At 54.2% G+C, this 230,686-nt stretch carries 185 protein-coding genes, 1 pseudogene and 1 riboswitch (2 of these 187 only partly in view); of the genes and pseudogenes, 91 read left to right on the forward strand and 95 right to left on the reverse strand.

The features are described from left to right. Positions 1-756, reverse strand: partial view of an amidohydrolase gene (locus tag ACFQW4_RS01935; RefSeq protein ID WP_377723432.1) — the 5' portion only. It extends 402 nt beyond the left edge of the window; 756 of the gene's 1,158 nt are visible here — the first part of the coding sequence; it begins with the start codon at positions 754-756; the stop codon falls past the left edge of the window. Between the two features lie 22 nt (positions 757-778). After that, positions 779-1,774 (reverse strand): MsnO8 family LLM class oxidoreductase, encoded by a 996-nt coding sequence (locus tag ACFQW4_RS01940; RefSeq protein WP_137386971.1) that lies wholly within the window; start codon positions 1,772-1,774, stop codon positions 779-781. Between the two features lie 368 nt (positions 1,775-2,142). Between ACFQW4_RS01940 and ACFQW4_RS01945 the strand changes: the two genes are divergently transcribed. The 12 genes from ACFQW4_RS01945 (at position 2,143) to ACFQW4_RS02000 (ending at position 14,816) form a co-directional block, all read left to right on the forward strand. After that, the gene (locus ACFQW4_RS01945; protein ID WP_101761397.1) at positions 2,143-3,120 is read left to right on the forward strand and encodes a TRAP transporter substrate-binding protein; all 978 of its coding nucleotides are present in this window, start codon (positions 2,143-2,145) and stop codon (positions 3,118-3,120) included. A gap of 48 nt (positions 3,121-3,168) precedes the next feature. Next, on the forward strand, positions 3,169-3,675 hold the full coding sequence (locus ACFQW4_RS01950; RefSeq protein WP_110868462.1) for a TRAP transporter small permease: 507 nt from the start codon (positions 3,169-3,171) through the stop codon (positions 3,673-3,675). 12 nt (positions 3,676-3,687) lie between these two features. Further along, the gene (locus ACFQW4_RS01955; RefSeq protein ID WP_101761395.1) at positions 3,688-4,974 is read left to right on the forward strand and encodes a TRAP transporter large permease; all 1,287 of its coding nucleotides are present in this window, start codon (positions 3,688-3,690) and stop codon (positions 4,972-4,974) included. Positions 4,975-5,448: 474 nt separating this feature from the next. Further along, on the forward strand, positions 5,449-5,628 hold the full coding sequence (locus ACFQW4_RS01960) for a hypothetical protein (RefSeq protein ID WP_168197484.1): 180 nt from the start codon (positions 5,449-5,451) through the stop codon (positions 5,626-5,628). Between the two features lie 13 nt (positions 5,629-5,641). Next, positions 5,642-7,264 (forward strand): TIGR04028 family ABC transporter substrate-binding protein, encoded by a 1,623-nt coding sequence (locus ACFQW4_RS01965; protein ID WP_137386974.1) that lies wholly within the window; start codon positions 5,642-5,644, stop codon positions 7,262-7,264. A 12-nt stretch (positions 7,265-7,276) separates the two neighbouring features. Further along, positions 7,277-8,221, forward strand: a complete 945-nt coding sequence (locus tag ACFQW4_RS01970) for an ABC transporter permease (protein WP_377723990.1) — start codon at positions 7,277-7,279, stop codon at positions 8,219-8,221. Then, positions 8,218-9,075, forward strand: a complete 858-nt coding sequence (locus tag ACFQW4_RS01975; protein WP_217548069.1) for an ABC transporter permease — start codon at positions 8,218-8,220, stop codon at positions 9,073-9,075. Before ACFQW4_RS01970 ends, ACFQW4_RS01975 begins: the two co-directional genes overlap by 4 nt. Continuing rightward, positions 9,072-10,682, forward strand: a complete 1,611-nt coding sequence (locus ACFQW4_RS01980) for a dipeptide ABC transporter ATP-binding protein (protein ID WP_377723437.1) — start codon at positions 9,072-9,074, stop codon at positions 10,680-10,682. The genes ACFQW4_RS01975 and ACFQW4_RS01980 overlap by 4 nt, the downstream gene beginning before the upstream one ends. Then, complete coding sequence (locus tag ACFQW4_RS01985) at positions 10,679-11,680, forward strand: putative FMN-dependent luciferase-like monooxygenase (protein WP_377723439.1); 1,002 nt, start codon at positions 10,679-10,681, stop codon at positions 11,678-11,680. Before ACFQW4_RS01980 ends, ACFQW4_RS01985 begins: the two co-directional genes overlap by 4 nt. Positions 11,681-11,692: 12 nt before the next feature. Then, positions 11,693-12,790 (forward strand): alkylhydroperoxidase domain protein, encoded by a 1,098-nt coding sequence (locus ACFQW4_RS01990; protein WP_377723440.1) that lies wholly within the window; start codon positions 11,693-11,695, stop codon positions 12,788-12,790. Positions 12,791-12,792: 2 nt separating this feature from the next. After that, on the forward strand, positions 12,793-13,944 hold the full coding sequence (locus ACFQW4_RS01995; protein WP_377723442.1) for an amidohydrolase: 1,152 nt from the start codon (positions 12,793-12,795) through the stop codon (positions 13,942-13,944). Between the two features lie 23 nt (positions 13,945-13,967). Beyond that, on the forward strand, positions 13,968-14,816 hold the full coding sequence (locus tag ACFQW4_RS02000) for a VOC family protein (protein WP_377723444.1): 849 nt from the start codon (positions 13,968-13,970) through the stop codon (positions 14,814-14,816). A 240-nt stretch (positions 14,817-15,056) separates the two neighbouring features. Here the strand turns inward: ACFQW4_RS02000 and ACFQW4_RS02005 are convergent, their stop codons facing one another. Both ACFQW4_RS02005 and ACFQW4_RS02010 read right to left on the reverse strand, forming a co-directional pair. Next, positions 15,057-15,542: a hypothetical protein gene (locus ACFQW4_RS02005; protein ID WP_377723446.1), complete on the reverse strand. Its 486-nt coding sequence runs from the start codon at positions 15,540-15,542 to the stop codon at positions 15,057-15,059. Between the two features lie 478 nt (positions 15,543-16,020). Further along, positions 16,021-17,043: an AraC family transcriptional regulator gene (locus ACFQW4_RS02010; RefSeq protein WP_377723448.1), complete on the reverse strand. Its 1,023-nt coding sequence runs from the start codon at positions 17,041-17,043 to the stop codon at positions 16,021-16,023. Positions 17,044-17,109: 66 nt separating this feature from the next. Here ACFQW4_RS02010 and ACFQW4_RS02015 point away from each other — a divergent pair, with 66 nt between their 5' ends. Further along, the gene (locus ACFQW4_RS02015; protein ID WP_377723450.1) at positions 17,110-18,312 is read left to right on the forward strand and encodes an MFS transporter; all 1,203 of its coding nucleotides are present in this window, start codon (positions 17,110-17,112) and stop codon (positions 18,310-18,312) included. A gap of 186 nt (positions 18,313-18,498) precedes the next feature. On the opposite strand, the gene ACFQW4_RS02020 is transcribed toward ACFQW4_RS02015, so the two are convergent. Beyond that, a complete protein-coding gene (locus ACFQW4_RS02020) occupies positions 18,499-19,023 on the reverse strand; it encodes a phenolic acid decarboxylase (RefSeq protein WP_110868449.1) in 525 nt (174 codons plus the stop codon). Positions 19,024-19,534: 511 nt separating this feature from the next. Here ACFQW4_RS02020 and ACFQW4_RS02025 point away from each other — a divergent pair. Beyond that, entirely contained in the window at positions 19,535-19,684 is a 150-nt protein-coding gene (locus ACFQW4_RS02025) for a hypothetical protein (RefSeq protein ID WP_377723452.1), read from the forward strand. Between the two features lie 73 nt (positions 19,685-19,757). Beyond that, a complete protein-coding gene (locus ACFQW4_RS02030; RefSeq protein WP_377723455.1) occupies positions 19,758-20,321 on the forward strand; it encodes a hypothetical protein in 564 nt (187 codons plus the stop codon). A 4-nt stretch (positions 20,322-20,325) separates the two neighbouring features. Here the strand turns inward: ACFQW4_RS02030 and ACFQW4_RS02035 are convergent, their stop codons facing one another. Further along, complete coding sequence (locus tag ACFQW4_RS02035) at positions 20,326-20,928, reverse strand: LysE family translocator (RefSeq protein ID WP_377723457.1); 603 nt, start codon at positions 20,926-20,928, stop codon at positions 20,326-20,328. A gap of 302 nt (positions 20,929-21,230) precedes the next feature. Here ACFQW4_RS02035 and ACFQW4_RS02040 point away from each other — a divergent pair, with 302 nt between their 5' ends. Continuing rightward, the gene (locus ACFQW4_RS02040; protein ID WP_271460330.1) at positions 21,231-21,707 is read left to right on the forward strand and encodes an N-acetyltransferase; all 477 of its coding nucleotides are present in this window, start codon (positions 21,231-21,233) and stop codon (positions 21,705-21,707) included. Positions 21,708-21,862: 155 nt separating this feature from the next. Here the strand turns inward: ACFQW4_RS02040 and ACFQW4_RS02045 are convergent, their stop codons facing one another. The 4 genes from ACFQW4_RS02045 to ACFQW4_RS02060 form a co-directional block, all read right to left on the reverse strand. Next, the gene (locus ACFQW4_RS02045; protein ID WP_110867228.1) at positions 21,863-22,237 is read right to left on the reverse strand and encodes a hypothetical protein; all 375 of its coding nucleotides are present in this window, start codon (positions 22,235-22,237) and stop codon (positions 21,863-21,865) included. 276 nt (positions 22,238-22,513) lie between these two features. After that, positions 22,514-23,350, reverse strand: a complete 837-nt coding sequence (locus tag ACFQW4_RS02050; RefSeq protein ID WP_377723460.1) for a hypothetical protein — start codon at positions 23,348-23,350, stop codon at positions 22,514-22,516. Between the two features lie 4 nt (positions 23,351-23,354). Next, positions 23,355-24,929, reverse strand: coding sequence for a hypothetical protein (locus ACFQW4_RS02055; RefSeq protein WP_377723462.1), 1,575 nt, complete (start codon positions 24,927-24,929; stop codon positions 23,355-23,357). 15 nt (positions 24,930-24,944) lie between these two features. Beyond that, a complete protein-coding gene (locus ACFQW4_RS02060; RefSeq protein ID WP_377723464.1) occupies positions 24,945-26,417 on the reverse strand; it encodes an OmpA family protein in 1,473 nt (490 codons plus the stop codon). Between the two features lie 246 nt (positions 26,418-26,663). On the opposite strand from ACFQW4_RS02060, the gene ACFQW4_RS02065 reads away from it, so the two are divergent. Together ACFQW4_RS02065 and eptA are read left to right on the forward strand one after the other, a co-directional pair. Then, a complete protein-coding gene (locus tag ACFQW4_RS02065) occupies positions 26,664-27,119 on the forward strand; it encodes a hypothetical protein (RefSeq protein ID WP_377723466.1) in 456 nt (151 codons plus the stop codon). A gap of 73 nt (positions 27,120-27,192) precedes the next feature. After that, the gene (eptA, locus tag ACFQW4_RS02070; protein ID WP_377723468.1) at positions 27,193-28,836 is read left to right on the forward strand and encodes a phosphoethanolamine transferase EptA; all 1,644 of its coding nucleotides are present in this window, start codon (positions 27,193-27,195) and stop codon (positions 28,834-28,836) included. 33 nt (positions 28,837-28,869) lie between these two features. On the opposite strand, the gene ACFQW4_RS02075 is transcribed toward eptA, so the two are convergent. Next, on the reverse strand, positions 28,870-29,646 hold the full coding sequence (locus ACFQW4_RS02075; RefSeq protein ID WP_137386993.1) for an ABC transporter ATP-binding protein: 777 nt from the start codon (positions 29,644-29,646) through the stop codon (positions 28,870-28,872). Between the two features lie 194 nt (positions 29,647-29,840). Here ACFQW4_RS02075 and ACFQW4_RS02080 point away from each other — a divergent pair, with 194 nt between their 5' ends. From ACFQW4_RS02080 to ACFQW4_RS02090, 3 genes are all read left to right on the forward strand, one after another. Continuing rightward, entirely contained in the window at positions 29,841-30,914 is a 1,074-nt protein-coding gene (locus ACFQW4_RS02080) for an ABC transporter substrate-binding protein (RefSeq protein ID WP_377723470.1), read from the forward strand. A gap of 10 nt (positions 30,915-30,924) precedes the next feature. After that, the gene (locus ACFQW4_RS02085; protein ID WP_101761376.1) at positions 30,925-31,932 is read left to right on the forward strand and encodes an ABC transporter permease; all 1,008 of its coding nucleotides are present in this window, start codon (positions 30,925-30,927) and stop codon (positions 31,930-31,932) included. A 111-nt stretch (positions 31,933-32,043) separates the two neighbouring features. Then, a complete protein-coding gene (locus tag ACFQW4_RS02090) occupies positions 32,044-33,093 on the forward strand; it encodes a PLP-dependent cysteine synthase family protein (RefSeq protein ID WP_176972093.1) in 1,050 nt (349 codons plus the stop codon). A 66-nt stretch (positions 33,094-33,159) separates the two neighbouring features. On the opposite strand, the gene ACFQW4_RS02095 is transcribed toward ACFQW4_RS02090, so the two are convergent. Then, positions 33,160-34,218, reverse strand: a complete 1,059-nt coding sequence (locus ACFQW4_RS02095; protein ID WP_210080245.1) for an ABC transporter substrate-binding protein — start codon at positions 34,216-34,218, stop codon at positions 33,160-33,162. Positions 34,219-34,418: 200 nt separating this feature from the next. On the opposite strand from ACFQW4_RS02095, the gene ACFQW4_RS02100 reads away from it, so the two are divergent. Continuing rightward, positions 34,419-35,567 (forward strand): acyl-CoA dehydrogenase family protein, encoded by a 1,149-nt coding sequence (locus ACFQW4_RS02100; RefSeq protein ID WP_377723473.1) that lies wholly within the window; start codon positions 34,419-34,421, stop codon positions 35,565-35,567. A gap of 120 nt (positions 35,568-35,687) precedes the next feature. Here the strand turns inward: ACFQW4_RS02100 and fhuE are convergent, their stop codons facing one another. Beyond that, positions 35,688-37,883, reverse strand: coding sequence for a ferric-rhodotorulic acid/ferric-coprogen receptor FhuE (fhuE, locus tag ACFQW4_RS02105; protein ID WP_377723475.1), 2,196 nt, complete (start codon positions 37,881-37,883; stop codon positions 35,688-35,690). A 528-nt stretch (positions 37,884-38,411) separates the two neighbouring features. Here fhuE and ACFQW4_RS02110 point away from each other — a divergent pair. Then, the gene (locus tag ACFQW4_RS02110) at positions 38,412-38,813 is read left to right on the forward strand and encodes an H-NS family nucleoid-associated regulatory protein (RefSeq protein ID WP_377723477.1); all 402 of its coding nucleotides are present in this window, start codon (positions 38,412-38,414) and stop codon (positions 38,811-38,813) included. A 208-nt stretch (positions 38,814-39,021) separates the two neighbouring features. On the opposite strand, the gene ACFQW4_RS02115 is transcribed toward ACFQW4_RS02110, so the two are convergent. The 3 genes from ACFQW4_RS02115 to ACFQW4_RS02125 are packed head-to-tail and all read right to left on the reverse strand — an operon-like array spanning position 39,022 to position 42,645. Next, positions 39,022-40,221: an aminotransferase class I/II-fold pyridoxal phosphate-dependent enzyme gene (locus ACFQW4_RS02115; RefSeq protein WP_271460318.1), complete on the reverse strand. Its 1,200-nt coding sequence runs from the start codon at positions 40,219-40,221 to the stop codon at positions 39,022-39,024. An 18-nt stretch (positions 40,222-40,239) separates the two neighbouring features. Next, on the reverse strand, positions 40,240-41,541 hold the full coding sequence (locus ACFQW4_RS02120) for an LLM class flavin-dependent oxidoreductase (protein ID WP_101761353.1): 1,302 nt from the start codon (positions 41,539-41,541) through the stop codon (positions 40,240-40,242). A 33-nt stretch (positions 41,542-41,574) separates the two neighbouring features. Continuing rightward, complete coding sequence (locus ACFQW4_RS02125; RefSeq protein WP_377723480.1) at positions 41,575-42,645, reverse strand: iron-containing alcohol dehydrogenase family protein; 1,071 nt, start codon at positions 42,643-42,645, stop codon at positions 41,575-41,577. A gap of 334 nt (positions 42,646-42,979) precedes the next feature. On the opposite strand from ACFQW4_RS02125, the gene ACFQW4_RS02130 reads away from it, so the two are divergent. The 3 genes from ACFQW4_RS02130 to ACFQW4_RS02140 are packed head-to-tail and all read left to right on the forward strand — an operon-like array spanning position 42,980 to position 45,977. Further along, entirely contained in the window at positions 42,980-43,525 is a 546-nt protein-coding gene (locus ACFQW4_RS02130) for a GNAT family N-acetyltransferase (RefSeq protein WP_192235087.1), read from the forward strand. Continuing rightward, positions 43,522-44,664 carry an amidohydrolase gene (locus ACFQW4_RS02135; RefSeq protein ID WP_377723483.1) on the forward strand — a complete coding sequence of 381 codons (1,143 nt, stop codon included), beginning with the start codon at positions 43,522-43,524 and terminating at the stop codon, positions 44,662-44,664. Before ACFQW4_RS02130 ends, ACFQW4_RS02135 begins: the two co-directional genes overlap by 4 nt. Next, complete coding sequence (locus ACFQW4_RS02140; RefSeq protein WP_377723485.1) at positions 44,664-45,977, forward strand: MmgE/PrpD family protein; 1,314 nt, start codon at positions 44,664-44,666, stop codon at positions 45,975-45,977. The genes ACFQW4_RS02135 and ACFQW4_RS02140 overlap by 1 nt, the downstream gene beginning before the upstream one ends. Here the strand turns inward: ACFQW4_RS02140 and ACFQW4_RS02145 are convergent. Continuing rightward, complete coding sequence (locus tag ACFQW4_RS02145) at positions 45,974-46,198, reverse strand: hypothetical protein (RefSeq protein WP_007890034.1); 225 nt, start codon at positions 46,196-46,198, stop codon at positions 45,974-45,976. The two genes, ACFQW4_RS02140 and ACFQW4_RS02145, sit on opposite strands and share 4 nt — an antisense overlap. A 114-nt stretch (positions 46,199-46,312) precedes the next feature. Further along, a complete protein-coding gene (locus tag ACFQW4_RS02150; protein ID WP_255421536.1) occupies positions 46,313-46,435 on the reverse strand; it encodes a hypothetical protein in 123 nt (40 codons plus the stop codon). 329 nt (positions 46,436-46,764) lie between these two features. Between ACFQW4_RS02150 and ACFQW4_RS02155 the strand changes: the two genes are divergently transcribed. Beyond that, positions 46,765-50,475 carry an FAD-dependent oxidoreductase gene (locus ACFQW4_RS02155; protein WP_377723488.1) on the forward strand — a complete coding sequence of 1,237 codons (3,711 nt, stop codon included), beginning with the start codon at positions 46,765-46,767 and terminating at the stop codon, positions 50,473-50,475. A 98-nt stretch (positions 50,476-50,573) separates the two neighbouring features. On the opposite strand, the gene ACFQW4_RS02160 is transcribed toward ACFQW4_RS02155, so the two are convergent. The 6 genes from ACFQW4_RS02160 to ACFQW4_RS02185 form a co-directional block, all read right to left on the reverse strand. After that, the gene (locus tag ACFQW4_RS02160; RefSeq protein ID WP_217548016.1) at positions 50,574-50,939 is read right to left on the reverse strand and encodes a type II toxin-antitoxin system PemK/MazF family toxin; all 366 of its coding nucleotides are present in this window, start codon (positions 50,937-50,939) and stop codon (positions 50,574-50,576) included. Next, on the reverse strand, positions 50,939-51,211 hold the full coding sequence (locus tag ACFQW4_RS02165; RefSeq protein WP_110867195.1) for an antitoxin: 273 nt from the start codon (positions 51,209-51,211) through the stop codon (positions 50,939-50,941). Before ACFQW4_RS02165 ends, ACFQW4_RS02160 begins: the two co-directional genes overlap by 1 nt. A gap of 87 nt (positions 51,212-51,298) precedes the next feature. Then, positions 51,299-53,584 carry a molybdopterin-dependent oxidoreductase gene (locus ACFQW4_RS02170; RefSeq protein WP_377723490.1) on the reverse strand — a complete coding sequence of 762 codons (2,286 nt, stop codon included), beginning with the start codon at positions 53,582-53,584 and terminating at the stop codon, positions 51,299-51,301. 34 nt (positions 53,585-53,618) lie between these two features. Then, positions 53,619-54,380 carry an amino acid ABC transporter ATP-binding protein gene (locus tag ACFQW4_RS02175; RefSeq protein ID WP_137387006.1) on the reverse strand — a complete coding sequence of 254 codons (762 nt, stop codon included), beginning with the start codon at positions 54,378-54,380 and terminating at the stop codon, positions 53,619-53,621. Then, positions 54,373-55,296 carry an amino acid ABC transporter permease gene (locus ACFQW4_RS02180; protein WP_101761346.1) on the reverse strand — a complete coding sequence of 308 codons (924 nt, stop codon included), beginning with the start codon at positions 55,294-55,296 and terminating at the stop codon, positions 54,373-54,375. The genes ACFQW4_RS02175 and ACFQW4_RS02180 overlap by 8 nt, the downstream gene beginning before the upstream one ends. Further along, positions 55,293-56,189 (reverse strand): ABC transporter substrate-binding protein, encoded by an 897-nt coding sequence (locus ACFQW4_RS02185; protein ID WP_110867191.1) that lies wholly within the window; start codon positions 56,187-56,189, stop codon positions 55,293-55,295. The genes ACFQW4_RS02180 and ACFQW4_RS02185 overlap by 4 nt, the downstream gene beginning before the upstream one ends. A 659-nt stretch (positions 56,190-56,848) precedes the next feature. Between ACFQW4_RS02185 and ACFQW4_RS02190 the strand changes: the two genes are divergently transcribed. Continuing rightward, entirely contained in the window at positions 56,849-59,020 is a 2,172-nt protein-coding gene (locus ACFQW4_RS02190) for a TonB-dependent siderophore receptor (RefSeq protein WP_377723992.1), read from the forward strand. A 39-nt stretch (positions 59,021-59,059) separates the two neighbouring features. Here ACFQW4_RS02190 and ACFQW4_RS02195 read toward each other — a convergent pair whose 3' ends face one another. Then, on the reverse strand, positions 59,060-59,974 hold the full coding sequence (locus ACFQW4_RS02195) for an alpha/beta fold hydrolase (RefSeq protein WP_377723494.1): 915 nt from the start codon (positions 59,972-59,974) through the stop codon (positions 59,060-59,062). A gap of 169 nt (positions 59,975-60,143) precedes the next feature. On the opposite strand from ACFQW4_RS02195, the gene ACFQW4_RS02200 reads away from it, so the two are divergent. Continuing rightward, positions 60,144-61,061: a DMT family transporter gene (locus tag ACFQW4_RS02200; protein WP_312463853.1), complete on the forward strand. Its 918-nt coding sequence runs from the start codon at positions 60,144-60,146 to the stop codon at positions 61,059-61,061. A 2-nt stretch (positions 61,062-61,063) separates the two neighbouring features. Here ACFQW4_RS02200 and ACFQW4_RS02205 read toward each other — a convergent pair whose 3' ends face one another. Then, a complete protein-coding gene (locus ACFQW4_RS02205; RefSeq protein ID WP_222234052.1) occupies positions 61,064-61,951 on the reverse strand; it encodes a MurR/RpiR family transcriptional regulator in 888 nt (295 codons plus the stop codon). 195 nt (positions 61,952-62,146) lie between these two features. On the opposite strand from ACFQW4_RS02205, the gene ACFQW4_RS02210 reads away from it, so the two are divergent. The 4 genes from ACFQW4_RS02210 (at position 62,147) to ACFQW4_RS02225 (ending at position 66,840) form a co-directional block, all read left to right on the forward strand. Beyond that, positions 62,147-64,276, forward strand: coding sequence for a TonB-dependent siderophore receptor (locus ACFQW4_RS02210; protein ID WP_377723497.1), 2,130 nt, complete (start codon positions 62,147-62,149; stop codon positions 64,274-64,276). 40 nt (positions 64,277-64,316) lie between these two features. Further along, positions 64,317-65,426, forward strand: coding sequence for an ABC transporter substrate-binding protein (locus tag ACFQW4_RS02215; protein WP_377723994.1), 1,110 nt, complete (start codon positions 64,317-64,319; stop codon positions 65,424-65,426). Positions 65,427-65,542: 116 nt separating this feature from the next. Further along, positions 65,543-65,695 carry a general stress protein gene (locus ACFQW4_RS02220; protein WP_101761338.1) on the forward strand — a complete coding sequence of 51 codons (153 nt, stop codon included), beginning with the start codon at positions 65,543-65,545 and terminating at the stop codon, positions 65,693-65,695. 248 nt (positions 65,696-65,943) lie between these two features. After that, the gene (locus tag ACFQW4_RS02225; protein WP_101761337.1) at positions 65,944-66,840 is read left to right on the forward strand and encodes an SDR family oxidoreductase; all 897 of its coding nucleotides are present in this window, start codon (positions 65,944-65,946) and stop codon (positions 66,838-66,840) included. A gap of 35 nt (positions 66,841-66,875) precedes the next feature. On the opposite strand, the gene ACFQW4_RS02230 is transcribed toward ACFQW4_RS02225, so the two are convergent. After that, positions 66,876-67,781: a LysR family transcriptional regulator gene (locus ACFQW4_RS02230; RefSeq protein ID WP_377723500.1), complete on the reverse strand. Its 906-nt coding sequence runs from the start codon at positions 67,779-67,781 to the stop codon at positions 66,876-66,878. A gap of 147 nt (positions 67,782-67,928) precedes the next feature. Between ACFQW4_RS02230 and ACFQW4_RS02235 the strand changes: the two genes are divergently transcribed. After that, positions 67,929-68,675 carry an SDR family oxidoreductase gene (locus ACFQW4_RS02235; protein ID WP_271460310.1) on the forward strand — a complete coding sequence of 249 codons (747 nt, stop codon included), beginning with the start codon at positions 67,929-67,931 and terminating at the stop codon, positions 68,673-68,675. Between the two features lie 39 nt (positions 68,676-68,714). Here ACFQW4_RS02235 and ACFQW4_RS02240 read toward each other — a convergent pair whose 3' ends face one another. After that, the gene (locus ACFQW4_RS02240) at positions 68,715-69,887 is read right to left on the reverse strand and encodes an ROK family protein (RefSeq protein ID WP_377723502.1); all 1,173 of its coding nucleotides are present in this window, start codon (positions 69,885-69,887) and stop codon (positions 68,715-68,717) included. Between the two features lie 151 nt (positions 69,888-70,038). On the opposite strand from ACFQW4_RS02240, the gene ACFQW4_RS02245 reads away from it, so the two are divergent. The 4 genes from ACFQW4_RS02245 to ACFQW4_RS02260 are packed head-to-tail and all read left to right on the forward strand — an operon-like array spanning position 70,039 to position 74,874. Next, the gene (locus tag ACFQW4_RS02245) at positions 70,039-71,358 is read left to right on the forward strand and encodes an MFS transporter (protein WP_377723504.1); all 1,320 of its coding nucleotides are present in this window, start codon (positions 70,039-70,041) and stop codon (positions 71,356-71,358) included. Between the two features lie 10 nt (positions 71,359-71,368). Beyond that, on the forward strand, positions 71,369-73,012 hold the full coding sequence (locus tag ACFQW4_RS02250) for a GMC family oxidoreductase (RefSeq protein WP_377723506.1): 1,644 nt from the start codon (positions 71,369-71,371) through the stop codon (positions 73,010-73,012). After that, on the forward strand, positions 73,005-74,084 hold the full coding sequence (locus tag ACFQW4_RS02255) for a M24 family metallopeptidase (protein ID WP_377723508.1): 1,080 nt from the start codon (positions 73,005-73,007) through the stop codon (positions 74,082-74,084). The genes ACFQW4_RS02250 and ACFQW4_RS02255 overlap by 8 nt, the downstream gene beginning before the upstream one ends. A gap of 10 nt (positions 74,085-74,094) precedes the next feature. Then, positions 74,095-74,874 (forward strand): SDR family oxidoreductase, encoded by a 780-nt coding sequence (locus ACFQW4_RS02260; RefSeq protein WP_377723510.1) that lies wholly within the window; start codon positions 74,095-74,097, stop codon positions 74,872-74,874. Positions 74,875-74,921: 47 nt separating this feature from the next. Here the strand turns inward: ACFQW4_RS02260 and ACFQW4_RS02265 are convergent, their stop codons facing one another. Further along, positions 74,922-75,281, reverse strand: coding sequence for an NUDIX hydrolase (locus ACFQW4_RS02265; protein ID WP_271460304.1), 360 nt, complete (start codon positions 75,279-75,281; stop codon positions 74,922-74,924). A gap of 129 nt (positions 75,282-75,410) precedes the next feature. Here ACFQW4_RS02265 and ACFQW4_RS02270 point away from each other — a divergent pair, with 129 nt between their 5' ends. From ACFQW4_RS02270 to glgX, 6 genes are all read left to right on the forward strand, one after another. Then, positions 75,411-76,160, forward strand: coding sequence for a DeoR/GlpR family DNA-binding transcription regulator (locus ACFQW4_RS02270; RefSeq protein WP_110867175.1), 750 nt, complete (start codon positions 75,411-75,413; stop codon positions 76,158-76,160). Positions 76,161-76,302: 142 nt separating this feature from the next. Then, positions 76,303-77,193, forward strand: coding sequence for an oxidoreductase (locus ACFQW4_RS02275; protein WP_377723512.1), 891 nt, complete (start codon positions 76,303-76,305; stop codon positions 77,191-77,193). A 200-nt stretch (positions 77,194-77,393) separates the two neighbouring features. Next, a complete protein-coding gene (gene proP, locus ACFQW4_RS02280) occupies positions 77,394-78,833 on the forward strand; it encodes a glycine betaine/L-proline transporter ProP (RefSeq protein WP_101761326.1) in 1,440 nt (479 codons plus the stop codon). A gap of 588 nt (positions 78,834-79,421) precedes the next feature. Beyond that, the gene (gene treZ / locus ACFQW4_RS02285) at positions 79,422-81,206 is read left to right on the forward strand and encodes a malto-oligosyltrehalose trehalohydrolase (protein ID WP_377723514.1); all 1,785 of its coding nucleotides are present in this window, start codon (positions 79,422-79,424) and stop codon (positions 81,204-81,206) included. Continuing rightward, entirely contained in the window at positions 81,203-83,689 is a 2,487-nt protein-coding gene (treY, locus tag ACFQW4_RS02290) for a malto-oligosyltrehalose synthase (protein WP_101761323.1), read from the forward strand. The genes treZ and treY overlap by 4 nt, the downstream gene beginning before the upstream one ends. A 35-nt stretch (positions 83,690-83,724) precedes the next feature. Then, positions 83,725-85,797: a glycogen debranching protein GlgX gene (gene glgX, locus ACFQW4_RS02295; protein WP_101761322.1), complete on the forward strand. Its 2,073-nt coding sequence runs from the start codon at positions 83,725-83,727 to the stop codon at positions 85,795-85,797. A 73-nt stretch (positions 85,798-85,870) separates the two neighbouring features. Here glgX and ACFQW4_RS02300 read toward each other — a convergent pair whose 3' ends face one another. Further along, on the reverse strand, positions 85,871-89,167 hold the full coding sequence (locus tag ACFQW4_RS02300) for an autotransporter outer membrane beta-barrel domain-containing protein (protein ID WP_377723516.1): 3,297 nt from the start codon (positions 89,165-89,167) through the stop codon (positions 85,871-85,873). Between the two features lie 289 nt (positions 89,168-89,456). Between ACFQW4_RS02300 and ACFQW4_RS02305 the strand changes: the two genes are divergently transcribed. The 4 genes from ACFQW4_RS02305 to ACFQW4_RS02320 all read left to right on the forward strand — a co-directional run bounded on the left by ACFQW4_RS02305 (position 89,457) and on the right by ACFQW4_RS02320 (position 92,585). Continuing rightward, entirely contained in the window at positions 89,457-91,100 is a 1,644-nt protein-coding gene (locus tag ACFQW4_RS02305) for a methyl-accepting chemotaxis protein (protein ID WP_377723517.1), read from the forward strand. A gap of 215 nt (positions 91,101-91,315) precedes the next feature. Continuing rightward, complete coding sequence (locus ACFQW4_RS02310; RefSeq protein ID WP_101761320.1) at positions 91,316-91,765, forward strand: STM2901 family protein; 450 nt, start codon at positions 91,316-91,318, stop codon at positions 91,763-91,765. Beyond that, positions 91,759-92,085: a DUF1493 family protein gene (locus tag ACFQW4_RS02315; RefSeq protein WP_377723520.1), complete on the forward strand. Its 327-nt coding sequence runs from the start codon at positions 91,759-91,761 to the stop codon at positions 92,083-92,085. Before ACFQW4_RS02310 ends, ACFQW4_RS02315 begins: the two co-directional genes overlap by 7 nt. Before the next feature lie 14 nt (positions 92,086-92,099). Next, entirely contained in the window at positions 92,100-92,585 is a 486-nt protein-coding gene (locus tag ACFQW4_RS02320; protein WP_377723522.1) for an Hcp family type VI secretion system effector, read from the forward strand. A gap of 53 nt (positions 92,586-92,638) precedes the next feature. Here the strand turns inward: ACFQW4_RS02320 and ACFQW4_RS02325 are convergent, their stop codons facing one another. Then, positions 92,639-93,121, reverse strand: coding sequence for a cold-shock protein (locus ACFQW4_RS02325; protein WP_377723524.1), 483 nt, complete (start codon positions 93,119-93,121; stop codon positions 92,639-92,641). Between the two features lie 190 nt (positions 93,122-93,311). Between ACFQW4_RS02325 and ACFQW4_RS02330 the strand changes: the two genes are divergently transcribed. Beyond that, entirely contained in the window at positions 93,312-94,010 is a 699-nt protein-coding gene (locus tag ACFQW4_RS02330; RefSeq protein WP_377723526.1) for an RluA family pseudouridine synthase, read from the forward strand. Between the two features lie 20 nt (positions 94,011-94,030). On the opposite strand, the gene ACFQW4_RS02335 is transcribed toward ACFQW4_RS02330, so the two are convergent. Beyond that, the gene (locus ACFQW4_RS02335) at positions 94,031-94,570 is read right to left on the reverse strand and encodes a DUF2058 domain-containing protein (protein ID WP_101761315.1); all 540 of its coding nucleotides are present in this window, start codon (positions 94,568-94,570) and stop codon (positions 94,031-94,033) included. A 306-nt stretch (positions 94,571-94,876) separates the two neighbouring features. Between ACFQW4_RS02335 and ACFQW4_RS02340 the strand changes: the two genes are divergently transcribed. Then, positions 94,877-95,857: a DUF1852 domain-containing protein gene (locus ACFQW4_RS02340; RefSeq protein WP_377723529.1), complete on the forward strand. Its 981-nt coding sequence runs from the start codon at positions 94,877-94,879 to the stop codon at positions 95,855-95,857. 29 nt (positions 95,858-95,886) lie between these two features. Next, positions 95,887-96,918, forward strand: a complete 1,032-nt coding sequence (locus ACFQW4_RS02345; RefSeq protein WP_101761313.1) for a methionine synthase — start codon at positions 95,887-95,889, stop codon at positions 96,916-96,918. Positions 96,919-96,978: 60 nt separating this feature from the next. Here the strand turns inward: ACFQW4_RS02345 and ACFQW4_RS02350 are convergent, their stop codons facing one another. Next, entirely contained in the window at positions 96,979-98,448 is a 1,470-nt protein-coding gene (locus tag ACFQW4_RS02350; protein ID WP_280173032.1) for a glucosyltransferase domain-containing protein, read from the reverse strand. A 210-nt stretch (positions 98,449-98,658) separates the two neighbouring features. Between ACFQW4_RS02350 and yajD the strand changes: the two genes are divergently transcribed. Beyond that, positions 98,659-99,006 (forward strand): HNH nuclease YajD, encoded by a 348-nt coding sequence (gene yajD, locus ACFQW4_RS02355; RefSeq protein ID WP_101761311.1) that lies wholly within the window; start codon positions 98,659-98,661, stop codon positions 99,004-99,006. A gap of 48 nt (positions 99,007-99,054) precedes the next feature. On the opposite strand, the pseudogene fliD reads toward yajD, so the two are convergent. Continuing rightward, positions 99,055-100,466: pseudogene (gene fliD, locus ACFQW4_RS02360) on the reverse strand (flagellar filament capping protein FliD). A 293-nt stretch (positions 100,467-100,759) separates the two neighbouring features. Between fliD and licT the strand changes: the two are divergent. Then, entirely contained in the window at positions 100,760-101,623 is an 864-nt protein-coding gene (licT, locus tag ACFQW4_RS02365) for a BglG family transcription antiterminator LicT (protein ID WP_377723532.1), read from the forward strand. 39 nt (positions 101,624-101,662) lie between these two features. On the opposite strand, the gene ACFQW4_RS02370 is transcribed toward licT, so the two are convergent. The 4 genes from ACFQW4_RS02370 to ACFQW4_RS02385 all read right to left on the reverse strand — a co-directional run bounded on the left by ACFQW4_RS02370 (position 101,663) and on the right by ACFQW4_RS02385 (position 107,469). Continuing rightward, positions 101,663-103,057: a glycoside hydrolase family 1 protein gene (locus ACFQW4_RS02370; RefSeq protein WP_377723534.1), complete on the reverse strand. Its 1,395-nt coding sequence runs from the start codon at positions 103,055-103,057 to the stop codon at positions 101,663-101,665. Positions 103,058-103,072: 15 nt separating this feature from the next. Continuing rightward, entirely contained in the window at positions 103,073-104,941 is a 1,869-nt protein-coding gene (gene bglF, locus ACFQW4_RS02375; RefSeq protein WP_377723536.1) for a PTS beta-glucoside transporter subunit IIABC, read from the reverse strand. A 310-nt stretch (positions 104,942-105,251) separates the two neighbouring features. After that, positions 105,252-105,956, reverse strand: a complete 705-nt coding sequence (locus tag ACFQW4_RS02380; protein ID WP_377723538.1) for a YoaK family protein — start codon at positions 105,954-105,956, stop codon at positions 105,252-105,254. Between the two features lie 64 nt (positions 105,957-106,020). Further along, a complete protein-coding gene (locus ACFQW4_RS02385; protein ID WP_217547960.1) occupies positions 106,021-107,469 on the reverse strand; it encodes a sugar porter family MFS transporter in 1,449 nt (482 codons plus the stop codon). 242 nt (positions 107,470-107,711) lie between these two features. Between ACFQW4_RS02385 and ACFQW4_RS02390 the strand changes: the two genes are divergently transcribed. The 3 genes from ACFQW4_RS02390 to map all read left to right on the forward strand — a co-directional run bounded on the left by ACFQW4_RS02390 (position 107,712) and on the right by map (position 109,034). Further along, entirely contained in the window at positions 107,712-107,897 is a 186-nt protein-coding gene (locus tag ACFQW4_RS02390; protein ID WP_101761305.1) for a general stress protein, read from the forward strand. Between the two features lie 112 nt (positions 107,898-108,009). Further along, positions 108,010-108,252 (forward strand): ParD-like family protein, encoded by a 243-nt coding sequence (locus ACFQW4_RS02395; RefSeq protein WP_008106304.1) that lies wholly within the window; start codon positions 108,010-108,012, stop codon positions 108,250-108,252. Continuing rightward, positions 108,252-109,034, forward strand: a complete 783-nt coding sequence (gene map / locus ACFQW4_RS02400) for a type I methionyl aminopeptidase (protein ID WP_377723541.1) — start codon at positions 108,252-108,254, stop codon at positions 109,032-109,034. The genes ACFQW4_RS02395 and map overlap by 1 nt, the downstream gene beginning before the upstream one ends. 43 nt (positions 109,035-109,077) lie before the next feature. Here the strand turns inward: map and ACFQW4_RS02405 are convergent, their stop codons facing one another. Continuing rightward, entirely contained in the window at positions 109,078-110,643 is a 1,566-nt protein-coding gene (locus ACFQW4_RS02405; RefSeq protein ID WP_280173029.1) for a methyl-accepting chemotaxis protein, read from the reverse strand. Between the two features lie 428 nt (positions 110,644-111,071). Next, positions 111,072-111,566 (reverse strand): DUF892 family protein, encoded by a 495-nt coding sequence (locus tag ACFQW4_RS02410; protein WP_222183016.1) that lies wholly within the window; start codon positions 111,564-111,566, stop codon positions 111,072-111,074. 425 nt (positions 111,567-111,991) lie between these two features. Here ACFQW4_RS02410 and ACFQW4_RS02415 point away from each other — a divergent pair, with 425 nt between their 5' ends. Further along, on the forward strand, positions 111,992-112,195 hold the full coding sequence (locus ACFQW4_RS02415) for a general stress protein (RefSeq protein ID WP_064740224.1): 204 nt from the start codon (positions 111,992-111,994) through the stop codon (positions 112,193-112,195). A gap of 587 nt (positions 112,196-112,782) precedes the next feature. After that, positions 112,783-113,205 (forward strand): hydroxyisourate hydrolase, encoded by a 423-nt coding sequence (uraH, locus tag ACFQW4_RS02420; protein ID WP_192412768.1) that lies wholly within the window; start codon positions 112,783-112,785, stop codon positions 113,203-113,205. A gap of 37 nt (positions 113,206-113,242) precedes the next feature. On the opposite strand, the gene ACFQW4_RS02425 is transcribed toward uraH, so the two are convergent. Beyond that, the gene (locus tag ACFQW4_RS02425; protein ID WP_377723544.1) at positions 113,243-114,247 is read right to left on the reverse strand and encodes a helix-turn-helix domain-containing protein; all 1,005 of its coding nucleotides are present in this window, start codon (positions 114,245-114,247) and stop codon (positions 113,243-113,245) included. A gap of 116 nt (positions 114,248-114,363) precedes the next feature. On the opposite strand from ACFQW4_RS02425, the gene ACFQW4_RS02430 reads away from it, so the two are divergent. Then, on the forward strand, positions 114,364-115,830 hold the full coding sequence (locus ACFQW4_RS02430) for an MFS transporter (RefSeq protein ID WP_377723545.1): 1,467 nt from the start codon (positions 114,364-114,366) through the stop codon (positions 115,828-115,830). Here ACFQW4_RS02430 and ACFQW4_RS02435 read toward each other — a convergent pair whose 3' ends face one another. The 6 genes from ACFQW4_RS02435 to ACFQW4_RS02460 form a co-directional block, all read right to left on the reverse strand. Next, entirely contained in the window at positions 115,831-116,379 is a 549-nt protein-coding gene (locus ACFQW4_RS02435; RefSeq protein ID WP_377723547.1) for a pyridoxamine 5'-phosphate oxidase family protein, read from the reverse strand. Between the two features lie 28 nt (positions 116,380-116,407). Then, the gene (locus ACFQW4_RS02440; RefSeq protein WP_137387043.1) at positions 116,408-116,983 is read right to left on the reverse strand and encodes a TetR/AcrR family transcriptional regulator; all 576 of its coding nucleotides are present in this window, start codon (positions 116,981-116,983) and stop codon (positions 116,408-116,410) included. After that, complete coding sequence (locus ACFQW4_RS02445; protein ID WP_377723549.1) at positions 116,980-117,573, reverse strand: NAD(P)H-dependent oxidoreductase; 594 nt, start codon at positions 117,571-117,573, stop codon at positions 116,980-116,982. Before ACFQW4_RS02445 ends, ACFQW4_RS02440 begins: the two co-directional genes overlap by 4 nt. Positions 117,574-117,707: 134 nt before the next feature. Then, the gene (locus ACFQW4_RS02450; RefSeq protein ID WP_377723551.1) at positions 117,708-122,273 is read right to left on the reverse strand and encodes an autotransporter outer membrane beta-barrel domain-containing protein; all 4,566 of its coding nucleotides are present in this window, start codon (positions 122,271-122,273) and stop codon (positions 117,708-117,710) included. Positions 122,274-122,575: 302 nt separating this feature from the next. Then, entirely contained in the window at positions 122,576-123,976 is a 1,401-nt protein-coding gene (locus ACFQW4_RS02455) for a YfcC family protein (RefSeq protein ID WP_377723553.1), read from the reverse strand. Next, a complete protein-coding gene (locus ACFQW4_RS02460; RefSeq protein WP_377723555.1) occupies positions 123,963-125,105 on the reverse strand; it encodes a M20 family metallopeptidase in 1,143 nt (380 codons plus the stop codon). Before ACFQW4_RS02460 ends, ACFQW4_RS02455 begins: the two co-directional genes overlap by 14 nt. A gap of 111 nt (positions 125,106-125,216) precedes the next feature. Here ACFQW4_RS02460 and ACFQW4_RS02465 point away from each other — a divergent pair, with 111 nt between their 5' ends. After that, complete coding sequence (locus ACFQW4_RS02465; RefSeq protein ID WP_377723557.1) at positions 125,217-126,137, forward strand: LysR family transcriptional regulator; 921 nt, start codon at positions 125,217-125,219, stop codon at positions 126,135-126,137. A gap of 15 nt (positions 126,138-126,152) precedes the next feature. Here the strand turns inward: ACFQW4_RS02465 and ACFQW4_RS02470 are convergent, their stop codons facing one another. The 5 genes from ACFQW4_RS02470 to ACFQW4_RS02490 form a co-directional block, all read right to left on the reverse strand. Further along, a complete protein-coding gene (locus ACFQW4_RS02470; protein ID WP_377723559.1) occupies positions 126,153-126,503 on the reverse strand; it encodes a surface-adhesin E family protein in 351 nt (116 codons plus the stop codon). A gap of 142 nt (positions 126,504-126,645) precedes the next feature. Continuing rightward, a complete protein-coding gene (locus ACFQW4_RS02475; RefSeq protein ID WP_377723561.1) occupies positions 126,646-127,119 on the reverse strand; it encodes a hypothetical protein in 474 nt (157 codons plus the stop codon). 136 nt (positions 127,120-127,255) lie between these two features. Next, positions 127,256-127,708, reverse strand: a complete 453-nt coding sequence (locus ACFQW4_RS02480; protein ID WP_377723563.1) for a GNAT family N-acetyltransferase — start codon at positions 127,706-127,708, stop codon at positions 127,256-127,258. 143 nt (positions 127,709-127,851) lie between these two features. Beyond that, complete coding sequence (locus ACFQW4_RS02485) at positions 127,852-128,166, reverse strand: type II toxin-antitoxin system RelE/ParE family toxin (protein ID WP_377723565.1); 315 nt, start codon at positions 128,164-128,166, stop codon at positions 127,852-127,854. Between the two features lie 2 nt (positions 128,167-128,168). Continuing rightward, positions 128,169-128,444 (reverse strand): type II toxin-antitoxin system ParD family antitoxin, encoded by a 276-nt coding sequence (locus tag ACFQW4_RS02490; protein WP_008105709.1) that lies wholly within the window; start codon positions 128,442-128,444, stop codon positions 128,169-128,171. 300 nt (positions 128,445-128,744) lie between these two features. Between ACFQW4_RS02490 and ACFQW4_RS02495 the strand changes: the two genes are divergently transcribed. Next, on the forward strand, positions 128,745-128,891 hold the full coding sequence (locus ACFQW4_RS02495) for a SymE family type I addiction module toxin (protein WP_231103523.1): 147 nt from the start codon (positions 128,745-128,747) through the stop codon (positions 128,889-128,891). Positions 128,892-128,981: 90 nt separating this feature from the next. Here ACFQW4_RS02495 and ACFQW4_RS02500 read toward each other — a convergent pair whose 3' ends face one another. Both ACFQW4_RS02500 and ACFQW4_RS02505 read right to left on the reverse strand, forming a co-directional pair. Beyond that, on the reverse strand, positions 128,982-129,224 hold the full coding sequence (locus ACFQW4_RS02500; RefSeq protein WP_377723568.1) for a contact-dependent growth inhibition system immunity protein: 243 nt from the start codon (positions 129,222-129,224) through the stop codon (positions 128,982-128,984). Continuing rightward, complete coding sequence (locus ACFQW4_RS02505) at positions 129,221-129,661, reverse strand: RNase A-like domain-containing protein (RefSeq protein WP_377723996.1); 441 nt, start codon at positions 129,659-129,661, stop codon at positions 129,221-129,223. Before ACFQW4_RS02505 ends, ACFQW4_RS02500 begins: the two co-directional genes overlap by 4 nt. Between ACFQW4_RS02505 and ACFQW4_RS02510 the strand changes: the two genes are divergently transcribed. After that, positions 129,575-130,102: a hypothetical protein gene (locus tag ACFQW4_RS02510; RefSeq protein WP_377723570.1), complete on the forward strand. Its 528-nt coding sequence runs from the start codon at positions 129,575-129,577 to the stop codon at positions 130,100-130,102. The two genes, ACFQW4_RS02505 and ACFQW4_RS02510, sit on opposite strands and share 87 nt — an antisense overlap. A gap of 126 nt (positions 130,103-130,228) precedes the next feature. Here the strand turns inward: ACFQW4_RS02510 and ACFQW4_RS02515 are convergent, their stop codons facing one another. The 4 genes from ACFQW4_RS02515 to ACFQW4_RS02530 all read right to left on the reverse strand — a co-directional run bounded on the left by ACFQW4_RS02515 (position 130,229) and on the right by ACFQW4_RS02530 (position 143,467). After that, positions 130,229-130,603: a hypothetical protein gene (locus ACFQW4_RS02515; protein WP_377723572.1), complete on the reverse strand. Its 375-nt coding sequence runs from the start codon at positions 130,601-130,603 to the stop codon at positions 130,229-130,231. Positions 130,604-130,722: 119 nt separating this feature from the next. Continuing rightward, entirely contained in the window at positions 130,723-131,178 is a 456-nt protein-coding gene (locus ACFQW4_RS02520) for a hypothetical protein (protein ID WP_377723574.1), read from the reverse strand. After that, positions 131,129-141,790, reverse strand: coding sequence for a hemagglutinin repeat-containing protein (locus ACFQW4_RS02525; RefSeq protein WP_377723576.1), 10,662 nt, complete (start codon positions 141,788-141,790; stop codon positions 131,129-131,131). The genes ACFQW4_RS02520 and ACFQW4_RS02525 overlap by 50 nt, the downstream gene beginning before the upstream one ends. A gap of 12 nt (positions 141,791-141,802) precedes the next feature. Then, on the reverse strand, positions 141,803-143,467 hold the full coding sequence (locus tag ACFQW4_RS02530) for a ShlB/FhaC/HecB family hemolysin secretion/activation protein (protein ID WP_377723578.1): 1,665 nt from the start codon (positions 143,465-143,467) through the stop codon (positions 141,803-141,805). A 452-nt stretch (positions 143,468-143,919) separates the two neighbouring features. Between ACFQW4_RS02530 and eptB the strand changes: the two genes are divergently transcribed. After that, on the forward strand, positions 143,920-145,572 hold the full coding sequence (gene eptB, locus ACFQW4_RS02535) for a kdo(2)-lipid A phosphoethanolamine 7''-transferase (RefSeq protein WP_377723580.1): 1,653 nt from the start codon (positions 143,920-143,922) through the stop codon (positions 145,570-145,572). 60 nt (positions 145,573-145,632) lie between these two features. Here the strand turns inward: eptB and ACFQW4_RS02540 are convergent, their stop codons facing one another. After that, positions 145,633-146,205: an XRE family transcriptional regulator gene (locus tag ACFQW4_RS02540; protein WP_192235175.1), complete on the reverse strand. Its 573-nt coding sequence runs from the start codon at positions 146,203-146,205 to the stop codon at positions 145,633-145,635. Positions 146,206-146,268: 63 nt separating this feature from the next. Here ACFQW4_RS02540 and ACFQW4_RS02545 point away from each other — a divergent pair, with 63 nt between their 5' ends. Further along, positions 146,269-146,778, forward strand: a complete 510-nt coding sequence (locus ACFQW4_RS02545; RefSeq protein WP_304465974.1) for a GNAT family N-acetyltransferase — start codon at positions 146,269-146,271, stop codon at positions 146,776-146,778. A gap of 29 nt (positions 146,779-146,807) precedes the next feature. Beyond that, positions 146,808-147,356, forward strand: coding sequence for a GNAT family N-acetyltransferase (locus ACFQW4_RS02550; protein WP_192235177.1), 549 nt, complete (start codon positions 146,808-146,810; stop codon positions 147,354-147,356). Between the two features lie 270 nt (positions 147,357-147,626). Here the strand turns inward: ACFQW4_RS02550 and malT are convergent, their stop codons facing one another. Beyond that, the gene (gene malT / locus ACFQW4_RS02555) at positions 147,627-150,329 is read right to left on the reverse strand and encodes an HTH-type transcriptional regulator MalT (protein WP_101761292.1); all 2,703 of its coding nucleotides are present in this window, start codon (positions 150,327-150,329) and stop codon (positions 147,627-147,629) included. A gap of 274 nt (positions 150,330-150,603) precedes the next feature. Between malT and malP the strand changes: the two genes are divergently transcribed. Continuing rightward, the gene (gene malP / locus ACFQW4_RS02560) at positions 150,604-152,997 is read left to right on the forward strand and encodes a maltodextrin phosphorylase (protein ID WP_377723583.1); all 2,394 of its coding nucleotides are present in this window, start codon (positions 150,604-150,606) and stop codon (positions 152,995-152,997) included. Further along, positions 152,994-155,036 (forward strand): 4-alpha-glucanotransferase, encoded by a 2,043-nt coding sequence (gene malQ / locus ACFQW4_RS02565; RefSeq protein ID WP_377723585.1) that lies wholly within the window; start codon positions 152,994-152,996, stop codon positions 155,034-155,036. The genes malP and malQ overlap by 4 nt, the downstream gene beginning before the upstream one ends. A 540-nt stretch (positions 155,037-155,576) precedes the next feature. Here the strand turns inward: malQ and malM are convergent. The 3 genes from malM to malK form a co-directional block, all read right to left on the reverse strand. Then, complete coding sequence (malM, locus tag ACFQW4_RS02570) at positions 155,577-156,500, reverse strand: maltose operon protein MalM (RefSeq protein ID WP_377723587.1); 924 nt, start codon at positions 156,498-156,500, stop codon at positions 155,577-155,579. A 96-nt stretch (positions 156,501-156,596) separates the two neighbouring features. Then, a complete protein-coding gene (locus tag ACFQW4_RS02575) occupies positions 156,597-157,898 on the reverse strand; it encodes a maltoporin (RefSeq protein WP_377723589.1) in 1,302 nt (433 codons plus the stop codon). Positions 157,899-157,939: 41 nt separating this feature from the next. Then, the gene (gene malK / locus ACFQW4_RS02580; RefSeq protein WP_101761287.1) at positions 157,940-159,049 is read right to left on the reverse strand and encodes a maltose/maltodextrin ABC transporter ATP-binding protein MalK; all 1,110 of its coding nucleotides are present in this window, start codon (positions 159,047-159,049) and stop codon (positions 157,940-157,942) included. A gap of 363 nt (positions 159,050-159,412) precedes the next feature. Between malK and malE the strand changes: the two genes are divergently transcribed. The 3 genes from malE to malG are packed head-to-tail and all read left to right on the forward strand — an operon-like array spanning position 159,413 to position 163,084. Further along, the gene (gene malE / locus ACFQW4_RS02585; RefSeq protein ID WP_110867144.1) at positions 159,413-160,603 is read left to right on the forward strand and encodes a maltose/maltodextrin ABC transporter substrate-binding protein MalE; all 1,191 of its coding nucleotides are present in this window, start codon (positions 159,413-159,415) and stop codon (positions 160,601-160,603) included. A 60-nt stretch (positions 160,604-160,663) separates the two neighbouring features. Next, a complete protein-coding gene (gene malF, locus ACFQW4_RS02590) occupies positions 160,664-162,184 on the forward strand; it encodes a maltose ABC transporter permease MalF (protein ID WP_377723592.1) in 1,521 nt (506 codons plus the stop codon). 9 nt (positions 162,185-162,193) lie between these two features. After that, the gene (gene malG, locus ACFQW4_RS02595) at positions 162,194-163,084 is read left to right on the forward strand and encodes a maltose ABC transporter permease MalG (RefSeq protein WP_008110659.1); all 891 of its coding nucleotides are present in this window, start codon (positions 162,194-162,196) and stop codon (positions 163,082-163,084) included. Positions 163,085-163,746: 662 nt separating this feature from the next. On the opposite strand, the gene ACFQW4_RS02600 is transcribed toward malG, so the two are convergent. From ACFQW4_RS02600 to ACFQW4_RS02660, 13 genes are all read right to left on the reverse strand, one after another. Continuing rightward, positions 163,747-164,412: a hypothetical protein gene (locus tag ACFQW4_RS02600; protein ID WP_377723594.1), complete on the reverse strand. Its 666-nt coding sequence runs from the start codon at positions 164,410-164,412 to the stop codon at positions 163,747-163,749. A gap of 1 nt (position 164,413) precedes the next feature. After that, the gene (locus ACFQW4_RS02605; RefSeq protein ID WP_377723596.1) at positions 164,414-165,211 is read right to left on the reverse strand and encodes a phosphoribosyltransferase; all 798 of its coding nucleotides are present in this window, start codon (positions 165,209-165,211) and stop codon (positions 164,414-164,416) included. Between the two features lies 1 nt (position 165,212). Beyond that, positions 165,213-165,635 carry a hypothetical protein gene (locus ACFQW4_RS02610; protein WP_377723598.1) on the reverse strand — a complete coding sequence of 141 codons (423 nt, stop codon included), beginning with the start codon at positions 165,633-165,635 and terminating at the stop codon, positions 165,213-165,215. Further along, the gene (locus tag ACFQW4_RS02615) at positions 165,628-166,287 is read right to left on the reverse strand and encodes a hypothetical protein (protein ID WP_377723600.1); all 660 of its coding nucleotides are present in this window, start codon (positions 166,285-166,287) and stop codon (positions 165,628-165,630) included. Before ACFQW4_RS02615 ends, ACFQW4_RS02610 begins: the two co-directional genes overlap by 8 nt. A gap of 1,438 nt (positions 166,288-167,725) precedes the next feature. Then, on the reverse strand, positions 167,726-168,244 hold the full coding sequence (locus ACFQW4_RS02620; RefSeq protein ID WP_377723602.1) for an O-acetyl-ADP-ribose deacetylase: 519 nt from the start codon (positions 168,242-168,244) through the stop codon (positions 167,726-167,728). 39 nt (positions 168,245-168,283) lie between these two features. After that, positions 168,284-168,763 (reverse strand): Hcp family type VI secretion system effector, encoded by a 480-nt coding sequence (locus ACFQW4_RS02625; RefSeq protein WP_377723604.1) that lies wholly within the window; start codon positions 168,761-168,763, stop codon positions 168,284-168,286. A 544-nt stretch (positions 168,764-169,307) separates the two neighbouring features. Further along, positions 169,308-170,003 carry a hypothetical protein gene (locus tag ACFQW4_RS02630; protein WP_377723606.1) on the reverse strand — a complete coding sequence of 232 codons (696 nt, stop codon included), beginning with the start codon at positions 170,001-170,003 and terminating at the stop codon, positions 169,308-169,310. Between the two features lie 235 nt (positions 170,004-170,238). Beyond that, entirely contained in the window at positions 170,239-171,045 is an 807-nt protein-coding gene (locus ACFQW4_RS02635; RefSeq protein ID WP_217547923.1) for an ABC transporter permease, read from the reverse strand. After that, complete coding sequence (locus ACFQW4_RS02640; protein WP_377723608.1) at positions 171,038-171,904, reverse strand: ABC transporter permease; 867 nt, start codon at positions 171,902-171,904, stop codon at positions 171,038-171,040. Before ACFQW4_RS02640 ends, ACFQW4_RS02635 begins: the two co-directional genes overlap by 8 nt. Then, the gene (locus tag ACFQW4_RS02645) at positions 171,904-172,986 is read right to left on the reverse strand and encodes an ABC transporter ATP-binding protein (RefSeq protein WP_377723610.1); all 1,083 of its coding nucleotides are present in this window, start codon (positions 172,984-172,986) and stop codon (positions 171,904-171,906) included. The genes ACFQW4_RS02640 and ACFQW4_RS02645 overlap by 1 nt, the downstream gene beginning before the upstream one ends. Then, entirely contained in the window at positions 172,983-174,059 is a 1,077-nt protein-coding gene (locus tag ACFQW4_RS02650; protein ID WP_377723612.1) for a PotD/PotF family extracellular solute-binding protein, read from the reverse strand. Before ACFQW4_RS02650 ends, ACFQW4_RS02645 begins: the two co-directional genes overlap by 4 nt. Then, entirely contained in the window at positions 174,043-176,073 is a 2,031-nt protein-coding gene (locus ACFQW4_RS02655; protein ID WP_377723614.1) for a hydantoinase B/oxoprolinase family protein, read from the reverse strand. The genes ACFQW4_RS02650 and ACFQW4_RS02655 overlap by 17 nt, the downstream gene beginning before the upstream one ends. Next, positions 176,070-178,127: a hydantoinase/oxoprolinase family protein gene (locus ACFQW4_RS02660; protein ID WP_377723616.1), complete on the reverse strand. Its 2,058-nt coding sequence runs from the start codon at positions 178,125-178,127 to the stop codon at positions 176,070-176,072. Before ACFQW4_RS02660 ends, ACFQW4_RS02655 begins: the two co-directional genes overlap by 4 nt. A gap of 210 nt (positions 178,128-178,337) precedes the next feature. On the opposite strand from ACFQW4_RS02660, the gene ACFQW4_RS02665 reads away from it, so the two are divergent. Beyond that, the gene (locus ACFQW4_RS02665) at positions 178,338-179,813 is read left to right on the forward strand and encodes a Sapep family Mn(2+)-dependent dipeptidase (RefSeq protein WP_377723618.1); all 1,476 of its coding nucleotides are present in this window, start codon (positions 178,338-178,340) and stop codon (positions 179,811-179,813) included. A gap of 30 nt (positions 179,814-179,843) precedes the next feature. Here ACFQW4_RS02665 and ACFQW4_RS02670 read toward each other — a convergent pair whose 3' ends face one another. The 3 genes from ACFQW4_RS02670 to ACFQW4_RS02680 form a co-directional block, all read right to left on the reverse strand. Beyond that, entirely contained in the window at positions 179,844-180,611 is a 768-nt protein-coding gene (locus ACFQW4_RS02670; RefSeq protein ID WP_377723621.1) for a 3-oxoacyl-ACP reductase, read from the reverse strand. A gap of 113 nt (positions 180,612-180,724) precedes the next feature. Further along, positions 180,725-182,173 (reverse strand): acyl-CoA reductase, encoded by a 1,449-nt coding sequence (locus ACFQW4_RS02675; protein WP_377723623.1) that lies wholly within the window; start codon positions 182,171-182,173, stop codon positions 180,725-180,727. After that, the gene (locus ACFQW4_RS02680; RefSeq protein ID WP_377723625.1) at positions 182,170-183,252 is read right to left on the reverse strand and encodes a long-chain fatty acid--CoA ligase; all 1,083 of its coding nucleotides are present in this window, start codon (positions 183,250-183,252) and stop codon (positions 182,170-182,172) included. The genes ACFQW4_RS02675 and ACFQW4_RS02680 overlap by 4 nt, the downstream gene beginning before the upstream one ends. A 101-nt stretch (positions 183,253-183,353) precedes the next feature. Continuing rightward, positions 183,354-183,481, reverse strand: a riboswitch (TPP riboswitch). A 123-nt stretch (positions 183,482-183,604) separates the two neighbouring features. On the opposite strand from ACFQW4_RS02680, the gene ACFQW4_RS02685 reads away from it, so the two are divergent. Together ACFQW4_RS02685 and ACFQW4_RS02690 are read left to right on the forward strand one after the other, a co-directional pair. Next, positions 183,605-183,871, forward strand: coding sequence for a DksA/TraR family C4-type zinc finger protein (locus ACFQW4_RS02685; RefSeq protein ID WP_008110643.1), 267 nt, complete (start codon positions 183,605-183,607; stop codon positions 183,869-183,871). Between the two features lie 336 nt (positions 183,872-184,207). Next, positions 184,208-184,897 (forward strand): NYN domain-containing protein, encoded by a 690-nt coding sequence (locus ACFQW4_RS02690; RefSeq protein WP_377723627.1) that lies wholly within the window; start codon positions 184,208-184,210, stop codon positions 184,895-184,897. A 177-nt stretch (positions 184,898-185,074) separates the two neighbouring features. On the opposite strand, the gene ACFQW4_RS02695 is transcribed toward ACFQW4_RS02690, so the two are convergent. The 6 genes from ACFQW4_RS02695 to ACFQW4_RS02720 are packed head-to-tail and all read right to left on the reverse strand — an operon-like array spanning position 185,075 to position 192,625. Next, positions 185,075-186,301 carry a M20 family metallopeptidase gene (locus ACFQW4_RS02695; RefSeq protein WP_222234110.1) on the reverse strand — a complete coding sequence of 409 codons (1,227 nt, stop codon included), beginning with the start codon at positions 186,299-186,301 and terminating at the stop codon, positions 185,075-185,077. A 10-nt stretch (positions 186,302-186,311) separates the two neighbouring features. Then, positions 186,312-187,949: a dipeptide ABC transporter ATP-binding protein gene (locus ACFQW4_RS02700; protein WP_377723629.1), complete on the reverse strand. Its 1,638-nt coding sequence runs from the start codon at positions 187,947-187,949 to the stop codon at positions 186,312-186,314. Then, positions 187,949-188,776, reverse strand: coding sequence for an ABC transporter permease (locus ACFQW4_RS02705; protein ID WP_101761269.1), 828 nt, complete (start codon positions 188,774-188,776; stop codon positions 187,949-187,951). The genes ACFQW4_RS02700 and ACFQW4_RS02705 overlap by 1 nt, the downstream gene beginning before the upstream one ends. Beyond that, positions 188,769-189,716: an ABC transporter permease gene (locus tag ACFQW4_RS02710; RefSeq protein WP_007885920.1), complete on the reverse strand. Its 948-nt coding sequence runs from the start codon at positions 189,714-189,716 to the stop codon at positions 188,769-188,771. Before ACFQW4_RS02710 ends, ACFQW4_RS02705 begins: the two co-directional genes overlap by 8 nt. A gap of 9 nt (positions 189,717-189,725) precedes the next feature. Beyond that, positions 189,726-191,324 (reverse strand): ABC transporter substrate-binding protein, encoded by a 1,599-nt coding sequence (locus tag ACFQW4_RS02715; RefSeq protein ID WP_377723632.1) that lies wholly within the window; start codon positions 191,322-191,324, stop codon positions 189,726-189,728. Between the two features lie 20 nt (positions 191,325-191,344). Beyond that, the gene (locus tag ACFQW4_RS02720; RefSeq protein ID WP_377723634.1) at positions 191,345-192,625 is read right to left on the reverse strand and encodes a M20 family metallopeptidase; all 1,281 of its coding nucleotides are present in this window, start codon (positions 192,623-192,625) and stop codon (positions 191,345-191,347) included. Positions 192,626-192,704: 79 nt separating this feature from the next. Between ACFQW4_RS02720 and ACFQW4_RS02725 the strand changes: the two genes are divergently transcribed. The 3 genes from ACFQW4_RS02725 (at position 192,705) to ACFQW4_RS02735 (ending at position 194,097) form a co-directional block, all read left to right on the forward strand. Next, the gene (locus tag ACFQW4_RS02725) at positions 192,705-193,475 is read left to right on the forward strand and encodes a GntR family transcriptional regulator (protein ID WP_377723636.1); all 771 of its coding nucleotides are present in this window, start codon (positions 192,705-192,707) and stop codon (positions 193,473-193,475) included. A 130-nt stretch (positions 193,476-193,605) separates the two neighbouring features. After that, positions 193,606-193,839 (forward strand): YgdI/YgdR family lipoprotein, encoded by a 234-nt coding sequence (locus tag ACFQW4_RS02730; RefSeq protein WP_007885913.1) that lies wholly within the window; start codon positions 193,606-193,608, stop codon positions 193,837-193,839. A 27-nt stretch (positions 193,840-193,866) separates the two neighbouring features. Next, on the forward strand, positions 193,867-194,097 hold the full coding sequence (locus tag ACFQW4_RS02735; protein ID WP_222184172.1) for a YgdI/YgdR family lipoprotein: 231 nt from the start codon (positions 193,867-193,869) through the stop codon (positions 194,095-194,097). A 72-nt stretch (positions 194,098-194,169) separates the two neighbouring features. On the opposite strand, the gene ACFQW4_RS02740 is transcribed toward ACFQW4_RS02735, so the two are convergent. Further along, positions 194,170-194,955, reverse strand: coding sequence for a MipA/OmpV family protein (locus ACFQW4_RS02740; RefSeq protein ID WP_377723639.1), 786 nt, complete (start codon positions 194,953-194,955; stop codon positions 194,170-194,172). Between the two features lie 124 nt (positions 194,956-195,079). On the opposite strand from ACFQW4_RS02740, the gene ACFQW4_RS02745 reads away from it, so the two are divergent. From ACFQW4_RS02745 to ACFQW4_RS02760, 4 genes are all read left to right on the forward strand, one after another. Then, positions 195,080-195,775 (forward strand): response regulator transcription factor, encoded by a 696-nt coding sequence (locus ACFQW4_RS02745; RefSeq protein WP_377723641.1) that lies wholly within the window; start codon positions 195,080-195,082, stop codon positions 195,773-195,775. Then, positions 195,772-196,956 (forward strand): sensor histidine kinase, encoded by a 1,185-nt coding sequence (locus ACFQW4_RS02750; protein ID WP_377723643.1) that lies wholly within the window; start codon positions 195,772-195,774, stop codon positions 196,954-196,956. Before ACFQW4_RS02745 ends, ACFQW4_RS02750 begins: the two co-directional genes overlap by 4 nt. Positions 196,957-197,045: 89 nt before the next feature. Next, positions 197,046-198,191, forward strand: coding sequence for an efflux RND transporter periplasmic adaptor subunit (locus ACFQW4_RS02755; protein WP_377723644.1), 1,146 nt, complete (start codon positions 197,046-197,048; stop codon positions 198,189-198,191). After that, positions 198,188-201,253: an efflux RND transporter permease subunit gene (locus ACFQW4_RS02760; protein ID WP_377723646.1), complete on the forward strand. Its 3,066-nt coding sequence runs from the start codon at positions 198,188-198,190 to the stop codon at positions 201,251-201,253. Before ACFQW4_RS02755 ends, ACFQW4_RS02760 begins: the two co-directional genes overlap by 4 nt. A 36-nt stretch (positions 201,254-201,289) precedes the next feature. On the opposite strand, the gene ACFQW4_RS02765 is transcribed toward ACFQW4_RS02760, so the two are convergent. Continuing rightward, positions 201,290-203,989 carry a cation-transporting P-type ATPase gene (locus ACFQW4_RS02765; protein ID WP_377723648.1) on the reverse strand — a complete coding sequence of 900 codons (2,700 nt, stop codon included), beginning with the start codon at positions 203,987-203,989 and terminating at the stop codon, positions 201,290-201,292. Between the two features lie 506 nt (positions 203,990-204,495). On the opposite strand from ACFQW4_RS02765, the gene ACFQW4_RS02770 reads away from it, so the two are divergent. Both ACFQW4_RS02770 and ACFQW4_RS02775 read left to right on the forward strand, forming a co-directional pair. Further along, the gene (locus ACFQW4_RS02770; protein WP_377723650.1) at positions 204,496-205,584 is read left to right on the forward strand and encodes an efflux RND transporter periplasmic adaptor subunit; all 1,089 of its coding nucleotides are present in this window, start codon (positions 204,496-204,498) and stop codon (positions 205,582-205,584) included. Further along, a complete protein-coding gene (locus tag ACFQW4_RS02775; RefSeq protein ID WP_377723652.1) occupies positions 205,584-208,628 on the forward strand; it encodes an efflux RND transporter permease subunit in 3,045 nt (1,014 codons plus the stop codon). The genes ACFQW4_RS02770 and ACFQW4_RS02775 overlap by 1 nt, the downstream gene beginning before the upstream one ends. Positions 208,629-209,158: 530 nt before the next feature. Here ACFQW4_RS02775 and ACFQW4_RS02780 read toward each other — a convergent pair. Next, a complete protein-coding gene (locus ACFQW4_RS02780; RefSeq protein ID WP_377723654.1) occupies positions 209,159-210,199 on the reverse strand; it encodes an AI-2E family transporter in 1,041 nt (346 codons plus the stop codon). Positions 210,200-210,324: 125 nt separating this feature from the next. Further along, positions 210,325-213,012, reverse strand: coding sequence for a cation-transporting P-type ATPase (locus ACFQW4_RS02785; RefSeq protein ID WP_377723656.1), 2,688 nt, complete (start codon positions 213,010-213,012; stop codon positions 210,325-210,327). Positions 213,013-213,863: 851 nt separating this feature from the next. Between ACFQW4_RS02785 and ACFQW4_RS02790 the strand changes: the two genes are divergently transcribed. From ACFQW4_RS02790 to ACFQW4_RS02800, 3 genes are read left to right on the forward strand one after another with little or no spacing between them, the layout of a single operon-like run. After that, positions 213,864-214,859 carry an efflux RND transporter periplasmic adaptor subunit gene (locus ACFQW4_RS02790; protein WP_377723999.1) on the forward strand — a complete coding sequence of 332 codons (996 nt, stop codon included), beginning with the start codon at positions 213,864-213,866 and terminating at the stop codon, positions 214,857-214,859. Then, the gene (locus tag ACFQW4_RS02795) at positions 214,859-217,921 is read left to right on the forward strand and encodes an efflux RND transporter permease subunit (protein ID WP_377723658.1); all 3,063 of its coding nucleotides are present in this window, start codon (positions 214,859-214,861) and stop codon (positions 217,919-217,921) included. Before ACFQW4_RS02790 ends, ACFQW4_RS02795 begins: the two co-directional genes overlap by 1 nt. Then, positions 217,918-218,883: an acyltransferase gene (locus ACFQW4_RS02800; RefSeq protein ID WP_377723660.1), complete on the forward strand. Its 966-nt coding sequence runs from the start codon at positions 217,918-217,920 to the stop codon at positions 218,881-218,883. The genes ACFQW4_RS02795 and ACFQW4_RS02800 overlap by 4 nt, the downstream gene beginning before the upstream one ends. Here the strand turns inward: ACFQW4_RS02800 and ACFQW4_RS02805 are convergent. Both ACFQW4_RS02805 and pagP read right to left on the reverse strand, forming a co-directional pair. After that, a complete protein-coding gene (locus tag ACFQW4_RS02805) occupies positions 218,870-220,387 on the reverse strand; it encodes an alpha/beta hydrolase (RefSeq protein WP_377723662.1) in 1,518 nt (505 codons plus the stop codon). The two genes, ACFQW4_RS02800 and ACFQW4_RS02805, sit on opposite strands and share 14 nt — an antisense overlap. Continuing rightward, the gene (gene pagP, locus ACFQW4_RS02810) at positions 220,377-220,934 is read right to left on the reverse strand and encodes a lipid IV(A) palmitoyltransferase PagP (protein ID WP_377724001.1); all 558 of its coding nucleotides are present in this window, start codon (positions 220,932-220,934) and stop codon (positions 220,377-220,379) included. The genes ACFQW4_RS02805 and pagP overlap by 11 nt, the downstream gene beginning before the upstream one ends. Before the next feature lie 450 nt (positions 220,935-221,384). Between pagP and cspA the strand changes: the two genes are divergently transcribed. The 6 genes from cspA (at position 221,385) to ACFQW4_RS02840 (ending at position 225,198) form a co-directional block, all read left to right on the forward strand. Continuing rightward, entirely contained in the window at positions 221,385-221,597 is a 213-nt protein-coding gene (gene cspA, locus ACFQW4_RS02815) for an RNA chaperone/antiterminator CspA (protein WP_007885867.1), read from the forward strand. A gap of 273 nt (positions 221,598-221,870) precedes the next feature. Next, entirely contained in the window at positions 221,871-222,488 is a 618-nt protein-coding gene (locus tag ACFQW4_RS02820) for a dTMP kinase (protein ID WP_222234127.1), read from the forward strand. Positions 222,489-223,124: 636 nt separating this feature from the next. Then, positions 223,125-223,385 (forward strand): hypothetical protein, encoded by a 261-nt coding sequence (locus ACFQW4_RS02825; protein ID WP_192235272.1) that lies wholly within the window; start codon positions 223,125-223,127, stop codon positions 223,383-223,385. A 426-nt stretch (positions 223,386-223,811) separates the two neighbouring features. After that, positions 223,812-224,081 carry a hypothetical protein gene (locus tag ACFQW4_RS02830; RefSeq protein WP_101761242.1) on the forward strand — a complete coding sequence of 90 codons (270 nt, stop codon included), beginning with the start codon at positions 223,812-223,814 and terminating at the stop codon, positions 224,079-224,081. Positions 224,082-224,421: 340 nt separating this feature from the next. Further along, positions 224,422-224,664 carry a regulatory protein YcgZ gene (ycgZ, locus tag ACFQW4_RS02835; protein ID WP_101761241.1) on the forward strand — a complete coding sequence of 81 codons (243 nt, stop codon included), beginning with the start codon at positions 224,422-224,424 and terminating at the stop codon, positions 224,662-224,664. 249 nt (positions 224,665-224,913) lie between these two features. Further along, complete coding sequence (locus ACFQW4_RS02840; protein WP_101761240.1) at positions 224,914-225,198, forward strand: biofilm development regulator YmgB/AriR family protein; 285 nt, start codon at positions 224,914-224,916, stop codon at positions 225,196-225,198. Between the two features lie 114 nt (positions 225,199-225,312). Here the strand turns inward: ACFQW4_RS02840 and ACFQW4_RS02845 are convergent, their stop codons facing one another. From ACFQW4_RS02845 to ACFQW4_RS02860, 4 genes are all read right to left on the reverse strand, one after another. Next, the gene (locus tag ACFQW4_RS02845) at positions 225,313-225,564 is read right to left on the reverse strand and encodes a biofilm development regulator YmgB/AriR family protein (RefSeq protein WP_192235274.1); all 252 of its coding nucleotides are present in this window, start codon (positions 225,562-225,564) and stop codon (positions 225,313-225,315) included. A gap of 64 nt (positions 225,565-225,628) precedes the next feature. Continuing rightward, positions 225,629-225,913: a hypothetical protein gene (locus ACFQW4_RS02850; RefSeq protein WP_192235276.1), complete on the reverse strand. Its 285-nt coding sequence runs from the start codon at positions 225,911-225,913 to the stop codon at positions 225,629-225,631. A gap of 832 nt (positions 225,914-226,745) precedes the next feature. After that, complete coding sequence (locus ACFQW4_RS02855; protein WP_377723671.1) at positions 226,746-229,796, reverse strand: efflux RND transporter permease subunit; 3,051 nt, start codon at positions 229,794-229,796, stop codon at positions 226,746-226,748. Continuing rightward, positions 229,793-230,686 carry the 3' portion of an efflux RND transporter periplasmic adaptor subunit gene (locus ACFQW4_RS02860; RefSeq protein ID WP_350262293.1) on the reverse strand. 207 nt of this gene lie beyond the right edge of the window, so the window shows 894 of its 1,101 coding nt (coding positions 208-1,101); its start codon lies beyond the right edge, outside the window; the stop codon is at positions 229,793-229,795. The genes ACFQW4_RS02855 and ACFQW4_RS02860 overlap by 4 nt, the downstream gene beginning before the upstream one ends.

The following is a 230,686-nucleotide window of genomic DNA, read 5'->3' on the forward strand; positions in this document are numbered from 1 at the left end:
GTGGGTGCGCACCGTGCCGCCAAATTCGGCCTCACCGGGCAGTACGTTCCAGGTTTTGCCAGCGTCGATACGCGTCACGCTGAGCACTAAGCTGTCCAGCGTATTGAAGCTGCGGCTGGTGAGCGATTGCAGCGCCTGAATAATCTGGCTGGCGACCACAATGCTGTCCACGCCCTCTTCCGGATGCGCGGCATGCGCGCCTTTGCCGGAAACGCGCACGATAAATTTATCCGCATTGGCGTAAAACGCGCCGCCGCGTGTGGCGAAGGTGCCGGTCGGCAAACCGGGTTCATTGTGCATGCCGAAAATCGCCTGCACACCGTCCAGCACGCCCGCATTGATCAACTGGCGTGCGCCGGTGGCGTTCTCTTCCGCCGGTTGGAACAGAATACGGATGCGGCCCGGCAAGTGATCTTCAACGGCTTTCAGCTGCAAGGCCGCGCCCAGCATCACGGCGCTGTGAACATCGTGGCCGCAGGCGTGCATTACGCCGCTGTTGCGCGAGCGGTAAGTGAGTCCGGTGGCTTCGTGAATCGGTAACGCATCGATATCGGCGCGCAGCGCAATCAGCGTGTCCCCGTGCCCCACTTCCACGATTACGCCGGTTTCCAGCGGATAATCCAGCAGACGCAAACCGGCGTCCTGTAACCAGCGGCTTAGGCGCGCGGTGGTCTCGACTTCGCGGCCGGATAACTCCGGCCAGCTGTGCAGCTCACGTCGCCAGTCAATCAGCTGATGTTCGCTAAATTGCGTCATACCTGCCTCCGGAAGCAGCGAATCATGCGGTGACTAAACGGTGAGTGGCCAACAGTTCGAGTGATTTCACGCGCGCCTGCTCTTCAGCCACCGGCGTATCAATCACGAACTCTTCAATGCCGAAATTCTGATGCAGCGCATCCAGCTTGGCATGCACCTGCGCGGCGGTGCCTTTCAGCAGCGATGGCGTGCGCGGTTCAATCACGTAATCGGTATAACCGCCCTGACGCACATAACGTTCGGCCTGCTCGACGCTGCCGACGTTAACGCTGGGGCCATCTTTCACGCTGACGTGGTAAACGCGCAGGTTATCCACCAGCAGATCGGCTTCCGCCGGCGAGTCCGCCACCACCACTTGCACCGCCACCAGCGCGCGCTGGCCGTTGCTGTGCTGGCGATAGCTGTTAAGGACTTTTTCCATCAGTTGCGGATCGCCGTTGTGATGCGCCGCAAACACCAGCTGCCAGCCGAGTTCCGCCGCCAGTTTGGCGCTCTCTTCGCTGGCACCCAGCAGGAAGCGATTGGCCGGACGCGGCGGCTGCGGCGTGGCGCGCAGAATCTCTTCATCGCCCACTGGCGGCACTTGCAACCAGCTATCCAGCAGCGTCAACTGCTCGGCGAAGCTGCCTTTCTCCTGCAGATGCACGCCGAGCTGCAACGCACGCGTTGAGAGCGGCAAGCCGCCCGGCGCTTTACCAACACCAACGTCAATGCGGCCCGGCGCTAAGGACGCCAGCAAGTTGAAGTTTTCCGCCACTTTGTACGGGCTGTAATGTTGCAGCATCACGCCGCCGGAGCCGACGCGAATATGTTGTGTCTGGCCGATGATCCAGGCGATCAGCAGTTCCGGCGACGGACTCGCCAGACGATCGGTATTGTGGTGTTCCGCTAACCAGAAACGGTGATAGCCCCAGGCTTCCGCCTGCTGCGCCAGCTGTAACGTGCGGTGTAGCGCGTGGCTGGCTGTCTCTCCGTCGGCAATCGGCGATTTATCCAGCAAACTCAGTCGGTATGACATGCGCCTTATCCTTTTCGTCATGAATATGGCGAGTAGTTTGTGGCGGAGAAGGCGGATTCGTAAAACATGATATTGTCGTATCTATATTTACTTTATGCATATCAGGGAGATAGATTGGACCATGTGGTTTAAACTCCTTTGAAAACACATAATTATCCCCACAGGATATGGATTGTTGTGGTGATGTTTTGAAAATGTGACACTCAATATAAAATTATTAAAACATCGTTTCAAAATGTGACGTAATTCATCCAATCGCCATTCCCTTATTTTTCCAGCCACTATTTTATCTATGCTGACACCACGCGGCATCCTTCGACAAATTAATGCGCCGCACCTTCCTGCCTCCCCTTAGCTGGAGAAAAAGCATGACGTTTAAAAAATTACTTCTGGTCGTTTCGTTATCCTCTGCGGCAGCGTTTTGCCCGGCAGTGTCTTCTGCCAAGGTCATTAAAGTGGCCGAAGTTCAACCGGCGGGTTATCCCACCGTGGTGGCGCTTGAACACATGGGCGAGAAGCTAAAAAAAGCCACTGATGGCCGATTAGAAATGAAGGTTTACGCCGGTGGCGTACTAGGCGATGAAGACCAAACGCTGCAGCAGGTGCAACTGGGCGCCATTGACATGATCCGTGTTTCGCTGGCACCGGTCACCACCATCGCGCCAGAAACCAGCGTATTAACCTTGCCGTATGTTTTTCGCGATGAGGATCATATGCACAAGGTGCTTGATGGTGATATCGGGAAAAATATCGTCGAGAAATTCGATAACGATCCTAACGCCCGCATGATATTCCTCGGCTGGACCGACGCCGGTGTGCGCAACATGATCACTAAAAAGCCAATCGCCAAACCCGACGATCTTAAGGGTATGAAAATCCGCGTGCAAAACAGTGCGATTTCGTTGGCGACCTTAAAAGCCATGGGCGCAAACCCGGTGGCAATGGGCGTGAGCGAAGTGTTCAGCGCCATGCAAACCGGCGTGGTGGATGGCACTGAAAACAACCCGCCAACCTTTGTTGCCCACAACTATATGCCCGTCGCTAAGTACTACACCCTCACCGGCCACTTCATTCAGCCTGAAATGATTCTCTACTCTAAACCGTTGTGGAATCGCCTCTCGGCTGACGACCAGGCGTTGCTGAAGAAATTAGGCAAAGAGGCGCAGGAGGAAGAGCGTCAGCTCTGGGCAACTTACACCCAACAATCCATCGAGAAGATGAAAGCCGGTGGCGTGACCTTCCAGGAAACCGATCGTGAAACCTTCATGAAAGCCACCCAGCCAGTGCGCGATCAGTTTGGCGGGAAATATCAGGATTTGATGAAACAAATTGCTGATGTGAAGTAATCCTCCCCACGCCACGTGCCTGCGTGGCGTTTTAATCAGGTAAATATTATGACTGCATACTCTCGTCTGATGGATGGGCTTTATTTGCTGTGCATGGCGATCGCCGCCGTTGCCTTGTTGATTATGGTCACGGTGATTCCCATCGGGATTTTCACCCGCTATGTGCTGAACGACGCGTTATCCTGGCCAGAACCGGTCGCCATCATTTGCATGATCATCTTTACCTTTATTGGTGCGCCAGTCGGGTTCCGCGCCGGTACGCATATTTGCGTCTCGATGATGACCGACCGGCTCTCGCCGGTGAATCAGCGCTGGCTGCTCAAGTTGTCTGACGCGCTGATGATCATCACCTGTCTGGTGATTTTCCGCGCCAGTTACAACCTGTGTGAAGCGATGTGGGTGCAAACGCTGGCCTCATTACCGGTGGTGACCTATGGCGAAATGTATCTGCCGATCCCAATCGGCGCGATTTTCACCCTGCTGTTTGTCATTGAAAGATTGGTTAATGGCGATCAAAGCCAACGCGCCATCGTGACTCTTGGCGGCACCCACTAAGCGGAGAAGAAAATGGACGCACTGATTTTGATAGGCAGTTTGGTGGTATTACTGCTGGTGGGTTTCCCGGTGGCATTTGCCGTTGGATTGAGCGCGTTTATCGGGGCATGGTGGATCGATTTACCACTGGAAGCGGTGGTGATTCAGATTACCAACGGCATAAATAAGTTTTCACTGTTAACCATTCCGTTCTTCATTTTGGCTGGTGCGATTATGGCGGAAGGCGGCATTGCCCGACGGCTGGTCAACTTTGCCTATATTTTCGTTGGTTTTATTCGCGGCGGTTTGTCGCTGGTGAATATTGTCGCCTCAACCTTCTTTGGCGCGATTTCGGGCTCTTCGGTGGCGGATACCGCCTCGATTGGTTCCGTGATGATTCCGCAGATGGAGGAGAAAGGCTATCCGCGTGATTTCGCAGCGGCGGTAACGGCCAGCGGCTCGGTACAAGCGGTGTTAACCCCGCCCAGCCACAACTCGGTGATTTATTCGCTCGCCACCGGCGGTGTTGTCACCATCTCATCGCTGTTTGTCGCCGGCATCATTCCTGGCCTGTTACTGGGTTTTTGCTTAATGGTAATGTGCCTGGGATTTGCGCGTAAACGCGGCTATCCCAAAGGTGAGCGCATCCCTTACAAGCAGGCGTTGAAAATCTTCTTCGATGCGTTCTGGGGATTGTTCACCATTTTCATCATTCTCGGCGGAATTCTTTCCGGCGTGTTCACCGCCTCGGAATCGGCAGCCATTGCCTGCATCTGGGCGTTCTTTGTCACCATGTTTATTTATCGTGATTTCAAATGGACGCAATTGCATATTCTGGTGTTTCGTACCATCAAAACGGTAACCATTGTGATGGTGTTGATCGCCTTCGCCGCCGGTTTCGGTGCGGTAATGACCTTTATGCAATTACCCACCATTATTACCGAAGCCTTTACCCAATTTTCCAGTAACAAGTATGTGATTTTGATGTGCATTAATCTGCTGCTACTGGTGGTGGGGACGCTAATGGATATGGCACCGCTGATCCTGATTCTGACGCCGGTACTATTACCGGTAGCCACCGCACTCGGCGTCGATCCGGTTCATTTCGGCATGATAATGCTAACCAACTTAGGCATCGGATTAATTACGCCACCGGTCGGCACGGTATTATTTGTCGCCAGCGCCGTGAGTAAGCAAAAGATTGAGCAAGTGGTCACCGCCATGCTGCCTTTCTATGGCGTGTTGTTTATTGTGCTGATGTTGATTACCTATATTCCGGCGTTATCGCTATGGCTACCGCGTTTAATGGGCGTGATGTAACAACCGGTCAAATCATTGTGCTTTAAATCTGCTGCGGGCTCTGACACATCTACTGCGTCACGGGCCGTCCTCGCACCGCTAGCGCGGTACCTTCGGCTTTCACGTCGTGCCGACGGATCATTCGGGGATCGGCCGTCCTGGCCGGCCCCGAACTGCCTCACGCATCCCTGCGTGAGGCTCCTGGCCCAACGTAAAAGCCTCAGCGCTGCGGATAGCCCTTTTGCCGCAGCAGACGCGTCAGCGCCTCTGGCAAATGTGCCCTTTTCAACAACACGCACTGAAGGTTTGGAGCAGGCCGGGGCCGCTTTTGGGCCGGCAATCCGCAGCGCTGAACGAAGCGAGGAAGCCAGGAGAGCCCGCAGGACGCGGGCGAAAGGCGGAGCCGGGACAGGACGTCCCGTCTCCGCCGGTCCGTCAGGCAGACGAGCGAAGTGAAGGTACCGCGTAAGCGGCGCGAGGACCGCCGGACCAAAAGTGGCACCGGTCAGCGCCATCGCCAATGGCTTAGCTAAAAAGCATTACGCCATTTATGGCGCCCCATCGTATGAACAGAACGCCTATTTATTTTTTTTAGCAAAGCTTAGTGCAATTCCTTGGTTCAACTCCCGTGTGCGGCATTCAATGATGAAAACCGCCCGTCGGGCTATTGATTAAAAAGGGAAACACCATGACTAAGCATTTTCACTTGCAGGCGTTGAGTTTGGCCCTGCTATCAGGGATTTTTAGCGCCCACGCGGCAGACACGCCCGTCAAAGGCGGCACGCTGGTTTACCTCGAACAACAGGCACATACCAACCTTTATCCACCCGCCGGTGGCTTTTATCCCAATGGCGGTATTCTGAATCAAATTACCGATAAGCTGACGTGGCAGAATCCTGAAACCTTAAAAGTGGAACCGTGGATTGCCGAAAGCTGGAGCAGTAACGCCGATAAAACCGAATATACCTTTAAAATTCGTCCCGGCGTCACCTTCTCCGATGGCACGCCCTTAGATGCCAATGCGGTAGCCAAAAACTTTGATACTTACGGTCTGGGAAATAAAGCCCAGCGCCTGCCGGTTTCCGAAGTGATCAATAATTACGACCGCAGTGAAGTTATTGATCCTCAGACGGTGAAATTCTATTTCAAAAGGCCTTCTCCCGGTTTTTTACAGGGCACCGCTACCATCGGTTCAGGCCTGGTTTCCCTCAGTACGCTGCAGCGTAGCTTCGACCAACTCGGCGATGCGCGTCATATTATTGGTTCCGGTCCATTTGTGGTCAGCGATGAGAAACTCGGCCGCGAGGTCGATTTAACCGCGCGCAAAGATTATCAATGGGGCCCGAAAAACCTCGCCCAGCAAGGTCCCGCCAATCTCGACGGCATTAAATTCATCGTCACGCCGGAAGACAGCGTGCGTATTGGCGCGCTGCTGGCCGGCCAGGCCGACTTCATTCGTCAGGTGCAAGCCTACGACGAGAAGCAGGCGCAGCAGCAAAACTTCCCGATTTACGCTGCACCCACGCGTGGCGTCAACGACAGCATCAGCTTCCGCCCGGATAACCCGCTGGTCAGCGATGTGAAAGTGCGTCAGGCGCTGCTGCACGCCACCAACGCGCAGCAAGTGGTGCAAACCCTGTTCTCACCGAACTATCCGCAGGCCACCTCGGTGATCGCCACCTCGGCGGCCGGTTACGTCAATCTGGCCGACAAGCTGAAATTCGATCCGGCGTTGTCGAAAAAGCTGCTGGATGAAGCGGGCTGGAAACCGGGCAGCGACGGCATCCGCGAAAAGGATGGCAAGAAACTGGCGCTGACCATTTATGAATCGCTGCCGCAGCCGCAGAACAAAGAGGTGCTACAGCTGGTGGCACAGCAGTGGCGTCAGGTTGGCGTCGCGCTGGCGGTGAAAGCCGGTGATGCAGGCAGCCGCGTGCTGGATAACCTCGATCCGCTGAAAACCCCGCTGGTGGTGTCCGAAGTGGGACGCGCCGATCCTGACGTGGTGAAGAGCCAGTTCTATCCGACTAACCGTGATGCGCTGCTGCAAAAAGGCGGCTCCAGCGACAAGGTGCAGAACTTCCGCGACGACAAGCTGAACACGCTGCTGCTGGGGATCTCCTCGGAAGTCGATCCGGCGAAACGCCTGGCGGTGACTGGCGAGGCGCAGCGCTATCTGCTCGATCAAGCCTATGTGATTCCGATTTTTGAAGAACCGCAGGTGTTTGCCGGTGCGCCGTGGCTGAAAGGCGTAAATTTTGAAGCCGTCGGTCGTCCGTCGTTCTACGGCGCGTGGCTGGAAAAACACTAAGGCAGGTTGATGATGCAACGTTCACTGCTGCGAAGAGTGGGTCAAAGCGTTTTGGTGCTGTGGGCCGCGTTTACCCTGTCGTTCTTTCTGCTGCAGGTGCTGCCCGGCGATGCGGTGCTGATCAAGTTTCAGAACCCGGATCTGGGCCTTAGCCCGGATCAAATCGCCGAAATGCGACTGGCTTACGGCGCGGATAATCCGCTCTGGCAGCAGTACGTGCACACGCTGCTGGCGATGGTGCGCGGCGATTTTGGTTACTCGGTGCAGGCGGGCGTGCCGGTCAGCGAACAGCTGATCAGCAACCTGCCCGCCACGCTGCAACTGGCGCTGCTCGGTTTTGTGCTGGCAACCCTTATCGCGTTCGCGCTGGCGGCGTTATCGCGCTTGCCGGCGCTGCGCTTCCTGCGTTCGGTGCTGCAATCAATTCCGGCGCTGTTTATCTCGCTGCCAACCTTCTGGCTCGGCATCGCGCTGATTCAGCTGTTCTCCTTCCAGCTGCGCTGGATCCCGGTGATCAATCCGTCGCCGCTACAGGGTTTGATTCTGCCGGTGATTACCGTGGCGATCCCGATCTCCGCGCCGCTGGCGCAGATTCTATTACGCAGCATCGATCAGGTTTCTACCCAGCCGTTCGTGGCGGTCGCGCGCGCTAAAGGCGCCAGCGAAAGCCATGTGCTGTGGCATCACGTGATGCGCAATGCGCTGCTGCCGGTGCTGAACGTTGCCGGTTTGCTGCTCGGGGAACTGATCGCCGGTGCGCTGATTACCGAAACCGTGTTTGGCCTAAGCGGCGTCGGTCAGCTGACGCAGCAGGCGGTGAATAATCAGGACGTCGCGGTGTTACAGGCGGTGGTGATGATCTCGGCGCTGGCGTTTGTGCTGATTAACCTGCTGGTCGATGCGCTGATGCCGCTGTTCGATCCGCGTCTGCAATCCATTGCCGGAGGCAACCGATGAGTCTGGTCGATTACTCAACTGCGCGTCAAAGCAACGGCAACGCACGTGCGTCCCGCGTGCTCAACATCCAGCCAGGTTTGTGGCTGGCGTGGGGCGTGATGCTGTTGGCGCTGCTGGCGGCATTTGCGCCTGGTCTGTTTACCCATTTCAGCCCAACGGAAAGCGTGCCTGGCGCACAACGTCTACCGCCGCAGGCCGCTTACTGGCTCGGCACCGATCAGCTGGGCCGCGATCTCTACGCGCGCATTATTTATGGTGCGTCACAGTCGCTGTCGGCGGCGGTCGCAGCGGTGGCGATGGGGCTGATTGGCGGCACCACGCTCGGCGTGCTGGCGGGCGCGATGGGCGGTCGCACTGAGAACTGGCTGATGCGCTTAGTGGATGTGCTGCTGTCGATTCCTTCGCTGCTGCTGTCGCTCAGCATTCTGATTCTGCTGGGTTTTGGCACCGTGCACGCCGCGCTGGCGGTGGGCATCGCCTCGATTGCCAGCTTTGCCCGCCTGGCGCGTGGCGAAGTGGTCCGCGTACGCCGCAGCGAGTTCGTCGAAGCGGCTTACGGCAGCGGCGGCAGTTTCTGGCGCGTGTTGTGGCGTCACATTTTACCCAACTCGCTGACGGCGGTGATCGCCTTCGCCGCCTTGCAGTTTGGCCAGGCGATTCTGGCGTTATCCACGCTCAGCTTCCTCGGCTACGGCACGCCGCCGCCGACGCCCGAATGGGGATTATTGATCGCCGAAGGACGTAACTATCTGGCGACTGCGTGGTGGCTCACCACCTTCCCCGGCATTGTGGTGGTCGCCGTGGTGCTGGCCGCTAACCGCATCAGTCGTCAACTGGCCGGAGGTGACGCATGAGCGCGTTATTAGCCATTGAAAATTTAACCCTCAGCTATCGCCAGCGCGGCGAGTGGCGCGCGGTGGTTCACAACGTCAGCTTTGAGTTGCAGCCGGGTGAAATGGTGGCGCTGGTCGGTGAATCCGGATCCGGCAAAACCACCACCGCGCAGGCCATTATGGGTTTGATGGCAGAAAACGGCCGCCGGGACAGCGGCAAAATTGTGCTGAACGGCACCGATATCGCCGGTTGGTCTTCTAAACGTCTTGATAGCCTGCGCGGCGTCAGCATCAGCTTAGTGCCGCAGGATCCGGGCAACTCGCTCAATCCGGTGAAAACCATTGGCGATCAGGTCGGTGAAATGTTGCAGCTGCACCTGAAAATCAGCAAAACCGAACGTCAGCAGCGCGTACTGGAGCTGCTGCAAAAAGTGGGGCTGAGCCATCCGGAACAGCGTCTGACGCAGTATCCGCATCAGCTTTCCGGCGGCATGAAACAGCGCGTGCTGATTGCTATCGCCCTCGCCCTGCGTCCGCAGATTATCATTGCCGATGAACCCACCAGCGCGCTGGATGTCACGGTGCAAAAACGCATTCTTGATCTGCTGGATGTGCTGCGCCGCGAATCCGGTACGGCGGTGCTGTTTGTCACGCACGATTTGGCATTGGCGGCAGAACGTGCCGATCGCCTGCTGGTATTTCGTCATGGCGAAGTTCAGGAACAAGGCCCGGCGGCGCAGGTGATCAACGCGCCTAAGCATGCTTACACGCGGCAGCTGTTGCAGGACGCCGATCCGGGCGACAGCGCGCTGTCTGTGCCGACACATGCCAACTTCTCGTCGCCAGCGATTCAGCTCTCCGGCATCAATAAACAGTTTTCCCTCGGTCGCCAGCAGCAGCTGCAGGTGGCGAAAGAGGTGTGCGTCACGGTGGCGCGCGGCACCACGCACGCGCTGGTCGGCGAATCCGGCTCGGGGAAAACTACGCTGGCGCGCATTCTTTTAGGCTTTGAGCAGGCCGATAGCGGCCGCGTGGTGATCGATGGCATCGATGCCACCGCGCTGCGCGGCGAAGCGCAACGTCAGCTGCGCCGCAAGATTCAGTTTGTGTATCAGAACCCGTTTGCCTCGCTGGATCCGCGCCAGACGCTGTTCGCCATCATTGAAGAGCCACTGCGTAACTTTGAGAAACTCAGCAGCGACGAGCGCCGGCAACGCGTCGCAGCCGTGGCGCAGCGCGTGGCGTTACCGCTGGAGCTGCTGACGCGCAAACCGCGCGAGTTGTCCGGCGGCCAGCGTCAGCGCGTAGCCATCGCCCGCGCCCTGATTCTGCAACCGGCGATTCTGGTGCTGGATGAAGCGACCTCAGCGCTGGATGTCACGGTGCAGGCGCAGATTCTGCAACTGCTGCAACAACTGCAACGCGAGCTCGGCCTTACTTATCTGTTTATCACCCACGACCTCGCCACCGTGCGCCGCATTGCGCACAGCGTCACCGTGCTGCGCGCCGGTGAAGTGGTGGAGCAAGGTGACACTGTCACGCTATTTAGCGCGCCGCAGCATCCGTATACCCGATCGCTGATTGACGCGATACCCGCTTTCCGTCCGCTGATTAAGGAGTCTGCATGACGCGCAAACGCATTGGTTTTTTCACTCGCCTGCTGGATGACACTTCCGCACAGCAGCGCTATCGCCTGGCAACTGAACAGATTCAGCACGCCGAGCGCACCGGTTTTGACAGCGCGTGGATTGCTCAGCACCACTTTAACGAGAAAGAAGGCGGCTTGCCTTCACCGCTGCTGTTTCTGGCCCACGTTGCGGCGCACACCCGCACTATTCGGCTTGGCACCGGCATCATCACGCTGGCGATGGAGAACGCGCTGCGCGTCGCCGAAGATGCCGCGGTGCTGGATTTGCTGAGCAACGGTCGGCTCGAAGTCGGTTTAGGTTCGGGCGGCACCGCGACCTCGTTTCTGCCGTTCGGTATCACTATCGACCAGCGCGCCAGCGTGTTTGCCGATCATCTGCATCAGCTGCTGAGCGCCTGGCGCGGCGATACGCTGGGCCATCCGGATAATCACCTCTATCCCGCAGCGCCGACGCTGGCGCAGCGCGTGTGGATCGCCACCTTCTCGGTGGAAGGTGCGGCGCGCGCAGGCCTTGCCGGGCACGGTTTGATGCTGTCGCGCACCCAGCCGCGTCCGGCGGGCCAGCCTGATTTGCCACTCCACCAGATACAAAACCCGATGATTGATGCTTATGTGGCGGCTTTACCAGCAGGCATTGCGCCGCGCATTCTGGCATCGCGCACCGCTTTTGTGGCCGATTCCAACGACTACGCGCGCCGTCTTGCCGAGCCGGGCTTACAGCGCCAGGCGCAGCATTTCCGTGAATCGGGACACGTGATTGGCAACACGCTCGACGAACAGGCGCGTCAGCTGGATGCGCACTTCGGCGATGCCGACACGGTGCGGCAATCGCTGCTGGCCGATACGTCGCTGCAACGCGTCACCGATATCAGCTTCCAGGTGCACTCCATCGATCCGCCACACGCCGACATTCTGCGTTCTATCGAATTGATTGCCGAGCATATTGCGCCCGCGCTGCGTGCGCTAAGCCACGCTTAACAGGAGAATTTCATGTCTCAAACGTTTGATTTACTGGCCGCGCTGGCGGATATCGATCCCGCGTCTGAACTGGCGCAAGCCCGCGCCGAGCGTCACGCCGCCACCCAGCACACGCAAGGCAGCTATGACGTGCTGTTTTCGCAGGATGATGAAGATTTGCCGTTAGCAGAACGTTTCGCCCTCGCCGCGCAGGTCGCGGCCTGGCATGGCGCGTCGAGTCTCGAAGCGCATTACCGCCAGCCGGAACAGCCCAACAACGCACGCTTCGCTGCGGGTCTGGCGTTTGCGGAACTGCTGAGCTTGCATCCGGTCGATGCTGCGCCGCAGCACATCGAGACGCTGCAAACTGCCGGATGGTCGCCACGCGGCATCGTCACGCTGGCGCAGCTGATTGCCTTTGTCAGCTTCCAGAGCCGCTTGCTTGCGGGTTTGCGTTTGCTCAACGGCGAAGAAACGGCGTCGCAGCCACATGCGGTGGCCGGTAAATGGCACGATGCGCCGCTCACCGTCAGCGGGAAAACCGCCCTCACCGCCTTTACCCAGCAGGAACTCGGCTGGGAACCGTGGCTGGCGGCAAAACCGCTGCAGGAATTTAGCGCTGAAGAGCAGGCAACGCTGGCGAAATTCGGCCACAGCGACTCTGATTACTTCCGCCTGCTGGGCCGCAATCAGCCGCTGCTCGAGCAGCGCACGCTAACCGATAAAGGCATCTTCTACACCGCAGGCGGACTCTCGCGCGCCGAGCGAGAACTCGCCGCCACGGTGGTGAGCAAGGTCAACGGCTGCATCTACTGCGCCTCGGTGCATGCGCGCAAAGCCAGCCAGCTGTCGAAAGATGAACCGGCGGTGCAGAAGCTGCTGAATGTCGCGCCGGGCGCTGAGCTGTCGCACGGACAATCGGCGCGCTGGGCGGCGCAGATCGATCTGGTTGCTACCTTATCGATTACGCCTGCCGCCACCAGACTGAAACAGCTGCAGGCGCTGCGCGCTCAGGGATTCAGCACGCTGGAGCTGCTGGACCTGATTCAATCCGCCGCCTTCTTTGCCTGGGCGAATCGCCTGATGCTGACGCTCGGCGAACCTTTCTTACCTGAACACACACAAGGATGACCATGACGGATCTTTCCCATCAACAGCTGGTGCGCTGGCGACGCGAGCTGCATCAGCATCCCGAACTGTCGGATCAGGAATTTGCCACCACCGAGCGCCTTACCCGCTGGTTGCAGGAACTCAACGTCAAGCTGCTGCCGCTGGATTTGAAAACCGGTGTCGTGGCAGAAATCGGTCACGGTGAACCGCTGATTGCGCTGCGTGCCGACATCGACGCCCTGCCCATCGACGAGCAAACCGATCAAGCATGGCGCTCCCAACAGCCGGGCGTGATGCACGCCTGCGGCCATGACCTGCACAGCAGCGTCATGCTGGGCGTCGCACAGCAGTTGCAACGCATCGAATCCCAGCTGCCTGGCCGCGTGCGCATTCTGTTCCAGCCTGCCGAAGAGATTTTTACCGGCGCGAAACAGCTGCTGGCGGCGGGCGCGCTGAAAGAGGTGCAGGCGATTTTCGGCCTGCATAACGCGCCGGATCTGCCAACCGGTACGCTGCGGACGCGCGGCGGTGCCTATTATGCCAACGTTGATCGTTTCCAGATCACTATCAACGGCAAAGGTGCGCACGCCGCGCGTCCGCATGAAGGCATTGATAGCATCGTGATTGGCAGCCACATCGTCACCGCGCTGCAAACGCTGCCGAGCCGCGTGTTCAGTTCGCTGGAGTCGCTGGTGGTCAGCGTGACGCGCTTTACCGCAGGCAACAGCTGGAACGTGCTGCCACAAACGGTGGAACTGGAAGGCACGGTGCGCACCCACAATTCGGCGATTCGCGCGCAGATCCCGCAGAAAATGAGAGCGCTGATAAACGGGATCGCCGCCGGATTTGACGCACAGGCGGAGCTGGTGTGGCAGGAAGGTCCGCCTTCGCTGCTCAACACCCCGCAATGGGCCGATTTCGCGCTGGATCTGGCCGCAGAGCAAGGCTATCAAACACAGGTCGGCACGCCGCAGATGGGTGGCGAAGACTTCGCCTTCTACCTGCAGCAGCTGCCGGGCGCGTTCGTCAGCATCGGCAGCGCCAGTGAATTTGGCCTGCATCACGCCGGATTCGATCCGGATGAAGCGATGCTGGAACCGGCGGTGCATTACTTTACCGAGCTGGCCCAGCGCGCGCTGATGACGCTGCGCCAACAACAGGCGCTGGCATCGTGACCATGAGAGCAAGGAGAAAAGCGATGGCGATTTCTGTACCTGTTCCACGTCTCGACCATGTGGTGATCAACGTTGCCAGCCAGTTGGATGACGCCAGCGCGCTGTTTCGTCGCCTGGGATTTCAGCTGACCGAGCGCGGCCATCATTCGCTCGGCTCCAGTAATCATCTGGCGATTTTTGGAGATAACTATCTGGAGCTGTTGGGGTTTGAGCCTGGGCGCGGCAATCTGCGCCAGGATTTGTGGCAGTCGCCGATTGGCCTCAGCGGTTTAGTATGGAAAACCGAGGATGCCGATGCGGTGTGGCGCTATCTGGAGAGCCAGGACATCGACGGCGATCTGCCGGCGAGCTTTTTCCGTCCCGTTACTTTGCCGGACGGCACCAAGCAGGAAGCACGCTTCCGCACCGTGCGGTTGCGCCCGTCGCTGGTGGCGAACGGCCGCAGCTTCTTTTGTCAGCACGACACGCCGGATTCGGTGTGGCAGGACGCGTGGCGCGTCCATCCGAATGGCGTGAGCGATATCGTCGAATTCGTGGTGGTGGCGCAGGATCCCGCCGCCGCTGCGCAGCCCTACAGCCGTTTATTCGGTGCCGATAAACTCACCGCCTGTCAGGAAGGCGCGTTTGTGCTCAGAGCGGGCGTGGCAACGGTGCGTTTTGCCGCCGCGGAATACGTTACGCAGCGCTTCGCCGGATTGCCGATTGATTACGACGGCAGCGCGCGCATGGCCGGATTGAGTTTGCGCACCTCGGATCTGCGCAAAGTGAAAGCCAGCCTGCTGCTCGGTGATGTGCCGTTCCGCGAAGAAGAGTCGGCGATTATTGTTGGTGCCGAGCAGGCGTTTGGTGTGGCGTTGCGGTTCCAGCAATAATCACGTTTTGCATGTATCCGTAGCGGCGCGATTTATCGCGCAATGTGATGGCGATTGCGCACCCAGCCTGATATTGCGCAATAAATTGCGCCGCTACGTTATGAGCGTTGTAAAATATCGTCATGGAGTAATCTGAATTCTAAAGGTGAAAAGTGACAGCTAACTATTAAGAACGTTACAAGCCAGGCGTAATATCCCACTATGGAAAACTGAATATGAGCTTTTGAACGATCACTTATGTTAATTATAAAGCCTTTTTTGTTGGGAACGCTGCCTCCGCTCGTCATACTCCTTCGCTTTTTCCTTATGCCACATATTGCTGCATCCTGGATCGCTAGGGGTAAGACAATAGTGAGTTTTATCATCTTGAGACTCACTTTTCTCCCAAGATAGTTTTGGCGTTACCTCTGTGGACCAGGAATAATCCTTCGCTTTTTCCTCATGCCACATTTTGCCGCATCCTGGATCGCGAGGAGTAAGACAATATTGGGTTTTATCACCTTGAGACTCACTTTTATCCCAGGAAAATTGTGGCGTCACCTCTGTTGACACCGAATAGTCCTTCTTATCAATGTCATACATCAAATCTGGTGAGGCCGTTGCTGAAACACCATAAAGTAGTGATATAAATGGGGCATATGCATATTTTTTTAAGCATGATATATTCGTTATTCCTTTAAACGTAAATTCGTTTAACTTCAATTTAGAAGCCCAGGTTCCTGACACGACTAGAAGCATGAGTAAAGTAACGTAAAATGTAGAACATTCGATTATATCTCCATTACTGGGAAAGACCCACTATACATATTTTTTTAAGCATGACATATTCGTTATTCCTTTAAACGTCAATTCGTTTGACTTCAATTTAGAATCCCAGACTCCTGATTTTAAGATTCGATATCGCATCGTACAAATCGTGCTTTCCTACATGGACGAAAAAGCATATTCGGAAAGAATGTCTAGTGACAAAGTCAGTCAGATCAGAATTAATCATTTTGCTTGATTGCGTAATTTCAAAACCACCAGCATCTGTAAACGTTATGTCAGTTCTTTGCTCATTACAGATATCCGCTTCTTACAACCAGCAACTTTGTACCAGAAGCGGACACCGGAGAAATTTGCGATACGTAGAATGATGAAAAGTCGTTTCCGCTCAGTTTTTACGGTCTTCTACATTCAATCCAGCAAATGACAAAAATAGCATTCACTCACTTACTGTATTAACGCCTCTCGCTGTTCGCTGACGCATAGCGCCCGGTGGATACCCATTAATGCGCTTGAACGCTCTGCTAAAGGCTGCCTGCGAGGCATAGCCGAGGCGAAGCGCTACGGTATCAATTGAGATCTTATCGTGAGTAATCCAGTGACCCGCGATGCGCATTCGCACTTCCCTTGCATAGCGCTGCGGAGGTATGCCGATAATTGATTTGAAGCGTTCAGCAAAAACAGAACGGGATACATGCGACTGGGCAGCAAGCTCGGCAACAGACCACTCCCGGCTTGTATCACGATGAATCGCCAAAATGGCACGGGCAAGTCGTGGATCACGTAACGCAGCGATTAGACCAGCGGCGTTCTCGCTGCCGTTTTCGATCCATCCACGAACAATCATGGCCGCCGCCACTTCTGCGAGGCGTGCCAGAATGCCCGCGAAGCCCGCGCGTCCGGAACAGATTTCAGATTTCATCGCGCCCAGAACGGGAACCAGCCCCGGATAAATCTGTTCATTTGCCTCAACCACGATGGCTTGCGGCATCAGTTTACCCAGGCCCTGCATTCCACCAAGATCGAACTCCATACAGCCATAAAACAGAACTGTGCTGGGTGTCGGATGCGAACTCGGGCAGGTATTAATTCCGCTTACGGCCTCGCCTAAAGGAGCAGAGCCGAACGTGTCGATATGTTGAAATGAACAGCTGACATCCGATAAAAGCTGATGCTCCTCGCCCTGCGGCATGAATACCATGCACCCGGCTTTTAGTTCGTGCAACGTACCATCGTGTGTGCGCAGCACAGCAGTACCCACTGCGATGTAATGAAAATAGGCATGTCCGGGTCTGCTGCTGAAACCGACGCCAAACTCAGAGCCCGTCTGTAAACGGCGATACTGCACGCCACGCAGACGCATTTCCAGCAGCAATTCACTGATGAGTTCGGATGACAGGGCAAAGTGTTTATTCACATGCATAACCGGAGTTTCGGGTAAAAAATCAGGATGTGGCATCATAGATCGTCCAGCGGCTCAACTCTAGACTTGGAGTTATCATTTTTTCTCCAAAAAAAAGAGTGTTTTATGAGAAACGAAGCAACTGAAGCTGCATACGTTAGTTTGAACAGTGCGGAACCCAAAGAATCCGCATGGATGGCCGTTATTTCACTGACGATGGGCGTGTTTGGCTTGCTGACTGCAGAATATCTTCCTGCCAGCCTGTTAACACCCATGGCCGCGGATCTTGGTGTAACCGAAGCGCTTGCTGGTCAGGCTGTGACGGTGACAGCTGTGGTGGCCCTGTTTGCGGGTCTGATGGTTCCCCGCCTGACGCGTAATTATGATCGCCGAGCTGTTTTGCTTGGTTTTACCGTGCTGATGATCGCCTCCAACCTGCTTGTCGCACTCACCTCCAGTCTGGCTGTTCTGCTGGTCATGCGCATTTTGCTGGGCATCGCGTTGGGAGGCTTCTGGAGTATGGCTGCTGCCGTAGCTATGCGGCTGGTCCCTGCAAAAAGCGTCCCGCGTGCTCTCTCTATTATTTTTAGCGGTATTGCTGTCGGTACCGTGGTTTCGATCCCGCTGGGAAGCTATTTAGGTGGGCTTTATGGCTGGCGTAGTGCTTTTATCGCTGCAACCGCAGTTGGCCTGCTGACACTGCTTTTCCAGCTGTTTACGCTTCCTGGGATGGCTCCGCGTAAAATGATGATTACGGCATCTGTCATGGATTTACTCCGCCGCCCAGGCATTGCGTTGGGAATGACGGGTTGTGTGATTGCCCATACGGGTCAATATGCGCTCTTTACCTATATTCGTCCGGCTCTTGAAAATATCGTTCAACTTGATGTGGATCGTTTGTCTTTGATACTGCTTGAATTTGGCGTCGCTAATTTTATCGGTACGCTGCTGGCCGGGTGGCTGATGGAGAAAAGCCTGCGTCTTACCCTGATACTGATGCCAGCACTTGTTGGTTTAGCGGCATTAAGCATGATTTTGCTGCCACTTGAGGAAGCAGGATTGATGTTGTTCGTCGCGTTGTGGGGGATGGCATTTGGTGGCGTACCCGTTGCGTGGTCAAACTGGGTAGCGCGTTCCGTTCCCGATCAAGCTGAAACCGCTGGCGGCATGGTAGTCGCAGCAGTTCAATCCTCAATTGCTGCGGGTGCTGCGTTGGGAGGATTACTTTTTGGTCTCAGCGGCGTAACCGGTGTTTTCATTACCGCGGGTTGCATAATGTGTTTTGCCGCGCTGGTGATTGCACTAAAAGTGAGGGTTGCGCTGAGCTGACCACTTCCCTTATTAAAGACGTTTAAATAAAGGCCAGCTGAACCATTTGGCTGGCCTGAAAAAAGTAGCGAGGTTTCCTGGCTCTTCCGCTCACTTAAAATCTCTACTACTCTGTTCGGCACCTCAGCGTCCAAATGAATTGGCTTTGAGGTGTCAGTGTAATGAAGCAGTAATGTCCGGAATTAATTATTTCCCATCGAAGAAATTGTCCGGAAGTTGACCTGGGGGCATATTAATAACAGCATCATTATCAGGCCCTTCATTTTTCATATAAGTGACCCTGGCAAATTCGGGTATTACAACATAGGGATATGCCGGTCCTTCATCGCGGAAGCGATGCATATCCTCAATGAACTCATTTTGATAACAAATTGTTTTTTCAGGATGTTGATTTTCACCTGCAATCCACTGAGGAAAGAAGATGGTGCCATGAATGATCTTTCTTTCAATGTCAAATAACAGGCTCACACAGGTTCCTGTCGGCTCGTGCCAGTCGACTTTATAAATGCCAGGTGCGAACTGCACGGCATTCATTTTTTGATTTGTCACCCAACGACCACCTACCAACCCCTGATGAATCCTGTAATCACACGTATTGTCATTACGCGCATACCATTCATATTTCCATCCATTATCATAGGTATAGACAAAATGCGTCCCTACAAAGGCGGATAAGTCTTTTGATATATCATTAACTGATTCACTTGACATAACGACCTCATATTTTCCGATAGAGTGGCGAAGTGTGGAATGTTACTTGCTGCACCCGCGTAATCTAAATACTGTAGCGTCACGTGGTGAGCATGTTATGAAACAATGCGCATGCATTTGCATATCAATTATTTACATAACATTAGCATTTAGATGACAGGTACAAGTCATTTGCTTAGGGATAATATAGCCACTTTGCATGAATTTTCCATAATGATTAACCATTTTATAATGCTAAATAGTTTGACTCAGTCGCAAAATGAATAAAAAGGTTAACCGTATGTAATAAATTACCGGTTCGCCTTCAAAATGTAACGATTAAAATTAGACTATTTATCAGTATTTTGCACTACCTTAAACCTGTTTCTTAGGGTTTAAATTTGCGAAAGTAAATTATAAAGCTACCCTGAGATAAGCATCAAACGCTGACGTTTCTTCTAACTGAATAATCACTCTTCAGGCCGAAAAATATGCCTGAGTCCTAAGAATTTTCTCTGCGGGATATATTTCTATGGATTTGATTCATGAAGTTTTTCGATTATCACCGGAGCTGGCGCTTTTTCTTTCTCTCGCTGTAGGCACGTGGATCGGTAAATTTAAACTGGGTGCATATTTGCGCTGGACAAGGAAATTGCGGCCGGCATCGCCGCTGGTGCGTTAACCCAGTCAGCAATTATCGGTACTGCCAGTGCCGCCATCCAAAACTGAATCTTGATCCAGCACAGCTCCAGCAGATGCAGGGGAATGTCGCGGTGGGATATGCGGTGACATACATCTTCGGCTCCCTGGGTGCCATCATTATCTGCGTTAACATTCTTGCCAAAATTATGGGGCGCTCTATTCGTGAAGACGCAATAAAAGCTGAACAGGAACTGATGCATGGTGTAATCATACCGGCATCAAGACAGATGCCTGCTTTACCTGAACTGATAGGTCGGGTGTTTCTGGCAGGAGCGACCGCGAGCAGAAGCGTTGCTCAGATTGAAGCATTAGCTAATCCACTTTTCCCGGTTACCGTTGAACGCATTAAACGCGGCGATAAAGTCATCGCCGTTACGCCTGACATGCCGCTTAATGATAACGACATTCTGTTACTTGTGGGCCGCCGCAAAGGCATCGTTGCCCTCGCCTCCTCGCTGGGAAAAGAGCTGGATGCAGAGGATGGGCCGGAAATGACCATTAAGACATCTGAAGTCTTTTGGATGGTATCAAGCGCGGAAGCCCCTGACCGGGAATTTGCCTTTGCTGGCCTCTGGCCTGCAGGCCGTAGAGACCGTAAGGAACAACGGTATTTCTAAGGAGTTAATCGATAAGGCTGTGCAGAGAAAAAGCAATGAGCATTATCCCGCCGACAATGTTGACGTACTTTTTCAGCATTCGCGGGTTAGTTTTTTTGGCTGAGAATACGAGCGTTTGAGTGATTGCAAAAAGCCAGATACTCATAACCGCTATATGAACTGATGCCAGTATAAGGTAGTTGCAAACGCCACCCTTCGCGCCTGCGAACTGTGAAACGACCGTCAAATAAAAAAGGATGGCTTTAGGGTTCAAAACATTAGCCAGCCAAGCCTCTTTTAAAGTCACGGAATGCTTTGCACCAGTAAACCCGCCTGAATTTACCGTTATCCCACTCCGGATAAGCATCGCGCCTAACCAAAGCAGATAGACAGTTCCGGTTACTTTAAGCACAGCAAACGCTGCTGACGACGAGATGAGCACTGCCGTGATACCAAACCCTATAAAAATTGCATGGGTATATATGCCCAGAGCGGTTCCGGCGAGGGTTCTAAATAAACCTTTGTTACCTCCTGTCAGAGCACTGTTCATAACGAGAGTGAAGCTCGCTCCGGGAGACAGGGCAACAGGGAGTAAGGCTGGCATAAAGCCCAAAATGTTCATATCCATAGATTCTGGATAGTAATTGGCACTCTCTGAAATTGCCAGTGCAAGCGTTTCGCATCTAGGCAATGTTCAGCTAAGCAAAAACGGGGAATCTTTTTGACTAAAAGTCCGCTCTTTGCTCATAGCGGACCTTCAGCTCAGTTAGCTTGTCCGCTTCGTGCCAGTAGCGGACATTGAGTATCACTTTCATGTAATCGATCGGAAGTGTTGTTATTCCATAAACGAATAATTTGACGTTACACTGGTATTGGCGCTATTAGTATGGCCCTTTCTGTCTGTATGACTTCCTCAATAAGGATTAAAAGATGGTCTCGTTTCGCTCAATGACAGAAGAAGAGTACTCTGCTTATCTGGAATATTTTATTCCTGATTATGCAATTGAGATAGCGTCAAATTATAGAATGTCTAAAAGTGATTCTCTAACGATGGCCAGGCAGGAAATATCAAAGTTGCTTGCGGAAGGAGTGAATACGCACGGGCAAATTTTACTGTCCATTTTCGCGAAATTAGATGTATTTGAGAGGCACGTAGGCTATCTCTGGTACAAACCAGACGCGGCAATGCGCACAGTATTTATCTATGATTTTCATATTTTTAATTCACTTCAGGGAGGGGGATTGGGTAAACAGGCTCTTCGCGCTTTTGAAGAGGATCTTCAGGATAAGGGTTTTAAAGAGATTAGACTACGCGTAGCTGGAGATAATGCTCGTGCTTTCCATGTATACGAGAGCAGCGGTTTTGGAGTAACGGGTATCAATATGAGCAAGTCAATCGTGCGTTAGGATATTAAATAACAGAATCAGCAATTGAAAACTACGCCTGCTTTCGTTCGCAGCGGACCTTCAGTTCAGTCCGATGGTCAGCTACGTGCTAAAAGCAGACATTGCTAACATCGGAATGTACTAATATGCGGGGTTCTGGCCAGAACTTCAGCGAATCACTTTCGCAAACTAAACCGTATAAAATCGTGAGGAAATAATGGTTGCATCATTAAATTATCATTAAATATAAAGACGTTAGATGATATGGAGATAACATCGTAGATATTATCGACAATGAGTTGTAGATGCGTTTTGAACACGGGCACATTAGCATCATCCGCTATGACAAATACAGTTTCATTACCTAAGCCGCCCCCATTAAACATCTCATCAGTAATTTCATGATCGCTGAATTCCATTTCATGCCACATAATTTTACCGCTATGCCATGGATATTGATGAAAAATATCCATTACCATGCTCAAATCATCTCCTTCCACAACATCAAAATCTGCCTTGAGCAATTCCTTACATTCTTCAAACAATGTCATGTCCATTCCCTTTGTAGCTGTTTATTTCTAGCATAACCGCTTAGAAGATTGTCGAAAAAATTATGAACTTCCGCTCCTCACTCATAGCGGACCTTGCCATATGCACACATTTTTTCAATGCCAGATGCGGGAGATGTTAAAGCGCTTTACCCAGATCAACGGTGAGCAGATGAACATGGGTAATCCACCCTAAAACCATTATGGTAACGAAGTCACGACTCATATTCACTGCCCTGGCCAGACGTTGAGGCAGTGAATACATCGTTTCTGAATAATTTATTGCAAATCTACATTCAACGCCGGTGCACCAAAACTTACTAACTCTGCATTAGACGCAGTAAAATAGTCGCGCCAGAATATCTCAAGCTGCTGAATGATTTTCCCTGAGCGATAATTATTTTTCGCGTCGGTATCAATCAATCCTGCACCTGCGACAAATACCTTAGCGCCGGCAAAATCCGCTAACAAATTCTGCTGTTTAACCTGCTGCAACGCTTTCTCAGGCGAAAGCAAACGCAGCGCGTTATTGCGGTAGAAGCTATCAAAAGCGCTGTTTTCCAACATATCGGAGATCAGAAACAGAGTGCGTGACGCGTTTTCATCCTGCTCAAGATCGTGACTAATGCGTTTCAGGCTATCGAGGATCTCGCTTTTAGCGATGTTATCGCCCTTCTCAGCGAAACTTTTTGCCATCAACCCACCCATTGCGCTCGCGAAATATTGCTTTTGCTCACTCAGGCATTTGTCGAGGTTCTTCAAACTCTCCATGCCTTGATTGTCGCGGATCTTCTTGTCCGTGAGTAGCGGCTCCAGACGTCCATCAAATAAGCGCTGCATGAAATTGTTCTGCAGCAACGCCGAGAACTGATACAGCACCACATGATCGCCGGGCTGGCTAAAACGCATGATCTGCTGCCAACTGGTATTTTTGATCTGCAGCGGCACTTTAACCGTTTGATCAATAATCACCACCAGCTCACGACCGCTGTTGGCCGGGCGATATTGACTGAGTTTGGCATAGTCATAACAGCTCGGGATATCGTTGCGATCCGCAGCCTGCGCCATGGCACTCACCCCGGCTAACAGCAGCAAACACCATTTGCTGATCTTCACCTGATTATCCTCTGGCCTTATTAAGCACGCGCTGCACTTTACGACGACTGATCAGTGCTTCCATTGACAGATCCAAATCCTCAGCCACCAAACGCAATTCTTCATCATCTAAGGCTGTCAAATCGCCCAACTCCGCAATGCGCGCCTTTTCATCGGCGATAGCAGCAGGTGCCGTTTCCAGTGCCACCGGTGCAGGTGTTGGCGTTGTAGGTTCAAATACCAAAGCCGGTTCTGGCTGATGTACCGGGCGCTCTGGAGCAACGGTAGCGCGTGTGGCGTTAAATTGCTGATGCTGATCGTCGGCCAGTGCTTTATCGCGCTGCTTACCGCGCACGTAATCGTCGAAGGTCCGAACATCAGTTTGTGCAATGCTGGCGCTACTGGCGCGTTGCATCGCCATACGATTCTGCAAGCTTGCCAGTTTATCCTGCGCATCACGCTCTACGCGCTCACGGCGCATGGCGTACCACGCGGCAAACTCTTCAGAGCTACTAAAATTACCAATATATTTCGCCGCCAGGCGCGATTCGATGCCGACCAGAGAACGGTAATAACCAATCAAAATACCGATAATCTGCACGCCAATGAAAATCACCGACAAAATAATGAAGGTCAATTTGGAGGCGAACACGCGGTTGTCACTGACCTCTTGCGCCGCTTGCTTATCAGCCTGCTGATTATCTTCCACCGCTTGCTGTGGCAACTCAAAAGGTGAAGCGTTGCTCGCCGCGCTGGTTTGGCTGAACGGCGTGCCATTGACGGCCTGGGTTTCGGCGGCATTAATGGTTGCCGCGCGAATGAAATAGGCACCTACCGCAAAGGTGAAGATCAACAGCAGCGTCACAACCGTTTGTACATATTGCGGTTTTGCGCCAATACCGTGGTTCACTCGGTTAAGCATTTGCAAATAGCTTGGTGCGTCATCGTCAATGCGGCTGTTTTCCAGCGAGACGCGGTTGTCTTTGACCAACGCCTGCGCATGGCCTTCCAGACGCGCTTCTTTATGCCAGTAGCGGATTTTGCTCAGCAGCGTATTTTTGTGTAACTGCGTGCCCATTAAGTGCGTAGCGGGCACCAAAATCACACCAATCAGCACCGAAACCACAATCGCCGACAGCTCCGCCTGGTTCGCAGAGATGTTGTTGGCAATGAATGGCGAAAGTACCAGCGCAAAGATAAAGGCCTCCAGAATGACGAGGGCGATACTGCATAACCACAACACCACGCTGGTCGGTTTGCGGCCCCGCTCATCGACTTTGTTCAGATAGTTAACGCAGCGCAGATAAAAATCGGCATCGCGGTTGGAGATGCTATGAAACTGATAGAACTTGCCACACAACGCTTCTTCTGCCGGATGCCAGATGCGTCCGCCGGTGCCCGCACGGCGAGATTCATGGCTACGCGACAAACGGGTGATGTGGCCAAACAGCGGTAGGGAACAAAACAGGTTGAGGAAGAAGTAACGAACTTGATCCCACCATTTGATCACGCCAAGTGTTAGCGCCAGTAGCCCGAAAAGCGGCCAGAAGATGTAGCGATAGGTGGCGATCGCCTGCATTAAGGTATCTAAAATTTCCATAAGAGAGTTATCCGTTTATCCACGCTGAGGTGCGTAATTGGCCAGCCACGGCTGACGATGATTGCTATAAAAGAGCTGTCCTTGTTGCGCAGGCTTGCCCGATTTCGGCAGCAAGAGGTCGACGCACGAGATCGGTTGTTGCTGGGCATCGGCGATGTAGACGCGGTAAAGAATGCTGTCTTCACCTTCCCAACTGTTGGCGACACTTGCCATGCCTTGTAGCGCCTTGCGGTTGCCCTGCGCATAATTTGGCGTGATGAGCACTCGTGGGTTTTGCGTTACCACGGCACCCTCTTTGAGAACAAACACTGGCGTCAATGTCACCAGGTTGCCATTCACCAATCCAGCCCACGCGCGCCCGTTCATATTGGGCAGATATTCCCGCGTATCATGCTGATCGATCGCCTTACCGCTGGCTAAATTCTTAGCCAGCCCACTGACGCGGGGAAGATCGGTGAGACAGCTACCGCTGACACTGCTGGCCTGGGCCTGACTAATCAGGCTGAAACCTTGCGACAGCGGCATTAAGTTGCTGGCGAGACCCGTAACCTGTGCGCTGGTGGGCTTGCCACCAAAATCGACAAAGTTAACGGGCTTGCTCTCAGCAATGGCTTGAGTGGGTTGGGTCACCACTCCCGGCGCTTTTACTTCAGCGCTTTTAGTCGCAGCCTTCTTGCTCGCTATACGTGGTGCCGCCCTGGCGGTTGAAGTACGCGCCAACGTATTTTCAGCAGCAGAGCTGTGGCGCAAATACAGTGGGTTATTGCTTTCCAGAGCCAGGCGTTGGCGTAACAGTGCTTCATTCGCCAACGCCACGATTTCAACCCGGCGGTTTTGTGCCCGACCCGAAAGGGAATCGTTATCCGCCAGTGGACGTGAGGAACCCACGCCCTGGAAATAGAGTTGGCTGGCTTTAATGCCACTTTGCTCCAGTACTAGCCCAACGTTGCGGGCACGCGCTTCAGAAAGTTGCTGATTGTGTTCGGCGTTGCCCGTGGCGTCCGTATGTCCCACTACCAGCAAAACATCGTTGGAGGATTGCTGGCCGCCTTTCATCGCTGTGGCAATTTTTTGCACCTGACGCATGCCGCTGCTGGTCAGTTCTGCACTGTCGATGGCGAACATGGTACCGTCCTCAACTTGTGCAACAATCCCAACCGGCTCCTGCTTGCTGTTCTCCTGCGCCTTAAGCGCCTGAGTGCTGATGCGAATTTTTTCTTCCTGGGCGACTTTAGCCAGCGCCTGTTCACGATTCTGCCAAACGTTCCCGACCACGCATCCCGCTACGCCGCCTGCCAGTCCACCCACCAGGGCTTTCCTGGCGTCGTGAGTCACCAGATAAGTGATGCCGCCACCCAGTGCGGCACCGCCGATACAACCGGCAGCGGTACCGTAATCACGAGCAAAGTCATTCATTGAGGCACAACTGGAAGTCAGAGAAGCGGCGATCAGCACGGATGCAGCTTTTTTAGAAAAGGGTAAATTCACATCAAATCCTTGATTGAAAAATCCTCTGTCGTGCGGAGGAAACAATGATTAATGGTTGAGGCTAATTGATAAAAAAAATTCACAGGTTTGTATCGGCAGCAATGCCGATGACTTTAGACCTCAGTGGAGAATTTCTTCTATTCAAGGAGATAGAGGATTAAAACGGATTGACGCAGGAGGAAGTGATGAAATTACGTTAGTAATATTATCTAATCACCGCGCGATTTATCGCGCAATAGGTGTTTGATGAATATGGACACGCGTGGCAAGTTTGACCAAACGCCAATCCTGATGGCCGTTAATCATCGGGTTCGCCTGCGCTTTTGCCGGCTCAACCGCCGGTTTGCCGTTTTGCGTTTTCTGCTTCAGGATGCGCACGCGATTATCGGAAAGATCTTCGATCAACCATGCATGCAGCACGTCCAGACGATCATCGCTGCCCCACCCTGGAAATCTTACGTTAACCACTCCTGCGAACAGGATCACGCGCAGGTGTCTTATCTCGGCGGAAATTTTCACGGCGTCACAGATGCGGCTTTGAATGCGATGGGAAGCTCGCGCCGCCGCTGGAGATTCAGGGCTTCACCAAAACCGTGGCGTGGCATGAAAGAACGCACCGCGATGCCGGGCATCGCTGGTTGCGCGAATTATTGTTCACCACGGTCAGCCGCAATGATGCTGTCTAAAGATAAATCTGCCTGACAGGATTCAGCCTAAGGTTGACTTAACCTTCATTTCTTAATCTGGCGCCATCTTCACTGTTACGGATGGACCAATGACGTTTTCGCTGCGCAAAAGACCGACGCTAAGTCGGCTGACGTTTATTTCGCTATTTTCAATTTATATTGCGGTGTTCCTGAATATTGCCTTTTATCGTCAGGTGATTGCAGCAATGCCGCTTGATACGCTGCGCACGATATTCGTCTTCGTCTCAATGCCGCTGGTGGCATTTAGCGTGATCAATATTATCGCCACCCTCGCCTCTTTTGTTTGGCTTGACCGGCTTATTCTTGCGCTGTTCGTATCAGTGGCGGCGGCTGCGCAATATTTCATCTGGACCTTCGGCATTGTTATTGATCGCTCGATGATCGTGAATATTCTGGATACCACACCGTCCGAGTCCTTTGCTTTATTGTCGCCTAAGTTAATTATCACGCTGGGTGGCAGCGGCCTGCTCGCTGCCCTTTTGGTATTCTGGATTAGGATTAAACATAACGAACCTCTGTGGAAAAACATCGCCAAACGCGCCGCGTCAATTGTGGTGTCGGTCATCTGCATCGCCCTGGTGGCGACATTTTTCTATAAGGATTACGCCTCGCTGTTTCGTAACCAAAAAGAGCTGATCAAATCGCTCAGCCCGTCGAACTCCATTGTGGCGACACTTTCCTGGTATCACCACAGCCGCACCGCCAATTTGCCGCTGGTGAAAATTGGCTTAGATGCCAAACAAAAGCCGCAGATGCTGGCGGGTGCAAAGCGCAATCTGACGATTTTGGTGGTGGGTGAAACCACGCGCGCGGTGAATTTCCAGCTTAATGGTTATGGCCGCGAAACCACGCCGTTGCTGGCGAAAGATAACGTCTCTTATTTCCCCAATACACAATCCTGCGGTACGGCTACCGCGGTCTCGTTGCCATGCATGTTCTCGAATATGCCGCGCGCGCATTATGACGACCAGCTTGCTGAACATCAGGAAGGCATGCTCGATATTATCCAGCGCGCCGGCGTGCAGGTTTTATGGAATGATAATGACGGCGGCTGTAAAGGTGCCTGCGATCGCGTCCCGCATCAGGATATGACCAGTCTGAATCTGCCGAATATGTGTCACGATGGGGAGTGTTATGACGAAGTATTATTTCACGGTATCGAGGACTCTATTAAAAACCTTAAAGGCAACGGCGTGATCGTACTGCATACCATTGGCAGTCACGGCCCAACCTATTACAACCGTTATCCGCCGCAGTTTAAAAAATTCACGCCGACCTGCGATACCAATCAAATTCAGGATTGTTCGCAACAGCAGCTGGTGAATACCTACGACAACACCATTCTGTATATCGATTACATTGTCGATAAGGCGATCAATGTATTGAAGGCTCATCAGGATCAATACACCACCAGCCTGGTGTATTTATCGGATCACGGTGAGTCGTTGGGGGAGAATGGCGCTTATTTGCACGGTATGCCGTATGCGATTGCACCAGATGTGCAGAAACATGTGCCGATGCTGATTTGGCTGTCACCAGATTACCAGCAGCGTTATGGCGTGAGTAAACGCTGTGTCGATAAACAAGCGGCGCATCAGGGTTATTCGCAGGATAATCTGTTCTCCACACTGCTGGGATTGACGGGGATTCAGACCAGCGAGTATCAACCTGCGGATGATATTTTGGCCGGTTGCCGGATCGTGCAGGGGTAAATGCCAGAAGGTCGCCATGAATGGCGACCCACATCACGCAGCTACCCGATCCGCCCCCAACAAATCCAATATCCTGCTGCGCAGCGCCACCAGCTGCGGATCATCGCGACGGCGCGGCCACGGCAGATCCACCTCGATCACATCCACCACTTTCGCCGGTCTTGGGCTGAATACCACCACGCGATTCGCCATCACCAACGCTTCTTCAACATCGTGCGTCACCATCAGCGTGGTGAACTGCTGCTCCTGCCACAGGTCGACAATCTCCTGCTGCATCCGCAACCGCGTCAGGGAATCGAGCTTGCCGAGCGGTTCATCGAGGATCAGCAAACGCGGCACGTTAACCAGCGCGCGAGCCAGCGCTGCACGCTGCGCCATACCGCCCGAAAGCTGATGTGGCCACGCGCGAGCAAACTGCCTGAGGCCGACGCGATCCAGCATCGCGTTAATGCGCTGTTCGCGCACCGGCCGGCTCTCCCCACGAATCTGCAAACCGAGACCGACGTTGTCATAGACGGTGCGCCACGGATAAAGCGTGGGATCCTGAAACACCACCACGCGCGACGGATCGGGCGCGGTTATCGCTTTGCCCTCCTCCGCCAGTAACCCGCTGGCGGGCGGTTCGAGGCCTGCCAGCAAACGCAGCAGCGTCGATTTGCCACAGCCGGACGGCCCCAGCAGCGCGACAAATTCACCGGCCTCTACCTGCAAATTAATATTCTCCAGCACCGGTAAATCTTCGCCTTCTAAGGTGAAGTGATGATTCACCTTCTCAATCGCAATATTAACGCCCGCCGAAGTGGTAGCCATATTTTCGCTCCTGCTTGATTTGCTAAGAAATAAAGCATAAGCCTCGCCTTTCCCACATCGAAATAGCCATTTCGGCAAACCTATCCGCAAATATTCATAATGAAAAACTGCATGATGTCATGCGGGATTGTTATTTGGTCGCGCTAATTGCCTTTGCCATAGTGCCTGTGAACTTTATCTACAAGGAAGACAGGATGGCATTGCAACAATTCTCTCTGAGCCGCCGCGCGTTATTACGCGGGCTGGGTCTCTTTAGTGCCGGCATGGCGGTGAATCCGTTGCTGAGCAGCAACGTGTTTGCCGACGAAAAATCCCTCAAAACCATCAAGCTGGCCTGGGGGCAAACCGCAGTGTGTCAGTCACCGATTTCGGTGGCGCTGAAGCAAGGCTTCTTTAAAAAGTACGGCTTGAATGTTGAGCCGGTGAACTTCAGCGGCCCCACCGATGCGCTGTTACAGGCGATTGCCACCGGCCAGGCCGATGGCGGCATCGGCATGGCGCTGCGCTGGCTGAAGCCGCTGGAGCAGGGTTTTGATGTGGATCTCACCGTCGGCACGCACGGCGGCTGCATGCGTTTACTCGCGCCGCAAAATAGCGGCATCCGCGATGTAAAAGATTTGGTGGGCAAATCGGTGGCGGTCAGCGATCAAGCCAGCCCGATTCGCAACTTCTTCGCCATTCAGCTGGCGAAACAGGGCATCGATCCCGATAAGCAGGTCAACTGGCTGCAATATCCGCCCGACCTGTTTGGCGAAGCGCTGCGCAAAGGCGAAGTGCAGGCGCTGGCTACCGACGATCCACAGGGCTGGCTGCTGAAGAAGCAGCACAACCTGGTGGAAGTCGATAACAACCTGAAAGGCGAATACGCCAACCTCACCTGCTGCGTGCTGGGCCTGCGCGGCTCGCTGGTACGTGACGATCCCGCCACCGCGCGTGCTATCACTCAGGCGATTGTCGATGCGCAGCAGTGGACCGCCGAACATCCGGACGAGACGGCGAAAATCTTCCAGCCGTTTGTGCCCGGCTCCGTCGCGGTGGAGGATATCGCCGCGATGCTGAAAGAGCACACTCATAGTCATCACTCCACCGGCACGCAGCTGCGCAAAGAGGTGGCGGTTTATATCGATGAGCTGAAAAAAATCAACGTGATCCGCCCGGATACCGATGCGCAGCGCTTCGCCGAACACTATGTGCCGGAGCTGTTGCCGGCGGAATCCGCCCATCAGCACGCCAGCAACATGGCGCACATGAGCAACATGTCGAGTTAAGGAGACGAGAATGGCCAGTGAAACCCTGACGATTGCCCGCAACCGTGATGTGCCGCGCCGCCTTCAACCGGCGGTTTGGGGTGCGCTCCTGCTGTGGTGGGCGCTGGTCGCGCTGATGGTGACGGTGCCGGATAAGCCGCAGGGTTTTGCCGCCCCGCGCTTTGTCAATGAAACGCACGAGCTGTTTGCCGCCATCGCGCTGCTTCTCACCGGGCTGGCGATTGCCTCGGGTCTGTTCCCGCGACTGACCTTACTTGCGCCGCTCAAACGCAGCGGTCCGTGGCTGATGGTACTGGCGCTGCTGATTGGCCTGTGGGAAACCGTTACTGGCAAACTGGCGCTGCTGCCCGCGCCGTTTTTCGCCCCGCCGCGTGCGCTGGTCGAAGCCTACGCCACCGATTGGCCGCGCCTGCTGGATAGCGTGCTCAATTCGCTGCGTCTGCTGGCCTTCGGCTTTATCTACGGCAGCGTGGTTGGCTTTATTACCGGCGTAGCGATTGGCTGGTCGCGCGGCTTGGGTTATTGGGTGCATCCGATTCTGCGCTTCCTTGGCCCGGTGCCTTCTACCGCGCTGCTGCCGCTGTCGCTCTACTTCTTCCCGTCAAGCTTCTCGGCGGCGGTATTTCTGATTGCGCTGGCGACCTGGTTCCCGGTGACGGTGCTAACCTGGTCGGGCGTTTCCAGCGTTGATACGCGTTATTACGATGTGGCGCGCACGCTCGGTGCCAATTCGCTATTCCTCGTGTTGCGCGTGGCGGTGCCGGCAGCGCTGCCGCACTTGTTTGTCGGCCTGTTTATGGGTTTGGGCGCGTCGTTCTCGGTGCTGGTTGCGGCGGAGATGATGGGCGTGAAGTCCGGGCTCGGCTGGTATCTGCAGTGGGCGCAAGGCTGGGCGGCTTACGCCAATATGTACGCCGCGCTGATTGTGATGGCGCTGCTGTTCTCTTCGCTGATCTCCCTGCTGTTCCTCGTGCGCGATCGCCTGTTGTCATGGCAGCGCAGCGCGGTGAAATGGTAACGACATACATTGCGTAATGAATTGCGCCGATCCGGTATGTGCACCCATCCGTAGCGGCGCGATTTATCGCGCAATCATTCAGGCTCATCTCATCTATTTATGAGGTCGATTATGGCTGCAAAAATTTCTGCTTCTATCACTGAACTGATTGGCAACACGCCGCTGCTGCGCCTGTCTCGCTACGCACAGCAACACGATATTCAGGCCGATTTGGTCGCCAAACTCGAACTGTTTAATCCTAATCACAGCGTGAAAGATCGCATCGCCCTCAGCATGATTGAAGCCGCCGAACGCAACGGCATTATTCAGCCCGGCGATACGCTGGTTGAAACCACCAGCGGCAACACCGGCATTGGGTTAGCGGCGATTGCGGCGGCGAAAGGCTACAAGTTCCGCGTCTATATCAATGATTTTGTTAGCATCGAACGCAGCCAGATTATTCAGGCGTACGGTGCCGAAGTGGTGCCGTTCAGCACCATTGAAGGGTTCAAAGCGTTTTACGATGCCAGCAACGGCGATTTCGTCGCCGCCACCAAATGGCTGGCCGAGCAGGTCACCGCAGCGGAACCGGAAGTGCACTTCCTGCTGCAGCTGGATAATCCGGCCAATCCGGCGGTGCATGAGCGCACCACCGGGCCGGAGATCTGGCGCGACAGCGGCGGCGAGCTGGATATCTTTATCGCCGCCGTCGGCACCGGCGGCACGCTCTCCGGCACCGGACGCTATCTCAAACAGCAGCATCCGGGATTACAGGTGATCGCCGTCGAGCCGGGCGTGGGTTCACAGCCGAGCGAACTGCGGCCGGATCCATTGGAAATTACCGGCGTGCATGCGTTCAGCAACCAGACGCCTGAGCGTATTCCTGCCAATCTCGATCACCGCGTTTACGATGAAGTGATCGCGGTGGAAACCTGGCAGGCGTATACAGCGGCGCGGCAGCTGGCGCTGAGCGAAGGCGTGCTGGTGGGGGATTCCTCCGGGGCAGTGTTGTGGGCGGCCCAACAGGTTGCAGCGCGACCGGAGAACCGCGGCAAGCGCATTGTGGTGTTGCTGGCCGATGGCGGCAGCAGTTATTTAACCACCCAGCTGTTCGCGCATCAGGTACCAGCCGAATCGCTGAAGCTGGCGAGCGCCGTGCAAACCTCCAGGAAAATCGCCTGAAAATAATGCGCGATAAATCGAGCCGCTACAGAATCCTGCATGTATTCGTAGCGGCGCGATTTCAATTTAAACCAGCACGTTGCTGGTAATCCCCTTAGCAAACAATAGCGGATCGGTTTCCGGTCGTAACACGTTGATCGCCTTTAAATCACGCGCATACACGTCGATCTCATTCACAAACGCGTTCCCCACCGAATAGTGTCCGTGCGTATGGGTTTTCAGCACGCTGGCGATCTCTTGCGGCGTGGTGTTGAGTGCCTGGCCGTTAAACTCGCTGCCAATCGCTTCGGGATGTTTGGCCGCATAAGCATGCGCCTGCAAAATCGCATGGGTGATCGCCGCCGCCACTTCCGGCTGCTCGCGAATCAAACTGCCGCGCGTGCCCACCACACAGCAGCTCAGTCTGGCGTACTCGTCCATTAAGTTGGTGCCAATTTCGCGGTAGCCCGGCTTCTGGGTTAAGCGCCACATCACCGGATCGGAACCGCTGGCGGCCTGAATCTCGCCCTTCTCCAGCACCATCGGCAGCAAATCCTGCGGGAACACGCGCCAGTCGACATCGGTATTGGGATCGACGCCGTGCTTTTTCAGCATCAGCGAGAAGAAGTTTTTATCCGCGCCCGCCATGTCGGTGACGCCAATGGTTTTGCCTTTCAGTTGCTCCAGCGTGGTCGGCCCGCCATCGCGCGCCAGCAGGCGCATACAGCCGCCGTGCGTGCCGGCGGTGAGTTTGACGTCAAAGCCCTGCTCCAGCGCTTTCAGCCAGCGCAGCGCCATGCCGATGGCAGCTTCGGCTTTGCCGGTGGCGATGGATTCCAGCAGCAGTTCGGTGGAGTTGCCGAAGTTAACGAACTCCACTTCCAGGTTATGCGCTTTAAAGAAGTTATGCTGATCGGCCACCACTACCGGCGCAAGGCAGATGGCGTTGAGATTGACCGCCAGACGCACATGCGTTGGCTTCGCCAGCGCCCATTTTCCGGGGCCATCTTGCAGTAAATCGCCGGGCATCTGCATGCCCGCCATATGATCATCGGCAAACACGCGGCCCGGTAACGTTGCCGCCATCGCCGCTGCGGCGGAATATCCCAGAAAATGCCGACGGGAAACTAAATAATTATTTGGCATTAAATGACTCCCAAAAATAAATGCAGGTGAAGGTGTTGACCCTAATTAATGGCTCGCGCAGAAACAGCCATTGCAAATTAACACTTCCACCGGCGGCAGAATTATGCCGATTCCGCATGTATATAGCCGGTTTATTGCTTTTACAGCGGTGGCAGAACAGGAAACAATTAAGCCTGATTTAATAAGGGGATTAATAACGCATGGCAAATAACCCGCCCTTTCTGGCTGAAATATTGCCGGTGATTATTCAGGCCTTAGAAAAAGACGCTGAAGAAGTTGATCGCAGCGGCGAATTTCCCAAAACCGCTTTTAGCGTGTTGCGGCAGCATGGCTTGCTGCACTTTGTATTGCCGACGGCGTCGGGCGGCAGCGGCGGCGATCTGCTGGCAAGCCAGGCGATTATCCAGGCCGTGGCGCGCGGCGAACCTTCTGCGGCGCTGATCCTCATCATGCAGTATCTCAACACGCGTCGCCTCGACGACAGCTCAAACTGGCCAGACGCGGTGCGCCGCAAGGTGGCGGAGAGCGTGATTCGCGACGGTGCGCTGATTAACGCGCTGCGCGTCGAACCCGAATTAGGCACGCCCGCGCGCGGCGGATTGCCCGCCACCCGCGCACGCCGCACCGCTGAAGGCTGGCGCATAAGCGGCGAGAAGATTTACTCCACCGGCAGCTATGGACTGAGCTGGTTTCTGGTGTGGGCCAGCAGCGACGATGCCGATCCGCTGGTCGGCGGCTATCTGGTGCCAGCCAACGCGCCCGGCATCCACATCATTGATGAGTGGGATCACCTCGGCATGCGCGGCACCTGTAGCCATCGCGTGGTGCTGGACGAGGTGCTGATCCCGCTCGATCACGCGGTCAACGTCGCGCCGTGGAGCACGCCGCGAGCGGGCCTCAACGAAGAAGAATCAGTTTGGATGGCGGTGCTGCTCGGTTCGCTGTACGACGCCATTGCGCATAGCGCGCGCGACTGGTTTATCGGCTTTTTGCAGCAGCGCGTGCCGGCCAATCTTGGCGCACCGCTGGCATCATTGCCGCGCTTCCAGGAGCTGGTGGGCCGCATCGATACGCTGCTGTTTACCAGTCAAACTATGCTAAGCAGCGCCGCCCAAGGCCACGTCGCCAGCGGACATGCCGCACAAATCAAACAGGTGGTAATCGAAAACGCCATTCGCAGTGTGCAGCTGATGGTGGAAAGCATCGGCAACCACGCGCTGACGCGCCACCATCCGTTACAACGTCACCTGAGAAATGTGTTGTGCGGTCGCATTCATACGCCGCAGGACGACGCCATTTTCACTTCCGTGGGCAAATCCGCCCTTTCTGCTGAGAGGAGTACATCATGACGCTGGAATTTATTGGTCTGAAGGGTAATCAGAAGAAATGCGGGCTGCCATAAAAGGCCAGCTTAAGGTGATTTGACGGGGTTATTATTGGGTGCGCATGACACGCACCCTTAATTTTGATTAAAAACGATACGTCGCAGAGACAGAGAAATTACGCGGATCGCCGTACACGATGCCGCCGTTGCTGACGTTGGTGTCGTACTCTTTGTCGAACAGGTTGTTGATGTTTGCCTGCAGTGAGACGTTTTTGGTGACGTCGTAGCGTGCGAACAGATCCACCACCGAGTAGCTGCCCTGACGTGCGCGCCAGGTGCCTTCGCCGTCTGGACCGCCAATGTCGCCGTAGGTTTTCGACTGCCATGTCACGCCACCACCCAGGGTCAACTGATCCAGCATCGGCAAGCGATAGCTGGTGAAGAGGTTGAATGAGGTGCGTGGCAGCTGAGAATTGTAATTCTCGCCTTCGCGATCTTCCGCCACATAACTGGTACCGCCGAAGGTCATCTGCCAGTTATCGGTTACCGCGCCGTTTACTTCAAACTCCACGCCACGGCTCACTACGCCACTTTTACCCACATAAATGGCATTGCCCGTTTCCGGGTTGGTTTTTCCGGTCGCTTCGCCAACGTTATCCAGTTCAGTGCGGAATACGGAGATCGAGGTAGTCAGGCGGCTGTTAAACCAGTCTGATTTCAAGCCCGCTTCGTAGTTCTTGCCAATCACCGGCGCCAGGAATCCGCCCGAGGCATCCTGATAATCCTGCGGCTGGAATACCGAGGTGTAGCTGGCATATGCCGACCAGTTGTCATAGAAGTCCCAAATCACGCCACCGTACGGCGTGATGTTGTTCTTCTCCATCTCTTCGCTCAGCGTCTGACGATTCCAGTTGGTGTAGCGCGCGCCGAGAATCACATGCAGCGGATCGGCCAGCGAGATGCGGGTTGCCAGATAAGCAGATTTCTGACGTACCAGCTGTGTATCTGAAGCCGGTTCGCGCGGATCCCAGTTAGATTCCGGGAAATCGCCGTTGTAGTTATTGAAGTTACCCAGCTCTGCTGATGAGATGTTCTCCCACGAGCTGTAGTACTTGTTGTCCTGACGACTGTAGTTAACGCCAATCATCAGCTCATGCTGACGTCCCAACAATTCGTATGGGCCGCTGGCGAAGGCATCCACCGCATCCACTTTACGTTTACCGGTGTTATAGCCGGTGCCGCCGATAACCGGATAGCCGGCGTAAGAGGAAGAGCCCGCGCCGGTGGTTTTATCAAAGAAGCCATCGATATACAGCTGTTTGCTGTCGAGGAACATTTCGTTGTGCGTGCCGTTAAGCGTGATGTTCCAGCCGTTATCGAAATTTTGCTGCAGGTTAACAAAGACCTTTTTGTTTTCTTTGTTGTTGTAAGCCCAGTCTGGCGCGGTGTTGTAACCACGACGCGCTTTGATCTGAGAACCGTCGGTATACCAGCGCGGGGAACCGCTCCACATTGGCGAATCGGTGTTGACCTGGGTAAATTCGTAACCAACCGACAATTTGGTGGAGTCGGTCAGATCAGCGTCAACCACGCCATAAACGAACTTTTTGTCTGCGCCGTAGCGTTCGATAAAGCTGTTTTTGTCTTCATAGCCCGCAACTAGCCGACCACGCACGTTCCCTTCAGGCGACAGCGGTGCAGAGAGATCGGCAACGTAACGCTGCTTGTTCCAGCTGCCGTAGCTGGCGGAAACATCACCGGTGAACTCTTTGCTATCGGCGTGCTTGCGCACCATGTTGATGGAGGCGGAAGGATTACCTGGGCCAGTCAGCAAGCCGGTGGCACCGCGCACTACTTCGACGCGCTCATACAGCGCCATGTCGCTCTGCGCGTCGCCAAGGTTCCAGCGTGAGGCGAAGGCGGTTGGAATACCGTCGACCATATAGTTGTCGATCAGGAAACCGCGCGAATAGTAGTTGGTGCGGTCCATATCGGAAGAGACGCCGTGGATACCGGTGGTGTTCTTCAGCACATCGTTCAGCGATTGCAGCTGTTGGTCTTGCATACGCTGCTTGCTGACGATTGAAACCGATTGCGGAATATCGCGCGCGGTGAGCGCCATTTTGGTACCGGCACGCGTCACCGGTACGCTGTAATCCTGTGCCGCCTGCTGTTGCTGATCGGCGTTGGCGCTGGCATCCACGTTCAGCGTTTGTTCGGTGTTGGTGGTCTCTGCTGCCTGCGCGATACCCGACGCAACCATCACAGCCAGTAAAGAGAGACGTAACGCACGCTGAGGCGCACTGCCGGGTTTCCTGACGCGCAAATCACTGAAAGACATACGATTCCTCAATCAACTTATCGTTATTTTTTTGCGGCACCGCTGCTGACGTCGGAAAGAGGAACGACAGTAAGGAAGCCGTTAAGAAAGCAAATGAGAAATATACGCATTAAGATTTCCAATGCAAGAAATTGTTACCAGTTTACTGACACTTTTACACTTGGTGAAAAGCCTTATTCTTCAACGAGTAATAGTTGACTTACGTTATTTTCAGGAAGGTTCATGGCGGGGCTTTCGGCAACTATGTGAAATTGAACAGATTCTTATGTGTACGGTAACCATTTATGGCGACCTTCACACGCACCGCATACACACGCATATTAAATCACCCACTATTATTCTCCTTACTCTCCCGCATCACGTGAATAAGCCAAATAGCTCGATAAAGCGTCACGGAATATAAAGGAATCTCTGATCACCCGGATATTTTACAGACAATTCTGCCCACGTTTGATTATTTTAATTTGGCAAAAAATCTCGTAGAATGCTTCCCTTTACACCAGTCAAATAAGTAATAAGGATTAATACATGAGCGATGCACTTAAAGCATTGAACAATCTTCGTACGCTGCGTGCCGAGGCGCGTGATATTGACGTCGCAGCATTAGAAGAGATGCTGGAAAAATTCGCCGTGGTCGTCGCAGAGCGCCGTGAAGAAGCGGAAGCAGAAACTGCAGCTCAGCGCGAAAAAGAAGAAAAGCTGGCGCTGTATAAAGAGATGTTGTTGAAAGATGGCATTGATATTAGTGACCTGGCGCAATTAACTACCCAGGAAAGCAAACCCAAGTCGAAACGTGCTCCGCGCCCCGCGAAGTATAAATTCATCGACGAACAGGGGAACGAGAAATTGTGGACCGGCCAGGGCCGTACGCCATCACCGATTAAAGCCGCACTGGAAGCGGGCGGTTCAATGGATGATTTCCTGATTTAATCGGTGACTTGCTGTACAGCGCATGAACAGTAAAAACGCAGCGTAAGTGCTGCGTTTTTTCGTTATTAATTCTGCGCGTTAATCTGTTTGATATACGCTTTTAAAAAGTCGTAAACATAATCCTGGCAAGCGATACCGGATTGCGCATCATACTTGCCGTTAAGTCAGATAATCCCCCGGAAATATCTGACGTCTTTTACTAATAAGCTTATTTCAGAACCGCACAGGCCTGCGCAATTCTGCGGCCCGCTTCACGCACCGTTTCAATGTCGGTGGCAATCGACAAACGGAAATAAGGTGATAATCCGTACGCGCTGCCCGCCACGCCAGAGACACCGCTTTCCAGCAGATAATTCATCACATCCTGCTCGCTTTCGATCTGCTGACCATCGGGACGCGTTTTACCTAATAAACCGGCGCAGCGACAGAAAATAAAGAACGCGCCATCAGGATTAAGCACGTCAATTTCCTGCACCGGCTTTAACAGCGCCATAATCGCATCGCGGCGATCCTGATAAGCCGTGCGTTGCGGCGGCAAAAAGTCGAGTCCACCGTTATACGCCGCCACCGCTGCAGCCTGACTGATCGCGCTGGCACCGGAGCTGTTTTGCGACTGCACCACCACCATCGCGTCGATCAACGCTTTAGGCCCGGCACCGAAACCGATGCGCCAGCCGGTCATGGCGTAGGTTTTCGACACGCCGCCCACCAGCAGAATACGGTCGGCTAAATCCGGCGCAACGTGCAGCAGGCTAATATGTTCACGGCCATCAAACAGAATATGTTCGTAGAGTTCATCCAGCATGATCAGCACATCAGGATGATCGCGCAGCACCGTCGCCAGCGCGGTCAGCTCATCTGCGCTGTACACCATACCAGAAGGATTGCCGGGATTGTTCAGCACCAGCCAGCGGGTTTTGGCGGTGATCGCCTGCGCCAGCTGTTGCGGCTGCAACTTGTATTCCTGCTCCAGCGGACACGCCAGCAGCACCGCTTCGCCGCCGTTGAAACGCACGCTATCCGGGAACGTCGGCCAGTAAGGCACCGGCACAATCACCTCATCGCCCTCATTCAGCGTGGCGGCAAAGGCGTTGAAGATAATCTGCTTGGCACCGTTGGCGATGCAAATCTGCGCCAGCTCATAATCGAGCTGATTTTCATTTTTCAGCTTAGCCAGCACCGCTTTGCGCAGCGGCGTGGTGCCATTGGTCGGCGTGTAGCGCGTCTCACCGGCTTCCATTGCCGCCACCGCCGCCTGGCGAATATGCGCGGGCGTATCAAAATCCGGCTCACCGGTGGTGAGATCGAGAATATCCACGCCCTGCTCTTTCAGCTGGCGCGTCAGTTGACGCGCCGCCGCATTGGCAGAGAGCGACACGGACTGCACACGCTTTGATAAGGTGACCATGTTGAGCTCCTGAAGGGGTTAGACCACCGGCAAGCCGAGGTTTTCACGCAGCGTGGCGAACTCGTAATCGTCACGGAACAGGCCGCGACGGCGCAGTTCAGGGATCACCAGCTCAACAAACAGATCCAGCTGCTCGGACATGATCGCCGGCATAATATTGAAACCATCCGCGCCGCCCTCGTTCATCCACAGCTCGAAATCGTCAGCGATATCTTCGGCGGTACCGACAATCACGCGATGTCCGCGTGAACCAGCAGCCACCGCCGCCAGCTCGCGCAGCGTCAGATTTTCGCGTTTCGCCATATCGGTCATCAGTTTAACGCGGCTCTGGTTGCCCTCGCCCAGAGGCACTTCTGGCACCGGACCATCCAGCGGGAACTGGCTGAGATCCATGCTGAAACGCAGCGACAGCTGACGCAGACCGTTTTCGATGTCCACCAGCGTGTTGAGCTCTTTCCACAGTGCTTTGGCCTCTTCACGCGTGCGGCCCACAATCGGCATCACGCCCGGCATAATCACCACATGATCCGGATTACGACCAGCGGCAATGACCTGATCTTTCTGCGAACGGTAGAAGGTTTGTGCTTCTTCGAGGCTGGCAGCCGCGGTGAAGATCACTTCCGCGGTTTCCGCCGCCAGTTTCTGACCATCGGCGGAGGAACCGGCTTCGATGATCACTGGACGACCCTGCGGCGAACGGGTGATATTCAGCGGACCCTGCACCTGGAAGTGCTCGCCTTCATGGTTAATCGGCTGGATTTTTTCATCAACAAAGTACGCACCGGTCTCTTTGTTCGGCTGCACCGCGCCCTCTTCCCAACCGGCCCACAGCTTGTCAGCCACTTCGAGGAATTCGCGCGCACGCGCATAACGCTCGGCATGGTTTGGCATATCGTTGCGGCTAAAGTTACGCGCTACATCGGTAGAGAACGAGGTCACCACGTTCCATGCCGCGCGACCACGGCTGATGTGATCCAGCGAAGAGAAGCTGCGCGCCATGGTGAACGGATCGCTAAAGGTGGTAGACGCCGTTGCCGCCAGACCGATGCGTTTGGTATTCACCGCCAGCGCCGACAGCATGGTCAGCGGCTCAAGGCGCGCCATGGTCGAGGGCAGACGATACATGCTGGTGGCCAGCGCATCGCCTACGAAGAACAGATCGAATTTACCGGCTTCGGCTTTTTTGGCGATGGTGATCAGCCAGTCGATGTCAGTTGGATCGCCGAGCTTTTCCGTCAGACGCCAGCCGCTGACGTGTTGTCCTACCGGCTGCACGAAAAGGCCTAAACGGATGCGGCGTTGTTGTTTTGAGTTAGCCATTAATTTGTCCTGGTCAATAAAAAGTGGTGCGATTTAAAACGTGTTCTCGGTCGCCAGCAGCGCCTGTTCCAGCGCATCGGCAGAGATGCGGAATGGCAGACGTTCGGCGCTGGCCGCCGGAAATTTAATCTGTTCTGCGATGGTGCGAATCGTCGCCGCGCGGTCACCGGTTAACGGCGCTAAGGTCAGCGGCATGTCGTACGCACGCAGCAGCGTCAGCAGATCGGCATCCGGCACGCCGTCATGCTCAATCAGCGATTGCACCAGCAGGCTGTAACCCACTTTTTCACCGTGCAGCCATTGATGCAGTTCCGGCTGATGCGTCAAACGATTGTGAATGGCGTGAGCAAAACCTGGCGTCGGCAGCACATCGCGCACGCTGTTGGCTAATCCGGCCAACACGATATTGGCATCGATGATTTTCACCAGCTCCGGCGTGACCTGCTGTTGCTGGTTAGCGGCTACCGCCGCCGGGCCCAGCTCGCGATAAAGATCCAGCGCGCGTTTGGCGGTCATCACTTTGAGATCCAGCGCCAGATCGTTGGGATTGTTACGCTGATACGGATAGAACTCATAATATTTTGCCAGCGCATCAACGATGCCGGCCTTCAGGTAACGCACGTCGCTGCGCGCGATAATCTCGCTATCGACCAGTACCAAATCCGGCATTTTGCCCAGCGGCTGGCTGCGCACATGGCCGCCCTGCTCGTTGTAAACAATCGCCACCGGCGACCAGGCAGCGCAAGTCGCGGCAACCGTGGCGAAGTTGATCACCTTGAGATCGGGCAGCTGGCTACCCACCGCTTTTGCCGCATCCAGCACGCGCCCGCCGCCGATCGCAAACAGCAGTTCAGCGCCCTGCCGCTCGACATTGTGCTTCAGGGCTTCAATCGCGGCATCGGTGCATTCACCGGTCAGATACTCTATTTCCCAGCGAATATCATTGGCTTCAAGGCTCTGGGTTAATTCCGGATTAACGGCCTGCCAGGCGCGGGGGGAAGTAAAGACGCGAATATGGGAAGCGTAAGGTTTGATAAATTCACCGGCGCGCGCACGCAAACCGGACTCATGTGCATATGCACGCGGAGATTTGATCGCTAACACGGCGTCACCCTGATTAAGAATAAGGCTATAACGGATTAAATTAAGATAATTCAGAGGGTTAATACAGAATAGTTATAGCGCTATGTATTTTCTGCATACTACGGTAAATAACGATTTAAGCAATGCAAAAGGGGCGATTTCATTTTCACAAATTCGCATTAGCTTAGTTATTTTTCACATATAGCGGGGAATGGCTTTGCTGGTAATCTGAACCCTTATAACAGACGAGCACCTTGCGTAGCGGCGCAATTTATTGCGCGATGAATCGCGCCGCTATGGAAGGTGCCTGTTTTTTGATTCTCCGCCTGATGGCGGTTTTTTCCCGGGGATGTCTATGTCACTTGAATTTCGTCAGGTTAGAGAAGACGAGGTGGAAACCTATCAGGCGCTGATGCATGCCGCGTATGCACCCACGCTGGCGCTCGGCATTAAATTTGATGCCGCCACCGCCGACCTTGCCAAGACACTGCGTCATCTGCAGAGCCACGGTGTTTATGCGCTGTATGCCGATGATGTGATGGTCTCATCCGTTACCGTACGCTATCCGTGGGGACCGCTGCCCGGCCCGTTTGGCCTGCCGCATATCGGCTGGTTTGGCGCGCATCCCGATTATCCCGGCCAGCAATTTGGTCGTCAGGTGCAGGATCGTCTCGAGCAGGAGATCTTGCTGGGCCAGTTACGCGCGCCTGCGGTGTCGCTCGGCACCGCCACCAACCATCCGTGGCTGATCGAGATGTACAAAAAGCGCGGTTTCCAGCTGATGCACACCACCGATCTCGGCAAAGGCCACATCACGCAATATATGAAGAAAGTACTGGATGAAAGCGCCCACGATGCGTGGTTAACACGCCAGGCGGCACAACAAGGAGTAAAAGCATGAGCCAATCTCTCGACACCTTAGGCGAACAGCTGATCGCTTTCCGCCATGAACTGCACCGTTTTCCCGAGCTTTCCAATCAAGAGTTTGAAACCACCGCACGAATTCGTCAGCAATTAGAGCAACACCAGATTCGCGTGCTGGATCTCCCGCTCAAAACCGGTTTAGTGGCGGAAATCGGGGCGGAAAAAGGCCCATTGATGGTGTTACGCTCCGATATTGACGCGCTGCCGATTGAAGAGCAGTCAGTTGTGAGCTTCCGATCTGAACGTCCCGGCGTGATGCACGCCTGCGGCCACGACTTTCACAGTTCGGCGGCGCTGGGGGCAGCGATTCTGCTCAAACAGCAGGAAGATACGCTGCCAGGTCGCGTGCGTATTCTGTTCCAGGCCGCTGAAGAGACCGGCCAAGGCGCGCCCGACGTGATCGCGACCGGCGCGCTGGATGACGCGGTGGCAATCTTCGGCATCCACAACGATCCGTCGCTGCCGCCAGGCGTGATTGGCAGCAAAGCCGGTCCGCTCACCGCAGCGGTCGATCGCTTTGATATCAGCATCACCGGCATGGGTAGCCACGCCGCCAAACCGCATCAGGGTAACGATCCGATTGTGATTGCCGCGCAAATTGTCTCGGCCGCACAAACGTTGATTAGCCGCAATGCCCCATCCGGCGATAACGCGGTGGTCTCGATTACCCAGATTCACAGCGGCAGCACCTGGAACGTGATTCCTGATAGCGCCTGGCTGGAAGGCACGGTGCGCTCCTTCTCGCAGGAAACGCGCGAACGTCTGGAGCAGCGCTTCCGTGAAATCGTGCAAGGTATCGGCGCCGCTTTCGCCGCCGAGGTGAAATTCAACTGGCACGCGGGTCCGCCATCGGTGGTAAATGATGCGCATTGGGCGGATTTTGCCTTGCAGCAGGCCAGCGCCAGCGGCTTTGAGGCGCGCGTGGTGGAAGCCAGCCCAATCGGCGAAGACTTCGCGTTCTATCAGCAACAGCTGCCGGGCGCGTTTATGATGATTGGCACCGGCGAGCCTTACGCGCTGCACCATCCGGCGTTTCGCATCAATGATGATGTGCTGCTGCCGACGTCGCGCTATCTCGCCAATCTGGCGGTCGCAGCGCTGAAGAGCGTGAGCTGATGAGCCTCACTGCCGCGCTGGCTGAGCGCATTGTTCACAGCCAACCGGACGCCGCCGCACGTGATGCGGCGCGCGAAGGGGTTCGTGATTTCCTCGCCGTCAGCTGGCCGGTACTGCAAGGTCAGGTGCCAGACAGCGGATTACCGGCGCTGCGCAGCGTATATGGCGACGGCAGCGCGCGAGCCAACGCCCTGCTGCTCGGATATGCCAGCCACGCGCTGGATTACGATGATTTCCATGCGGATTTTCGCGGGCATCCCAGCGTTGTGATTCTGCCTGCGCTCTTTGCCTGGCAGCAGTTGCAGCCCTCTGAGCTGGATCAGTTTCTTGATGCCTATGCGGTTGGCGTGGAGGTTGCCGGACGTTTAGGTCTCGCCGTCAGCCAGCAGCATTACGCTTTAGGTCATCACAATACCGCGACGCTTGGCACAGTTGCCGCTGCCGCCGCGCTGGCGCGTTTGCTGGCGTTAGATGTGGCTGCCACCGCAACGCTGCTCGGCATCGCCATCACGCAGGCCAGCGGCTTACGCGCGCAGTTTGGTTCGGCGGTAAAGCCGCTGCATGCCGGGTTTGCAGCTGAACGCGCGGTGAGCGCCGCACAGCTGGCGCTGGCAGGCTTTGATGGCAAGCAGGACGGCGTGATTGACGCTTTCATCTCCGCCACCAGCAATGGCCAGGCGCAGCCGGAAAAACTGATTGAGCATTGGGCGCAGCCGTGGCGCATCGTCGCGCCTGGGCTGGAATTCAAACCCTTCCCCACCTGCGCCGGTACGCACAGCGCCGCCGAAGCCACGCGCATTTTGCGCAATCAATGGCTGGCGAGCGGTAAATCACTGGAAAGTTTGCTGGAAAACATTAGCGAAATTAGCGTGGCGTTTCCGCCGGGCGGTGATATTGCGGCATCGGTGCGCGTGCCAACCAACGGCATCGAAGCGCGTTTCAGTCTGGAATATGTGATCGCCGCAATGCTGATGTATGGCGATTTGCGTTTACAGGATTTTGCCGAAGGCGAGTTGAATCAAAAGGTGATGCCGCTGGCAGCAAAGGTGCGTCGTACGCCAGATGAAGGTGCGCCACCGGATGCGATTAACCCGGCGCTGCGTTTTCATCTGGTGACGATTACGCTACGCGATGGCTTGCAGATGCAGCATCACCGCACTCGTCAGCAATCGCTGGCCGATGCGGTGGATGTCGCAGGCAAGCTGCGCGCGGCACTGCAGCAGGAGTCCCCGCTACGTCAGCAACAACTGCTGAACAGCAGCGAGTTGGCTAACAGCGCGCATCTGGCGCAGTTAACCCAACTGCTCGCTTAAAGCGTTTCAACCGGCTCCAGCGCATCCTGAATGGCATCGGCCAGATTTGCAATCTCATTGGCAACCGCCTGCAAATCCCACGATGCCTTTGATCCGCTGGCAGAGGTTGAGGCGCTAACTGACTCTTTTGCCACCGCTAATGCCGCCGCAACCGCAACGGTGCGTTTATGCTGCTCAACCGTGACGCCAATCGGTGGCTGTGTGAAATAGTCGTTGACCATCGTATCTCTCCCTTAAGTGTTAAAAAAATAAATGAATCCTGGAGAGGTATTATGGGGGAATTACAGCAGAGTGCACTCTAAATAGTGAGCCGCCAGCGGCGGCTCGACTGATTTTCAGATTTTAGGTTGCTGATCTTCAGGGAATTCAGTATCGCGGGGTAAATCATCATCTTCGTCAGGTAATGTTTCATCATCACCTGGCAGTGGAATTACATCATCATCTGGACGTTCTGACATACGTACCTCCGTAAACCCGAATTGGGTTAATTAAAGTGTAGTAATGAAATAAATTAAACATCGCCCTTCTTTTCATTATGTGAGTTAAGCGTAAGAAATCGCGCAACAATAATATCTTCATTTCTTTGCACCGCTTCACTTAAATAAGCAAAACTCACGCTGGGCTTATTTTCTTTTCAGCTCAGCCATTTGCGCTAAGCCAAAGCGTGGTTATAATTTGAATTAGGTTGAACAGTCGATTTCCCTGGTTGCCTTAAATGGCGCCCCTATAACACGATTAACTTCTTTTATTTATTGCTATTTCCTGAATGTTATTCCGGGGGAACATCATGTCGCCATTTTCCAGCTTTTGGCAAGCCGGTTATGAGGGAGCGGATCATATCAATCCCTTCGGCGAGCGGCTTTCAATGAATGCTTTGACCGACCATTTATCGCAATACCATAACGATTACGCCGCGCTGCAGCAGTTTGGCATTACCTCCGCCCGCGAAAGTATTGGCTGGCGACTGGCGGAAATGGAACCGCAAACCACGCTCGAAAGTTTAAAAAAACGCATGAATTCGGCGCGCTCCTTTGGCGTGCAAATTAACTGGACCTTTTGCCATTACGGCTGGCCGGATGACTTAACCTTATTTTCCAGCGAATTTGTGCCGCGCTTCGCCGCTTTTTGTCAGCGCATGGCGGGCTTCCTCGCGGAATATTATGAAGACGCCCCCATTTATTCGCCGATGAATGAAATCTCGTTTTTGGCGTGGGGAATTTCTGTCGGCCTGTTTGGTAATAATGCCCATACCGATCCCGATGAGATTAAACGTCAATTGATTCGCGCCACGCTGGCGGGTTGCGCCGCCATTCGCCTTGCAGATCCGCGTGCGCGTTTCCTGCACTGCGACCCGATTATTCACGTGGTGCCGGATGAAGACAGCGATGCGTGTCGGCAGCGCACCCGCGATATCAACGCTTCGCAATATCAGGCGTGGGACATGATCGCCGGTTTGCGCGAGCCGGAACTCGGCGGCAAACCGCACTATCTCGATGTGGTTGGCGCCAATTATTACCACGGCAATCAGTGGCTCACCGGGTCCGGCTGCCGGCTGGAATGGCATCTGGGCGATGCGCGCCGCGTGCCGCTGCATCCGCTGCTGGCGCAGTTAACTGAGCGTTACCAACGGCCCATTTTGCTGGCGGAAACCAGCCACGTCGGCAGCGGACGCGCCGCCTGGATTTCACAAGTAACCGCAGATGTCGCGCAGGCACAGCTGAACGGCTGTGATATCCGCGGCATCTGTCTTTATCCGATTATCGATCGCCCACTTTGGGAAGATCCCGAACACTGGCCACGCAGCGGATTGTGGGATGTCGATCCCAACAAAAAGCGTCTGCTGAACCCGGTTTATGCCGCGTCATTACAGCAATCACAACGATTATTAGCCCGTTTTCAGGGTCTTATCACCGCGGCCAGCAGGCCAGAGGAAAGCGTCATGAAACAATCCGTATTAGTGGTATTCAGTCATTTACGTTGGGGATTTGTCTTTCAACGTCCACAGCATCTGTTATCGCGCCTCGCCCAGTTCCACCGCATTGTGTTTATTGAAGAGCCGATTTATCAGCCCGGTGAAGCCGCGTTACGCCAATATCAGCCCGCCCCAAACGTGACGGTGATCGAACCGCATACCAATGTGGCCGCGCCTGGCTTTCACGATAGCCAAATCGCCGTGCTGCAACCGCTGCTGGCTGAACTGCTTGCTGACGATGAAACGCCGATGGTGTGGTTTTATACGCCGATGGCGCTGCCGCTGCTGGCCTGCTTTACACCGAGCGCGATTATCTATGACTGCATGGATGAGCTCTCCGCCTTTAACCAGGCGCCGCGCCAGCTTCAGCAGCGTGAATCGGCGCTGTTGAGCCGCGCCGATTTGGTGTTCACCGGCGGCACCAGCCTGTATGAAGCGAAGAAACATCGCCATCCGCAGGTTTTCTGCTGCCCAAGCAGCGTCGATGCGGGACATTTTGAACAGGCGCTGGACCGCACTAACAGTCATCCGCTGCAGGAAAACCTGCCAAAACCGCGCCTCGGCTATTACGGCGTAATTGATGAACGCCTCGATTTGACGCTGATTGCCGCGCTGGCCGATGCGCATCCCGACTGGCAGATCGTGATGGTCGGTCCGGTGGTGAAAATTGATGCCGCCAGCCTGCCCCAGCGCAGCAATCTGCACTGGTTCGGCCAGCAACCGTACGCCGCCTTGCCGCACTTTCTCGCCGGCTGGGATCTTTGCCTGATGCCGTTCGCGCTCAATGCTTCGACGCGCTTTATCAGTCCTACCAAAGTTCTGGAGTACATGGCAGCGCAGCTGCCGATTGTCAGCACCGCGATTGCCGATGTGGCGCGACACTATGCCGACGTGGTGAGCATCGCCGACTCGCATCAGAGCTTTGTTCAGGCCTGTGAAGCGGCGCTCAGCATGCCGGTGGAAACCCGCTATCAGCTAGCGAAAAACATGGCGGCACGCGTTGCGGAAACCTCGTGGGATCGCACCGTCGACGAGATGCAGGCGCATATCGTGGCGCTGACCCAACGTCAGATTTCCCATCCCGAAATAGCCGCCGCTCCTCCGCCCGCGCTGGCGCAAAATACCGTTGCGTGCTTGATTTTGGGGGCCGGGCCAACGGGGTTGAGCGCCGGTTATCACTACGGCGCGGGCGCAGTGGTGCTGGAGAAAAATGCCACCGTGGGCGGCTGGTGCCGTTCGGTCGAGGATCAGGGATTCACCTTCGATCACGCCGGCCACATTATGTTCTCCAACGATCCTTACGTGTTGCGCCTGTACGATATCCTGCTGGGCGACAATCAGCACTGGCAAACGCGTGAAGCCTGGGTTTACAGCCATGATGTTTACACCCGCTATCCGTTTCAGTCGGCGCTGCATGGTTTGCCTGCCGAAGTGATTGGCGAGTGTGTGTTAGGCGCGATTGAAGCGCGCTATGCGTCGCCTCCCGCTTTACAGGCGGTGGCCACCGAGGCGCGGCGTGATTGCTGCGCCGATGGCGCCATCCCGGATGGTGAAAGCCTGGTTTGTCAGCCGGAGAGCGAAGATTTCGAAAGCTTTATTTTCCGTACCTGGGGCAAAGGCATCGCCCGCCATTTCGCCCTGCCGTATAACCAGAAACTGTGGAAAACACCGCTGGTGAATATGGAAACCTCATGGCTCGGCGGACGTGTGCCGCTGCCCGATTTGGAGCAGATCATCTCCGGCGCGCTGGCGCCGCTGGATAAGCCGGTCGGCCCCAATGCGCGCTTTGGCTATCCGCTGCGCGGCGGTTTTCAGGCGCTGATGGAGGGATTTCTGCCACATCTGGACTGCACGCTGGAGATGGAAGCGGGCGTCAGCGAAATTCAGCCGTTGCAACGGCGCGTGCTGTTAAGTGATGGCCGACAGTTTCATTATGACCAGATGATCAGCACCTTGCCGCTGCCAGAACTGGTGCGATTGATGGGCAGCTTTGCACCAGAAGCGGTGCAGAAAGCGGCGAGGCAACTGCGTCATATCTCGGTGCGCTGCGTCAATCTGGGCATTGGCCGCGCCAATATCAGCGACAAACACTGGATTTACTATCCCGGCAACACGCTGTTCCACCGCATCTTTTTACAGGGCAACGCCAGCCCGCACTGCAATCCAGAAGGCGGTTTTGGCCTGACCTGCGAAATGACCTATCGCGACGATCAGCCGCTTCCTTGCGAAGGCGATGCGTTGATTGAACGCTGCATTGCGGATTGTATTCGGGTCGGCATCATCAATGCCGATGATGAGATCGTTACCGCCAGCGAAGTGGATATGCCGTACGCTTATGTGGTGTACGACCATCAACGCACCGCCAACGTCACGCTGATTCGTAGCTGGCTGGCGACGCAAGGCATCCATCTTTCCGGGCGCTACAGCGAGTGGGAATATTACAACTCGGACCACGCGTTCCTTGCCGGTAAACGTGCAGCGGAAACGGTGAAAGATTTGACCCATAACCGGAAAACCACGGCGTGAGATGAAAAAGCTAGTCAGTTAGGGTGAACGGGGCGGCATTCATGAATGGCGTCCCTACGATTGTCATCGTGATTTTCGTAGGGTGCGCATTCAGCTTTTTAACGCGGATCAATCAAATCCACTACCATCGACAGGATTTCATCCATGACGTGCGATTCAACTTTCGCGGCGAAACTTGCCTTCCGCGCGGTCAGGTCAAGAGAACGAAGTTGGTAGCACAACGCTACGCCAGTTACGCTGCCGGTATCCGTGCTGCTGCCATCCAGATACACCGCAACAGCACTCGAGCGTGATGCGCCGCCACCGCTGGTTACCGGAATGCAAACCGCTGTCCCTAAAGCAGCGACGAGTTCCCGCCGTGAAATCACCAGATAATAATGCGGCCCTTTAAACTCCCTGCCTTCAACGGGATCACCGTTGACGTGCCAGATTTCACCTAACTGCGGAACTCTGCGCGATATCATCAGATAGCCTCCTTGCCCTGCGGTTTATCCTGCAAATCGTCGCTGACGGCTTCATTAAACTGGCGAATCTCTTCCTGATCAATGCCAGCTAACAGTTGGTCCATCGTTTTCCTGCCGCGTGCGAGCCGGTTAACAGGTTTGATGTTGATTGACTCGTCAGTTGCAGTGACATCTAGCTCAATCCCCACATGCCAACCCGCTTTGGTTGCGATGTCACTGGGAATCGTTAGCACTACGGCTCCGCCTTGCTGACGCAGTTTGGTTAAAGCCATACATCCTCCAAAGTGTAACTTTGTCACACTGAGTCTATCACTCGGTGAGACAAAGTCACACTTTGATTTATTGAGATGCGTCTGCTTTTAGGCAGGCGGAATAAACGCCTGTACAGGCGTCACTTCGCCGCGATATTTACGCACCTGCACGACGGTGATTTGTCCGCTGCAACCTTGTGCCAATGAAGACGTGCCGATATCCAGCGTCAACACATTGGGATTACCGTGACGGCACAGCGGACGCAGCGCGGTAGGATCGACCGGATCATACCAGGCGCCGGTCGGCAACTGCACCACGCCGCGCATGATGGTTTCGGTGAGACGCGCACTGGCGAGTACGTGGCCGCGCGCGTTGTAGAGCTCGATAATATCGCCATCATTAATGTCTGACGCCGCCGCATCCGCCGGATGCAAACTGCACACTTCGCGGCCATGGCGTTTGCCGCTCAGGCTGTAATCACCAAAATCGAGCTGGCTGTGCAAACGCGTCGCCGGCTGATTGGCGATCAACCAAAACGGATGATCGGGATTCGGTTTTTGCTGCGGTTCACGCCACACCGGATGTCCCGGACAGTTTTCGTAGTTAAAGCTGGCGATGGTGGCAGAGAAAATTTCAATTTTCCCGCTCGGCGTCGGCAGCGGCGACGCTTCCGGGTCGGCGCGGAACGCGTTGATCATACGACCGCCGTCTTTCAGCTGCGGCAACTCCAGCACGCCTTGTTGCCAAAACTTCTCGAAGTCGGGGATCTCAACCTGATGCGCCGCCAGCTTTTGCTGCAGCTGGGCGTAATGATGCTGCAACCAGCCGCGCGTATCGCGCCCTTCGGTGAAGGCCTCTTCGCGGCCTAAACGGCGCGCCAGCTCGGTGAAAATCGCGTAATCATCTTTGGCTTCACCGAAAGGTTGCGCCACCGGTTGCATGGCAAACAAGTGGCGATCGGTGGGTGCGCCGCCAATGTCTTCGCGCTCCAGCGTCATGGTGGCGGGCAAAACGATATCGGCATGGCGCGCGCTGGCGGTCCAGGCGATCTCATGCACGATCAGCGTATCCAGCTGACAAAAAGCCTGACGCAAGCGCGCGAGATCCTGATGATGATGGAACGGATTGCCGCCGGCCCAATATGCCAGACGGATGTGCGGATAGGTTAAACGGCGGCCATTGTAATCAAACGGCTTGCCGGGATTGAGCAGCATATCGGAGATACGCGCCACCGGAATCAGACGATCGATACCGTTTTTACCCTGCGGTAGCGCCGGAAAACTCACCAGATTGTGATGCTTACCGTAATGGCCCAGCGCACCCAGCGCATAGGTGTAGCCGCCGCCCGGCAAGCCCGGCTGACCAAGTGCGGCCGCCAGCACCAATCCCAGCCACACCGGCTGTTCGCCGTTTTCGGCGCGCTGCAAGGCATGCGCCACCGTCACCAGCACGCGTTTGCCTTGCAGCTGGCGAGCAAAATCGCTGATGAACGCAGCACTCACGCCGCAAATTTCTGCTGCCCACGCCGCATCGCGCGGCGTGCCATCCTCTTCGCCACGAATGTAGGCCGCCATTTCTGGCCAGCCCACGGTGTAGCGCGCGAGGAAAGCCTCATCGGTCAGCTGTTCAGCGATCAATACCGATAACACGCCGAGGATGAAGGCCGCGTCAGTGCCCGGACGCAGCGCCAGCCATTCGCCCTGCGCTTCTTCAGGGAGATCGCTTTGCAGCGGGCTGACCGAGATAAAGCGAGTGCCGCGCTCAGCCGCCTGCTGCATAAAGCCGCGCTCGGTGTGTTCGCTCAAACCGCCGCTGGCGACCTGCGAGTTTTTCAGCGCCAAACCGCCAAATGCCAACACGATTTCGCTGTGCTGAGCGATCTCTTCCCAACTGACGCCGCGACGGGCAATTTCATTCATGTCGCCAACGATATGCGGCAGCAACACCGACGCGGAGCCGGAACTGTAGCTGTTGACTGAACGCACGTAGCCGCCGAGCGTGGTGTTGAGGAAGCGATGCACCTGACTTTGTGCGTGATGGAAGCGGCCAGCGCTTGACCAGCCGTAAGAGCCGCCGAAGATGCCTTCCGGGCCGTACTTATCGCCGACGCGTTGCAGTTCGCGCGTGACCAGCGCGTAGGCTTCATCCCAGCTCACCGCCACGTACTCATCATTGCCACGACGATCGTCCGCGCCCGGGCCGTTCTCCAGCCAGCCACGGCGCACCATCGGACGGGATACGCGCGCCGGATGGTTTAACGCAGTGTGGAAATTTTGCAGCAGCGGGCTGGGATCGGGATCGCCCTTGAACGGTTCGATGGTGAGCCGATCGCCCTGTTGCTGGGCATGAAAAGCGCCCCAATGGGCGCTGTGCATTACCGGTTTTTGCGTCATCACTGTTCCTGGCATCAAAAAAGAAAAACGGTGCCTAAAGCACCGTTGCAATAAAGTTTCTTACGCGCCCGTTTTCCGGGTCGTCAAGCACTTGCTGGGTTGGCCCCGCCGCCACGATTTTGCCGCTTTCCATAAACACAATGTTGTCAGCAACCTCGCGCGCAAAACCAATCTCATGCGTCACCACCACCATGGTAATGCCGGAGTGCGCCAGCTGTTTGATCACTTGCAGCACTTCGCCAACCAGTTCGGGATCGAGCGCTGAAGTGGGTTCATCAAACAGCATTACGCCGGGATCCATCGCCAGCGCGCGGGCAATCGCCACACGTTGCTGCTGTCCTCCGGAGAGATTCTGCGGCCACTCATCTTCGCGGCCAGACAAACCCACTTGCTTCAGCAGCGACAGCGCTTTGCTGGTCGCCTGCTGACGACTCTGCTTCTTGACGCGCATCGGCGCATCGACGATGTTTTGCAACACGGTACGGTGAGGGAACAGGTTGAATTGCTGGAACACCATGCCGATTTCGGCACGCTGACGCGCAACTTCACCGCTGCTTAACTCGTGCAGCGCCTGGCCTTTCTGCTTGTAGCCGATGATCTCGCCGCCGATGCGAATGGTGCCGCCATCCAGTTTTTCCAGGTGGTTTATGCAGCGCAGCAGCGTGGATTTCCCCGAACCCGACGGCCCAAGGATTACCGTGACTGAACCGGCGGGAATATCCAGATTCACTTCATCCAGAATGGTGACGCCAGAGAAGCGCTTAGTGACTTTACGTAAGGCGATCGCTTCACCCATTGCTGACGCTCCTTTCTGCTTTTGGCGCTGAGAAGCCCGGCAGCGATTTCAACAGGCTGCGTTTTTCCCGGCGGGAAACGCCACGGCCAAAATAGCGTTCCACATAGAACTGACCCACCGACAGCACCGAAGTCATCAGCAGATACCACAAGGTAGCAACCAGCAGCAGCGGAATCACTTCATAGGTGCGCTGGTAAATAATCTGCGCCGAGAACAGCACGTCCTGCAGCGAGATTACTGAGACCACCGCCGTGGTTTTCAGCTGACCAATGATTTCGTTACCAGCGGGCGGCATGATGGCGCGCATCGCCTGCGGCAGCACGGTGTGACGGAAAATCTGCGAAGGACGATAGCCGAGCGCACGCGCGGCTTCCAGCTGGCCGTTGCCGACGCTTTGGATACCCGCACGCACAATTTCGGCGGCATAGGCAGATTGGTGCATCACCAGCGCGATCACTGCCGCACTAAATGGGCTCACCAGCGCGTTCGATTGCGTGCTCCAGACTTCGCCGAGGCCCGGAATCGACAGAGCGATGGTGGGATAAAGCGCCGCGATGTTGTACCACAGGAACAGTTGCACCAACATCGGTACACCACGGAAGAACCAGGTGTAGAACCAGCTCACGCCCACCAGCACCGGATTGGAGGAGAGGCGCATCAGCGCCAGCACCGTACCGAAGGCAAAACCCAGCACCACAGAGATCGCGGTAAGCTGCAGCGTCATTAATACGCCTTGCAGGATCGATTCGCCGGTAAAGTTCTCCGCAATCACGCTCCATTCGAAGCGTGGATTGTTAATCATCGAGTTCGCCATCGCCACCACGCACAACAACACGACCAGCGCACTCAGCCAGCGTCCGTAGTAACGTTTGCCGACGATTTTCAAATCGCCGGTGTGGTCGTGAATGTCACTCATTGAAAGATTTCCTGATTGCGTTTGGCTTGTTTAACAGCACCAAAGCCGATGCCCCAGTTGTCGAGGATCTTGTTGTAGCTGCCATCTTTGATCAGCGAGTTAAGCGCGGCCTGTACGGCGGGCTCCAGCGCGGAATCTTTCGGGAAAGCGACGGAAACGGGTGCGTCATGTACGGTGATCTCACCGCTCATGGTCAGCGGTTTAATCACCTTCACCTGCCACAGCAAACCTTCATACGGGCCGAGGAACATTGGCACGCGACCGCTTACCACCGCCTGCACGCCGGCTGGACGATCCGGGAAGACGGAGACTTTGATTGGCTTTTTACCCGCCGCTTCACAGGCTTTGCTGGCGTCTTCAAGGCGCGTGACCTGGGTGGTACCGGAACCGGCGCCCACTTCTTTACCACAGACATCGGCCAGTTCTTTGAATGGCGCGATGTTGGCATCTTTACGCGAGATAATGCCGAGGCGGCTGGCATCGTAATAACCCACGAAGTCGATGATTTTGGCACGCGCTGGCGTGGCGTTGATATTGGAGAGCGCCACATCGTAACGACCGGTTTTCAGGCCTGGAATGATGTTGTCGAAACCGCCGGTGTCGCGCCACTGAACCTGGATTCCCAGACGCTCGCCCACGGCATTCATGATATCGATTTCACGGCCGGCCAGCGTTTTGTTGTCTTCTTTATAGAAGGTGGTTGGCGGCGTGTTGGGGTTGGTTCCGGCAACAATATAGCCACGTTTCACCACATCCGCAGGCAGCAGGCTTTTCAGAGCAGGATCGGCCTGCACATGGATTGAGCTGTCAGTTGGGACGTTTTCATCGGCGGCGAACGCGGTGTGTGCACTCAGCGCGAGCGCAAGAAGAGTCATGCCTTTGGCGAATTTCACTGGAACCTTTCTCCTGATTTATAAAAAGTTTCCCCACAGGGAAAAGGCGTTGAGGTAGCGATGGTTTTGTCTCCTGACTCACCTCGCGCGAGCGGCGTGCGGTGAGTGGAATTGTCATCCTCATATACCCTAAATAATTCCAGCTGCAACAAGGCGGCAAGTGTGTGAATCCCCGGGAGCTTACTTAAATAAGTGACTGGGGTGAACACGCGTAGCCAACGCAGTTGCGGCTGAAATTATGACGGGTATTTACGTCCCGATTAGCATTCTCTGGAAGATAGATAACAATCACAAATGCGAAAAAAACATATCTATTGCCGAAATATGGCAATAGCCGCAAGCACGGTTGCAAGGCGGGATTTCCGCCCCAGATTTGGCACGTAAGACTCAGCAGAATTCAGAATATGCTAGTGAATCAATAGCCTGCTTATCCAGTAATTATCGACACATTTCTTCTTACTCATAACGGTTTCTTCTAAGCAAATGAGAAATTCCCCTCCTCGCAACTTACACCCCGCAACCGAACAACCTTTGTAAAGGTTTGTATTATCAGGCCTGTTGCCGGCTGGCTGAATAGACAATGAGAACCGTTATCATTATCATGCGCATTTACTTACAATTGTTAACGTTACAGGGAGAAAACTTAAGTGAATGTAACCATGCGTGGCAAAAAGCGTCCAATTGCGCTTTTTTTAGCGGGAATGCTAACGTCGCCTGCCTTTGCAGCTGAAACCACCGAAAAGCTGGCTGACGATGAATCAATGATCGTCACCGCCGAGCAGGAGCTGAAACAGCAACCGGGCGTGTCCACCATCACCGCTGAAGACATCAAAAAAAATCCCCCTGTTAACGATCTCTCCGACATCATTCGCAAAATGCCCGGCGTAAACCTTACCGGTAACGGCGCCAGCGGCAGCCGCGGCAATAACCGGCAAATCGATATCCGTGGCATGGGCCCGGAAAACACCCTGGTGATGATCGATGGCGTGCCGGTTTCCTCTCGTAACTCGGTGCGCTACAGCTGGCGCGGCGAGCGTGATTCACGCGGCGATACCAACTGGGTGCCAGCTGAAATGGTTGAGCGCATTGAAGTGATTCGAGGCCCGGCCGCTGCTCGATACGGTTCTGGCGCGGCGGGCGGCGTGGTGAACATCATTACCAAGCGTCCCACCAACGACTGGCACGGCTCGCTGTCGCTCTATACCAGCCAGCCGGAAAATAGCAAAGAAGGCGATACCCGACGCGCTAACTTCAATCTCAGCGGCCCGCTGGCCGGTGATGCGTTGACCATGCGCCTGTACGGCAACCTCAACCGCACCGATGCCGATGCGTTCGATATCAACACCGCAGAAAACGGTTCATACGCGGCGGGCCGTGAAGGCGTGCGCAACAAAGACATCAATACCGTGCTGTCGTGGAAAATCACGCCGCTGCAAATCATCGACTTCTCCTGGGGCTACAGCCGTCAGGGCAATATTTACGCCGGTGACACGCAGAACAGTAACAGCAACGCCAGCACCGACGGTTTAGTAGAGTCGCTGTACGGTGATGAAACTAACCGCATGTATCGCCAGAGCTACGGCATCGCGCACAACGGTATCTGGGATTGGGGAACCTCGAAGCTCAATTTCAACTACGAGAAAACCAATAACACTCGCCTGCAGGAAGGCACTGCCGGGCGTACTGAAGGAATGATCAACAGCGATACGTACGCCACCAGCCGCCTGGAAAGCTATCGCGCGGGCGGAGAGATCAACTTCCCGCTGCAGCTGCTGGTCGATCAAACCGTGACGCTGGGCGCGGAGTGGAACCGCGACGAGCTGAACGATCCAGCATCAATGCTTGCGGCCAGCGCGAGCGGCGTGAATTTGCCAGGCAGTTCTGGCGATCCATCGCAGCGCAGCAGTAAGAACAGCGCCACCATCAGTTCACTGTTCTTCGAAGACAACATTGCCGCCACCGATAGCACCGAAGTGATTCCTGGCCTGCGCTTTGATTATCACGATCAGTTTGGCGCCAACTGGAGCCCAAGCCTGAACCTCTCACAAGGTCTGGGCGACTATTTCACCCTGAAGGCAGGTATTGCACGGGTGTTTAAAGCGCCAAACCTGTATCAGTCAACACCAGGTTATCTGCTCTCCACGCGCGGCAACGGCTGCCCGATTGGGCTCAGCCAATGTTATCTGCTGGGGAACAACGATCTTGATGCAGAAACCAGCGTCAACAAAGAGATTGGACTGGAGTTCAGCAACCAGGGCTACGTTGCGGGCATCACCTGGTTCCGCAATGACTACAAGAACAAGATTGTGTCGGGCACCGAGCCGGTTTATTCCAGCACTCGCCCGGTTTACAACGTGCTGCGCTGGGAAAACGGCGGCAAAGCGATTGTGGAAGGACTGGAAGGAAATCTGACTATTCCTTTGATCGCCGATACGCTGGAATGGCGCTCCAACGCCACCTACATGTTCCGCTCCGAGAGCAAGAAAACCGGCAATCCGCTGTCGGTGATCCCGGAATTCACCATCAACTCGCAGCTGGAGTGGCAGGCGACGCAGGATCTCAGCGCCAACATCAACTGGACGCAGTATGGCCGCCAGAAACCGCGTCAAAATGTTGAGACCAATATCGATACCTCGAGCATGACGACGCAGGAAATCAGCCCGTATTCGGTGTTTGGTTTGAACGTCAATTACGACATCAGCAAAAACCTGCGCGCCAATGCCGGTATCAATAACCTGTTTGATAAACGCCTTTACCGCGAAAATTCGGGTGCTTCGACCTATAACGAACCGGGCCGCGCCTATTATGCCGGTGTAACGATGTCGTTTTGATTAAGCGATTTTTAGTCGCCAGACATGGCGACCTGACGTTTAATTAAAAAACTCACCCAACGCCTCTGCCAGCGCCTGCGGTTGCTCATCCGGAATGAAGTGACCGCAGTGCGCGATCTTAATTCCCGTCACATCCGCAGCGAATTCACGCAACGGCAATGCCATATCCGGAATCGAACCCTGATCGGCGCTGATCGCCAGTAACGGCAACGCTAATTTGCCGCGCTCTTTCAGCAACGCACGGTTTTGCGCCGCCGAAACCGTCACTTCACGATAAGTCGCCATTCCGGCGCGTATCGCGCCCTTCTGCTGTAACAAACGGGTATATTCCGCCATATCCTCATCGCCAAACACCATCGGACTGGCCGCTTTGCGTTTCAGGAACCATTCGAGATAGATCGCTTCGCGCCCTTCTATCAGCGCCTCTGGCAAATCCGGTAAGAGATGAAACGCGAAGTGCCAGGTTTTCCACGCTTTATCCGGCGTCGCGGGCAGCGATTCTGGCAACGTCACGCCAGGAATACCGGCATCAAGCAGCGCCAATTTCTTCACCTGATCGCTAAACAGCGTGGCATACGGCCAGGCAACCCACGCGCCGACGTCGTGCGCGGCGAGGTAATAGCTTTCATGACCCAATTGCTGCATCAAGCCCTGTACATTCTGCGCCAGCGATGTGGTGTCGTAGCCGCTGAGCGGTTTATCCGAGTCGCCTTGACCGGGTAAATCCGGCGCGATGATGAAATAGCGATCGCCCAGCAGCGCCATCACATGGCGCCAGGCGAACCAGCTTTGCGGAAATCCCGCCAGCAGCAGCAACGTTTCTCCATTTGCATTGCCGCCGCTGACGTAGTGCAAACGCACGCCGTCTACCGTGGCGTAATGATGGGAAAATCCGTCTAACGCGTTAAATGGCTGCGTCCAGCCCTGTGCGTGTTTGATAACTGATGCTGACATTTTCGCTCTCCGCGCATTTAGGAAATGATCAATTCCTAAATACTACCTGATGATTGCGCTGCCTGGGAATATTTCTGCAAAGCGGTAATCAGTCGCCGTTAATAGCGGCCCGACGGAGCGGGTTATTTGCTATTCTGTGCGCGACTCTTTCTTAACAATTGTGAAACTTATGCGAACATCGGATTTGTTGCGGCTGCTGCTTTTAGCGGGGATTTGGGGTGCCAGTTTTCTGTTTATGCGCATTGCGGTACCGGCGCTGGGCGCGGTGAACACCGCATTTTTACGCGTGTTTTGCGGCATGTTGGGTTTACTGATCATCATGGCGATGATGCGCATTCCACGCCGCTTTGAGGGCAAATTAGGTTGGGCGATGCTGCTGGGCGTTATCAACTCAGCGATTCCGTTCCTGATGTATTGTCTGGCGGCGCGCGTGCTACCGGCGGGCTATTCCGCAATTCTTAACGCCACCACACCGTTGATGGGCGTAATCATTGGTGCGGCGTTTTTCGATGAAAAACTGACGATCACCAAAGTTCTCGGCATGATAGCCGGATTCAGCGGCATCATTGTCATCAGCACCACCGGCGAAGCGCATCTGAGCAGCACTTTAATCGGAGGGATTTTGGCTTGCCTGGTCGCCACCGCCTGTTATGGATTTGCCGGTTTCCTGACCAAGCGCTGGATTGGTGCACGCGGCGGACTGGATGCCACCAAAGTGGCTTTTGGCAGCCAACTGGGTGCATCGCTGTTTTTACTGCCGGTCTTTGCCTTTAGTGCTCCGCAAACGTCCGCCAGCAGCTGGCAAATCCCGGAAGTGTGGGCTTCTATTTTGGCGATTGGGTTTATCTGTACCGCGCTAGCCTACATTATTTATTTCCGTCTGCTGGCCGATATTGGCCCGCTGCGCACGCTGACCGTCACCTTTATGATTCCGCCGTTCGGGATTTTATGGGGCTGGTTAGTGTTGGGCGAGCAGATCAATCAGGGCTTTATCGGCGGTTCGCTGCTGATTGTCTGCGCGGTGTGGCTGGTAACCAGCAACGGCTTTGGCAAACGCGCCGTTGTAAACAGCAGCGCCAGCAAATAGCGTTACTTTTTGCCGGATGGCTTCAGCGATCGATTGAGATCCTGAATACGCTTCATGGTTTTTACCGTACGCGATGAGGTCGCGGAAGCCACCGACAATATCAACATCTCCAGACACACCAACACCGTTCCGTGCAGCGGCATGCGACCATTCTCGCCGCCGCGCGGCACGTTAATAATGACATCCGCCTGTTTAGCGAAAGCCGAATCAAGCGCATTTGTAAGCAAAATCACCGGCATGCCGAGACGCTTCGCCTCTTTCAGCGTGGTCATGCCTTCACGGTGCGCCGACTTCTGCGCCATCATAATCAGCACATCGCCGCGTTGCAGCCCAATCAGCTGTTCCGCCAGCGCAATCCCAGAGCGATTGAGCGTTACCGCCGGAATACCAATGCGCGTGAACAGACGCGCGCTGTAATCCGCCAAAATCCCGGAGGCATTAATGCCAAATAGCGCCACCTGACGCGCGTCAATCAAGTGCGTTACCGCTTTGGCGACGGCTTCACGATTGTGCGGTTCGGACAGCGCATCGCAGGCATGTTTATGGCCGCTCAACACAAAATCGATGCCGGAATTGATATCGCACGACAGTTCGCTGACGGTGGCGCTCATCTTCTCTTCAGAGTTCATCGCCGGTCCAAACCAGGCGTTCAACGTGGTTTTTAAATCGCGCAAACCGGCAAAACCTAATGCCTGCACCGCGCGCACCACTGTCGCATCCGAGGTGTTAGTGGCCCTGGCAATTTCCAGCGCCGTGGCATCCAACACCACCTCGCGATGGTCGTGGATGTAACGCGCCACCGCTTGCAGACCGGATGATAATGTCGGTGCGCGTAACCGATAGCGTTCACCCAGCACATCCACACGACTTTTAATGCTATTTCGACTCATCTGCTGATTGCTCTTTAAAGTGTCAGAGTTTTACTGAAGGTTTGTAGTGAATTACCCACTTACTACTTAGATCTAAGATGTAAGCCAATGAATTTAAGAAAATAAAAATGTAACAGATTCGTAATCATTTCCATTTACTACTACATTACAACATGGTTGAATGATTCTCAATTGCATTGCACCAGGTAATAAAGAATGAATAACAACAAGCCGTCGGCTTTTAAATCTCAACGCCATCCCGCCATTCTGGCTGCGATTTACGGCGTCAGCATTTGGGGTTCCACCAGCAGTTTTGCCGCCGAGGAGAGCAACACGCTCACCGTTTCAGCGCAGGAAGATAACGCACAAGGTTACAACGTCACTAATAGCGCGATCGGCGGTAAAACCTCCACGCCGCGCATTAATCAGGCGCAGTCGGTCAGCGTGGTTACGCAGCAGCAGCTGGAGGATTATCAGGCGTCGAGTCTTGCCGACGCGATGCGTTTTGTCAGCGGCGTTACGGAAGGCAACACGCTGGCAGGCACCGAAGATGGCTTCGTGCGTCGCGGCTTTGGCAGCAACTCGGATGGTTCGATCTATCGCGATGGCGTGCGCAGCAGCCAGGGTTTGAACTTTGATGCCACCACTGAGCGCGTTGAAGTGTTGAAAGGCTCCGCATCGCTGCTGTACGGCATCCAGAATCCGGGTGGCGTAATCAATGTGATAAGCAAAAAGCCGCAGTATGAGTGGCACAGCAAAGTCAGCGGCCGAACCTCCAGTGAAGGCGGTGGCGCGGGCACGGTGGATGTCACCGGACCGCTTGGCAACGGCTTCGCCTTCCGCCTGATTGCGGAAAAACAGAATCAGGATTACTGGCGCAATTTCGGCAGCGAAAAGCACACGCTGATCGCGCCCTCGCTGCAGTGGTTTGGTGAGCAAGCCAGCTTCCTGATTAGCTATTCAGATTATCAGTACGACATTCCTTACGATCGTGGCACCGCATTCATCAACGGTAAGCCGCTGGATATGGACTACAAAGATCGTCTGGATGACAAAGCCAACCATGCATGGGGTCACAACAAAACCCTCAACGCCCATTATGACTGGCAGTTTAATGATGACTGGAGCACGCGCGTTACGCTCGGCTGGAACCAGCGTCAATACGATAATAATGAAGTGCGCGTCACGGCGGTCAATGCTAACACTGGCGTGGTGACGCGTCGTGCCGATGCCAATCGCGGTTTTAACCATAAAACCAAATATGTTTCGTGGGACGTGATCGGCTCACCGCAAGTGTTTGGGATGACGCACGATCTGGTGCTGGGCACCGATTACGAGATGATCCAAACCTATCGCGCGCATCAGTATCAGGGCAAAGCCAACACCGGTTTCAACTTCACCGATCCGCAGTACGATATTCTGTCGCCTGTTACCAACAGCAGCACCGAAAACAGCGCCAACGCCAATAACCTCAACCGCACGCACAGCCGTTCAATCTATGCCAAAGACAGCATCAGCCTGACGGAAAACTGGATTGCGGTGCTGGGCGGACGCTATCAGCATTACGAGCAACGCGCCTCGAAAGGTTTTGATCCGGTGGTGCAAACGCTGGACAGCGAAGGCAACAAATTCCTGCCGCAGGCCGGTTTGATCTACAAAGTGACGCCGGACGTTTCGCTCTACACCAGCGTGAGTAAATCCTTCACACCATCGACCGATGTTGATGATGATGGCAACGTCGGTAAACCGGAACAGGGCACCACATGGGAAGTCGGCAGCAAGTGGCAGATTTCACCGAAGCTGTTTGCCAGCGTCGCGCTGTATCGCATCAACGAGCGTGATATGTCGCTAAGCATTAACGGCACCACGCGCGCCATCAATAAAGCGCGCTCCAGCGGCGCGGAATTTGAGTTAAATGGCGAAGTGCTGCCGGGCTGGGATCTCAGCGCCAACTACAACTACGACAAAGCCGAGATCGTGGATGACGGTGTTAACGCGGCTAATAACGGCAATCGCCTGCAGAATGCGCCGCGCCACGCAGGCGCGCTCTATCTGAGCCATAATCTGGCGATCTCCGGCATTCCGGGCGATTTCCGCGTAGGCGGCGGTGCGCGCTATGTGGGAACGCGCGCCGGCGATCCGGAAAACAGCTTTACCCTGCCCGATTATGTGGTGGCGGACAGCTTTGTCGCCTGGAACAATCAGCTGTTTGGCGAGAAAACCCAGCTGAAGCTCAATCTGAATAACCTGTTCAACAAACATTATTACACCTCCAGCGGCGGCAATCTGCGCGTGCGTGAAGGAGAAACCCGCAACCTGATGCTCGAGGCCAGCGTTGAATTCTGATTCGATATTTGTACGACGTGCGCCAGGCTTGTCCGGCCCGATGTTGGTGGTGCTGGCCTGTTTTCTGCTGGTGCTCAGTAGCGTGGCCTGGGCAAAAACCATCACCGATATCGACGGCAATCGCGTTGAGATCCCCGATCGTCCGCAGCGTATCGTGCTGGGTGAAAGCCGCATGCTGTATACGCTGGCGTTACTGGAGCCTGGCGATCCGTTTCAGCACATTGTGGCGTGGCCGCAGGATCTGAAGAAGTACGACAGCCAAACCTGGAACAGTTTTGCCCGTCACTTTCCCCAGATGCTGAAAATCCCGTCGCTGGGTGCTGGCGGGCCGAACGCCATCAATCCCGAGCAGATTCTGGCGCTGAAACCGGACGTGGTGATTTTGCCGAGTCTGGCACGCTACGATGATGCCGACCTGCGCCTGGTCACCATGCTGAAAGCGGCGCACATTCCGGTGGTGAAGATCGATCTGCGCGTGCATCTGCTGAAAAACACCCGCCGCAGCGTGGAGATATTTGGCGAAGTGCTGAATCAGCAGGCGCGGGCAGAAGCGTTTAATCGTTTCTACCAGCAGCATATGCAGGTGATACATGATCGCTTAGCCAGCTATCAGGGCGCGAAACCGTCGGTGCTGCTGCAACTGCATCTTGGACGCCGTAACGAATGTTGCGTGACGGCGATCAACGGCAGCCTCGGCGAATTACTCAACGCGGCGGGCGGCGACAATATCGCCAACAAAACCCAGCACGGCGTGTTTGGTCGCCTGAGTGAAGAGAGCGTGATTGCCGCTCAGCCGCAGTACTATTTTGCTACCGGCTTTGGCGATAACGCCTCGCAGGGCTTACTGAAATTAGGGCCAGACGTGGCACCCGAAACCGTGCTGGCTAGTTTCAAACAGCTCACCGCGCAGCAAAACGGTTTACGCGAATTATCGGCATTGAAAAATGGTCACTCGGCGGTGATCTGGATGAATTTCTACCTCAGTCCGTGGCACTTTGCGGCGACAGAATTTATGGCTAAAACACTCTATCCACAGCTGTTTGCGGACCTGGAACCCGAAAAGACCCTGCAGCAGATTTTTCGTGATTTCTTACCGATTCCCTATAGCGGCACTTATTTTATTAACATCCCGCCAGAGAGCAATAAATAATCACTTCCGCTCCGCTTGTGATTAATCCGAACCTCGCTAATCTTAAATTGCAGCACGGGCATGGCGTTGAAGCCCTTATTTCCGCCATGCAACAACAACTCACGAGAGGATGTTTTATGGCTGAGCATAGAGGCGGTTCCGGTAATTTTGCTGACGATAAAAAGAAAGCATCAGAAGCCGGTAAAAAAGGCGGAGAAAAAAGCGGTGGTAGTTTCAAAGATGACCCCGCTAAAGCATCAGAAGCAGGTAAGAAAGGCGGCAAGAAGTAGCCAACCATGTTTTAAATAGCACATAGCACCTTGGAAATCCGCCAGGGCACGGACGCCCTAAGCATTATCCCCTTCTGCAGTCGCACCTCGATAAATATTGTTAATTACCTCACGTTACTGCTGCACTTTTTAACCCCCTTTCGTTTACCGTTTCGTCTTAATAAATCTGATTGCTCACTTTCTAACGTGACAAACATCACATTTATGCCAGGCTTAGTTTATTCACCTCATGCGACAAGGAGATATATATGACATCGCAAACCACAAATAAAACCCTTATTACTGAAACGTATCCGGTTCCGCCATTTAAAAAGCAGACGCAACCGATGCCGGGTTTGGCGAGCAAAATGGATCCCCGTCCCGATCATGGTGAAACCAGCTATCGTGGTACAGGTAAATTGACCGGTCGTAAAGCGCTCATCACCGGTGGTGATTCCGGTATTGGCCGCGCCGTGGCAATTGCTTATGCCCGCGAAGGTGCGGATGTCGCCATCAACTTCCTGCCGGAAGAGGAAGCTGATGCGGCAGAAGTGGTAAAACTGATTGAAGCCGAAGGCCGCAAAGCGGTGGCGATTCCGGGTGATATTCGTTCGGAAGAGTTCTGTCAGAAGCTGGTGGATCAGGCGGCTGAGCAGCTAGGCGGATTGGATATTCTGGTGAATAACGCCGGACGTCAGCAGTTTAATGAATCCATCCTGACACTCTCTACTGAAGATTTTGACGCCACCTTTAAGACTAACGTCTATGCGATGTTCTGGATCACCAAAGCGGCGCTGAAATATCTGCCAGCTGGATCGTCCATCATCAACACCTCGTCGGTGCAGGCGTACCAGCCAAGCGCGATCCTGCTGGATTATGCGCAGACCAAAGCGTCGATTGTCGCGTTTACCAAAGCGCTTGCGAAGCAGCTGGGTGAAAAGCAGATTCGCGTCAACGCGGTTGCGCCTGGCCCATACTGGACCGCGCTGCAGGTGAGCGGCGGACAACCGCAGGAGAAAGTGGAGAAGTTCGGTGAATCCGCACCGCTGGGTCGTCCGGGACAACCGGCTGAAATCGCCCCGCTGTACGTCACTTTTGCCGATGTGAAAAACAGCTTCACCTCCGGCCAGGTGTGGTGCTCTGATGGCGGCACCGGCACGCTGTAATCATCTTTGGGGTCGCTATTCGTGGCGACCCCGCTCTACCCGTTCAATCGCCCAGGAAATACGTCCCTCAGCCATCCGATAAATACCCGTAATCGCTGCGTAAGATGACGATTCTGCGGATAAACCACATGAAACGGATAATTCCCCGGCCGCCACGCCGCCAGAATCTCAACCAATTTTCCCGCCTGTAAATCTGCTGCCGCTGCATAGCGGAAGGTCTGAATAATCCCTAAACCCGCAACCGCTGCCGCCAAATGCGCGTTACTTTCATTGACGCCAATCCGATGCTCACTCTTAATCTCAAGCTGCTCTTCGCCCTGGGTAAAACGAAACGGAAACGCCCTGCCGCTCTGCGGTGACAAATAGCTCACCATGCGATGACCATTTTTCAGCTCCTGCGGATAAGCCGGTACGCCATAGGTTTTCAGATAGCCCGGCGCGGCGCAGGTAATCATCTCCGCATCCCCTAAATGACGCGCCACCAGCGACGAATCGCTAAGCGGACCGCCGCGAATCACGCAATCGACGTTACCGCTGATCAAATCCACCGCGCGATCCGCAACGCCAAGATCGATACGAATGTCCGGATAGCGGGCAATGAAATCGGGCAGCGCCGGAATCAACACATCGCGCGCGGTTGAGCCGCCAATATCAATACGCAGATAGCCGCCAGGTTTGGCGCTTTCCGCATTAAACGAGTGATCGATATCTTCCAAATCGCGCACGATGCGCAGCGCTTTTTCATAGTAATCGCGCCCTTCTGGCGTCACCGTGACGCGCCGCGTGGTGCGTTGCAGCAAGCGAATGCCGAGATGCGCTTCCAGTTCCTGCACCAGTTTGCTCAGCGTGGCATTCGGCATATCGAGCGAATCCGCCGCACGCGTAAAGTTGCCCGCTTCGACGACGCGCGCAAAGGCCTTTATCGCCAATAACTGATCCATGCTGTTTTCCGCCGCCTTAAATTATCCACACATAGAAATAGTCATTTCGATTTTACACCATTTATCAGCAAACGCCGTGAAGATAGATTGCTTCTCATGCACTGCAACGCAGTCATCAAAACCTCATCACCCATTGGAGAAGCAAACATGAACGCACTCAACGGCAAAATCGCATTGGTAACCGGCGGCACAACTGGCATTGGTCTGGCAGCCGCGCAGGAGTTGGCGACACAAGGCGCACGCGTGTTTATCACCGGTCGTCGTCAGGCGGAGCTTGATGCGGCAGTCGCCAGCATCGGTGCCAGCGCCAGCGGTATTCGCGCTGATGCTGCGGTGCTAAGCGACCTCGACAACGTTTACGCAGAAATCGCCAAACAAGCAGGCCGTCTCGATATCCTGTTCGCCAACGCCGGTGGCGGCGACATGCTGCCGCTTGGCGCCATCACCGAAGAGCATTTTGACCGTATCTTTGGCACCAACGTGCGCGGCGTGCTGTTTACCGTGCAGAAGGCGTTGCCGCTACTGAGTGACAATGCCTCGGTGATCCTCACCTCGTCCACCACATCGGTTCAGGGTACTGCCGGATTCAGCGTATACAGCGCCAGTAAAGCCGCGGTGCGCAACTTTGCCCGCTCATGGGCGCTGGATGTGAAAGATCGCGGTATTCGCGTTAACGTTGTGAGTCCCGGCCCGGTGCGCACGCCAGGTTTGGGTGGTTTGGTGCCGGAAGATCAGCAGCAAGGATTGTTTGATGCGCTGGCGGCGCAGGTGCCGTTAGGTCGTCTTGGCGAACCTGGCGAAATTGGCAAAGTGGTGGCGTTTTTAGCGTCCGATGCGTCCAGCTTTATTAACGCCGCTGAGCTGTTCGTCGATGGCGGTATGGCGCAGGTCTGAAAGCTATTTTGTAGGTCGCCATTTATGGCGACCACGCTCTCAAGCCGCACTGGGTTCCGCCTCAACATACAAATAACCAATCCCCAGCACCTGCCGCGCCCGATCCAGCTGACCAAAATGCACATTGGTGCCTTTGCTTTTCAACGCATCACGCGGATCGAACGGATTGAAATCGATCTGTCGCACAATGGTCTGCAACCAACTGTCACCAAAGGTACAGCTGCGACCATATAACCAAATCTGATTAATATTCAGCGTGTTGAGAAAATTATATAAGCTCATACCAATCGCTTCGGCGGCGCGCTGTGCCCACGCTACAATCCAGGGTTCGCCCGCTTGCCACGCTTGCAATAACTGCGTGCTGCTGGGCTGCGGCGCTTCGGGATCGCGCTGATGAGCCGCCTGTTTTAAGGTGCTGAGTGAGGCCACCGTTTCCAGACACCCCTGACGCCCGCAACTGCAGCGCTGACCATTAGGCTCAATGATGGTGTGGCCGATTTGTCCGCTGCCGTACAAATTGCCGCGAAAAATCTCACCGTTGATCACAAATGATGAGCCGATGCCGTAATCCACATTGATGACGCAGAATTCGCTGAGCGCATTGCGGTTTAACCACTTCTCAGCCAGCGCCAGCATCACGCAGTCGTTATCTACACGCACTTCCACGCCGAGCTTCTCCTCCAGCAGAAATTTTAACTGCAACGGCGTTTTCCACGCGGCCTGCGGCATATGCTGTGACACACCGGTTACCGGATCGACCTGACCATGCACTGCCAGCGCCAGATTAATGCGTCGCTTCGGCCACTGTTTGCAGGTTTTCCGCCACACCGCCTCAATCTCACTGAGCAATGCTTCCGGCGTTTCCGCTTTGATGGCGACTTGCTCAAATTCTCCCTGCGCTACCAGCTGCGCATCGGCCAGTTGCCGTTCAATGCTGCTCGGTTTGACGCATAAACACAGCGTCCAGGCACCGTTGGATGGCAGTTCAAAACTGCCATTGCTGTTACCGCGAGCGCTCATCAGCGCCTCTGAGTGTTGCAGTTTTCCTTCATCCAGCAGTGCCTGCAAAATTTTGCTGGTAGCCGGAATGGTTAAGCCGCTGAGGTGTGCCAATTGAGATTTACTGAGTTGCTTATGCCGCCACATCAGCGACATAAACAGCGCCTTATTATGTTTTCGCACCTGCAAATTGTTCAAACCCACCGGCTTCATTTTGTCTCCATCACACCCATCCGCCCCGTTTACTAAACAGAGTTTACTGTCTTTTGTGATGGTTTCGCCATCCTCTTTACTACCGTTGCCTTAAAGTTCGTGCTCATCCCAATAACAAAAAAATATCCTCACCTCCCAAGAGACATTGAACATGACAACATCACCTGCAAACCATCCGTGGCTGATCCGCCTCGGTATTCCACCCGCGCTGGCCTGGGGCTACGTCGCTGTATTGCTGTTTATGATTGGCGATGGCGTGGAGTCGAACTATCTCGCGCCTTACCTGCATGAAAATGGTTTCTCACTCAATATCGCGGCGGCGGTGATCGCCTTCTACGGCGTCACCGTTACGCTCGGTTCGTGGCTGGCCGGTTCACTCTCCACACTCATTGGCCCGCGCAAAGTGATGCTGGCAGGCGGTGTGATCTGGATTGTGTTTGAAGTGCTGTTCCTCGCCATCGCCTTGCCTTCCCATAGCGTGGCCTTGCTGGCGTTAACCTACGGTTTGCGCGGCGTTGCCTACCCCATGTTTGCCTATGCGTTTCTGGTGTGGATTCAGGCCGCCGCACCCGCCGATATGCGCGGTTCAGCAACCGGTTGGTTCTGGCTGGCGTTTACCGGCGGCTTGCCCACGCTGGGATCGCTGGTGGCGATCTTCTCAATACAGTTGATTGGTGAATATGCCACGTTCTGGCTTTCGCTTGGGCTGGTTGTGTTGGGGTTGCTGGTCATGGCGATCGCGCTGAAAGAACGCAGCGGCTATCAGTCGTTGCTCGATGAGCAACACCGTCAGCAGAGCGTTGCGCGTACGCTGATGGGCGGCATCGATATTTTGTGGCGTGAACCGCGCATCGCCGCCGCTGCCGTAGTGCGCATCATCAACACCACGCCTTACTTCGGCTTCTTTATTTTCCTGCCGGGCTTTTTCACCGAGCAGATTGGATTTACGCAAACCGAATACCTCAGCCTGATCACCATCATGGGTTTAGTCGGCATGAGTTTTAATCCCATTGTCGGCAAGCTTAGCGATCGCATCGGCTGGCGCAAAGTGCTGACGGTATTTGGTGGACTCGGCTCTGGCATCTCAATGTTGCTGATGTATTTTGTGCCGCAATGGAGCCACGGCAGCTTTGTCCTCAGCGTCATCTGCGCGTGTTTATATGGCATCACCTTGTGCGGCTATGTTCCCGCTGCCGCGCTGTTCTCTTCCCTGTGCCAGCCAAAAGATAAAGGTAACGCGATGGCGATTTACTGCTTTGCTGCCGGGCTTTCCACTTTCTTTGGCCCCGCGCTCTATGGCGCCTTCAACGCACTGTTTGGCACCTCGGGCGTGGTGTGGGGTTACGCCGCGTTGTACTTGATCAGCGCCATTGTTTCCTGGTGCTTCCTGCTCAGCCCGCTGGATCCCGGCGAGCAGCATAATCCCGAGGCGCAGCGCCTGCGCCGTTTAGATTCTGTCGCTTCAGAGTAAAGAGATAACCATGAAAGAGTTTGATTACATTGTGGTGGGCGGCGGCAGCGCCGGTTGTATCGTCGCCGCCAGGTTAGTCACGGAAGGCAACGCGCGCGTGCTGCTGCTGGAAGCCGGGCGCGATGAGTATCACCCGGTGCTAAAGATGCCCGCAGGTTACATGAAGTTTCTCGCCAGCGACAAATTCCTCACCATGCACCAGACCGAGCCGCAGCCACAGCTCAACGGACGCGGCGTGATTGTGCCGCAGGCGAAAGTGTTGGGCGGCGGTTCGACGGTCAATGCGATGGTGTATATGCGCGGCCATCGCCAGGATTACGCCGACTGGAACAGCGCACTCGGCAATCAGGGCATCGACTGGTCGTGGGATGCGCTGCTGCCGCACTTTACCGCCATCGAGGATAACGATCATCTCGGTGCGCCCCATCACGGCGTCGGCGGGCCAATGAAAGTGTCGCATCTCGGCCACTTCAGCCCACTGAGCCGCGCCTATGTGAAAACTCTGCAGGGATTGGGGATTCCTTACACGCCGGATTTCAATACCGGCAATCCGTTTGGCGTAGGCTTTATGCAGCACACCATTAACGGTCAGACGCGCCAGCGCTGCAGCGTGGTGGATGCCTTTATTACGCCGCTGCGCCATGACGCGCGCTTGACCATCGTCACCGGCGCGCAGGTAGAAGAGATCCTGTTTGAGGGCGCAAATGCCAGCGGCGTACGCTACACACAGGATGGCCATCCGCAACGTGCCTGCGCGCGTAAAGAGGTGATTCTGGCTGCCGGTGCCTATCAAACGCCGAAGCTGCTGATGCTCTCCGGCATCGGTCCACAAGCCCAGCTAAAACAGCATGGCATCACGCTGCGTCAGCATTTGCCGGGTGTCGGCAAGAATTTGCAGGATCACTATGAAGTGCCGGTGGTGGCCAGCACCAACGGTGCGTTTGGCTATTATGGTCAGGATCGTGGCTGGCCGATGGTCAAAGCCGGCTTGCAATATATGTTGTTCAAAACCGGTCCGGTCACCACCACCGGCGTGGAAACCTGCGCCTTCTTTGACCCAATCGATTTCGGCGCCACGCCAACGATTCAGATGTTTTGCGTGCCTACGGTGTATCTCGACCGCGACGTGATGGGCGCCGATCCCGGCCATGGCGTTACCGTCAATTCGCTGCTGCTGCGCCCCAAAGCGACCGGCGAGGTCACGCTGCGCGATAGCAGCGCCAGCAGCTTGCCGATTATCGATACACAAATCTTTGGTCATCCCGACGATTTGGCGCGCACCATCGCCGGTTTCCGTTTTGCGCGTAAGGTCATCACCGCGACGCCCATCGGCGCGATGGTGCAGCAAGAGATTTTCCCTGGTGCAGAGATTACGTCAGATGAAAAGATTGCCGAACACTGCAAACGCATGGTGAAAACCGGCTATCACCCGGTTGGCACTTGCCGCATGGGCCACGATAACGATCCGCTGGCGGTGTTACACGACGACCTGCGCGTGCGCGGCGTTAACCGCCTGCGCGTGGTCGATGCCTCAATGATGCCCAACATTATCAGCGGCAACACCAATGCCATTGTGATGGCGGTGGCCCATCGTGCTGCTGAATTGCTATTGCAGACGCAGCAGAGCGAGAGCAAGGAGCACGCTTATGAGTGAAAAATTATCCCGCCTGCAGCGTGCACTCGCCTCCTGGCAACTCGATGGTGTGCTGCTTACCCGGCGCGATAACATCGCCTGGCTGACCGAAGGTGCCAGTTTTTACGTGGTGGAACGCGCTGAAGTCGGCGTGGCCAGCTTGCTCATCATGCAGGACAAGGTTCTGCTGCTCGCGCCTGAAAATGAGATGCCGCGTATCCTCGCCGAAGAATCGCTGCCGTTTGCCTGTGAAACGCTGAGTTACCCGTGGTTTCAATCGTTAAATACCCTGTTGCCTGAGGGCAAATTCGGCAGCGATACGCCGCAAAACGGCATGTCTGATATTCAACAAGCGATGGTGGCGCTGCGACAGGGCCTGAACAGCAACGAGCAGCAGCGATTTAAAGCGTTGGGGCGTGAAGCTGCGCAGATTGTCGAAGGCGTGGCGCGTCAGTTACAAACAGGCGTGACGGAATGGCAGGTGGAGGCCGAGATTGTCGCAGCCTGTCTGGCACGCGGTATTCGTCCGATGTGCACCTTAGTAGCGGCCGATGAGCGTATTAGCGCGTTCAAACATCCGGTGCCCACGCAGAAAAAGCTGCAACAACACATGCTGATCACGCTCGGCGCTGAGCGCCACGGGCTGCACGTGAGCCTGACGCGGTTAGCGCATATCGGCGAACCTGGTCCCGCGTTACGCCAGCACCTCAACACGTTGTGCCAGATCCACGCCGACATTCTCTGTGCAACGCAGCCGGGCCAAAGCTGGTCAACGCTATTTCAGGCAATTAAAGATGCCTATCAGCGGCACGGACATGGCGATGCGTGGCGCGATCATCATCAGGGCGGCCCGGCGGGTTATGGTTGCCGCGACGTGATCCTAACGCCAGATTCGCGCGGTGATATTCATTCTGATATTGCCGTGGCGTGGAATCCCACGCTCAGCGGCGTAAAAAGCGAAGATACCTTTTTGCTCACCGCTGAGGGCTGCGAAGCCTTAACGCGCAGTGGCGAATGGCCAATGATTACCGTGCAGCGCGGCGAGCGCACGTTGTACTTCCCAGACTGGCTGGCATTACCGGCATCTTCATAAGGAGGCGATTATGTCATCACGATTACCTAATAAAACCGCGCTTATCACCGGTGCTGGCAGCGGCATAGGCAGCGCAATCGCTACACTGTTTGCGCAACAAGGTGCTCGCGTGGCGCTGTTCGATCTTGACGGTGAAACCACCGAAGCGCTGGCGGCAGAGTTGAAGCAGCAAAGTGGCCAACACTGTTTTGCCTATAGCGCAGATGTCACGCAACCCGAGGAGGTGCAGCGGGCGGTGGGCGAAGCGCAGCAAGCGCTGGGCCCGATTGATATTCTGATCAACTGCGCGGGCGTGAATGTGTTTCGCGATCCGCTGGCGCTGGAAGATGACGACTGGCAGCGCTGTATGGAGGTCAATCTGAAAGGACCCTACAACCTGATCCGCAGCGTGCTGCCGGGCATGCTGGCGCGCCAGTACGGCAATATCGTTAACGTCGCGTCGGTACACGGGCACAAAATCATTCCCGGCGCGTTTCCCTATCCGGTCGCCAAGCACGGTTTGATTGGCCTCACGCGTTCGCTGGGCGTGGAGTACGCCAGCCAGGGCATTCGCATTAACAGCATTTCTCCGGGTTTGATCATGACGCCCGCCGCTGAAGCCTGGCTGGCAAGCTGTCCCGATCCGCAAGCCGAGCGTGAACGGCAGGCCGCTTTGCTACCGTGCAAACGTATTGGTGAACCGCAGGAAGTGGCATATACCGCGCTGTTTCTCGCCTCGGACGAAGCGCGCTTCATCAATGCCACCGATATCCTGGTTGATGGCGGACGCAGCCAGATTTATCACGAGTAATAAATGATATTTTTATCGGGTCGCCATTCATGGCGACCACGCTTAATCTAACGCTCAATCACCGGAATCTCATCCAGTTGGGTAAAGATCGCCATCCCCCGCTCCTTGCCAATCCGCACATCGTTATCAGCCCCCTGCGACGCGCCCGGAATGCGTAAAATAGCATCGCAACAGTGAATCAAACGATGCGCCACCGGATAGAGAAAAGATTCACTGATTTCATCGCCAATTGTCTGCGAACCGGCGGCGCTCGCCAGCGGCAACGCCAGCCACTCACCGATCACCGGCGTATGTCCGCGCTGGTAGACCTGCAGGGCAATCTGGTCTAATTTCTTAATGTTTTCATGAATTAACACTTGATTGCCGTTGGTGCCGCTGCGTACGGGCCCTGCTATAAGAATCAACATTGCGTTTCTCCAAAAATTCGATGGTGTGGGCAAGCGTTTTTTTGCACGATTTGCCCGGCGATAGGTGACAAAATCTACGCTAACATGCATAATTGTGCAGATACAAGCAAAAACATGAATGAGAAAATAATGCTCTCCAGCCAACGTAAACAGCAAATCCTCGCCATTCTGAGCGAAGAGAAACAGGTGATGTCGAGCGAGCTTAGCCAGCGCTTTGCGGTGTCAGAGGACTCAATCCGCCGCGATCTGCGTGAGCTAGCCGCCGAAGGATTACTGCAACGTGTACACGGCGGTGCGCTGCCGGTTTCTGCCGCTATCGCACCGTTTGAAACACGCAAAAGCGTGCAGATTAGCTCTAAACGCCTTATCGCGCAGAAAGCGGTCCAACTGATCCAGCCCGGCCAGGTAGTGATTATCGATGGCGGCACTACCACCGCCGAGATGGTGAAATTGCTGCCGCCGGATCTGGCATTTACCGTGGTGACGCACAGCCCAAGCATTGCCGTGGCGCTGGTGGATTATCCGCAGGTTGACGTGATCATGATTGGCGGCCTGCTCTATCGCCATTCGGTGGTGGCGGTGGGTGCGGCGGTGCTGGAAGGCATTGCGCGGATTAATGCCGATCTGTTCTTCATGGGCGTGACCGGCGTGCACAAAACGGCGGGATTAACCACTGGCAACTACGAAGAGGCCGGGGTGAAACGTGCGCTTTCCGCACGCGCGGCGGAAACGGTGGTGATGGTGTCGAATGAGAAGCTGAATTCCGCTTCGGCGTTTGCCATCGGCGAATTATCACTGGCCAGCACCTTGATCGTTGATGCTCAACCCGATGACGAAATGTGCCAACTGCTGCGGAAAAAGCACATAACTGTGCTGTAAACGGCTATTCTTCGCTGCTAAACAATTAAGGTCATCGTACGCTTTCCAATCAAAGCCTATCCCGTAGCGGCGCGATTTATCGCGCAATGAATTGCGCCGCTACGATCCCTGCAAGCATTTTGATAATCAGGAGCTTAATAAGATGTCTGAGAATCCCACCATCGCCCTTATTGGACCGGGCGCGATTGGCACCACCATCGCAGCGGCGCTGCATGAAGCTGGACGCACGCCCACGATTTGCGGGCGTACCGCACATCCGCAGCTGGAGTTGCGTCACAACAGCGGCAAAATTATTGTTCCCGGCCCGGTGCTCACCAATCCCGCCGAGATAGCCCAGCCGTTCGATCTGGTGTTTGTGGCGGTGAAAACCACCCAGGTTGAGGATACCGCGCCATGGCTGGCGGCGCTGTGTGATGAAAATACCGTGGTGTGCGCGCTGCAGAATGGCGTGGAGCAGAAAAGCCAACTCGCGCCCTATGTCAATGGCGCGACCGTGCTGCCATCGGTGGTGTGGTTCCCGGCCCAGCGCGAACCGGACGCCTCGGTGTGGCTGCGCGAAAAGCCGCGCCTGACGCTGCCGGAAACGCCGCACGCTGAGTTGGTGGTTGCGGCACTGCGCGACACACGCTGCGCGGTCGATCTCTCCGCCGATTTCCTGACCATTGCCTGGCGCAAACTGCTGCAAAACGCGGTTGCCGGTTTAATGGTGCTGTCGAATCGTCGTGCGGGTATGTTCCAGCGCGACGACATCAGCGCGCTGGCGCTGGCCTATTTGCAGGAGTGCCTGACGGTAGCGCGCGCTGAAGGTGCCGCGTTAAAAGATGAGGTGCCGCAGGAGATTGTAGAACGATTTCACCGCGCACCGACTGATTTAGGCACCTCGATCCTTGCCGACCGCCAGGCCGACCGTCCGCTGGAGTGGGATATCCGCAACGGCGTCGTGCAGCGTTATGGTCGGGCGCGCGGTATTCCCACGCCAATCAGCGATGTGATTGTGCCGCTGCTGGCGGCCGGTAGTGAGGGGCCAGGCTGATCATCTACATTCACGGTCGCCATCCATGGCGACCTCCCTCAAACGTCCTAACTACCCGTGTTTTATCCTGCCAACTTGCGAGATGTTAAAATCTTTACTAGGGTTTGCGCTTCTTCTGCCTCTTATAGCTTTCTTTTCCATTTATGAAATTACGGCTGCGAAAGCTATAAGATCGCGCCATTTTCTCAACTGGGGAATTTATGAGCACAGGAACGGATACAACACACTCAGCCACAGCCAGTGGCTTGACCGTTGATGACATCACCGTTATCGACAACAAATTGCTGAAACGCGCGGTCGGTGCCGCCGCATTGGGTAATGCGATGGAGTGGTTTGACTTCGGCGTTTACAGCTATCTCGCCGTGATCATTGGCCAGGTCTTCTTCGCCGATGCCAGCGCTGCCGCGCAGCTGATCGCTTCGTTCGGTACCTTCGCCGCGGCGTTTTTAGTGCGTCCGATTGGCGGCATGGTGTTTGGCCCACTCGGCGACCGCATTGGACGTCAGAAGGTATTGGCGTTAACCATGATCATGATGTCGATCGGTACGTTCTGTATCGGTCTGATTCCGAGCTATGCCAGCATTGGTATCGCTGCGCCGATTCTGCTGCTGCTGGCGCGCTTGCTGCAAGGGTTCTCCACCGGTGGTGAATATGGCGGTGCCGCGACCTTTATCGCGGAATACTCCACCGACAAACGTCGCGGCTTTATGGGTAGCTTCCTTGAGTTCGGTACGCTGGGTGGCTATCTGCTGGGCGCCAGCCTGGTGACAGCAATGATCGCTTTCTTACCGCATCAAACCATGATGGATTGGGGCTGGCGTGTGCCGTTCTTCCTCGCCGCGCCGTTGGGTCTGTTCGGTTTGTATATCCGCTTAAAGCTGGAAGAGACGCCCGCGTTTAAAGATCACATGGATAAGCGCGAAGAGATGGAGCACAACAAGCCGCGCCTTAGCGTGTGGCAGATGCTGCGCGATCAACGTAAACCGCTGCTGAAATGTATTGGTCTGGTGCTGTTGTTCAACGTCTCCAATTATATGCTGACCGCCTATATGCCGAGCTATTTAACTGGCGTGCTGGGAATGAGTGAACTATCCGGCCTGATGTTGGTGATGGTGATTATGTTTATCATGATGCCGCTGACGTTAATGTGGGGATATCTCACCGACCGCATTGGTCGCCGTCCGGTGATTGGTTTAGGCGCGTTGGGCTTAATCGTGCTGGCGATTCCGAGCTACATGTTGATTGGTTCCGGCAATATGCTTTTGGTATTTGCCGGACTGGCGATTCTGGGCTTATTGCATACTTGTTTCAGCGGCACCATGCCGGCAACGTTACCGGCGCTATTTGTCACCGATATTCGTTATAGCGCGCTGGCAATTGGTTTTAACTTATCGGTTTCGCTATTTGGTGGCACCACGCCGCTGATTACCGCATGGCTGGTGGATACCACGCACAATAATCTGATGCCGGCGTATTACATGATCGGTGCCGGGATTATTGGTTTGCTGACGGTTTTAACCTTGAGTGAAACGGCCCGCAAACCGCTGAAAGGTTCATCGCCTGCGGTGGCAACAGAAGCGGAAGCGCATCGTTTGATCGATAAATTGCGTAAACGTAAGGTCAAGCATAAACCGGCTTAGGTTCGAGTCGGCATTAACAAAGGTCGCAGTCGGATTTAAAGCGATTTTGAGTTAAGAATACGCACGACTGCGGCAGCGCGGATGTTGAGGCGACATCCCAATCCGCTGAACGAATGAGGGATTCCAGGGCGAGCCGCAGGGATGCGGCGAGAGGCGGCGCTGAGCAGGAGCGAATCGCCGCCGGTCCGTCAGGAATTGTGAATGAGTGAAGGCACCGCGCAGCGGCGGGTTGGGCTGGCGCAAGGCCCGGGAGTGCAGAGGGCGCGGCCAGGCGTCCTCTGCTCGGTCGCCGCACGAAGACACTGCAACTGCCTCAGCATAGGGCGAACGAAAGTCGCTCTGCGCTAAACTGAGCAGCATTACGCCTTTTTGGCGACCTCATCTAACCGAAGCGTAAAAATCCCCCGCTTATTCGATAATTTCTTAAACCCACCTGAAATCCTCTCGCGCGCGCCAGAAAACGCCAAAATATCGACTATGATTTGTTGTCCGACCTAACTTTCATCCCAAATTATTTATCGTTTTCAGCCAGTAGCGAATCGCTTGATGTCGTCCATTGCCCCTGCGTGGGCTAAACGAGGCAATTGAATGGAATTCAGATCATTTGAAAAATCCTGGGGCGCTGAGATTCTTGCTGATGACAGCGTCCGTTTTCGTGTTTGGGCACCAGGGCAGCAGCACATCACCTTAAGACTTGCCGATAACTACACCGCCATGCTCGACGCAGGCGACGGTTGGTTTGAGCTGCAAGTCAGCGGCGTGGCGCCCGGTGCAGAGTATAACTTTGTGCTGGACGATGGCACGGTGGTGCCGGATCCCGCTGCGCGTGCGCAAAAGGCTGATGTTAACGGCCCTTCACTGGTGGTCGATCCGCAAAGCTATCGCTGGCAGCACACCGAATGGCAAGGTCGTCCGTGGCATGAAACGGTGGTGTATGAAATGCACATCGGTACCTTCACGCCCGAAGGCACTTTCCAGGCTGCGATAGCTAAATTGCCGTGGCTGGCCGAATTAGGCATCACGCAGTTGGAAGTGCTGCCGGTGTCGCAGTTTGGTGGCAATCGCGGTTGGGGCTACGACGGCGTGCTGCTCTACGCTCCGCATGCGGCTTACGGATCGCCGGATGATTTCAAAGCCTTTATCGATGCCGCGCACGCGCACGGTTTGTCGGTGGTGCTGGATATCGTGCTAAACCACTTTGGCCCGGAAGGCAATTACCTGCCGCTGCTGGCGCCGGCGTTTTTCCACCAGGAACGCATGACGCCGTGGGGCGCAGGCATTGCATATGATGTCGATGCTGTGCGGCGCTACATTGTCGAAGCACCGCTCTACTGGCTGCAGGAATTTAATCTTGATGGCCTGCGTTTTGATGCCATTGACCAGATTGAAGACAGCTCCAGTAAGCATGCGCTGATTGAGATTGCCGAACGCATCCGTCAGGAAATTCCCGAGCGCCCTATTCATCTCACCACCGAAGATTGCCGCAACGTTATCTTCCTGCATCCGCGCGACAAACAGGGCAACGCGCCGCTATTTACCGGTGAGTGGAACGATGATTTCCACAACGCGGTGCACGTGTTTGCAACCGGTGAAACTCACGCCTATTACGAAGATTTCGCCGACGTGCCGGAGAAGTTGGTGGCGCGTGTGCTGACTGAAGGCTTTGCTTATCAGGGCGAACTTTCACCGCAGAGTGGGCAGCGGCGCGGCGTGCCGAGCGCCAGCCAGCCGCCGGTGGCGTTTGTTGATTTCATTCAGAACCACGATCAGGTGGGTAACCGCGCGCAGGGCGATCGTTTGATCAGCCTGGCGGGCAGCGATCGCACCAAAGTGCTGCTGGCGACGCTGCTGCTGTCACCGCATATTCCGCTGCTATTTATGGGCGAAGAGTATGGCGAAACGAATCCCTTCCTGTTCTTCACCGATTTCCACGGCGATCTGGCCAAAGCGGTGCGTGAAGGGCGCGCGAAGGAGTTCACCGGGCACGCCGGGCATGACGAAGAGGTGCCGGATCCCAACGCCGAGCAGACCTTTACCCGCTCAAAACTTGACTGGGATAAGTTACAAACGCCTGAAGGCCAGAGCTGGCTGGCGCTAACGCGCGAGCTGCTGGCGCTGCGTCAGCAATATATCGTGCCGCTGCTGGCCGATGCGGGCGGCAACAGCGGCAAGGTGCTCGCCACCGCTGAAGGCTTTGTGGCCGTCAGCTGGCATTTCCCACAGGGCGAACTGTCGCTGGCGCTGAATATCGGCAAGCAGACGCAACCTTTACCCGCCACGCCAGGTCGCACGATTTTCGCCTGGCCGCAAGAAACTGAAGCATTATCACAACACGCCATCGTGGTGCGTTTGGATCAGGGAGCAACAAAATGAGTATTCCAACCGCGACGTATCGCATTCAGTTTCGCAACGGCATGACGTTTGATCGCGCCGCGGCGCTGGTGCCCTATCTGCAACGCCTTGGCATCAGCCATCTTTACGCGTCGCCGATATTTAGCGCCACCGCCGAATCCACCCACGGTTACGACGTCATCGATGCCAATGAGATCGAACCGGCGATTGGCGGCCGCGACGGCTTTAATCGTCTGGTTGAGGCGTTGCAGGACGCGGAGATTGGCTTGATTCTCGACATCGTGCCGAACCATATGGCGGCCTCGCTGGAGAATGCCTGGTGGCGTGATGTGATCGAGTATGGCGAGAGCAGCCGCTATGCCAATCATTTTGATATTGACTGGACGCGCCGCCTGACGCTGCCGTTTCTCGGCGACAGCTTCGAGAACGTGCTGGAAAACGGTGAGCTGAGCATTAAAGCACATCCGCAAACTGGCCATCCCGCGCTGGCGTACTACGACAGCTTTTACCCGCTGACGCCCGCCAGCTGGCAGGATCGCGCCGACGAGGTGCTGGCGATGACTGAAGCCAAAGCGATTGCTGAACTGCATGAGCAGCAGCCGTGGCGTTTGATCAGCTGGCGCGATGCACGCAGCGAGCTCTCTTATCGCCGCTTCTTTGAGATCACCGGGCTGGTCGGCGTACGCGTTGAAGACGAGGCGGTGTTTGCCGATTCCCACCGGCTGATTCTTGAACTGGTGCGCTCGGGCGCGGTCAGCGGCTTGCGCGTCGATCACGTTGATGGCCTTGCCGATCCGCAAGGCTATTTACGCCAGCTGCGCCAGGCCACCGGCCCGGATTGCTATATCACGGTGGAAAAGATCCTCGCCGAAGGGGAAAAGATCCCTGACGATTGGCCGATTTCTGGCACCACTGGCTACGAGTTTATTGCCGCGCTGTCGCACGCGCTGGTGGATGATTCGCAGATCGATACGCTGCATCTGGCCTATGAAGCCACCACCGGACAACGTAACGACGTCGAAGGCGGACTGCGCGTGGCGCGTGAATTGATGGTTGACCGCAATTTCGCCGGTGAGTTTGCGCGTTTGCTCAAGCTGGCGACGCAGATTGCCGGTTCTGAACATCGCAACCTCGGTGAAGCGGAACTGCACGTCGCACTGCGCGAAATCCTCATCGCCTTCCCGGTGTATCGCACCTACGGCCAGCAGGACGGCATGCCGCTCGAAGGCGAAGAGCTGCTGCAACAGGTGCTGGAAACAGTGAAAAACAGCGCGTCGCCAACGGTGTTGAGTTTGCTGCAGGCGATGCTGCTGGGCGCGGTTTCCGAAGAGAGCGAAAAAGACGCGCACGAATTCCGCATGCGCTTCCAGCAGCTGACCGGACCGCTGATGGCGAAATCGGTGGAAGACACGCTGTTCTTCCGCAATCACGTCGCGTTAGCGATCAATGAAGTGGGCGCAGAACCGCTGCCGCACGCCTTCTCGCTGGCGCATTTCCACAGCGAGATGCAAACGCGGCTGCAACAGCAGCCCGATGGCATCTCATCCACCTCAACCCACGACACCAAACGTGGTGAAGATGCGCGTGCGCGGCTGTATACGTTAAGCGAAGCACCCGCGCTGTGGGCGGAACACGTAGCGCGCTGGCGGCAGATTAATCAGGCGCAGGTGGTGGAACTGGACGATGGCGCCGCGCCGGAACCGGCGGTGGAATGGATGCTGTATCAGGCTTTAGCTGGCGTGTGGCCGACCACCTTGCAACCGCAGGATGCCAGCCAACTCGAAGAGCGCTTTATTCCTTTTGTCGAAAAAGCGTTACGCGAAGCCAAACTGCGCACCGACTGGGCAGAGAGCAACGAAGCCTACGAAAAAGCGGTGCTGGATTACGCGCGTCATCTGCTTTCACCGGCCAATCAGTTGTTCCTCAGCGACTTCAGCCACGCGTTGCAACCGTTTATTCAGGCCGGATTAATCAATAGCCTGACGCAAACGGTAATTAAACTCACCGCGCCGGGCGTGCCGGATATCTATCAGGGTAGCGAAGCGCTGGATTTCAGCCTGGTCGATCCCGACAACCGCCGCACGCCGGACTTCGCGCTGCTGGAGCAGCAGCTGGAAGAGTCTTCTTCGCCCGACTTCAACGACGCGCAAAACTGGCTGAGCGGCAAACTGAAACAACAGGTGATTGCACGCCTTCTGCATCTGCGCCGCGATTATCCGCAGCTGTTCCGCGTGGGCGATTATCAGCCGCTGGACGTCAGCGGCGAGCATCAGGAGAAAGTTATCGCCTTTGCGCGTCAGGACAGTAACCACGCGCTGCTGGTCATTCTTCCGCGCCTGAGTTTTGATAACGCGCAGTGGACGCAAACCGAAGTGGTACTGCCCGAGTCACTCGCCCATCGCCACTATCGCAACTTATGGAGTGGCGAAACCGTGACGATTGGCGATTACATCGCGCTGGATGAGGCGGCCTCAAGTGCGCCGTTAGTGCTGCTGAGCAGCTGATGCATTACCCGATTAATCTGTGTGGAGAATAATGGATGACAAGTAAGCCTCTAGAAATTACAGCAGGTTCGGGACAAGTGCTTGGCGCTAACTATGATGGCCAGGGCGTGAACTTTGCGCTGTTTTCGGCCTGCGCTGAGCGAGTCGAACTGTGTTTGTACGATGAGAGCGGCGAAAACGAAATCGCCCGCTTCGATTTGCCGGAATACACCCATGAAGTGTGGCACGGTTACATTCCCGGCTTGCAGCCCGGCGCGCTCTATGGCTATCGCGTGCACGGCCCGTACGAGCCGGAAAATGGCCATCGCTTTAACCCTAACAAACTGTTGCTCGACCCTTACGCACGCGAACTGGCGGGCGAATTGCAGTGGGACGAGTCGCACTTCGCGTATGACCTGCTGCATGAAGATAAGGATTTGAGTTTCGATACCCGCGACAGCGCACCGTTTACGCCCAAATGTGTGGTCATCGATCCCAATGAATTTGACTGGCAGGATGCTAATCGACCGAATATTCCGTGGTCGAAAACGGTCATTTATGAAGCCCACGTTAAAGGTTTTAGCCAGCTTAATCCGGCGGTGCCCGAAGAGATGCGCGGCACTTACGACGGTTTAAGCAATCAGGCTTCGATCGATTACATCAAAAGCCTGGGCGTAACCACCGTGGAGCTGCTGCCGGTGCACGGTTTCCCGGACGATCAGCATCTGCTGGATCGCGGTCTGAAAAACTTCTGGGGTTACAACACGCTGGCGTTCTTCGCCCCGGCCACGCGCTACTTTGGTCCGCGCGGGATTCAGGGCTTCCGCGATATGGTGCGCGCCTTCCACGATGCTGGCCTCGAAGTGATCCTCGACGTGGTTTACAACCACACCGCCGAAGGCAATGAACTGGGCCCCACGTTGTCGTTTAAGGGCATCGATAACTACTCTTATTACCGCACGCTGCCGGATCAGCATCGCTACTACATCAATGACACCGGCACCGGTAACACCGTGAATACGTCGCATCCGCGCGTGCTGCAGATGATTCTCGATTCGCTGCGTTATTGGGCCGAATCCATGCATGTTGATGGCTTCCGTTTCGATCTCGGCACCGTGCTGGGCCGTGAACCGGAAGGCTTTGACCAGCGTAGTGGCTTCTTCGATGCCATCATGCAGGATCCAGTGTTGTCCAAACTGAAACTGATCGGTGAGCCGTGGGATATTGGGCCGGGCGGTTATCAGGTTGGCGGCTTCCCACCGGGCTGGGCGGAGTGGAACGATAAGTATCGCGATACGGTGCGTGAGTATTGGAAAGGTGACATGGTCACTAATGACTTCGCCGCGCGCCTGCTCGGTTCTGGCGATCTTTACGATCAGCGCGGTCGCCGTCCCTGGTCCAGCATCAATTTCCTTACCGCGCATGATGGCTTCACGCTCAACGATTTGGTTTCGTACAACGAGAAACACAACGAAGCTAACGGTGAAGACAATAATGACGGCCATAACGAGAACCGTTCGTACAATTACGGTGCGGAAGGCCCGACGGACGATGAAGGCATCAACGCGGTACGTGAGCGGCAGAAACGCAACTTCCTCGCCACGCTGCTGTTCTCGCACGGCACGCCGATGTTGCTGGCGGGCGATGAGTTTGGCCGCAGTCAACTCGGCAACAATAACGGCTACTGCCAGGACAGCGAGATTTCCTGGCTGCATTGGGAAAACCTGCCGCCTTCTGCTGATGCACTGCGCGACTTTACCCGGCATATTCTGGCGTTACGCGCTCAACAACCGCTGCTGCGGCGTGAAAGCTGGCGCGATGGTATGGAAATCAAATGGTTTAACGCCGGTGGCGGCTTCCAGCAGGATGATCAATGGGATGATGGCACCACGCTCGGGGTGTATCTCGGTCGCCCGGATTTAGTGCCGGAGGAAGGCATCTGGCATGACGTGTTGATGCTGTTTAATCCGTATGAAGGCAATGTGCCGTTCAGTATTCCACAGTTTGGTGAAGGTGGCTGGGTGCTGGAGCTTTCGACGTCAGACAGCGTTGAGAAAGGGTTAGTGATTACCAAAGAGAAGGATTTCGAGCTGGAAGGCCGCAGTATGGCGCTGTTCCGCAGGCCGTAATTATATAAATTTGCACAATAAACTGCGCCGCTACAGAAGCATGCATGCATTCGTAGCGGCGCGATTTGTGTTATCAGAAATTAACTTTCACGCCCACCATCGCGCTGGTATCGCTGTAACCCTTATCCCCCATCTGCTGACCCATATTGCCCCAAAGATTAACGGTTTTATTCAGCTTCGCATCGACACCCACTTTCACTTCACCGAGGTTACGCGCCCCGGCTTGCTGCACGCTGATGCCATTCATGCTGCTGCCAAAGGTTTCGGTGTTGTGCACCCAGTTGGCTTCGATAAACGGCTCGAAGGTGCGGTTTTTACCATCATCAATGGCATTGTGGCCTTTGATGTAAGCGCGAACACCCAGACGCGTTTGCAGGTTGTTGTCGCCTTCACCCACCACGCGCGTGCCGTTTTGCTCTTGATGATCCTTCGCTTTCACGCCCATCCAGGTCGTCTGCGCCTTCGGCTGCAGATAGACGCTGGAACGCTCGCTCATCTCCGCGACTTTGAAGCTGTAACCGGCTTCCACTGACGCGGTGATGCCTCTCGATTTGTAGCTCTCTTCCGCGATGCCATCACCTTTCACGCTGTTATCAAACCAGTTGTAGAGCATCCAGCCGTCTACATAAGCTCCGGTCTTGTCAGCGTTGTCCTGCAACCAGGTCGCGTAAACGCCCGTGCTGTAACCGTGCACCTGACCTTTTGCGGTGTAACCCGTCACGTTGGAGTGTGTGTTACTTTGCGCATTAGCGTAGCCGCCCATGACACCCAGATGGAAGCGGTCCGCACCATTACTGCTCCACTTGGCGATATCGCCGCCTAACTGCATCACATAACGGTTACCGGTGGTTTTCAGCTGGCCGGAACTGTCGCTGAAGCGCGTGTGTCCACCTGCGTTACGCAACCACAGGCTGGTGGCGTGTTTCTTACCATCTGCACCAATGTAGTGGGTCTCACCCAGACGATCATCCAGCGAGGTGGTAAATAAGGTATTCGCCGCAGCGAGGTTAGCCGCATAACTGCCCGCTTCCGGACGCGTAATCGGGAAGCCTTTAACCGGCTTGCCCACATCGCCCGCATTACCTGAGCCACTGCCTGGCGTGCCAGTATCATCGCCTGGCGTGCCGGAGCCGTTGTCAGGATCGCCAGGATTAACCGGATTGCTGCCTGGATTGCCCGGTGCCACGTTGTTGCTGTTGCTCTCCAGTACCCATTTATTGGCATCCTGCACCAGATGATAATCGTAAGCACCGGCCACAATACGGCCCTGCTGGGTGAACGTACCGTTTACGTTGCCATCGACGCGAATCAGCTCAATACCATCGATGGTTTGCGCGCCGGTGCCGCCGGCGTTCTGCACCACCACGTTGCTGTTACCGTTGTAATCACCGGTGATGTGCAGATGATCGGTCTCTGAGTGGTCATCCATTAAATGGGTTTTGAAGTCGATGGTACCGTTGGTGCTGTTCAGGCTGCTCAAGGTCACCTGGCTAAAGCCGGTGCCGGGCGCGGTCATATTCAGCGTGGCGTTATTCAGCTTCAGATTATCCACCGCAGAGCTCGACGTAATATTCCACTGGCTGCCATTCGCCAGGTTCAGATTTTCCAGTGAGCTGGTCGCACCGCTCCAGACGGAGTTGTTATCGAGGTTGATGATGTTGGTCGCGGTATTGGCGCGGTCGATGATGACATCGCCGTTAAATACTGAGCCGTTATCACCGGTCAATGTCACATTGCTAACCGTGCCGCTATTGCCAATGCCTGCGGATAACAGCGTCGCGCCGGTTAATGCGGTGCCGGAAGTGGTGACTTTGGTATCGGCAGTGCCGGAAACCACCATTGCACTACCTTCACTCGCAGTAACCGCGCTGTTGCTCAGCGACACGGTGTTGTTGCTGACCGCATCAGACTGGAACAGCATACCCGCACTGTTCGCGCCGGTGAGCGTGATCTGTGAATTGGTTAAATCGACGCGGTTGTCACCATCACGCATCCCCATCCAGATACCCGAAGACAAAGCTGCGCCATCCTGACCCGCGATATTCACGCTGACACGGTCGCCCCTCAGCGTTCCACCCTTAAGAACAGCCAACCCATCAGCATTACTAACGTGGTTGAATTCAACATTATCCAATTCAACCAGGGCGCCTTCGCTAACGCGAACGCCGAGTAAATTTCCACGTGTACTGTTGACCTGGACATTCTTCAAGCTGGCTAATCCACCAGTATAACGGGCTGCCACTGCGGCTCCTAAGCTCGTCAAATCGTTGGTCACCATCGTATCAGGCGCCTCAAGGCCATTATTATTAATAACGGTATTAAACGCTGTTACTGTGCCTGATGTTGCTGCAAGACCCAGAGCTGAGGTATTTATCGTCGCGTTACGAATGTTTACTTCACTGCCCGCATTTAGTGCCTGAACGGAAGTGGTGGGTCCGGAGGTAGTAATTGTGCCGTTATCATAATTCACTACCGCTCCGCTGCCGCTAGCACGTAATCCATAAGAGTTAATTCGGTCGGTAAAAATGGTTGTGTTGGTTAAATTGACCGTGCCACCGTTCTGCGCCATTACCGCTTCTGAAGAAGACCCAGTCGTGCTTATTTTGCTGTTAGTAATATCTATTTGACTTCCAGCTCCTGTCGCATAGGCACCTAATGCCAGATGTCCGGAAGTTGCGAGTGTGCTGCCATCGATGGTGATTTTTCCGCCTCTTGATGCGTAGGCAGAATGACCGCGTTCACCTGAAGTGCTGGCAATGGTGTCGCTAAGATTAATATTGCCATTAGAACCTTGCGAAACCAGACCATAGGCCGATGATGTAATTGAACTATTGCTGAGCGTGGCTGAGCCATCAACAACATGTACACCGTAGCTTGATGAGCCGCTGGTGTTGATATGGACGCCATCCGCATTAATGTTGCTGTTGTTTTGCGACATCATGCCCTGCGCAGAGGACCCCGAGGTCTTAATTTCAGTGTTCTTCAGCGTGATGGTTGCGCCCGTATTTGCCATCGCACCCACACCGGCGGTGCCGCTGGTGGTCAGCGAACCGTTGGTAAAGGTGATCGAACCCTTATTCGATGCGCTCAAGCCGCGCCCGCTTTCACTGTTGTTTGCGGTCGAGACGATATCCTGTCCGTCGTAGTTTAAGATTGCACCGTTGGCGATAATCGCCGCGGCGAATACGTTGCTGACAGGTAATGTGACAGCTACAGCCATCGCCAGGCCAGAGAGCACCGCTGTTTTCCGCGCTGCGCTGCTCATCGCACTATTCGAAGATTGGGATTTAACTTTGCCCTTAGCCAGCTCAGAGGCCACCACATAACGCTGCGTTGCAGCATGCCAAATCACACGGAATATTTTATTCATGGGATTTTACTCTCTCTAAGTTCAGAAACTTTCACGATTTCCGAAATCATAGAGAGCGGGTCTGTAAGGCAATATCGGAGGGAGCGCGGAGTTTTGTAGTCCTTTACTTATCCGACGCAATACAGCACTGGTATCAGGCAAAAATGTTAAAAATTAGCGTGATAACCAGTTGAAGACTTAAACCCTGAGTAAAAAAATTAACTAATTTCCTCAATCTGCCGATGGTTATTAATCTGCCCTCTTCCCTACGCGGCTTTTGCCGGGACGCTTTAAGATTAAGGATAATAAAATGAACATCTCTCAACGTCTGTTTGCCACCTTTTCCATACTGTTTGGCGCCATCATCCTGCAAGCGATACTCGCCATTTCCTTACTCTCTGGTTTTCAGGATCGCTTTGAATATGTACAGGCCAATGCGATTCCCTCGATCAAAGATCTGGGGAAACTGATTGATGGCAGTAACCAGTTGGCGTTAACGCTCTACAAACACAAAAGCCAGACCGACGACAGCAAAATGCCGGCTGTTGAGGACGAGATCCAGAAACAGCTGGCGGATTTGAAGGCGCAGACCGATTACTACATGGCGCACGATATCTCCAGCGATGAAGATAAGCGCTTAACCGAAGTCGCTTATGCCAATATTCAGCACGTCACCGCCGCACTGGCGCCATTTATCACCGCCTCGCGTGCGCATCAAAATGATATCAGCCTCAATCTGATTGATGGACAAACCGGTATCGGAGCCGCCATTCGCCAGCTGATTAGCGATTATCAAAAACAGCTGCAGCTGAATATCGCCATTGGCGATGAACTGCGCGCCACCAACCGCAGCACGTTCCACTCGGTGTTATGGACGACCATCACCGGCGTTATCGCCACCGTGCTGATTTTTGGCGTGCTGTCGCTGTTCACCGTATTGCGCATTCGTCGCAGCTTGTCTGCTGCGGGCAAAGTAATGATGACTGCCAGCGAAAACCTCGATTTGACGCTGAAAGCAGATGAGAGCCGTCGTGATGAAGTGGGCAACATGGCGCACTCGTTTAACGTCCTGATGGAACGCGTTGCAGCCGCGCTCTCTTCGGTGCGTCAGGCGTCACAATCAGTGAGCAGCGCATCGGTACAGATTTCCGCGGGCAATGAAGATCTCTCATCACGCACCGAGCAACAGGCGGCATCGCTGGAGCAAACCGCGGCCAGCATGACCGAGCTGAGTGAAACTGTGCGTCAAACCGCGGATAACACGCGCCAGGCCAGTCAGCTTGCCGCTAACGCCAGCGGATTGTCAGAGAAGAGCAGCACGTCACTGACTACCATGCTTTCAACCATGGATAACATTCGTGGTAGCTCGCGCAAAGTGACGGAAATCGTCTCGATCATTGAAGGCATCGCCTTCCAAACCAACATTCTGGCGCTGAACGCCGCCGTTGAAGCCGCACGTGCCGGTGAACACGGCAAAGGCTTCGCCGTAGTCGCCGGTGAAGTGCGCAACTTGTCGCAACGTTCAACCACCGCCGCGCGCGAAATCAAAACGCTGATCGAAGAGTCACATCGTCTGACCGAAGCCGGTGCTGCGCAGGCCAGCGACGTAGGGCGTAATATGAGCGTGATGAACGATGCCATTCATCAGGTAAGTCAGTTGGTGGAAGAAATCGCCGCTGCCGCTGTCGAGCAGAGTCAGGGCATCGTGCAGGTGCAGCAAGCGGTGAATCAGATGGACGACGTTACGCAGCAGAACGCCGCGCTGGTGCAAGAAGCCTCTGCCGCTTCGCAATCGCTGCAGGAACAGGCCGGGAATTTGAATCAGCTGGTGGGTAAATTCCATGTCGCGGCGGCTGGCGAAGTTCAGCAAAAGCAGGCAGTGGTGCGTACGGCTTCATTCGTTAAACCCTCGCGCGTTGCGGTGGTGAATGATGCGGATTGGCAGAGTTTTTAAGCTGATTTAGCCGGTGCGCATAAATGTGCACCCTACGAAAACGCTGGGTCGCCAATCATGGCGACCACGCGGCCTTTGCCAGGCAAACGCTGCCATAATCTCCCTAAACTCTCCAATAGTTAACCCGCTCTTAGTGGTTTCACTCCTCTCTTTTGAACAAAAAATAGCGTTCATCACGTTGTAATCTGGCCGCCTGTAATTCAGGGAGGATGATTATGGATACGGTTGAGCAGCTTAATGGGACGTACTTTTACAAAGGAGTCAGCAATGTTTCAGCTGGTGAATTATTTTTTTGGATACTTTTGGACAAAATTGATGAGCATGTAGGTGGCATCAATAACATTGTTGCGGTGAGCAGCATCATTCTTGGTCTTCCTATTCTGGGTACAAGAGGTAAGCCCGGCAATGCTACACCTGGTACTTCGATCGCCTCTAAATATTCGCGTCAAATTCTGAATGTGAAATTGCCCAGACCTTTGCCAACGTTCACTAATACCAGCATTAAGTTACTCAAGCCGATGTGGACAAACAATCTTGGGGCTTTTGTTGGTCGAACTGTGCCGGTTGTAGGATGGGTCTTACTGGCAAATGATCTTTCTCAAATAGTCTATAAGACTGTTTCAACCTACAACATGATCGTGAGAGAAGAAGATCGAGTATGGTAGACGAACATCAAATATTAGATTTTTTTCGTGGCGAGTTATCTCTCATGACTACATGGAGTTTAAAACCCATTCCAATCGAATTTGATACTCCATTACAAGGCTACGCCGGATGGGATGAGTTGCCCTATGCCATTCAGGATTTTGGTGAAAAATATCATGTCGATACAACAGTTATAAATTTTGATGCTTATTATCCCTGGAAAACAGAAACAGTTTTCCGAAAATACTTTTCTAAGGATCCAATTCAACAAGACGTTAAACCACTAACTGTACGTATGTTTGTGGAGTCGGCTAAAGCTGGACGCTGGTTGTATGACTAACTAAGGAGATTCACATGGCTATACCCGTTCATATGTTTATTAAAGATGATGGCGGCGCAGTAATCAGAGGCGGTTCAGACGTGATGCACCGTGAGGGCAGCATTGAATTACGGGGTGTACAGCATCTTCTCTCTATTCCCACCGACAACAATACCGGCAAGCTAACAGGCACCCGGCAACATGCTCCTTTTATGTTTGAGAAAGAAATTGATTCTGCGTCACCTTATTTATACAAAGCTGTGGCAACAGGTCAGACGCTGAAAGCTGCGGAACTCAAATGGTACCGCATCAGTGACGCCGGTCAGGAAGAAGAGTACTTCAACATATTAATGGAAGACGTAAAGGTCATCTCGATATCGCCGATCATGCATGACACGCGTAATTGTCCAGGAACCGGGCATATGGAAAGCGTTGCGCTGGGTTATGCGAAGATCACGTGGAAATATGTTGATGGAAATATTCAATTCACCGACGCATGGAACGAAAGGCCAACGGCATAATCAATGCGGAAATCCTGCGTGAGGATTTCCGCTGAGAATTAATCACAATATCTTCACACCTTAAGCATTTTCACCGTGGCATCAATATCAATTTCATCCGCCGTGAAAATCAAAGTCGTTCCCTGAAAGGTGGTTACCGCCAGTTTTTTCAGTGAGCGCGTTTCATCCGGCTTAACGTCTGTTTTCGGCTTGATGCTATTCATCAGAATACCTACCGACAGCACGGTATTCTCTTTATCGATGCGCGTTTCAACCGGCACTTCTTCGCTGTAAACCACATAAGATTTGATCGACGTGAGCTTAATGCGCTCGCCGGCAATATAGATGTATTTGCTCTCGGGCGAGACCTTCACCGCATACGCTGACAAACCTTTGTTATTGGTGGTGGGTTCAAAGGTCACCGCCGCGTCTTTCTTGATCAGCTCAGGGTTAGCGACCTTAATCACATGGAAATAGCGGTTATCGCCATTTTCATCTTTGATAAATCCAAAACCTTTATCCTGAAACCAGGTTGTGATCGTTCCGTTCATCGCCATTGCCGCCTACCTAATCGTTATCTACTCAGTTTTTTCAGCGCGCAGTGTAAAGCACATTGCCTGCGCAGACCACGTCTTTGCTTTAAGTCTGGACGATAATTTTCGCCTGAGCGAATAGACACATGCCCGGATTCGCCAGTTGCCGCAAAATTCGCTATTATCCGCATCCCTTCGTCAGCCGGGCAGCCTGATGTCTACGATTATCGATACCTTTATTGCCCCGCAATGTCTTGAAGAGATTGAGATTCTCTACCAGGACGATCATCTGCTGCTGATCAATAAACCAGCTGGTCTGCTCAGCCTGTCGGGGAAAAATCCGCGCAATCTCGATTCTGTGCATCATCGGTTAGTGAAGCTTTTTCCCGGCTGCACGCTGGTGCATCGTCTGGATTTCGGCACATCAGGGTTAATGGTGATTGCCCGCAATAAGGCGATCAATGCCGCACTTTGCCAGCAGTTCAGCCAGCGCAGCGTGACCAAGATTTACCGCGCACTGTTGTGCGGGCATCTGCATGACGACGAAGGTGTGATTGACGCGCCGATTGCCAAAGATCCGACGCTATTTCCATTGATGTCAATTTGCCCAATCAATGGTAAGCCAGCTCGCTCACGCTATCAGATGATTGAGCGCACTCATCACCTATTGGAAGATAAGACGTTCATGCCATTAACGCGGGTGGAACTTACGCCAGAGACTGGACGCACCCATCAGCTGCGTATCCATTGCCAGCTGTTGGGCCATCCGATTTTGGGTTGCGACCTGTATGGCGGTCTTATGCTGGCGGGGACCGAACACACCCCGCGTCTGATGTTACACGCCAGCGAGTTGAAGTTTGTTCATCCGGTCAGCGGCGAGTGCATGAACGCCAAGTGTGCCTGCCCGTTCTGACAGCGCAACCGGCGTTGTGCTTACCACATTAAATCATCAGGCACTTTGAAATCAGCGTACGGATCGTCTTCATCCTGCGCTTCCTGACTCAATGCACTATTCAACACGATGCTGTTCGCATCACGCTGTGCAATTTTATCGGCGACGCTGGCGGGAATAATCGCGTATTGGCTCTCGCCTTTGCTATCGACGGCTAGGCGCGCAATCGCCAATCGGCCATTAATCAGTTGTGTCTGCGTTTGCTTATCGACGTCGATTTTTTTGATCAAATTATTGTCGGTGAAATTAAAACCAATATTGCCTTTAGAGATATCGATTTTGTTCATTTCGATCAGCTGCTTAACCTGCGCTTTGTACTCTTTCGATAACGCCGCTTGCTTTTGCTGTTCGCTCAACTGCTTATCACGCTCAAGCTGAGCCTTTTTGTTCTCTTCCACCGCTTCTCTGGCCTCACGAGCCTGAACGCGTGATTTCTTAGCGGTTCTCTGGACCTTGTCCATTTTTTTGCTGCTGACTAAGCCTGCTTTCAGCAACTGCTCTTGTAAGGTGAGTTTTGCCATTGTCGTGTCTTAACCGGTTAAAAATTTGTGGAAGAGTATACCTTTAATTGTAGAGCCTCTGCCAGGTTGAACAGGCTGGCTACAGTGAGCGCCGTTCATCCTCCTCTCCTCATCATGAAATTCCTTCATGTTCGATGAAATTAAATCACTTTTTTTCAACCAGTGACTCAGGCATAAAAGTACCATTGTTAATAACTTAAAATAATATCAAGCCTGCTGAATGAAAGTACCCTGCAAAAGCATTGGGAAATCCTGAAATCCAGCGACAGCATGGCTTTTTATTGTTAACCGGGATAGCAGACTAGAATGAACAACGCCTTTACTTTTACGGTTAAGAGCCTTCGTTTCGACGAAAATTACAATCCTTCTGGCAATACACGCATCACCACCAACTTTGCTAATTTGGCGCGTGGTGAGAAGCGTCAGGAGAACCTGCGCAACGCCTTAGTGATGATTGATAACCGTTTCAATTCACTGGCGTATTGGGACAACCCTAAAAGCGATCGTTACGCGGTTGAGCTAGAGATTATTTCTGCTGAGCTGAATCTGGGTGCCGAGGGCAACAACAGCACCTTCCCGGTGATCGAAATATTGAAGACCAATATCGTTGATAAAAAAACCAACGAACGCATTGAAGGGATTGTTGGAAATAACTTCTCTTCTTACGTGCGTGATTATGATTTCAGCGTTTTATTGTCTGAGCACAACAAGAACCATACTGAATTCCGCACGCCAGATAATTTTGGCGATCTGCATGGCAACATCTTCAAGCATTTCGTTAACTCAGAAGCTTACAAAGCGAATTTCAATAAAGCGCCGGTTATTTGCCTGAGCGTATCCAGTAAAAATACCTATTACCGCACCGGTAATGAACATCCGGTATTGGGCATTGAATATCAGCAGGATGAACTTTCTCTGACTGACGAATATTTCGGCAAAATGGGCCTGCGGGCACGCTATTTCATGCCGGCAAACAGTGCTGCGCCTCTGGCATTCTATTTCCATGGCGATTTACTCAGTGATTACACCAATCTTGAGCTGATTAGCACCATCAGCACCATGGAGACGTTCCAGAAGATCTACCGCCCTGAGATTTACAATGCGAATTCTGCAGCTGGTAGACACTATCAGCCAAGCCTGAGCCATCAGGATTATTCTTTAACGCGAATTGTTTATGATCGAGAAGAACGTAGCCATCTGGCTATTGAACAAGGAAAGTTCACGGAAGAGCGCTTCATTAAGCCATATCAAACTCTTCTTGAGCAATGGTTTACTCCCGTTCTTTGATTACCGATAAAAATATAAGGTCACCTGCTATGAAAAAATTATTACCGACTTCCACTGCTGGTAGTTTACCGAAACCATCGTGGCTGGCTCAGCCGGAAACGTTGTGGTCACCGTGGAAATTGCAAGATCAGGAATTAACCGACGGCAAACAAGATGCGCTGCGTTTGTGCCTGGACGATCAACAGCAGGCAGGAATTGATATCGTCAGTGACGGCGAGCAAACCCGCCAGCACTTCGTCACCACCTTTATTGAACATCTCAACGGCGTAGATTTTGAGAAGCGCGAGATCGTTAAAATCCGCGATCGTTATGATGCCAGTGTGCCGACCGTTGTGGGTCCGGTGAGTCGTCAAAAATCAGTGTTTGTTGAAGATGCAAAGTTTTTACGTCAGCAAACTGATCGTCCTATTAAATGGGCGCTGCCGGGTCCAATGACCATGATCGACACGCTTTATGACAACCACTATAAAAGCCGCGAAAAACTGGCATGGGAATTCGCTAAAATTCTCAATGAAGAAGCGAAAGAGTTAGAAGCGGTGGGCGTCGATATTATTCAGTTTGATGAGCCGGCATTTAACGTCTTCTTCGACGAAGTGAATGATTGGGGTATCGCAACCTTAGAAAGAGCCATTGAAGGGCTGAAATGCGAAACCGCAGTGCATATTTGCTACGGCTATGGCATCAAAGCGAATACCGACTGGAAAAAGACGCTGGGCACAGAATGGCGTCAATATGAAGAGATATTCCCTAAACTGCAAAAGTCGAATATCGATATCATCTCACTGGAGTGTCAAAACTCGCATGTGCCGATGGAGTTGATGGAACTGATTCGCGGCAAAAAAGTGATGGTTGGTGCCATTGACGTGGCAAGCAATACCATTGAAACGCCAGAAGAAGTTGCAGCAACGCTGCGTAAAGCCCTGCAGTTTGTTGATGCTGATAAACTCTACCCTTGCACCAACTGCGGCATGATTCCTCTGCCACGCGGTGTGGCAAGAGGCAAGCTAGATGCATTGAGTGCAGGTGCAGAAATTGTTCGCAAAGAACTGTTGAATAAATAACACCAGATAAAAGCTCAGTCCGGGATTATTACCCACCCGCAACCGGACTGAGCCGTTGAATTAAAGTTTATTAATCTGCCCACCCGATTTTCTAAAATCAATCACCATCGTTTGCCCATCCTGAAAGGCGTCATAATCGGGTCCCTGCGCCAGAACCTGACGCGGTTTAATTACTCTCATTTCATCCGTTGCTTTCACCGCTTTCAATCTCAAACCTACATGTTTGATCAGCGCCAGCCATATCCACGGTTCAGACTCACCCAACATTTTCATCCGAATATGATCGATGATGGGGAAGTTACGAATATTGGTTTGTACTTCTGGAGCATCATTCAACTGCCCAATAAAGGCGAGTGAATCAATCGATTGGGCAGCGGGAGCAGAAAGCGTGATTTTGATCTGATTCATCACCTCCATTTGATAACGTTGATCGTTAACTACAGTGTTAAAAGTGACCAGCATCACCACCAGATGATAAAACAGCAATATCGCACTCAATCCCGCCAGCCAGCTTCTTATTGCAGGTAATGAATAAACGGCTACATAGAAACAGAACAGGAAAGTAATGCTGCACGCGCCCAGCATACGCGGTGCAAATAACGGCGTGGCTAAGGCCAATGAAAGCCCGGGGATGGCGATGATGACGATCAATCCCGCACTGAACAGCATTAAGACCGCACTTAGCGTCAACTTCTGCTGCTGTTTTAAGTTTCGAACCATCAAAACAAGGCCTGAAAACATTATCAGCATAGGCAGCCCTATAAATACCATCATGCCGCGCGGATAGGCGCTGAGAAAAAGGTCACTGAACGCCTTAATAGTGTTGATAAGTACTTGCAGAGAATCGGAATTCAGTGATAACAGCTTGCTGTGTTTCATGCTGTACCAGTCGATCTTCACCGGCAATAAATAATTCATCGCGAGTTTATAAGTCAGGATGGCAATGCCCAGCGCCACTATTTTCCCGCACAGCCACTTCCAGCTGGATTGATCATTTACCAGTCGAGAGACGACCAGCAAGGCTACGCAGGCAATATAGACATTGAGCCCTGGCTGATAGAGTGTCTGAATCAGCAATAATATCAGCGCCGTGTAAACGATCTCCTGAAAAGGCTTTGCGCGATTAACCATGCTTGCCAGCATGGCGCCTGCAAATGACAGAAGTATGGTGAGACTGTCATAGGTATAGAGCATTCCCTGCGTCAGAAAGGGATTAAGAATGACAAATAGTGGCGGGAGAAATGACCAGAAACCCGCCAGCGGAATTCTCAATCTTTCCGTGAAAAATACCGCAGCAATACTTAGCGCCAGCAATCCGAGCAGTAAATTAAGCGGAGAAATATCGCTGACCGTATCACCAAAAGAGATCAGGGATTGTAATAACCAGGTGCCCGGCCTCCCGTTACTTAGCCATGTTGATCTATCCCCATCTAATATCCGGTAAAGATCATCCCGATAATAAATTTTGTTAGTCCATAGAGGGATGGTCGCCAGCAATGCCACCATCATAGTCAAAGCGATACGTTGCATCCGGCTTACCGACGGAGAATCATTAACGGGCATCATTTTATGAGTGAATTTCCATCGAACGGGGTCGGGCGGCCTTTTATTTCCGCGTAGTTACAAACTAGTGTAGGCGGTTTTTTAGAACGGATGCTCAGGAATGATAAACATCATTGGCAGCTGCGGGATGTGCAGATAACATGTCGCTTTATCTCTTTCTAACAGGCAACGTCGGCAATGGCTCTGATCCCTAAAAACTACTCGCGGCTGGAAAGCGGCTATCGTGAGAAAGCATTGAAAATCTATCCGTGGGTATGCGGCCGCTGCTCGCGTGAATTTGTTTATTCCAACCTGCGCGAATTAACCGTTCACCATATCGATCACGACCATACCAATAACCCGGAAGATGGCAGTAACTGGGAGTTGTTATGCCTCTATTGTCACGATCACGAGCACTCGAAATACACCGAAGCGGATCAGTACGGCACACGTGTTGTGGCAGGTGAAGATGCGCAGAAGGATGTTGGTGAAGCCACCTATAATCCTTTTGCCGATTTGAAGGCCATGCTGAATAAGAAAAAGTAAGGCTAGTTTCAGAAATAGCGATCGCCATTTATGGCGACTGCTTTACGCTTACTTATTGGTCTTTGTACTCTTGCTGAACTGCTCGGTGAGATAGTTGCTGGTGTTATTCAGCACGCTGACCATCTTATCCAGATTGGTGAACTGCTTTTTATACCGCGCAATCGTGTCATCAATACGTTTGCTGGCGGTATTGTACTGATCGGTTAGCGTATTGAGTTTTTTACTGATGGAATCCGTCGCGCCCTGCAACACACCTTTACTGCTGAGAAATGCGGTGAATGTGGTGTTCAGCACCGTCGAAACACCGGTTTTTTTTCCATCACCGACAAACATGTCCCGAATCGCTTCTGGTTTCACTTGCAAGCTGGTGGTCAGTTTGGTGGCATCCAGCTTAAGTTGGCCGTTAGTGGGATCGGTAGTAATGCCCGCCTGAGATAGCGTTTTATAAACACCTGAACCCGAGCTGTTGGCCAGAATACTTTTCAGTTGCACCTGAATATTACGTAGTGTGCCATCACCGAGCAGCGCTCCATTCTTCCCGTCCGGGTCTTTACCCGCATCCACTGGCGTGTATTTAGTCAAACTCGCCATCGTATCCTGCAGCGAGTTATAGGCATTCACCCAATCGGTAATGGCGGTTTTCGCCTTGTTGGTATCGCTGCTCACCGTCAGCGTTTGGTTGCCGCTGGTTTCATCGTTGAGCTTTAGCGTGATGCCTTCCACCGCGTCGGTGATAACGTTGCTGCTGCTCTCAATCGCCACATTGTTTACGGTCAGCTTGGCATTCTGCGCCTCGACGCTTTGCGCCATGCCGCTGCTGGCCGCATCTGATGCATCAAAGCCGATAAAATCCTGCAAGGTATCATCGCCGGTCACGCTCAGCGATTTCACCGCATTGGCGGTGCCGGATGCCGATGATGTCAGCGACAAACGGTATTCCGTGGCGGATACCTTGATCAGGCTTGCAGTAACGCCAACGTCGGATTTGTTGATGGTGTCACGAATCGCCGAAAGCGAAGTCTGATCTTTGGTTAGCGTAATACTCTTCTCTTTACCTTCCGCGTTAACAAATTTCAGGGTTCTGGACGCGGCATCGCTACCTATCGCCGCTTTGATATCGGTTTTTGTCTCGCTGGTTAGCGTCTGGAATTGCGCCAGTTCTGCACGCTGATGGTGTATTTTCCCGCCAGCGCATTGCCGTTGGAATCGGCGCTAAACGCACTTGAACTGGATGCTGTGGTCGTCGAAGTATAAAGCGCGGCATCGTTTAATTTATTGTTAGCCGTCTGGAAGGTCTGAATCGCGGTTTTAAGGGTGCCGTAGGCGGACAACTTCGCGGTCGCAGCGGATTGTTGTTTGGAAATCGGTGCCAGCGATTGTTTTTCTGCCGCGGTCAGTTTGTCGAGAATGGTGCTTAAACCCAGTCCTGAACCGACGCCTAATGTTGAAATCCCAGTCATGTCCGCAACTCCTGTTAATTTAACGTTACGGTACTATCGACAGCCTTAACGCAAACTTTATAGAAATTTGATCATTTCCTTACGCTATCCTTACATTCATTAAATTGCGCCATCAACGCATCTGATTCATTGCGCTGGAAATATGATGCATTTCACATTTAACTGTCGCTCTGCTTGTCGGGAAAGCAGAGCCGATTATGATCTGGCGAGATTGTTACTGCGTTCAGCGCAGGCAAAACCTGACACGCCGTCCTTCCGGTGGGTCAGGTTTTTTATTTTCAGGGCAAATAAAAATGAAAATCGCGAAAATCCTCAACAATAATGTCGCGGTGGTGCTGGGCGACAACGGCAAAGAACAGGTGGTGATGGGACGCGGTTTGGCGTTTCAGAAGCGCGTTGGCGACGAACTGGATGCACAGCAGATCGAAAAAGTGTTTGCGCTGCAAAGCGACACCTTAACGGGCCGGCTCAGCGAACTGCTGTCGGATATCCCGCTCGAGGTGATCACCACCAGCGAACTGATTATTGCCAATGCGCGTCAGCAACTGGGCCAGCCGCTGCATGAAAGCCTCTCCATCGCACTGTGCGATCACTGCCATTTTGCGATTGAGCGCCACCAGCAAGGCATCCCGATTCGTAACGTGTTGAAGTGGGAGATCAAAACGCTCTATCCGAAAGAGTTTTCCCTCGGTATCGAAGCGCTGGCGCTGATTCACAAACGGCTTAGCGTGGAGTTACCTGAAGATGAGGCCGGATTTATCGCGCTGCATCTGGTGAATGCGCAGCTTGGTAGTGATTTCGCCGATGTTTCTCACATCACGCAATTTATGCAGGAAATCCTGCATATCGTGAAGTATCGCCTGCAGCTGGATTACCGCACAGAGAGCTTGAGCTACAACCGTTTCGTCAACCATCTGAAGTTCTTTGCGCAACGCATGTTGGGCAAACGCGGCGTGTGGAGCGAGGATGAATCTTTACATGATGTGGTGCGCGACAAATATCCGCTCGCCTATCAATGTGCAGTGAAGATTGACCAGCATATTCAGCAGAAATACCTGTATCAGCTCTCCAGCGAGGAACGCATGTTTCTCACCATTCATATTGAGCGGGTACTCAAAGAGACGCTTGCGTTGCAGGATGATGCGGATGAGGCGTAAACCAGGTGCGCATGATTGCGCACCCTTCATTCAACTCACTTATTTCAATGCTGCACCATGGCTACGAATCACGTCCTGATACCAGAAGAAACTCTTCTTACGTGAACGCGCCAGCGTGCCGTTGCCCGCATCATCGCGATCCACGTAGATAAAGCCATAACGCTTGGAGAACTCGGCTTTTGACGCGCTGACCAAATCAATCGGTCCCCAGCAGGTATACCCCAACACCTCGACGCCATCTTCAATCGCTTCACGTACTTGCACCAGATGATCGTTGAGATACTGGATACGGTAATCGTCGTTAATTTGCCCGTCCGCTTCCACCACATCTTTGGCACCAAGCCCGTTTTCCACGATGAACAGTGGCTTTTGATAGCGGTCATAGAGGATGTTAAGCAGAATGCGCAACCCTTCAGGGTCGATCTGCCAACCCCAATCGGAACTCGGCAGGTGCGGGTTTGGCACCATCGAGAGAATGTTGCCGCGCGCTTTCTGATTCTCCTCTTCGTTAGTGGTAACGCAGCCGGTCATGTAGTAGCTGAAGGAGATGTAATCGACGGTGTTTTGCAGGTCGCGCTTATCGGCATCGGTGATCTCGATGCTGATGTTACGATCGGCGAAGAAGCGCTTCATATAGGCCGGATACGCGCCGCGCACCTGTACATCGCCAAAGAACAGCCATTCGCGGTTCTGTTGCAAGGTTTCCAGCACGTCCGCCGGACGGCAGCTCAGCGGATAGAGCAGCGCGCCCAGCAGCATGTTGCCGATTTTGCCGTCCTTAACGATTTCATGGCAGGCTTTAACCGCGCGTCCGCTCGCCACCAGCTGATGATGAATCGCCTGATAGATTGCCTGCTGATCGCTCTCTTCCGCCAGACCAACGCCGGTGAACGGCGCGTGCAGCGACATGTTGATCTCATTAAAGGTCAGCCACAGCTTCACCTTGTGCTGGAAGCGGGTGAACACCGCGCGCGCATAGCGTTCAAAGCAATCAATGGTGATGCGATTGCCCCAGCCACCGTACTTTTTGATCAAGCCGTACGGCATTTCGTAATGTGACAGTGTCACCAGCGGCGTGATGTTGTATTTCGCCATCTCATCGAACAGGCGATCGTAATAGGCTAATCCCGCTTCATTAGGTTCCGCTTCATCGCCCTGCGGGAAGATGCGCGTCCAGGCAATCGAGGTACGCAGTACGGTAAAGCCCATCTCGGCGAACAGTTTGATGTCCTCCGGAAAGCGGTTATAGAAATCGATGGCGGTATCCTTGATGCCAAAATCGTCACCGCTGCGTTCGACGCGTGCACCAAATATGCCCTTGGGTTGCAGGTCGGAGGTCGATAAACCTTTGCCGCCCTCCTGATACGCGCCTTCAACCTGGTTTGCGGCAACGGCGCCGCCCCATAAAAATCCGTCCGGGAAACGTTTAGTCATCTGTTTGCTCCTCTATTATTTCAGCACGGCCAACAACGGAGCGCCTTCGCTCACGGCCGTGCGGCTCAGGGTTAACACATCCACAAAGTCATCGCTATTACTCACCAGCACCGGCGTAGTAACGTCAAAGCCTGCGGCTTTAATCGCATCGAGATCAAACTCCAGCAGCAAATCACCCACCTTGACCGGCTGATCGTTCGCTACTTTGGGTGAGAAATAGTGTCCATCGAGCTTCACGGTATCGAGGCCAACGTGGATCAACACTTCTGCACCCTGCGCCGATGTCAGGCCAATCGCATGGCCGGTGCGAAACATTGACGACACCACGCCATCGATCGGCGATACCACGCGGCCCCGCTGCGGGATAATCGCCGCGCCTTTACCGAGCAATCCGCTGGCAAAAGTTTCATCTTTAACCTGATCGAGCGGAATCACATCGCCCGCCATCGGACTGACCACGCTTTCGCGGCGCGTCAGGCTGGTGGGCGGATCAACCGCTGCCGGCGGCGCAACCGCTTCGGTTGCGAGCTCGGTCAGACCGAACAGATAAGTGCTGACGCAAGCGAAGATCAGCGCCACCGCCGCACCGGCAAATGCCGCCAGCACGCTGGCATCAATGCCGCTGTTTGGCACCACCTGAATAAAGGTGAAGACACTAGGGAAACCAAAGGAGTAAATGGTGGTGTGCCAGAAGCCAAGGATCGCCGCGCCCAAGGCACCACCGATGCAGCCGAAGATAAACGGACGACGGCGCGGTAGCGTCACGCCATATACCGCCGGCTCGGTGATGCCGAAGATGCTGGCGGTAAAAGCCGACCCCGCCATCGCTTTCAGTTTCGCTTCGCGGGTGCGCAGGAAGATGCCGAGCGTGGCGCCCGCCTGGCCCAGCACCGCAGGCATCAGCAAGGGCAGCAGCGTGTCGTGACCAAAGTTGGCGAGGTTGTTCAGCATGATCGGCACTAAGCCCCAATGCAGACCGAAAATCACGCACACTTGCCAAATCGCGCCCATCACCGCACCCGCAATCATGGGGCTCAGGCTGTAAATCCACAAATAACCTTCGGCCAACATGCGGCTCAGCCAGGTCGCCGCCGGACCAATCGCCAGAAACGTCAGCGGCACGGTGATCAGCAGGCAGCACAACGGCGTAGTGAAGTTACGCACCGCGCTGGGAGAACGCGGATGCACCCAGCGTTCAATCAGGCTGGAAACCCAGGCCGCGAAAATAATCGGAATCACCGACGAGCTGTAGTTCAGCACTTCGAGCGGGATGCCGATGAAGGTCAGCGCATTGCCCTGCTGCTGCTGTTGCAGCACTTCGAGAATCATTGGATGCACCAGCGCAGCGGCAATCGCCATGCTGACAAACGGATTACCGCCAAATTTTTTACCGGCGCTGTAGCCGAGCAATATCGGCAAGAAGTAGAACAAACCGTCGCTGGCAACAAACAGCACTTTGTAGCTGCCGCTGTCGGCACTCATCACGCCGAGCACCAACGCCAACGCCAGCAACCCTTTGATGATGCCGGTGGCGATCATCACGCCGATAAAGGGGGTGAAGATGCCGGAAACCAGATCGATAAAGCGTGCAAATAAGCCTTGCGGTGCAGCGTTATCTGCGGCCTCGCTCTGATTATCCAGCCCGTGACGTGACGTGAGTTCGCGATACACTTCCGCTACCTGATTGCCAATCACCACCTGATATTGGCCGCCGCTCTCTACCACCATGATCACGCCAGGATTGTCTTTTAACGCCGCAGTTTGCGCTTTTTGACTGTTTTTTAGTTTGAAGCGTAAGCGCGTGGCGCAGTGCATCACGCTGATGATGTTCTCTTTGCCGCCAACACCGGTAACGATGTCATCCGCCAGTTCCTGATATTGCATCACTCTTTCTCCTGAACCATGCCCTGATGCTGACAAGTTGATTACTGCATTCCATCACTGCAGATTCCGTAGCGGCGCAATTTATTGCGCGATAAATCGCGCCGCTACGGAATTTGCGTTCTGAGTTTCGTCCCTAATTTCGCGCAAAAAAAAACCTGAGACGCGCCCTCTTCAACTGAAAAAGGGCGCGTCTCAGGTTTTGCCTGCCGAACAGTAACAATCCTTAACGGGGGCTATCATGCTAACAGCGCGGAAAAAGTGGCAAGCAGTTTTAGCGAACGATGCGGAAAACTGTGAAGCTGCTCACCGATCAGATCCGTTTCAGTGCCGCCAAAGCCAGCACGCTGAGCAGCGCACCGATCACCATCAGCAGCAGATAACTCATCCACTGCAGCAGCCAAATCCCCAACACACCGCCGGCCAAAAACGCCAGCACGGTGTAAAAATGCAGCTTAAGCCGCTCAATGTAGAGCGGCGCATCTTTGGGGGATTCTTTGCGGCGCAGCACATCAAACAGCATCGCCAGCTCAATGCCGATATCGGTCGCGGTGCCAGAAACGTGCGTGGTGCGCACGCGGGCGTTGGAGATGCGCGTCACAACGGCGTTTTGCAATCCCATCAAAAAACTCAGGCTCAGCACCAGCAACACGCCAGAGCCGCTAAAGCGAAACCAGCTTTCAATCACGCCGAGCAGCAGCAAAGCGATGCCTTCAATCAGGATGTTGATGGCGTAGATGCCGCGAATCTGGCGCCGTCTGCCGGAGTTGATTATCAGCGTTGAGACAGAAGATCCGGCGATAAACAGCAGCACGATGAGCAGAAAAAACAGGCCGACGTGCAGATTAGCTTTGGCCAGATGGTCGGAAAGTGAGGAGACATTGCCGGTCATGTTCGCCGAGAAGAAGCCGACCGTTTCAAACGCTGCGGCGTTAAGTGCGCCCGCAACGGCGGCCAGCGTGCAGGCCAGGCGAATGTCGGTATTGAAGGTGCGCGTGTTCTCGGCGGTGATTAACATGGGAAATCCTGGCCCGGTGAAAGATGCGTATCTTCCTCCCGTGACCAGGAATTCTCAAGCGCCGCTACGCGGTTTGCTGATCCTGCTCCTGCTCGCTGAACCGCTCGCGCATCTCATTTTCGATCTGCTCGAGCGATTTGCCTTTGGTCTCCGGCAGCATAGTGATTACGAAGATCAGCGAGCCGACGTTGATGGCTGCAAAGATAAAGAACGCGCCATTGCCGGTGGCGGAGAGCAGCGGCGGGAAGGCAAACGCCACCGCCGCGTTACAGATCCACTGGAACGAAACCGCAGCGCCGGTCAGCACGCCGCGCACTTTCATCGGGAACAGCTCCGACATCAGCAGCCAGTAAACCGGCGAAATGCACATCTGCATAAAGAACAGGAACACCAGGATCGCCGCCAGCGCGAAGATGCTTTGCGTCATGTCCTGTGGCATCAACAGCAGCACGCAGCCCAGTACCAGCTGCATGGCGATCACTACCGACAAACCTGTCATCAGCATAGTACGACGTCCAAAACGTCCCACTGCTTTGATGCCCACCATGGTCGCCAGCACCGAAACAATCCCGTTACCGATGGTCGCCGCAATCGAGGCGTTGGTGCCCATACCGGTGGTTTTCAGAATCACGGGCGTGTAGTACATAAAGGCATTCACGCCGGTGAACTGGATAACAATGCCGAGCCCCGCGCCCACCAGTAACAAGCGAAGAATCCATTTCTCTTGCAGCAGTTCACGCGCTGAGGGCCCCTGACGCGCCGCTTTAGCGTGCTGGCGCATCTCCGTCATCTCCTTTTTCACTTCGCGCGGCGTTTCACGCAGTTTGTGCAGGATACGGCTCGCTTCTTTGATGCGCCCTTCTGCCACCATCCAGTGTGGCGACGCTGGCACAAAGAAGGTGCCGATAAACAGCAACGCGCCAGGAATCATCGCCATCGCCAGCATATAACGCCACAGATGCGGATCGTTGAGCGTGAAACTCATTACCGCGCTGACCACATAAGCCAGCAGCTGACCGGAAACAATCATCAGCTCGTTGCGGCTCACCAGCGGCGCACGCCGTTTTGGCCCGGCAATTTCGGCAATAAACACCGGTACGGTTGAGGAACCGCCACCCACCGCAATCCCCAGCAGAAAACGCATCGCCACCATTACGTGCAGGTTTGGCGCTAACGCGGTACCAATCGCGCCCAGCACAAAAATTAGCGCCAGAGAACGCAGCGTAATGCGTCGGCCAAAGCGATCGGAGAAATAACCACTGAGGAAAGCACCCAGCGCGGCACCGAAGATCAGGGATGAAGTGACTAAACCTTCGGTGAACGGTGTGAGGTCAAGACCGCCCTGATTAGGCGGCAAGGTCATAAACGGCAAGGCACCCGAGATAATCCCGGTGTCATAACCAAAAGCCAGAGCACCCATTGTCGCTACGAGTACCACAAAGAAGATGCGCTGTTTAACGGTGAGATTACTTAGCGCTGAATCGTCGTCACTGTTTTGCTGCGATGTGTCCATTCCTGTTCCCTGCATATTGAACGCGCCTTGTAGCGCAAAGGTTGAAACCCAAAAGGCAGAAGTATAGTCAGGAATTGTAAATTGTGACGAAGGTCACTATTAATTCGACAAATTTCCTCGCGCTTAATGATCATTTTCAATGATCGGCGTTTACGGCCTGGCTTTAACGCAACGGCGAACTAAAATTGCAGCGTGACTAGCTAGTCCTCAAATCTAACGGAACATTGATAAGAGGTCTTCCTATGAACAAACAGAGCTACAGAGGCGGCGCAGGGAATTTTGCTAACGATCCAGAACGTGCGAAAGAAGCTGGCAAGGCGGGAGGCAAAGCCAGTGGAGGCAACTTCAGAAACGATCCTGAACGCGCCGTTGAAGCGGGACGGAAAGGAGGCAAAATAAGTCGTCGTCCTCCAACGAAGTCTGAGTAAGGCGCCTTAGGATTTTGTCCGCCATGGATTGGCTTCACCCCCTTTTTGCATGTCCCAGCCTAAAACGGTAACCTATATACATATCACATACGATTCATATATAGGTTGCACCATGGGCATCGTAAAAATCTCTGACTTAATGCATGAGAATCTGCGCATCGCCAGCACGGCGATGAGCCGTTCCATCAACGCGCAGGCGGAACACTGGATGAAGATCGGCATGCTGGCCGAGATTTATCCGTCACTCAATCATCAGGAATTGACGCGCTTGCTGATGCGCGTTGAACGCGACAGCGGCGCGGATTTAGCGCAACTGCTCGACCATCCTTTATTCACCTCGCAGGGAATCGCGTAATGAGCATCAAACTGCACACCGCTGAAGAGATCGAACTGGCGCGTGCCGCTGGACACGCCGCCGCTAAAGTGCTGGAGATCATCACTCCGTACATTAAACCGGGCGTCACCACCAATGAACTGGACGCGATTTGTCATGATTACGTGGTAAACGAACTAAAAGTAGTGCCAGCAAATATTGGCTATCACGGTTACAGCAAAACGACCTGTACGTCAGTGAATCACGTGGTGTGCCACGGCATTCCGGGCGAGAAAAAGCTCAAGGATGGCGACATCGTCAACATAGACGTCGGCATCATTAAAGATGGCTGGTACGGCGACACCAGCCGCATGTATTACGTTGGCCAGCCGTCGGTGCGCGCCAAACGTTTGGTGGATATCACCTACGAATCGATGGTGGCAGGTATCAAAGTGGTAAAGCCGGGCGCGACCTTAGGCGATATCGGGGCGGCCATTCAGCAGGTAGCGGAAAAAGCCGGTTTCTCGGTGGTGCGCGAATATTGCGGTCACGGCGTTGGCGAGGTGTATCACGGCGATCCGCAGATTCTGCATTACGGCACGCCAGGCACGGGATTGGCGTTACAGGCGGGCATGATTTTCACTATCGAACCGATGATCAACGCGGGTAAAGCCGGCACCAGCGTACTGTCCGATGGCTGGACGGTGGTCACCAAAGACCGCTCGCTGTCAGCGCAGTGGGAACACACCATCGCCGTGACCGAAACCGGCTTTGATTTGTTGACGCCGTGGCCAGAAGGTACCGGCGAATATCCGGCAATTTAAAAAAAGATCCAGAACGCATATGCCGTTCTGGATCACCCTCGCATTAAGCGGTTTGACGCAGCGTAAACACGCTTACGCTATTCACCATATTCGCCGCCTGCTCGCTCAGCATCGCCGACGCCGCCAGCGATTGTTCCACCAGCGACGCATTCTGCTGCGTGGTGATATCAATCTGGCTAATCGCGGTGTTGATTTGGCTGATGCCGTCGGCCTGCTCGCTGCTGGCCTGATTGATCTGCACCAGCAACTCTTTCATCTCAGCCACGTTCGACATCATGCCGTTCATCAATTTATTGGCATCCGTCACCATATCGCGCCCATCGGCAATACGCGTGGACGACTCCTCAATCAAATTACGGATCTCATGCGATGAGGTGGCGGTTTTCTGCGCCAGCGCGCGGACTTCCTGCGCCACCACGGCAAAACCGCGACCATGTTCACCCGCGCGTGCGGCTTCTACCGCAGCATTGAGCGCCAGAATGTTGGTCTGGAAAGCAATTGAATCGATCAGGTTGATGATCTCTGCCATGCGGCTGGCAGAATCATTGATTTCGGCCATTTTGCTGGCGACGTTGTCCATCATGCTGGCATTACGTCCTACCGTGGTTTCCGCCTTAGCGGAGAGATCGGCGGCAACGTGGGTATTATTACGCGTGTTGCTAATGGTGGCACTGAACTCCTCCACCGAGGCCGCCGTTTGCTCTACCGAGCTGGCCTGCTCTTCCGTACGCGCCGCGAGATCGTTGGTGCCCGACATGATTTCGCTGGCGCCGCCGGAAATCTGTTCTGCGCTAATGCGAATATGACTGACAATATCCGACATCTTTTCCTGCATCTGCTGGATGGCGTTAATTAACTGCCCCATTTCATCCTTTCGCTGTTCATGAAAATCAGAACTGAGATCGCCATCCGCCACTCGACCAAGAAAGGCGATCACTTTTTTCAATGGCACTGTAATCGAGCGAATAATAATCCAGCCAATAAATGCTGAAAGTAAAATAGCCACTACAAAAATAATCAGCATGGAAATTTTAGTTTTGCCGTATGACGCCATAAAATTATTATAGGAGCCATCCATTTGCTGCTCTTGCAGGGTAATAAACCCCTCAACCTCATCGATATAATTTCTTTGCGCTGAGGCAAGCGTAGAAAAATAGAAATTCACTGCTTTTGTCACATCACTATTCACTAAATCGAAGAATACATTTCGCTCTTTAAGGAACTCTGCTCGCCTCACTTCCACGCGCTTGAGAAATGCGATTGATTCATCATCGGTAGCCAGCTTATTTAACTGCTTGTAGGTTTCGGTAATTTTCTTTGAGGCATCCTGAAGATTGCTCTGAATCGTTGTCCGGCGTTGCGCATCAATCGGGCTCAGCAGCAGCGCCTGCTGCTGCACCGTTACGTTGATCTCATCAATTAATCGGTTGCCCAATGCAATAGTCGGGTAATCGTCTTTCATCATGCCATTAACGCCGGTCTCCGCTAAGAACAGCGAATTTAATCCGAGTAACGCCACTAAAAGTAGCATCGCGATATTGAGCATAGAGGATATTGTAAGTTTGGTTCGCAACTTTACATTACGTGAAAATCTTTGAACTACGTCCATTTAGAAACCTCAATGATTTTGATTGAAAAGTAGTGAAGACAATAATGTTGTTTTAAAAAACAGAAGAGCTACAGGCGTTAATCGGCAGCATCTCTGCTGTTATCGTCAGCAATTTCATTAACATTAGAGACGATGATTGATAGGGTCACATTTCAAATATCAGACGCGGAGTGTTATTTTGCTGAAATCGATTTCATTGATCAGTTCCATTTACTGATAGGGAATAACATAAAATTCTAAGCCTGGTTTTTTTACTTAATTTAGAATAAAGGTTCTCGCCAGGCTAACAAATAGCAAAGAATGATCCTGATTTTATTATTTGCAGCAATTTGACTAAGGGAAAACAGTTAGTTTCTCTGTAGCGTTTAACCTGCAAGCCAAATTGAGCGGTCAGCAGAGCAAGGCTGCCGACCACTTATAGTTATCCGTCAGACTGCGGCTACCGCGCTATGCAAAATGGCCTCGTTCGCCACGTCCGGCAACTGATGAAGAAGCCAATCTGCCATCTGGATTTCATGTTGCAGGATCAGCTGGAAAGTCTTAATACCTTTGCTGTCCGCCGCCTGTTGCGCTGCGGCCAGTAATGCGGTGTAGGTTGCCACTTTATAGTTACAGAACACGTAGCTGCTCACCGCAATGCGCACGCCCTCTTCATTGCGCAACATATCGCTCGCGGCTTGCCCAACGATCGACAATCGTCCTAACGCGTCTTTCAGCGCTGACCAGTTACTGTCGTAGCGTTTCAAAACGTCTTTCACCCACTGCTGCTGTTCAGCGGTTTGTTGTGCATATTGCTTCATACGTGCCTGCAACAGCGGGAACTCCTCCAGCCGCAGCGTAGCTGCCTGCAGCAAGGGCTCTGCATGTTTTTCCATCGCATGCGCATCGCGCAACCAATCCAGATATACAAATTCCTTGGTCATCAATTTGCTCCGGTAGTGAGAAGAACATCGACAGTTAGCTGCCTGATGGGTATGACATCAGCTCATTTAGGCTAATTGAGCAAAATAAGCGAAGCGTTAATTTAGGCTAAACAAGAAGATTAATTAAACGTAGCAAGCAAGCGTCAAGCTGCAAGTAATGCGCGCAAGAATTGCGATTGAGGTTGTAAGTAAATGTGCTTACCGCTTCGCTTATTATCTGGCTAGAGAAGCTTTCTTTTTAATGTTAAAAATCTTAAGCAACTAACTAATGGTAGTTACATTTAGAGAGAAGTGAAAATTTAACTGGAAGTAACATAAGCAAGCCTCTTAGAATTAAGACTTAAGAGAAACCCAGGCTTGAAACTGGAAAAAATGGCACTACATTTATTTTGCATCATGTTGGTATTTAAAAAAGAGGAGAACCAATGACGGACGCTAAGAAGCTACCCGATGAGGAAGAAAAAAAGCCGCAACGTCGTGGTGGTGCAGGCAACTTCGCAGAGAACAAGGAACGCGCGGCTGAAGCCGGGCGCAAAGGCGGTCAGGCTAGCAGCGGTAACTTCAAAAACGACCCGGAGCGCGCCATTGAAGCAGGAAGAAAAGGAGGGAAAATCAGCCGACGCAAATAACATTCTTCCCAAAAGAATAAACATCTAACATCGTTTTACTTCTGCACAACACTCTCCTGATACTGTATTTACGCTTCGCTTAAATACAGATTTATCCATGTCAGGAGGGTTATTTCCAGCTAAAAATCCGTATAATCGATTATTTCTTGATCAACTTCAATTTATTTACCGCTTCGCTTATCCAGGCTTTACCCTTCGCTTATTAACCACAAAATTACATTTGCAAGCTAATAATAAATGCCTGACTCAAAATTATATATGTACATGTTACTTAAACTGGTACAACTTTTAGAGAAGAATTCTGACAGATGACTCAGAATAATCGGAGGTGGATTAGCGTAGTTGTCGCTCGCTGGTAATTAAATTAACCGCCATTTGCACTGAGGGAGTGACAACAACAATGACCTGCATTACGTATGCTCGCCCTTCATGGCAACCAGGTTTGCATCAATGCCCGCTAAGATGTCAGCACTTGGTAGATTGCTCGTCAGATCTCAGAAATTTCACATTTAGTCTTATCAATTATGATTTTGTTGTCGAAGCATCCAGGATTGCAGCACATTCACCTGCTTAAAAAGGATATTTTAATGAAAACTCTCTTTACCTCAGCCAGCGCCATCCTGATTGCGACCAGCCTGTCAGCGGGAGCAGCACAACCGGCAGCACCAAAAAATCCGCTCAGCGTACATGTTTTGAACCTGCAAACAGGCTCGCCGACAGCGGGTATTGAGGTTGAACTCGATCAGAAACAGAACAATAACTGGGTGAAATTAGCCAGCGGCAAAACCGACAGCAACGGCAGGATTAGCGCGCTGTTCCCGGAAGATAAAACCGCCAGCGCAGGCAGCTATCGCGTGGTGTTTAAAACCGGTGACTATTACAAAATGAACAACCAGAAAACCTTCTTCCCGGAAATTCCGGTCGAGTTCAATATGGAAACCACCGGCGAGCACTACCATATTCCGCTGCTGTTGAGCCCGTTTGGTTATTCGACTTATCGCGGGAATTAAATGTAAAACGGTCGCCTTAGACGGCGACCCACGGAATCTATTGTGTTATCCCTCTTTCACTAAATGACTTGCGCCAGTTGGTCGGGGTAGTGTTGAGCCGCTGTCTGAAGTGATGACGTAAGGTTTCTGGCGATCCAAATCCCGCCTGTTCAGCAACCTGTTCAATGCTCAGCTTGCCGCTCTCCAGCAGTGCGCAAGCTTTTTCCAGCCGCACGCTCAACATCCACTCTCCCGGCGTGGTGCCGGTGGCGTCATGGAAACGGCGTAAAAAGGTGCGGCGGCTCATGCCAGCTTGCCTGGCGAGTTGTTCAATCACCAGCGGCGCATTGAGGTGATTACGCAAATCATCGAGTAACGGCGAAAGATTTTTTGCCGCGCGCTGCGGCACCGGCTGCTGAACCAACTGCGCCTGATTGCCTTCGCGCAGCGGCGGCGTCACCATGCGGCGCGCAGTGCGGTTTGCCACTTCAATACCATAATCGCGGCGAATCAGATGCAGGCACAAATCCACGCCCGCTGCGCCAACCGCTGACGTAATGATGCTGTCCTCATCGACATAAATCATGCCGTGCTCAACCTGCACCTGCGGGAAGCGTTGCGCCAGAATCTTGGTGCTGTTCCAGTGTGCGGTCGCGCGCTTACCATTTAGCAACCCGGCAGCGCCCAACACGAAACTGCCTGCACAGATCGAAACAATACGCGTGCCGTTGCGATGGGCTTTTTGTAACGCGGCGATAAGCTGATCCGATGCCGGTTCATGTACGCTGCGCCAGCCGGGAATCACGATAGTGCCCGCCTCTTCCAGCAGCTCAAGTCCGCCGTCGACCACCAGCCGCACGCCACCTTGCGCGCCGAATACGCCCTCTTCCACCGACGCCACGCTCAAATCGTATACAGGCTGGCCGAACACTTCGTCGGCACGCCCGAAAGCCTCAACGGCGATGCCGAACTCAAAGGTACACAGACATTCATACGCCAGCAAAACCAGTCGGCGGTTGAACGGTGCAGGCGAATGGCCATGAAGCGGAGCAATCATTTGCATTAAAGGTCACCGGAGAAATTGGCACGATCTTGACGATATATGGCATGCAGGCAGATTTCCACTCGCACGCCAATCTTTCATGCTGGCACGCTCTTAACGTATCGCAGGGATTGAGTATGAAGAACATGTTGGCGCTGATGGCGGTTTGTCTGGCCGCATTGATGTCGGGACTGGAGATATCCAGCGTACCGGTGATTTTGCCGGTGCTGGAAAGGGAGATGCACGCCAGCTTCCGCGAATTGCAGTGGATCATGAACGCCTATACGCTGGCCTGCACCGCGGTGTTAATGGCAACCGGCACGCTGGCCGACACTTATGGACGCAAGCGCATCTTCATCATCAGCATCATCGCCTTCGGCGTGACATCGGTGATGTGCGGACTGGCGGGCAATGCGCTGTGGCTGATTGTCGGACGTTTGCTGCAAGGATTAAGCGGTGGCGCGATGTTAACCTGCCTGATTGCGATTCTGTCGTTCCAGTTTCCGCAGGGCAAAGCGCGTAGCCGTGCGTTCGCCGCGTGGGGCATTACCTTTGGCTTTGGGCTGGGATTCGGCCCCATCATCGGCGGCATGCTAGTTGCCTGGTTTAGCTGGCAATGGGTGTTTCTGGTACACGGATTTATCGCGTTACTGACGCTGATCCTCGCGCTGAAAAATGTGGTGGAATCACGCGATGCTGAAGCCCAAAAGCTCGATCTCAGCGGCCTGATTACCTTATCGCTCAGCGTGGTCGGTGCCACCTATCTCATTACGCAGGGCAGCAGCCTCGGCTGGAACAGCGTCGCGGCACAACTGATTTTGCTGGTTACACTACTGAGCGCGCTGCTGTTTGTATGGATTGAGAAGCGCCATCCACATCCGATGTTTGATTTCTCCGTGTTCCGTATCCGCGCCTTTTCCGGGGCATTAATGGGCTCGATTGGCATGAACTTCAGCTTCTGGCCGCTGATGATTTATTTGCCGGTCTATTATCAAAGCGGCCTTGGTTACAGCAGCATGGCAACCGGTTTGGCGCTGCTGGCTTACACTTTACCAACCTTACTGATGCCGCCGCTGGGCGAGAAACTGGTGGTGCGCTTTGGCGCGGCGAGCATGATTCCGCTGGGATTATTCACCATCGGCGCGGGCTTTATGTTGATGAAGTTCGCCGTGGCGCAGCAGATGAGTTTACTGCCAGGCGCGCTGCTCGCTGGAATGGCGCTTGGACTGACCAACACGCCAGTGACCAACACCACAACCGGATCGGTGCCGGGGAATCGCGTTGGCATGGCGTCGGGGATTGATATCAGCGCGCGCCTGATTACGCTTGCCATCAATATCGCGCTGATGGGCAGTTTGCTGGTGGCGGGCATTGCGGCGAGTTTGCAACGCATTATGCCGGGACACAGTGATGTGCATTCGCTAGCCGAGCGCATCGCCGGCGGCGGCGAGGTTTCATTGAACCACGATATTGCCGCGCAGGTGCTCACCGACGGTTTTTCCGACGTGCTTTTGTATGGCGCGGCGGGCGTTTGGGGATTGGCGCTGGCGAGTTTTCTGCTGTTTAACGTTCGTCGCAAGGCGCAGCAACAATGCACGCCTTAGCTACGGATGCACCCATTTGCTGCTGACTAGCGCGCCGTCGTCGGTGTAATTCAGCAACGCTCTTTGATTATCTTCCCGCGCCAGCAGGCACCAATCCAGTTGGGTAATTCGGATTAGCAACACGCCAAAATTATCCTCGGCGTTAGCGACATGATTGGATTGGTGGTCAATGTCACTTCCCGGCGCAGCGCCAGCATAGGTTTGCTGCGTCCGGCGCGATAATCGTTGCCAAGCCGCTTCAGCTACTGCGCTGTGTGCGACGTGCAGCTCAACCGTTCCCTGCAACCGCAGCTGCGTTTTTGCGCTGTATCCCAAAACCGTAACGTCTGGATTAACCGCCAGCGCCTGCCATTTCGGGCTACGCATATCGGTGTGCAACTCCAGCGTGCGTTTGACGCGGTCAACCGCGCGCAGCACCAGCGTCCTTGCCTGCGGCCTGCCTTGTTGATCAACCGACGCGAGTGTTAAGAAGTGAAAACCGGCATCGGGTTCGCTTGCGCCGGTCTCCAGTTGTTGCCAGCAATCGCTATCAATCTCGCGTAATGACATCTGTTGTTCCTGTTGGCTGGATAAAAGGTTACTGGTGACGTTCCACCAGCGCCAGAATCAGCGCCTGAAGTTCTGCTAATCCTTGCTGCTGGCTGATGTCACCGCACACCACCGCATGGGAAATCGCATCGGCGGCGCCTAACATTCCCCACATGCTGGCTTGCGGCAACGTTGCCTCCGCAAACCAGCTGCGAAATTTTTCAATGAAATCGAGCTGGTATTTACGTTTCACTTCCGCCAGTTCCGGCGTGCTATCAAGCGCCGACAGCACATCGGGAATTTCACGTCCCTGCGTTAACACGCAATCGACGTAACTCGACGCCACCACGTTTGCTCGCTCGGCAAGGCTGGCACCGGCAGCATGCATCGCCGCCTCGATAATCGCGTTCTGGCGCAGATCAAAATCTTCATACAGCGCCGCGAGCAGACCGTGGCGCGTACCAAAATGATCGTAGACCACCGGTTTACTGACGCCCGCTTCTTCCGCCACGCGTCCTAACGTCAGCGCATCGCTGCCCTGCTCGCGCACCAAATTCCACGCCACGCCAATTAGTTGCTGACGACGTGCCTGATGTGACATGCGCTGGCGAGTGGGTTGATTCATGCCATTTCCTTCACGTTAAAAAGTCGCTGTCCGAGTTGGTTTGCCAGCGTGTAATGCGCATCGGGATAATGTTCATCGGTTGGCAGCAGCAATTCGCTGGTCACCACCGGCGCGCCGCAATAGCCAAAAATCCCCTCATCGATCTGCGTGCGCATGCTGCTGAAATAGCCCCGACGCACATAGGTGCGCTGGCTCGCCGCGCCCAGCGCCAGCAAATGCACCTGCAAATGGCCGAGCTTTTTCACCACAGTTTGGCCATCATCATCGTACGCCCAACCTTGGGTGAAAACGCGATCGATCCAGCCTTTCAGCTGCGCCGGAAACGACCACCAATAGATGGGATAAACCAGAATCAATGCATCGGCGCGATCCAGGCGTTGCTGTTCCGCCAACACATCTGTCGGCGATGGCGCACCACTTTTGAACTGATCGAAATCGGCCTGATTGAAGCGCGGATCGAACTGCTCCGCCGCCAGATCGGCAATTTCATAGCTGTGGCCACCAGCAGCAATTCCTTGTGCCACCTGGGAGACGATGTGGTGCGTGTGTGAATGTGGGTCCGGGTGAGCAGTTACGATCAGAGCATGCATAGCGACAACCTCCGTGATGGGTAAACTACTAGTAGTAACTTACCATTAGTAGGTTGTCAATTTTACTGCGTTCGTAACAGGTAAAAAAGCCCGCCGTCAACTAAACCGGCGGGCTTGTGGGGGTAACCGTTTTATCAAAACACCCAGCGTACGCCCGCGTTGTAATTCCAGCCTTGCACGCCGTTGCCGTCGATCTCTTTGCGGTAATTGGCTTCGGCATACAGCGAGACATTGTTAGTGAAAGCCGCATTGCCGCCGATGCCGGCATCCCACATCTGGCCGAACTTGCCGCTGTTGAAGTTATCGCTAACCTCGCTGTTACTGGCACCAACATCCACTTTCGCCGTGCCGCCCCAACCGCGATAGTAGTTAGTGCGCAGATACGGCGTATATTGCCCGCTGCCGCTATCGTTCCAGGTCCGTGCCAGACGTGCGCCGACGCGGCCAATGGTTTGGTCATAATCGTCGTAAGAGACTTGGGTTTGATCGTCGTCGGTGAAGTCATCCAACTTCAAATGCAGATGCAGCAGTTGCGCTTGCGGCTCAAGACGAATGCCGTTCGCCAACTGGAACGGATAACCACTCTCCAGCGATGCGGTCCAGCCTTTGCCTTTCAACTTCGCCACCTCTTTTTGTCGGGCGATATCGGTGTCGCCACGATGCCAATCGAGTGAAAGCGCGCCATCCAGATAGAAGCCACTTGCGCGCTGCCAGGTGCCGTAAATCGCCAGGCTGTCGCTGTCGAAATCTGTTGAGCTGTAACCATCAGCTGCATTCGGTCGGATGCGCGCATTGCCGCGCGTGTAAGCCAGGCCGCCGCGTAGACTATCTTGCTCGCCGTCCAACCGCAGTAGGTTGCCGCCAAACTGCACCGCGCTGTAATCGAGGTCAAAGTCGTAACCGTAATGCGCCGTATCAAGGTTAGTTTTGTACTTCTGGTTGGAGCCGGAATAACGGATGAACATTTCCGCTGATCCGTCTGGATTCTGCCGCAATTCGCCCAGGCGTTGATGTAAATCACCAATGGTTGCCAGAGTGTAATACGCCAATCCGACCGGCGCCGAAATGTACGAAGGAAGCTGTGGAATGACCGCCGGGCGCAGCGCGCCGCTGCCTGCTGTCTGCGGCTGACAAAGGTAACCATCTTTACAAACGTAGTTATTGGCCAGACGATAATCCCAGGTTGTATTGCCATTCTCGGGGGCAAAGCTATAAAGCCCGTATTGCCACGGCCCTGCCGCGACATAACCCCGTTGCAGCGCGAAGCTATTGGCGCTGGCGCTACCAGCAACCTGCACCAGAGAAACGCCTTCATTGGCGGAGATCACGCCATCTCGATTGCTATCCGCCAGCGTGGCAGCACTCAGCGCATCATTGATAAAGGTAGTGCCGGTCACGTTGCCGTTAACGCGTAAAGTGTCGCTTTGCGCGCCCTGCGTCCGCAACGCCAGCTTGCCGCCCGCCGACGCCAAATCACCGTTGATGGTCAACGTGTTGCCCGCCGCGCCGCTGCCGTTGGTGAGATTCAACGTACCGGCGTTATTCACCACCAACGAATCGTCAGTCTCGCCCGACAAAACCGGATTGACCTGATCGCCGACAAACAGCGTTGAGCCGCTATCCACGTTGATGGTGCTGTGTGCCAGTTTGAGATTATCGGTAAGGGTAAATTGCGTGTTGTAGAAGTTGATGGTGCTCCAGCCTGCGCCGAGGTTAACGCCGCGCGCCAGATCATCGTTGCTGAACGAGCCCCCGCGCGCGTTAATCTCACTAAAGTTCAGCGTGCTGCCGCTGCCGCCTGCGGTAGTGATGTGACGCGTGTTTGCCAGACTGACGTTGGCGATCGAAGCCACATTGTTAACACCGGTTCCCATCGTCACGCTGCCGTCAATGGTTCCGCCGGTGAGTTCGACCACGTCGGTGCCGTTGCCGGTGTTCACATCGCCCACCACGTTGCCATCGACCAGCGCGATCTGGTCATTGGTGGCGCCACCAGCAACCACTACCGTTTCCGGGTAAGGCGCGGTGACGTTGCCTTCATTGATAAATACGGAGTTGCCGCCACGCAGATCGATAATTGGCGAAACCAGGCTGAGCGAAACGATGGTGCCGCGGTTGATCACCTCGCTGGCGGTGCTGGTGACAATCGCCGAGCCGCCATCGGAACTGTTAACGATGATGTTACCGTTGGCGATCACCCGCCCGGTGGTGTTGGCGCGCACGCCGGTTGCCGGACCATAGACAAAGAAGCTGTAACCTTGTGGGATGATCAAATCGTTGCTGGTGGTAGAACCATCTTCTTTGCTAAACACATAACCCGTCGCGCCTGCACCGCTGACCGTACCGAGCATGTAACCATTAGGATCGAATGAAGTCGCGGAGCGAATTAACGTGCCGCCATCGGTGTTCATCCCGACATCTTGCAGCGAAATATTGCTGGTTTCCGCGCGGTTGTTGAGCACGCTGCCGCCGCCAGAATTGTAGAGTCCGATGTTGCTGGCGCTTAACGATGCTGCGCCTTTATCCAGTAAGATGGTGTCTGCGCCAGCATTGGCGTTGATGGTGCTGTAGTAAAAATTCGGCCCGGCGGTATCACCATTAATCGTTAGGCCGCCGTTATTGCCAACGCGCACCGCAGCAATGCCGCCCGCACTCAATCCGCTGTGATCGGTCCAATAAACGGTATTGCCTTCGGCGGTATCCAGCGCGATACCCGAGGCTATGTTGGAGCTGGCTCCATCAAAGATATTTCCGCCGCCGCGAATACGCACGCCGATGCTGTTTGGCCCGCTGAGATTTATGGTGCCGCGCGGCGTTGACTGATAGATCACACCGTCGCGGATATCAAAGGCAGTGGCGTTGGTTCCGTTGCCGGTGATCGGCGCCACGTTGGCGAAGAATCCACCTTGCCCGGTGCCCGCAATGGTATTGTTGCCGTTCAGCTCAATCGGGTTGGTGATGGTCACGTCTGCACCCTCCGAGCTCTGAACCGCAATCGCCCCTTCGCCGTTAACGTGATAGCTGTCGGTGCCGTACAAGGTGGTGCCGTAAAGTCGTGAACCGGCACCTGAAGCGACAATGCCGCGTGTGTTGGCACCGCTCATCGTCACGTCGGCAGCCACCACCGGATTAAAGATCACGCCATCACTCAGGCGATACAGCGCCGAACCTGGCGTGGAGACATCATAACTGCCGCCGTGGCTATCGATGTGCGCATAGTTGGTGGCTTGATAACCGGTTTGATTCGGCGCGTAAAAATGCAGTGAACTGGCATCGCTGATGGTTAATCTGGCGTCATCGCGCACATCAACACCAACCGTATTTTCGCCGTACAAATTGATTCTGCCGTTCTGGGCAAAATTGGCCTGGCTGCCCGAAACGGCAACGCCCGTCGAGCCCTTGCCCTTCACATTGATGGTGCCGTTATTCGCACCGCTGGCATCCTCGAGACGGATGCCGGTGCTGTTAATCGCGGTATTGATCACGCCATTATTGATGAAGCGGCTGCCACCGTTGGCATACACGCCGGTGCCACTCGCACCAACGGTCGAGGCATCGACGCCGTTGCCATCGGCATTATTGAAAAAGCCGCTGTTTATGACGCCGTTGTTAATGCCGGTGCTACCGTTCAACAGTTCCAGTGCGTTGCTGCCAACGCTGGCCAGTTTGCCGTCAATCACCGCCGTCGCGCCGTTGCTGGCGCGCATCGCCGCGCTGCTGGCATTTACCACTTCCAGTATGCCGCTGCTACCAATGGTTGCCCTGGCATTGGGGCCATCAGCGCTTAACACAATGCGTTCGCCAATCGGCTGCGTCACTTCGTCGTAGTATTCATCGGCATCGATCACATAGGCGATGACATCGCTGCGCAAGGAGAGCGCTTTATTAAACTCGCTGCTGTAGCTATCGGCGGCCAGATTGCCGTTTTGCAATTGCTCAATCAGCCAATTGTTGTAACTCTGCAAGCTGCTGACGTTGGAAACGTTGAATGAAGTGGTGGCATTGTCCAGCGTAGTGACGCTAAACGCGCCGCGCCAGGAGACCACATTGTCGAACCATTGCCCCAGTTGATAGGTGTAAGGCGTGTAGGAGCCAAAAAAGGAGATGCGGTTGGCGGAGTTCCAGTTCATGGTGCCGCTGCCGCTGGCAGTAAACAATTCGCTCTGTTTCGCCGCCATCGACCAGCCGTTGGTGCTGGCGGTGGTCGCAGCGCCCTTCTGCCCGATATCAACATTGATGGTGCCGTTGCTGACCTGCGCAACGCGCGCGTTGATATACTGCCCATTATTAACGTTATAAAAATTCGGCAAGGTATTGGTTTCAATGGCACTAATCGCGGCGGAGTTATATACCTGAACGCTATTACTGCCGCTGCCATTGGCGTCTGGCACGTTAATCACATAATTCTGCGCGCCCAGATCGACGCGACCTGAATCTTGCCAGGAATACGAAATAATTCTGCCACTGCTGAGCAATTGTCCGATGGATATGGTGCCACCGCCGTCCTGACCGGGCGCAAACCGCTGATTGCCACTTAAAGTTTGAGTCGAGCCATTGCAAATACAAAACACGCCGGCGCGGTTGTCATTTAATTCTGGCGTAAAAGGCTTAAGCGTCGCCGCCCAAACTGGCGAGGCTGGATTAAACACACCGTAAGCGGCAATAAGGCTAATAAACAGCGGATGCAATCGAAACATCATCGTTCACTCCAGAGAAGCGTGCAACGCTGCCGCGATGCGTAAAGACATCGCCAGCAATGGGTTTGGCTATTATTAATTTGTGTAATTGAACGTAAAGAAATTCTGCGACGCGGCAATAACATCACTTTACGCGAGACAGTTCCAGCGCGACTTAAGCCAAATAGCGATGATGAGATAACTTTAAGAAAAGGCCGGGGATTGAATGCAATTATTCGTGGGACTGAAATAGCGGAAAGGATGTTGATCGTGTTAACAACAATATAAAAATAAGAAGCCACCATTAAGTGGCTTCTTACGATTTATTAGAATGGTCCCCAGTTGATCGCCACACCAATTAATAAGGTGACAACACAAATGGCAAACCAAATCGCCACTACCGGCGCAACGAATTTAATCCATTTGCTGAAAGAGATATTAGCGGTGGCCAAGGCTGCCATTAACACGCCAGAAGTTGGGCTGATGGAGTTGACGATACCTTCACCCAGCAACACCGTTTGCACCGTCACCTGACGGGTTAAACCAAGGTTATCGCCGAGCGGCGAGAAGATCGGGATCAGCAAAGCGGATTCACCGGAACCGGATGAAATACCGAAATGCATCAACGCCGCGCTAATGAACATGCCCACCGCCGCAATGGCGGGATGAACCGGTGCCAGTAAATCAGACAGGAAGCCAACAATCGGATCAAGAATATTGCCCTGTTGCAACACCACGGAAATCGCGCCAGCCATACCCACAATGAAGCCGCCTTTTACCAATTGCGAGCAACCCGTAAGGAAGGTGTTGGCAATGGCAGAACCCGACATGCGACCCATCATGCCGACCATAATCGACAGAATAATAAACATCGCCGACATTTCATTGGTGGCCCAATGTAATTGCACCGTGCCAATCATAAATACAATCAGCGTTGCGGCGCAGGTGATCAAAATCAGTTTATGCCGACCAGTAATCGCCAGTGATTCATCATTCTGCGCCGTTTGTTCTATTCGCACTTCACCATTATTTCGCGCGCGTTTCACCGAGATAATCAAATAGGTCATCACCGTTATTACGAACAATAAACAGGTGATGCCGCGCAACAACATGCCGGAGAACAGCGGTAACTGCGCCAGATGTTGAGTTAATCCGGTGGTGGCTGGACCTAATACCGCAACGTTAAAACCCGCCGCGCAGGTTAAATACACCAGCGCCATACCAATCATTGGCGATAAACCCAAAGAGCGCGCCACTAATAAACCAATCGGCACAAACGCCACTACCGAGTTTTGCACCACGCCGGTGGTGCCGAGAATGGCGAATATCACACCAAAAATGATGATAATGCGCGTATCGCTTATTTTGGTACTGCGCGACAATGAATTAAGCGCCGTGGCAATAGCACCGGTCGATTCGATCACCGCTAATAACCCGCCGGTAAACAGAATCAGGAAAATGATCGGCGCGGCTTTGATGACACCTTGCACAATCGCCATGAAGATTTCGCCGGGATAAACGCCCGAACGCGCGACTTCATGCAAACTTCCCTTGATGGCAAAAGTGATGCCATTGCGGGTTTCATGGTCAAACTTGCCCGCCGGAATAATCCAGGTTGCCACCGCCGCCAGCACCAAAATAATAAACAGCAGCAGATAAGGACTTTGCTCGGTTTTCGCTGCTGGCGGTTGGCGCAGCGTATTTTTCTCAACATTAACCTGAGACATGCGCATCATCTCCGAGGATCAAGCCCGCCACCAACGCCGCGCGCGGAGCAATATCGGCAATAATGATATGTTCATGACGTGCATGAATACCTGCGCCGGTTGCGCCCAAACCATCCAAGGTTGGAATGCCCAACGCAGCAGTGAAATTGCCGTCGCTGCCGCCGCCAACCGCTTTGCCTTCCACCTCGAAACCAAGCTGTAAGGCAACCTGCTGCGCACGTTCCATCAGCAGCAACGATTCCGGTGTTTGACGCATTGGCGGACGTGATTGTGCGCCGCTAATATCCAGCGTGATGCCGGCTAAATGTGGCGTGATCTGGCTGATTTCGGCGTGGATGCGCTCGGCTTCTGCTTCGCTGGTGACGCGCGTATCAATGCCTAATACTGCTTTATCCGCCACCACATTGATGCGGTTGCCGCCACGCGCGATTCCGACATTGACGGTGGTGCCGCGCTCTGGCGCGTTTAAGCTGTGCAAGAACATGATCTGATGCGCCATTTCTTGTACCGCGCTGATGCCCTCTTCGGGATTGTTCCCGGCGTGCGCCGCTAATCCGTTGAGGGTAATTTCATATTGTCCGGTACCTTTGCGCGCTGTTTTTAGTGCGCCCGATCCCGCCACCGCAGGCTCAACCACCAGCACTTGCGTCGATCCCAAAGCGTGCTGCGATAACCAGGCGCTGGAGCTTGGGCTACCCACCTCCTCATCGCTACCGCATAGAAACACGATGCGTTTACCCGCCAGTAAATCGTGCTGTTGCAACGCGCGTACTGCCCAGATGGCTTGCACCAGACCGGCCTTCATATCCAGCACGCCAGGGCCGTAAAGCTTGCCGTCTTCTTCACGCATCACCAACTCGCCTTCATCCCAGACGGTATCGAAATGCCCGAGTAACACGGTTTGCTCGTCACCGCTTCCCAGCGTGAATTTCAGGTGATTGCCGTAATGCGGTTGCTCATCAATCTCTGCTACCACACCCAAACGTTTGGCAAACAGCGCTTGTAAGACTTCGCCACAACGATCCACGGCGGCCTTGTTCATTGATGGAGATTCCGCCGCGACCAATCCCTTGATATCCAGAAGAATTTCATCGGCATGTTGTTGCAGGTAATTTTTTATAGTTTTCATTTGTACTGCCCTCGCATAGTGAATCTTCGAGTATGGAGATAAAAATGCGCTTAAAAAATGGAGATAAAAGGCTATTATTGTTGACCTCAGATCAACAGATAGTAAAAACCTATGGCGATGCTGCTCTATCCAGAAAAATCCATAAGGTATCTGTATGAAGTGGGCAATTACGGCGGTATTCGTCGCGCGGCGGAAGCCCTGGATGTTGATCCCGCCGCCATCAGCCGTCAGTTATCGCAACTGGCGCGGGAGATGCAATTGCCGCTGTTAGAGCGACGTGGCCGTAATGTGGTTCTGACCGAAGCTGGAAAGTTATTGGCTGAAGATTACGCGCACACCCATCAACGGCGCAGCCAGTTGGATCGTCAGTTAAAAGATCTGCGCCATAAGCGCGGCGGCTCAATCAAATTACGCGTCGGGCAGGGCATGGTGGATGAAGTTGTAAGGCATGTGTTACAGCCGTTTTCGCAAACTTATCCCGACGTGTTTATCGATATCCTGTCGGGCGATATGCAAACCACCGTGTCGTTGATTGCCAAAGGCGACGTTGATATGGCGGTGGGTTTTGGCCCGATTGGCCCTCCCGGCCTGAAGTGTTTGAGTTTTCACCGCGGACCCATCTGTGCGGTGGTGCACAGCCAACACCCCATCGCGGATTATTCGCAAATCGAGGTGGCCGAACTGGTCAATTATTCATTAATTGGCATGGACAAAAATTTTGGCATTCAAAGTTATATGAATGCCATGTTCAGTCAGGAAGGATTTATATTCAGCCCGGCTTATAGCTGTAATCTGTTTTCCAGCGCCATCGCCTTAAGCCAGGCCGGCATGGGCATCGCGTTTATGACCGCCAAAGTGGTTAAAGACGACCTCATCGCTAAGAACTTAGTCGCCGTGCCGATTCACCATCGCATCGCCCGCGAAAGCCAATGCCACTTATTACGCAGCGCCGATCACCGCTTCACGCCCGCCGCGCAGCATTTATGGCAATTGCTGGTGACGGTTTTTGAAGGTACGGCGGGAGCGGTTTAATCGCTGCTTATTTGATTACAAATCTAATAATGGCTTGCGGCTCTCTTTTGCGGGTTCCGGTTTAAGTTTCTCAACTGGAATTCGGCACATCATCCCAGCGGTTATTCCTATAAGAGAGTTCTCCGGGAATGATTCCCACTGCCCTATTTCGGCACTCGCATGAACAAGTTCGCCTTCGGCAAAAGGTTTGGAAAAAAAAGATCTTCCCATCACGGCACGCTGATTTTTATCACAGTTAATGACATTTATTGCCCGTGAACTGGCAATGTACAACGGTGGGTTATCAATGATTTTTGTCTGCTTCGCATAGTTATTGATGAAATAAAAACGGCGTAAGTGACTATTACCTTGATAAGTTGAAATCACGCGGAAATCAATATAGGAGGTAATTTTGTCATCCTAAAGAATTTCACAAAACCCGGTGGTCCCTTCTCAGGTGTTTGCGGCTGGGGTTTATTATTCATGGCACAACCCGTGAGCATTAGTAATGCTAATCCAGTCAGCTTTTTCATTTTACTGCCCCGCCGGTTAAATCAGGTCGCAATGACTTAAGCATGTCAGGCGTAATATTTCCCTGAATTGAACAGAGCAATAATGTTCCTTCATTGCTTTGGCTAAGCATCAACAGTTTTTCAGTGCTACCTTTTTCTGGGGCAATGCCGGATACTGCCTGGTTATTTTTTTCCCATGCACTGTTGTTATCCGCCTTGATCATCGCTTGAGCAATGTAATCATCGCCAGCCTTATTCCAGCTTAGCTGGTTAAGCGCGGACATCACCGCTTCAGGCGATTCTTTAATAATCAAGCCCCAGTAATAATATTTACCGTAGTTGATTTCACTTAAGTCGCTGGTTTGCAGATGATAGCCAGTCAGCGTTAGTTTTAACTCTTGCAGAGGCTGAGCGAACCAGACTTTGCCATTTCCTTCTGGCGGTGCTTTGAACCAGGCATGATGTAGCTGATCGAACGCTAAAGGGGCCACACGGCTAACTGCGAGACGATGTGGTGCGTGTGTGAATGTGGGTCCGGATGAGAAGTAGCGCTCAGACCATGCATAGCGACAACCTCCGTAATCGTTATACGACTAGTGGCAACTTACCATTAGTCGGCTGTCATACTCACAGCGTTTTAGCAAAACAGATTGATTCGTTTCTGCCGATGTAAGGTTCGTAGTTCTGGATTTGCGCGTAGCCTGAACGGTGATAAAAAGCCACGGCACGGCTATTGATCACGCGGGTAGATAGCCGAATTTCGCGGTATCCCATGCTCCTGGCCCGCATTTCCAGATACTCCAGCAGCGCAGCGCCAATGCCCGGCACACTTCGATCGGAATACATGCGCTTCACTTCAGCGGTGTGGTTTGCAAGCGGTCTCAACGCCCCGCAGCCCACGGCGGTGCCCGCTTCATCTCTGGCAAGTACCCACAAAGAATGCTCATTGTTGAGCTCCCGGGCGTTGAAATGACTTTTGCCGTTATCGCCGGTTATGACGGCGAGTTCGGCTGATAACTTCTCAACCAGTAATTGGGATTCTGATGAGTGGGGATCGGCTTGCTGGATTTTGATGTTCATGGAGGGATGTAGGTTCCTGATTTAGGGGCTGGGACGCTGTATGCCACTGTTATGAATAATCAGCCGCCTTGCATTATATCAGTGCTGCCGCTGTGATTGCTGCTGTCCTTCACCTGATGCACCCATTACTGCGCCCCTGGCGCTCAGTCCGCTTCATCGCTAAGCAGATCATTTTCGTAATCCTGCCCGCCGTGCCATACACCCAGAACACTCACTGTCTTATTTCGGACCATAAAGGCGATAATTGTTCTTTTACGATAGTTCGTAACTCTCAGCCCTGGCAAGATATCGTCCCGGCGATTTCCCCGATGCGGAAAGCGCTCCAGAGACTCACAGTAACTGATAACGCCTTCCGTATAGCTCAGAGCCGTTTCCGGTGTCGCCGCCTTTGCGATGTACCGATACAGTTCCGCCAGTTGTTCTTCCGCTTCCGGTGCGAATACTACCCTGTAATCCATTGTTATTCTCCGGTTGCCTTCCTGTGCTCGGCTTTCAGTCTGTCCCTGATATCATTACCACTGAGGCTTTCTGTTTCACCGCGTTGCAGTGCTTCCCAGGCCGGTACTACCTTTTCCCGCAGCCATTGTTCCACCGCATTATCACGAGCCATCAGCGCCCGCAGACCTTCCCGGATAACTTCACTCTCTGAGGCATATTCGCCACTGGCAACGCGTGCTTTCACCTGTGCCGCCATTTCATTCGGCAGCGTGATACTCATCTGCTGTGTTGTTCTCATTGGAACACCTTCAATCCGCTAAGTAGGATTAAATCCTACTTCCTTTTTTCGGTAATGTCAGTGATCTTTACCTTGTTTTCTTCGATTTTAGTCCGGCATTGCCTCAACAACGTGCTTAAGCGCAGCAGCAGGAGACAGGCAGCTGACAGAGAGAATTTTTGGCGCGGACTGAACGTGTTGAGACGTCGACAACACGCTAGCCACAACGACTTGAGGAGCAAGTTACTATGGCTGAACTGCATCAGAAGTCAGAGGTGTCATACGCCCGCAAGCTGTCAACGGCTTTACAGCGCAGGTTATGTGCGAGATTACCGAAACTTCACGCAGCCACCGGCCATCACCCTGAAGGGGTACTGGATGGCGGCGCTGGGATTTGAGACCGGGCAGAAGATCAAGGTGATCACGCAACCGGAAGAGATGATCATCCGACTGGCGATAGCTGGCTGATAATGTAAAATCCCGGCTCGGTGGCCAGGATTTTTTTAGCTTAACTGATCAGCAATGTGTTGCAGCCACGATTCTGATGAGTCCCATGCATTAGGGTAGTAAATAGCTACAATCCATTTTATTGAGCAATATGTCCTGCAATTTTTCCTCTGGCAGAGCAAGTACAATCAGATTTTCTATTTCAGTTTTCATCTTCGACTGCTCTTCTGTTGTTTCCGTCACTCGGTAAGCTGCTATGGTTTCATCAGCGCCACCGAACAGCACATCAAAATCCTGATGGAAATAACTTGTTAAAAAATAATTTAATGATGGATACTTTTCTTCAATATTCACGGTGTTGGATATCCTGTAATAATTTTATACCCATCAGGCATAGACGAATCTCTTCCAATAACAACTTTTGCATTTGTTGCCTGAACTGCACTTGTTGAGCCATTTGTAACACTAATACCAATCGCAGAGGAAGATTGGTAGTTAAGTGTCAAATATCTCTTTTGATTACCAGATAGATAGCTTTGGATAGCCGTTTTATTACTATCTATTACTTTGCTTACCACTGCCTCAGCTGTAACCCTGTCAGTAAATGAAGATGCCGCTTTTACACCATCAGTGGATATTCGATTCAAAAACTCTGCTTCCGTTTTCCCGACATGCCGCTCTATCAGGTGGCCTACGGCTTTTTCATGAGCCGACAGACCTCCACCAGAAACTATCGAGCTACTCTGACCAGAGGTTGTCGTTGCACTTTCGGATTTTCCACCTTTACCTATCCAATTGTGATGGCCGGAGGCCTGATAAAGGCGCTGAGAGATCTGTTATTGCACAGGTTGACCGAGTGGATATACAAATCAGGGCTGATTACCAATCCGGATGCATTTATTTGCGGTCCCGTTCATCGTACTAATTGTGCAACAGCCATAACCATAAAACCTTTGTCTACGAGGGCGGTGGAGGATATTTTTGCCCGCGCATGGCGTGAAGCTGGCCCCGCGCAGGACGCGCTCCCGAATAAAAATCGCTATCGTGGATGGTCGGGGTACAGCACTCGCGTGGGAGCAACTATCGATATAGCCTCGAAAAAATATAGCACTGCGCAGATTATGCAGGAAGGTACATGGAAGAAACCAGAAACGGTAATACGATATATCAGACATGTTGATGCCCATTACGGCGCCATGGTCGACTTCATGGATAATTACGCTCAAAGTTAAAAGCTTTAATGCTGAATTCTTTAGCAATACACGTCTTAACCGCGAAGCGCGTAGTCATCCTGCCTTATATGATGATGTCCACTCCTTAAGATCCCTATCAATCTATTGAGGAGTTTATATCGCTCATTACTGGCCAAAATTTTTCCATGCTAATGCATGTTTCTTCGACTCAACCTGAAGGTAATATTCAATCTCTTTCCAAACAGATTCATTTGCATCAGACGCTGTGACTAATGACTCAACAAGACCCGTAGCAACTGCTATTGCTAGCTCCTCATTATCAGAAGTCATACCCAATTCAATGTGCTGGAAAAGAGATAGTTTCTCATTTTCATTTAAAAAACTTAAATTTTTAACAATTGATTTACCAACTAATGAAAACAACAAGATCGGAGCTGGTGAGTCTGGCATCCAATACTCAAGGCATTTCTTGATGTCATTCTTTAAAAACTCATTTCTATCGATCACAAAACTTATGAACTCATCAGTTTTCTTTTTCATGGTAAAAAGTCTTCAAAAAATGAATTTTTAATGAGTTTAGAGAATTCCATTTTAATTTGCTTGCCTGTAATTTTTGAATTTTTAATCATTTATTTTCAACTAATTACATGTTATCCAGCTTAAAGATCTTCAGTCACTGTCATACAACTTGGACCCACGATTGATATTACTTCTACTATCTCTGTGCTTGTAACAATAAGATAATGATTTAGTTTCTCATCATTATGAATGTCGAAGCTTTGTTCGTTAAACCAACGTAGATAACCAGAGTCATTCAAGGTGTATATTCCTAAAGTTAATTTACCACACAAATCATTTTGTAACTTAAGTAAATCCCCTTCATCCGTCAATCGGAAGGAATAGATCCAATCAAATGATATTTTTACATCATCTGTTCCTCCGTCTTCGCTTGGAGAAAGTTGTATCTCCAAGATTCCTCCGGAATATCCTATAGACACAAGGAATCTATTCTTAAGATCGATGCCTTCCAACGTGACTTGATTCAAGTTTTCAACCATTTTTTTATCACTCATCATATCTGAATTTAATTCTGTTTTTACCTGATTGTATTTCAAGTGTAGGTCTTCCGTCAGAACTTTCCTCTCTTACAATGACATTGCGGCCATCAGGTAATTTTCCTACTCGCCCGCCTTTAATTTCTTTAATTTCAGTTGGATTTAATGAGTCAAACTCTTTGTTTGCTGCATCCACACCACCCGTTCTTTCGAAAAGTTTTGATCTTCCTGTTGTTTCGCGGCCTTTTGCTGATGATGACATTAAATCATCCACTGAAGTAGCTTTAGTGTCGTGTTGGCCCTTTTCTTCATCCTCAGGGCCCCATCCATCTGGGGAACCGGAACTGGAACCACCCGCCTCTTTCTTTTGCTCTTCTGTCAGATCTTTACCAATATTTGGCTTCTGGCTATCGTTTGAGTCGGATTGATTTTGCACAGACATCACAGCAAGGAGGACGCATACATCGCTCTTACGGCAAGCTTCGTCTAAACCTTCTTTCACTTTGTTAGTGAGAGCTAACGCTGCTTGTTCATTGGCTCCTCCTTTTCCTGCTTCAGCCATCGCTGCAGAGTTCAGCGTTTCATGCGCCAGCATTTGTGACAACATGCCTGCGCCTGCCATATTATTGCTGATCTCATTTTTGCCGGCTTGTGCACCGGCCATCGAGCCAGCACTATCGCCACCTGCTAATCCGCCAGTCAGACCTGCTGCCAAGCTACCCAGGGCAACCAGCGTTTGTTTCTGCTCTTCGTTCAACTGACTTACTGGTATATCACCATAAAGAGATTTCTTCAGGCTTTCTCCGATAAGCGCTGTTGTTGCGGCACCAGCTGCACCTGCCATGCCACTATTACCACTGGCCTGAGCCACCACTGCCCCTAAGACTGCGTGAGCAATAATACGGCTTGATTCATTAGGTGCCGTCTTTTTGATTATTTCAGCCAGGTAGGGTGCAGCTGCTCCAGACAGCGCTTGAGCAATATTGCCGCCAGCCAGCCCCTGAATCGCCGCAGTGGCGGCTTGAATGCTTTGCTGAATTGCACTACCGGTTCCCCACTGGGCCTGAGTCGTTTTATAAGCCGAAGTATTGGTCAATAACTTTTCATACGCCGCCCGTTCTTCTGGAGTGGCATAAGCATCTGGTGCACTGATACCTTTTGCTTCAAGTTCCGCGCGACCAGCATTAATCGCCATAATTTTGCCTTGAGTCGCAGCTATGTCTACTGCCTGCGCTCCAATTTCGCCAATCAGCTGTGCGGTTTGAAGTCGTTTTTGTTCTTTTTCTTTGTTAAATATTGGACCGATACTGTCGTTGGCATTTTCTGTGTCGCGGCTAAGGTCTCTCACATCCTGCTGCTGGTTTGCCGTGTCGCGTATAACTATCGTACCCTCAGCTACTGCAGATTGTGTGGTGCCCTCAGCATGCCCCTTTCCTCCTGCGCCCGCCAACATGGTGTTTGCCATATTACCGGCAAACTGCCCACCCATGCTCGCGCCGGAACTGATGCCAATTCCCTGATGTTCGGTTTTGTAATCCGCCTCATTGTGAATATCAGTAAAGCCCAGCGTGCCGGTATCCAGGCGGTTTTTATCGGCATCAGCCTGGCTGGCAATAACCGCGCCGTTGAGCTGCGTGTGGTTGCCAACCGTAATGTCGAAACCGCCTTTATCGGCGTAGATACCGCTTTGCTCCAGCACACTGTCGTAATTACTGTGCATCTTATCCTGACTGGCGTTGATGTAACCCGAGCCCGTCATGGAGCCGAAGGTAAAACTGCCGCCCGCGCCAAAACTCGTCTGCTTCGAGTCGTAGTTATCGCTGTCCTGCAGGCTGGTTAAAGTCAGGTCACGTCCAATATCCGCTTTTACGCTGTTGCCATTAATCTGCGCACCGCTGAGTGTGGTATCGCGGCCGCTGGTAACAGACACATCTCCTCCACTGTCCAGCGTGGTTTCACTCCAGACGGTGCCGTTGCCTTTTTCATGTCCTTTAGCGCCATTGACGCTGGCAAAGATACTGAGGCCAGCACTGCCCGACCCCACGCCAAAGCTGATGCCAATGCCGCCACCGCTGCTGCTGTTCTTCCCGGTGGTCTGTTGTGTGTTAGCAGCCGCAGCCAGTGTGATGTCATTTGCAGCATGCAGAGAGGTATCCCCGCCGGCTTTCAGCTGACTGCCTGCAATCAGCAGGTCTCCGCTGCTGATGCCGTTTCCTTTGCCTGTTGCATCGATACTTAGATTCTTACCGGCGTTGATTGTAGAGCCGTTGATCGTGTCAGATGCCTGATGTTGCTGTGATTTGGATTGTTGTGTCGTCAGCGACAGACTGATGCCAATGCCGTTGTTGGGATCACCATTCGCCTGAGCGAGCTGACTTGCCTGATTAGCCTGCACGCCAGAAAGTACCGCTTTGGTCGCCTGCAATGCAGCGAGTCGACCGTCACTCTCCTGCTTTGCAGACTGTGCTGCAGCAATGGCGCTGTTGACGGCTTCTGCTACTGCGCCGGATAGCGCCAGCGTCAGGCCGCTGGTACGTTGCTCAAATCGCTCATCACGCGTCCGCACATCATGACCCGGAGTGATTGAGACGCTATCGCCCTGCAAAGCCATGTTGCCACCGGCAATAAGATCGGCCCCGTTGACCTGAAGCTGCTTACCGGCCGTAATTGAAACATCACCGGCGGTGCTGCCCACCGTGCTAATGCTCTGGCTCTGAGTGGTGCCTTTATCCTTCACGTCATGCAGCGTTTTACTGCTGCCAATACTGATGCCGATCCCGCCCGTGCCCATCAGCCCGCTTTTACGGGTTTCTGAGAATCGCCAGGTTGAACCCGTGTTGGTTGCAGCAGTGATTTCGACATTATTGCCCGCGCTCAGCGCAACTTTGCCATCACCCACCACCTGCGAACCGGTGACCAGCACATCATTTCCGGCAGAAACCGAGACGTTATTCCCGCTCAGCAGCGTGCCTTTTTCATTTGTTGCGCTGTCCTCCTGAATGGTGTGCGTCGTCTTTTTGCTGAGCAGACCTTTTTTGGTTTTGGTTTCTTCTTTGTAGTAATGATCGCTCTCTGTTGCAGTACCCAGATCCACGTTATTCCCGGCGTGTAACGTGATGTCATTTTGAGCCGTTACGTCACTCGCTCGGCTGATAATGTCGTGGCCTGCTATTAGCGTTGTACTTCCACCACTGGCTATTTCAGTGCCCTGCTGGCGCACAGTTTCATTGATAACCGTTTTTTTACTGCCGCGTTCACTGTCTCCGGAACGGCTTTCAACTGCATCCAGATTGATATCACCTCCCGCCTGCAGACCAATATCGCCCTCTGCTGCCAGCGCTGCTGCCTGGCTGGTAATATCCTGCCCGGCTTTTAACGTCAGGTTGCCGCCGCTGGAAACGGTCGCGCGTTCAGCACCGGAGCTATGCGTTTCCTTGTTACCTGTTTTACGGCTTTCGCTGGTCTCGATGCTGTTGAGACTGAGGTCGTGCCAGGCGTTGAGTAGCAGATCGCCACCCGCATTGAGTGAGGAGCCGGTGAGGTTGATATCGTTGCCGGATTTCAGGCTGAGCGCATCCAGTGACGTAATCGCCGCCGTCTGGCCAATCAGCGTTTTGCTTGCCTGCACTGGACCGTTGCCGCCGATCGTCCACTGTGAACTTGTGGTGGTGTTGTTGATGTCACCATTGACGCTTTCCAGCGCCACTTTTTTACCGCTGATTGTCGAGCTGACGTTGTTGATGCTATCCAGCGCGCTGAGATTCAGATCGCCTCCGGCTTTAATCAGCCCGGCTTTAAGGTTGTCGATATTGTTCTGGCTGTCGGCGTTGACAGTGTTCTGCGCCACGATAGTGCTGGCGCTGTTGGTGATGTTACCGCCGGAGAGCGTCACGTTGTTCCCGGCAATCACACTGCCGTTGTTCATCGCCGCATCTTTTTCGGAGAGGTACACTTTTGGAACCATCACCGTCTGACCATTCACCGAGGTGGCTTCCCACCAGATGATGCTCTTATCCAGTGAAGCGACCTGATCCGCGGTAAGCGACACGCCAAACTGCAGGCCTAAAGAGTGCTGTGACGCGGCGGCGTTATCCATCAGATAACGCATCTGGTCCAGATCGGAACCCACGCCATTCAGATAGCGGCTGCCGGTCTGGTTAAGAACGGTGTTGCTGACATAACGCGTATCAAATGCCGCATCGCCGAGGAAGCGGTAATCGTTGTCAGGCTTGAGGTTCAGCCTGTCCAGAAGATAGGAGGAGCCGAGGAAAGTGTTCACGTCGGTATACTGCTGACGGCTTTCCTGTGGCGCGCTGCCAGGCTGTTTACCCAGCAACTGATTGAGATCGCCAAACAGGCTGGCGTCCAGCTGCCCCAGACCGTTTAATTTCGGGTTCACGGTGATGAGATAGGGACTGCTGCTGTCGCCCGGGACGAAGTAGCCATTGTCACTGGTGGGGAGCGGATAGGCGCTGGTATCCACCGTTGAGGCACCATAGCTGCCAAGAACCGAGGGTTTTACTGCGCTGCCTGACGCCAGTTCAGCGGCCTTGCCGAGGTTCGCGTGGCCCTGTTGTTTGCCATTGTGGTTTGAGAGCCCAACTGTTTCAGGCTGTGCATTTTGCAGCGACGTGCCGCCGTTGACTTGCTGCAGGGCATTTTGCAGCTGGTCGCGCCATTCAGGAGAATTGATCGCCACCTTATCAGTGGCGGCGAGTTGCTGACGCTGCTGAGCCGCCACCTGGCCGATTGCGGCGAGCTGATTTAATGCAGGCGCATTGACTGTGGTGCCCGCCCAACCTGCATTGGGCGTGGTAGAGGTATTGCTGATGTCACCGCTGAAGCTGGCGTTAACGCTGCCGCCTGCCTGAATGACGGCACGAAGGCCGTCCCCGGTATAGGTGGTTTCATATTCTGGTGCAGAAGATAATTGATAAGTCACTGTTGCAGAAGAGTCGTTTCCCCTGAAAGGGGAATTCTCTGAAGTCGGAGAAAAATACTGCATGTTACGGCTTTCATTCAGCTTGTTTGCGCCAATCCGCCCATCATATTTGTAAGTCAGGTAAGTACTGGTTACTCCATTTACCCAGGATTGATTATTGAGCGTGATACCACTGAGTGAAATGGAGTTCCCTGCCAGAAGTGAGCTTGCGAGGTTATTGAGCTGGCCTGCGGTGACATCGAGATTTCGCCCTGCAGAGATGCGTCCACTGCCACCATTAGCCTGAGCCGTCACCGTGGTTGTCTCTGTTAGATAACGTTTGACAGCTGCCTGTGCATTGGGAGCCAGATAGTAGTAATCATCATCTGAACCATTGCCTTTACCAGGGCTGCCGCCCGATCGAACATGGATGGTGTAATAGCCCAAATCATCTACATTCATCTTGCTCAACTGGTACTTAATCGATGCGCCTCCAACCCCCGCAGGCAGTCCTGATATTTGCTGTGTATTCTGCTGGGTGGTAAGGCCCTCTCTTTGATTGAGCAGATTGGCCGTTCGCACTGTGATGTCACCATTCTGCGACTCAATGGTTCCCGAAGTATTGATCACCTCGCCATTATCACTCCCCGCCGCGTCGCGCTGCATCCACAGACTGTTGCCTGCCAGCATATCGCCACGCTGGTTTTTAATGCTGTTGGCATACAGGTAGAGATTCTGCCCGGCATAAAGTAACGCCGTATTCACAATGCTGCCAGGCGAAGAAATGGTGAGGCTACCACGCGTGCCGGTAAAGCCGTTGAGTGCTATGTCGCTGCGGCTGGCCAGCGCAACATCGCCGCCACCCTGCAGCGTGCCTGCGCTGTTCATATTGATGCGCTGACCGCTCAGGCTGCTGTCGCCGGTTCCGGTGGTGAGCTGGCCGTTGTTCGTCAGATCGCCGCCTGCACTCAACGTCAGCGCCTGCCCCTGTAACGTGCCCTGGTTCTCAATCGCACCGTTGCTGGTTACCTTCAGACGATTACCCGCAGCCAGCGTGTTGCGTGCGGTAAAGCCGTTAATCAGTTTCAGCGTGGCGTCGCCAAGTGCCACCACCTGTCCCAGCTGATCAAAACCGGTGCTCTCCAGCAGCAGATTGCCACCGCTGAACAGCCTACCCGCGGCCTGCTGCGTGACCTGGCTGGCCTTCACATTAAGCTGATTAGCGCCCAGCAGCGTGCCGCTGTTATTGAGCTGGTCATAATTGACCGCCAGCGTGCCACCCTGCACAGTTCCCTGATTCAGCAGTTGCGAGCCGGTTAAAGTTCCCTGCTGATCGGCCAGTAAGGTGCCGCTGTTGCTGGCGTTGGCAGCATTCAGCGTCAGTTGCGCTGCCTGCAACCAGCCGCTATTGACGAGTTGAGGCGTGGTGAGCGTGAGCTCACCCGCAGACAGCATTTTTCCACTGTTGGTCGCGCTGCTGCTGGCGGTAATGCGATTAGTTGCCCCCTGAATCAGGCCGTAGTTATACAGCTCTGGCGTGATCAGCGTCAGACCGCTCTGGCTTATCAGCGTCCCGCTATTGTTGTTGGTGATGCGGCCGCTGGTGTTCAGCAACAGGCTGTTATCTCCCTGCAACCGCCCGTTGTTGGTCAGTGTTCCGGTGTTGACTGTCAGATCACCGCCCTGAATGCGGCCGCCATTGCTTAACGCCGCAGCCTGAAGATCCAGTTTGCCACCCGATAACAGTGCGCCATTTTGCTGCTGCGTCAGCGTGCCGCCGATTACCGCTGTCAGTCCGTTTACGCCGGAGATTTCACCCGTATTGTTCAGCGTAGTGCCGTTAAGGGTCAGGTTTCCGGCAATCCATTGTCCCTGATTGGTGAGGCTGAGCGCGTTAAGCGCGGCATTGCCGTTTGCGGTGATTTTGCTGCCAGAGGCGGACGTCAGTGCATCGCTGAGGTTAAGCGTCAGATCGCCAGCACTCTGAATCGCGCCGTTGTTAGCCAGGCGGGTGGCGTTCAGCAGGATTTGTTGTCCCTGCCAGCTGCCGTTGTTGGTGATGACATCACCGGTAATGTTCAGCGTGCCCTGCGTCAGTAGCTGACCGCCGGCATTGTTGATTAATCCACGTGCGGGCTGCGACTGTACCGCCAGCATGCGGAAACCACGGGCCTGCGTCGGACCGATAGTCAGTGATTTCAAGCCAATCAGACTGCCCTGATTGGTCACGCTGGCCGGGGTAATCGCCAGCGTTTCGCCCTGCACGTTACCGCTGTTATTGAGCGCATCGCCACTCAGCGTCATCGCTTTATCCGCCAGCAGCGAGCCGCTGTTATTCAGGTTCTGCGCGCTGACCTGTGCCGTGCCCTGCGACAATATTTCACCGCCGTTGCGCAGCTCACTCGCAACGTCAGCTAAAACACCAGAAGTGCCCAGCAGCGAGCCCTGATTCTGCCAGTCACCCGCGCTGATTTGTGCATTGTCGCCCTGAATTGTGCCTGACGTTTTGAGGTCAGCAGCGTTCAGCAGTAGCTCACCGCCGGTCAGCATTTTGCCGCCAGCGACCTGCGTCAACGCGCCGCCCGACTGCGCATCCAGCGAGGATGTTCCCTGCCATAACCCACTGTTGCTGAGGCTATTTCCGCGCAGCATCAGATTATCGGACAGCACTTTACCGCTGTTTTGCAGGTTGCCCGCCGTCAGGCTGGCGTTGCCGCCCGCAGTCAGGCTGCCACGATTATCCAGCAGCCCGTCAGACTGACCTTTCAGTGAGTTAATACCGTAAAAGCTGCCACTGTTGATCAGCGAGCCAAACTGATAATCAACATTGTTGCCCTGCATCACACCGGCGTTGTCAGCGATTGCGCCCTTAACTGCAAGAAGACCGTTGCTCAGTAACTGCCCCGCGCTCAGGTTGCTGAACTGCCTGAAATCCGCGCTGAGTCCGCTGTCACCCTGTAGCAGGCTTTGATTCTTCAGCACATCACCTGAAGCGTTCAACTGCTGTGCCGCAATCGAACCACTGTTGTTCAACGTGCTCGCCTGAATATCTGCCTGGCGCTGCGCAAGCAGAACGCCCTGCCCGCTGTTGTTCAGCGTGCGGCTCAGGTCTGCTTTCAGACTGGTTGCGGTGATGCGGCCGCTGTTGCTCAGGTCACGACCGTTAATACTGAAGTCATCCGCCACCTGTAACAGGCCCGCATTGGTCAGCTGTACCGGGGAAAGCGTCAGCGAACCGCCGCTGATAAGCTGACCGCTGGCGGCGTTAGTAACATTCGCGCTGTTCAGTGAGAGCGAGCGGTTACCCTGCAGCAGCCCGGCGTTGGTCAGCTGAGGGGCTGTGATGCTGAGTCGGTTGGCCGCCAGCGTACCGCTGTTAGAAATGTCGTTGCTGATGAGGGCAAAATCGTTCTGGCTCAGCAGCGTGCCGCTGTTATCCAGCGCGCCGCTCAACGTGCCAAAGAACTGCGTGGTCGCCTGAGCGCTGCCGGCGTTCTGCCAGCTTTGCAACCGCATATCAAGCGTGTCGGCCTGAATGCTGCCGTGATTATCCAGGCTTCCAGCCTTAGTCGTCAGCGTGCCGGCACTCAGTAACTGGCCACCGGTCTTATTACTGAGTTTATTACCCGTCACGGTCAGCGCATCACTGCCCTGAATCAGCCCGCTGTTAACTAAGTCTCCCTGAAGCGTGAGCGCCTGCGCCAGCAGCCAGCCGCTGTTATCAACCGAATTTGTTATGAGCTGTAAGCTGTGCTGACCGAGGATTTTGCCGCTGTTATCAAGCGTTGCGGCGTTAAGTACGCCATCACCCGCACTCAACGCGTTGCCGCTGTTATTCCAGCGGCCCGCCGTCACCGCCAGCTGTTGTCCCTGCAGCTGGCCACGGTTAGTGAGCGAGTCTGCTGCAATGGTCAATTTGCCGTCACTCAGTAACGTGCCGCTGCTGGTTATCGCCTTGCCGCTGACCTTCAGCGATTGTTTGCCCTGTAACGTGCCGCTGTTGTTCAGCGTGCTGGCATCAACATTAATTGTTACTGCGGCGATTTGACCGTCATTGGTCAGCGCAGCGTTTTGAAGACTGAGGTTGTTATCCGCGAGCAGCAGGCCGCCCTGCTGATTGTTCAACTGCGTGTTTGAAGCAAACAGGCTGGCAGCGTTGATTTCACCGCTGTTGGTCAGCGCGGCGCCACTCAGCGTCAGCCCGGCCTTGCTGGTGATGAGCCCGCTGTTACTCAGCTGCGGCAGATTGAGCGCAAAGCTGTTGTCCGAACTCAGGGTGCCGTCCGCCAGATTATTCAGGCGGTTGCCGCTGTAGGTCAGCGCCTTGCTGCCCTGAATCAGCCCGCTGTTGTCAGTTTGCACGCTGCTGAGTGAGAGTACCGGCGCTGACAATACGCCCTGATTGAGCAGGCTGTCGCTGCTGAGGGTGAGATTTTCTGCGCCGGAGATGGCCGCGCCCTTAGCATTCTGCAGGCTGCTTGAAATGATGCCGGTGGTGTTACCGGCCAGCATGCCGCTGTTATCGAGTTGTTTGGCCGAGATGTTGAGGTTTTTTCCGGCCGTCAGCTGGCCGCTGTTGCTGAGCCGATCCTGCGCCTGCAACCGGATATCGTTACCGGCTTTTGCGACGGCATGACTGTCCGTGACAACGGTTGCGCCACTAAGCTGTACATCACGTCCTGCCGTGATGCTGACGCCACTGGTGGTGAGATTCCCTTTCGCCTTAACGCTCACTCCGGCGTCGCTGAACAGCGTGCCTTTGTTAAGCGTTGCATCCTGCTGTGCACTGAGCGTGACCTGTCCGGACGCTTTGTTTTCCCCACCAAGCGTCACTGATTCAGCATTCGCCGTCAGCGCGCCGCTGCTCAGGCTGTTATTCAGCGTCAGTTTGCCATTCGCATCGAGCTGAATATCACCCTGTTTTGCCACCAGGTTGCCGAGGTTTACGCCAACGCCCTTCTCACTCGATACCAGATGAATGCGATTGGCATACATGCCGCCGAGCGCGCCGGTATCCACCGCCACCGACGGCGCAGCGCCTTCACCGGCAATCGGCGTTACGGAACCATCCGCACCGACACGATTAGCCCCCAACGTCACCGAAAGATCTTTCGCATGGATCCCGGCGTTGATCTCAGTCGCGCGCGCCACGATCGACACCGCATCGGCGTTGCTGCCGTCCAGTCCCTGACCTTCGACGATCACCGATCCTTTCGTCACCTCCAGCGCAGCCAGATTGCCGTTGGCATCCAGCTGCGGCCTACCGGTGGTCAGCGTGACGTTTGGCGTGTTGATAAAGCCGCAGCCATTGCAAGTGATGCCGTACGGGTTGGCCACCATCACGTTAGCGGCTTTACCCGCCACTTCGGTGTAGCCCTGCAATTGTGAGCGGTTGGCGCCAACCACTTCGTTGATGATCGCCTGCGCTTCGTGTCCGGCTTTCAGGTTGGGGTTGTTCTGGATCAGGCCGCCCAACTGGGTCTGGGTAAGCTGCCCCATGGCGTTATTGAGGATTAACCCTTCTTTGCCAACGTTGTACTGCTGATACTGGTTATGCGAAATCCCGGCGCCGTTGGGCGTCGCGATATTCACCACCGGTACGCCGTTGCCGGCAGCATCCATTTTCGTTCCTGGCGTTACCGGCGTAATTTGCGCGGCGACAGCAGGCAGCATCGGCTGGACCGCCACCAGATAGCAAATCAGATAGCTCAGCGCGCGACGGGCGAGGGAAACGGGTTGACGATCGTCCATAATCTTTGCCTCTTAGAAAACCAGCCCGACGCGGGCGTAAATGCTGAGGTGATCCGGCTGGAGATGGCCGGGATAGCTAAGCGGAATGCCGACGGTGTATTGGGTGTAAAAGTGGCGCCCGCGCGTGCTGAGACCTACCGCGCTGCCCCACAAGGTGCCGGTGGACTCGCGGTTCTGCGCGTCGCTCTTTAACCAGCCGCCGTCGATGGCGGCCAGCGCGCTGACGTCACCCAAAACGGGCAGCGTGAACAGGCTGTAGCTCAACTCGTTGCGCAGATAGCCACCGGCATCTCCGGAGAGATATTGCTCCTTAAAACCGCGCACCGAGCTTTCGCCACCCAGCGTCAGGCGTTCACTGCCGTACAGCCGATCGGGCGACCACTGGCCGTAAATGCTGCTCAGCAGCCACAGTTTGTCAGCCAGCGGCCGCTGGAAACTGCCGCTGATGCTCCACTTGCGGAACTGTGCTTTGGGCAAATCGCCGGTTTTTCCCGCGTCATCTTCGGCATCAAACCACGGCATGCCGCGGCTAAAAGTCGGGTTGAGCGTAGCGACGCCGCCGAGTATTTTTTGCGTGTGATTGAGCCCCAGCTGAATACTGGTGATTTTGCGGCTGCTGCTCTGCAACAGGGTATGGTTGAGATAGTTGTGGCTGGAGTAGTGATTCAGGCCGAGCTGGACGCCGGTTTTGATATCGCCGTTGCGGAACAGCACCCACGAACCGTTAAGCCGGTGCGACACGTTGTCGCCGTTGCTCAGCCAGGTAAAGCCGTTGTTAACGAAGCTGCTGTGATAGTTGCTCCAGCTGTAGCTGTAGTCGAGTAAGCCGTATCCGTAAGGCACGCTGACGCCCGCCTGCAGGTTTTGCGCATCACGCCAGTCGCTGAAAGCGCTGCTGCGCCCGCCGCTGATAAACCACCGGTCAGCCAGTCCCAGCAGATTGTTCCCCGTCAGCGACGCGTTGAGCTGGCCAACGCCGGTGCTTTTCTGTCCGCTGTTATCAAACCCCAGCGATGCGCTGAGCGGGAATTCCGGCGTAGCCGTAAGGTTAACCACGGAATAACCGGTTTTAGGCGACGGCTGTATTTCAATCTGCACCGGTGTTGCGCGCACGCGGTTAATCTGCTCCATGCCCTGCTCAATATCGCGCAGGTTAAGCACCTTGCCTTCCAGACCGGGAAACGCCATCTGTAATGAACGCGGATGCTGGCCGTCGAGACGAATGGCGTCCAGCTTCCCTTCCAGCACCGGAATAACTAACTCACCCTGCGATAAATCCTGTTCAATTAAAAACGCCCGGCTGGTGATATAGCCGCGCTGCATATACCAGTCAGAAATGGCATGCACCAGCGAATTAATTTCGGTTAAGTTCAGGCAACGATGAATATAAGGAGCGGCCAGCGATTGCTGCTGACTAACAGAAATCAGCGTGGCGTTGCGAATAGCGATATGCTGCACCGGAAAGCAGGGACCGGCCTGAGCGGAATCCGCTGCTGGCGTGCTCTGCGGCGCGATAGCACTCCACAGCGCATCACGCTGCTGCTGGTCATTTTGCAAACGTTGCTGTTGCTGGTTCTGAATATAATCACGGTCGCCAGGATTTAACGGCGCCGCCAATGCAGAAGTTGTGATCATACCGACGCACAGCGCCAGCGACATCCCTGTTTTTGCCATCATAATAAGACTTAAGCGAAATTGATTGTAAGTTTTGTGCAAGCTCTTTTGTGCAGAATATCACCTTAACAATCAGAAAGTTCCTGCCTTATTATAAAAATATTAATTTCCTGTTTATTCAATTTTAAAAATCATGAAATTTCTCCTTAACACAAATAGGCAGTCATTCATTAAGTTTATCCAATAATACTTATTCTGGTGATCACGCATGCCAGGTGTAATGGTGAGATTAATGCATATATCGAGTGAGGATTTTCACTGCATTGATTAGAAATCTGCGGGTAAATCGGTTGGATGAGCCCTAAACGAGGAATTAGCGCCTGAATCTGATTGTTACATTATAACATACTTTAGGCATAGCAACGATTGAACTGTTCCCCAAATCCACCCTCTCACTTAAGGTTGTCAATTTTCAGGCAAGTGATTGAGTTGTTTATTATAAGAACGGGGAACACATGTTTATAAATGGTTGGGTTAAACAGTTTTATCTACCGGCATTTATTTCGCTCTATATCGGCGTACTGCTTAACATTCCGATTTTTATCCGCCGCTATACGCAACTGCAGTTTGATAATACCCTTTCATTAGTGACTGAGGTCATCGCTGCATTTTGTTTGGTGATGCTGTTAACGTTGTTAACCTCATTAACCGGAAAATATCTGTCGCGCGTATTGATGACCATGCTGGTGATTTTCTCCAGCGCAGCCAGTTATTACATGATTTTCTTTAATATTGATATTGGTTATGGAATCATCGCCGCCGTTTTAGCCACCGATTCACTGGATCTTTCTAAGGAATCCGTTGGCTGGCACTTTGTGCTGTGGATGGTAATAATCAACGTCATTCCGCTATGGCTAATCTGGCGCGGAATGCGCAGTAAACCCGTTTCAAATATCAGCAAAAAGCGTTACTGGTCTTATAAAACCATCGCCATTGTGATTGCCGCATTAGGTTGCTGGTTACCGTTGAATTTAATGGGCAAGGTGCAGGATGAACAGGACAAGAAAAATAACCGCATGATGGCCAGCTACGGCGGCATTGTTGCCGGTACTTATTCACCGTCTAACTGGTTATCAGGCGTTGGCTTGCTGGCATACAGTTCATTCAGTCAGGCTGAAGACAACCGTAATCTATACGATCCCGCTGAACACTTTAAATACGTCCCACCGAAAAATGCCGATAACTTGTATATCGTGTTTGTGATTGGTGAAAGTGCCCGCCGCGATCATATGGGTTTATACGGTTACGATCGCGACAACACACCTTATCTCGATCACGAAAAAAACCTCGTTCACTTGCAGGGTTATTCCTGTGATACCTCAACCAAGCTCTCGCTGCGCTGTATGTTTGTCAGAGAAGGCGGCGCCTCAGAAGCTCCGCAGCGCACCCTGAAAGAGATGAATGTCTTTACTGTGATGAAGAAGCAAGGTTTCTCGGAAGATCTCTATTCCATGCAGAGCGAAGCCTGGTTCTATAACAAAGTCATGGCCGACAGTTATTCAATGCGCGAATCTATTCAGGCGGAGAAGCGTAATGTCGGTAAGCCGGTGGATGATATGGCGTTAATTAATGAACTGCAGGACTCCATTCAGCGCCATCCGCAGGGTAAACATATTGTAATTCTTCACACCAAAGGTTCACATTATATGTATACCGAACGCTATCCACGGGCGTTCGCGCGTTACACACCGGAGTGTCAGGGCATTGATGATGCCTGTAGCACGCAGGAGATGATAAATTCTTACGATAATAGTCTTTTGTATACCGATTATTTCCTCAAGCAGACTTTCGATAGCCTGAAAGATAAAAATGCCATCGTGTTTTATGCCTCCGATCACGGAGAATCGATTTCCGACAATCTGCATTTCCACGGCACGCCGCGTGATCATGCACCCATGGCGCAGCGCACGGTGCCGATTATGGTTTGGGCATCCGATAAGTTTTTAAGTGACAGTAATAACAAAGCGTCATTTGCCAAACTGCAGCAATTGCAGAACGACAAAACGCCGGTATTCCATGAGAAGTTATTCGACTCGATATTAGGCTGCGCTGGCTTTACCTCACCAGATGGCGGAATTAATTCGCTCAGGAACTGGTGCGCGCATTAAAGCACAATCCAGGCGGCAGTTTTAGGTCCATTAAACATGGATGTTCAACTGCTGCTGACCTTATTTGAGTACTATCACCGCATAGCGACAAGGTTGTTCCGAGTCATTCCTGAAAATACAGTCGGCGGGATCACCCAGTTCAAGACAATCACCCGTCTGCATTTCAAAGATTTTTTCGCCTTCATGAAAACTCAGTTCGCCCTCTAAAATCCAGATAAGCTGACGGCGCGACAGATAGGAAATTACCGGCATCGGCACGCTAACGCCGGGCGGCAATTCTATACTGACAAGATCGAGCGGTATTTGCCCCGGCGACACATGTCGTCGGATATATCCCGTCTCAGGATCCTGCCAAATCGGTTGCTGATGCTGTTTCAGTAATGTGCCAGTCTGCACTTCGCTCAACGCGATCAATTGCGACATGCTCATATCAAACGAACCCGCCAAACGTGCCAGCAACGTCGCCGTAGGACTGCTTTCGCCACGTTCAATTTTATGGATCATCGCCCGTGAAACGCCAGACTGCTCAGCCAATTCGGTCAGTGACCAACTGCGCTTTTCCCTTTCAGCTTTCACTTTTTTGCCAATTCGCGCGTTTAAATCATCTTCTTTAGTGGATTTTTCGTCTGACATAGTAGATATATAAGATAGTGTACGGAGGGTCTACTTTAGTGGCATACAAGCGAGGTGTCTATGGTGAACATACGTTCGGCAGTTGAAAAAGATGCACCAGTAATCACGGATATTTATAACGATGCAGTGCTGAACAGCACAGCCATCTGGAACGATAAAACGGTAGATATTGCAAACCGAATCAAATGGCTCTTGGATCGGCAATCAGCTGGATTCCCGGTTCTGGTCGCCGTAAATGAAGAGGATATCGCGCTCGGTTACGCTTCCTATGGTGACTGGCGTCCCTGGGATGGATACCGTTATACGGTCGAACATTCGGTCTATGTCCATAATGCCGCTCAGGGGAAAGGTATTGGATTAGCCTTAATGCGGTCACTTATCACGTACGCAACCACGCAGGGAAAACACGTGATGGTGGCGGGTATTGAGTCTGAAAACACACCTTCAATCGCGTTACATCGTAAGTTAGGATTTACCGACGCCGGACAGATTCATCAGGTAGGAACGAAATTTCACCGCTGGCTGGATCTGACATTCATGCAATTACGGCTGGATAACAGGGACAATCCTTAATTGACGATGACGTGCTAAATGGAGGAACTATGACGCCAGAAATCAAAACGCAACGATTAATCCTGAAACCTCTGGAAAGCGGTGATGGGCAGGCGATGCAAATCGCCTTTCCGCGCTGGGAGATCGTGCGTTATCTCAATGCTGCCGTGCCCTGGCCTTATCCTGAAGGTGCCGCACAGAATTACGTTGATAACGTGGTGTTGCCCGCCGTTAAGGAAGGTCGAGGCTGGTGCTGGAGTATCAGACGTCAGGAGAAGCCTGAGGAATTAATCGGTCTGATCGAACTGCGCGATGCAGAAAATGATAACCGCGGATTCTGGTTAATACCTGAGTGGCAGCAATGTGGCTATATGAGTGAAGCGTGCAACGCCGTGAATGATTTCTGGTTTAAAACGCTGGGTCGCGAAGTATTACGTGTGCCAAAAGCGGCGGTGAATACAGGCTCAGTGAAGATCTCACGTAAATCCGGCATGCGTCTGATAGAAACCGGCAAAAAAGAGTATGTCGCGGGTGTTCTCGATTATGAATTGTGGGAAATAACCCGCGATGAGTGGTGCGCCAGAGAAATAAACTTATGAAACCATGATTTCCTCTATATCCAGGTGGGCATTAATGCGCGCACTATATTGTTTTGGCGCGGTTTTTCGCAAGGTTGCCATTTATGGCGTAATGCTTGTCAGTTAAGACATGAAAAACCCTAATTACCGAAAGCACGCATTGTAGCGGCGCAATTTATTGCGCGATAAATCGCGCCACTACGGAAGGTGCGGCGATTTGATTCAGCGCTTAACTGATCGGTATTACGTCATTAGAGTTGACCGATTAACACGTATTTCACCGCTGCTCCGTTACACATACCCCATCATCCGCAGCATCGACTGCGCCTGATTCATCGCTTCCGCGCGGTGCGTTACGCCCAATTTTTGGTACAGATTGCGGATATGCGTTTTGATGGTGGTAGCAGCGACATCCAGCTCGCCAGCAATTTGGTCGTTGCTGTATCCCGAATAGATCAGCCCCAAAACCTGCCATTCACGTTGGGTTAGCGGGCTGGTGCGGATCAGCTCCGGCACATCGGGATGATTAATCAGGCGGCTAACAAAGCCCTCGTCAAAATGGGCAAACTTATGGCGATGATATTTATTAATCTCGCTGAGAATGCGTCTGGCGCGATGATTATCGAGTTCATCCAGCGTGTTGAGCTGAATCAGCTGACGCAGCTGCTGCGCCATCGCTTCACCTTCAATCACAAAATGGCTGACGAAACCGGTGCTACGCGCCAGTTTTAATGCTTCGGTCAGCGCCTGCTGCGCTTCCGCTTTGCGCTGGGTTTGCCAGTAAATCTGATTTAACAGCAGCAGATTGCGATTCATATCGCTCATCAGGTTGAGCGCGCGCGCATTGTCATTCAGCTCATCGAGCACCACTTCGGCCTGGCTCATATTTCCCAGCAGAATCTGCGCGCGCGCGACATTGCGCCACTGCCCTTGCAGGAAGTGATTGTTGGCAAATTCCGGTTTCACCGTCTGGCGCATCCAGCTGCTGGCGCTTTGGCTGTCGCCGGTCATCTGCCAAAAAATCACCCGCACTTTATCGGCATTGGCGATCCAGTCGCTGTGCAGCGATCCGTTGTTAAGCAGATTCTCCAGCCGACTCAGGTGGCTGCGGGCATTATCGAGATTGCCGCGCGCCAGCGAACACTGCACCAGCAAACCGAGGCACTGAATCTGCTGCTGCGGCTGATAGCCTTTCAGCACTTTTATCCCTTCGCGCGCCGCCTGTTCTGCTTCGTCGAGTCGGCCCCACGCCCACAACAGTTGCGCGCGAATTCGCAGCAGGAATTCATGCATCGGGAACTGCGTCAGATGCTGCTCTTTCACCAGCACAAATGCCCGCTCCTGTATCTCATATGCGGACTGTAAAAACCCCTGCGCAAAGAGAATCTCACTCTGCTGAATCAGACTCCACAACGCGTAATTCCACGCTTCCTCGCGGCGCGCCATCTGCTCGGTCTGGCGCATCAGCTTCAGCGAACTGCTCAGCTCGCCTTTGCAGTGCATCACTTCGCCCAATACCGACGTCGCCACGATGCAGCTGTATTGACGGCTTTCCGGCAGCGCATCGAGCGCCAGCAACGCCAGCCGCTCGGCTTCTTCGGCGTTACCATCATTTATCGAAACCTGCGCCAGCAGCGCGTTGAATTCGCCGCGCAGCACATCATCAATCTGTTCGCTGCAGGAGTGCTCAAAGCGCGTCAGCAAACTGCTCACCTCGGAAAACCGGTGCTGGCTTTGCATCAGCCACGCCTGTAACAGCACTAACTTTGGATTTTCCAGCAGAATTTCCCACGGCAGCGCCTTGAGAGAATCTTCCAGTAGCGTGAGTTCGCTCTGATTAAACAGCGTCCAGGCGTATTGCAGCAGCACGTCGCGCAGCATCAACGCATCACCAGCCGCCAGCGCATGATGGATCGCTTCGCCAGGGAAACCCAGCCGCATCCAGCTTTCAGCCGCCGCGCGATGCAGCGCAGGCAGTTCCGCCGCCAGTTCCCACTGACAGCGCTGACGCAAAAAACTGCCAAACAGCGGATGATAGCTAAACCACTCGCCCGAGTTATCCATGCGCTGCAAAAACAGGCCCTGACGTTCAATCTCTTCCAGCCGCATCTGCCCTTGTTCTTCGCCGGTTACGCAGGCGATCAGCGTATCGTTCATCGATCGCAGCAGCGCGCTTTTCAGTAAGAAATGTCGTGTGGCGCTATCCACGTTATTCAGCACCTCCTCAACCAGATAATCCGCCAGATGGCTGGCGTTAATGCCGGAAAGACGGCGCGCGGAATCCTGAGCGGAGCTCGCGCCCTGACGCGTCGAGAGCGCGATCAGCTGCAGCGCCGTCGCCCAACCCGCCACGTCATCGCACAGACGCCCGCTCTCTTCCGATTCCAGCGGCGTTGTCAGGCGGCAATCAAAAAACTGTTTGGCTTCGTGATGGGTAAACGCCAGCTGCTGGCTGCCTAACTCAATCAGCTGTTCGCGCACGCGCAGGTTGGCAATGCCGAGCTGCGGCAAATTACGTGACAGCAAAATCAGCGTCACATTTTCCGGCTGATTGCGGAGAAAGAAGCGCATCGCGTCGTGAATCGCGGGATTAGTGATGTGATGGTAATCATCGATGATCAGCCAAATCGGTTGCTGCCACGCCGCCAGCTCACTGAACAACTGGGCGAATAGCGCGTTCAGATTGATGTACTGCCGTTTCTGCGCCAGCGCTTCGCTGGAGGCGCAGCCGCCCTGCGTTGCCTGCTGCAGCGCTGCGATGAGGTAATCGACGAAGCGTTCAGGCTGATTGTCGCCCTCATCCAGTGAATACCAGCCCAGATTGGCTTTCCCCGCCGCCCATTGGGAGATCAGCGTGGTTTTGCCATATCCCGCCGGACTGGTCACCAACACCAAACGGTAATTGCCCGCCGCGCCGAGTTTTTGCATCAGGCGCTCGCGCGCAACCGTGTTCTCAAGGCGGACCGGTCGGCTAAGTTTGGAGGGTATTAACATCGGTAAACGCTTCTCCCTAAACGTGGCGCATCATTATTTTACGCTTCGTAATTAATAGTCACATACGTTCAGATATTCGTTTACCTAATGCAAGCTAACCCATTAAGCAGTCTTAACAAAAGCGACGGTTATCACATTCCTGTCACACTTTAAGATTTCCCTCAGCCTCTCCTCCCCGCTCATCCTCCCCGCTGAATTTGGTGCAGGAGGAGGAGCGCGTCATGGCTGACGCGCAGAATGAAGCACATTCACCTCCGCCCTGACAGGACTGATTATGAAATTTGATCGCACCCGTTTTAAACACGCGCTAACCCGACAATGGCAGCGTTTTGGTCTGCACGATGCGCAAGAGATGACGCCAAACCAATGGTGGCAGGCGCTGAGTGGCGCACTGGCCGACATGCTGGCGGAGATGCCTGCGCCACCAGCGGCCACGCCGCAGCGTCACGTTAACTACATCTCGATGGAGTTTTTGATTGGCCGACTGACCGGCAACAATCTGCTCAACCTTGGCTGGTATGACGAGGTGAACGAGGCGCTGGCCGAGTGGAATATCACGCTGAGCGACGTGGAAGCGTGTGAAACCGATCCGGCGCTGGGCAACGGCGGTTTGGGCCGGCTCGCCGCCTGTTTTCTCGATTCAATGGCGACCGTGGGACAACCCGCCACCGGCTACGGACTCAATTATCAGTATGGCCTGTTCCGCCAGCACTTTGTTGATGGTGCGCAACAGGAGATGCCGGATGACTGGCAGCGCGACAGCTATCCGTGGTTTAACCATAACGCGGCGTTAACTGTGCCGGTGCATCTCGGCGGCAAAGTCATCACGCACAATGGCGTTGCGCGCTGGGAGCCGGCGGTGCAAATTCTCGGCGAAGCCTGGGATCTGCCGGTGGTCGGTTATCAGAATGGCGTCACTCAGCCGCTGCGCTTGTGGCAGGCGAAACATGCGCAGCCGTTTAATCTGCAGCGCTTCAATAACGGGGATTTTCTGCGCGCCGAGCAGCCGGGCATTGAAGCTGAAAAACTCACTAAAGTGCTCTACCCCAACGACAATCACGACAACGGCAAAAAGCTGCGCCTGATGCAGCAGTATTTCCAGTGCGCTTGCTCGCTGGCGGATATTCTGCGCCGTCATCAGCGCGCCGGCCGTAGCATTGCCAGCTTGCCGGATCATGAAGTGATTCAGCTCAACGATACCCATCCCACGCTGGCGATCCCCGAGCTGATGCGCCTGCTGTTGGATGAACACGCGCTGAGCTGGGACGAGGCGTGGCACATTACCCAGCGCACCTTTGCGTACACCAATCACACCTTGATGCCTGAAGCGCTGGAGTGCTGGGATGTGCGCATGGTGCGCGCCCTGCTGCCGCGCCATATGCTGATCGTTAACCAACTCAATGCCCAATTGAAAAAGCAGGTTGAAGCGCGCTGGCCGGGCGACGAAGTGACCTGGGCGAAACTGGCGCTGGTTCACAATAACCAACTGCGCATGGCCAATCTCTGCGTCACCAGCGGCTTTGCGGTAAACGGTGTGGCGGCGCTGCACTCGCAGCTTGTGGTAAAAAATCTGTTCCCGGAATATCACGCGCTGTGGCCGGAGAAATTTCACAACGTCACCAACGGCATAACGCCGCGCCGCTGGATTAATCAGTGCAATCCGGCGCTGGCGGCGTTGATCAGCCAAACCCTTGATCAGCCGTGGCTCACCGATCTCGATCAGCTGAAAGTGTTAGAAACCTACGCCGAACACGCCGCATTCCAGGCGCAGTATCGCGCCATCAAGCAGCAGAACAAGGTTGCGCTGACGCAATGGATCGCAGAACGCACCGGCATCCAGGTGAATCCTGAGGCGATGTTTGATGTACAGATCAAGCGCCTGCACGAGTACAAGCGTCAGCATCTGGCGTTGCTGCACATTATCGCGCTGTGGCAAACGCTGGTGAGCGATCCGCAGGCCAACCTGACGCCGCGCGTGGTGCTGTTTGGTGCCAAGGCCGCGCCGGGTTATGTGCTGGCTAAAAACATCATCTACGCGATTAACAAAGTGGCGGCCACCATCAACAACGACCCGCGCATTGGCGATCGCCTGAAAGTGGTGTTTGTGCCTGATTACAACGTTACGGTTGCCGAGCGCCTGATTCCGGCGGCGGATCTCTCCGAGCAGATTTCTACCGCTGGCAAAGAGGCATCCGGCACCGGCAACATGAAGCTGGCGCTGAACGGCGCCTTAACCATCGGCACGCTGGATGGCGCCAATGTGGAGATCGCTGAGCAGGTTGGGCGCGACAATATCTTTATCTTTGGTCATACCGTTGATCAGGTCAGCGCATTGCAAGTAGAAGGTTACTCGCCTGACGCGTGGCGCAAAAAAGATGCGCAGCTGGATCGGGTATTGAAAGCGTTAGAAGACGGCACCTTTAGCGACGGCGACGTCACCGCGTTCGAGCCGCTGCTGCACAGCCTGAGCGCCAAAGGCGGCGATCCTTATCTGGTGCTGGCCGATTTTCGTCACTACCTCAACGCGCAGGCGCAGGCAGAAACCTTGTGGGCCGATCAGCATGGCTGGACGCGCGCCGCGATTCTCAACACCGCGCGCTGCGGCATGTTCAGCGCCGATCGCGCCATCCGCGACTATCAGCAACGCATCTGGCAGGCCGCGCGATGAACAGCACCATGATGCCAACCGCCGAAATCGCCAGCGAATACATCGACGCGCACGGCCAGCTGCAATCGGTTTCTGCCGTTACCCGCCAGCGTTTGCTGGCGGCGATGCATCCCGCGCAACCGCACGCTTCGCCGCTGCCGCCGGTATTGATCGTTCAGGGAGAACAGGCGGAGATTGTGCTGCCTGCGCCCGGCATAACAGGCGAATGGCAGCTGATCGCGGAACAGGGCGAACGCTGGCAAGGTCGCGCAATCGCCAACCGGCCGATCGCTTTGCCTGCGCTGCCTTTGGGTTATCACCAGCTCAGCTTTAGCGTCCAGCAACAGGCATTTCACTGCCGGGTTATTGTCGCGCCCGTGCGCTGTTACGAGCCGCCAGCCATCCAGCAAGGGCAATCGCTGTGGGGCGCCTGCATTCAGCTGTATACCTTGCGGTCGGCGTCCAACTGGGGAATCGGCGATTTCAGCGACTTAAAGCAGATGCTGGTTGAGGTTGCGCAGCGCGGTGGTGCCTGCATTGGCTTGAATCCACTGCATGCGCTGTTCCCGGCAACGCCGGAAAGCGCCAGTCCGTACAGCCCTTCGTCGCGGCGCTGGCTCAACATGCTGTATATCGATGTCGCCGCCGTTGAGGATTTTACGCTGAGTGAAGAAGCGCAACGATGGTGGCAGGCGACCAGCACGCAGCAGGCGCTACGGGTGGCGCGGGACGCTGAATGGGTTGATTATTCAGCGGTTACTCACCTCAAGCTGGAGGCGCTGCGCCTTGCCTGGCAGCAGTTCAGGCAGCGCGGTGCGGATGATGGCCTGGTTGTCGCCTTTGAATGTTTTATGCAGCAAGGCGGTGAAAGTCTGCTGCATCAGGGCGTGTTTGATGCGCTGCACGCCGCGCAGATCGCCGAAGACCCTCAGCGTTACGACTGGACAACCTGGCCTGCGGCGTTGCAGTCGCCCGAGAGCGCAGCGGTGCGGGCATTCCGCATCGAACACACCTATGACGTGCGCTTTTATCTGTGGCTGCAATGGCTGGCCGCGCGCCAGTTTGCTGATTGCTGGGCGGTGTGCCAGCAGCAGGCGATGCCGATTGGCTTATACCGCGATTTGGCCGTGGGCGTGGCGCAGGGCGGCGCGGAAACCTGGAGCGATCGCGAGCTTTACTGCTTGCAGGCCAGCGTCGGCGCGCCGCCGGATATCCTCGGCCCGCTGGGCCAGAACTGGGGATTGCCGCCGATGGATCCGCAGATTATGCAGGCGCGCGCCTACCAGCCGTGGATTGATCTGCTGCGCGCCAACATGCACGACTGCGGCGCGCTGCGCATCGATCACGTGATGGCGCTGCTGCGACTGTGGTGGATCCCGCAGGGCGAAAGCGCGGCCGAAGGCGCGTATGTGCATTATCCCATCGACGATCTGCTGGCGATTCTGGCGCTGGAGAGCCAGCGTCATCACTGCATGGTGATTGGTGAGGATTTGGGTACGGTGCCGGAGAAGATCATCGGCAAGCTCTACCACGCGGGCGTTTACTCCTACAAAGTGCTCTATTTTGAGCAGACGTCCAAAGTGGCCTTTCGCGCCCCCGCCCGCTGGCCACGTCAGGCGATGGCGGTCGCCACCACCCACGATATGCCGACCCTGCGCGGCTGGTGGCAAAGCGATGATTTACGGCTGGGCAGCGAGTTGGGGCTTTATCCTGATAAGCAAATTCTTGCCGGGCTGAATAAGTCACGCTTAGCCGCGCGCCGCGCCCTGATTAGGAGCCTGCAACGCAGCAATTGCTTGCCCGAACAGGCCGAACCGCAGGTGATGGATCGCGCGTTAAGTGCGGCGATGCAGCGTTATCTGGCCGACAGCAATAGCGCGCTGCTGGGCCTGCAACCTGAAGAGTGGCTGGATATGGCTTCCCCGGTGAATATTCCCGGCACCACCCGCCAATATCCCAACTGGCGCCGCAAACTCAGCGCTTCGCTGGAGGCGATGTTTAACGACCCGCAGATCAATGCGTTGTTGGCGGATATCGATCAACGGAGGCGTAATGCTTAGTCGCTATTGGTTGCCTTGCATGGTTGCAGGCCGGGGTCACTTTCGGTCCGGCAGCCTTCGCGCCGCATGCGCGGTACCTTCACTTCACTCGTCTGCCTGACGGACCGGCGGAGACGGGACTTCCCTGTCCCGGCTCCGCCTTTCGCCCGCGTCCTGCGGGCTCTCCTGGCTTCCTCGCTTCGTTCAGCGCTGCGGATCGCCTGCCCGAAAGTGACCCCGGCCTGCCAATGAGCTCGAGTGCCTGCTGTTAATGGGCACATTGCTAGCAGCACTGGCGTATCTGCTTCGGCATAAGGGCTATCCGCAGCGCTGAGGCTTTTACGTTGAGCCAGGAGACTCACGCATGGATGCGTGAGGAAGTTCGGGGCCGGCCAGGAAGGCCGATCCCCGAATGGTCCGTCGGCACGACGTGAAAGCTGAAGGCACCGCGCTAGCGGCGCGAGGACGGCCCGTGACGAAGCAGATACGCCAGTGCCCACTCCTGAAAAAAAGGTGCGCCGAAGCGCACCAGATGGGACAAATCAGCACTGCCGGGGCGGATTACCCCTTGCCTTTAACACTGCTGATAAACACCTGTCTGGCCGACGTGGAGCCTAAACGCTCGGCCTCATCCAGCAGCTTCAACGCCTTATCGATATTGCCCTTCTCAACGGCTTCGCGGATGTTGTGATTAAAGTAACCTTCGGTATCCGTCATGATCGGTTTAGGTTTTGCATCCGAAACCGGGGCAGCACGATAAGTCGCCGGCGCAACCGGCTGCGTATTGCCCACCGTTACCGGCGCAGGACTCGATGATCCAAACAGCGGTCCAACCAAAATGGATGAACCTGAACTGGTTTTCACTTTGAGTTTCAAGGTGCCATCGCGGCTGTGCTGCGCAATCGGATCGGGGATATCCGGCACCGCATTGCCGGTACCGCGGGCGTAGGCTTTCGCCGGATCCAATAACGTGGTGGTTTCGGTCAAATCCTTCTCGGTGGTGAATACCAGCAGATAAATCTTTTGTTGACCCAGCGCAGGCGTCAGTTTCATCACACCTTCCAGCCGATCCGCCGCCATCACGCCCGGCTGCTGATAGGTGAAAAAGCGCGCCGGGAACCAGGCCGCCGGACGCATGTTCTCATCCAGCACCAGCACATTCGGTGCGAACACCTGATTTTGTTTCACTTCACTGCTCAGCGTAATGGTGAGTTCACCGATATTGGCTGGCAAGCTGTAGGCCGCCACCGAACCCGTCACGCCCGCTGCATTCAGATTGCTGTGGCTCTCGCTCAGCGTAGTGACCTGCGTGCGGGAGGTATCGACCGGCAGCCAGCTCAGCGTTTGCAGGCTGGCGGCAGGGAATGTGGGCGCGGCAGAGAGATCCTGTGGCACCAGATTGACATCCGCGAGCGCCGGTAAACTTTGACCGGCCAGCAGCGCGGCGCTCAGGCAGAGCGCAAAAACCGTTTTTTTCATTCTCATTGTATAACCTCAAAAACTGTCAGGCGGCGGCGCGAACCAGGCAATGGCGCGCCGCGCCGAAAAGAGATTGTCTCAGTTAAGCCACATGCGGGTGCATTACCACCAAATCTCCATCTGCGCCCCGAATGTCACCTCATCGTCGTTGCCACGGCTGTTGGTCAGAATGCCGTTGCCGCTGCTGTCATTAGAAGCAAAGGAGGTCAAATCACCTGAGCTGTCTTTGCTGTAGCCCCATTTCTCATTCCACTTGGCGTAGGTCGCGAACAGACGCAGTGCCGGACGCGACCAGATGCTGTCGCCCGCCTGCCACTGTTGCGCCAGCGTCACTTTGTACTGGCCGTTGCGCTCGTTCACCTGCTGCGACTTCACGTTGTCATAGCCCACTTCAAGCAGCGTGCTCATGATCGGCGTCCATTTGTACATGGGGCGCACGCCCACGGTGTACCACTCGGTACCACGGTTGTTATCGAGATCGGTGTTCTGGTACATGGCGACATACATCAGATCCCAGCGATCGGCGAGGCTGATCGCACCGTGATCGAGTACGCGATACATGCTGCCGCTGTTGTTGATGTTGGTGCCCTGCGGCAGCCCTTTGCCCTGCGACGTCAACGCATCGGTGGCGTACTGCAGCACGAATTTGTTGTAACCCTTCAGCATGCTCTGCGTATGTTCGGCGGTGAACATCCAGCCATCTTTGGAGGCGTTATCTTCCAGGCGATAACCGTCACGCGCGTTGGCGCGGCCATAATCGACGCCCAGTTCCAGCACGCCGTTCGGGTTGGTTTCAAGACCTGCCAGGCGCACATCAAACACGTCGTTGGCGGTGCTGGTGGCGTAATCACGGATCTGATCGCTGGAGAAGGTGTAAGAACCGCCCGCTTCGGAGGAGCGCGTGGCGGCAAAAGAGAGTTTGCCGAAGCCGAGATCGACATCTTCCAGACCGGCACCGGGACCGGAAATATCCCAGTAGTAGAAGTCGATCATATGCACGTCATGACGCTGGTAGAAACGCTTACCGGCCCAGATGGTGGAACCCGGCAGCGCGTCGATCAGGTTTTTGCCCTTGACGTTGGCTTCGCGGAACGCGGGCGAGGTCGCTTCCCAGTCATTCTGCTGAGAAACCGAATAGGCGACGTTGGTATCGAAGTAGAAGCTCTTATCGCCCTCTTTCCACACTTCCTGGCCCAGCTTCAGCTCAGCGTAGGTTTCACATTCGTTGCCCAGACGGTATTTACTTTGAGCGCCGGTGGCCTGAAAACATTGCTGTTCCCCGCCGCTGCCGGTCCAGCCGATGCCGGAACGGGCATAGCCGGTAAAATCGACTGCCATCGACGGGGCAGCGAGCGTGCCTGCCGCGATAGCAACCGCGATAGGGAGTTTGCGCAGAGTTAACATTTTCTATCTCCTGAGGTCATTGCTTTTATTGTTTTGCAGGGCTAAACACCGGGTTCCTGATGGAGCCGGCGACAGGCGCTGCCATCTTCACGGAAAAGATGGCAACGCTCTGGCGGCAGGCCGATGCCCATCAGGGCGCCCTCTTCTACCAGCACGACGTCCTCCTGGCGGTAAACCAGGCTTTGACGAATGGCGGGAATCTGGATGTGAATTTGCGTTTCGTGTCCCAGCTGCTCCACAACCGTCACCTCGCCTTCGAGGGTGACGTCAGCGATATCGCTGGAGAGCAGATGTTCGGGACGAATGCCTAACGACATGTTGCTGCCCACCTGCACACCGGCGCTGTCGACCGGCAGCCACACCAGCTGGGTATTGGGTAAACGCACCTGAACCTGATCGATGGCGGTGGCGGTGACTTTTACCGGTAAGAAATTCATGCGCGGTGAGCCAATAAAACCGGCGACGAAACGATTGGCGGGATAGTGATACAGCTCGAGCGGCTTGCCGACCTGGGCAACGTGGCCGCCATCCAGCACCACGATCTTATCGGCCAGCGTCATCGCTTCGGTCTGATCGTGGGTGACGTAAATCATGGTGCGCTTCAAACGCTTATGCAGGCGTGAGATCTCGATGCGCATCTGCACGCGCAGCGCCGCGTCAAGGTTGGAGAGCGGCTCATCGAGTAAAAACACCCGCGGTTCCGCCACCAGCGTTCGGCCAATCGCCACGCGCTGACGCTGACCACCCGACAACGCTTTCGGACGGCGATCCAGCAAATGCGCCAGCTGCAGCACTTCCGCTACCTGATTGACCCGCTGCTGAATCTCCGCTTTGCGCGTGCCGGCCAACTTCAGGCCGAACGACATGTTCTCAGCCACCGAAAGGTGGGGATACAACGCGTAGGACTGAAACACCATGCCGATGCCGCGCTCGGCGGGCGGCACCTCATTCATGCGTTTGTCGCCAATAAACAGATCGCCGCTGGTGATGGTTTCCAGACCGGCAATCATGCGCAGCAGCGTCGATTTGCCGCAGCCTGAAGGTCCGACAAAAACCACGAACTCGCCTTCAGCGATCTCAAGGCTGATGTTTTTCGACACCTCGGTTTCGCCCCACACCTTGGAGACACTGCGCAACGTAACGCTCGACATGATGCTTTCCTCTCAGCTTGCTATTCCTTGTCCGCAAGTCGGCGGACAGACCCCGGCGACCACTATGGGCAAGGAGATAACCGCCGACATCCTCCACCGCACGGCGTCTGCGTGGGGGAGGAGACGGGAGGAGGAGATCTTGCAGACCTGTCTGATAAAACGCGGCAGGCAACCATTTTTGTGAGCTATGACGCAGAGCAGAGCGACGATTGTGTGCGCCAGCCCGGGATAACCGGGTGGTTTTGCAACGCAGATCACATCAGGTGATAAGCAGGCGTAGAGCCGGGGAGGATGAGAAGCGGCGGCAGATACTCACAATGTGGCAGGTAAAACGATTTCCGTTTCCGCTAACAGGATGGAGTTATGACAATGAAAACCGGTGCACGCATTCTTGCCCTTTCCGCCCTGACGGCCGTGCTGTTTTCAGCCTCTGCCGTTGCAAAGATTGAAGAGGGAAAGCTGGTCATCTGGATCAACGGCGACAAGGGCTACAACGGCCTGGCTGAAGTGGGTAAAAAGTTTGAGCAGGAGACCGGCATCAAGGTGACGGTTGAGCATCCGGACAAAATGGAAGAGAAGTATCCGCAGGTGGCCGCCACTGGCGACGGCCCGGACATCATCTTCTGGGCGCACGATCGCTTTGGCGGTTATGCGCAGTCAGGCTTGTTAGCAGAGATTTCGCCGGACGCGCGCTTCCAGGAGAAAATCTTCCCCTTCACCTGGGACGCGGTGCGCTTCAACGGCAAGCTGATCGGTTATCCGATTTCGGTTGAATCCTTGTCACTCATCTACAACAAAGATCTGCTGCCTGAGCCGCCAAAAAGCTGGGAAGAGATCGCCGCCATTGATAAAAAAATGCGCGCGCAGGGCAAGAGCGCCATGATGTTTAACCTGCAGGAGCCGTACTTCACCTGGCCGCTGCTGGCGGCGGGCGGCGCTTATGCCTTTAAGCTCAACGATGGTCGCTACGACGTGAAAGATACCGGCGTGGATAACGCAGGGGCAAAAGCGGGCATGAGCTTCCTTGTTGATCAGGTGAAGGCCAAAACGCTGAATGCCGATACCGATTACTCCATCGCTGAAGCCGCCTTTAACAAGGGGCAAACCGCCATGACCATTAACGGGCCGTGGGCGTGGAGCAACATCGACAAGAGCAAAATCAACTACGGCGTCACGCTGCTGCCTACGCTGCATGGCAAAAACTCCAAAACCTTCGTCGGCGTGCTGAGTGCCGGCATCAACGCCGCCAGCCCGAATAAAGAGCTGGCCAAAGAGTTCCTGGAAAATTACCTGCTGACCGATTCTGGTCTTGATGCGGTCAACAAAGACAAACCGCTCGGCGCGGTGGCGCTGAAATCGTTCCAGCAGACGCTGGAAAAAGATGAGCGCATTGCCGCCACCATGACCAACGCGCGCAACGGCGACATCATGCCGAACATTCCGCAAATGGCTGCCTTCTGGTACGCGATGCGCACCGCCACGCTGAATGCGTTGAGCGGACGTCAAAGCGTTGATGCGGCGCTGAAAGATGCGCAGGCACGACTCAACAAGTAATCCTCTCTACCAGAGCCGGCGCAATCCGGCTCGTTACTGGCTGTTAAGGAAAACCGCATCATGTCAGGAAAACCGAAAACAGCACGGTTCAGCGCCGTGCTGAAAGCTCTTTTTCTCGGTATCTGCTGTCTGCTGGTCGGCTATCTGCTCGTGCTGATGTATGCAAAAGGTGAATATCTGTTTGCGCTGGTGACGCTGATTATCAGCGCCGTCGGCATCTGGATTTATGCCAATCGTCGCGCTTACGCCTGGCGCTATGTCTATCCCGGACTCGCCGGTATGGCGCTGTTCGTGCTGTTTCCCCTCGCCTGTACCGTGGCGATTGCCTTTACCAACTACAGCAGCACCAACCAATTGACGCTGGAACGTGCACAACAGGTGTTGCTGAGCCGTCAGTATCAGGATGGTTCGGCGCTGAACTTCTCGCTGATCCCGGCGGGTGATCGCTGGCAGCTGGTGCTGACCGAAGCCGCCAACGGGCAAACCTTCGTCTCGCCGACGTTTGCCTTTGGCGGATCGCAAAAACTGAAACTCACCAGCGCCCCGCCACCGCCGGGCGAACGCGCCACGCTGCGCATCGTCACCACCAATCGTCAGGCGCTGAACCAGATTCAGGCCGAACTGCCGGATGGTCGTCTGGTGGTGATGAGCTCGCTGCGTCAGTTCTCCGGTACGCGGCCATTGTATGTGCTGCAAGCCAACGGCGATCTGAAAAATCAGCAAAGCGGCGCACTATATCAGGCCAATCGTGAAAGCGGTTTTTATCAGAACACGAGCGGCGAAGCGCTGAGTCCGGGCTTTACGGTGAATACCGGCTGGAAGAATTTCATTCGTGTGTTTACCGATGAAGGGATTCAAAAACCGTTTCTGGCGATCTTTGGCTGGACGCTGCTGTTTTCGTTTGTGACGGTAATTCTCACCGTGGCGGTCGGCATGGTGCTGGCTTGCTTAGTGCAGTGGGAAGCGCTGAAAGGCAAAGCGGTATATCGCGTGATGCTGATTTTGCCTTACGCCGTGCCGGCGTTTATCTCGATATTGATCTTCAAAGGCTTATTCAACCAGAGCTTCGGTGAAATCAACGTGATGCTGAAAGCCTTGTTTGGCTTTCAGCCCGCGTGGTTCAGCGATCCGACGCTGGCGCGCACCATGCTGGTCATCGTGAATACCTGGCTGGGTTATCCCTACATGATGATTCTCTGCATGGGGCTGCTGAAAGCGATTCCGGACGATCTCTACGAAGCCTCGGCGATGGACGGTGCCGGGCCGCTGCAGAACTTCTTCCTGATTACCCTGCCGCTGCTGTTGAAGCCGCTGATGCCGCTAATGATCGCCAGCTTTGCCTTTAACTTTAATAACTTCGTGCTGGTGCAGCTGCTGACCAACGGCGGACCGGATCGTATCGGCACTACCACGCCAGCGGGTTACACCGATTTGCTGGTCAATTACACCTGGCGCATTGCGTTTGAAGGTGGCGGCGGACAGGACTTTGGTCTGGCGGCGGCGATTGCCACGCTGATCTTCCTACTGGTAGGCGCGCTGGCGGTAATCAATCTTAAAGCCGTGCGGATGAAATTCGATTAAGGAGGCGTTATGGCTATGGTGCAACCCAAATCGCAAAAGCTGCGTCTGTTGATGACGCATCTGCTGCTGCTGATGTTTATTGCGGGAATCCTGTTTCCGCTGCTGATGGTGTTCGCTATCTCACTGCGCGCCGGTAACTTCGCCACCGGCTCGCTGATCCCTGAGCAGATTTCCTGGGAACACTGGCAGCTGGCGTTAGGTTTCAGCGTGGAGCACGCCGATGGCCGCGTGACGCCGCCGCCCTTCCCGGTGCTGCTGTGGTTGTGGAACTCGGTGAAAATCGCCGCCATCAGCGCGATTGGCATTGTGGCGCTTTCTACCACCTGCGCGTATGCCTTTGCGCGCATGCGTTTTGCCGGGCGCGCCACGCTGCTAAAAGGCATGCTGATTTTCCAGATGTTCCCGGCCGTGCTGTCGCTGGTGGCGCTCTATGCGCTGTTTGATCGCCTGGGACAATATCTGCCGTTTATCGGCCTGAATACGCATGGCGGCGTGATCTTTGCCTATCTCGGCGGCATCGCTCTTCACGTCTGGACCATTAAAGGCTATTTCGAAACCATCGATGGATCGCTGGAAGAAGCCGCCGCGCTGGATGGCGCCACGCCGTGGCAGGCGTTCCGGCTGGTGCTGTTGCCGCTCTCGGTGCCGATTCTGGCGGTGGTGTTTATTCTGGCGTTTATTGCTGCGGTTACTGAAGTGCCGGTCGCCTCGCTGCTGCTGCGTGATGTGAACAGCTACACGCTGGCAGTCGGCATGCAGCAATATCTCAACCCGCAAAACTATCTGTGGGGCGACTTTGCCGCGGCGGCGGTGCTCTCTGCAATTCCGATTACGCTGGTGTTCCTGCTGGCCCAACGCTGGCTAGTTAGCGGCCTAACGGCTGGTGGCGTGAAAGGCTAACCCGTTTATTATCCTCCTTCCTCAATGTTCACTGCAGTTGAGGGTTTTGGCGGCCTTAGGGCCGCTTTTTTTATGGGTGTGGGGTTATTGATTGAGGCGCAGGATTGCGTTTATGGGTGCGGCTTCGTACATGCATTACTCTCGTATCTCTGATGGTATTAAAGAGTTCTTTAATAAGAGTGATGCCTACTGAAGTAATTTTTATTATCGCTGGGATTATTGGAAATCCAGCTTTATGGGAAGAACAAAATGAATGTTAATGGGTGCGGTATAAATTACTTTGATGTCTTACTTATCTTTTGCGATCTCAATCGAGGAAGATAATGTGGCTTGGAAAAACTTAAATGATTAAATTTAAATTTTCACAAAAAGCTCTCAAGAATCATTATGTTAAATAGCGTAATTACATACACATCCATACTGCGCAGTCAAATAACAATTACTTATCTCAACCTCAATTATTAAGATTGAACCTATAAAATGTTATTAATAGGTGGGTTTTTAAGGGTGAATCATCTTTCTAAAAGATTAACCTTTGATCAACTTCCAACCATTATTTATGCTCATGCTTATTGATTATATTCATTGCGAAAAGAATGCACGAGGGAAAAATCAGGAAATAATCGCCACGTTTATTGAAATGATTATGCGGCGATTTTTTATTATTTTATGAATCTATTCACTTTTTCATAAATTTCTTCGGAAATATCTTCGATGCTCCTTAATATACCATTATCAAGGCATTCAATTGTATTCCAGTAGTCAGATTCCATTGCCAACTCTTTGTAAACAACAGCTACTTTAGAAAGGTAATTGTCATCCTCTTCATGTAAGTCCTTGTTTTTACTGGTGTAGTTTCTTGCTTCTTTTTTTAGTACCAATTCAGATGATGTGGAAACATCTAAGTTTAACAGTATGCATACATCTGGCTTTGGGAGACCATATACATGGTACTCTAAATGTTCTATCCATTTTTTTAATATCTCCCTATCTTCATCGTAAAGCTTTGCAGTCTGATGAGCGATATTTGAAGCAACATATCTGTCAATTACCAATATTTTGTTATTAGAAGACTTTTCAATTATTTCATGTTTTTTTTCAAAGCGATCTCCTGCATAAAGTAGTGATGAAAATTTTGCAGGAACTTCGCTTAAACTTCCAAATTTGCCATTTAAATAGTTAGCTACTTCTTGACCAAAAAAAGTTGATTCGTAGCATGGGAATCCCATTTTAGAAGCATCAAACCCTTCATTTATTAATTTAGATAACAGAACTTCAGTTTGTGTGTTTTTTCCACTACCATCAATTCCTTCAATCGCAATTATCATCTTACTTTACCTTCTGAATAATGCTATGTAATTTTACATTTTGGTTTTGTAACATATCACGAGGAAGTGTCTTTTTGATTGTTGGTTCGAAAACCACTAAACAATCCTCAATAATATATCCATGGGAACGAAGGCATTTTATAGCATTTTCAACTTTTCTTCCACCAGTGGTACTATCATCAACTAATAACGCAACACTTCCCGGCTTGGGTTTAAAATTCATATCAAAACGCGTAAAAAATTTAAATTCGCTTTCGACAGTCGAAAACTTTTCATTATCACTGTAAAGCGCGAATGGTTTACCGATGATTTTAGAGAACTCATATCCTAAAATAGGACTTCCGTCCTTAGGAGTTACTACAAAATCGATCATTGGTTTTGAAATTTCACGAGAATGCAGAGCATCCTTCCACTTGGAAGTTAACGTCCGCGCAAAAGATATGGCAGATGATTCAGAAGTTGTTGACCCCATAACATCCCAAAACCCTTTGCTTAAAGCAGGAGACGTTTTGCCAACACTAGCATCAACATTATGATTTAACGATGATTTAATTAATTTTTCGGTATCTGTTTTGAAATTTCCAACAGGTCGCGCTATCTTAATGGCCGTAAGGGCTGATTGCGAATCCTTGATATCAACCCCTATTTCTTTTAATACATCTAATGTTGTATCAACGCGTGCCTTTCTGATTTTTTTTCCTAACCAAGGAATTAAACCTATTAATCCTGTAACTTCCAGAGTTGAAATTATTGTAGAGATACTCAGTATTGATAATGCTATTTTAGTGTAAATATCCATTTTATCTACTAATCCTTAACTCCAATTGATACAAAGTAAAAGAAGATATCTTGTTGTTTAAAATTATTTCGTCATAATATTTCCTCTTGATCTCTTGAGGATAATATTCAAAGGCTTGAGGTTGAATTGCTAATTTTTTTGCGACTTCAAAAACCATATGAATATGATTTGCTAACTTACCGCTAATGGTATTGTTATTGATGGTAAATTTTTCATCAGTATCTTCAGGGGACATGCCAGCTTCAAAGCATAGTTCTCCGGTTGCAGATAAGTTGCAGATGATGAAATTGTAACCTGACAGAAAAATCAGATCCTCAAGTAGGGTCTTGCTTTGTTTACTTTTCAATATGTCTTCAAAGCGAAGGCTTGAATCTTCTCTCGAACCAAGAAAATCCTTAAGAGTGGCTGCATTATCTTTATACATTTTCTCTCCAAAAATCAATGACTTGCGTGCTTTCTGAGTAGGTTTTAGTTACTTCTTTCAGTTCTGTACTTATAAGAACCTCATCATTATTGCTATTATACCTAAAAATACCTCCTCCGATAGGTGCAATCTTATTATCCAATGTGACCTTATTTGAGATAAAGTGGCTTCCAACAACTACTCCACTTACTGCGTATTCTCTAACTATGTTTTTATAATTGTCTAAATCTTTAATAGTAACCCCCTTTAATATAGGTTTAAGATATAAATAGGTAGGTATTCCTAATTTTTTTATAAGCTCAAAGCTTGAGAACCTTTTTTGAGGACTATCCGTGCCTCTTTCAACTGTTTGCCAATGAGTGATTGTAACTGAAGAGATAAAAATACAAAGTTGCCCTTCCCACTGAATAAGTTTCTGTAATCCTATAATATCATCTGATGCGACGTATCTTTTTGTAGCAAATTGAACTGGATTTCCTAACTTCAAAAAATAAGCAATAAGTGATTTTGTTATTTCTCTTCCTGAAACATCCCAACACTCTGAATAGCAACCCAACGAGATAATAGTTCCTGTCCTGCCTCTGATGAAATCCTGTCGATTTTCTACCCTTGATATAATATATTCACTATCTACGTGCTCTAAATTAGACAAACCCAAACCCATGTCCAATTTTGGCAGATAACAATATGAGCACCTTGATTGACAACCAAGCGTTGAATTGAGAAAAAGTCTAGATTTAGTTCCATAAACGTGCACGCGTATCTCCTTTTCGTCACAACGAATAAAATCACAAAGCATTACGGTGTTTATCGGCTGATTTTATGATTTCTTAAATCAAAATTGAGCGAACTATGCAAATGCATCGATTTTTTAAATTACCATTAATGATTATATATAACCAATTGATTATGCGCCACTTATATTTTTAAATTGTTTAATAATTATTCCTTAGCGTGTAATGCCATTCCATTCGTTTGAGTTATTATAAGTTAAAAAACATTAATTTTCTGACCTCCATTTTCAAATTACTGTTAAAACTATTACCCCCTCATTTGTACTCTTAAAAAAGATAGTTAAGATATAATGCGTGGAGTGCTTATCAAAAAAGCAACCAAAATTAAAATCAAGGGCATTGATTTCACACTTTCATTCCATTAAATATGACTTTATTATTACCAAACCATTTTTAATTAGTGAAATCTTAGCGCAATTGCATTTACCTCAACCATTTAGCGTATATATTTCCTTTTATAATCGCTTAGGATAAGCCCACCTCATTATTAGCATTCTGATTTACCTTCACAATTGATAAAGCTAAATCTTTTTAATTTAATATTTTAATTCACTGCCTAATTAACCTTATCAATCCATCTAAACATTAATCCTAATAATTCCTGATCTTATATTATTAAGATTAGACATAAACTTAACCTCTCACTACGTTCATTGAGAGGGGTTATTCAATTTAATATTATAGGATTTAAATAAAATCATCTGAGATGCATTATCAACTTAAACAAAATTTAATTACCCCCCTAGCTTATAATAATGTGAGGTTATATTTTTTCAGCAAGGACATGTTTTTTATTATATCAGATTATTGTCCTCCGTAAATCTTTAAGAAAAGTGAGATAAAAAAGAGCATGCAAAATAAAAACTTACTAATGTAACAAATCACCGCTAGATAAGGTTTTTTCAGTTTAATACCAAACAGCCCTTCTTGGCAATATTATGTATCAAGAATTTTCCGTTCAAAGATGAATCAGCTATGATAGCGAGTGGCAATTCAATAAGCGTCGATGGAGGATTAGGCATAGTTTTGTTGCCATTTTAATTAGTAGATAAAGAAGTCAGCGACGATTAACTGATTCCTGTATTCCATAACTACGTCGGCTATAAAATCCCCTACAACATTATCCGAAAAATCGAAAATTTCTCATTATTCTCGTGCAGATGTTTACCCACCAAGCCAGTGCAAATTTTAACTTATAATTAATATATACACTTTTCCCGGTACTGCTCTTGCTGCAGACGTCGATTAAAATTGCCACCTTCGGAGGCTTTTCTCAGATTGGTATTATTAAGAGCTTTATAACTCCAAAACTTGTAAATAAAAGCCGTAATTCTCCTCATCAAAGCAGATCAAATTGACTTGCTCGATATTGGGGTTTTCACGCAAACACTGATTAATCACACCTAATGCGATCTCAGCCGCCAACTGTTTAGGAAACCTATATATGCCAGTACTGATATTTGGAAACGAAACGGTCTGAATGCCGTATTCTTCTACCAATTTAAAACAACTCAGATAGGCATTTTTCAGCAGCGTTTCTTCATCATGTTGCCCGTCATGCCAGTGTGGACCAACGGTGTGAATGACATATTTTGCTGGCAAATCACCCGCCGTGGTGATCACTGCATTTCCGACTTTGCAGCCACCTTGTCGATTCCTGATTTGCTTACACTCAGCCAAAATCGCCGGCCCGCCCGCACGATGGATGGCGCCATCAACTCCGCCGCCGCCCAGCAAGGAGGTGTTGGCGGCGTTCACAATGGCTTCCACTGGGACTTTGGTTATATCGTCTTTAAGCAATATTATTTTGTTCATGTATTTCTGATCCTCAGCGTCAGCAATCTTAGCCAGAAGCTAAGCAATCATCCTCTCATTCCATCCATCCTTAAACACAATATTTCCGTCCACGTATTTCCATGTGATCGTTTCATATCGTAGCTCAATATTTTCCAGATGCGTGCTGGTCTGGCCGTTTGGCAGCAGAGCCGGTGAAATGCTGGAGATTTTGACGTTATCCAGGTGGATATTAAAATACTCAACCTCAATACCCGCTTCGTTAATTCGGTACATCTTGATGGTTGCTGATTTCAGCGTTCTGCCCTGACACAATGCACGAAACAGCACCGGCGTTGTTCTATCAAACTCCTTTTGAATGGATATTGGTGCATGAATTCTTGTGGCCGTAAGCCTTCCGGTGTGCGGATCTACCGGGATCGTAATATTGTGCATGACCGAATTGAGCTCTATCGAACCGAGTCTGGTCGGCATCATGCACGAGCCCACAATCGGCGAACCGCTTTCATCTTCTAACCAGATATGTGCTGGAGTTGACATATTTAATCCCTTAAAGTTTTCGACATTTATAAACAACAAAAATATACGCACACAGGTAAACTATACATACACTCATCATCCCACTCTCAGGATAGAAATAAAATTTCAACATACCAAACACGAGCGCACATAAAACGGGAACGTATATGCGTAATAGAAATTGCAATTGCGTTATCAACCACCGATTTAAAAACCCTCTCATAGTTTTACTCCAACTTACTCGTATACAAGTCTGACGAGCATTTACACCTAATTACATTGAACAAATGCTATTTCTCTAAGAGTCTTAAATTCACAACCAAGAACATATGTTTAGCCTGCAAAAATAGGCACCTAAACAAACATACTTCAAACTTAATTCAACGACATTTGTAGATAACAAATGACAGAGAGCATAGATAAAATATCCCTACACCTAACATACTGCTATCTGGGAAAAAGTAAATTTGTAGTAACGCAAAAAGTATAGTTAATACTATCGGCACGTAAGTGCAGATCAGGAACTTCGATTCTGATATTAACCATTGCTTTAAAAATTTCTTCATCATTTCCCCACTAACTTCATCAATACTCCAGCGACTTCGTAATCTGAAAGCCATTGATTTTTTAGCGCACCAGCCCGCATGAATGAAGGTTCAATAAGGAAATACATCATTTCGAGTTCTCGCATATACAATGCGTGGTAAAAAGGAGGATGCATTATTTTCAAGCGCTTTGCGCTGTCTGCTGCGTTTTGAACTATGGCATAAATTCCCAATACTGATGCTGCCGCACCAACTGCAGTACCAACATTACGGCCAACAGGAAGCGTTATATTCATCCCCATAACAACAGCCATAGCCGCTCCAGCACCAAATGCGCGAGTAGTTAGTGTGCTGGCTGCAATGTGAATGTTGGCTCGCATCAAATGCATTTTAATTGCTTCGAGTTGGCGATAAGATCTGCCTTCAAGCTGATAGTCTATGTAGGTTTGCAACAGTGCAAAAACAATATCTCTGTCTTTTATTAACCGAACGACTGCTTTTCTAAAACGATTATCTTCCAGCATCTGATTTTTACAGACATCCAAATATTCATCAGTAAAACACGATGCATAAAATGAAAGCCGGGTCGCCCCTTTATTGATCTTACTGACCTGATCGGAAACTGCGTCAATAACGCCGGAAACGGCGTTGTCGAGCTTTTCTGCCAGAATCCTTTGCGCCTGAAGCTGCCGTATCACCGCATCACTGTGGTACATATATATCCCTATAGTTAATCCCGTTAACCACGCAAACCATAGGGGAATAATAAAATTCAGTGAAGCGAAAATTTAGCCAGTTGTGATCCCTATTCATAAAAAAAACCGCACTTACCAGTGCGGCTTACTCGTTTAACTAAAGAATTTTCTGAGAAAGACCCATAAACGCAATATCCATTATTTATCACGCAACGATCCCATTATTTCCCCATTACGGCGGCGATAACCTCACAATCTAACTCAACTTCACCAGCCCAATCGTTTTCTCAATCACCATTAAAATCAGCACCGCGAAGATAATAAAGATCACCGAAATCGCATTCACCGTAGGATCGAAAGTCTGATCGACGTAATTAAATACCCGAACCGGCACGGTGATGGTGTCTGGCGCGCTGAGAAACAGGCTCACGGAGACTTCACCAAACGAGGTCACCGCCGCAAATACCGCTCCGGCCAGAATGCCGGGCTTAATGAGCGGCAGCGTGACGTGGCGAAACGTATACCAGCGCCCCGCGCCCAAACTCATCGATACCGCTTCGAGCCGCTTATCCATTGCCGCCAGACTCACGCTAACGGTGCGCACCACATACGGCAGCGCCACCACCACATGGCCAATCACCAGCCCGCTGATCATCCCGGCGATACCCGCCGCCGTCAGCACATAGAGCAACGCAATGCCCAGCACCACTTGCGGAATCATCAGCGGCGACAGAATAAACGCCTGCAAGGCTTCGCGATAGCGGAACTCCAGCCGCGCCAGCGACCAGGCGGCAAACGTACCCAGCACCACGGTGATTGGCGTGACGATCACCAGCAGCAAGGCGCTGATCCACAGCGACGCGATCCAGCCGTCATCCTGTAAAAGCGCGCTAAACCAGCGCAGCGAAAATCCCTGCGGTGGAAACTGCGGATACGGTTCCGGGCTAAACGCAGAGAGCACAATCACCAGCACCGGCAGCGCTAAAAAGGCGTAAATCACGATGCCCGCCAGCGTCACGCCGAACTGCGTCAGCCGCTGCGCCAGGCTTTGCGTGTTATCCATGATTTTTCTTCTCCCAGCGTTTCAGGAACGCGCCCGCAATCCCGGCGACAATCAAGGTCATCACCAGCAACGTCAACGACAGCGCTGCTGCCAGCGGCAGGTTAGCGATCTGCATCGCCTGCTGATAAATGGCGATCGGCAGCAGCGGCTGTAAGCGCCCACCAATCAGCAACGGCGTGATGTAGCTGCCCGCCGCGAGGGAAAAGACGATGATGAAACCGGTCAGCATGCCGGGCAGCGTCAACGGCACCACCACGCGGCGGAAGGTCATCGCGGGAGTAGCACCCAGACTCATCGCCGCCAATCGCAGCGAGGGCGCGATTTCATTCAGCGAGGTAATCAGCGGCAGCACGGCAAACGGCAGCATCACCTGCACATAAGCGATGATCACCGCATTCATGTTCCACAACAGACTCAGCGGCTGCGGAATCAGGCCGGTGAACAGCAGGAAGCCGTTGATCAAACCGTTCTGCGCCAGCAGCACAATCCACGCGAAGGTGCGGATCACCACGCTGGTAAGCAGCGGAGAAATCAGGATCACATACAGCAGCGTGCGCCAGCCGCGCCGCTGCGTCGTCACCAGCAGCCACGCCGCCGGCCACGCCAGCAGCACGGTAATCGCGGCGGTGAGCAGCGACACCCACAGCGTGGTCCAGAGCGCGTGCAGATATTGCGCATCGGCAAACACCGTCACATATTGCGCCAGGCTGTAACCGGGCAGCGGATTGAGCAGGCTATCAACGTTGGTCAGGCTTTGGTCGAACAGCAGCAGCAGCGGCACCAGCAAAAACAGCAGCAGAAAAAGTAGCGATGGCGTCAGCAGCAGCCAGGGAAACAGATTACGCGTAGCGATCTTCATCAGGCGCGCTCCTGCACGGGCAGCACGATGACATCCGCCGCTTGCCAGTGCAGATAGCAGCGATCGCCCGGCGCGGGCAGCTGTGAAAAGTGCGCTTCTGCGGGCTGCACGCGGATCTCGCCGCCGCCCGGCAGCTGGCACACCAGCCGCAAGGCCGCACCGGCAAAACTCACTTCTTTAACACTGGCGGCGCTGCCGTTGCTGGTAAATTGCTGCGGCTCGCTGGAAAACTGCACGCGCTCAGGGCGCACAATCAGCAACGATGAGGCACTTGCCGGTTGCGCGGCGCTGAGTTGCAGCGCTGATCCGGCGGCTACAAAGTGATCGCGCGCCTGGTAAAGTCCGTTGTGCGCAGAGGCATGGAACAGATTGGCCTGTCCGACAAACTCCGCGACAAAGCGATTCGCCGGTTGGCGGTAGAGCGCGGCGGGTGCGCCAATCTGCTGCAGCTCGCCCTGCCCGAGAATGCCAATGCGATCCGACAGCGTCAGCGCCTCTTCCTGATCGTGCGTCACCAGCACCGTGGTGATGCCGACGCGCTGCTGCAACGCGCGCAGTTCGTCCTGCATCTCCTTGCGTAGGCGCGCATCAAGGTTCGACAACGGTTCATCCAGCAGCAGCACCTGCGGTTCAATCGCCAGCGCACGCGCAATCGCCACGCGTTGCTGCTGTCCGCCGGAAAGCTGGTGCGGCATGCGCTGCGCCAGCCCTTCCAGTCGCACTTGCTTCAGCGCTTCGGTGACGCGACGCTGCTGTTCGCTGCGCGATACTTTGCGCACCTTCAGTCCGAACGCGACGTTATCGCCCACGCTCAGATGCGGAAACAGCGCGTAGTTCTGGAACACCATGCCGATGTGGCGCTGATACGGCGGCAGCGCGGTGACATCCTTGCCACCAATCAACACGCGCCCGTTATTCGGCGACAAAAATCCGGCGATGATATTCAGCAGCGTGGTTTTGCCGCAGCCGCTCGGCCCGAGCAGGGAGAAAAACTCGCCCTGCTCGATGGTGATGCTGACGTCATTCAGCGCGCGGTGGTGATCAAACTGCCGCGCTACGCCGTCAATGACGACTGAACTCATTTGGCACCACCCAGCGCCTGGCTCCAGCGACGCGTCCAGTCCGCCAGCTGCGGCGTGGCGGTGCTGTAATCAATCCAGATCAGTTTGCTGTAGGCTGCTTCGCCCACTTTCACCTGCTTCTTCAGGTTGTCGCTGTACTGCACGTCTTTATTGGTCATGCCATACAGTGATTTATCCGAGAAGGCTTTCTGCACGTCGGGCGCAGACATGGCGTTAACCACTTTGTAGGCGTTGGCGAGGTTCGGCGCGCCCTTTGGAATCACCCAGTTCGCGGCACCGACAACCGGGCCATCGGACGGATAGACGAAATCAACTTTCATGCCCTGCTGCTTGAGCGCAAACACGCGGCCATCCCAGTACGGCACCACCCACGCATCGCCGCGCTCCAGCAGGGTTTGAATCGCGCCCGGACTGTCCGGGAACGCCACCGCGTTGCCGCGCAGTTCCGCCAGTTTGGTGAAGGCTTTGTTCACGGCGGCAGGCTGATTAAGTTCACCGCCCAACGCGTGCACTAAGCCCGCGAAGAACTGCAAACCGGCGGCGTAGGTTGGCGATGAAATCGCTACGTGGCCTTTGTATTCCGGATTCCACAAGTCGAGCCAGCTTTTCGGCGGGGTTTTCACCAGATCGCTGCGATAAGCCAGCCCGAGCTGGCCGAGGCTGAAGGCGGCAGCGTAGGTTTGATTGTCATAAACAAAGCGCGACTGCACGCTCTTATACAGATTATTCAGGTTGGGAATATCCTTGGCATCCAGTGGCTGCAGCAAGCCCGCCGCCTGCGCGCGCTGCACGGTATCGGGCTGGAACACCACCACGTCATACGGCGAACGACGGCCTTTGGCGGCACGCAGCTTGGCAAACCATTCGGCATCCGCGCCCGGCACCACGGTCAGCTTCAGGTGATTATCTTTGGCAAACTGCTCCAGACCGGACGCGCGGATATTTTTCTCCCAGTCACCGCCGTAAACGCCAACGATCACCGAGTCTGTGGTTTCAGCCGCGCTCGCCGCACCGCTGATCAACATGCCCACCAGCGCGGTGAGCAGGATTTTTTTGTTATTTAACTGGCGCATGGCCATCTCCTGGTATTGAGGTAATTGACGCTGAAAGTTCACTCTCCAGCGCGCGCAGCGCAGCGGCAAACGCCTGGCGCGCCGTCGCGATAGCTGAAGAAGTTGAACGGGGAAAATCTGCCGGTAACTGCGCTAACGCGGCGGCAAACACCGCAGAGCGATGGCGCTGGCGTTCGGCCGGACTGAGTGGATAAAGCAGCTGATTGAGCCGCGTCAGCACATCGCCCTCAAACAGCGTTTGCCAGTTCTCGCGCGCCGCGCCGAAGGAAGATGACGCCGCACGCGGTTGGCTGCGCAAGGCGGCGGTGGCCGCGGCATCAATGCCGTTATCGGTAAGCACCACGCCATAGTGCTGCGCGGCATCGGTGTGGCTCAGCAAATGGTTATCGACATCGTTTTGCACCGCCAGCGCATCGCGCTTGAAGGGATCGCCCCAACCGCCGCCGCCGGGCGTTTGCAGCAGCACTTCGTCACCGGCGTTGACGCTCAGCAGATCGATCTTGCCGAGTGGCTGGCCGCCCGCGACATCAGGATTAAGCGTCAGCGTGGTCGATTGCCCCGGCTGACCGCCCTGCACGCCCCACGGCTGGAACAGCATGCGCTCCATGCCGCGCGCCAGCAGCGTGCTGTCATTTTGCAGAATGCGCACGCGGATCTGCTGGCCCATGCCGCCACGCCATTGTCCTGCGCCGGCAGAACCGGGGCGCAGCGCGTACTGGCGGATTTCGATATGGGTTTCCGCTTCCACCATCTCCACCGGATTGTTCGCCAGATTCGAGATGCTGTTGTCGCGTCCGTCGATGCCGTCGCGCCCGCAGCGCGCCCCGCCACCACCGACCAGCGGTTCGATCACCTGCACATTCTGCTCGCGGCCATTGCGCGCCACTTCGGCGATCACCAGCGGAATAATGGTGCCACCGCTGGCGGCGGGCATTACGTCCGGCAACGGCTGACCCAGCAAACCGTTCAGCAGATCATTCACGCGCACCGCCGCCGCATGGCGTACGCCAACTGCCGCCGGATAGTGCGGATTGACCAGCGATCCGGCGGGCGCAAACAGCGTCACTGGCGCGAGTAATCCGGCATTCAGCGGCACGTCTTTGTCCAGCGTGCACACCAGCGCCAAAATGCGCAGCGTCAGCCACGCATGCGGATCGCCGTGGCTGGGAATGTTGATCGCCGCCGCCACCTGCGCATCGCTGCCGGTGAAATCGAGATGCACCTTGCCATCGTTAAAGGTGGCGGTGATGGCGAGCCGCACCGGCAAGCCGCTGCCTGCGGCGTCATCGAGGTAATCTTCAAACTTATACACGCCGTCGGGAATGCGGCGCAGCACTTGGCGCGCGCGGATCGCCGAATATGCCTGCAAATCCTGCTGCGCCTGCACCACGTCCGTAGCGCCATGCTGCGCCACGATGCGATTCAGACGATCGTGACCGGCATTGAGCGCGGCCAGCATCGCCTGAATATCGCCAGCAATCGCATCCGGCGTGCGGCTGTTGGCGGTGAGAATGTTCATCACATCACGATTGAGTTCACCCGCACGCACCAGCTTGACCGGCGGAATTTGCAGCCCTTCCTGATAAATATCGCTGTTGGTCGGCGAGATGCTGCTCGGCACGCGCCCGCCAACGTCGGAGGCGTGTAAAAAAGCCCAGCCCCACGCCACCAGTTCGCCTTCGACGAACCACGGCGCCAGCACCTGCAAATCTGGCAGATGCGTCGCCAGCCCGCGCGAGCGCCAGGGATCGTTAGTCAGAATCACATCGCCGGGCGCAACCTCGCCGACCGCCTGAATCGCGGTTAGCGCGTTCAGCCCGACAAAACCGGAAACGCCAATACCTTTCGGATAGGCAAAGAAGCGGCCTTGCAGATCAGCCACCGCGCAGCAAAAATCGGCGGTTTCGTTGACGTACAGCGTGCGTCCGGTGCGCTGCAGAATGTGGCACATCTCTTCGGTGAGCGCGGTGAGTTTTTGGTTGAGGATTTCGAGAGTGATGGCATCCAGTTTCATGCTGCGTCTCCCGTTACACGCGCAATCAACAGATTGCCGCTGCTATCGGTGCACGCCGACCAGTCAGGCAAGATCAGCGTGGTGGTATCCTCTTGTTCGATCACCGCCGGGCCGTGAATGTGGCTCTGCTTGCCGATGTTCACACGTTGCCAGATGCGCGCATTCACCCAGCCGCCGCGCAGATAAAGTGGGCGCGAAACTGGCTCATCAATCTCATTCTCAGAGTTAAAAGGTTTGTCGGTAGGGCGCGGCAGCGCGGCGTTCAGCGACAGGCGCAGTGTGGTAAGTTCAATGGCCGCGTCAGGCGTGTTAAAGCCATAACGCTGCTGATGCAGCTGCTGAAAACGTTCCAGCAGTTGCTGATGCGTGATGCTTGCCGGGCTGCCGAGAGTGACGCTGAGTTCGTAGGCCTGTCCGGCATAGCGCATATCCGCTTCCACCCGATAATCGGCGCGCTCGCTGAGGCGGCTGGCCTGTTCGGCAAACCACTTTTGCGCCAGCTGATGCAGCTCCGCAACGGTGGCGGCGATTTTGCCATAGCTCTCCGCTGTAACGTTGATGCGCAGGCTGCGCACAAAATCGCGGCGGATATCAGCGCTGATTGCGCCCTCGGCGCAGAATGTGCCGGGACGCAGCGGGACCAGAATGCGATTGATGCCCGCCTCTTCGGCGAAGAAGTTGGCGTGGGTCGGGCCCGCACCGCCAAACGGAATCAGCGTCAAGCCATCGGCGGTCAATCCGCGCTGCGCCAGCGCTTTGTTCAGTTCGGTCGCCATCTGCGCCGTCGCTACTACGATAGCGCCGCTTGCCACCTGTTCGGCCGCCAAACCTAACGTTTCGCCCAATTTGCTGAGTGCGCGATGCGCGGCGGCATGATCCAGCGTGATGGTGCCCGCCAGCGCCGCGTCGGCGGATAAGATGCCGCTCACCAGATAGCAATCAGTGAGCGTGGGTTGCGTGCCGCCGCGCTGATAGGCAACCGGGCCCGGATCCGCGCCCGCACTTTCGGGGCCAACCTTGAGAATGCCGAAATCATCGACATGCACGATGGAGCCGCCGCCGGCACCAATCGCGGATACGCCCACCACCGGCAGAATCAGCGGCAGGCCGCCAATCTCGGTACGGTTGACGCGTTCGATTTCGCCCTGCTCCGACAGCGAGATATCGCTGCTGGTGCCGCCCATATCAAAGGAGACAAAGCCCGTTCCGGACGCCAGATGCGCGGCAGCAATCACGCCGGATGCCGGTCCGGAGAGCAGCGTGTCCACCGGGCGCTGATGCGCAGCGTCCAGCGGCAGCACGCCGCCGTTGGACGCGGTGATCAATAAGGGAACGTCAATCGCCTGCTGCGCCAGTAAATCGCCTAGCCGGTTAAAGTAGCGCTGCATCAGCGGCTGAATATAGGCGTTCAGCCCGGCCACCAGCGTGCGTTCATATTCACGAATCTCCGGCCACAGCTGCGCCGAAGAGAGCACCGGCACCGTGCCTAACTTTGCGGCCAGCGCGCTTGCCAGTTCCGCTTCACGCGTGGGATTGGCATAACCATTGATGGTCACCAGTGCCACCGCGCTCACCTTGAGTTGCAAAACTTCGGATACCACCGTCGCCAGTTCGGCCTCAGTTGGCCACTGCGTCACTTCACCGGCGGGACTAAAACGCGCCGGGATCTCCAGCACGCGCTGACGCGGTAAAAAAGGCGGCTCGCGGTCGGCATGAAAATCAAAGGAGGACGGCATACGCGCACGCGCGATCTCCAGCACATCGCGGAAACCGGCGCTGATCACTAGCGCGATATCCGCGCCGCGCCGCTGGATAATGGCGTTGAGGCCCAGCGTGGTGCCGTGCAACACCAGCGATAGCGCGCTGGCGGGCAAACCGCTTTTCAGCAGCACGGCGCGCAGCCCGTCACTTACCGCCAGAGCGGGATCGGCGGGCGTGCTGGGCTGTTTATGGAAAAAGCGTTGCTGGCGTTGCGGATCAAATAAAACAAAATCGGTAAAGGTTCCTCCGACATCCACGCCGACTGTCGCTCCGGCTGCGGGGCTGTTATCCACCTTAATTCTCCTGCATTACTGGTGACTTAGCGTCGTAGGGCGTTAATCTCCGTTGCTTTGCCATGCAATACGAGCAACAAAAATAGCTAAGCTTTGCAGGAATGCGCATGAAGTGGCGCTTAGCTGCGTGGTAGCAATGGTTCGCGCAAATGCGTCTAAGCCGACGCGGTGGAATGTTTTATGTTGTGCATAAATTGAAGGAGAAGCCTTATGTCCGCGTCGTTATCACCTCAGGAAAGCGCGCTGTTGCCACAGATCCAGCAATGGATTGCGGAGCACCGCGCCGCATTAACCAATGATTTGGCCGAATGGATTGCTATTCCCAGCATCAGTCGCGCCGACCGCGCAGCGCGAGGCGCGCCGTTTGGCCCCGAGTGCGCGCAAATCTTGCAGCAGGTGTTAGATCAGGCTGAGCAGGCCGGTTTCAAAACCGAGCAGCATCAGGGCTACGCCGGTTCGGTGATTTATGGCGAGCACGCGCGCGACATCGGGCTGATTAACCACCTGGATGTGGTGCCAGCGGGCGACAACTGGACCTTTCCGCCCTTTGCGCTAACGCAGCACGGCGATTTTGTGATTGGTCGCGGCGTGGCGGATAACAAAGGGCCCGGTGTGCTCAATTTCTATCTGTTGAAGCTGATGCGCGATCTGAATATTCCGCTGCATCATAATCTGCGCATCGTTTATGGCCTGGCGGAAGAGACCAACATGGCTGATATGGCGTGGTTCGCGGAGAACGGTCCAGTGCCAGATTATTCGATTGTCACCGATGGCATGTTCCCGGTGAACAATGCGCAGAAAGGGCAACTCAGTTTTACCCTGAATGTCGCCGAGTCGGGCGTGCTGGCGGATATTGTTGCCGGATCGGCCAGCAATAGCGTGCCGGATTTCGCCAGCGTGCGAATTGCGCAGGCCGATGCGCATGCGGTTAGTGAAAAGCTGGCGCTGCTGCAGGGCATTGCCGCGACCTATGTGTCGATCAAGCCGGAAAACGACGGCGCTTTCACCCTGAAAGCGCGCGGCAACGGCGGGCATGCCGCCTTCCCCGACGGCACGCTGAATGCCACGCAGGTGCTGCTCACCGCACTGATTGAGCTGGAGCTATTGGGCGATCACGAACGTCAGCTGGCGGAAACGCTGGTACAGCTGTTTGCGTCGCCGTATGGCGAGAGCGCCGGATTGGGGCTGGAAGATGCGGAGTCCGGCAAACTGACGCTGAACGCGGGCGTGTGGTACAGCCATCGCGCCGACACGCTGAGCATTGACTGCGATATCCGTTATCCGGTTTCGTGGCGCGGCGAGCAGATCGTCGAGATGCTGCAACAGCAGTTAGCCGCTACTACCATTACGCTCGATCCCGGCTGGCGCGACGTGGCGCCGTTCTTCCTGCCGACCTCACATCCGGTGATTTCGCTGCTGCAGCAAGTGTGGAATGACACCACCGGCAATGACGATCGCCCTTACGCGATGGGCGGCGTGACCCATTCGAAGAAGCTGCCAAACGCCATCACCTTTGGGCCCGGCTATCGGAAAACCGCAGCAAACACGCCCGATTTTTTACCCGAAGGCCATGGATTGCCGCACGGTGCCGACGAGACAATCCATCTGCCATCGCTGCTGGAGGCGTTGCCGAAATATGTGATCGCGTTGATCAGGTTGGATAGTTATTTGCTTGCGCAGGGCTAAACCGATCGCCATAAATGGCGACCGTACGGTTCAATTCATCACTAATCCGCCATCGACGTACAACGTTTGTCCAGTGACAAATTCACTCCAGTCGGAGGCGAGAAACAGCACCGGGCCGGTAACATCTTCCGGTCGCGCGATGCGCCGTAGCGGGGTTTGCGCGGTGAGAGAATCGCGCACCGCTTCGCGCGTTGCCTGGCTGGCATCGGTGGGATACACCAGGCCGGGCGCCACGCAGTTCACGCGAATCCCCAGCGGGCCCAGCTCCGTCGCCAGCGTGCGGCTAAAGCCGGTTAGCGCCGCTTTCGCGGTGATGTAATCGTGGTAAGGCACCGAAGGACGCGCCACCAGATCGCTGGTGAGATTAACGATACTACCGCGCACGCGCGCGCGCATTAACGGCAGCGCCGCCTGGCAAACGTTATAGGCGGCTTTTACCGCGCCATCGAACTGCGACTGATAGCCCGACCACGACGTTTCCCAGAAACGTGAACGATTTTCAGTGTCGAAAACGTAAGGTGCGAAAGCGTTGTTGATCACCGCATCGAGGCGGCCGGTGGCGTTGACGATCTGCTCCATCATGGCGTTGACCTGCTGCTCACAGGTGACGTCGGCAACAATCGCCAGCGCGTCGCCGCCCAATGCGCGGCACTCCTCAACCACGCCCGCAGCGGCAGCTTCATTGCGCAGATAGTTCACCACCACAAACGCGCCCTCAGCGGCGAAGGCTTTAGCGATCGCCGCACCAATGCCGCGACTTGCGCCGGTCACCAGAACTGTTTGATTGGAGAATTTCATTATGGCTCCATGTTGATATGGTCACGCAAAATCTGCAGCGGCGCGATTTATCGCGCACAGCTGATTGATGCGCTATAAATTAGCCGCTACGGTATGTGCGATCTGTTATCGCGTCACTCCGCATACGGTGCGTAACGCTCGGCGGTCGCTTCTGCGCCCTGCTCGATCTCCGTGATGGTCACCAGATCGAGCAAACTAAAACGTCCATCGTGATGCCAGCCAGCTTCCGGCGAGGTCATATTGCCGAACGCCGCGATGCGCGTAACGCCCACTTGCCCGAGCAGAGCGGAAATGCCGAACAACGCCTGCGGCGTGGCCGCCACGCCTGCGGTTTGCAGAAAATGCCGCTGCTGCGCCACTAAATCGACCACTTCCTCCAGCGCATCCACGCACACCACTTTCAACGTACGGCCTAATGCCGCCGGCGATAAAGGCTCCGCATGATCAACGCTCACCACCGCCCAATTGTCTGCCGCCTCGCCGTAAAGCCTACGATCGCCGCCCAGCGCCCGAATCTCCTCGCCATTACGCCACGCGGCAATGCTGTTGATCTCTTCGCTCGCCAGCGGACGGCGCGGATGTTTGTGCGCCAGCGCGGCGAGTTCATGGGCGATGTAGCTGGCGAACTCATCCGGCGACACCTTGCCGCCGCGCTCGACAAACAGCATTTGCGGCGAGTAACAACCGGCCTGGTCGTAACGCATCACGTCGTAAGCCACGCGACGCGCCAGCTCCGCGCCTTGCCGTACATTCAGCGCCGAACTCGCCACCATTCCGAAGCTGATTTTATGGCCGTGCGGCAGAAAGCGCGTGGTAACTGGCAAACGCTGTTGGATCGCCGCCAGCGTTGAATTTCCACCATAAGCCACCAGCGCATCGGGCTGACGCAGCCACGTTAGTTCGGTTTGCGCATCGCCGCCTTTCCACCACACCACCGCGATACATTCGCCCAGGTTAGGATCGATCTCCGCCAGCAACTGCGCGAACCAGCTTGCCATCAGCGGCTCATTGCCCGGCAGTTTACCGATGGTGCCCGCCTTAACCAGCAGACCGCAAATCAAACTCCACAGCGGCAAGCCCGGCACGTTGCCCGCCCAGATATGCATTAACAATTGCGGGCCAAATGCGCGCGCAAAGCCGCCTTTGGGGCGCGGCTGGAAATCGTCGAGCATCTGCGCATCGGCGAAATCCTCCGCCAGAAAGCGCTTCAGCTGCGGCTGACGAAAGGTTTTCAGATAGCCGGTAAGGCCAAGCCGCACCATCTCGGCATCGTAACCGGTGACGATGGGCAGCAGCTTTTCGGCCTTGATGCGCAGTGGATGATGACGATCGAGCAGTCGCGCCACCGCTTCATCAATGATGCCCATGATCTGCGCCACGCTCAGCTGCTGGAGATAAGCGCGGGCGTTAGTGCGTATGCGCGCTGCGAGCGCCTTAATCTGCGCGTCATCAAGCTGCGGAACGCTAACCTCGAGGCGCTGGCCACGATGATTGAAACTCAGCGTGTGCCAATGCACTTCGTCAGCGGAGAGGCCCGGCAGATGTCCGGCAATTTCTTTCACGACTGTGCCTGCGCGCTGGCGAGAAACGCTTCCATGGTCAGCGAACAGCCTTTGGCATCAGCGCCAGTCGCGCGTCCCAGCAGATGGAAACCGCCGGGCACCCTCACGCCCGCATCTTCCGTTAGCAAGGCGGACACCGAGTTGAAATGCGCCAGATCGTGATGCACCAGCACGCCAACTTCGCCGTCCGGCACATCATCACCGGTAAGCGGATTGACCACGCGCGTGCGGATCCAGTGCGGCCCGGATTTCACCGGCGGGCAGCGCTCATTGCCCGCGTCGTAAAACTGCGTGCTGATTTCCGTCATGCCGTACATGTTGATGCAGTGGGAACGCGGAATGCCGAAGGCATGAGAGAGCGAAGCGTAGAATTCTTCCGCGCCCATCTCGCGCGACTGGCCTTTGAAACCGCCGGTATCGAGAATGCGACTGCCTGCCGGCAGCGCGAAGCGGCGTTTTTGGCGCTGCATGTCATCCAGCAGAGGCACAAAGCTGTAACTGGCGCCCAGCAACGCGTACGGTTCGCCGCCCGCTTCGGCCTGTTCCAGCGCAGTGAACAGACGATTGGTTTCGAGGCCATGTTCGCCCACCATTACTTCGCTGTCCGGCGTGCCACACTCCTTCATCGCCAAATCAAGATAGGTCGCCAGCGAGGAGTTCGGCATCGCCACGGTATCCGGGAACAAAATACCCATGCGGATGCGATCGCGGCCCGCCATAAAGCGACGGCGGAAATTGAGCAGCATCGATTTTTTCCACACCTCCAGCGTCGAATGGTAACTGCGCCCTTTTACCGTGCCGGTGGTGCCGCTAGTCATAAAGATCTCGGTAATTTGCTCGGTGGGACGGCAGCTGAGCGTCAGATCTTTGAAGGCATTAATCGGGATGGCGGGAATGTTGCGCCAGTTTTTCACCGTCAGCGGCGTGCGTCCGCGCTGAGTGGCGAAGCGGCGATAAGGGGAATTGTGTGCGAACTGATAAGCGAAGATTTCGAGGGCCAGCTGGTTGAAGTCGTCGTCTGAGCTATCTTCGCGCTGCAGGAATGTCAGCAGAGCCTGGATGATGTGTGTTTCGTTCATGTGCGTCGCCACCTTTGCGATTGCGCAGAGACTCTCAGGCAACGCCTGAAGAGCGCGAACTGTCCGCTACAAAGCACAAAGAGGGAATCAGGGCGCGATATCGCCCTGCGGTTCCGCATCCCTACGCCGGTATTAGCCGGATCAGGTTCGGAGGGTCACTACGTTGCCCGCGCATACACGCCAGCCGGTAGAATCTCAGCCCCTTAACAGAGCACCCCTTGGAACAAGCCGCAGTCTAGGATGGCGCGCGATGATGTGTCAACCATGTTAAATACGCGTGAAAATTTGAGCTGCCCGGCATAAATCACGTCATGTCTTATACTCAGAGCATGAGTATTTGCGGAGGTGAAGTATGGCTGGCGGTTGGTCAGAAGACGGTGCGGTGCACAAACAAATTGATGCCACGGTAGATGATGCGGTGGCCCGCGCTCGTGAAAATCTCGGGCACGGTGAAAGTGCTGAATTTTGCGACGAGTGCGGCGAACCGATCCCGGAAGCGCGTCGCGCAGCATTGGCTGGTGTGCGTTACTGCGTGAATTGCCAGAGCAAGATCGATAAAAAACAGGCAGCGATCAGCGGTTATAACCGCCGTGGAAGTAAGGATAGTCAGTTGAGATAGTTATTTAAATTAGCAATTCAGGTTAATGGATATTTTAAAATTTCATTTGCACTTGTTACTTTTAATTAGAATTACCATTAATCTGAAGCAAGACCATTCGCATATCTCCTGATTTTCCAAAGTTAAATACTGCAGCACTATTGCTGAAGCCGAAAGAAGAGCCTAATTTTACAAACTTTATGGCTTAGATTTCACCTTGAGCAACTTGAGTTTAGCCAGTAATGCTGATAAGTTAGCCACACAACTCAACCCTGTACGCAGCGATTCAGTTCGCTGGCCGTTAGGGTGAAAAAACCGGCTCAGGCCGGTTTTTTCGTATCTTAAGGAAGGATAAGAGTGCGTACTGCAGTTTTTATTGACGGATACAATGTATTTTATGGGCTGCTGGCAGGTACGCCTTATAAATGGCTCAACTTGTCATTGCTGCTGTCGCATATATGCCGGGTACAGGATCCGACTGCCATAATTGAAACAGTAAACTATTACACCTCCTCGGTTATTCCCCATCTCGCCACACGCGGCATCGAATCCCGACACGCTCAGGATACTTATATTCGCGCGCTGAAGACGACCGGAATTAATATATTTACCGGACGTCATCGGCTTGAGCACGCTCGGGCTCCGCGTTTCATCAGTAAAAGCGTGCCAGCATCACGCCTGGATAAGGTGGATATCTGGGAGCTGGAAGAGAAAGAAACCGACGTGAATATTGCCATCAGCATGTATCGTTTGTTTGCTAAACAGCAGACGTTGCCAATAGAAGAGAGGATCGCGCAACTGGTGTTAGTATCGGCTGACACCGACATGACGCCAGCACTCAAGGCTATTCGCGAAGATTTTCCCGACATTCGTATCGGGATCATTTTACCGCACCGCCAGGGCAACGTACGTGGTGTTCCGGGTTCACTGCAGAATCATAGTCACTGGATACGCAGAACTATCACCAATGAAGAGCTTGATGCATGCCAGTTTCCTGTTCGGGTTGCGACGCGTAAAAAACCTGCGGTTAAACCCGAATATTGGTAAGCATCAGAACCACGCCATTTAATGCGCCTCGCGGTAAATGGCATAGCTCGCGATGTTCTCCGTCGTGGCCTATTTCATATCGAAACGTAATGCGAGAACGGTTACTGATAAATCATTCAGTTCAACGTCCTGCGTCAGGCTAAATCCTACCAGCTCTCATCAGCGCTTAAACCTGAATTACGCGGCCTCAACCGGCTGACAAATCTCCAGAATGGCCAGCAGATAGATGCGCACCATATCGAGGAATTCACTGATTTCAACGCGCTCATCCGGCATGGTGTTGTATTTGCCGCCTGGCCCACAGACGATCCCTTCCATGCCCGCATGCTGATAGAGATGTGCCGCATCGGTGCCGAAGAACGCCGGAGGCGTGATCACGCCGGTGGGCTGTTCGGTGCCGCGCACGGTTTTCCAGCCGCGATTCACCGCTTTGACGATGGCGGATTCCGGTGACACTTCGAACGGCAACATGGTGGGTTTATCACGGATGCCATCATCATAAAGCTCGGCTTTCAGTCCCGGATAGCGCTGGCACAACGTGTTCAGCAGCGCCTGCAGATCGGCGAGCACACCTTCCACCGTTTGTCCTGGCGCGAAACGTGCCGAGCCTTTTAAGCGCACAAAGTCAGCCACCTGCGGCGGTCGCCACTCTTCCAGATCGCGGCCTAACGCGCCATGCACGGTACCGATATGACCACGGTTAATCTTGCGATGCTCAGCGGTTTTCGCGCCGCTAAAGGTTATGCCGTTAATCTGCGGAATCAGCTCGACGGCGGCGCTGATCGCATCCACCGCTTCTTCCCTTTTTGACAGATGGCGCGTATCGCCGGTGAGCTCAATAGTAAACATCAGCGAACCGGCGTGCATGGTCAGCGCTTGCAGATCGGTGGGTTCGGCATTGATGAAGTAGTCGGCGCGCACACCTTGCTCAATCGCCGCCAGCGTACCAATGCCGCCCTGCAACTCGCCCACCACGTAGGTCAGAATCACATCGCCTTTCAGCTTCACACCAGCATCAATCAGCGTTTTCAACGCGCAAAAATAGGCAGCATCACCCGCTTTCATGTTCGAAACGCCAATACCGTAGATAAACTGTTCGTCGATTTTTCCTTCCCAGGGATCGACGGTCCAGCCTTCGGTGACCGGATTGGTATCCAGATGCCCGTTGAACAGCAGGCTTTTGCCGCCGCCGCTGCCTGCCAATCGTCCGATGGCATTCAGCCTGTCGCCGGGCACGTTCTGCAGTTCGGTTTCCAGGCCCAGCTGCGCCATCTGCGCGGCCATGTATTTCGCCAATTCACGCTCGCCATCGGTGGCGCTGTAGCTTTTGTGCTGCACCATTTTTGCCAGGAATGAGAGGCAAAAATCGCGATCGATATGATGAATCAACTGTTCAGGCTTCATGTTTCTCTCGTCATGCAACGGACTTGGATAAGTCGGGAATATGCACCGCATCAAGCAGTGCACGGGTATAAGGATGTTGCGCCAGCGCCGTCATGTTTTCGCCGGGCAGCACTTCCACCACGTCACCGCGATACATCACGGCGACACGATGGGCGATTTGGCGAATCAGGTTGAGATCGTGGGTGATAAACAGATACGCGGTGCCGTAGCGGCGGCGCAGTTCCAGCAGCAGTTCGATAATGGTGGCCTGCACCGAGACGTCGAGCGCGGCGGTGATCTCGTCACAAATCACCAAATCCGGCGGATTGGCAAACGCACGGGCGATTGCGACGCGCTGCTTCTGCCCGCCGGACAGTGCATGCGGATAACGCTGCGCAAACTCCGCCGGCAAACGCACTTCCTGCAGCAGGCGCGCGACCGCCTGCGCTTCGGTTTCACCTGCGGGTACACCATACAACCGCAGTGGCCGTGCGATGATTTCGCCAATGGTCATGCGCGGATTCAGCGAGGCATCTGGATGCTGGAAAATCATCTGCACGCGGCGGCGATACTCTTTATCCATTTGCGCCCGGCCATGCAGCGCGTAGCCACAAAAGTCGAGCTCGCCGCTGAACGGCACCAGGCCGGTAATGGCTTTACCGAGCGAGGATTTGCCGGAACCCGATTCACCAACCACGCCGAGAATTTCTCCCTGATGAACGGTGAGCGCAACCGCATTGGCGGCGCGCGTGGTATTGGCTTCACGCTTCAGCAGACGATCAAGAAGACCTTGTTTGCCGTAGTCGATGGTCAGCTGCTTTAGGCCGAGTAACGGTTGGTTGCCGGGCGCGTCCTGCACCAGCCGGTGCTGCGGATTGGGTACCGCCTCAATCAGCTTGCGCGTATAGGCGTTTTGCGGCGCGCTAAACAGGCTGCGCGTGTCGGCCTGTTCGACAATGCGTCCCTGTTCCAGCACACAGACGCGATTAGCCACTTTGGCCACCAACGCCAGATCGTGCGAGATGTAGAGCGACGCAACGCCGGTCTCTTCGCGCAAACGCTCGTACAGATCGAGGATTTGCGCCGAGCTGATCACATCCAGCGCGGTGGTTGGCTCATCAAAAATCATGCAGTCCGGCTGGCAGGCAAACGCGGTGGCGATCAGGATGCGCTGCTTCTCGCCACCCGACACCTGATGCGGATAGCGGCGCATCATGCGCGCCGGATTTTTAAGTTCAACGTCGTGCAGCAGCGATTCGCCCATCTCCTGCGCTTCACGCGCCGATAAACCGCGATGGCGGCGTAACACTTCGGTGACCTGCTCACCCAAGGTCAGCGTGGGATTGAGCGAGGCGCTGGGATCCTGAAAAATCATGCCGAGTTTGGCACCGCGCAGCGCTGTCAGTTTGGCCGCGGGTAAAGTCAGCAGGCTCTCGCCGTTGAGACGAATGTCGCCCTGCAGCTCGCGCGCATTGCCCGCCAGCCAGCGCATGATCGCCCAGCCGAGCGTGGTTTTGCCGGAACCCGATTCGCCCACCAGCCCCAACACTTCGCCGGGCATCACCTGCAGGTTGATGTCACGCAGTACCGGTAGCGCATGTCCGTTGGCTAACGCGTAATCGAGGCTGTAATTTTCCACCGACAGCACCGGTGTAAGCTTGTCACTCATCAGTGGCTCCTTGGGTTGAGCACATCACGCAGCCCGTCACCCAGTAAATTAAACCCAATGGCGACCAATGCGATGGCGAGGCCCGGAATCATCATCATCCACGGCGCATTAAAGAAGTAAGCGCGCGCTTCAGAGACCATCAATCCCCATTCTGGCTCTGGCGGCTGCGCGCCCAAACCCAGAAAACTCAAGGTGGCAAACAGCATGATGGCGAAGGCAACGCGAATGGTGGCTTCCACGATGATCGGCGCCAGAATATTCGGCAGCATTTCTCGCAGAATGATGTAGTGCCCGGCTTCGCCGCGCGCGATGGCGGCGTTGATGTAATCCTGCTGGCGGGCGGCCAATGCCACGCTGCGCGAGATGCGCACCATGCCCGGCACAAAGGCGATAGTGATCGCCAGCACCGCGTTCATGCTGCTCTGCCCAAGCGTGCTGACAATCAGCAACGCAAACAGCAGGCTGGGAATCGCCATCACCGCATCCATGGTGCGCATCATGAACTCATCAAATTTGCCGCCCAGATAGGCGCTGGCGGTACCGAGCACCGAACCGATTACCATCGCCAGCGCGGTCGCCAGCAGCGACAGTAGAATGGTTGAGCGTGCGCCCACCAGCACGCGGCTGAAGATATCGCGGCCCATCTGATCGGTACCAAACCAGTGTTCCGCGCTGGGCGGCTTATAGCGCGTCAGGATGGAGATCGATTCAGGATCAAAAGGCGCAACGTGCGCACCGCCCACCACCATCAGCAGCGCCAGCAAGATAATCAGCACGCCAGCGGCACCCTGCGGTGAACGCAGCAAACGTTTCAACATATCAGGCATAGGAGATCCGCTTATCGAGAGTGACATAGGCCAAATCAGCCAGGAAATTCACCACTGAATAGGTCGCGGCGAGAATCATCACGCCAGCCTGAATGGTGGGCAGATCGCGCGCCTGCACGGCGACAATCAGTTCGCGGCCAATGCCGGGAATGGCGAAGATCTCCTCCACCACCACAATGCCGCCCAGCAGGTAACCAACATCCAGCGCCACAATGGTGATGGTCGGCAACAAGCCGTTACGCAGCGCATGTCGCCAGAGAATGCGGCGACGCGATAAGCCTTTCAGCCACGCGGCGCGGATGTAATCGGTATGCAACACATCAACCATTTCTGAGCGCACCATGCGCGAGACGTGCGCCACCAGAATCAGCGCCACGGTCACCGAAGGTAGAATCAGGTGCTGGATCCCGCTGACGAAGTTCTCACTGAGCGGCACATAGCCGGTGGCGGGCAAAATCTGCCAGACATCAGCAAACAGCAGCAGCACCAGCGTGGCGGTGACGAACTCCGGGAAGGAGATGCCGATATAGGAGATGACACTCACCAGCACATCGGCGGTTTTGCCACGGCGCACCGCCGCCCAGATGCCGAGGGGAATCGCGATAATCAGCATCAGAATTAAGGCGCACACCGCCAGCAGCAGCGAGCGTGATAATGCCGTCAGCAGCGTCGGCGCCACTTCAAGGCCATTGCGCATCGATACGCCAAAGTTGCCCTGCAGCGCCTGCGTCAGCCAATGCCAATATTGCAGCCACGCTGGGGCATCCAGCCCCAGACGTTCACGCACCGCCGCTAGCGCTTCCGGCGTGGCGTTTTGTCCCAGCAAGGTGACAGCCGCATCGGCCGGTAACAGTTGCGTGATGCCAAAAACCAGCAGCGACACCACTAACAAGGTGTAAACCATCAGCAGAAGGCGTTTGAGCAGATAACTTGCTGTCACGTTCGCTCCTTACACTGCGCGCTTCGGCGCTTTGTCGGTTAACCAGACATGGTCAAGACGGAATACCGCACCGCGCGGATGCAGATGATATCCGCCGACATAATCGCGGCTGGCGGCGAGCAGATCGAAGAAGGTCGGGATCACCGATGGCACTTCGTCATGCATCAGCTGCTGCGCTTTGCCATACAGCGTGGTGCGCTGTGCTTCATCACGGGTTTCACGCGCCGCACTTACCGCTTTATCAAACTCCGCGTTGTTCCAGCGCGTTTCATTCCAGGATGCGGTTGAGGTGTAGAGCAGCGAGAACACCGCGTCTGGCGTCGGCTGCATGTTGTAGAAGCCAACGTAGAAGTTGCCCTTCTTCCACACCTGATCGAGATAGGTGCTGTGCGCCATGGTCTGCACGTTGATGCGGAAACCGCCCTGTTTCGCCATCTCGCGCAGGGCGATGCCCAGTTGCGTGCGGGTGGCCGGTTTGTCGGAAGCGATGAGTGTTAAATCGATACCGTTGGGATAACCGGCCTCCGCCAGCAGCGCTTTGGCTTTGCTGTAATCCACCGCTTTTTTCGCCAGGTTGGCGAAGAACGGATACGCGCCGTTAATCGGCGTGTCGTTGCCCGGTGAACCCAGGCCATCCGCCACGAAATCCACCGACGCCTGACGATCAACGCACAGTGCCAGCGCCTGACGTACCCGCACATCGTTAAACGGTTTTTGGTCGCAGCCCATGTTCACATTGAGGAACTGGCCGGAGGCCACGCGCAGCGGCAGCACGCCGGAAGATTTGGACAGGCGCGCGAACTCGCTCGACTGCGCGCTCAGCATCAGATCGGTGTCACCGGAGATCAGCGCGGAACTCTCCGCGATGCCATCGGGATAGACCACCACTTCCACGCCATCCAGATAGGGACGCGCCGGATCGTAGTAATGCGGATTGCGCTTCACCACAATTTTGCGTTCTGGATCGTAGGAGACCAGCTGGAAAGGACCGGCGCCGAACGAGGCTTTGCTCAGCTTGTCATACTGACCTTGCACGATACTGGCGGGGATGATTTTCGCATCCGGATAAGCCAGCATCACCGGCAAATCGGCGTAAGGCGCATCGGTTTCAATCAAAACCGTGTTGGTATCTGGCGCGCTGACGGCGTTAATCGGCCCAATGTTATGCAGTGCTGGCGAGGCATTTTTCGGATCGAGCAGCGCCTGCAGGCTGGCGACCACATCGGCGGAAGTCAGCGCGGAACCGTCGCTGAACTTTAGGTTCGGGCGCAGGGTAAACGTCCACTGTTTAAGATCGGCGCTGGCCTGCCAGGATTGCGCCAAATCGGCTTCGGCTTCCATCTCCTGCGTCAGACGCGTTAAGCCGCTGTACAGCAGTTCCGCCACCAGATATTCCGGGTTGACGCGCACCTGATGTGGATTTAACACGCCGACGGCTTGATCAACGCTGATGCGCAGCACACCGCCTTTACGCGCCGTGCCGCCCGGCGTGGCGCTCGCCACCTGCGCGGCATGGGCCGAGAACGACCAGGGCAGCATCGCTGCGCCCGTCAGAGCGGTAGAACTGGCGATAAACTGTCTGCGGTTTAACCCTTTCATTGCGCACATCTTCTCTTCCTCGTGATTAGTTAATTACCCTGGGTTGGCTGAAAATCATCGGCGAGATACGCCAGAATGGACTGCGAAAGTGCGATCACATCTGCCAGCGTGGTGTACTCATCGGCGGCATGAATGCGGTTGTCAGGACGGGCGAGGCCGCCGAGTAAAATCTCCTGAATCCCGGCTTGCTGGACCCAGCCCATATCGGAACTGGTGGACGATCCCCAGGGTTTGAATTCGCTGGGTTGGAAGCCAAAACCCTGACTCAGCGCCGCCTGCCAGCGCGGCCAGTGCGGACCGTCCGGATTAGCGACCGGCGCCAGATGGCCAATCATTTGCAGCGTGACGTCGAGCGCGGGGCTGTCGCGCATCGCACTTTCCACACAGTGCGTCAGCTCCTGCCACACCGCGTCAAAGCGCTCTTCCGGCGCGTAGCGGCGGTTAATCAGCAGCTCAAACCGTTCAGGAATGGTTGATCCTTTGCTGCCGCCCTGCGCAGCGGCCAGCGTTAACAGTGACGTCAGCGGTTTGCCGTGATAGTGCGGCGGAGAAGGCATCTCCGAGGTGCGTTGTTCCACCTCGAGCTTCAGCTGATATAGCGCGTTCATCATTGGCAGCGCCGCTTCAATAGCATTAATGCCGTTAACCGGATCGCCGGAGTGCGCCGAACGTCCGGTGATAATCACTTTGAGATCGATGCTGCCAAAGCAACCGGCCCAGATGCGCGGCACCGCGCCGCCGTTGAAGCTGAGCAGGTGACCGGAGAAAAGCTGTTGTTCCGCCAGATAACGAATGCCGGGATACAAGCCGCCCTCTTCATCGCTACACAGCAGAAATACCGGATTAAAACGCAGCGGGATGGCCGCCGCCTGTGCCGCGCGCACTGCCGCCATCGCGGCAACAATGGTGCCTTTCATGTCTGCTGCGCCGCGCCCAAACAGCTTGCCTTCCGCTGCGGTCAGCGTGAGCGCTGGAAAACGCCAGCCATCGCCGGCGGGCACGGTATCGGTATGGAAATAGAGATTGCAGTTTTCAGCGGCACCAGCATCAAGCGATGCCAGCAAATTGACGCGTTCACCGTACGCGCTGCCGTCCGGTGCCTGCCATAAATGTTCCGGCACGGAGACGCGCGCAAAGTGAAAATCCAGCGGTGCTAACAAGTGCGTCATCAGGTCAGCAAATGCGCCATAACCGTTGCCCGGCGGGAAGCAGGTATCCACCTCCAGCATCTGTTTAAGGTCATCCGTCATTTGCGCGCCGTCATGAGCAATCATCGCTAATGCGTTGTTAAACCGTGGATTTTGCGTCATAGGATTATCGTCTGTTGTATTTCTATATAGTTTATAGATAATGCAATTCAACGACTGAGGTCAATCGGTAATCGGAAACATGCAAAAAAACTATGACGCGAACCACGCTCAACCTTTCGCCAGACTCAGCGAAGGTGAAGGTGCGCCGCTGTATGAAGTGGTCAAGCGCCATATCAGCGAATCGATCCTGCAAGGTGAACTGCCCGCGGGCACGATTTTGCCGAGTGAAAATAGCCTGGCGGCGAAGTTTGGTGTGTCGGTGGGCACCGTGCGCAAAGCGCTGGCGGCGCTGACCACGGAAGGCATGCTGATGCGACGTCGCAAAACCGGGACCGTGGTAACCGGCTGGGCGCCGCTGCACAATCTCAGCCACTTTTTCCAGTATTTTCGCCTGCACGATAAAACCGGCGGATTGCTGCAATCCGATACCCGATTACTGGATTATCAACTGAGTCTTGCCAGCGCCGACGAAGCAGAGAAACTGCAAATTGGTAAGGGCGATGAAGTGATCCGGCTGAAGCGTTTGCGTCGCGTGAAGGGCATCGCCGCGATGCATGAAACGCTGGTGCTGCCCTCGGCGCGACTGGCCGATTTCCCAGCAGCCGATCAGTTACCGCCGCTGCTTTATCGCTATTTGTTTGAGCGCTACGACCTGCGCGTCGCCGCCGTGCGTGAACAAATTACCGCTACGCTGGCGAATGAAGAGGATGCGGCGCTGCTGGAGCTGAGTTTGCCGCACGCCGTGATGGTGATTGATGAAGTGTCGTTTGATCAAAGTGCCCTGCCGGTAATTTTGGCGCACCACCGTTTTAGTACTGAACACTTTATGTATGTGAATGAGATCCGCTAAGCGCGCGGCATGAACCGCCATCTGAGTCGGGTTAAACAGCGCAGATGCGCCGGGTTTCTGGCTGTTTCGGGAAAATGTTCTAAGCTATTTAGGTAGTTAAAACTTATTCCACTGAAAGGAACTCATCACGATGAAAAAAACAGTACTGGCAACGGCATTTCTTGGCACTTTTATGGCAATGACATTGACCGCTTGCTCTTCAAATCAGGCGATTAAGACCACCGACGGACGCACGATTGTGACGTCTGGTAAGCCGCAAATCGACAGTGACACGGGCCTTGTTTCTTACAAGGATGCGCAAACCGGTAAAACTGAGCAGATCAATCGCGACAAGATTACCAACATGAGCGAACTGGATAATTAATATCCTTTTAACAGCCTGGAGAGACTAATGAAAAAATCAATTTTGCTTTCTATTACTGCGCTTATTGCCCTGTCCGCTTTAACCGGATGTACGCGTACCTCGTACGCCATCCACACCAATGATGGACGCACCATCGTCACCGATGGCAAACCACAGGATGCTGAAACCGGCCTGCTGGGTTACGTCGATGCCAATGGCGTGAAGCAGCAAATCAATAAAAGTGACGTGAAAGAGATCTCTGAAGTCCCGCATAAATAATCTTTCTCACTCAAGCCGCCCGCTGTAGTGGATTTCCTTACAGCGGTGCGGGCTTAAACGCCATTCAAATCTTTAAAACGTATAGGTCACCGCCGCTGTTGCGGTCAGCTGATTCTGCCTGAACACGATGGAACTGTCCGCCGCGTGATCGTCCAGCCACGTGTAGCCTGCACTTAACGCGCCGCCCCAATGCTGGGTAAACTGATGACTCCATGTCAGGTCGGTTTCCACCCCATAAAATCCCGCTGCCGGTGAGTAAGTCGCATAGCCACTTTTCACGCTTTGACGCGCACTAACGCCGTACCAGGTTTGCATGTAACGCGCATCCCCAAACAACGCGGACGTCTGCAAGGAAAGGCTATCCTGCTGGCTTTGCAGCGGAATTAACGTTACCGAGGTGCGATAATTCACGCCCTGACTGTCTGTCAGCGGCAGCACGGCTTTCGCTTCGAGGACCAGCCACGGCGAGACCGCCCAACCGGCCGCAATAGCGGTGTTGAGCGTGGCATTGATCGTGCCCATGCCACGCAGCTTGTCAGAACCGTCGCGCCAGTCGGAATCCTTGTCTGCCCTGCCCAGGCCATATCCCAGCGAATGCTCCAGATACAGGCCGCTGTCGCTTTGCAGATCGTAGCCGACCCCCTTTTGCGAATCGACGAAAAAGGCACCTTTTCTGGCCTGCAACATCGGCACCGCTTGCCAGCGTTGCTTATCTGCGCCGCTGTATGTCGGCGTGGTCTGCGCGCCCACGCCAATCATCACGCCATCCTGCGCTGCGCTGTCATCAGCGCGGCTGCTGGTACTGATACTGACCAGTAACAAACAGCCACTGTACAGCGCCTTTTTTCTCGTTATCATCGTGTCACCTCAGTTACCCATCTGTTTTTAGCCCCTTGCCCGGGCGTTGCGTCACGGATTGGAGTATCCCGAAGCATTGTCAATAACGTGCCAGGGATTTATGAAGAAACTGTCAAGGTGAGCCATGAACAACAGACGAGTATTGGTTATTGAGGATGATGCAGACGCGGCAGACGTGCTGGAAGCCTATCTGCTACGTGAAGGATACGCCGTGGAGATTGCCGGCGATGGGCATAGCGGACTTGAGCGCGTTGAGAAGTGGAAACCCGATCTCATTCTGCTCGACATCATGTTGCCCGGCATGAACGGCACCGAGGTGCTGGCTGCCGTGCGACGACGCGCGGACACGCCGGTAATTATGATTACCGCGATGACCGACACGCCCGACAGAATCGGCGCGCTGCGCTTAGGCGCGGATGACTACGTCGTGAAACCCTATTATCCGGGCGAAGTGGTGGCGCGCGTGCAGGCGGTGCTGCGCCGCAGCCGGGCGGCCGTTGCGGAGGATGAAGTGCTGCGCTGGCAGGCGCTTGAGGTCAATACTGCCGCGATGACTGCAATGGTCGCGCAGCCAGAGCAACAGCCAACACGCGTTGAACTCACGCCAACCGAATTTTCCCTGCTGGTGACCCTGATGCGAGCGCCGGTGCGCGCACTCAGCCGTCACTATCTGATCGAAACCTGCATGCCTGAAAGCGAGGCGCTGGAAAGGGTGATCGACACCCACGTCTACAACCTGCGTAAGAAGCTCGAAAACGCCGGTTTATCCGAGATATTACTCAACGTGCGCGGCGTGGGTTACAGGTTCAGACAGCCATGAAAAAGTCACCTCCTCAAACGCTGTGGCGCTGGATCTGCGTGCGTATTTTGACGCTGGCCATCGTCACGGTGATTGCCGTCGCCGGCATTATGTTCCTGCGCTTTGCGCTGCAAAACCTGTGGATCATCCACCATATGCCGCCGGCGATGCGCCAGGAATTTCTGACACTGCGTGCGCATCCGCAAACCAATCTGCCACGCTTCCACGAGATCGTTGATGAACGCTGGGGCGTGCGCTACTCCGATCCTTCGGTGGGTGCCGCTGACTGGCTGATGGTGATCATCCTGATTTTCATCATTACGCCGTTTGTTGCCTTCACCGTTCTGCGCAACGCCCGCCCGCTGGCGTTGCAGTTTAGCCACCTGAAAAAAACCGCTGATCGGGTATCCGAAGGACAGTTTGGTTCCGCCGCCACCATTGTAAAAAGCGCGCCGGCGGAGCTGTTGCACTTCGCACACGACTTTAATCGCATGAGCCAGCAGTTGGCGATCTACGATCGTGAACTGCGCGCCTCGCACGTGGCGCTGGCACACGAACTCCGTTCGCCGCTGACGGCCGCCATTGGCCGGTTACAAGGTCTGCTGGATGGCGTGTTTCAGCCGGAACCGCAGCAGCTGGAGATGATCATGAAACAGCTGCGCCACATGAGCCGACTGATCGATGAGCTCCACCTGCTGTCGCTGGCCGACGCCGGACAACTCAAGTTGGATCTGCATGAGATCAACCCCGGAGAACTGGCGCGGGAGCGCGTGGCCTGGGTGCGACCGCAAGCCGAAGCCAGCGGCATGATCATCAGCGTGGCAGCAGACAGCACGCTCACCTGCCGCGCCGATCCCTTCCGCCTGGGTCAGGTGTTTAGCGTGTTGATTGAAAACGCCTTGCGCTATGGCAAACCTGCGGGCCAGTTGCAGATTACTGCCCGCGCGGTGCCGGGAGGCTGCAGCATCGAATTCAGAGATGATGGCCCCGGCGTGGCGCCTGAATTTCTGCCCGAGATGTTTGAACGCTTCACGCGCGGTGAAACCTCGCGCGCGCGCCACTCAGGCGGTAGCGGGCTGGGCCTGTCGATCGCTCGCGCCATCTGCGCGGCGCACGGTGGCAGGATCAGCGCCAAACTACCCAAAGAGGGCGGCCTCAGCCTGGCGATTTTCCTGCCGGACGTCAGTCCGGCACCGTTTTAAGCGCTCTTGACAGGATCTTGACTCGCCGTACAACGAATCTCGACAGTTCGCCGTTTTAATGGCGCCAAATCCTTGTACGGAGTGGCGCCATGACTGACTCTTTCACCGGCCTGGTCAAACAGGCCGCCGACCATCTTATCGATGCACAACGCCTGATAACGTTACTGCCATTGTTGCCCTGCATGGTGGTCATCGCCTTGTCGCTGACTGCCTGCGGGCCACGCGATCCCTTACCACCCGCGCCTCCCCGACCGGTAAAATTCATCACCGTGAAGCCCGCCCTGCAAGGGCAACAGGTGCAGATGACCGGCGATATTCATGCCCACGACGAAACATCATTGGGTTTCAGGCTGGATGGGCGGATTCTGACGCGCCCTGCCGAAGTGGGCGATCGTGTTGACGCCGGTCAGGTGCTGGCAACGTTAGAGAGCAGCACTACCGCCAATGCGTTACGCAGCGCGATGGCGGACACCGACAGCGCGCGGGCAGCTGAACGCGTTGCGGCGCTGAATCTACATCGTATGAAACAGTTGATGCCTTCCGGTGCGATTGCACGGGCGCAGCTCGACAGCGCGCAATCCGATTGGCAATCCGCTGCGGCGCACCTGCAAAGCAGCGAAGCCGCACTCAACAGCGCGCAGGAAAATCTACGCTGGACGCAGCTGACGGCTCCTTTTAGCGGCGTGATCACCGCCGTCAGCGCCTCTGCCGGACAGGTCGTGAGCACCGGTCAAACGGTGATGTCACTGGCAAGCGGTGCGCGGCGGGATGTGGTTCTGGATGTGCCTTTCCCGGCAGCATTTTCCTCGCTCCCCAGCGATGCCTTTCGCGTAACTCTGCTCTCTTCACCGGCGATCACCGCGCAGGCGCATCTGCGCGATATCAGCCCGCAGGCCGACCCGCAAACGCGGACCTGGCGGGTTCGATTAACGCTAGACGATCCACCGCCAGCGATGCTGTTGGGCGCCAGCGTCAGCGTGGCACTACCGGAGAGCGATCCCCGCACCTTTATCCTTCCTGCATCCGTGCTGACGCGCCTGGCGGACAAACCGGCGGTGTTTGTGCTGGATGCGCAGCGCGGCAAGGTCACACGCCGCACGGTGGTGATTTCCCGCTTCACCGCCAGCGAAGTCTATATCGCCAGTGGTCTCACTGCAGGCGAAAGCGTGGTCACGGCAGGCGTCAGCACACTGCGCGATGGCGAAGCGGTTGCGCGGGGAGATGAGCAGCCATGAGTGAACCTTCCGCTCGCGATAAATTCAACCTTTCCGCCTGGGCGCTGGCTCATCAACAGCTGATGGCTTTTCTGATGCTGATGATCGTTGGCGCTGGCGTGCTCAGCTATCAGGCGCTGCCGCGCAACGAAGATCCCGCCTTTACCATCAAAACCGCCGTGGTCTCCGCGCAATGGCCCGGTGCCGATCTCGACGATACGGTGCAACTGCTGACTGAACCGCTGGAGAAAAAGCTGCAGGAAGTGCCCTATCTGGATTACGTGCAGAGCGAAACGCATCCCGGAAAAACCGTTATCTTTGTCAATCTGCGCGACAGCACGCCGCCCGGCAAAGTGCAGGACATCTGGTATCAGGTACGCAAGAAAATGCAGGATGTCAGCTCCGCGCTGCCTGCGGGCGTTGCGGCACCGGCGGTCAATGATGATTTTGACGATACTTTTGGCACGATTTACGGTTTTACTGCTGAAGGATTCAGCACACGTGAACTGCGCGATCGCGTTGAGTCGATTCGCGATCGGCTGATGAGCGTACCGGATGTCGGCAAAATTACGTTGCTCGGCGTGCAGGAGCAGCAGATTGTGGCGAGCTTCTCTCCGCGCACGCTCGCGGGAATGGGCCTGAGCCTGCAACAGGTCACCGATGCCTTGCAGGCGCAGAATGCCTTGTCACCCACAGGCGTCATTCGCACCAACAGCGATAACATCGCGCTGCGCGTCAGCGGTGCCTTCAACTCGGAACAGAGCCTGCGCGCCGTGACGCTGCACATCAACGATCGCTACATTCCCCTGACCGATATCGTCACGCTGACGCGTGTGGCGGCGGAACCGCCAACGCCGCTCTATCGCGTCAACGGTAAGCCAGCGATTGGGCTGGCGATCTCCATGGCGCCGACCGGCAATATGCTGGATTTTGGCCACGCGTTAACGGACAAAATGTCGCGGATTGCCAGCCAACTGCCGCACGGAATTGAGGTAACGAAAGTGGCGGATCAGTCGCGGGTGGTCAACGACGCGGTCAGCGGATTTGTGCGGGTGCTCGGTGAAGCCATCTTTATCGTGCTGGCCGTCTCTTTCGTCTCGCTCGGGCTGCGTGCCGGTTTAGTTGTGGCGGCGGCGATTCCTCTGGTGCTGGCGATGACCTTTACCGGCATGATGCTGGCGGGCATTGGGCTGCAACGCATTTCACTTGGCGCGCTGATCATCGCGCTGGGGTTGTTGGTGGATGACGCGATTATCGCCGTGGAGATCATGGTCGCCCGACTCGAAGCCGGTGATTCCCGCTGGCGCGCCGCTACCGTAGCCTTTGAAACCACCGCATTTCCGATGCTCACCGGCACGCTGGTGATGATTGCCGGTTTCATTCCCGTCGGCTTCGCCGCGTCCGGCGCGGGGGAGTATTGCTACTCGCTGTTTGTGGTGGTGCTGATCTCGCTGCTCAGTTCATGGGGCGTTGCGGTGTTGTTTTCTCCGCTGACCGGCAGCTGGATCCTGTCATCAAGGCCAGGTAAACCGCACGCTGAGCCCGGTTGGTTGCTGCGCCTCTATCGCCGTCTGGTTTCACAGGTGTTACGCCATCGGGGCTTGACGCTCGGCCTGGCGGGCGCATCGCTGCTGCTCGCCATCTGGGGCATGAGCCACCTGCAGGGCGAGTTTTTCCCGGCATCCGATCGCCCGGAGCTGCTGGTCAGCCTCACGCTGCCGGCGAACGCCTCGCAGGCGCGCACCTTAAGCGTGGTAGAACAGCTCGAAGCGAAACTCAGCGGCAACACCAATATCGACCATTTCTCCTCCTATAGCGGCAGCGGCGCCGTGCGTTTTTATCTGCCGATGGACGTGCTGAACGATGATGAAAACATCGCCCAGCTGGTGGTGGTAGCCAAAAATCTGGCGGCGAGGGAGCGGTTGAAAGCTGAACTCGATCGCCTGCTGGCACGCGATTTCAGCGATGTGGTGACGCGCGTATCGCCGCTGGAACTGGGTCCGCCGATTGGCTGGCCGATCCGCTATCGCATCAGCGGGCCGCACTACGAGCGGGTGAAACAGTATGCGGAAAAGCTGGCCAGCATCCTCGGGCAATCCCGCGCGACGCGCAGCGTAAACCTGACAGCGGGCGAGCCGGAACGCGTCATCACCTTTGCGGTGAACCAAACCGTAGCCCGCGCGGCTGGCGTCTCTTCACAGGATATCGCGCAGCTGCTGAACCGCGTGTGGTCCGGTCAAAGCGTGACTACCGTGAGAGATCATAACCGGCTGGTTGATGTGCTGTTGCGCGCCAACGATGCTGACCGGCTGGATTTAACCAGCCTTGCTGCGTTGAAACTGACCACCGCGTCAGGCGCGAAGATTGCCATCGGCCAGGTTGCGACACTGCAGTGGGGATTGCAGGATCCGGTGATGTGGCGTCGCCAGGGTTTTCCCTATGTGGTGGTACAAACTGATGTAGCGGCGGGCATGCAAGCGAAGACCACATCCGCGCAGCTCAGCGCAGATGTCCAGCAGCTGCGTGCCGGATTAGCGCCGGGTTACACCCTTGATGAAGAGGGCACGGTTGCCGAATCGGATAAAGGTAACGGCTCAGTGTTTGCCGTTTTGCCGGTGACGTTGTTTGTCATGCTGATACTGCTGATGGTGCAGCTGCAACGCGTATCGCGCATGTTGCTGGCATTGGCGATGGCGCCTTTTGGACTGCCTGGCATTGTTCTGGCAATGCTGCCCAGCGGCACGCCGATGGGATTTGTCGCCCTGCTCGGTATGATTGCGCTGGCTGGCATGATCATCCGCAACGCGGTGATCCTGATCATGGAAGCCGATAGCAATCTGCGTGCTGGCATGTCGCGCAATGATGCAGTAAGCCAAGCGGCTGAGCATCGTGCCCGCCCGATTCTTCTCACCGCCTGCGCCGCGATTTTAGGCATGATTCCCATCTCACATCAGGTGTTTTGGGGGCCGATGGCCTACGCCATCATTGGTGGATTGCTGGTGGGAACGGTGATGACGCTGACGGTATTGCCCGCTGCGCTCAGTCTGGTGATGCAGCGTGAATCAGCGTCTTCCGCTGAATGAAAAAGGGTTGGCTGGCGTTGCGCCAGCCAACTTACGTTAACGTGCCAGGCGCCAGCCGCGTGTCAGGCGCTTCTCTATCTCCACCAGCACAAAGATCCCGGCGCTCACCGCCAGCGAAATTAGCCAGTATTTGAACGGCAATGGCGCGGTGCCAAACAGCGTATTCATCAAGGGAACATAGATAATCATCGCCTGCAGCGCGATAAGCACCACGGTGACCAGCCAGATGCCACGGTTTTTCAGCAAACCGGCATCCAGCGAGAATCCGTTGCTGTTACGGCAGTTCAGCATGTAAACCCACTGCGCGGTGACCAGCATCTGCAGCAGCACGGTGCGGATGAACTCCGGCGTATAGCCGCGCGGCTGGAGCCAGGCTTCCAGCACAAAGGCGCTAATCGAAATCAGCAGGCCGACGAAGATGACGCGCCAGATGGCGTAAGCGTCCATCACCGGGCTGCGTGCGTTACGCGGCGGGCGGCGCATGATGTTGCGCTCTGCCGGTTCAAATGCCAGACCAAACGACAGCGTTGCCGAGGTCGCCATGTTCATCCACAGAATCTGCACCGGTGTTAGCGGCAGCAGGTTGCCCATCAGAATCGCAATGATGATCAGCAATCCCTGCGCGAGGTTGGTCGGCATGATAAACAGAATGGTTTTCTTCAGGTTATCGTAGACGCGTCGGCCCTCTTTCACTGCCGCCGCGATGGTGGCGAAGTTGTCGTCGGCGAGGATCATATCCGCCGCCTCTTTGGTCACTTCGGTGCCTTTGATACCCATCGCGATACCAACGTTGGCCTGCTTCAGCGCGGGCGCATCATTGACGCCATCACCGGTCATGCCGACGATCTCACCGCTGCTCTCCAGCGCTTTCACCAGACGCAGCTTATGCTCAGGGCTGGTACGGGCAAAAATGTCGTATTTACGCGCAGCCACGCCCAACTCGGCATCATCCATGTGCTCCAGCTGGTAACCGGTGATGGCAGAATCGCTGTTACCAATGCCCAGCATCTGGCCAATCGCCATCGCGGTTTCCGGGTGATCGCCGGTGATCATCTTCACGCGAATCCCTGCCTGCTGGCAGTCGCGAATCGCGGTGATGGCTTCCGGACGCGGCGGATCCATCATGCACGCCAGGCCCAGCATCTTCATGCCGTTGCGTAAATCCTCATGATCGATGTGGTGCTGCGCTTCCGGCAGCCAGCGCCACGCGGCGGCGACGGTGCGCAACCCTTCGCTGGCGTAGGTGGTGATCGCCGCTTCCCAATACTCGCGATCAATCACTTCCGCATCGGTAGCACCCTGCTGCTGCTGACACAGCGACAGCAACACATCAGGCGCGCCGGTCATCAGCAGGCACGGTTTGCCATCAATCAGGCAGCTCACCGCCATGTATTTGTAGGCCGAGTCAAACGGCAGCTTGCTCAGGATCTGCACCTTGTCACTGTGAATGCCCGCCTTGGCGGCCAGCACTTTCAGCGCCCCTTCCGTTGGGCCACCGACAATGCCCCAGTTGCCGTTGGCATCCTGACGCAGCTGGCTTTCGTTACAGATATCCACCACCTGCAGGAAGCCCTGCATCAGCGCATCGCTCTGCTGACCCGCTTCAAGGGTAAATTCACCTTTAGGCTCATAGCTGTTACCGCTGATGCGCCATTGGCTGTTCGCCAGCACCACCGCTTTCACCGTCATCTCGTTCATGGTCAGCGTGCCGGTTTTATCCGAGCAGATCACCGTCATGGCACCGAGCGTTTCAACCGTCGGCAGCTTGCGAATGATGGCGTGATTGCGTGCCATCGACTGCACGCCAAGCGACAGAATGATCGAAATAATCGCCGGTAGACCTTCCGGCACCGCCGCTACCGCGAGGCTGATCACCGACAGCAGCAGCTCCGTTACCGCGATGTCGCGCAGCAGATAACCAAACACAAACAGCGCCGCCATCATCAACATGATGATGGCGAAGATGGCTTTTCCGAGTTTGTCGATCTGCATCAGCAGCGGGGTTTTCGCCTCTTCAATCGAGGAGATCATCGCATTGATGTGGCCCAGCTCGGTGTCGCCGCCAGTGGCGATCACCACGCCCAGCGCGGTACCTGAACTGACGGTGGTGCCGGAATAGGCCAGATTCAGGCGATCGCCGAGCCCTTTTTCACCCTCAAGTGCCACGGTGTTCTTTGATACCACCGTGGATTCGCCGGTCAGAATCGCCTCTTCGACGCGCAAGTTATGTACCTCGAACAGCCGCAAATCCGCCGGGATCTTATCGCCTGGGCGCAGCATTACCACATCGCCGACCACCAGATGCTGCGTAGCGACGGTGATCTGCTGGCCATCGCGCAGCACCATGGCATCGCTCGACATCATGTTCTGGATGCTTTTCAGCGACTTTTCGGCGTTGCTTTCCTGAATGAAGCCGATCAGGGCGTTGATCACCGCCACGCCGAGAATCACAAAGGTATCCACCCAATGGCCCATCACCGCGGTGATCACCGCCGCAGCCAGCAGGATGTAGATCAGTACATCTTTGAAATGCGCCAGAAAACGCATCAGCAGTGATTTTTCCGCCTTTTGCGGCAGCACGTTCGGCCCGTCGGCGTCCAGTCGTTGCTGTGCGTCGGTGCTGCTCAACCCCGCGGGTGAGCTGTTGATGGCTTTAAATACGGCGGCGTTATCCTGCTGATAATAGGGACGCGCGGATGCTTCCGGACGTTTTGGCTGAATAGGAATAACGGTCATAATTAACCCCGTGACAGTGAATTGAAAATAAAAAAGCGTGCGAAAATAAAAACCACATTTTAATTATATTTTCCCAAAGCATACTGACCGTGGTCATGTTTTTACCGATTCAGAAGTGTGATGCTAATAGTGATAGCACTGATTGCGTAATGTTATTATTTAAAAGCAAATAGAAAGGCACATGACACATATTAATTTTAGTTTCATCTCGAAATGTATTAATCATAGGGGGAATTATTATGAATAAATTACACAACCTGACAATACCGATGATCATTTCCTTTATTATCATTGCAGTATCATCAGCTGCCGCCATCGGCTTACTCTCTTATCATGTGGTTTCGCGCATGGTGGCATAATTGATTTCGCCAGACATCGCCAAATTAAACCAACCTTAAACGCACATAATTGTTTCCACCTAATGACCCTTATTTTGCGGAGGGTCATTATTCCCTCTTTCAGGAAATGGCATATTCCCGCCCTTTCTTTCTTATTGAGGCAGGGGCATGAATAATTGGCCAGTGCTGGGCGCACTTGTAATTTGTTTGGTTTTGATCGGTTGTGACAATAAAAGCGGTGATGAACTCAGCGCACCTCGCGTAATTAAAGCGCTAACACTGACGGAAAATACCACAGAGAAAGTCAGGGTATTTCCAGCGCGTATTTCGGCGGGCGATTACACCGAATTGGCGTTTAAGCGTACCGGGCGGCTGGCGCAGTTGCAGGTGCGTGAAGGCAGCCATGTTAAGGCTGGCGAGGTGATTGGCCGACTGATCGATACCGATGCGCAGCTGCGCGTCAACGATCAGCAGAACAGATTCCAGCTGGCGGATCGTCAGTATCAGCGCTTCAGTGCGCTGGCCACGCGCAGTGCGGTTTCGCAGGCAGATATGGATGTGCAAAAGGCGAACCGCAACTCCGCCGCCGTGGCGCTCAACATCGCCAAACAGGAGCTGGATTATCACACCTTGCGCGCACCGTTTGACGGCATCGTCACCAGCGTGGCCTCACAAAATCATCAGGTGGTCACCGCCGGACAAACGGTGGCGGTGATCAGCCGCAACGATGTGCTGGATGTGATTTTCAGCGTGCCGGAAAACCTGTTCACCAGCCTTGACGTGCAAAACGTGAGTTATCAGCCTGAGATCAGCCTGAATGCGCTGCCGGGCCGCACGTTTCGCGCGGCATATAAAGAGCATCGTGCAGCAGCTGATGCTGCCACGCTAACCTGGCAAGTGGTGCTGACGATGCCGCGTCCAACGGATTTACCGCAGGTCAGCGGACTGAGCGGCACGGTGAAAGTGCAGATGCATAACCTGCCCACTTCCGACGGCACGCCGCTACTGCGCGTGCCGGCCAACGCGGTGTTTAACCCGGATCACAGCCTGCCGAATCAGCCTTACGTGTGGCTGATCAGCGGTGAGGGTGATGTGCTTAACGTTCAGCAGCAGCCGGTGGTGGTGGGAAAACTCAATGCGCAGGGCATCGAAATTCTCTCCGGCCTGCAAGTGGGCGATCGCATTGTGGTCGCGGGCGTCAGCGATTTGCGTGATGGTCAGGCGGTGCGCCTGTGGACACGCGAGCGAGGTCTGTGATGCGCCTGCTGGAACCGTTTCTCAAATACCCGATTCGCAGCTGGCTGGTGATCCTGCTGCTGGGCGTGGGCGGCATTTTTGCGCTGCTCAACATTGGCCGTCTGGAGGATCCGCTTTTCACCATTAAATCGGCGGTGATTGTGACGCACTATCCCGGCGCGTCGGCGCAGCAGGTGGAAGAGGAAGTGACGCTGCCGCTGGAGAACGCCTTGCAGCGCTTGCCGTCGCTCGACAACGTCAGTTCGATCTCCAGCAACGGTTTGTCGCAGATCACCGTTACGATTCACAGCCACTATCGCGCCAACGACTTGCCGCAGGTGTGGGATGAACTGCGTCGCCGCGTTGACGATGCCACGCGCCAGTTTCCTCCCGGCGTCAGCGCGCCGCTGGTAAATGACGACTTTGGTGATGTCTACGGCTACTTCTTTACCCTTTCCGGCGAGAACTTCACCAACAGCGAGCTGCGCACCTACGCCGATCAATTGCGGCGTGAGCTGAATTTGGTACCTGGCGTGGCGAAAGTGGCGATTGCCGGTATTGAGCAGGAGCAGGTGAATATCACGCTCTCCAGCCAGAAGATGGCAGCGCTGGGCGTGACGCCACAGCGCGTGGCCGCTTTGCTCAACAGCGTCAATGCCGTCTCCGATGCGGGCCAGATTCGCCTCGGCAATGAAGCGATTCGTTTCCATCCGACCGGCGAGTTTCAGTCACTGGATGAGATCGGTGCGCTGCCAATCTCAGCGCCCGGCAGCAGCCAGCAAGTGTTGCTGCGCGATATCGCCACGCTCAGCTATGGCGTTACCGAACGGCCGGGCAATCTCTATCACGCCAACGGCAACGCCGCGCTGGCGATGGGCGTCTCCTTTGCGCCTGGCGTCAACGTGATTGATGTCGGCGATGCGTTAAGCGCCAAAATTCAGCAGCATCAGCAGGCCAAACCGCTCGGCATCGATCTGAACGTGTTTTATAACCAGGCGCAGGAAGTGAAGCAGTCGGTGGATGGTTTCATCAATAACTTCCTGATGGCGCTGGCGATTGTCGTCGGAACGCTGCTGCTGTTTATGGGCGTCCGCAGCGGTATGGTGATCGCCGCCTCGCTGGCGCTCAATGTGCTGGGCACGCTGCTGATCATGTATCTTTTTAAGCTTGAGCTACAGCGCGTGTCGCTGGGTGCGTTGATTATCTCTCTCAGCATGCTGGTGGATAACGCCATCGTGGTGGTGGAAGGCATCAAGGTCGATCGCCAGCGCGGCAAGCCGTTGCAACAGGCGATGATGCAGATGGTGAAACGCAGCGCGCTGCCGCTGCTCGGCGCCACGGTGATCGCCATCATCGCCTTCGCGCCAATTGGTTTATCGCAGGATTCCACCGGCGAATACTGTAAATCGCTGTTCCAGGTGCTGCTGATTTCTCTGCTGCTCAGCTGGATTACCGCGCTGACGCTGACGCCGGTGTTCGTGCAGTGGATGGATGGTCGCCAGGCAATCAGCAAAGAGACCGCGCAGCCGTATCAGGGCGTGGTGTTTCGCCTGTATCGCCGCGTGCTCACCACGCTGCTGCGCTTCCGCATCACTACTTTAGTGCTGATGGCCGCGTGCCTGGCCGCCTCGATCTATGGCTTCGGCTACGTGAAGCAGAACTTCTTCCCCGCCTCCAATACGCCAATTTTCTTCACCGATCTGTGGCTGCCGTATGGCACCGACATCCATTACACCGCACAAACCGCGCGCGAGATTGAAGGCTGGATCAACCAGCAGCCGGGCGTCAGCAGTACCGTGACCACCATTGGTCAGGGCGCGATGCGCTTTACGCTGACTTACGATGCAACGCGTCAGTACAGCAATTATGCGCAGATCATGGTGCGCGTGCAGGACGCCAGGCAGCTGGAAATGCTGGCGCAGCACACCGAGCAGCACATCGGCGAGCACTTCCCACAGGTGACGGAGCGCATCAAACGCATCAATTTCGGCAGTGCCAGCGACAGCGCCATTGCGCTGCGGATTACCGGCCCCGATCCCATTACGCTGCGGCAGATTGCCAGCCAGATTGACGATATTTTCCTCGCCGAGGGCAGCGCGTTTCCGCCGCGTCATGACTGGCAGGCGCGCAGTAAAGTGATTCGTCCGCAGTATTCGCCGCTGCGCGGTCAGGAGCTGGGCGTGGACAAGCGCGAGATCGACCGCGCGCTGCGTATCAACTTTAGCGGTGATAGCGTCGGCTTGCTGCGCGAAGGCTCGCGGTTGATACCGATCATGCTGCAGACCTCCGAGCTGGAGCGGCAGAATATCGACCATCTTGGCAATATTCAGGTGTGGAGTCAGGCGCAGCAGCGTTATGTGCCGCTGGCCAATCTGGTGAGCGATTTCCAATTGGAATGGGAAGATCCGCTGATAATGCGCCGCGACCGCATGCGCGTCTTGACGGTGCAGACCGATCCCGATCCCGCCAGCGGCCGCACCGCCGCAGAGATTGTGGCGCGCGTGCAGCCAGCCATCGATCAGCTGAAGTTGCCCGCCGGCTATCATCTGGAATGGGGTGGCGAGTTGGAGAGTTCGCGCGATGCCCAAAGCGGCCTGCTTGGCTCGCTGCCGTTAGGTTTCCTCGCGATGTTTGTGATTACCGTGCTGATGTTTAACTCGCTGCGCGATGCGCTGGCGATCTGGATTACCGTGCCGCTGGCGCTGATTGGTGTCACCTGCGGCTTCCTGCTCACCGGCATTCCGTTTGGCTTTATGGCGTTGATTGGTTTGCTGAGTTTGTCAGGCATGTTAATTCGTAACGGTATCGTGCTGGTTGAGGAAACGCACCAACTGGCGCGGCATCAGCCGTTACAGCAAGCGATTCTCGATGCCGCAACGTCGCGTCTGCGCCCGATTCTGCTCACCGCCTTTACCACCGTGCTCGGCCTGCTACCGCTGCTGCGCGATGTGTTTTTCCAGAGCATGGCGGTGGTGATCATTTTCGGTTTGGGATTCGCCACGGTGCTAACGCTGCTGGTGTTGCCGGTGCTGTATCAAACCTTTTATCGGGGTAGAAAGTCTTGAGCGTGAAATTTTGCCTTGTGTCCGTATTATCCGTGCGGGCTCTGACGCATCTGCTGCGTCACGGGCCGTCCTCGCGCCGCTAGCGCGGTGCCCTCGGCTTCCACGTTGTGCCGACGGACCGTTCGGGGATCGGCCGTCCTGGCCGGCCCCGAACTGCCTCACGCATCCATGCGTGAGGCTCCTGGCCCAACGTAAAAGCCTCAGCGCTGCGGATAGCCCTTTCGCCGCAGCAGACGCGCCAGCGCCTCTCACAATTTAGCCGTTTTCAACCACACGCACTGAAGTTTAAGCAGGCCGGGGCCGCTTTTGGGCAGGCAATCCGCAGCGCTGAATGTAGCGAGGAAGCCAGGAGAGCCCGCAGGACGCGGGCGAAAGGCGGAGCCGGGACAAGGAAGTCCCGTCTCCGCCGGTCCGTCAGGCTGACGAGCGAAATGAAGGTACCGCGTAAGCGGCGCGAGGACCGCCGGACCAAAAGCGGCACCGGCCGGCCTGCGCACTCACCATTGAGAAAATAACAAGCGAATCGCCATTTATGGCGACAGGTTTGTTAAATGCTTTCCCTGCTTTTCGTTCCCAGCGCTCGCCAGTAATATCTTTTTCAACATAAACGTCAGCGGAATTGCCAGAATTGCACCGATGATGCCCAACAAAGATTGCCAGATAAGAAACGCCAGCAGCTGTGTGGTAAGTGCCATATTCAATCTTTTGCCCAATAACAACGGCTCAATGACTGAACTCAGAATTAAATTCAACGCCACGAAGAACAGTGCGACCACCAATGCAGTTTGAATATCGTACAGCATATAACTTTGCAGCACTGGCGGAATGGCCGCCATAAATGAACCCAGCACCGGAATATAGTTGAAGACAAACATCAACACACCCCAGAAAAAGGCGAACTTCAGGCCAAAAAGATGAGCACCCGCCCAGACAATAATGCCGCCGACAATACTGGTCAGGGTTTTAACCTGAGCATAAACGATAACGCTTTGTACACCCTCTTCAAGTGCCACATAATAGCGCTGATATTTCCCTTCGGCCTGTTTGCGTAGCAAGATTTTTAAATTTCTCATTTCATACAGCATGAAAAACAGCATCAGAAATACCATCAGCCACCAGGAAAGAATGCTGGGTATTTGCGTGAGAAAACCCGTGACAAAGCGCACCACCGCACCCGCATCAACAAACGCCAGCATGTCGTTGGGCGTTAAAACCAGGCCCAAATGACTAAACGTCTGCGTCACCGGCTCGAAGCGTTCGGCCAGTAGCTGCGGTGCCTGACGGCTGAGCTGGATTAAATCGGGGGTTAATACAGTGAGTTTGATGATGGTGAACACAATCACCAATAACAGCAGCACAATCACCAGCAGCGATGACAGCAGACGCGGCACGCGTTTTCTTTCGAGCCGACTGATTAACGGATCGAGCATAATCGCCAGAAACAATGACAGCATCACCTGATTAATTAATGCCGATGCCAGATAGATACCGGTAAGAATTATGGTCAACGTGGCGAGAATTATCAGTACGCGCAAAAGCTTTGACCATAAAGGAAAGTCGTTCAGTCCCATTATTAAGATCCTTCATCCTATACAAAATGTATTATAGAGAAAAACCTGTGCGCTGGGCCTTGTTTGAGGTCAAGTGACGAAAAACATTCAGGCCGTAAGAGAAACGGCCTGAATGTCACGCGCTATTAATTGATTCTGAATCTCCGCGTTAATGGCTTTTCGATTTCGACAATCAAAAACATTACGAAGCCAATGATCAAGGTAATAATCCAGTAACGTAACGGTAGTGCGGTGGTACCAAACAGCAGCTGCATAAAGGGCGCGTAGATAATCAGCAATTGCAGAACTAACAGCACGCCGCTGACGATCCAGATGCCTTTATTCATCAGCAAACCTTTGCTCAATGAGAAGCCGTCGGAAACACGACAGTTCAGCATATAAAACCACTGCGCCGTTACCAGCGTTTGTAATAACACGGTACGAATAAATTCCGATGAATAGCCGCGCGGTTGCAGCCAGGCTTCCAGAACGAAGGCGCTGATGGCGATCATCGAACCGACAAAAATCACGCGCCAGATGGCGAAACCATCCATCACATGCAGCTTGGGATCGCGCGGCGGACGACGCATGATATTTTGCTCACCCGCTTCAAACGCCAGGCCGAAGGAGAGCGTGGCGGAAGTCGCCATGTTCATCCACAGAATCAGCACCGGGGTCAGCGGAATGAGGTTACCGGCCAGCAGGGCAATGATGATCAGTAAGCCCTGCGCGAGGTTGGTCGGCATGATGAACAAAATGGTCTTTTTCAGGTTGTCATAGACACGGCGCCCTTCCCGCACCGCGCTGGCGATGGTGGCGAAGTTATCGTCCGTCAGTACCATATCGGCGGCTTCTTTAGTTACTTCGGTGCCTTTAATCCCCATGGCGATACCGACATCCGCCTGCTTCAGCGCGGGCGCATCGTTAACGCCATCGCCGGTCATCCCGACCACCTCTTTTTTGCTTTGCAGCGCCTGCACCAGACGGAATTTATCTTCCGGGCTGGTACGGGCAAAGATGTCGTACGCCTGCGCCGCCTCACTCAATTGCTGGTCATCCATCACTTCCAGCTCGCGACCGGTGATGGCGGTGCTGGCGTTACCGATTCCCAACATCTGTCCAATACTCATCGCAGTTTGCGGATGGTCGCCGGTGATCATTTTCACGCGAATGCCGGCTTGCAGGCAGTCGCCAATCGCGGTTATGGCTTCCGGTCGCGGTGGATCCATCATCCCGGCGATGCCGAGCAAAATCATGCCCTGATGCAAATCCTGATGCGTCAGCTCAGTTTGTCCTGGTGTGGCCGGTTTCCAGGCCGCCGCCACCATGCGTAATCCTTCGCGCGCATACTCCTCAATTTTGGCTTCCCACCACGGCAGATCGATCGGCTGCAATCCGGCTTCTGTTTGCTGCTGCTGACAATGTCTGAACAGTACGTCTGGCGCGCCGGTCAGCAGCACGCACTCTTCATCGCCAATCAGATAGTGCGTCGACATGTATTTGTATTGCGAATCAAAGGGGATTTTATTGCGCAGTTCGGTGGTGACTGAAGGCAGATGTCCTTTGGCGGCTAGCACTTTAAGCGCGCCTTCCGTCGGGCCACCGGTGATTTTCCACAGCCCGTTTTCGTCTTTAATCAGCTGGCTGTCGTTACACAGATCGATGGTGCGCAGATAGCGCTCGAGGATCGAGCCTTGCGCCACTTTTACCGGCACAGCGTCATCGGCTTTATGGATGGCGCCCACCGGTTCATAGCTCACGCCATCAACGCGGTAAATCTGATCGGCGGTGATAATCGCTTTCACCGTCATTTCATTCATGGTCAGCGTGCCGGTTTTATCTGAGCAGATCACTGTCATCGCGCCCAGCGTTTCCACGGTAGGCAGCTTGCGGATGATCGCCTGCTGCTTCGCCATGGTTTGTACGCCAAGCGACAGAATGATCGAGATAATCGCCGGTAATCCTTCGGGAACCGATGCCACCGCAAGGCTAATCAGAGACAGCATCAGCTCTGAAACCGGCATATCGCGGAACAGCAAACTGAAGACAAACAGCGCGGCCATCATCGCCAGGATGATCAGGAAAATGGCTTTACCGAGTTTATCCATCTGCACCAGCAGCGGCGTGCGGTGCTTTTCGATATCGGACATCATCTGGTTGATGTGCCCAAGTTCCGTGGCGCCACCGGTAGCGACCACCAGCCCTTTGCCGCCGCCCGAACTGACGGTGGTGCCGGAGAACAGCAGATTGGTACGATCGCCCAGCGGCAGCTCTCCGATGAGTGCGTCCGTGCCCTTCTCGACCACGGTGGATTCGCCCGTCAGAATCGCTTCTTCAACGCGCAGGTTGTGCGCCTCAATGACGCGCAGATCCGCCGGGATGCGGTCGCCGGCGCGGATCACCACCACATCACCTGGCACCAACGCGGTGGTGGGCAGCGTCTCGTGATTTCCCGCGCGGATCACCACCGTTTCGCTGGAGAGCATATTGCGGATACTTTGCAGGGATTTTTCCGCATTGCTCTCCTGAATGTGGCCAATCAGGGCATTCACCACCGCCACGCCGAGAATCACCAGCGTATCAACCCAGTGTCCCATGACGGCAGTTAGCAGCGCAGCGGCAAGCAAAACGTAGATCAGCACATCGTTGAAGTGAGCGAGAAAACGCAGCCAAACCGGCTTGCCGGGTTTCTGTGGCAGGGCATTTTCCCCGTACTGTGTTAGGCGCGCCGCCGCTTCAGCACTACTGATTCCCTCGGTGGAACTTTGCGTACTGGCCAGCGTTTCATCGACAGAAAGTTGATAATAGGTACTTTCCGGTTTCGCAGTATTCATCGCTTTCTCCTCAAATCCTGTTTCGGAAATCAAGGCGGTGATATCCCGTATTTAACAAGTCGCCATTGAACGAAAAGATCAGACCTGACTTATCCGGTGGAAGAAGCGGTCCGTTTCAGATTGAAAAATATGTAGTTAATGGCTGCTCAGCGGCAATGGAGCAGCCCTATTTTCTATACGAAATTGAAAGTTTTTTGTAAAATGAACGCTATAAACGTAGCACAGGGATATTCAACGCATTCATTTCTCAATAAAAGTCGCGAGGCGGAAACCATTTATCTCACCAGACTTATCCGATCGCGGATAATAATAAAAATATAGTGTGATAATTCATAAGGCTGGGTAATTTAAAGCCAACATTCAGGTTGCTTTAATCTGATATTTTATATCGATATTGCGGATTAAATATCCATGAAAATCAGTTTTATTAGATTTAAATCTGGTTAATTTCATCAAAAATATTACAAGCTATCAGGCTTTACTTTTTTTGACATCTGCGTCTATGCTCATCGATAACAAAAACATCCTGTTAATACTTCTCACCTTTCAAGACGATGGCGCAGTTTTTCTGTGGTCATGGTTAATGGAGGCAACGATGTATGGTTATAGCCTGCTCCGTCTGAGTCTTTATGTTGTCATTGCGATCGTTACCTGCTCCGCCGTAGGACTATTCACCTACGCGGTTGTCTCTATGCTTGGTAATTAAATTATCCACTCACATTATTGCCAACAATGGATTCGTTGTTGCTGAGGATAAAACAGTGACTCGTTATATTACGCTGACTGCCATTGTTATATTTTTAACAACGGGTTGCGATCAAAAAACACAGGAAGTCACGCCACCGCCACGCATGGTGAAAGTCGTTGAAGTTGTGGCGTCCGGCGAATCTCAACAACGTATCTTCCCGGCGCGCATTGAATCCGGCGACTCCACCGATTTGTCGTTCAAACGTGCAGGACAGATTGAATCGCTGGATATTCGCCAGGGCAACCGCATCGAGCAGGGCCAGCTCATCGCCAGGCTTACGGCGCGGGAAGCGCAGCAGCGCGTTAATGAGCGCCAGACCGCCGCCACCCTCGCCCAGCGGCAATTTGCCCGCTTCCAGACGCTCTCCGGCCGACAGGCGATTTCGCAGGCAGATATGGACGTGCAGCGCGCCAACCGCGATGCGGCCAATGCCGCGCTGCAAATTGCCCGTGAGGAGTTAAGCCAGATGACGCTAACCGCGCCGTTCAGCGGTGTGGCCGCCGTGGTTAACGTGCGCAATCATCAGGTGGTCGCCGCCGGACAAACCATCGCTACCTTGACCCGCAACGATCTGCTCGACGTGGTGTTCAGCGTGCCGGAAAACCTGTTTACCGCGCTGGATATGCGCAACCTAACCTATCGCCCGGTGGTGCGCATCAACTCATTGCCGGGTCGCGAATTCCAGGCCGAGTACAAAGAGCACACCGGCAGCAGTAACAGCAACTCGCTGACGTGGCAGATTATTTTAACTATGCCGCGCCCGGCCGATTTCCCGGCGGTGGGCGGCGTCAGTGGCACGGTGACGATTAACCTCGCCAATCTGCCCGCCAATGTGAATCGCGAATCGTTAGTGGTGCCGGTGGAAGCGGTGTTCAATCCCGATAACAGCCAGCGCAATGAACCGCATGTTTGGGTGGTGCAAGGCAGCGGCGATCAGTTGACGTTAGAAGATCGCAAAGTCAGCGTGGGCGAAGTAACCGATCGTGGCGTGGTGATCACCGCCGGGCTGCACGCCGGTGAACGCGTGGTCGCCGCTGGCGTCAACGAGTTGCATGCTCAGCAATCGGTACGCATCTGGACGCGTGAGCGGGGGCTATAATGGATATCTCCCGGCAGTTTATCGATAATCCGGTCCGCGTCTGGCTGGCGATTCTGTTACTGGGCGTCGGCGGCATTTTTGCTCTGCTCAATATTGGCCGTCTTGAGGATCCAGCCTTTACCATTAAGACCGCGGTGGTTGTCACCCACTATCCCGGCGCGTCCGCGCAGCAGGTGGAAGAGGAAGTCACCTTGCCACTGGAAAATGCGCTGCAGCAGTTGCCCTATCTGGACAATGTCAGCTCCATCTCTTCCAACGGCCTGTCGCAGATTACCGTCAACATTGACTCGCGTTATCACTCCAACGCGTTGCCGCAAATCTGGGACGAACTGCGGCGCAGAGTCGGCGACGCGGCGCGTTTCTTTCCTCCCGGCGTAGCAGCGCCATTCGTTAACGATGATTTTGGCGATGTGTTTGGTTTCTTCTTTGCCATTTCTGGCGACAACTTCAGCAACCCGGAACTGGTGCAATACGCGGAGCAGCTACGGCGTGAACTGGTGCTGGTGCCGGGCGTGGGCAAGGTGGCGCTGGGCGGCGTGATCCCGCAGCAGATTAATATCGATGTCTCCTTAACGATGATGGCCGCGCGCGGCATTACGCTGCCGCAACTCGCCAGCGTGCTAAGTCGCCTCAACGTGGTCTCCAATGCGGGCGACATCAAAGCCGGCACGGAATCGATCCGTCTGCATCCAACCGGCGAGTTTCAGAACATCGAGGAGTTGGGCGACTTGCTGGTCAGCCCGCCGGGCGATCACGCCACTACCCGATTGCGCGATATCGCCTCGCTGTCGCGCGGGCTGAGTGAATCGCCCTCCAGCATTTACCACGCCAGCGGACGTCCGGCGGTCACCATGGGAATTTCGTTTGTTCCCGGCGTGAATGTCATTGATGTCGGGCGCGCGCTGGAGGCCAAACTGCAGCAGATGTCGGCAGAAAAACCGGCGGGCATTCAGATCAACGTATTTTACGATCAGGCCGCCGAAGTGGCGCACTCGGTGAATGGCTTTATTACCAACTTCCTGATGGCGCTGGCGATTGTCGTCGGCGTGCTGCTGATATTTATGGGTGTGCGCAGCGGCATTATCATCGCGTTGTCGCTGGCGCTCAATGTGCTGGGCACGCTGCTGATCATGTATCTGTGCGGCATTGAGTTGCAGCGCATTTCGCTGGGCGCACTGATTATCGCGCTGAGCATGCTGGTGGATAATGCGATTGTGATTGTCGAAGGCGTGCTGATCGCGCGTCAGCAAAACTCGCCGCTGATGACCACCATCAACTTTGTGATTCGCCGCACCGCCTTCCCGCTGCTGGGCGCGACGATAATCGCCATTCTGGCGTTTGCGCCGATTGGTCTTTCGCAGGATTCCACCGGCGAGTACTGCAAATCGCTGTTCCAGGTATTGCTGATTTCCCTACTGCTGAGCTGGTTCTCGGCGCTCACCATCACGCCGGTGCTGATCAAATGGTGGCTGTTTAAAACACAGGAACCTACTAAAGCTGCGGCTGAAGTTTCACCTTATGACGGCGGTTTTTATCGCCTTTATCAGCGCATGTTGCAGGTGTTGCTCAGGCAAAAAACCCTCACGCTTTCGCTGATGGCGGTGCTGCTGGCGCTGGCGATTTGGGGCTTTGGATCGGTGCGACAAAACTTCTTCCCTTCAGCCAATACGCCGATCTTCTTCGTCGATCTCTGGCTGCCGTACGGCACCGATATCAACGCCACCGAGCAGATGGCCAGCGACGTTGAAAAATCGATTACCGGGCAGCAAGGCGTGATTTCTACCGTCACCACCATTGGCCAGGGCAGCATGCGCTTTATCCTCACTTACAACGGGCAGCGTCAGTACAGCAATTATGCGCAAATCATGGTGCGCATGGACGATCAGCGTAATATCGGCGCGCTGTCACACCGTATTGATGCCTACATCGTGCGCCAGTATCCGCAGGTCAATGCCAGCACCAAACGGGTGATGTTTGGTCCTTCGGGCGGTAGCGCGATTGAAGTACGTATCAAAGGTCCCGATCCCGACAGAATGCGCCTGATCGCCAGCCAGGTCGGCGACATCCTCACCGCCGATCCCGCCACCGACAGCGTGCGCAATGACTGGCAAAACCGCAGCAAAGTTATTCGCCCGCAGTTCAATCTGGCATTAGGCCGCGAGCTAGGCGTCGATAAGCAGGAGGTGGATAACGCGCTGGAGATGAATTTCACCGGCAGCCGCGTTGGGCTGTATCGGGAAGGCGCTGACCTGCTGCCGGTTATCGTGCGGCCACCGGCCAGCGAGCGGCAGGACGCCAATCATCTCAATAACGTGCTGGTGTGGAGCCAAAGCCAGCAGCAGTACATCCCGCTCAGCAATGTGGTGAGCGGTTTTACGCTGCAATGGGAAGATCCGCTGATTCTGCGCCGCGATCGCAGCCGCGTGCTCACCGTGCAGGCCGACCCGAATCCGCTCAGCAACGATACGTCCGGCGATATTGTGGCGCGCGTGAAGCCGCTGATTGAGCAGATCCCGCTGCCGCACGGCTACAGCATTGAGTGGGGCGGCGATGCGGAGAGCTCCAGTGAAGCGCAGCAAGGCGTATTTACCTCGCTGCCGCTGGGTTATCTGGTGATGTTTGTGATCACCGTGCTGATGTTCAGCTCGCTGAAAAACGCCGTCGCTATCTGGCTGACGGTGCCACTGGCGCTGATTGGCGTGACGCCGGGCTTTTTGATCACCGGGATTCCGTTTGGCTTCATGGCGTTAATCGGCCTGCTGAGTCTTAGCGGTATGTTGATTCGAAATGGCATCGTGCTGGTCGAAGAGGTTGAACAGCAGAAGCTAATAAAGCCGCAGGCTGACGCGATCATCTATGCCGCCACCTCGCGTCTGCGCCCTATTCTGCTGACCGCCTTCACCACCGTGCTCGGGCTGGCGCCGCTATTACGCGATGTGTTCTTCCAGAGCATGGCGGTGGTGATCATGTTTGGTCTGGGTTTTGCCACGGTGCTAACGCTGCTGGTGCTGCCGGTGATTTACGCCTGCTTCCATCGCCAACCGGTGGCTAGCGCATCATGAATGTGACCGGCCTTAATGTGATTAAAACGCTGGGATGTATGACGGCGGTGACATTTTTCACCGTGTACAACACCTGGGATCGCTACGATTACGATTATCACTGGATTCTGGCATTTCTGACCTTTATCTCCACCATCGCCACGCCGCTGTTTTTTGTCGTCGCCGGGATAATGGATGCCCGTTCCGAGCAGGATGTTAACTGGCAGATAGGCAAGATTCGCAATCTGGTGATCGTGTTTCTGTTCTGGATGACGGTCTATTACTTGTGGGAACCGTATCAGCGCGGCTACCTGATCCAGCCATGGTTCATCTTCTCGTTCATTATCATCTACAGCTTTCACCCGCTGATGATCTGGCTTAGCCAGCATCGACGCGCGTTCGTTGCGCTGGTGTTTGCGTTGCTGGCGTTCTCATATTGCTACGATTTGCTGGCGGTGCTGCATCCGGACGACCCGCTGTTCCGGCTTGAACCGCAGTATCGGCTCTGGACCTGGCTGCTGTTTTACTTAACCGGCCAGCTGTTGTGCGATCCGCTGATTAATGACTGGATGGAGCGCAAAAAAGTGGCGCGCGGCGCGGTGATCGCCCTGCCCTTTATCTATCTGTTTACCTGGTTTTATGAGCAGCACTTCTTCTTCGCGCTATTCAAAGCCGATCGCAACGCCTTTATTCTCACCGGCTCGCAGATTTATCTGCTGGTGGTGGTGCTGGTGATTGCCGCCAGTCAGGTGCGCTTTCGCCGCAATGTGGCGGTTAAAGAGACCATTCTGGCGACCATCAGCAAAACCATGACCGGCGTCTATATTCTTCACTACTCGGTTTTCCATCTGCTCACCGCGCTGATTCCCATCACCTCGCTGGCGACTAAGCTGACGCTGATTGCCGTGACCTTTGCCGCTTCGGTGTTGCTCTCCAGAGTGATCCTCGCCAGCGGCTGGCTGAAAAAAGTCATAACGCTTTGATGCAGGCCGGCAGATTGCTCTGACTGCTGCAGTCAATGCGCCCCTTGATTTGCAACATCATGTAATCGAAAAACGGATTGGAAGTGTTGCGCATCAGCGTATCCAGCCCAACGATCAGGCTGGCGGTTTCACCGCGCAGCGAGATGGTGCCAAAGCTAATGCCATAACGATTCTTTTCCGTTGGCTCGCGGCCATACAGCGAGTCGCTGAGTGGGAACGGCACGGCAATGTGCGATAACGAATAGGTATCCTGCGGCCACGCTTCATGCATCGAACGCACGATTTCTTGCGTTTGATCCGCCGCTGTAATGCGCGCCACGGTTTGATAGGTGGTCGGTGACGCGTTGGTGATGACCGTTGAGGCATAGCGGCGCGGCGCAGGCGGCAACAAATTATTGACCGCTGAGTAGAGCGCGGGCCTGAACAGCGCGCGCAAGTTCGCCGCCTGGTTGACGTCGAACATCACCAGTTCACTGCCGTTATCCGGCAGATAGCGATAGAACGCATTGACCACCGCGCGGGTGCTGACGGTGGAATCCAGCACTGACTGGAAGGTCAGCACCGGCGGAAACGCCGGCATGCTGCCGCCGCGAATCACATGCAGCAGCTGATCCTGCATCGCCTGAGTCAGCAGCCACGATTGCCGCGCCGCGCGCACCGGGAACGAGTTGTACTTAAAAGGATTGTATTCCGGGATGATGCTCAGCCACGCCGCTTTGGCGAAGCCGGGAATGATAGCGGGCCAGCCGGCTAAGCCAGCAAACCGCGCATAGGCGGTGACGCCAATCATCGGCGACAGCAATACCAGCTGCTGCGGCTTGCGCAGCGCGTTATTTTGCAAGGTATCGAGGCTGTATTTCACCGCCAGCGCGCCGCCGTTCGAGTATCCAACCAGATGCAAAGGTACGTTGCTACCCGCCAGGCGTGTCGCTTCGCGCACCGCTAAGCGGGTTGCCGCCATCCACATTTGCCAGTCAACTTTGGTGAGCGAACCGGGCGCCGTGCCGTGTCCCGGCAGTCGCGGCACTACCGCCACAAAACCCTTCTGCTGATACGCCTGCGCCAGATAGCGCATGCTGTACGGCGAATCGGTTAATCCGTGCAGCAGCACCACCGCACCTTTCGCTTTTCCTTCTGGCTCGAGGATATATGAGCGATTCCAGTCGGTGTCGAATCGCGCCGGATAAACCGGGCTTTGCGCGTTAAAGCGGTTGAGTGCCGTTTTCTCATCGTCACTGAGCTGGTCAGTCACGTTGAGCTTCATGTCGTGGAAAATCGCTGCTTCACGCGTCAGATAATCCGCGAAGCTGGCGCGATCGATCTCATCCACCGACATTTCATCCGCCGACCACGTATGCCAGCGATGCAGCGGCGGTCCCTGTTCGGATTGATAACCACGGATCACCAGGAACATCACCAGCAAAACCAGCAAGCCCAACGCAATGCGCTTGAGCACTTTGCTGAGGCGATCTTTATGCAACGCGTTGGCGGAATCAGAAGGCATAGCGAACCCATGCAAACAGCACGTTACCGTTATTGTAAGTGCCGGGAATATAGGTGAACTGCACGTTGAGGCGTTTATAACCAGCGGAGAACAGCGGCAGCACGATAGGCAGCGGCACGTAATTGGCGAAGTCATCGCGCGCGGTAATACCGGCGGTTAGCCCAAGTCCGAGACGAAAATCGCGCGATTGATCCAGATACCAGCCTTTCTCCCAGCCATAACCAATGATCGGCTGCCATTCGTTATGGGAATCTTTAAACGCCATCGCGTAGAGCGCGCTCCAGTTACCGTCTTCATTGATGCGCGAGACGCCCAACCCGCCCCCCCAAGGCGTTTCATTGTAGTTATCGGTTTTATCTTTATCGTAAGCAAAACGAGCATGCCAGCTGATGAAAGGCAGATAGAGATCGTAATACTGCGGTTCCTGCCAGGTTTGTGAAACGTCCTGCTTGAGCCATTCCCAGCCATCGCTGATCGTGTTGGCCGCCGAGGCGGGACAGACAAACAGGGACAGAGTAAGCAACCAGGCCGCCTGAAGAGTACGCATCATGTATGCCTCTGAAATTCACCGCCGCGAAAAGGAGTGGAAAAGCTGATGTGCTCACAAAGCAGATCAAGCCACTTAACCGGTGAGATTATAGTTGCTTGTTATTGCTATAAGTAGCGTCACCACGCAGATAACAAACCATACGGCGATGACCGGCGCGAAAAAGCGCAGCCAAAGATGAAGCGTAACCGGCCGTTCAGCCATCCAGGCCTTTAAATGGTTAAAATAAATAAACATATTCGTTGCTAAATTATTATCGCTATGTCTTAATGCGTCATCGGTTTGGAACACAGACCTTATGAAAGCAGTTTTAGTAAAGCAGTCCTCAGTTCAAGTGTTATCCCTAGATATCCTTCTTCGAGAGCCTCCTCCTAAGTGCCCAATAAGTAAATCTTTCACTTCAGGCCAATTTTCGCCGCTACAAGTGGCTCATCAATTAAGGAATTATCTATGTCTAACAAAATGACTGGTTTAGTAAAATGGTTTAACTCTGATAAAGGTTTTGGCTTTATCACTCCTAACGATGGCAGCAAGGATGTTTTCGTCCATTTTTCTGCAATCCAGAGCGACAACTACAAAACTCTTGATGAAGGTCAGCAAGTTTCCTTCACCATCGAAAATGGCGCCAAAGGCCCAGCAGCGGGCAATGTTACTCCGCTGTAAGCCGCGCTCATTATCAGCAACGCTTACAATAGCGATGAAGACAATAGTCTGAGCAGATAAGAACCGCTGATAATAAAAAAACCCGCCTCGTGCGGGTTTTTTATTGCCTGAAATTTGGTGTGACTAAGGTTTGCGTAGTGAATAAACTGCTCGCCAGCGAAGTCGGTAGCTTCACCGGACGTAGAAAGTGGACACCGGTTAATAAGAAGGAAATAGGTTGCTTTTGCCCGATTTGAATTTCACACAAACGCTACATCACCCGTCATTTCGACTATGAGCCGTCCGCTGTTTGTTTCTCTGGATGGACCCAAAGGCGTCGGTAAAACCACGCTACTGGAAGCCATTACGAAAGTACTCAGGTCAGATAACATTAAGGTAATCCGGCTTTGCGAGAAAAAAAGCGATCCCTTCAGGAGAGAAACCATGGCTCTGGTGAACAGGCTGGCCAGAAATCCCTCCATGGTTTTAGAGCGGGAAGTTTGTGCGCGCTTTGCTGATAGCCGTGCATGGATTTCCCAACATGTGCTGACTAAACAGCCACCGAACAGCATCATTTTGATGGATCGCTGGTACCCGTCGGATGCCGCGTTTCGCCGGATGGTTCCATTTGCTGAGATTTTACAGTTAAACATTGATCGAAACGTGCAAGAGCCGGACCTGCATGTCGGGGTTGTTACTGCGCCTGAAATTTCATGGGCAAGGGCTGCGGCCAGAACGCGCGGGTTAAGTAGTACGGTGATGCATAAGCTGGAAGATCATGTCGCTTGTACTCAGTCATTCGAGCGAGCCGTTGCAGAACACGGCTGGGTTTTATGTCGTAATGAAGGGATGATCGAACACGCAGCCATGCAGGTTGTAAATGAGATCTACAAACTGCTGAATGCCCTTTAGGCATCAGTTCTGAGACCCTTTTTCTGCCGCATTCGGTTAAACCTATTAGTGGAAACACATCACTCTGACTGCACACTGAACACATCCGTCTATGGTTATCAGTTGCTACTCGGGCCAACTGTACATCGGTGTAATCCCTGAAAGTTCTACAGACGCACGTCTTGTGGATACGCTATGACTGGGTGGGGCTCCAGATATAACAGCGCGGTGCATAATATGCAGCTGGTGTCCGCCAACTTCCGCGTAATAAGCTGGCTATCCGTAAATGTAACGAAACCAATATCGTTACCTGCAAAGGGTTTTATTGCATCCTTGCGCTTTCATATTTATACAGCTGTTCATGGATTACTTTAGAATTAAATATATCAGCCCTTTTTGTAGTGCCTTCCCATTATTTCACCGAGTTAATATCTATCATTGAGAAGCGCTTAACACCTTTAACATTAAACCTCTTTCATGCAAAATTGTACATAATATCACCCTGCATTAGCACCTAATAACGGCAGTGAATAGTCACTCAGAAAATATATAAATCTAAGATTTCATGACTTTTAGGAATTAACCTTTAGCTAAATCCGTCATAGCGCCTACAGTTTAAGTCGAGGTTGTCATAAACGTGAAAATGGAGGATGGTTAATGTCTTTTCAACACGACGGGAAAGGCTACGTCATTATTGGCGAAGCGGCACTGAGTATTGCCTTGGGACAGAGAGTTGTCAGCGTACAATCGCTGATTGACGAACTGGAACATATGGCAAATGCAGGCGGCAGCAAGGCAAGGTTGTCTGATATTTCTGAAGCCACAAAATGGCTGAAGAGTTTCGAAGAGCCCGATCGCGCTGTCCATAACGTGCCATACCTGCAAACGCTTGCAGGCTTGAACGACGAAACGAACTGACGCCTAAGGACGTAGTCCGGCTCTGGCCGGAAGACGACGACGAAGATGACCTCAACGGTCGCGTTTAACGTGTACCGGCTGGAGAAAATGTCAGGGACGACACTCTCCCCTTCCTTAATTAATCCCCACCTGTCATTTGGCAATATTCATTTCCCATTCCCAAATTACGTATCAAAATCTTCATTAATTGAGGCAAGTTTTGTCTTGAAAACGATTTCATTATTTTCCCTCGAAATTTGAGACTTTTCTTTATCATCAAGCAATGCGTTTACATCTGGCATAATTTAAGATAATTATCAGCAAGTTGAGCAGCAACGTTAACATGCAAAATTTGATAAACCGTAATCTCTAAACAATCTTAAAGACCTTAAGGAAGTTTGTTACTACACTATTCCTACGGTAATCGAAAATATTGGAGGAAACGCAGTGTTATTTCATGACGAAGAACAAGGCCATATCATTATTGGCGAGGCAGTGATTAATCTTGCTGTGAGTCAGAAGGAAATCAACATTCACTCCCTCATCATTGAGTTGGGCACCATGGCCGAAGGCGATGCCAGCGACAATAGACTTGCTCAGATAGCCGACGCCAGACGCTGGCTAAAAGCCTTTGTCGAAACCTCCCCACGAAACCGCGAAGAGCTACGTTGGCTTTCAGCATCCAGACATTTACGCGCTATCAACAATGATCGTTAATGGGTGACTAACGTTGATTCAGGTTAAGGATGCGCCTCAGGGCGCTCCGCATTATGTCGATAAGTAAGTGAGTTAAACAGACTTCATTCCCTGAACCTTTCAATACCCCCTCCTCCAGTTAATCGCCTCCTCTCTCTTTGTACAAATTTACCCTTATCTTCAACAACCAGAACCCGACAGCCGATCTCACAACCAAACATAACTACCTGAATAAAAAGGATAAGCATCTTTTGCTTGAAAAGAAAATCTGTACAGATAAATTAATCCTGTACAAGTTTTAAAAGATTGTCTAACTTTATGTTCAGACAAAATCGACTATCCCAACTTTTACGAGGTTCGCATGCGTCAGAGTGTTTCTAAATTTCCCGATACAGCCAGCGATATTGCACATTATTTTAGCAAAGCAAGCGCGCCAACTCAGCAAGAAACGCTAGGTCAAATTGTTGTCGAAATCCTTCGGGCAGGCAAGAACCTTAATCGTAAGGCTATCTGCACTAAACTGTTAAGACGTCTCGAAGTCGCAGCCACTCAAGAAGAAGAACGCCATTATCAGACACTAATCGGCATGCTCTTTGATCGCTAAGTTTTATCTGTTGGCGAGATAAGCCAGTCACGATCCCGTCGAAGGGATTCAGGCTTTAAACCGCTCATTAATGGATTTTTATCCATGAAAGGCGTGCCATAACAGAAATATGCGCTAAATTTAGTTTTGAATGACTTTTAACTGGGTAAATAGCCCTGAAAGCAAGGGTTTGTTTAGCCAACACCCAACGCAATAGCGTAAACATCTTTCAAACGTTGCCGCAGAAATATCTGATCACAAGGAGAGAAAATGCAACAAAGCGCACAGCAAACGTCCCGCGAAATAGACATTACTGACTATCTCCAAAACGCAGGTGACAACCTTTCTGCGGAGAAGACACTGATTGACTCCGCCATCCAGACGCTTGAGAGTCAGGGTAAGAGTGTCTCCAATAGCGCCATTATTTTGTACTTCATCTCGGAAATTGAAAATACCACGGACCCGTTGCAACTTGACGCGTTACTCAACGCGTTGAAAATGGTGGTGGGCTTTACTCCGGGTGAAGAAGAACGTTGGGCATTTTTTTACTGGTGAGTAAAGTCTCAGGGAAATGAGGATCAGTATTTTTAATATGGATGTAGCGGTCAGAAAAGCGGGGAATTGACACAACTCTCCCCGCTGATAGGCAAATAGAATAGATTGGTTTTATTAATCATCATCATTAGGCGTACGGCCTACAACGATTTCAAGGCAGTTGCGCAGCACATCGAGTTGCTCAATATCTGTCGCACTCTCCAGCTCCGCTATCAGACTCATAATGATGGCCTTGTTCGTCACTCTTCCTCTCTCTGCGATCAATGACTTTACGATGATACCAATGACTTCTTTTTCCTCTGCATACTGGTCACCGGTGCTGTGTAAATAACTCTGCAGGTCTGACTCGATAGTATTCTGCTGCATAAAATATCCTTACTGAGTTGCGCATTTTTGTCTCTCTTCCACGCACTTAAGCCCTTAGCCGGCGTTAATGTCGGGTTGAGTCGTCATTACCGAATTTGTCTATATCAAAATTTGCCATGTGCTCCCGGTCTCCAACTTTAGGGGATTCACTCTCGGCAATTTCTTTCTTAACATCCTGCGTAGCGAGAAGTATTACGCGCGCACGTTCTTCATCCTTTTCAGCCTTCAGCATGCATTCAAGCTTCGAGAGGAGCGCACGTCGCGAGATGCCGGCTTTTTCGCGCAGCAATGCTATTACCGCCTCGCCGATGAGAAGGTCACTCAACTTTTGTTCATGGTGATTTTTCATATCACTGTCTGTTCAACATTTAGTGTTGAGAAGAGAGAGAGATGCGGCTGAAAAACGCTGCAATATCATTTACTGAATGGCATTTTCCCAGGTTCTGTTGCAAGGAAACCTCACGTGTTCATAATTTAATCAGATCGTCATGCAGTAAACTTATACAATGATCGCAATGTTGTACAGCTTTATTGGCGTGAATTGATGAATATTTAATATGAGATAGGGCAAGTAAAAAGGATTGGACTTTTATGGCAGGAAAAAATGACCTCTGAAAGTGGAAATCTCTAACGCTTTCAGAGGCGATGCAAAGCATCATTCGTTACGTGCGGAGAGTACCGCTGGGTCAATTTATAGGAGATTAAAAAAAATGCACGGGTTATATTTTTTTATTTTAGCTCCTATTACAGTCATTTAAATTGCATCTTTATCAAAATGAAACCGCTTCGGTTATTTATGAACTCAACCATCAAGAAAATTGACAATTTTTATTTGGCTCTCACAAATAAATGCCATTTATTAATCGATTTCTCATTTTTAAAAGACCACGTTGATAAGTAACGCTCGGGTTTTACTGACGAGGATAAACGAAGCCAGGCAGTGATTTCAGGACTGTCTACCAGACCATTGCTGTGATGATTGAAGTGATAAAGGCCTCGTGCCCGAGCCTTTTCATTTTTATTTGTGGACCTGAGTTGCAGGCGTTAAATACTGCTACTACTCTTTTATCGCTTCATACTTGGTACGAAGGTTACACACAGCACGCACAGCGTGCGAGAGTCTTTGCATATTGTTCATACTTCCTTCCCCGCTCCAGGCGGGGATTTTTTTCAGCATTAGCCTACCTGACACGGAACCAGATGGCATACATCGCCGGTAAAAACACCAGCGTCATAATGGTGCCGCCCAGCGTCCCGCCAATCAGCGTGTAAGCCAGCGTGCCCCAGAACACGGAGTGCGTCAGTGGAATAAATGCCAGAATCGCCGCTAGCGCTGTCAGCAGAACCGGCCGGGCGCGCTGCACCGTTGCCTCAACGATAGCCTTGAAAGGATCGTGGCCTTCCCGCTCATTCTGATGAATTTGTCCGATCAGGATCAGCGTATTACGCATCAGAATCCCTGACAGCGCGATCAGCCCAACCAGTGCATTGATGCCAAAGGGCTGCTGGAATAGCAGCAGCATGGGCACAACGCCAACCAGCCCGAGCGGCGCGGTCAGAAAAACCATCACCATCGCTGCCATGGAACGCACCTGCAGGATGATGATCAGCAGCGTCAGGGCAATCATAATTGGGAACAGCGGCAGCATAGCTTTGGTCGCTTTACCCGACTCCTCAATCGAGCCCGCCTGTTCAATACGGTACCCCGGCGGCAGTGACGCGATTAATGGCTGAAGTTCCCGGCTCAACGCACTTGAGACATCCGGTGGCTGCAATCCGTCAGCAATATCGCCGCGCACCGTTATGGTTGGCGTTCTGTCGCGGCGGCGCAGCAGCGGATCTTCCATGCGGATGTCGATTTCACCGAGTTGCGAGAGTGGAATGCGCTGCCCATCGGCTCCGGCTAGCGTCAGAGCGTCAAGGCGCGCGGGATCGAGGCGCACCTCTCCGGCTGCACGACCAACCACTTCCACAGATCGGATATCTTCACGAATCGCCGTGATAGATGCCCCGCTTAGCAGGAACTGCAGTTGACGAGCCGCTCCGGCAGGCGTTAGCCCCATCGCCTGCAGCCGATCCTGATCCAGCCTGAAATGCATTACCGGTACACGTGAACCCCAGTCGGTGTTGACGGTGCGCATCATCGGGCTGGCCTGCATCAATACTTTCACCTTCGCGGCCAGCTGGCGCAGTACGTCTGCATCGGGACCCATCACCCGGTAAGCGACCGGATAAGGCGAATAGGGACCGAAAACCAGCTGTGTTACGCGCACCTGCGCTTCAGGCGCGAGCCCATCTGCTGCCGCTTGTCGCAGACGCTGCTTCAGCGCATCGCGATCGTGCTCGCCGTTGGTCAGCACCACGATTTTGGCAAAAGAGGGATCCGGCAATTCCGGGGCCATCGCCAGATAGAAACGCGGCGCACCCTGCCCGATGTACGCGGTTACCGTGCGGGTTTCTTTTTGCTTTTTCAGCCAGTGCTCAATTCGCGCCGTGGTCTGGCTGGTCTGCTCTATTGAGGTGCCGTAAGGCATTTGCACTTCAACCAGCACCTCAGGACGATCGGAGGTTGGGAAGAACTGTTTTTTCACCAGCCCCATGCCAATGATGGCCAGCACAAAGCAGCTAATTACCGCGCCTGCCACCCACCACTTATGCGCGATGACTCTGGTTAGCAGTCGTCTGAAGCGATTGTAGTGGCGGGTGTTATAGATTGCCGCGTGCCCACCGACTACCGGCTTGATGTCGGGCAGCATCTTCACGCCCAGATAAGGGGTAAACAATACTGCCACCACCCACGAGGCAATCAGGGCAATCCCCACGATCCAGAACATATTGCTGGTGTATTCACCGGCGGTGGACTGCGCAAAGCCGTTGGGCATGAAGCCGATCGCGGTTACCAGCGTGCCGGCCAGCATCGGCGCGGCCGTATGGCTCCAGGCGTAGGCCGATGCTTTGATGCGGTCATAGCCCTCTTCCATTTTCACCACCATCATCTCTATCGCAATGATGGCGTCATCAACCAGTAAACCCAGTGCGAGGATAAGTGAACCCAGCGTGATGCGGTCAAAGTTTTTTCCCGTGGCGGCCATCACCACAAATACCACGGCAAGCGTCAGCGGAACCGCGGCAGCAACCACGATGCCAACGCGCCAGCCCATGCTGACAAAGCACACCACCATCACCACCAGCAAAGCCACGAAGAACTTCACCATGAACTCATCGACAGCCGAACTGATGTTAACCGCCTGGTCGGAAACGTTGGAGAGCGTCATGCCCAGCGGCATGTCACTATTTATATTTCGGACCTCTTGTTCCAGCGCTTTACCCAGCTCAAGACCGTTCCAGCCTTCCCTCATTACCACGCTCAACATCAGTGCAGGTTCACCCTCATTACGGATGAGAAAATCGGGCGGATCGACATAGCCACGTTCGACCTTGGCCACGTCGACAAGCCGTAGCGTGTGATTACCGGAGACGACCGGCGTGTTGCGGATTTTTTCGAGCGTATCCAGCGCTCCGTCGAGGCGGATAAACACCTCGGGCCCGCGCGTTTGTATCGAACCGGCGGGTGACAGGGCATTTTGCCCGTTCAGGGCGTTAAATATCTGTTCCGGTGTAATGCCCAGCGTAGCGAGGCGATCGCTGGAAAAGGAGACATAAATACGTTCTGCCTGATCGCCGGTAATGGTGACTTTTTTTACGCCCGCAACGTGTAGCAGCTGCTGGCGGAGTTTTTCGGCATCACGAGACAGAAATCGCTGCGGTTCACCCTTTGCTTTCAGTGCATAGAGGGCAAAAACCACATCCGAGAATTCATCGTTAACCATCGGCCCGATCACACCCGCCGGCAGGTTGCGCGCCTCATCGCTGAGCTTTTTGCGTGCCTGGTAAAACTGCTCCTGCACTTCAGAAGGTGGCGTGCTGTCCTGCAGGGAAAGCATGGTGTATGCCATTCCGGGACGAGTATAGGTCTCGGTGCGGTCATACCACTTCAGCTCCTGCAGCCGCTTCTCCAGCGGCTCAGCCACCTGATCCTGCATCTCCTGCGCGGTGGCGCCAGGCCAGGCGGTGATCACCGTCAGCTGCTTGACGGTAAACGGGGGATCTTCCGCTCTTCCCAGACCCAGAAAAGCCACTATGCCGGCAACCGTAACGAGAATGATCAGGAACAGCGTGACCGATCGTTCACGCACCGCGAGCGCCGAGAGGTTAAAGCGATTGTGGCTCATGGCGTGGCTCCTTGCGACCCAGGCGTTCCGATGCGGACGGCTTCACCTTCATGCAGCAGGTGTGCGCCCAGCGCGGCCACCTGTTCCCCGCTCTGAAGCGGACCCGACACGCGCGCACTGTCGTCGCTGATGCCGAGCAGCGTCACGGCCCGCCAGGTGACTTTGGCGGGTTTGCCTTCCACCAGCCAGACGCCAGCACCGCGTCCCGCATCCCACACTGCACTGAGCGGTACTGACCAGGATTCTTGCGTCGCCGCAGATTCCGGGATACGCAGGGTTACGGTTGAACCCAGCGGAGCACTGGCTGCGGCACCGCTCAGCACATAGCGTGCTTCGTAGGTGCGGGTTGCTGCATCCGCCGAGTCTGACAACTCGCGCAGCCTGGCATCATTCTCGATCCCACTGCCATACAGGATGGCTGTGGCCGGCGATCCCACCTGCGGGCGCAATGTCTCCGGCAGACTGACCATCGCCTCACGCTGACCAGCGCGGGCGAGGCGCACAACCGTTTGACCGGCGCTAACCACCTGACCTGGGTCGGCCAACGTATCCACCACCACGCCATCGGCATCAGCACTTAATACGGCATATTGCGAGGCGTTGAGCGCCACGCGTGCCTGCGCCTGCGCGGCGCTCAGATCGGCACGCGCGGCATCTGCCGCTGCACGAATTTGACTGTAAGAGGATGCAGAGACCGCGCCAGAACCCACCAATCCACGATAGCGTTTCTCATCATCGCCGGTCTGGCGCGCGCGTGCCTGGGCGGCGTTTACCGCACCCTCCGCAGCGCGGACCTGCAGCGCGAGATCAGCCGGATCGAGCCTCATCAGCAGCTGGCCGCGTTTGACGCTTTGCCCCTTATCAACCAGACGCTCAAGCACCTTGCCCGA

It is taken from the genome of Pantoea sp. GCM10028869 (assembly GCF_042666835.1).
Lineage (GTDB): Bacteria > Pseudomonadota > Gammaproteobacteria > Enterobacterales > Enterobacteriaceae > Pantoea > Pantoea leporis.

What these genes read in the sequence shown, in the direction of transcription:
- ACFQW4_RS02630 (WP_377723606.1), bottom strand. Translation starts at nt 170,003, where the DNA reads ATGTACCACAGTGATGCGGTGATACGGCAGCTTCAGGCGCAAAGGATT.
- malF (WP_377723592.1), top strand. Translation starts at nt 160,664, where the DNA reads ATGTCAGGAAAACCGAAAACAGCACGGTTCAGCGCCGTGCTGAAAGCT.
- uraH (WP_192412768.1), top strand. Translation starts at nt 112,783, where the DNA reads ATGAAAACTCTCTTTACCTCAGCCAGCGCCATCCTGATTGCGACCAGC.
- ACFQW4_RS02045 (WP_110867228.1), bottom strand. Translation starts at nt 22,237, where the DNA reads ATGACATTGTTTGAAGAATGTAAGGAATTGCTCAAGGCAGATTTTGAT.
- ACFQW4_RS02205 (WP_222234052.1), bottom strand. Translation starts at nt 61,951, where the DNA reads ATGAGTCGAAATAGCATTAAAAGTCGTGTGGATGTGCTGGGTGAACGC.
- ACFQW4_RS02720 (WP_377723634.1), bottom strand. Translation starts at nt 192,625, where the DNA reads ATGACGCAAAATCCACGGTTTAACAACGCATTAGCGATGATTGCTCAT.
- ACFQW4_RS02620 (WP_377723602.1), bottom strand. Translation starts at nt 168,244, where the DNA reads ATGAACAAAATAATATTGCTTAAAGACGATATAACCAAAGTCCCAGTG.
- ACFQW4_RS02395 (WP_008106304.1), top strand. Translation starts at nt 108,010, where the DNA reads ATGGGCATCGTAAAAATCTCTGACTTAATGCATGAGAATCTGCGCATC.
- ACFQW4_RS02315 (WP_377723520.1), top strand. Translation starts at nt 91,759, where the DNA reads ATGGTAGACGAACATCAAATATTAGATTTTTTTCGTGGCGAGTTATCT.
- ACFQW4_RS02755 (WP_377723644.1), top strand. Translation starts at nt 197,046, where the DNA reads ATGACTGACTCTTTCACCGGCCTGGTCAAACAGGCCGCCGACCATCTT.
- malP (WP_377723583.1), top strand. Translation starts at nt 150,604, where the DNA reads ATGAAATTTGATCGCACCCGTTTTAAACACGCGCTAACCCGACAATGG.
- ACFQW4_RS02085 (WP_101761376.1), top strand. Translation starts at nt 30,925, where the DNA reads ATGGCCAGTGAAACCCTGACGATTGCCCGCAACCGTGATGTGCCGCGC.
- ACFQW4_RS02575 (WP_377723589.1), bottom strand. Translation starts at nt 157,898, where the DNA reads ATGTTAACTCTGCGCAAACTCCCTATCGCGGTTGCTATCGCGGCAGGC.
- ACFQW4_RS02845 (WP_192235274.1), bottom strand. Translation starts at nt 225,564, where the DNA reads ATGCAGCAGAATACTATCGAGTCAGACCTGCAGAGTTATTTACACAGC.
- ACFQW4_RS02270 (WP_110867175.1), top strand. Translation starts at nt 75,411, where the DNA reads ATGCTCTCCAGCCAACGTAAACAGCAAATCCTCGCCATTCTGAGCGAA.
- glgX (WP_101761322.1), top strand. Translation starts at nt 83,725, where the DNA reads ATGACAAGTAAGCCTCTAGAAATTACAGCAGGTTCGGGACAAGTGCTT.
- ACFQW4_RS02300 (WP_377723516.1), bottom strand. Translation starts at nt 89,167, where the DNA reads ATGAATAAAATATTCCGTGTGATTTGGCATGCTGCAACGCAGCGTTAT.
- ACFQW4_RS02340 (WP_377723529.1), top strand. Translation starts at nt 94,877, where the DNA reads ATGAACAACGCCTTTACTTTTACGGTTAAGAGCCTTCGTTTCGACGAA.
- ACFQW4_RS02775 (WP_377723652.1), top strand. Translation starts at nt 205,584, where the DNA reads ATGCGCCTGCTGGAACCGTTTCTCAAATACCCGATTCGCAGCTGGCTG.
- ACFQW4_RS02490 (WP_008105709.1), bottom strand. Translation starts at nt 128,444, where the DNA reads ATGAGAACAACACAGCAGATGAGTATCACGCTGCCGAATGAAATGGCG.
- ACFQW4_RS02025 (WP_377723452.1), top strand. Translation starts at nt 19,535, where the DNA reads ATGGATTTGATTCATGAAGTTTTTCGATTATCACCGGAGCTGGCGCTT.
- ACFQW4_RS02245 (WP_377723504.1), top strand. Translation starts at nt 70,039, where the DNA reads ATGACAACATCACCTGCAAACCATCCGTGGCTGATCCGCCTCGGTATT.
- ACFQW4_RS02515 (WP_377723572.1), bottom strand. Translation starts at nt 130,603, where the DNA reads ATGAAAAAGAAAACTGATGAGTTCATAAGTTTTGTGATCGATAGAAAT.
- ACFQW4_RS02850 (WP_192235276.1), bottom strand. Translation starts at nt 225,913, where the DNA reads ATGAAAAATCACCATGAACAAAAGTTGAGTGACCTTCTCATCGGCGAG.
- treZ (WP_377723514.1), top strand. Translation starts at nt 79,422, where the DNA reads ATGGAATTCAGATCATTTGAAAAATCCTGGGGCGCTGAGATTCTTGCT.
- ACFQW4_RS02110 (WP_377723477.1), top strand. Translation starts at nt 38,412, where the DNA reads ATGAGCGATGCACTTAAAGCATTGAACAATCTTCGTACGCTGCGTGCC.
- ACFQW4_RS01985 (WP_377723439.1), top strand. Translation starts at nt 10,679, where the DNA reads ATGACGCGCAAACGCATTGGTTTTTTCACTCGCCTGCTGGATGACACT.
- ACFQW4_RS02335 (WP_101761315.1), bottom strand. Translation starts at nt 94,570, where the DNA reads ATGGCAAAACTCACCTTACAAGAGCAGTTGCTGAAAGCAGGCTTAGTC.
- ACFQW4_RS02435 (WP_377723547.1), bottom strand. Translation starts at nt 116,379, where the DNA reads ATGTCATTACGCGAGATTGATAGCGATTGCTGGCAACAACTGGAGACC.
- malM (WP_377723587.1), bottom strand. Translation starts at nt 156,500, where the DNA reads ATGAGAATGAAAAAAACGGTTTTTGCGCTCTGCCTGAGCGCCGCGCTG.
- ACFQW4_RS02215 (WP_377723994.1), top strand. Translation starts at nt 64,317, where the DNA reads ATGTTGGTGGTGCTGGCCTGTTTTCTGCTGGTGCTCAGTAGCGTGGCC.
- ACFQW4_RS02090 (WP_176972093.1), top strand. Translation starts at nt 32,044, where the DNA reads ATGGCTGCAAAAATTTCTGCTTCTATCACTGAACTGATTGGCAACACG.
- ACFQW4_RS02000 (WP_377723444.1), top strand. Translation starts at nt 13,968, where the DNA reads ATGGCGATTTCTGTACCTGTTCCACGTCTCGACCATGTGGTGATCAAC.
- licT (WP_377723532.1), top strand. Translation starts at nt 100,760, where the DNA reads ATGAAAATCGCGAAAATCCTCAACAATAATGTCGCGGTGGTGCTGGGC.
- malT (WP_101761292.1), bottom strand. Translation starts at nt 150,329, where the DNA reads ATGTTAATACCCTCCAAACTTAGCCGACCGGTCCGCCTTGAGAACACG.
- ACFQW4_RS02715 (WP_377723632.1), bottom strand. Translation starts at nt 191,324, where the DNA reads ATGTGCGCAATGAAAGGGTTAAACCGCAGACAGTTTATCGCCAGTTCT.
- ACFQW4_RS02325 (WP_377723524.1), bottom strand. Translation starts at nt 93,121, where the DNA reads ATGGCGATGAACGGAACGATCACAACCTGGTTTCAGGATAAAGGTTTT.
- ACFQW4_RS02310 (WP_101761320.1), top strand. Translation starts at nt 91,316, where the DNA reads ATGGATACGGTTGAGCAGCTTAATGGGACGTACTTTTACAAAGGAGTC.
- ACFQW4_RS02600 (WP_377723594.1), bottom strand. Translation starts at nt 164,412, where the DNA reads ATGATAATTGCGATTGAAGGAATTGATGGTAGTGGAAAAAACACACAA.
- ACFQW4_RS02650 (WP_377723612.1), bottom strand. Translation starts at nt 174,059, where the DNA reads ATGCGCCAGTTAAATAACAAAAAAATCCTGCTCACCGCGCTGGTGGGC.
- ycgZ (WP_101761241.1), top strand. Translation starts at nt 224,422, where the DNA reads ATGCGTCAGAGTGTTTCTAAATTTCCCGATACAGCCAGCGATATTGCA.
- ACFQW4_RS02450 (WP_377723551.1), bottom strand. Translation starts at nt 122,273, where the DNA reads ATGATGTTTCGATTGCATCCGCTGTTTATTAGCCTTATTGCCGCTTAC.
- ACFQW4_RS02250 (WP_377723506.1), top strand. Translation starts at nt 71,369, where the DNA reads ATGAAAGAGTTTGATTACATTGTGGTGGGCGGCGGCAGCGCCGGTTGT.
- ACFQW4_RS02855 (WP_377723671.1), bottom strand. Translation starts at nt 229,796, where the DNA reads ATGAGCCACAATCGCTTTAACCTCTCGGCGCTCGCGGTGCGTGAACGA.
- ACFQW4_RS02540 (WP_192235175.1), bottom strand. Translation starts at nt 146,205, where the DNA reads ATGTCAGACGAAAAATCCACTAAAGAAGATGATTTAAACGCGCGAATT.
- ACFQW4_RS02405 (WP_280173029.1), bottom strand. Translation starts at nt 110,643, where the DNA reads ATGGACGTAGTTCAAAGATTTTCACGTAATGTAAAGTTGCGAACCAAA.
- malQ (WP_377723585.1), top strand. Translation starts at nt 152,994, where the DNA reads ATGAACAGCACCATGATGCCAACCGCCGAAATCGCCAGCGAATACATC.
- ACFQW4_RS02425 (WP_377723544.1), bottom strand. Translation starts at nt 114,247, where the DNA reads ATGCAAATGATTGCTCCGCTTCATGGCCATTCGCCTGCACCGTTCAAC.
- eptA (WP_377723468.1), top strand. Translation starts at nt 27,193, where the DNA reads ATGACGTTTTCGCTGCGCAAAAGACCGACGCTAAGTCGGCTGACGTTT.
- ACFQW4_RS02665 (WP_377723618.1), top strand. Translation starts at nt 178,338, where the DNA reads ATGTCCGCGTCGTTATCACCTCAGGAAAGCGCGCTGTTGCCACAGATC.
- ACFQW4_RS02680 (WP_377723625.1), bottom strand. Translation starts at nt 183,252, where the DNA reads ATGAACGAAACACACATCATCCAGGCTCTGCTGACATTCCTGCAGCGC.
- ACFQW4_RS01970 (WP_377723990.1), top strand. Translation starts at nt 7,277, where the DNA reads ATGCAACGTTCACTGCTGCGAAGAGTGGGTCAAAGCGTTTTGGTGCTG.
- ACFQW4_RS02350 (WP_280173032.1), bottom strand. Translation starts at nt 98,448, where the DNA reads ATGCAACGTATCGCTTTGACTATGATGGTGGCATTGCTGGCGACCATC.
- ACFQW4_RS02415 (WP_064740224.1), top strand. Translation starts at nt 111,992, where the DNA reads ATGACGGACGCTAAGAAGCTACCCGATGAGGAAGAAAAAAAGCCGCAA.
- ACFQW4_RS02795 (WP_377723658.1), top strand. Translation starts at nt 214,859, where the DNA reads ATGGATATCTCCCGGCAGTTTATCGATAATCCGGTCCGCGTCTGGCTG.
- ACFQW4_RS02165 (WP_110867195.1), bottom strand. Translation starts at nt 51,211, where the DNA reads ATGGCTTTAACCAAACTGCGTCAGCAAGGCGGAGCCGTAGTGCTAACG.
- ACFQW4_RS02640 (WP_377723608.1), bottom strand. Translation starts at nt 171,904, where the DNA reads ATGAAGATCGCTACGCGTAATCTGTTTCCCTGGCTGCTGCTGACGCCA.
- ACFQW4_RS02145 (WP_007890034.1), bottom strand. Translation starts at nt 46,198, where the DNA reads ATGGTCAACGACTATTTCACACAGCCACCGATTGGCGTCACGGTTGAG.
- ACFQW4_RS02765 (WP_377723648.1), bottom strand. Translation starts at nt 203,989, where the DNA reads ATGACCGTTATTCCTATTCAGCCAAAACGTCCGGAAGCATCCGCGCGT.
- ACFQW4_RS02345 (WP_101761313.1), top strand. Translation starts at nt 95,887, where the DNA reads ATGAAAAAATTATTACCGACTTCCACTGCTGGTAGTTTACCGAAACCA.
- ACFQW4_RS02140 (WP_377723485.1), top strand. Translation starts at nt 44,664, where the DNA reads ATGAGCCTCACTGCCGCGCTGGCTGAGCGCATTGTTCACAGCCAACCG.
- ACFQW4_RS01990 (WP_377723440.1), top strand. Translation starts at nt 11,693, where the DNA reads ATGTCTCAAACGTTTGATTTACTGGCCGCGCTGGCGGATATCGATCCC.
- ACFQW4_RS01975 (WP_217548069.1), top strand. Translation starts at nt 8,218, where the DNA reads ATGAGTCTGGTCGATTACTCAACTGCGCGTCAAAGCAACGGCAACGCA.
- ACFQW4_RS02635 (WP_217547923.1), bottom strand. Translation starts at nt 171,045, where the DNA reads ATGGATAACACGCAAAGCCTGGCGCAGCGGCTGACGCAGTTCGGCGTG.
- ACFQW4_RS02115 (WP_271460318.1), bottom strand. Translation starts at nt 40,221, where the DNA reads ATGGTCACCTTATCAAAGCGTGTGCAGTCCGTGTCGCTCTCTGCCAAT.
- ACFQW4_RS02825 (WP_192235272.1), top strand. Translation starts at nt 223,125, where the DNA reads ATGTCTTTTCAACACGACGGGAAAGGCTACGTCATTATTGGCGAAGCG.
- ACFQW4_RS02780 (WP_377723654.1), bottom strand. Translation starts at nt 210,199, where the DNA reads ATGGGACTGAACGACTTTCCTTTATGGTCAAAGCTTTTGCGCGTACTG.
- ACFQW4_RS02655 (WP_377723614.1), bottom strand. Translation starts at nt 176,073, where the DNA reads ATGAAACTGGATGCCATCACTCTCGAAATCCTCAACCAAAAACTCACC.
- ACFQW4_RS02550 (WP_192235177.1), top strand. Translation starts at nt 146,808, where the DNA reads ATGACGCCAGAAATCAAAACGCAACGATTAATCCTGAAACCTCTGGAA.
- ACFQW4_RS02235 (WP_271460310.1), top strand. Translation starts at nt 67,929, where the DNA reads ATGAACGCACTCAACGGCAAAATCGCATTGGTAACCGGCGGCACAACT.
- yajD (WP_101761311.1), top strand. Translation starts at nt 98,659, where the DNA reads ATGGCTCTGATCCCTAAAAACTACTCGCGGCTGGAAAGCGGCTATCGT.
- ACFQW4_RS02385 (WP_217547960.1), bottom strand. Translation starts at nt 107,469, where the DNA reads ATGGACACATCGCAGCAAAACAGTGACGACGATTCAGCGCTAAGTAAT.
- ACFQW4_RS02200 (WP_312463853.1), top strand. Translation starts at nt 60,144, where the DNA reads ATGCGAACATCGGATTTGTTGCGGCTGCTGCTTTTAGCGGGGATTTGG.
- ACFQW4_RS02785 (WP_377723656.1), bottom strand. Translation starts at nt 213,012, where the DNA reads ATGAATACTGCGAAACCGGAAAGTACCTATTATCAACTTTCTGTCGAT.
- fhuE (WP_377723475.1), bottom strand. Translation starts at nt 37,883, where the DNA reads ATGTCTTTCAGTGATTTGCGCGTCAGGAAACCCGGCAGTGCGCCTCAG.
- ACFQW4_RS02445 (WP_377723549.1), bottom strand. Translation starts at nt 117,573, where the DNA reads ATGCATGCTCTGATCGTAACTGCTCACCCGGACCCACATTCACACACG.
- ACFQW4_RS02730 (WP_007885913.1), top strand. Translation starts at nt 193,606, where the DNA reads ATGAAAAAAACAGTACTGGCAACGGCATTTCTTGGCACTTTTATGGCA.
- ACFQW4_RS02065 (WP_377723466.1), top strand. Translation starts at nt 26,664, where the DNA reads ATGAATATGGACACGCGTGGCAAGTTTGACCAAACGCCAATCCTGATG.
- ACFQW4_RS02010 (WP_377723448.1), bottom strand. Translation starts at nt 17,043, where the DNA reads ATGATGCCACATCCTGATTTTTTACCCGAAACTCCGGTTATGCATGTG.
- ACFQW4_RS01995 (WP_377723442.1), top strand. Translation starts at nt 12,793, where the DNA reads ATGACGGATCTTTCCCATCAACAGCTGGTGCGCTGGCGACGCGAGCTG.
- ACFQW4_RS02030 (WP_377723455.1), top strand. Translation starts at nt 19,758, where the DNA reads ATGCAGGGGAATGTCGCGGTGGGATATGCGGTGACATACATCTTCGGC.
- ACFQW4_RS02805 (WP_377723662.1), bottom strand. Translation starts at nt 220,387, where the DNA reads ATGCCTTCTGATTCCGCCAACGCGTTGCATAAAGATCGCCTCAGCAAA.
- ACFQW4_RS01955 (WP_101761395.1), top strand. Translation starts at nt 3,688, where the DNA reads ATGGACGCACTGATTTTGATAGGCAGTTTGGTGGTATTACTGCTGGTG.
- ACFQW4_RS01940 (WP_137386971.1), bottom strand. Translation starts at nt 1,774, where the DNA reads ATGTCATACCGACTGAGTTTGCTGGATAAATCGCCGATTGCCGACGGA.
- ACFQW4_RS02130 (WP_192235087.1), top strand. Translation starts at nt 42,980, where the DNA reads ATGTCACTTGAATTTCGTCAGGTTAGAGAAGACGAGGTGGAAACCTAT.
- ACFQW4_RS02240 (WP_377723502.1), bottom strand. Translation starts at nt 69,887, where the DNA reads ATGAAGCCGGTGGGTTTGAACAATTTGCAGGTGCGAAAACATAATAAG.
- cspA (WP_007885867.1), top strand. Translation starts at nt 221,385, where the DNA reads ATGTCTAACAAAATGACTGGTTTAGTAAAATGGTTTAACTCTGATAAA.
- malE (WP_110867144.1), top strand. Translation starts at nt 159,413, where the DNA reads ATGACAATGAAAACCGGTGCACGCATTCTTGCCCTTTCCGCCCTGACG.
- ACFQW4_RS02320 (WP_377723522.1), top strand. Translation starts at nt 92,100, where the DNA reads ATGGCTATACCCGTTCATATGTTTATTAAAGATGATGGCGGCGCAGTA.
- proP (WP_101761326.1), top strand. Translation starts at nt 77,394, where the DNA reads ATGAGCACAGGAACGGATACAACACACTCAGCCACAGCCAGTGGCTTG.
- ACFQW4_RS02410 (WP_222183016.1), bottom strand. Translation starts at nt 111,566, where the DNA reads ATGACCAAGGAATTTGTATATCTGGATTGGTTGCGCGATGCGCATGCG.
- ACFQW4_RS02440 (WP_137387043.1), bottom strand. Translation starts at nt 116,983, where the DNA reads ATGAATCAACCCACTCGCCAGCGCATGTCACATCAGGCACGTCGTCAG.
- ACFQW4_RS01965 (WP_137386974.1), top strand. Translation starts at nt 5,642, where the DNA reads ATGACTAAGCATTTTCACTTGCAGGCGTTGAGTTTGGCCCTGCTATCA.
- ACFQW4_RS02705 (WP_101761269.1), bottom strand. Translation starts at nt 188,776, where the DNA reads ATGCCTGATATGTTGAAACGTTTGCTGCGTTCACCGCAGGGTGCCGCT.
- ACFQW4_RS02015 (WP_377723450.1), top strand. Translation starts at nt 17,110, where the DNA reads ATGAGAAACGAAGCAACTGAAGCTGCATACGTTAGTTTGAACAGTGCG.
- malK (WP_101761287.1), bottom strand. Translation starts at nt 159,049, where the DNA reads ATGTCGAGCGTTACGTTGCGCAGTGTCTCCAAGGTGTGGGGCGAAACC.
- ACFQW4_RS02160 (WP_217548016.1), bottom strand. Translation starts at nt 50,939, where the DNA reads ATGATATCGCGCAGAGTTCCGCAGTTAGGTGAAATCTGGCACGTCAAC.
- ACFQW4_RS02305 (WP_377723517.1), top strand. Translation starts at nt 89,457, where the DNA reads ATGAACATCTCTCAACGTCTGTTTGCCACCTTTTCCATACTGTTTGGC.
- ACFQW4_RS02190 (WP_377723992.1), top strand. Translation starts at nt 56,849, where the DNA reads ATGCGTGGCAAAAAGCGTCCAATTGCGCTTTTTTTAGCGGGAATGCTA.
- ACFQW4_RS02265 (WP_271460304.1), bottom strand. Translation starts at nt 75,281, where the DNA reads ATGTTGATTCTTATAGCAGGGCCCGTACGCAGCGGCACCAACGGCAAT.
- pagP (WP_377724001.1), bottom strand. Translation starts at nt 220,934, where the DNA reads ATGCGTACTCTTCAGGCGGCCTGGTTGCTTACTCTGTCCCTGTTTGTC.
- ACFQW4_RS02485 (WP_377723565.1), bottom strand. Translation starts at nt 128,166, where the DNA reads ATGGATTACAGGGTAGTATTCGCACCGGAAGCGGAAGAACAACTGGCG.
- ACFQW4_RS02170 (WP_377723490.1), bottom strand. Translation starts at nt 53,584, where the DNA reads ATGACGCAAAAACCGGTAATGCACAGCGCCCATTGGGGCGCTTTTCAT.
- ACFQW4_RS02135 (WP_377723483.1), top strand. Translation starts at nt 43,522, where the DNA reads ATGAGCCAATCTCTCGACACCTTAGGCGAACAGCTGATCGCTTTCCGC.
- ACFQW4_RS02670 (WP_377723621.1), bottom strand. Translation starts at nt 180,611, where the DNA reads ATGAAATTCTCCAATCAAACAGTTCTGGTGACCGGCGCAAGTCGCGGC.
- ACFQW4_RS02370 (WP_377723534.1), bottom strand. Translation starts at nt 103,057, where the DNA reads ATGACTAAACGTTTCCCGGACGGATTTTTATGGGGCGGCGCCGTTGCC.
- ACFQW4_RS02455 (WP_377723553.1), bottom strand. Translation starts at nt 123,976, where the DNA reads ATGTCTCAGGTTAATGTTGAGAAAAATACGCTGCGCCAACCGCCAGCA.
- ACFQW4_RS02225 (WP_101761337.1), top strand. Translation starts at nt 65,944, where the DNA reads ATGACATCGCAAACCACAAATAAAACCCTTATTACTGAAACGTATCCG.
- ACFQW4_RS02700 (WP_377723629.1), bottom strand. Translation starts at nt 187,949, where the DNA reads ATGAGTGACAAGCTTACACCGGTGCTGTCGGTGGAAAATTACAGCCTC.
- ACFQW4_RS02740 (WP_377723639.1), bottom strand. Translation starts at nt 194,955, where the DNA reads ATGATAACGAGAAAAAAGGCGCTGTACAGTGGCTGTTTGTTACTGGTC.
- bglF (WP_377723536.1), bottom strand. Translation starts at nt 104,941, where the DNA reads ATGCAATATCAGGAACTGGCGGATGACATCGTTACCGGTGTTGGCGGC.
- ACFQW4_RS02275 (WP_377723512.1), top strand. Translation starts at nt 76,303, where the DNA reads ATGTCTGAGAATCCCACCATCGCCCTTATTGGACCGGGCGCGATTGGC.
- ACFQW4_RS01945 (WP_101761397.1), top strand. Translation starts at nt 2,143, where the DNA reads ATGACGTTTAAAAAATTACTTCTGGTCGTTTCGTTATCCTCTGCGGCA.
- ACFQW4_RS02390 (WP_101761305.1), top strand. Translation starts at nt 107,712, where the DNA reads ATGAACAAACAGAGCTACAGAGGCGGCGCAGGGAATTTTGCTAACGAT.
- ACFQW4_RS02180 (WP_101761346.1), bottom strand. Translation starts at nt 55,296, where the DNA reads ATGAGTGACATTCACGACCACACCGGCGATTTGAAAATCGTCGGCAAA.
- ACFQW4_RS02175 (WP_137387006.1), bottom strand. Translation starts at nt 54,380, where the DNA reads ATGGGTGAAGCGATCGCCTTACGTAAAGTCACTAAGCGCTTCTCTGGC.
- map (WP_377723541.1), top strand. Translation starts at nt 108,252, where the DNA reads ATGAGCATCAAACTGCACACCGCTGAAGAGATCGAACTGGCGCGTGCC.
- ACFQW4_RS02530 (WP_377723578.1), bottom strand. Translation starts at nt 143,467, where the DNA reads ATGATGGCAAAAACAGGGATGTCGCTGGCGCTGTGCGTCGGTATGATC.
- ACFQW4_RS02210 (WP_377723497.1), top strand. Translation starts at nt 62,147, where the DNA reads ATGAATAACAACAAGCCGTCGGCTTTTAAATCTCAACGCCATCCCGCC.
- ACFQW4_RS02220 (WP_101761338.1), top strand. Translation starts at nt 65,543, where the DNA reads ATGGCTGAGCATAGAGGCGGTTCCGGTAATTTTGCTGACGATAAAAAG.
- ACFQW4_RS02260 (WP_377723510.1), top strand. Translation starts at nt 74,095, where the DNA reads ATGTCATCACGATTACCTAATAAAACCGCGCTTATCACCGGTGCTGGC.
- ACFQW4_RS02080 (WP_377723470.1), top strand. Translation starts at nt 29,841, where the DNA reads ATGGCATTGCAACAATTCTCTCTGAGCCGCCGCGCGTTATTACGCGGG.
- ACFQW4_RS02120 (WP_101761353.1), bottom strand. Translation starts at nt 41,541, where the DNA reads ATGGCTAACTCAAAACAACAACGCCGCATCCGTTTAGGCCTTTTCGTG.
- ACFQW4_RS02510 (WP_377723570.1), top strand. Translation starts at nt 129,575, where the DNA reads ATGAGCCGACAGACCTCCACCAGAAACTATCGAGCTACTCTGACCAGA.
- ACFQW4_RS02465 (WP_377723557.1), top strand. Translation starts at nt 125,217, where the DNA reads ATGGCGATGCTGCTCTATCCAGAAAAATCCATAAGGTATCTGTATGAA.
- ACFQW4_RS01950 (WP_110868462.1), top strand. Translation starts at nt 3,169, where the DNA reads ATGACTGCATACTCTCGTCTGATGGATGGGCTTTATTTGCTGTGCATG.
- ACFQW4_RS02840 (WP_101761240.1), top strand. Translation starts at nt 224,914, where the DNA reads ATGCAACAAAGCGCACAGCAAACGTCCCGCGAAATAGACATTACTGAC.
- ACFQW4_RS02695 (WP_222234110.1), bottom strand. Translation starts at nt 186,301, where the DNA reads ATGAAGCCTGAACAGTTGATTCATCATATCGATCGCGATTTTTGCCTC.
- ACFQW4_RS02150 (WP_255421536.1), bottom strand. Translation starts at nt 46,435, where the DNA reads ATGTCAGAACGTCCAGATGATGATGTAATTCCACTGCCAGGTGATGAT.
- ACFQW4_RS02460 (WP_377723555.1), bottom strand. Translation starts at nt 125,105, where the DNA reads ATGAAAACTATAAAAAATTACCTGCAACAACATGCCGATGAAATTCTT.
- ACFQW4_RS02735 (WP_222184172.1), top strand. Translation starts at nt 193,867, where the DNA reads ATGAAAAAATCAATTTTGCTTTCTATTACTGCGCTTATTGCCCTGTCC.
- ACFQW4_RS02095 (WP_210080245.1), bottom strand. Translation starts at nt 34,218, where the DNA reads ATGCCAAATAATTATTTAGTTTCCCGTCGGCATTTTCTGGGATATTCC.
- ACFQW4_RS02820 (WP_222234127.1), top strand. Translation starts at nt 221,871, where the DNA reads ATGAGCCGTCCGCTGTTTGTTTCTCTGGATGGACCCAAAGGCGTCGGT.
- ACFQW4_RS02725 (WP_377723636.1), top strand. Translation starts at nt 192,705, where the DNA reads ATGCAAAAAAACTATGACGCGAACCACGCTCAACCTTTCGCCAGACTC.
- ACFQW4_RS02195 (WP_377723494.1), bottom strand. Translation starts at nt 59,974, where the DNA reads ATGTCAGCATCAGTTATCAAACACGCACAGGGCTGGACGCAGCCATTT.
- ACFQW4_RS02800 (WP_377723660.1), top strand. Translation starts at nt 217,918, where the DNA reads ATGAATGTGACCGGCCTTAATGTGATTAAAACGCTGGGATGTATGACG.
- ACFQW4_RS02745 (WP_377723641.1), top strand. Translation starts at nt 195,080, where the DNA reads ATGAACAACAGACGAGTATTGGTTATTGAGGATGATGCAGACGCGGCA.
- ACFQW4_RS02035 (WP_377723457.1), bottom strand. Translation starts at nt 20,928, where the DNA reads ATGGATATGAACATTTTGGGCTTTATGCCAGCCTTACTCCCTGTTGCC.
- ACFQW4_RS02330 (WP_377723526.1), top strand. Translation starts at nt 93,312, where the DNA reads ATGTCTACGATTATCGATACCTTTATTGCCCCGCAATGTCTTGAAGAG.
- ACFQW4_RS02100 (WP_377723473.1), top strand. Translation starts at nt 34,419, where the DNA reads ATGGCAAATAACCCGCCCTTTCTGGCTGAAATATTGCCGGTGATTATT.
- treY (WP_101761323.1), top strand. Translation starts at nt 81,203, where the DNA reads ATGAGTATTCCAACCGCGACGTATCGCATTCAGTTTCGCAACGGCATG.
- ACFQW4_RS02625 (WP_377723604.1), bottom strand. Translation starts at nt 168,763, where the DNA reads ATGTCAACTCCAGCACATATCTGGTTAGAAGATGAAAGCGGTTCGCCG.
- ACFQW4_RS02075 (WP_137386993.1), bottom strand. Translation starts at nt 29,646, where the DNA reads ATGGCTACCACTTCGGCGGGCGTTAATATTGCGATTGAGAAGGTGAAT.
- ACFQW4_RS02230 (WP_377723500.1), bottom strand. Translation starts at nt 67,781, where the DNA reads ATGGATCAGTTATTGGCGATAAAGGCCTTTGCGCGCGTCGTCGAAGCG.
- ACFQW4_RS02610 (WP_377723598.1), bottom strand. Translation starts at nt 165,635, where the DNA reads ATGTATAAAGATAATGCAGCCACTCTTAAGGATTTTCTTGGTTCGAGA.
- ACFQW4_RS02040 (WP_271460330.1), top strand. Translation starts at nt 21,231, where the DNA reads ATGGTCTCGTTTCGCTCAATGACAGAAGAAGAGTACTCTGCTTATCTG.
- eptB (WP_377723580.1), top strand. Translation starts at nt 143,920, where the DNA reads ATGTTTATAAATGGTTGGGTTAAACAGTTTTATCTACCGGCATTTATT.
- ACFQW4_RS02380 (WP_377723538.1), bottom strand. Translation starts at nt 105,956, where the DNA reads ATGTTAATCACCGCCGAGAACACGCGCACCTTCAATACCGACATTCGC.
- ACFQW4_RS02770 (WP_377723650.1), top strand. Translation starts at nt 204,496, where the DNA reads ATGAATAATTGGCCAGTGCTGGGCGCACTTGTAATTTGTTTGGTTTTG.
- ACFQW4_RS02645 (WP_377723610.1), bottom strand. Translation starts at nt 172,986, where the DNA reads ATGAGTTCAGTCGTCATTGACGGCGTAGCGCGGCAGTTTGATCACCAC.
- ACFQW4_RS02525 (WP_377723576.1), bottom strand. Translation starts at nt 141,790, where the DNA reads ATGGACGATCGTCAACCCGTTTCCCTCGCCCGTCGCGCGCTGAGCTAT.
- ACFQW4_RS02155 (WP_377723488.1), top strand. Translation starts at nt 46,765, where the DNA reads ATGTCGCCATTTTCCAGCTTTTGGCAAGCCGGTTATGAGGGAGCGGAT.
- ACFQW4_RS02685 (WP_008110643.1), top strand. Translation starts at nt 183,605, where the DNA reads ATGGCTGGCGGTTGGTCAGAAGACGGTGCGGTGCACAAACAAATTGAT.
- malG (WP_008110659.1), top strand. Translation starts at nt 162,194, where the DNA reads ATGGCTATGGTGCAACCCAAATCGCAAAAGCTGCGTCTGTTGATGACG.
- ACFQW4_RS02020 (WP_110868449.1), bottom strand. Translation starts at nt 19,023, where the DNA reads ATGTCAAGTGAATCAGTTAATGATATATCAAAAGACTTATCCGCCTTT.
- ACFQW4_RS02055 (WP_377723462.1), bottom strand. Translation starts at nt 24,929, where the DNA reads ATGGAAATTTTAGATACCTTAATGCAGGCGATCGCCACCTATCGCTAC.
- ACFQW4_RS02790 (WP_377723999.1), top strand. Translation starts at nt 213,864, where the DNA reads ATGGTGAAAGTCGTTGAAGTTGTGGCGTCCGGCGAATCTCAACAACGT.
- ACFQW4_RS02605 (WP_377723596.1), bottom strand. Translation starts at nt 165,211, where the DNA reads ATGGATATTTACACTAAAATAGCATTATCAATACTGAGTATCTCTACA.
- ACFQW4_RS02750 (WP_377723643.1), top strand. Translation starts at nt 195,772, where the DNA reads ATGAAAAAGTCACCTCCTCAAACGCTGTGGCGCTGGATCTGCGTGCGT.
- ACFQW4_RS02480 (WP_377723563.1), bottom strand. Translation starts at nt 127,708, where the DNA reads ATGAACATCAAAATCCAGCAAGCCGATCCCCACTCATCAGAATCCCAA.
- ACFQW4_RS02430 (WP_377723545.1), top strand. Translation starts at nt 114,364, where the DNA reads ATGAAGAACATGTTGGCGCTGATGGCGGTTTGTCTGGCCGCATTGATG.
- ACFQW4_RS01980 (WP_377723437.1), top strand. Translation starts at nt 9,072, where the DNA reads ATGAGCGCGTTATTAGCCATTGAAAATTTAACCCTCAGCTATCGCCAG.
- ACFQW4_RS02760 (WP_377723646.1), top strand. Translation starts at nt 198,188, where the DNA reads ATGAGTGAACCTTCCGCTCGCGATAAATTCAACCTTTCCGCCTGGGCG.
- ACFQW4_RS02255 (WP_377723508.1), top strand. Translation starts at nt 73,005, where the DNA reads ATGAGTGAAAAATTATCCCGCCTGCAGCGTGCACTCGCCTCCTGGCAA.